The sequence below is a fragment of the Kitasatospora albolonga genome (genome assembly GCA_002082585.1).
Taxonomy (GTDB): Bacteria; Actinomycetota; Actinomycetes; order Streptomycetales; family Streptomycetaceae; genus Streptomyces; species Streptomyces stephensoniae.
On the sequence record CP020563.1, the window covers coordinates 3503348 to 3734033 of the forward strand.

At 71.6% G+C, this 230686-nt stretch carries 202 protein-coding genes, 1 tRNA gene and 9 pseudogenes (2 of these 212 cut by a window edge); 112 read left to right on the plus strand and 100 right to left on the minus strand.

All coding sequences use genetic code 11. The annotated features are described in order from the left end of the window. On the plus strand, positions 1-1478 hold the end of the coding sequence (locus B7C62_15115; protein ARF73445.1) for a hypothetical protein. It extends 2290 nt beyond the left edge of the window; 1478 of the gene's 3768 nt are visible here — the last part of the coding sequence; the start codon falls outside the window, past its left edge; the stop codon is at positions 1476-1478. Here the strand turns inward: B7C62_15115 and B7C62_15120 are convergent. Next, a complete protein-coding gene (locus B7C62_15120; GenBank protein ARF73446.1) occupies positions 1262-1894 on the minus strand; it encodes a hypothetical protein in 633 nt (210 codons plus the stop codon). The two genes, B7C62_15115 and B7C62_15120, sit on opposite strands and share 217 nt — an antisense overlap. A gap of 257 nt (positions 1895-2151) precedes the next feature. On the opposite strand from B7C62_15120, the gene B7C62_15125 reads away from it, so the two are divergent. Beyond that, the gene (locus tag B7C62_15125; GenBank protein ID ARF73447.1) at positions 2152-2490 is read left to right on the plus strand and encodes a hypothetical protein; all 339 of its coding nucleotides are present in this window, start codon (positions 2152-2154) and stop codon (positions 2488-2490) included. Between the two features lie 723 nt (positions 2491-3213). Beyond that, positions 3214-5565 carry a hypothetical protein gene (locus tag B7C62_15130; protein ID ARF73448.1) on the plus strand — a complete coding sequence of 784 codons (2352 nt, stop codon included), beginning with the start codon at positions 3214-3216 and terminating at the stop codon, positions 5563-5565. A gap of 114 nt (positions 5566-5679) precedes the next feature. Here B7C62_15130 and B7C62_15135 read toward each other — a convergent pair whose 3' ends face one another. Next, the gene (locus B7C62_15135; GenBank protein ID ARF73449.1) at positions 5680-7401 is read right to left on the minus strand and encodes a methionine--tRNA ligase; all 1722 of its coding nucleotides are present in this window, start codon (positions 7399-7401) and stop codon (positions 5680-5682) included. A 562-nt stretch (positions 7402-7963) separates the two neighbouring features. On the opposite strand from B7C62_15135, the gene B7C62_15140 reads away from it, so the two are divergent. Further along, positions 7964-8770 carry a lipase gene (locus tag B7C62_15140; protein ARF73450.1) on the plus strand — a complete coding sequence of 269 codons (807 nt, stop codon included), beginning with the start codon at positions 7964-7966 and terminating at the stop codon, positions 8768-8770. A gap of 125 nt (positions 8771-8895) precedes the next feature. On the opposite strand, the gene B7C62_15145 is transcribed toward B7C62_15140, so the two are convergent. Together B7C62_15145 and B7C62_15150 are read right to left on the minus strand one after the other, a co-directional pair. Then, a complete protein-coding gene (locus B7C62_15145) occupies positions 8896-9255 on the minus strand; it encodes a hypothetical protein (GenBank protein ID ARF77177.1) in 360 nt (119 codons plus the stop codon). Between the two features lie 115 nt (positions 9256-9370). Beyond that, positions 9371-10207 carry an SAM-dependent methyltransferase gene (locus B7C62_15150; protein ARF73451.1) on the minus strand — a complete coding sequence of 279 codons (837 nt, stop codon included), beginning with the start codon at positions 10205-10207 and terminating at the stop codon, positions 9371-9373. Positions 10208-10351: 144 nt separating this feature from the next. Here B7C62_15150 and B7C62_15155 point away from each other — a divergent pair, with 144 nt between their 5' ends. Both B7C62_15155 and B7C62_15160 read left to right on the plus strand, forming a co-directional pair. Further along, positions 10352-12199, plus strand: a complete 1848-nt coding sequence (locus tag B7C62_15155) for a S9 family peptidase (protein ARF73452.1) — start codon at positions 10352-10354, stop codon at positions 12197-12199. A gap of 62 nt (positions 12200-12261) precedes the next feature. Beyond that, positions 12262-13191 (plus strand): hypothetical protein, encoded by a 930-nt coding sequence (locus tag B7C62_15160; protein ID ARF73453.1) that lies wholly within the window; start codon positions 12262-12264, stop codon positions 13189-13191. Between the two features lie 144 nt (positions 13192-13335). Here the strand turns inward: B7C62_15160 and B7C62_15165 are convergent, their stop codons facing one another. From B7C62_15165 to B7C62_15185, 5 genes are all read right to left on the minus strand, one after another. Further along, a complete protein-coding gene (locus B7C62_15165; GenBank protein ARF77178.1) occupies positions 13336-14691 on the minus strand; it encodes a hypothetical protein in 1356 nt (451 codons plus the stop codon). 59 nt (positions 14692-14750) lie between these two features. Then, the gene (locus tag B7C62_15170) at positions 14751-15308 is read right to left on the minus strand and encodes a SigE family RNA polymerase sigma factor (protein ARF77179.1); all 558 of its coding nucleotides are present in this window, start codon (positions 15306-15308) and stop codon (positions 14751-14753) included. 522 nt (positions 15309-15830) lie between these two features. Then, the gene (locus tag B7C62_15175) at positions 15831-16916 is read right to left on the minus strand and encodes an aspartate-semialdehyde dehydrogenase (protein ARF73454.1); all 1086 of its coding nucleotides are present in this window, start codon (positions 16914-16916) and stop codon (positions 15831-15833) included. Then, on the minus strand, positions 16913-18184 hold the full coding sequence (locus B7C62_15180) for an aspartate kinase (GenBank protein ARF73455.1): 1272 nt from the start codon (positions 18182-18184) through the stop codon (positions 16913-16915). The genes B7C62_15175 and B7C62_15180 overlap by 4 nt, the downstream gene beginning before the upstream one ends. Before the next feature lie 255 nt (positions 18185-18439). Beyond that, a complete protein-coding gene (locus B7C62_15185) occupies positions 18440-18955 on the minus strand; it encodes an NAD-dependent epimerase (GenBank protein ID ARF73456.1) in 516 nt (171 codons plus the stop codon). Positions 18956-19155: 200 nt separating this feature from the next. On the opposite strand from B7C62_15185, the gene B7C62_15190 reads away from it, so the two are divergent. Next, positions 19156-19998 (plus strand): capsule biosynthesis protein CapD, encoded by an 843-nt coding sequence (locus B7C62_15190; protein ARF73457.1) that lies wholly within the window; start codon positions 19156-19158, stop codon positions 19996-19998. A 118-nt stretch (positions 19999-20116) separates the two neighbouring features. Here the strand turns inward: B7C62_15190 and B7C62_15195 are convergent, their stop codons facing one another. The 3 genes from B7C62_15195 to B7C62_15205 all read right to left on the minus strand — a co-directional run bounded on the left by B7C62_15195 (position 20117) and on the right by B7C62_15205 (position 21908). Beyond that, positions 20117-20776, minus strand: coding sequence for a DUF5063 domain-containing protein (locus B7C62_15195; protein ARF73458.1), 660 nt, complete (start codon positions 20774-20776; stop codon positions 20117-20119). Positions 20777-20865: 89 nt separating this feature from the next. Then, entirely contained in the window at positions 20866-21465 is a 600-nt protein-coding gene (locus tag B7C62_15200; protein ARF73459.1) for a recombination protein RecR, read from the minus strand. Between the two features lie 101 nt (positions 21466-21566). Further along, the gene (locus B7C62_15205) at positions 21567-21908 is read right to left on the minus strand and encodes a YbaB/EbfC family nucleoid-associated protein (protein ARF73460.1); all 342 of its coding nucleotides are present in this window, start codon (positions 21906-21908) and stop codon (positions 21567-21569) included. Positions 21909-22331: 423 nt separating this feature from the next. On the opposite strand from B7C62_15205, the gene B7C62_15210 reads away from it, so the two are divergent. Next, positions 22332-23156 carry a hypothetical protein gene (locus B7C62_15210; GenBank protein ARF73461.1) on the plus strand — a complete coding sequence of 275 codons (825 nt, stop codon included), beginning with the start codon at positions 22332-22334 and terminating at the stop codon, positions 23154-23156. 50 nt (positions 23157-23206) lie between these two features. On the opposite strand, the gene B7C62_15215 is transcribed toward B7C62_15210, so the two are convergent. The 3 genes from B7C62_15215 to B7C62_15225 form a co-directional block, all read right to left on the minus strand. Then, positions 23207-23857 carry a hypothetical protein gene (locus B7C62_15215; protein ID ARF73462.1) on the minus strand — a complete coding sequence of 217 codons (651 nt, stop codon included), beginning with the start codon at positions 23855-23857 and terminating at the stop codon, positions 23207-23209. 93 nt (positions 23858-23950) lie between these two features. Then, positions 23951-24670: a GntR family transcriptional regulator gene (locus B7C62_15220; protein ID ARF73463.1), complete on the minus strand. Its 720-nt coding sequence runs from the start codon at positions 24668-24670 to the stop codon at positions 23951-23953. A 197-nt stretch (positions 24671-24867) separates the two neighbouring features. Then, positions 24868-26241, minus strand: a complete 1374-nt coding sequence (locus tag B7C62_15225; GenBank protein ARF73464.1) for an aspartate aminotransferase family protein — start codon at positions 26239-26241, stop codon at positions 24868-24870. A gap of 159 nt (positions 26242-26400) precedes the next feature. Between B7C62_15225 and B7C62_15230 the strand changes: the two genes are divergently transcribed. From B7C62_15230 to B7C62_15240, 3 genes are all read left to right on the plus strand, one after another. After that, positions 26401-27009, plus strand: coding sequence for a glutamine amidotransferase (locus B7C62_15230; protein ID ARF73465.1), 609 nt, complete (start codon positions 26401-26403; stop codon positions 27007-27009). Next, positions 27006-27497 carry a MarR family transcriptional regulator gene (locus tag B7C62_15235; GenBank protein ARF73466.1) on the plus strand — a complete coding sequence of 164 codons (492 nt, stop codon included), beginning with the start codon at positions 27006-27008 and terminating at the stop codon, positions 27495-27497. Before B7C62_15230 ends, B7C62_15235 begins: the two co-directional genes overlap by 4 nt. 308 nt (positions 27498-27805) lie before the next feature. After that, positions 27806-29560, plus strand: a complete 1755-nt coding sequence (locus B7C62_15240) for a serine/threonine protein kinase (protein ARF73467.1) — start codon at positions 27806-27808, stop codon at positions 29558-29560. Between the two features lie 3 nt (positions 29561-29563). On the opposite strand, the gene B7C62_15245 is transcribed toward B7C62_15240, so the two are convergent. Beyond that, a complete protein-coding gene (locus B7C62_15245) occupies positions 29564-30862 on the minus strand; it encodes a hypothetical protein (GenBank protein ID ARF77180.1) in 1299 nt (432 codons plus the stop codon). Positions 30863-30916: 54 nt separating this feature from the next. Beyond that, a pseudogene (locus B7C62_15250) lies at positions 30917-32194 on the minus strand (MFS transporter). A gap of 137 nt (positions 32195-32331) precedes the next feature. On the opposite strand from B7C62_15250, the gene B7C62_15255 reads away from it, so the two are divergent. Together B7C62_15255 and B7C62_15260 are read left to right on the plus strand one after the other, a co-directional pair. Next, positions 32332-32925, plus strand: a complete 594-nt coding sequence (locus tag B7C62_15255) for a hypothetical protein (protein ARF73468.1) — start codon at positions 32332-32334, stop codon at positions 32923-32925. Between the two features lie 144 nt (positions 32926-33069). Further along, positions 33070-33621, plus strand: a complete 552-nt coding sequence (locus B7C62_15260; protein ARF73469.1) for a TetR family transcriptional regulator — start codon at positions 33070-33072, stop codon at positions 33619-33621. Positions 33622-34418: 797 nt separating this feature from the next. Here B7C62_15260 and B7C62_15265 read toward each other — a convergent pair. Next, the gene (locus B7C62_15265; protein ARF73470.1) at positions 34419-35330 is read right to left on the minus strand and encodes a hypothetical protein; all 912 of its coding nucleotides are present in this window, start codon (positions 35328-35330) and stop codon (positions 34419-34421) included. Positions 35331-35668: 338 nt separating this feature from the next. Continuing rightward, a complete protein-coding gene (locus B7C62_15270) occupies positions 35669-36952 on the minus strand; it encodes a hypothetical protein (protein ID ARF77181.1) in 1284 nt (427 codons plus the stop codon). 183 nt (positions 36953-37135) lie between these two features. Here B7C62_15270 and B7C62_15275 point away from each other — a divergent pair, with 183 nt between their 5' ends. Together B7C62_15275 and B7C62_15280 are read left to right on the plus strand one after the other, a co-directional pair. Continuing rightward, the gene (locus B7C62_15275) at positions 37136-37636 is read left to right on the plus strand and encodes a hypothetical protein (GenBank protein ID ARF73471.1); all 501 of its coding nucleotides are present in this window, start codon (positions 37136-37138) and stop codon (positions 37634-37636) included. After that, entirely contained in the window at positions 37633-37941 is a 309-nt protein-coding gene (locus B7C62_15280) for a MarR family transcriptional regulator (protein ID ARF73472.1), read from the plus strand. Before B7C62_15275 ends, B7C62_15280 begins: the two co-directional genes overlap by 4 nt. A 44-nt stretch (positions 37942-37985) precedes the next feature. On the opposite strand, the gene B7C62_15285 is transcribed toward B7C62_15280, so the two are convergent. Continuing rightward, on the minus strand, positions 37986-38456 hold the full coding sequence (locus B7C62_15285) for a cation-binding protein (GenBank protein ARF73473.1): 471 nt from the start codon (positions 38454-38456) through the stop codon (positions 37986-37988). Between the two features lie 240 nt (positions 38457-38696). Between B7C62_15285 and B7C62_15290 the strand changes: the two genes are divergently transcribed. After that, entirely contained in the window at positions 38697-39830 is a 1134-nt protein-coding gene (locus B7C62_15290) for a methyltransferase type 11 (GenBank protein ARF73474.1), read from the plus strand. A gap of 41 nt (positions 39831-39871) precedes the next feature. On the opposite strand, the gene B7C62_15295 is transcribed toward B7C62_15290, so the two are convergent. Then, positions 39872-40258, minus strand: coding sequence for a hypothetical protein (locus B7C62_15295; GenBank protein ARF77182.1), 387 nt, complete (start codon positions 40256-40258; stop codon positions 39872-39874). 177 nt (positions 40259-40435) lie between these two features. Between B7C62_15295 and B7C62_15300 the strand changes: the two genes are divergently transcribed. Together B7C62_15300 and B7C62_15305 are read left to right on the plus strand one after the other, a co-directional pair. Beyond that, positions 40436-41272, plus strand: coding sequence for a transcriptional regulator (locus tag B7C62_15300; protein ID ARF73475.1), 837 nt, complete (start codon positions 40436-40438; stop codon positions 41270-41272). Then, on the plus strand, positions 41269-41565 hold the full coding sequence (locus tag B7C62_15305) for a DUF397 domain-containing protein (protein ID ARF73476.1): 297 nt from the start codon (positions 41269-41271) through the stop codon (positions 41563-41565). Before B7C62_15300 ends, B7C62_15305 begins: the two co-directional genes overlap by 4 nt. Here the strand turns inward: B7C62_15305 and B7C62_15310 are convergent. Further along, positions 41549-44008, minus strand: coding sequence for a hypothetical protein (locus tag B7C62_15310; GenBank protein ID ARF73477.1), 2460 nt, complete (start codon positions 44006-44008; stop codon positions 41549-41551). The genes B7C62_15305 and B7C62_15310 overlap by 17 nt on opposite strands. Before the next feature lie 95 nt (positions 44009-44103). On the opposite strand from B7C62_15310, the gene B7C62_15315 reads away from it, so the two are divergent. Together B7C62_15315 and B7C62_15320 are read left to right on the plus strand one after the other, a co-directional pair. Next, a complete protein-coding gene (locus tag B7C62_15315; GenBank protein ARF73478.1) occupies positions 44104-44529 on the plus strand; it encodes a thiol-disulfide oxidoreductase in 426 nt (141 codons plus the stop codon). A 146-nt stretch (positions 44530-44675) separates the two neighbouring features. Continuing rightward, positions 44676-46676, plus strand: coding sequence for a hypothetical protein (locus B7C62_15320; protein ARF73479.1), 2001 nt, complete (start codon positions 44676-44678; stop codon positions 46674-46676). A gap of 128 nt (positions 46677-46804) precedes the next feature. Here the strand turns inward: B7C62_15320 and B7C62_15325 are convergent, their stop codons facing one another. Beyond that, the gene (locus B7C62_15325) at positions 46805-47719 is read right to left on the minus strand and encodes a hypothetical protein (GenBank protein ID ARF73480.1); all 915 of its coding nucleotides are present in this window, start codon (positions 47717-47719) and stop codon (positions 46805-46807) included. Continuing rightward, complete coding sequence (locus B7C62_15330; protein ARF73481.1) at positions 47716-48192, minus strand: hypothetical protein; 477 nt, start codon at positions 48190-48192, stop codon at positions 47716-47718. Before B7C62_15330 ends, B7C62_15325 begins: the two co-directional genes overlap by 4 nt. A gap of 274 nt (positions 48193-48466) precedes the next feature. Here B7C62_15330 and B7C62_15335 point away from each other — a divergent pair, with 274 nt between their 5' ends. Continuing rightward, on the plus strand, positions 48467-48856 hold the full coding sequence (locus B7C62_15335) for a hypothetical protein (GenBank protein ARF73482.1): 390 nt from the start codon (positions 48467-48469) through the stop codon (positions 48854-48856). Between the two features lie 165 nt (positions 48857-49021). Here B7C62_15335 and B7C62_15340 read toward each other — a convergent pair whose 3' ends face one another. Beyond that, entirely contained in the window at positions 49022-50575 is a 1554-nt protein-coding gene (locus B7C62_15340; protein ARF77183.1) for a DNA-binding protein, read from the minus strand. A 367-nt stretch (positions 50576-50942) separates the two neighbouring features. Between B7C62_15340 and B7C62_15345 the strand changes: the two genes are divergently transcribed. The 3 genes from B7C62_15345 (at position 50943) to B7C62_15355 (ending at position 56973) form a co-directional block, all read left to right on the plus strand. Beyond that, positions 50943-52082: a DNA polymerase III subunit beta gene (locus tag B7C62_15345; protein ID ARF73483.1), complete on the plus strand. Its 1140-nt coding sequence runs from the start codon at positions 50943-50945 to the stop codon at positions 52080-52082. 134 nt (positions 52083-52216) lie between these two features. Beyond that, positions 52217-52603 (plus strand): hypothetical protein, encoded by a 387-nt coding sequence (locus tag B7C62_15350; GenBank protein ID ARF77184.1) that lies wholly within the window; start codon positions 52217-52219, stop codon positions 52601-52603. Positions 52604-52644: 41 nt separating this feature from the next. Beyond that, on the plus strand, positions 52645-56973 hold the full coding sequence (locus B7C62_15355) for a hypothetical protein (GenBank protein ID ARF73484.1): 4329 nt from the start codon (positions 52645-52647) through the stop codon (positions 56971-56973). Between the two features lie 68 nt (positions 56974-57041). Here the strand turns inward: B7C62_15355 and B7C62_15360 are convergent, their stop codons facing one another. The 7 genes from B7C62_15360 to B7C62_15390 all read right to left on the minus strand — a co-directional run bounded on the left by B7C62_15360 (position 57042) and on the right by B7C62_15390 (position 63724). After that, on the minus strand, positions 57042-58133 hold the full coding sequence (locus B7C62_15360) for a hypothetical protein (GenBank protein ID ARF73485.1): 1092 nt from the start codon (positions 58131-58133) through the stop codon (positions 57042-57044). Beyond that, entirely contained in the window at positions 58130-58882 is a 753-nt protein-coding gene (locus B7C62_15365) for an RNA polymerase (protein ID ARF73486.1), read from the minus strand. The genes B7C62_15360 and B7C62_15365 overlap by 4 nt, the downstream gene beginning before the upstream one ends. Positions 58883-59055: 173 nt before the next feature. Next, positions 59056-59940, minus strand: coding sequence for a chitinase (locus B7C62_15370; GenBank protein ARF73487.1), 885 nt, complete (start codon positions 59938-59940; stop codon positions 59056-59058). 287 nt (positions 59941-60227) lie between these two features. Next, the gene (locus tag B7C62_15375; protein ARF73488.1) at positions 60228-60593 is read right to left on the minus strand and encodes a hypothetical protein; all 366 of its coding nucleotides are present in this window, start codon (positions 60591-60593) and stop codon (positions 60228-60230) included. A 47-nt stretch (positions 60594-60640) separates the two neighbouring features. Continuing rightward, complete coding sequence (locus tag B7C62_15380; GenBank protein ARF73489.1) at positions 60641-61312, minus strand: ABC transporter ATP-binding protein; 672 nt, start codon at positions 61310-61312, stop codon at positions 60641-60643. Between the two features lie 15 nt (positions 61313-61327). Beyond that, entirely contained in the window at positions 61328-63295 is a 1968-nt protein-coding gene (locus B7C62_15385; GenBank protein ID ARF73490.1) for a hypothetical protein, read from the minus strand. Positions 63296-63388: 93 nt separating this feature from the next. Further along, a complete protein-coding gene (locus B7C62_15390) occupies positions 63389-63724 on the minus strand; it encodes a hypothetical protein (GenBank protein ID ARF73491.1) in 336 nt (111 codons plus the stop codon). Between the two features lie 505 nt (positions 63725-64229). Between B7C62_15390 and B7C62_15395 the strand changes: the two genes are divergently transcribed. After that, positions 64230-65183: an aldo/keto reductase gene (locus B7C62_15395; GenBank protein ARF73492.1), complete on the plus strand. Its 954-nt coding sequence runs from the start codon at positions 64230-64232 to the stop codon at positions 65181-65183. A gap of 65 nt (positions 65184-65248) precedes the next feature. Further along, complete coding sequence (locus tag B7C62_15400; protein ID ARF73493.1) at positions 65249-66481, plus strand: carboxylesterase; 1233 nt, start codon at positions 65249-65251, stop codon at positions 66479-66481. A gap of 108 nt (positions 66482-66589) precedes the next feature. Here the strand turns inward: B7C62_15400 and B7C62_15405 are convergent, their stop codons facing one another. Next, complete coding sequence (locus B7C62_15405) at positions 66590-67189, minus strand: TetR family transcriptional regulator (protein ID ARF73494.1); 600 nt, start codon at positions 67187-67189, stop codon at positions 66590-66592. 110 nt (positions 67190-67299) lie between these two features. Between B7C62_15405 and B7C62_15410 the strand changes: the two genes are divergently transcribed. From B7C62_15410 to B7C62_15420, 3 genes are all read left to right on the plus strand, one after another. Then, entirely contained in the window at positions 67300-68418 is a 1119-nt protein-coding gene (locus B7C62_15410) for a transcriptional regulator (GenBank protein ID ARF73495.1), read from the plus strand. 123 nt (positions 68419-68541) lie between these two features. Then, the gene (locus B7C62_15415) at positions 68542-68985 is read left to right on the plus strand and encodes a MarR family transcriptional regulator (GenBank protein ARF73496.1); all 444 of its coding nucleotides are present in this window, start codon (positions 68542-68544) and stop codon (positions 68983-68985) included. A 379-nt stretch (positions 68986-69364) separates the two neighbouring features. Next, positions 69365-69997, plus strand: a complete 633-nt coding sequence (locus B7C62_15420) for a TetR family transcriptional regulator (protein ARF73497.1) — start codon at positions 69365-69367, stop codon at positions 69995-69997. Positions 69998-70217: 220 nt separating this feature from the next. On the opposite strand, the gene B7C62_15425 is transcribed toward B7C62_15420, so the two are convergent. From B7C62_15425 to B7C62_15450, 6 genes are all read right to left on the minus strand, one after another. Beyond that, entirely contained in the window at positions 70218-70637 is a 420-nt protein-coding gene (locus tag B7C62_15425) for a ligand-binding protein SH3 (GenBank protein ARF73498.1), read from the minus strand. An 82-nt stretch (positions 70638-70719) separates the two neighbouring features. Beyond that, positions 70720-71040, minus strand: a complete 321-nt coding sequence (locus tag B7C62_15430) for a ligand-binding protein SH3 (GenBank protein ARF73499.1) — start codon at positions 71038-71040, stop codon at positions 70720-70722. A 191-nt stretch (positions 71041-71231) separates the two neighbouring features. Further along, positions 71232-71699 carry a tRNA-specific adenosine deaminase gene (locus B7C62_15435; protein ARF73500.1) on the minus strand — a complete coding sequence of 156 codons (468 nt, stop codon included), beginning with the start codon at positions 71697-71699 and terminating at the stop codon, positions 71232-71234. Positions 71700-71825: 126 nt separating this feature from the next. Further along, entirely contained in the window at positions 71826-72944 is a 1119-nt protein-coding gene (locus tag B7C62_15440; GenBank protein ID ARF77185.1) for an NADH:flavin oxidoreductase, read from the minus strand. A gap of 73 nt (positions 72945-73017) precedes the next feature. Further along, complete coding sequence (locus B7C62_15445; GenBank protein ID ARF73501.1) at positions 73018-73674, minus strand: 2-hydroxychromene-2-carboxylate isomerase; 657 nt, start codon at positions 73672-73674, stop codon at positions 73018-73020. A 226-nt stretch (positions 73675-73900) separates the two neighbouring features. Then, positions 73901-75184: an adenylosuccinate synthase gene (locus B7C62_15450; GenBank protein ID ARF73502.1), complete on the minus strand. Its 1284-nt coding sequence runs from the start codon at positions 75182-75184 to the stop codon at positions 73901-73903. A gap of 186 nt (positions 75185-75370) precedes the next feature. Here B7C62_15450 and B7C62_15455 point away from each other — a divergent pair, with 186 nt between their 5' ends. The 3 genes from B7C62_15455 (at position 75371) to B7C62_15465 (ending at position 77124) form a co-directional block, all read left to right on the plus strand. Then, entirely contained in the window at positions 75371-76252 is an 882-nt protein-coding gene (locus B7C62_15455; protein ID ARF73503.1) for a diacylglycerol kinase, read from the plus strand. A gap of 50 nt (positions 76253-76302) precedes the next feature. Further along, positions 76303-76575, plus strand: coding sequence for a hypothetical protein (locus B7C62_15460; GenBank protein ID ARF73504.1), 273 nt, complete (start codon positions 76303-76305; stop codon positions 76573-76575). Positions 76576-76788: 213 nt separating this feature from the next. Continuing rightward, positions 76789-77124, plus strand: a complete 336-nt coding sequence (locus B7C62_15465; protein ARF73505.1) for a hypothetical protein — start codon at positions 76789-76791, stop codon at positions 77122-77124. A gap of 30 nt (positions 77125-77154) precedes the next feature. On the opposite strand, the gene B7C62_15470 is transcribed toward B7C62_15465, so the two are convergent. The 17 genes from B7C62_15470 to B7C62_15550 all read right to left on the minus strand — a co-directional run bounded on the left by B7C62_15470 (position 77155) and on the right by B7C62_15550 (position 95088). After that, positions 77155-78360: a cytochrome gene (locus tag B7C62_15470; GenBank protein ARF73506.1), complete on the minus strand. Its 1206-nt coding sequence runs from the start codon at positions 78358-78360 to the stop codon at positions 77155-77157. Between the two features lie 164 nt (positions 78361-78524). Further along, positions 78525-79232, minus strand: a complete 708-nt coding sequence (locus B7C62_15475; protein ARF73507.1) for a DNA-binding response regulator — start codon at positions 79230-79232, stop codon at positions 78525-78527. After that, the gene (locus tag B7C62_15480; protein ID ARF73508.1) at positions 79229-80581 is read right to left on the minus strand and encodes a two-component sensor histidine kinase; all 1353 of its coding nucleotides are present in this window, start codon (positions 80579-80581) and stop codon (positions 79229-79231) included. Before B7C62_15480 ends, B7C62_15475 begins: the two co-directional genes overlap by 4 nt. Positions 80582-80904: 323 nt before the next feature. After that, positions 80905-81726 (minus strand): hydroxylase, encoded by an 822-nt coding sequence (locus B7C62_15485; protein ARF73509.1) that lies wholly within the window; start codon positions 81724-81726, stop codon positions 80905-80907. An 89-nt stretch (positions 81727-81815) separates the two neighbouring features. After that, entirely contained in the window at positions 81816-82712 is an 897-nt protein-coding gene (locus B7C62_15490; GenBank protein ID ARF73510.1) for an alpha/beta hydrolase, read from the minus strand. Positions 82713-82835: 123 nt separating this feature from the next. Next, entirely contained in the window at positions 82836-84071 is a 1236-nt protein-coding gene (locus tag B7C62_15495; protein ARF73511.1) for a kynureninase, read from the minus strand. Next, positions 84064-84912 (minus strand): tryptophan 2,3-dioxygenase, encoded by an 849-nt coding sequence (locus B7C62_15500; GenBank protein ID ARF73512.1) that lies wholly within the window; start codon positions 84910-84912, stop codon positions 84064-84066. Before B7C62_15500 ends, B7C62_15495 begins: the two co-directional genes overlap by 8 nt. 128 nt (positions 84913-85040) lie before the next feature. Beyond that, a complete protein-coding gene (locus tag B7C62_15505) occupies positions 85041-85454 on the minus strand; it encodes a hypothetical protein (protein ID ARF73513.1) in 414 nt (137 codons plus the stop codon). Positions 85455-85648: 194 nt separating this feature from the next. Then, positions 85649-87172: an MFS transporter gene (locus B7C62_15510; protein ARF73514.1), complete on the minus strand. Its 1524-nt coding sequence runs from the start codon at positions 87170-87172 to the stop codon at positions 85649-85651. A 198-nt stretch (positions 87173-87370) separates the two neighbouring features. Further along, a complete protein-coding gene (locus B7C62_15515) occupies positions 87371-88546 on the minus strand; it encodes a transcriptional regulator (GenBank protein ARF73515.1) in 1176 nt (391 codons plus the stop codon). Between the two features lie 112 nt (positions 88547-88658). Next, entirely contained in the window at positions 88659-89690 is a 1032-nt protein-coding gene (locus B7C62_15520) for a class II fructose-bisphosphate aldolase (GenBank protein ARF73516.1), read from the minus strand. Positions 89691-89842: 152 nt separating this feature from the next. Next, positions 89843-90382 carry an orotate phosphoribosyltransferase gene (locus B7C62_15525; protein ARF73517.1) on the minus strand — a complete coding sequence of 180 codons (540 nt, stop codon included), beginning with the start codon at positions 90380-90382 and terminating at the stop codon, positions 89843-89845. A 72-nt stretch (positions 90383-90454) separates the two neighbouring features. Continuing rightward, complete coding sequence (locus B7C62_15530) at positions 90455-91252, minus strand: aldose epimerase (GenBank protein ID ARF73518.1); 798 nt, start codon at positions 91250-91252, stop codon at positions 90455-90457. 34 nt (positions 91253-91286) lie between these two features. After that, entirely contained in the window at positions 91287-92249 is a 963-nt protein-coding gene (locus B7C62_15535; GenBank protein ID ARF73519.1) for a carbon monoxide dehydrogenase, read from the minus strand. A gap of 71 nt (positions 92250-92320) precedes the next feature. Next, a complete protein-coding gene (locus tag B7C62_15540; GenBank protein ARF73520.1) occupies positions 92321-93922 on the minus strand; it encodes a spermidine synthase in 1602 nt (533 codons plus the stop codon). A 114-nt stretch (positions 93923-94036) separates the two neighbouring features. Further along, on the minus strand, positions 94037-94558 hold the full coding sequence (locus B7C62_15545) for a hypothetical protein (GenBank protein ID ARF73521.1): 522 nt from the start codon (positions 94556-94558) through the stop codon (positions 94037-94039). Between the two features lie 302 nt (positions 94559-94860). Beyond that, entirely contained in the window at positions 94861-95088 is a 228-nt protein-coding gene (locus tag B7C62_15550; GenBank protein ARF73522.1) for a hypothetical protein, read from the minus strand. A gap of 135 nt (positions 95089-95223) precedes the next feature. On the opposite strand from B7C62_15550, the gene B7C62_15555 reads away from it, so the two are divergent. Then, positions 95224-96459, plus strand: a complete 1236-nt coding sequence (locus B7C62_15555) for an aminotransferase (GenBank protein ID ARF73523.1) — start codon at positions 95224-95226, stop codon at positions 96457-96459. 37 nt (positions 96460-96496) lie between these two features. Here the strand turns inward: B7C62_15555 and B7C62_15560 are convergent, their stop codons facing one another. The 4 genes from B7C62_15560 to B7C62_15575 form a co-directional block, all read right to left on the minus strand. Beyond that, positions 96497-96847, minus strand: coding sequence for a hypothetical protein (locus tag B7C62_15560; protein ID ARF73524.1), 351 nt, complete (start codon positions 96845-96847; stop codon positions 96497-96499). Then, the gene (locus tag B7C62_15565; GenBank protein ID ARF73525.1) at positions 96844-97329 is read right to left on the minus strand and encodes a prevent-host-death family protein; all 486 of its coding nucleotides are present in this window, start codon (positions 97327-97329) and stop codon (positions 96844-96846) included. Before B7C62_15565 ends, B7C62_15560 begins: the two co-directional genes overlap by 4 nt. A 470-nt stretch (positions 97330-97799) precedes the next feature. Further along, a complete protein-coding gene (locus tag B7C62_15570; GenBank protein ARF73526.1) occupies positions 97800-98192 on the minus strand; it encodes a hypothetical protein in 393 nt (130 codons plus the stop codon). A 24-nt stretch (positions 98193-98216) separates the two neighbouring features. Further along, positions 98217-98441: a hypothetical protein gene (locus tag B7C62_15575; GenBank protein ID ARF73527.1), complete on the minus strand. Its 225-nt coding sequence runs from the start codon at positions 98439-98441 to the stop codon at positions 98217-98219. A 127-nt stretch (positions 98442-98568) separates the two neighbouring features. Between B7C62_15575 and B7C62_15580 the strand changes: the two are divergent. Together B7C62_15580 and B7C62_15585 are read left to right on the plus strand one after the other, a co-directional pair. After that, a pseudogene (locus B7C62_15580) lies at positions 98569-99400 on the plus strand (transcriptional regulator). After that, on the plus strand, positions 99397-99600 hold the full coding sequence (locus B7C62_15585) for a DUF397 domain-containing protein (GenBank protein ID ARF73528.1): 204 nt from the start codon (positions 99397-99399) through the stop codon (positions 99598-99600). Before B7C62_15580 ends, B7C62_15585 begins: the two are co-directional and overlap by 4 nt. 108 nt (positions 99601-99708) lie before the next feature. Here the strand turns inward: B7C62_15585 and B7C62_15590 are convergent, their stop codons facing one another. Further along, positions 99709-100260 carry a hypothetical protein gene (locus B7C62_15590; GenBank protein ARF73529.1) on the minus strand — a complete coding sequence of 184 codons (552 nt, stop codon included), beginning with the start codon at positions 100258-100260 and terminating at the stop codon, positions 99709-99711. A 149-nt stretch (positions 100261-100409) separates the two neighbouring features. Further along, positions 100410-103013 (minus strand): ATP-dependent chaperone ClpB, encoded by a 2604-nt coding sequence (locus B7C62_15595; protein ARF73530.1) that lies wholly within the window; start codon positions 103011-103013, stop codon positions 100410-100412. A gap of 148 nt (positions 103014-103161) precedes the next feature. Here B7C62_15595 and B7C62_15600 point away from each other — a divergent pair, with 148 nt between their 5' ends. After that, complete coding sequence (locus B7C62_15600) at positions 103162-103563, plus strand: nitrilase (GenBank protein ARF73531.1); 402 nt, start codon at positions 103162-103164, stop codon at positions 103561-103563. 325 nt (positions 103564-103888) lie between these two features. Here B7C62_15600 and B7C62_15605 read toward each other — a convergent pair whose 3' ends face one another. Together B7C62_15605 and B7C62_15610 are read right to left on the minus strand one after the other, a co-directional pair. After that, positions 103889-104209, minus strand: coding sequence for a (2Fe-2S)-binding protein (locus B7C62_15605; GenBank protein ID ARF73532.1), 321 nt, complete (start codon positions 104207-104209; stop codon positions 103889-103891). Further along, positions 104206-104526: a hypothetical protein gene (locus B7C62_15610; protein ARF73533.1), complete on the minus strand. Its 321-nt coding sequence runs from the start codon at positions 104524-104526 to the stop codon at positions 104206-104208. Before B7C62_15610 ends, B7C62_15605 begins: the two co-directional genes overlap by 4 nt. A 194-nt stretch (positions 104527-104720) precedes the next feature. On the opposite strand from B7C62_15610, the gene B7C62_15615 reads away from it, so the two are divergent. The 4 genes and pseudogenes from B7C62_15615 to B7C62_15630 all read left to right on the plus strand — a co-directional run bounded on the left by B7C62_15615 (position 104721) and on the right by B7C62_15630 (position 109487). Then, the gene (locus tag B7C62_15615; GenBank protein ID ARF77186.1) at positions 104721-105620 is read left to right on the plus strand and encodes a helix-turn-helix transcriptional regulator; all 900 of its coding nucleotides are present in this window, start codon (positions 104721-104723) and stop codon (positions 105618-105620) included. Positions 105621-105799: 179 nt separating this feature from the next. Further along, complete coding sequence (locus B7C62_15620) at positions 105800-106813, plus strand: helix-turn-helix transcriptional regulator (GenBank protein ID ARF73534.1); 1014 nt, start codon at positions 105800-105802, stop codon at positions 106811-106813. Between the two features lie 94 nt (positions 106814-106907). After that, positions 106908-107895, plus strand: a pseudogene (locus tag B7C62_15625) (helix-turn-helix transcriptional regulator). A 404-nt stretch (positions 107896-108299) separates the two neighbouring features. Next, positions 108300-109487: a cupin gene (locus B7C62_15630; GenBank protein ID ARF73535.1), complete on the plus strand. Its 1188-nt coding sequence runs from the start codon at positions 108300-108302 to the stop codon at positions 109485-109487. A gap of 137 nt (positions 109488-109624) precedes the next feature. Here B7C62_15630 and B7C62_15635 read toward each other — a convergent pair whose 3' ends face one another. The 4 genes from B7C62_15635 to B7C62_15650 all read right to left on the minus strand — a co-directional run bounded on the left by B7C62_15635 (position 109625) and on the right by B7C62_15650 (position 113860). Further along, positions 109625-110077 carry a heat-shock protein HspR gene (locus tag B7C62_15635; protein ID ARF73536.1) on the minus strand — a complete coding sequence of 151 codons (453 nt, stop codon included), beginning with the start codon at positions 110075-110077 and terminating at the stop codon, positions 109625-109627. Position 110078: 1 nt separating this feature from the next. Next, the gene (locus B7C62_15640) at positions 110079-111263 is read right to left on the minus strand and encodes a molecular chaperone DnaJ (GenBank protein ID ARF73537.1); all 1185 of its coding nucleotides are present in this window, start codon (positions 111261-111263) and stop codon (positions 110079-110081) included. A 96-nt stretch (positions 111264-111359) separates the two neighbouring features. Then, positions 111360-112010, minus strand: coding sequence for a nucleotide exchange factor GrpE (locus B7C62_15645; GenBank protein ID ARF73538.1), 651 nt, complete (start codon positions 112008-112010; stop codon positions 111360-111362). Next, complete coding sequence (locus B7C62_15650; GenBank protein ARF73539.1) at positions 112007-113860, minus strand: molecular chaperone DnaK; 1854 nt, start codon at positions 113858-113860, stop codon at positions 112007-112009. Before B7C62_15650 ends, B7C62_15645 begins: the two co-directional genes overlap by 4 nt. A gap of 561 nt (positions 113861-114421) precedes the next feature. Between B7C62_15650 and B7C62_15655 the strand changes: the two are divergent. From B7C62_15655 to B7C62_15665, 3 genes and pseudogenes are all read left to right on the plus strand, one after another. Next, a pseudogene (locus tag B7C62_15655) lies at positions 114422-115059 on the plus strand (sugar transferase). A gap of 99 nt (positions 115060-115158) precedes the next feature. After that, entirely contained in the window at positions 115159-117426 is a 2268-nt protein-coding gene (locus B7C62_15660) for a Fe-S oxidoreductase (protein ARF73540.1), read from the plus strand. A 251-nt stretch (positions 117427-117677) separates the two neighbouring features. Beyond that, positions 117678-118658, plus strand: a complete 981-nt coding sequence (locus B7C62_15665; protein ID ARF73541.1) for a hypothetical protein — start codon at positions 117678-117680, stop codon at positions 118656-118658. A gap of 69 nt (positions 118659-118727) precedes the next feature. Here B7C62_15665 and B7C62_15670 read toward each other — a convergent pair whose 3' ends face one another. Beyond that, positions 118728-119228 carry a phosphoribosyltransferase gene (locus B7C62_15670; protein ID ARF73542.1) on the minus strand — a complete coding sequence of 167 codons (501 nt, stop codon included), beginning with the start codon at positions 119226-119228 and terminating at the stop codon, positions 118728-118730. 6 nt (positions 119229-119234) lie between these two features. Beyond that, complete coding sequence (locus B7C62_15675) at positions 119235-119810, minus strand: dCTP deaminase (GenBank protein ARF73543.1); 576 nt, start codon at positions 119808-119810, stop codon at positions 119235-119237. Between the two features lie 527 nt (positions 119811-120337). Between B7C62_15675 and B7C62_15680 the strand changes: the two genes are divergently transcribed. Beyond that, positions 120338-120411, plus strand: a tRNA-Gly gene (locus B7C62_15680). 51 nt (positions 120412-120462) lie between these two features. Here B7C62_15680 and B7C62_15685 read toward each other — a convergent pair. Further along, positions 120463-121272, minus strand: a complete 810-nt coding sequence (locus B7C62_15685) for a phosphogluconate dehydrogenase (protein ARF77187.1) — start codon at positions 121270-121272, stop codon at positions 120463-120465. 324 nt (positions 121273-121596) lie between these two features. Between B7C62_15685 and B7C62_15690 the strand changes: the two genes are divergently transcribed. From B7C62_15690 to B7C62_15715, 6 genes and pseudogenes are all read left to right on the plus strand, one after another. Beyond that, positions 121597-122826 (plus strand): transcriptional regulator, encoded by a 1230-nt coding sequence (locus B7C62_15690; protein ARF73544.1) that lies wholly within the window; start codon positions 121597-121599, stop codon positions 122824-122826. A 283-nt stretch (positions 122827-123109) separates the two neighbouring features. Then, entirely contained in the window at positions 123110-123328 is a 219-nt protein-coding gene (locus B7C62_15695) for a hypothetical protein (GenBank protein ARF73545.1), read from the plus strand. Further along, positions 123262-123534, plus strand: a complete 273-nt coding sequence (locus B7C62_15700; GenBank protein ID ARF73546.1) for a hypothetical protein — start codon at positions 123262-123264, stop codon at positions 123532-123534. Before B7C62_15695 ends, B7C62_15700 begins: the two co-directional genes overlap by 67 nt. A gap of 97 nt (positions 123535-123631) precedes the next feature. Then, positions 123632-124864 (plus strand): hypothetical protein, encoded by a 1233-nt coding sequence (locus B7C62_15705; GenBank protein ARF77188.1) that lies wholly within the window; start codon positions 123632-123634, stop codon positions 124862-124864. A 108-nt stretch (positions 124865-124972) separates the two neighbouring features. After that, positions 124973-126279 (plus strand): annotated as a pseudogene (locus B7C62_15710) (UDP-glucose 6-dehydrogenase). Between the two features lie 26 nt (positions 126280-126305). Next, positions 126306-126637 (plus strand): annotated as a pseudogene (locus B7C62_15715) (hypothetical protein). A 2024-nt stretch (positions 126638-128661) separates the two neighbouring features. Here the strand turns inward: B7C62_15715 and B7C62_15720 are convergent. Both B7C62_15720 and B7C62_15725 read right to left on the minus strand, forming a co-directional pair. Beyond that, positions 128662-130533, minus strand: a complete 1872-nt coding sequence (locus B7C62_15720) for a hypothetical protein (protein ARF73547.1) — start codon at positions 130531-130533, stop codon at positions 128662-128664. Between the two features lie 181 nt (positions 130534-130714). Next, positions 130715-131164: pseudogene (locus tag B7C62_15725) on the minus strand (phosphogluconate dehydrogenase). On the opposite strand from B7C62_15725, the gene B7C62_15730 reads away from it, so the two are divergent. From B7C62_15730 to B7C62_15745, 4 genes and pseudogenes are all read left to right on the plus strand, one after another. Continuing rightward, complete coding sequence (locus B7C62_15730) at positions 131158-131724, plus strand: hypothetical protein (protein ID ARF73548.1); 567 nt, start codon at positions 131158-131160, stop codon at positions 131722-131724. The pseudogene B7C62_15725 and the gene B7C62_15730 overlap by 7 nt on opposite strands. Positions 131725-132189: 465 nt before the next feature. Beyond that, positions 132190-132370: pseudogene (locus B7C62_15735) on the plus strand (hypothetical protein). 355 nt (positions 132371-132725) lie between these two features. Next, a complete protein-coding gene (locus B7C62_15740; protein ID ARF77189.1) occupies positions 132726-132974 on the plus strand; it encodes a hypothetical protein in 249 nt (82 codons plus the stop codon). Then, positions 132971-133372: a DNA-binding protein gene (locus B7C62_15745; GenBank protein ID ARF73549.1), complete on the plus strand. Its 402-nt coding sequence runs from the start codon at positions 132971-132973 to the stop codon at positions 133370-133372. The genes B7C62_15740 and B7C62_15745 overlap by 4 nt, the downstream gene beginning before the upstream one ends. Before the next feature lie 524 nt (positions 133373-133896). Here B7C62_15745 and B7C62_15750 read toward each other — a convergent pair. Continuing rightward, complete coding sequence (locus tag B7C62_15750; GenBank protein ID ARF73550.1) at positions 133897-134559, minus strand: hypothetical protein; 663 nt, start codon at positions 134557-134559, stop codon at positions 133897-133899. Continuing rightward, on the minus strand, positions 134556-135176 hold the full coding sequence (locus tag B7C62_15755) for a hypothetical protein (protein ARF77190.1): 621 nt from the start codon (positions 135174-135176) through the stop codon (positions 134556-134558). Before B7C62_15755 ends, B7C62_15750 begins: the two co-directional genes overlap by 4 nt. A 310-nt stretch (positions 135177-135486) precedes the next feature. Here B7C62_15755 and B7C62_15760 point away from each other — a divergent pair, with 310 nt between their 5' ends. Further along, a complete protein-coding gene (locus tag B7C62_15760) occupies positions 135487-136152 on the plus strand; it encodes a hypothetical protein (protein ARF73551.1) in 666 nt (221 codons plus the stop codon). A gap of 533 nt (positions 136153-136685) precedes the next feature. Here the strand turns inward: B7C62_15760 and B7C62_15765 are convergent. Together B7C62_15765 and B7C62_15770 are read right to left on the minus strand one after the other, a co-directional pair. Next, entirely contained in the window at positions 136686-137669 is a 984-nt protein-coding gene (locus B7C62_15765) for a hypothetical protein (protein ID ARF73552.1), read from the minus strand. A 29-nt stretch (positions 137670-137698) separates the two neighbouring features. Continuing rightward, entirely contained in the window at positions 137699-138349 is a 651-nt protein-coding gene (locus B7C62_15770) for a DNA-binding response regulator (GenBank protein ARF73553.1), read from the minus strand. 246 nt (positions 138350-138595) lie between these two features. Between B7C62_15770 and B7C62_15775 the strand changes: the two genes are divergently transcribed. The 5 genes from B7C62_15775 (at position 138596) to B7C62_15795 (ending at position 142414) form a co-directional block, all read left to right on the plus strand. Next, positions 138596-138934 (plus strand): hypothetical protein, encoded by a 339-nt coding sequence (locus tag B7C62_15775; protein ID ARF73554.1) that lies wholly within the window; start codon positions 138596-138598, stop codon positions 138932-138934. 66 nt (positions 138935-139000) lie between these two features. Then, positions 139001-139393: a hypothetical protein gene (locus B7C62_15780; GenBank protein ARF73555.1), complete on the plus strand. Its 393-nt coding sequence runs from the start codon at positions 139001-139003 to the stop codon at positions 139391-139393. Then, positions 139321-140640, plus strand: a complete 1320-nt coding sequence (locus B7C62_15785) for a hypothetical protein (protein ID ARF73556.1) — start codon at positions 139321-139323, stop codon at positions 140638-140640. The genes B7C62_15780 and B7C62_15785 overlap by 73 nt, the downstream gene beginning before the upstream one ends. After that, positions 140621-141331 (plus strand): hypothetical protein, encoded by a 711-nt coding sequence (locus B7C62_15790; protein ID ARF73557.1) that lies wholly within the window; start codon positions 140621-140623, stop codon positions 141329-141331. The genes B7C62_15785 and B7C62_15790 overlap by 20 nt, the downstream gene beginning before the upstream one ends. Positions 141332-141907: 576 nt before the next feature. Further along, positions 141908-142414 carry a hypothetical protein gene (locus tag B7C62_15795; GenBank protein ID ARF73558.1) on the plus strand — a complete coding sequence of 169 codons (507 nt, stop codon included), beginning with the start codon at positions 141908-141910 and terminating at the stop codon, positions 142412-142414. A 45-nt stretch (positions 142415-142459) separates the two neighbouring features. On the opposite strand, the gene B7C62_15800 is transcribed toward B7C62_15795, so the two are convergent. Together B7C62_15800 and B7C62_15805 are read right to left on the minus strand one after the other, a co-directional pair. Then, complete coding sequence (locus B7C62_15800; protein ID ARF77191.1) at positions 142460-143110, minus strand: DNA-binding response regulator; 651 nt, start codon at positions 143108-143110, stop codon at positions 142460-142462. Then, complete coding sequence (locus B7C62_15805; GenBank protein ID ARF77192.1) at positions 143107-144273, minus strand: hypothetical protein; 1167 nt, start codon at positions 144271-144273, stop codon at positions 143107-143109. The genes B7C62_15800 and B7C62_15805 overlap by 4 nt, the downstream gene beginning before the upstream one ends. Positions 144274-144544: 271 nt before the next feature. On the opposite strand from B7C62_15805, the gene B7C62_15810 reads away from it, so the two are divergent. Continuing rightward, positions 144545-145093: a VanZ family protein gene (locus B7C62_15810; GenBank protein ARF73559.1), complete on the plus strand. Its 549-nt coding sequence runs from the start codon at positions 144545-144547 to the stop codon at positions 145091-145093. Here B7C62_15810 and B7C62_15815 read toward each other — a convergent pair whose 3' ends face one another. Continuing rightward, positions 145094-145309: a hypothetical protein gene (locus tag B7C62_15815; protein ID ARF73560.1), complete on the minus strand. Its 216-nt coding sequence runs from the start codon at positions 145307-145309 to the stop codon at positions 145094-145096. A gap of 212 nt (positions 145310-145521) precedes the next feature. On the opposite strand from B7C62_15815, the gene B7C62_15820 reads away from it, so the two are divergent. The 4 genes from B7C62_15820 (at position 145522) to B7C62_15835 (ending at position 151928) form a co-directional block, all read left to right on the plus strand. Beyond that, complete coding sequence (locus B7C62_15820; GenBank protein ARF73561.1) at positions 145522-147234, plus strand: hypothetical protein; 1713 nt, start codon at positions 145522-145524, stop codon at positions 147232-147234. A 277-nt stretch (positions 147235-147511) separates the two neighbouring features. Then, a complete protein-coding gene (locus B7C62_15825; protein ARF73562.1) occupies positions 147512-148603 on the plus strand; it encodes a hypothetical protein in 1092 nt (363 codons plus the stop codon). A gap of 125 nt (positions 148604-148728) precedes the next feature. Next, positions 148729-150210 carry a hypothetical protein gene (locus B7C62_15830; GenBank protein ID ARF77193.1) on the plus strand — a complete coding sequence of 494 codons (1482 nt, stop codon included), beginning with the start codon at positions 148729-148731 and terminating at the stop codon, positions 150208-150210. A 29-nt stretch (positions 150211-150239) separates the two neighbouring features. Next, positions 150240-151928, plus strand: coding sequence for a hypothetical protein (locus tag B7C62_15835; GenBank protein ARF77194.1), 1689 nt, complete (start codon positions 150240-150242; stop codon positions 151926-151928). 120 nt (positions 151929-152048) lie between these two features. Here B7C62_15835 and B7C62_15840 read toward each other — a convergent pair whose 3' ends face one another. After that, a complete protein-coding gene (locus B7C62_15840; GenBank protein ID ARF73563.1) occupies positions 152049-152894 on the minus strand; it encodes a hypothetical protein in 846 nt (281 codons plus the stop codon). Positions 152895-153079: 185 nt separating this feature from the next. Between B7C62_15840 and B7C62_15845 the strand changes: the two genes are divergently transcribed. The 15 genes and pseudogenes from B7C62_15845 to B7C62_15915 all read left to right on the plus strand — a co-directional run bounded on the left by B7C62_15845 (position 153080) and on the right by B7C62_15915 (position 171940). Continuing rightward, positions 153080-155092 (plus strand): hypothetical protein, encoded by a 2013-nt coding sequence (locus tag B7C62_15845; GenBank protein ID ARF73564.1) that lies wholly within the window; start codon positions 153080-153082, stop codon positions 155090-155092. Beyond that, a pseudogene (locus B7C62_15850) lies at positions 155089-157149 on the plus strand (hypothetical protein). Before B7C62_15845 ends, B7C62_15850 begins: the two are co-directional and overlap by 4 nt. Positions 157150-157160: 11 nt before the next feature. Continuing rightward, a complete protein-coding gene (locus tag B7C62_15855) occupies positions 157161-158699 on the plus strand; it encodes a hypothetical protein (GenBank protein ID ARF73565.1) in 1539 nt (512 codons plus the stop codon). A 27-nt stretch (positions 158700-158726) separates the two neighbouring features. After that, complete coding sequence (locus B7C62_15860; GenBank protein ARF73566.1) at positions 158727-159044, plus strand: hypothetical protein; 318 nt, start codon at positions 158727-158729, stop codon at positions 159042-159044. Next, a complete protein-coding gene (locus B7C62_15865; protein ID ARF73567.1) occupies positions 159041-162160 on the plus strand; it encodes a hypothetical protein in 3120 nt (1039 codons plus the stop codon). Before B7C62_15860 ends, B7C62_15865 begins: the two co-directional genes overlap by 4 nt. Further along, positions 162157-163179, plus strand: a complete 1023-nt coding sequence (locus B7C62_15870) for a 3-oxoacyl-ACP synthase (GenBank protein ID ARF73568.1) — start codon at positions 162157-162159, stop codon at positions 163177-163179. Before B7C62_15865 ends, B7C62_15870 begins: the two co-directional genes overlap by 4 nt. After that, on the plus strand, positions 163176-165089 hold the full coding sequence (locus B7C62_15875) for a hypothetical protein (GenBank protein ARF73569.1): 1914 nt from the start codon (positions 163176-163178) through the stop codon (positions 165087-165089). The genes B7C62_15870 and B7C62_15875 overlap by 4 nt, the downstream gene beginning before the upstream one ends. Continuing rightward, positions 165086-165322, plus strand: a complete 237-nt coding sequence (locus B7C62_15880) for a hypothetical protein (protein ID ARF73570.1) — start codon at positions 165086-165088, stop codon at positions 165320-165322. Before B7C62_15875 ends, B7C62_15880 begins: the two co-directional genes overlap by 4 nt. After that, positions 165319-166092 carry a hypothetical protein gene (locus B7C62_15885; GenBank protein ARF73571.1) on the plus strand — a complete coding sequence of 258 codons (774 nt, stop codon included), beginning with the start codon at positions 165319-165321 and terminating at the stop codon, positions 166090-166092. Before B7C62_15880 ends, B7C62_15885 begins: the two co-directional genes overlap by 4 nt. Beyond that, positions 166079-166726, plus strand: a complete 648-nt coding sequence (locus B7C62_15890) for a hypothetical protein (GenBank protein ID ARF73572.1) — start codon at positions 166079-166081, stop codon at positions 166724-166726. Before B7C62_15885 ends, B7C62_15890 begins: the two co-directional genes overlap by 14 nt. Next, positions 166723-167937 carry a hypothetical protein gene (locus B7C62_15895; GenBank protein ID ARF73573.1) on the plus strand — a complete coding sequence of 405 codons (1215 nt, stop codon included), beginning with the start codon at positions 166723-166725 and terminating at the stop codon, positions 167935-167937. The genes B7C62_15890 and B7C62_15895 overlap by 4 nt, the downstream gene beginning before the upstream one ends. Next, positions 167934-168839, plus strand: a complete 906-nt coding sequence (locus B7C62_15900; protein ARF73574.1) for a hypothetical protein — start codon at positions 167934-167936, stop codon at positions 168837-168839. The genes B7C62_15895 and B7C62_15900 overlap by 4 nt, the downstream gene beginning before the upstream one ends. A gap of 41 nt (positions 168840-168880) precedes the next feature. Further along, positions 168881-170077, plus strand: a complete 1197-nt coding sequence (locus B7C62_15905) for an oxidoreductase (GenBank protein ARF77195.1) — start codon at positions 168881-168883, stop codon at positions 170075-170077. Continuing rightward, the gene (locus B7C62_15910; GenBank protein ID ARF73575.1) at positions 170074-170532 is read left to right on the plus strand and encodes a hypothetical protein; all 459 of its coding nucleotides are present in this window, start codon (positions 170074-170076) and stop codon (positions 170530-170532) included. Before B7C62_15905 ends, B7C62_15910 begins: the two co-directional genes overlap by 4 nt. Before the next feature lie 184 nt (positions 170533-170716). Next, positions 170717-171940: a monooxygenase gene (locus B7C62_15915; GenBank protein ID ARF73576.1), complete on the plus strand. Its 1224-nt coding sequence runs from the start codon at positions 170717-170719 to the stop codon at positions 171938-171940. Positions 171941-172067: 127 nt separating this feature from the next. Here B7C62_15915 and B7C62_15920 read toward each other — a convergent pair whose 3' ends face one another. After that, positions 172068-173417, minus strand: coding sequence for a hypothetical protein (locus B7C62_15920; protein ARF73577.1), 1350 nt, complete (start codon positions 173415-173417; stop codon positions 172068-172070). 146 nt (positions 173418-173563) lie between these two features. Between B7C62_15920 and B7C62_15925 the strand changes: the two genes are divergently transcribed. From B7C62_15925 to B7C62_15935, 3 genes are all read left to right on the plus strand, one after another. Further along, entirely contained in the window at positions 173564-173992 is a 429-nt protein-coding gene (locus B7C62_15925) for a hypothetical protein (GenBank protein ARF73578.1), read from the plus strand. A 133-nt stretch (positions 173993-174125) separates the two neighbouring features. After that, positions 174126-174815: a hypothetical protein gene (locus B7C62_15930; protein ID ARF73579.1), complete on the plus strand. Its 690-nt coding sequence runs from the start codon at positions 174126-174128 to the stop codon at positions 174813-174815. A gap of 101 nt (positions 174816-174916) precedes the next feature. Beyond that, the gene (locus B7C62_15935) at positions 174917-175393 is read left to right on the plus strand and encodes a hypothetical protein (protein ID ARF73580.1); all 477 of its coding nucleotides are present in this window, start codon (positions 174917-174919) and stop codon (positions 175391-175393) included. Positions 175394-175488: 95 nt separating this feature from the next. Here B7C62_15935 and B7C62_15940 read toward each other — a convergent pair whose 3' ends face one another. Then, positions 175489-178503, minus strand: coding sequence for a hypothetical protein (locus B7C62_15940; protein ARF73581.1), 3015 nt, complete (start codon positions 178501-178503; stop codon positions 175489-175491). Positions 178504-178632: 129 nt separating this feature from the next. On the opposite strand from B7C62_15940, the gene B7C62_15945 reads away from it, so the two are divergent. From B7C62_15945 to B7C62_15955, 3 genes are all read left to right on the plus strand, one after another. Further along, on the plus strand, positions 178633-179217 hold the full coding sequence (locus B7C62_15945) for a TetR family transcriptional regulator (GenBank protein ID ARF73582.1): 585 nt from the start codon (positions 178633-178635) through the stop codon (positions 179215-179217). A gap of 132 nt (positions 179218-179349) precedes the next feature. Beyond that, a complete protein-coding gene (locus B7C62_15950; protein ARF73583.1) occupies positions 179350-180714 on the plus strand; it encodes an MFS transporter in 1365 nt (454 codons plus the stop codon). A gap of 91 nt (positions 180715-180805) precedes the next feature. Next, the gene (locus B7C62_15955; protein ARF73584.1) at positions 180806-181564 is read left to right on the plus strand and encodes a short-chain dehydrogenase; all 759 of its coding nucleotides are present in this window, start codon (positions 180806-180808) and stop codon (positions 181562-181564) included. 338 nt (positions 181565-181902) lie between these two features. On the opposite strand, the gene B7C62_15960 is transcribed toward B7C62_15955, so the two are convergent. The 6 genes from B7C62_15960 to B7C62_15985 form a co-directional block, all read right to left on the minus strand. Continuing rightward, entirely contained in the window at positions 181903-183117 is a 1215-nt protein-coding gene (locus B7C62_15960; protein ID ARF73585.1) for a peptidase S8, read from the minus strand. 311 nt (positions 183118-183428) lie between these two features. After that, complete coding sequence (locus B7C62_15965; GenBank protein ID ARF73586.1) at positions 183429-184433, minus strand: peptidase M15; 1005 nt, start codon at positions 184431-184433, stop codon at positions 183429-183431. A gap of 121 nt (positions 184434-184554) precedes the next feature. Continuing rightward, positions 184555-185853, minus strand: a complete 1299-nt coding sequence (locus B7C62_15970; GenBank protein ARF73587.1) for a two-component sensor histidine kinase — start codon at positions 185851-185853, stop codon at positions 184555-184557. 99 nt (positions 185854-185952) lie between these two features. Further along, positions 185953-186666, minus strand: coding sequence for a DNA-binding response regulator (locus tag B7C62_15975; GenBank protein ID ARF73588.1), 714 nt, complete (start codon positions 186664-186666; stop codon positions 185953-185955). Between the two features lie 83 nt (positions 186667-186749). Then, entirely contained in the window at positions 186750-187727 is a 978-nt protein-coding gene (locus B7C62_15980) for an endonuclease/exonuclease/phosphatase (protein ID ARF73589.1), read from the minus strand. Between the two features lie 198 nt (positions 187728-187925). Further along, positions 187926-191738, minus strand: a complete 3813-nt coding sequence (locus B7C62_15985; GenBank protein ID ARF73590.1) for an AfsR family transcriptional regulator — start codon at positions 191736-191738, stop codon at positions 187926-187928. A 329-nt stretch (positions 191739-192067) separates the two neighbouring features. Here B7C62_15985 and B7C62_15990 point away from each other — a divergent pair, with 329 nt between their 5' ends. The 4 genes from B7C62_15990 to B7C62_16005 all read left to right on the plus strand — a co-directional run bounded on the left by B7C62_15990 (position 192068) and on the right by B7C62_16005 (position 196467). Next, the gene (locus B7C62_15990; GenBank protein ID ARF73591.1) at positions 192068-192649 is read left to right on the plus strand and encodes a short-chain dehydrogenase; all 582 of its coding nucleotides are present in this window, start codon (positions 192068-192070) and stop codon (positions 192647-192649) included. Between the two features lie 79 nt (positions 192650-192728). Continuing rightward, positions 192729-193988 (plus strand): MFS transporter, encoded by a 1260-nt coding sequence (locus B7C62_15995; GenBank protein ID ARF73592.1) that lies wholly within the window; start codon positions 192729-192731, stop codon positions 193986-193988. A gap of 485 nt (positions 193989-194473) precedes the next feature. Further along, entirely contained in the window at positions 194474-195730 is a 1257-nt protein-coding gene (locus B7C62_16000) for a transcriptional regulator (protein ID ARF77196.1), read from the plus strand. Between the two features lie 38 nt (positions 195731-195768). Beyond that, positions 195769-196467 (plus strand): DNA-binding response regulator, encoded by a 699-nt coding sequence (locus B7C62_16005; protein ID ARF73593.1) that lies wholly within the window; start codon positions 195769-195771, stop codon positions 196465-196467. Positions 196468-196506: 39 nt separating this feature from the next. Here B7C62_16005 and B7C62_16010 read toward each other — a convergent pair whose 3' ends face one another. Beyond that, positions 196507-197265, minus strand: a complete 759-nt coding sequence (locus B7C62_16010) for an arylmalonate decarboxylase (GenBank protein ID ARF73594.1) — start codon at positions 197263-197265, stop codon at positions 196507-196509. Between the two features lie 229 nt (positions 197266-197494). Here B7C62_16010 and B7C62_16015 point away from each other — a divergent pair, with 229 nt between their 5' ends. The 12 genes from B7C62_16015 to B7C62_16070 all read left to right on the plus strand — a co-directional run bounded on the left by B7C62_16015 (position 197495) and on the right by B7C62_16070 (position 210609). Then, a complete protein-coding gene (locus B7C62_16015; protein ID ARF73595.1) occupies positions 197495-198649 on the plus strand; it encodes an isopropylmalate synthase in 1155 nt (384 codons plus the stop codon). Between the two features lie 28 nt (positions 198650-198677). After that, complete coding sequence (locus B7C62_16020; protein ARF73596.1) at positions 198678-198866, plus strand: lysine biosynthesis protein LysW; 189 nt, start codon at positions 198678-198680, stop codon at positions 198864-198866. Between the two features lie 46 nt (positions 198867-198912). Then, entirely contained in the window at positions 198913-199776 is an 864-nt protein-coding gene (locus B7C62_16025; GenBank protein ARF77197.1) for a lysine biosynthetic enzyme LysX, read from the plus strand. Beyond that, positions 199773-200828: an N-acetyl-gamma-glutamyl-phosphate reductase gene (locus B7C62_16030; GenBank protein ARF73597.1), complete on the plus strand. Its 1056-nt coding sequence runs from the start codon at positions 199773-199775 to the stop codon at positions 200826-200828. Before B7C62_16025 ends, B7C62_16030 begins: the two co-directional genes overlap by 4 nt. Further along, a complete protein-coding gene (locus tag B7C62_16035; GenBank protein ARF73598.1) occupies positions 200825-201649 on the plus strand; it encodes an acetylglutamate kinase in 825 nt (274 codons plus the stop codon). Before B7C62_16030 ends, B7C62_16035 begins: the two co-directional genes overlap by 4 nt. Next, on the plus strand, positions 201646-202215 hold the full coding sequence (locus B7C62_16040; protein ARF73599.1) for a GMP synthase: 570 nt from the start codon (positions 201646-201648) through the stop codon (positions 202213-202215). The genes B7C62_16035 and B7C62_16040 overlap by 4 nt, the downstream gene beginning before the upstream one ends. 52 nt (positions 202216-202267) lie before the next feature. Next, entirely contained in the window at positions 202268-203428 is a 1161-nt protein-coding gene (locus B7C62_16045) for a glutamate dehydrogenase (protein ID ARF73600.1), read from the plus strand. A 50-nt stretch (positions 203429-203478) separates the two neighbouring features. Then, the gene (locus B7C62_16050) at positions 203479-205386 is read left to right on the plus strand and encodes an acyl--CoA ligase (GenBank protein ARF77198.1); all 1908 of its coding nucleotides are present in this window, start codon (positions 203479-203481) and stop codon (positions 205384-205386) included. Positions 205387-205415: 29 nt separating this feature from the next. Continuing rightward, positions 205416-206750, plus strand: a complete 1335-nt coding sequence (locus tag B7C62_16055) for an aminotransferase (protein ARF73601.1) — start codon at positions 205416-205418, stop codon at positions 206748-206750. A 44-nt stretch (positions 206751-206794) separates the two neighbouring features. After that, on the plus strand, positions 206795-207760 hold the full coding sequence (locus tag B7C62_16060) for a fumarylacetoacetate (FAA) hydrolase (protein ID ARF73602.1): 966 nt from the start codon (positions 206795-206797) through the stop codon (positions 207758-207760). Between the two features lie 120 nt (positions 207761-207880). After that, the gene (locus tag B7C62_16065; protein ID ARF73603.1) at positions 207881-209332 is read left to right on the plus strand and encodes a F420-dependent methylene-tetrahydromethanopterin reductase; all 1452 of its coding nucleotides are present in this window, start codon (positions 207881-207883) and stop codon (positions 209330-209332) included. After that, positions 209329-210609 (plus strand): FMNH2-dependent monooxygenase, encoded by a 1281-nt coding sequence (locus B7C62_16070; GenBank protein ID ARF73604.1) that lies wholly within the window; start codon positions 209329-209331, stop codon positions 210607-210609. The genes B7C62_16065 and B7C62_16070 overlap by 4 nt, the downstream gene beginning before the upstream one ends. Before the next feature lie 66 nt (positions 210610-210675). Here the strand turns inward: B7C62_16070 and B7C62_16075 are convergent, their stop codons facing one another. Continuing rightward, entirely contained in the window at positions 210676-211197 is a 522-nt protein-coding gene (locus B7C62_16075) for a hypothetical protein (protein ID ARF73605.1), read from the minus strand. A 102-nt stretch (positions 211198-211299) separates the two neighbouring features. Between B7C62_16075 and B7C62_16080 the strand changes: the two genes are divergently transcribed. Both B7C62_16080 and B7C62_16085 read left to right on the plus strand, forming a co-directional pair. Beyond that, a complete protein-coding gene (locus B7C62_16080) occupies positions 211300-211647 on the plus strand; it encodes a PadR family transcriptional regulator (protein ARF73606.1) in 348 nt (115 codons plus the stop codon). Positions 211648-211766: 119 nt separating this feature from the next. Then, a complete protein-coding gene (locus B7C62_16085) occupies positions 211767-212423 on the plus strand; it encodes a hypothetical protein (protein ID ARF73607.1) in 657 nt (218 codons plus the stop codon). A gap of 161 nt (positions 212424-212584) precedes the next feature. On the opposite strand, the gene B7C62_16090 is transcribed toward B7C62_16085, so the two are convergent. Then, positions 212585-213580 (minus strand): aldo/keto reductase, encoded by a 996-nt coding sequence (locus B7C62_16090; protein ARF73608.1) that lies wholly within the window; start codon positions 213578-213580, stop codon positions 212585-212587. Positions 213581-213705: 125 nt separating this feature from the next. Then, on the minus strand, positions 213706-214650 hold the full coding sequence (locus B7C62_16095) for a hydrolase (GenBank protein ID ARF73609.1): 945 nt from the start codon (positions 214648-214650) through the stop codon (positions 213706-213708). Between the two features lie 159 nt (positions 214651-214809). On the opposite strand from B7C62_16095, the gene B7C62_16100 reads away from it, so the two are divergent. Then, positions 214810-216012 (plus strand): LacI family transcriptional regulator, encoded by a 1203-nt coding sequence (locus B7C62_16100; protein ARF73610.1) that lies wholly within the window; start codon positions 214810-214812, stop codon positions 216010-216012. A gap of 183 nt (positions 216013-216195) precedes the next feature. Continuing rightward, positions 216196-217449 carry a cytochrome P450 gene (locus B7C62_16105; GenBank protein ID ARF73611.1) on the plus strand — a complete coding sequence of 418 codons (1254 nt, stop codon included), beginning with the start codon at positions 216196-216198 and terminating at the stop codon, positions 217447-217449. A gap of 90 nt (positions 217450-217539) precedes the next feature. On the opposite strand, the gene B7C62_16110 is transcribed toward B7C62_16105, so the two are convergent. The 6 genes from B7C62_16110 to B7C62_16135 all read right to left on the minus strand — a co-directional run bounded on the left by B7C62_16110 (position 217540) and on the right by B7C62_16135 (position 223386). Then, positions 217540-218835, minus strand: coding sequence for a cytochrome (locus B7C62_16110; GenBank protein ARF73612.1), 1296 nt, complete (start codon positions 218833-218835; stop codon positions 217540-217542). Further along, positions 218832-219446 (minus strand): ATP-binding protein, encoded by a 615-nt coding sequence (locus B7C62_16115; protein ID ARF73613.1) that lies wholly within the window; start codon positions 219444-219446, stop codon positions 218832-218834. Before B7C62_16115 ends, B7C62_16110 begins: the two co-directional genes overlap by 4 nt. Next, positions 219427-219783: a hypothetical protein gene (locus B7C62_16120; GenBank protein ID ARF73614.1), complete on the minus strand. Its 357-nt coding sequence runs from the start codon at positions 219781-219783 to the stop codon at positions 219427-219429. The genes B7C62_16115 and B7C62_16120 overlap by 20 nt, the downstream gene beginning before the upstream one ends. Beyond that, positions 219780-220238 carry a dynein regulation protein LC7 gene (locus tag B7C62_16125; protein ID ARF73615.1) on the minus strand — a complete coding sequence of 153 codons (459 nt, stop codon included), beginning with the start codon at positions 220236-220238 and terminating at the stop codon, positions 219780-219782. Before B7C62_16125 ends, B7C62_16120 begins: the two co-directional genes overlap by 4 nt. A 133-nt stretch (positions 220239-220371) precedes the next feature. Further along, positions 220372-222336, minus strand: a complete 1965-nt coding sequence (locus B7C62_16130; protein ID ARF73616.1) for an ATP-binding protein — start codon at positions 222334-222336, stop codon at positions 220372-220374. A gap of 354 nt (positions 222337-222690) precedes the next feature. Next, positions 222691-223386 (minus strand): redoxin, encoded by a 696-nt coding sequence (locus B7C62_16135; protein ID ARF73617.1) that lies wholly within the window; start codon positions 223384-223386, stop codon positions 222691-222693. 367 nt (positions 223387-223753) lie between these two features. On the opposite strand from B7C62_16135, the gene B7C62_16140 reads away from it, so the two are divergent. The 6 genes from B7C62_16140 to B7C62_16165 all read left to right on the plus strand — a co-directional run bounded on the left by B7C62_16140 (position 223754) and on the right by B7C62_16165 (position 229955). Next, on the plus strand, positions 223754-224764 hold the full coding sequence (locus tag B7C62_16140) for a tellurium resistance protein TerC (protein ID ARF73618.1): 1011 nt from the start codon (positions 223754-223756) through the stop codon (positions 224762-224764). 267 nt (positions 224765-225031) lie between these two features. Further along, the gene (locus tag B7C62_16145) at positions 225032-225832 is read left to right on the plus strand and encodes a hydrolase (GenBank protein ARF73619.1); all 801 of its coding nucleotides are present in this window, start codon (positions 225032-225034) and stop codon (positions 225830-225832) included. A 193-nt stretch (positions 225833-226025) separates the two neighbouring features. Beyond that, positions 226026-226421 carry a MerR family transcriptional regulator gene (locus B7C62_16150; GenBank protein ARF73620.1) on the plus strand — a complete coding sequence of 132 codons (396 nt, stop codon included), beginning with the start codon at positions 226026-226028 and terminating at the stop codon, positions 226419-226421. 168 nt (positions 226422-226589) lie between these two features. Beyond that, on the plus strand, positions 226590-227417 hold the full coding sequence (locus B7C62_16155; GenBank protein ARF73621.1) for a molybdate ABC transporter substrate-binding protein: 828 nt from the start codon (positions 226590-226592) through the stop codon (positions 227415-227417). 103 nt (positions 227418-227520) lie between these two features. Continuing rightward, the gene (locus tag B7C62_16160) at positions 227521-229488 is read left to right on the plus strand and encodes a molybdenum ABC transporter permease subunit (protein ID ARF73622.1); all 1968 of its coding nucleotides are present in this window, start codon (positions 227521-227523) and stop codon (positions 229486-229488) included. A gap of 101 nt (positions 229489-229589) precedes the next feature. After that, positions 229590-229955, plus strand: coding sequence for a cytoplasmic protein (locus B7C62_16165; GenBank protein ID ARF73623.1), 366 nt, complete (start codon positions 229590-229592; stop codon positions 229953-229955). 21 nt (positions 229956-229976) lie between these two features. Here B7C62_16165 and B7C62_16170 read toward each other — a convergent pair whose 3' ends face one another. Further along, on the minus strand, positions 229977-230686 hold the 3' portion of the coding sequence (locus B7C62_16170; GenBank protein ARF73624.1) for an N-acetylmuramoyl-L-alanine amidase. The gene runs 61 nt beyond the window's last position; 710 of the gene's 771 nt are visible here — the last part of the coding sequence; its start codon lies off the right edge, out of view — the gene reads right to left on this strand; its stop codon occupies positions 229977-229979.

Sequence of the window (230686 nt, forward strand, 5' to 3'; positions counted from 1 at the left end):
TCGCCGGGTTCGCCGCGGCCGAGGCGGAATGGCGTGACGGGCGCGAGCACGCGGCCACCGTTGACGACACAGCGCTCACCCGTGCCCTCCGCGATGCGGAGAGCGCCGTCCAGGACGCTGCACGTACGCTCCTCGCCACCAAGGTCCACGCTGCCGCCTGGGCCGGACGCCGCCGCATCAGGGAGCTGTTGACGGCCCGGGAGGGCAAACGCGGCGACTGGCCGCAGCTGGGCAGGGTCCTCGGGCGCTCGGGAACCCCGATGACCGCGCCCGCGGTGGCCGGATGGGCGGTCACCAGCCTCTCCGCCCGGCGTTTCCCACCGGACCCGGCCCTGTTCGACCTCGTCGTCATCGACGAGGCCAGCCAGTGCGCCATTCCCCACGTCCTGCCCCTGCTGTTCCGCGCACGGCGCGCCCTGGTCATCGGCGACCCCATGCAGCTCACGCACATCACGAAGACCAGCCCGCACCGCGAGGCTCTCATCCGGCGCGGGAACGGGCTGCGGTCCGACTGGCTGGAGAAGCACCACCTCGCCTACCGGCGCCACTCCGCCTTCCACGCGGCCGAGCAGTCCGCGGGCGGCACGCTGCTTCTCGACGAGCACTTCCGCTGTCATCCGCATATCGCCGGGATCTCCAACGAGTTCTTCTACGACGGTGGGCTGACCGTTCTCACCGACACCCGTGGCCGTCCAGCTCTGGCCAACCGCTCCGCCGTCATCTGGACGGATGTGGCCGGGCGGGCCGCCCGGCCTCTGTTCGGTGGCTCCTGGGTCAACGAGAACGAGATCCGCAAGGTGCACGACAGCGTCCGCTATCTGCTGGAACAGCTGCCGCCCGAGGCCACCGTCGGTGTCGTCACCCCCTTCACGGCACAGGCCGAAACCCTACGCAAGCGACTGAGCCCGTACGACGAGGAGCGTCTGCGCATCGGTACGGTGCACACCTTCCAGGGCGGTGAACGCGACGTCATGGTGTTCTCCCTCGTCGTCGGCGAAGGTATGCACCCGGGCTCCGTCGCCTGGGTCGGTGAACAGCTGAACCTGTGGAACGTCGCCATCACCCGGGCCCGCAGTCACCTGATCGTGGTCGGGGACAAGAAGCTCTGGCGGAAGCGGGGAGGCGTGGGCGCCGCACTGCTTGAGGCCGCGGAGCGGGACGGCCTGGCCCTGGGAGGCGAAGACGAGGACGTGCTGCTCAAACGCCTGTACCAGGCCCTCTCCTTCGCGGAAGAAGCCACTGTCACGCTGGGGGAAACCGTTCACGGGTATCCCGTGGACGCCGTGATACGCGGCGTCGGCGGAGCTGCCCCCCAACCCGTACTTCTCGATCGGGGAATGGAGGAGAACGGCGACGCGGCACGCCACCTCCGGCTCATGCTGCACCGCCGGAATCTGCTGGGCAGCGGTGACGGCGCAGTCGAAGCTGCGCGTTGGCCGGCCTGGCGGCTGTACGACACCGACGAGCAGCGGGGGTGACCCCTTCGGGCGTTCCGACGATGCGGCGACGTGCCACCACCAGACGCGGTCCGCTGCCGCCCAGGCCCTGGACCGGGTGAGCGGACCGCGGGCTGGAGCTGGCCCATGACGTATGTCGCCGCTTCGTCCTCGGCCCGCTGCGGGGCCCTGCGCACCTGCCGCTGGATCTGCTCGCACTGCAACGCGACCGCGGTGAGCGAGCAGCCGCACAGATCGTGCAGGTCGCGGGCGAAGCGCAGCCGTTCACGGTCGACCGCCCGCATGCCGAACAGGGCCCGGCCACCCACCATGTGGGACACCACCGAAGTGAGCCCCTGCACCGGAGCCTCGCCGAACGCGACAACGAGAGGCCCCAGAAGTGCCACCGGCGCGGTAAAAGCGACCCACGCCTGCGGCACCGGAGTGATCAGCAGCACCGTGGCGGTGAAGGAGCCGGGAATCCCGACCCAGGCGCCCTGGAAGAAGCAGGACGGGCGCCCCCTTTCGCTTCACAGCTGATGCTACGCCGCAGCCTTGCGTCGCTCACGGAGCAACGACGTTTGAACGCAGCGGAGTTGACCTCGCAGTGCGACATCCGCGCCACCCGGGCTTCCCCCAACCACCTTCCTCTTCAAGGAAGTTCAAGCTCTCGGCCCCACTTAATTTTCTTAGTAACGCAGTAAGCTACAGAATTATGGACTTCACTGTTATCAAGCATGCCGTCGAGGTCGACCATGGCATCAAACGCTTGTCCATGAGCTTCATCAAGAAGCACGCTGCTCCGGAACGAGCCCGGCTCAGCGCCGAGTTGTGCGGCGAGATCAGCGAAGAGTTCGAGAAGATCGGGCTGACCACCCTGCCGCGGACGCTGCCGACAGACACCCGCGAGTTCGTCTGGATCATCCAGCGCAGCAGTGTCCTCGGTGAAGTCACCGCTATCGCAGCCGTGTTGGCGCAACTGGACAAGATCGGGATGAGTCCCCTCCCTCAGGTATTCGACAACTACCCACAGGCCAAGAACAGTCTGGCGTGACTACCGCCAAGGGCTGACACAAAAGGGCCTATCGCCGTACAGCCCGCACATCAGCAGACGTATCTCTGCCTCCTCGGTCGGAGACCGACCCAAGAATGAACGAACACAGGGTCAGTCGGTGTGTACTGTCACTCCAACCGGCATCGAGGGCATGACTCATGACGCACAGTCAGCCAAGTCGGTCGGCCACGCCTGACGGCAGTCACACGCAAGGAGTCCTGATGAGCGATGGCGACGGCGCATCCATCACATCTCGGCCGGAAGACCGGAAGGCCGGAAGTCGCGAAGCATGTGGACGCATGGGTGATCTTCCCGGCGGCCAACCCCCTCACTCGGCGAGCATTACCGCATCTCGGTAGACCTGTCAAGGGGTATGTGCTACTCGCACAGCAGACCCGACCCCCGGCTTCTCAGCTGCCGGGACAGCGATACGCCACTCAACTCTCCTGGGAAACTGGCCAGTTCCCCGCCCCACCCGTCGTTCAGCCGAAGTCGCACTGCTCCTGACACCTGCGGAGCTCGCGGCGTACGTCGCATACCAGCACCGGCTCCACCGAGACGCGCGCCACCTGCCACCCTGGCTCGCGCCGGAACCTCCTTGGGCGGGCACGAGCGCCTCGGAGGACATTCCGACCTGACGACGCGGTCGGCGACCCGTGCGCCCCATCGCCCTTCCGTCATGGCCCACGCAGGCCACCCTCAACACATCGGAGACCCCGCCCCATGACCACAGGCAGTCCCGGCCCCCTCTCCCTCGACATCGTCTGGGGAGATGAGCCGATCCGGGTGACCAACATTCCGCCCCGCCTCCCCGCCGACTCGACCGACAGCCATGCCGAGGGGGTGACCGCGGCGGGCCGGGCCAATCCGAGCACGTGGCTGCCGGACACCGCGTGGGGTGCGATAGCACGTGCCACAACGGGCGCCGCGGCGCTGGCGGTTCAGCTCAGCCCGACGCCGGAGGAGCCTTCGGGGCTCCTGATGGTGGAGAACGTCGAAGGGGCGACGCTGCGGTCGGCCGTCACCCGCGTCCTGCTGAACGAGCTGTACCCCGGGCCCCAGCCCCGTACCGGCACGAAGGTCTCGGAGGTGTCCGACCCGCAGGTGCAGGGCGTCACCCACGAGGGCCGCCCCGGGGCGACCGTGCAGTACCGCTACGAGAACCTCGCCCATCTGCGGAACCACGTGTGGCAGACCATCCACGCGACGCTGTCGATCAACAGTTACGCGTCGTCCATCCTCACCCGCTCCGTCACCCGCAACCTGATCACCCACCCCGCCGAGATCACGTTCGAGGACGGTACGGAGTCGATCCACCTCCTCGTCGTACGGGACGGGATCACCCGGCTCGCCAGCGCCTGGGCGGTACTGGCCGGGCACGGTGCCGACCCCACCGAGGTCGCCTACCTGGCCACCGACGCCCTGCTCGGCAAGGCAACCGGGGCAGGGACGAGCGCGGAGCCCGGCCTCGGGCAGCGGCTGGCCTCCGGCCGCGCCCAGTGGCGGCAGGAGCTGCGACAGGAGTTCCACGACGAGATGGCGGGGGCGGCGCCCGGCCTCCGGGCCGCTCAGATCGCCCAGACCTACGTCGTTCCCGCGCAGATCGCCGTCGGGATCGAGGGGCACGAGGGCCGGGCGCTCTCCGCCGAGGACATCTTCGACGACGCCATCCGTTCCGTACTGGCCTCCGTACACGTCGAGTTCATGCCGTGGGACGAGGCGGCCAAGAACGTCGAGGTGATCACCCGCGCCCTGAAACGGATCATCCAGCAGGACGACCCGCGCTGGAACACGGCCGAACTCCAGGCGGTGTACGGCCTTGCCGTCGGCCGTATCCCCGTGGCCGATCTCCCCCGGACGTTCGGGGGCGCCACGCCCCCTCCCGGGACCGCTCTGTGGCGTGCCGTCTACCTGGTCAACGCCCTGACCCGGCCGGATCTGCTGGAGAGTCTCAAGGATCAGGCCAAGGCCATCAAGGGCGGCCAGCGGATGGGGATGAAGGGGTTCGGCGAGCTCCTGGGGCCGGTCATCGACCTTCCGTGGCGGGCGAGGAAGAAGCTCGTCACCAAGCAGGCCCGCAACGCGTGGAACAACGGCGGTGTGCTGGTGAAGGGCATCACCGAGGACTGGACCCCGCGGCCCACCGACGACTTCACCGAACTCATCGCCCCGGCGATGGACGGCGACGCCGACGCCCGCCACACCCTGGCGGTGGCCGGTGGAGTGGCGCTGATCGCCGACAAACTCCTGACCAGGAACGTCGGTTCCTCCCTGGGTCCCACAAGGGAGAAGGGCGGCGTCCCCTTCCGCTCGGACGTGCACAAGGTCGTCGAAGGGTTGTCACAGCCGACGAACGAGCTCGGCCTGTGGACCCTCGCATCGGCCGCCAACACGTTCCGCGGTGAGGCTCTGCCGCAGAACTCCGTACCCCGGCAGAGCCTCACCGGCAAGGAGCCGGCCCCGTCCGACGAGCGGCCGTACGTGTACTTCAAGGTCGATCTCGGCGCCCCGGACCGTATCGCCCGTGACGCCGATGGGGTGCCGGTGCCGCTGTACGAGTGGGACGTCGTCGCGGCCTCGGAACCGGAGCGCGCGGCCCAGGCGGCACCGGCGGTACGGCCTCCGGCCCCGGCGCCGTCCTCGCCCGGCGACCCCGCCTTCACCAGCACGTCTCCCGGCGAGGTGCCTGCGCCCACCGGCCCGGTGGCGGGGCTGTTCTCCCACAGCACCGAGGACGCGCCGCCCCCGGCCCCTGTCCCGGCCCCCCGCGCCGACGACGCTCCGGTACCTCCCAGCCAGCGCGCCGCCGCGCACCGCAGGGCGCTCCACCTCGGCGTGCAGGGCGCCCGGGACGCACTCGACCATCTGCACTCCCTGGAGCCGGAGGTCGGGGACCACACCCCCACCGTCCCGGTGGACCAGCTGGACGAGCTCCACAAGCTGCTGGTCGGCATCCTGACCGACGTGGAGAACCTCCGGCGCAGGACGGTGGAGACCCACGGTTCGGCGGAGGACACCCCGGAGCCGGAGGAGTCCCAGGAGCAGGAGGAGCCTCAGGCGGTCATCCTGGGCTGACCGGCCGAAGCGGACCGGCGCCGACCCCTCGCACACGGGTCGGCGCCGGTTCACTTCGGCTTCGGACGGATGCCCGGCTTCCGAGGGCGTACGCCGTCGGTACCGGTCGTCGGCTCAGGCGCCCGCGCCCCCGAAGCGCGCCCGGTAGGACTCCAGGTCGTCTTCCGTGATCTTCGCGAAGAGGACCGGCGGGACGGTGAAGGCCGTGCCGGCCGGGACGGTGTCCAGGGACTTCGCCTGCTCGGCGGTCACCCAGGTCGCGGTGTCGTCCGGCAGGGCGAAGGCACCGCGCATGGTGGTGGCCGAGGCCGGGATGAAGGGCTCGGAGACGACCGCGTACAGGTGGATGAGGTTCATCGCCGTCCGCAGGGTCAGGGCCGCGCCCTCCGGGTCGGTCTTGATCTCCAGCCAGGGGGCCTTCTCCTCCAGGTAGGAGTTGCCCGCCGACCACAGGGCCCGCAGTGCCGCGCCGGCCTTGCGGTACTGGAGGGCTTCCATGTGCTCCTCGTACTCGGCCAGGAGGCGGGCGATCTCCTCGCCGAGTCGCGTCTCCGCCTCGCCTGCCGCGTTCCCCGCGGGGACCTCGTCGCCGAAACGCTTGCGGGAGAAGGAGAGCACGCGGTTGACGAAGTTGCCGAGGGTGTCGGCCAGGTCCTTGTTGACCGTGGCGGCGAAGTGCTCCCAGGTGAAGGAGGAGTCGTCGGACTCGGGGGCGTTGGCGATGAGGAAGTAGCGCCAGTAGTCGGCCGGCAGCGTCTCCAGGGCGGCGTCGGTGAAGATGCCGCGCTTCTGGGAGGTGGAGAACTTCCCGCCGTAGTACGTCAGCCAGTTGAAGCCCTTGACGACGTCGACCTTCTTCCACGGCTCGCGTACGCCCAGCTCGGTGGCGGGGAACATCACCGTGTGGAACGGGACGTTGTCCTTGGCCATGAACTGGGTGTAGCGGACGGTGTCGTCGGCCTCGTACCACCACGACTTCCAGTCGCGGACCTCACCGTCGGGGGCGGCGTCCGACCACTCCTTCGTCGCGCCGATGTACTCGATCGGGGCGTCGAACCAGACGTAGAAGACCTTGCCCTCGGCCGCCAGCTCCGGCCAGGTGTCGGCCGGGACCGGAACGCCCCAGTCCAGGTCGCGGGTGATGGCCCGGTCGTGCAGGCCCTCGGTCAGCCACTTGCGGGCGATGGAGGACGACAGCTGCGGCCAGTCGGCCTCGTGCCGGGCCACCCATGCCTCGACCTCGTGCTGGAGCTTCGACTGGAGCAGGAAGAGATGCTTCGTCTCGCGGACCTCCAGCTCCGTGGAGCCGCTGATCGCCGAACGCGGCTCCAGCAGGTCGGTCGGGTCCAGGACGCGGGTGCAGTTCTCGCACTGGTCGCCGCGCGCCTTGTCGTAACCGCAGTGCGGGCAGGTCCCCTCGACGTACCGGTCGGGGAGGAAGCGGCCGTCGACCGGCGAGTACACCTGGCGGATCGCCCGCTCCTCGATGAAGCCGTTCTCCTTCAGCTGCCGCGCGAAGTGCTGGGTGATCTCGACGTTCTGCTGCGAGGAGCTGCGCCCGAAGTAGTCGAAGGCCAGCTGGAAACCGTCGTACACGGCCTTCTGGTCGTCGTGGGCCTGCGCGCAGAACTCGGCCACCGAGAGCCCGGACGCCTTGGCGGCCAGCTCGGCGGGCGTCCCGTGCTCGTCGGTCGCGCAGATGTACAGGACGTCGTGACCGCGCTGGCGGAGGTACCGGGAGTACACGTCCGCCGGAAGCATCGACCCGACCATGTTGCCCAGGTGCTTGATCCCGTTGATGTAGGGAAGCGCGCTGGTTACCAGGTGTCGAGCCATCCTTGGATGCTCCATTTCGTCACTACGGCGCCGGGCGCGGTGCCACGGCTGGGCCGGATCGGGAGGGCGCAGCGGGCGGCGACCGCGTGGAGCGGGCAGCTGCGAACCGCCGTAATCGTATGGCAACCGGGGGCCTGCCCGGCGAGGCGTTTATCCCTCGGACGGGCGGGGCCTTGCTCCTCGGACGAGTGGGGGCCTCACTCCTTGGACGGGCGAGGTGGGGCGCCTTGTCCCTCGGGTTATCCCTCGGGCAGGCGACAGCGGGCGTCGGGTTGGGCCGTTCGGTGGGAATCGGCTTCGGGGGGCGGGGGTCTCGCTGCCCTTCGCGGGGGTGGAATCACCGGTGGGGCAGCGGCGCCCAGGGGCACGATATTCCCTTCAACTTGCCTCTACCTCCACCTAGTTGAGGGTTTATCTACGCGCGGAGCATCCACCCCCGATCGATCATCCGGGCATATCAGACGACTTCTCGCACGGGCATTACCGGCGGGTACCGCGAGCTGCTAGACACGGCATCGCTCCCTTCACCCCCCACCCCCCACACTTCGAAGGATCGGCAGCCATGTCCGTACGCAGAATCTGGGCATCCCTCTCCACCCTCGCACTCGCCGCCGTGGCCGCTCTCGGTGTCGCCGGTACCGCCGTCGCGGCGGACTCGGCATCGGCGGGCGGGTATGTCGCGCTCGGCGACTCCTACTCCTCCGGCGTCGGCGCCGGGAACTACCTCCCCGACAGCGGCGACTGCCGACGCAGCGCCAACGCCTATCCGCAGCTGTGGGCGGCGGCGAACTCCCCCGCCTCGTTCGCCTTCGTCGCCTGCTCGGGCGCGACCACCGCCTCCGTCGCCAGTGGCCAGCTCGGGGCGCTGAACGCGTCCACCGCGCTGGTCAGCGTGACGGCCGGAGGCAACGACGTCGGGTTCGCCTCTGTCATGCAGGACTGCGTGCTGGGCAGCGAGGCCACCTGCCTCAGCAGCGTCAACGCCGCCGTCGAGAAAATGAACAACTCCCTGCCGGGCAGCCTCGATGCGCTGTACGGGAGCATCCGCGCCGGAGCCCCCGCCGCCCAGGTCGTCGTCCTCGGATACCCCCGCTTCTACCAGCTCTCGGGCAGCTGCATCGCGGGGCTGACCGAGGCCGAGCGGGCCGCGATCAACGACGCGTCGGACGTACTGAACGGGGTCCTCGCCAAGCGGGCCGCCGATGCCGGGTTCACCTTCTCCAGCGTCGTCGACGAGTTCACCGGGCATGAGCTGTGCTCCGGCGACCCCTGGCTCCACAGCGTGACCGTTCCCGTCCAGAACTCCTACCACCCCACGACCGCGGGCCAGTCGGGCGGCTACCTGCCCGCCTTCCGGTCGGCGGTGTAGCAGACGAAGACGCGCGTACGCGTACGGAGTACGGGGGCGGCTCACCGGGGGATGGCCGGTGAGCCGCTCGCGCGTGTGACGGAGCCCGGTGGGGCGGTAAGTCGGCTGGGCGGTGGGACGGTGGGTCAGTAACGCTCCACCAAGTGCTCGCGGCCCGCCGGGGGTTCGTACGACTCCGGCCAGAAGTCCGTGACCCCGTCGATCAGGCCCTGCTCGTCGAAGGTGAAGAAGTGGATCGCGTGCAGCTGCTCCGGGCCGACCGTGACCTCGGTCCGCGCGGCGGCCTGCCGGCCCTCCGCGTCGGCGACGATCCGCTCGATCCGTACGTGCCAGTCGCCCGGATACTCCTGGTTGAACCGGAGATAGCGCTCCTTGCCGTGGATGCGCTCCCGGGTCTGCGGCAGCTCGTACACCACGTCGTCGGCGAGGGTCGCCGCGAAGGCGTCCCAGTCGCGGGTGTCGGCCGTCGCCCAATACGCTTCCACCGCCGTGCGCAGGGCGCGCGCGCCGATGGTTTTGCCCGTCGTCTCGGTCATGGGGACAAGTCTGTCCCCCACCACTGACAATCGCCCGCAGAACCGCGCTGACCTGCCCTGATGCCTAACGCACCGACGGGCGCGACGCCTTGAGCGAGTACATCAGCGGGATGCGCGGCCGGTCCGCCGGGAAGCGGTAGTGACCGTCCGGATGGCGCTCCAGCGTGCCGAAGCGCGGGAAGAGCGACATATCGTGCTCGTGGAGAAACTCGATCCGCAGACCGGCCGCCGCGAGCGCCGTCACCACCTCCCCCACCGGGTGCTGCCACTCGACGCTGCGGTTGTGCACGGTCGGCGCGTCGAAGTCGGCGTACGTCCCGGGCGTCTCGTCCACCCATGCCTCACGGCTGAAGTAGTCGTGCGTGACGACCGAGCCGGTCCCGTCGTCCAGCGTGTCGGTCAGGGGGTGGAACTCCGCCAGGTAGAGGAAGCCGCCGGGCGCGACCAGCGAGGCCGCCGTCTCGGCCCAGCGCTCCATGTCGGGCAGCCAGTTCAGCGCGCCGACGCCCGTGTAGACGATGTCGTACGAGGAGTCGGGGACGGCCGTCGGGGCGTCGTACACATCGGCCGCCACGAACGCCGCGCGGTCGGGGCCCAGGCCCAGCGATTCCGCGAGGCCCCGGGCGGTCTCCACGGCGGGCTCCGAGAAGTCCAGGCCCACCACCTGCGCGGCGCCGTGCCGCGCCCAGGACAGGGTGTCCAGGCCGATGTGGCACTGGAGGTGCAGCAGGGTCTTTCCGGTGACGTCACCGACCTCCGCCAGCTCGAACGGGCGCAGGGCGTCCTTCCCCGCCCGGAACGCCTCCAGGCCATAGAAGTCGCTCGCCGCGTGTATCGGGACCCGCTCGTCCCAGCGTGCACGGTTGGCGTCCTGCCAGTCGTCCGGAGTCGGGGAGTACATATCCGGAAAGTTACCCACGGGACGGGAAGGGCGCGAGCGGTTATCCACAGGCGGAGGGGCCCGGTCATATCGCGGAGGGTCCGGTCATATCTTCGTAAGGGGGTTGTGGACGGGCTGCTCCGGTCGGGCGGGGGATCGGGTTGGATGGAGGGCATGAGCGAATCAGAGAACGTCTCGACCATGCCGGAGTGGGAGCAGCGATTCCGCGCACCCAGGGTGTCCCTGCCCGACTGGGCCGAGGACGCGCCGGACCGCTCGCTCTTCGTCTCCAACGTCACCGGGACCTACGAGCTATACGCGTGGGACCGGTCGAACGGGCGGCAGCGCCAGGTGACCGACCGGCCCAACGGGACCACCGACGGTGTGCTGACGCCGGACGGTGAGGCGATCTGGTGGTTCAGCGACACCGACGGCGACGAGTTCGGTGTGTGGATGCGCCAGCCCTTCGGGGGCGGCGAGGACGAGCCCGCCGCCCCGGGGCTCGCCCCCTCGTATCCGGCGGGCCTCGCCATCGGGCGGGACGGGGCCGCCGTGATCGGCCGCTCCACCGACGAGGACGGGACGACCGTCCACCTCGTACCGGCGCCCGGCGGCGGCGAGGCCGTCGAGATCTACCGGCACCGGGAGTCCGCGGGCGTCGGGGACCTCTCCCACGACGGGACGCTCATCGCCCTGGAGCACACCGAGCACGGCGACGCCATGCACTCCGCGCTCCGCGTGGTGCGCCCCGACGGCTCCACGGTGGCCGAGCTGGACGACACCGAGGGCGGCACCAAGGAGCTCGGGCTCGCCGTCCTGGGCTTCGCGCCGGTGGCCGGTGACACCCGGCTCCTCGTCGGGCACCAGCGCCGGGGCCGCTGGGAGCCGATGATCTGGGACCCGGTCGCGGGCACGGAGACCCCGCTCCCCGTCGAGCTGCCCGGTGACGTGGGCGCCGAGTGGTATCCGGACGGCTCCGCCCTGCTCATCGAGCACAGCTTCGAGGCCCGCAGCGAGCTGTGGCGGTACGAGCCGGGGGCCGCGGCGCCCGTGCGGGTGGAGACCCCCGCCGGGACGGTCTCCGGTGCCACGGCCCGGCCCGACGGCACCGTGGAGTACCTCTGGTCCTCGGCCGCGCAGCCGCCCGTGGTGCGGTCGACCAGCGGTGCGGTGGTCCTGGACCCGCCGGGCGCCAAGGCCCCGCCCTCGGTGCCCGTGGAGGACGTGTGGGTGGAGGGGCCCGGCGGCCGTATCCACGCCCTCGTGCAGCGGCCCGCCACCGGGGACGGGCCCTTCCCCACCGTCTTCGACATCCACGGCGGCCCGACCTGGCACGACAGCGACGCCTTCGCCTCCGGCCCGGCGGCCTGGGTCGACCACGGCTTCGCCGTCGTACGGGTCAACTACCGCGGCTCCACCGGTTACGGCCGCGCCTGGACGGACGCGCTCAAGCACCGGGTCGGCCTGATCGAGCTGGAGGACATCGCGGCCGTACGGGAGTGGTCGGTCGCCTCCGGGCTCGCGGACCCGGAGCGGCTGGTCCTCGCCGGGGGCTCCTGGGGCGGCTATCTGACCCTGCTCGGCCTCGGCACCCAGCCCGACGCCTGGGCGCTGGGGCTGGCGGCGGTGCCGGTCGCGGACTACGTCACGGCGTACCACGACGAGATGGAGGCCCTGAAGGCAATGGACCGCACGCTGCTGGGCGGCACGCCGGAGGAGGTGCCGGAGCGGTTCGAGGCATCGTCGCCGCTGACGTACGTCGACGCGGTGCGCGCCCCCGTCTACATCTCGGCAGGCGTCAACGATCCGCGCTGCCCCATCCGTCAGGTGGAGAACTACGTCGACCGGCTGGCGGCGCGCGGCGCGGTGCACGAGGTCTACCGGTACGACGCCGGGCACGGCTCGCTCGTGGTCGAGGAGCGCATCAAGCAGGTGCGGCTGGAGCTGGAGTTCGCCCTGAAGCACCTGGGGGGCGGCGACGTCCAGGGAAGGGGCGGCGTGCCGGAGGCGTAAGAGGCGGATAAAGGGGCGACCCCGCTCCGGAGGGCCGGAGCGGGGAACCGTACCTTGGAGGGGTGTACCGGTTCCTGCTGACCCCGCGATGGTGGGGGATCAACCTCTTCGTCGTGCTGGCCATCCCGTTCTGCGTGTTCATGGGCACCTGGCAGCTCGGCCGCTTCGAGGACCGTGTGCAGTCGCACGAACAGGCGACGAAGCAGCCCGATCCGAGCACCCGGGCCGCCGAACCCCTGGACGAGCTGCTGCCCGTCGACAAGGTCACCTCCGGCCGTCCCGCCATCGCGACCGGGACGTACGCCGACCAGTTCCTGGTCCCCGGCCGTGAGCTGGACGACCGGCAGGGCTTCTACGTCCTGAACCTCCTGCGCACCGACAGCGGCAAGGCCCTGCCCGTCGTACGCGGCTGGCTGCCCGGCACCGCGGGCAGCGTCCCCGTACCGGCCGCGCCGGAGGGCGAGGTCACGGTGACCGGGGACCTTCAGGCATCCGAGAACGTGAACAGCAACGGCGTGAACTCCCGGGGCGGGCTCCCCGAGGGCCAGCTCGGCATGATCAGCGCCGCGACCCTGGTGAACCTGGTCGACTACGACGTGTACGACGCCTGGGTGACGCTTCCGGAGACGGAGGCGGGCGGTACGGGCGGCGCGATGAAGCCGGTGCCCGCCGCCGCTCCGCAGGGCAGCGGCCTGGACCTCAAGGCGTTCCAGAACCTCGGGTACACGGGCGAGTGGTTCGTCTTCGCGGGCTTCGTGCTCTTCATGTGGTTCCGGCTCGTCCGCCGCGAGGCCGAGACCGCCCGCGATGTCGCTCTCGGGCTGGTCGCGGAGGACGCGAGCGCGGAGAGCGCCGACGCGGAGAGCGCTGGTGCCGACGCGGGTGCCTCGGAGCGCCTGGACTCTTCGGAGGCCCCGGAGTCCCCGGAGGTCCCGAAGCCGACGGAGACCGTCCCGGCCGCGGAGCCCTCGGAGACCGCGAACCGTCCGTAGCCCTGGCCCTAGGGCGCGTCCGGCGGATCTTGACCGGGTCCGCGTCCTGATCCGCCGGACACGCCCTAGCCGTCGCCGGTGGCCTCCGGGGCGCCGCCCTCGTACCCCCGTTCCGGTCCGTCCGGTACAGGGGTACGGAACGGTCTACGAGGCGGGGAGGACGCCCGTCCGGTAGATCGTGCCCGAGCAGGCGTTGTCGATCTTTGTCTCGGCGGTGGGCGCGCCCGTCTCCGGCGTGTGGGTCACCGCGATGCTGCCCTCGGCCGTGCCCCCGCCGTCCCGGGTCAGCGACTGCGTGTCGGTGCCGGACTGTCCGGAGCCCTCGCCCGTCGTCCCCCCGGTGCCGTCCGGCGAGGGGGTGGGGCTGGGCGAGGGGGGCGCGGTCGGACAGGTGTCGGCCGGCACCCAGGCGAACTGCACCTCGTACGCCATCGACGGCTTCAGCAGCACCGTGCCCGGCTCCTGCGAGGGGTCGGGCAGGCCGGGGGCCGCGTCGCCGCCCATGTGCTGCACCACGGTGATCTTGAGCGGGTCGGCCGCGCCGAGGGCGGTGAAGCCGACGGTGCCGTTGCTGCTGACCGTGCACTCCGCGCCGGACACGTTGGCGATCCTGAAGCTGCCGTACACCGTGCCGTCGGCGCCCGGTGCGCCCGCTCCCGCAGAGGCGACGCCGAGCTGGCCCGGGTCGCAGACCGGCAGGGAGGCGAGCTCCTCGGGCGGGGGCGTGGAGGCCCCGCCGCCCGTCGTGGCGCCCTCCGGGTCCTTGTCCGTGCTCGACGAGGGGCTCCGGGAGGGGTCCGGTGCGCCGGAGCCCTGCCGGCTCTCGCGGTCGGTGGGCTTCACGGGCCGGTCGCCCGGCGCCTCGGGGCCGGGCTCCTCACCGTTGCCGCCCTGGGCCTGCTCGCCGTGACCGGCGATGGCGGGGAGCGCGGTGGAGGGGCCGTCCGAGTCCGCTACATGCACGAAGGCCGGGACCGCGGTGCCGATCAGCAGCGCCGCCGCCACCGCGCCGACGGCGGCCTGCCGACGGCGGGCACGGCGGGCGGGCACGGCACGTTGCAGATGTTCGAGGGTCCTGTCGGAGGGTTCGAGGCCGCCCACGGCGCCGTGCAGCATCCGGCGCAGGACGACCTCGTCCAGCTCACCGTCACCGCCGGAGCCACCGGGTCCGTCGCCGGGCCCACCGCCGGAGCCACCGGGTCCGTCGCCCGGGCCCCGGCCACCGCCCGTACCGGAGCCGTCACCGCTCCCGTGCCCGCCGCGGCCGCCCGCGAAGAGGTCCGTCAGCGTGCCGGTGAGATCCTCCTCGGCACCTGCCGCCCCTTCCGCCTCGGCACCGCTGCCGCTGCCGCCGTCATCCGTACGAGCCCCACGCTCCGCCCGCGCGGATGACGGCCCGGGTTCCCGGCCCTCCTCCTGCTCGGGCTGTCCGCCGTCGCCGTGCGGACCGTCCGGTCGGTCCGGGTCGGTGTGCGGAGTCTTCTCCGGCCCGTGGTTCACCATTCCGTTTCCCGTCGGGTCGTTCTCGTGCCTGTGCTCGTGGCGGTGCTCGGACCCACTCATGCCTGGGCCTCCATCACGACGCGCAGCGCCGCGATACCGCGGGAACCGTACGCCTTCACCGAGCCCAGCGAAACTCCCAGCGTCTCCGCGACCTGGGCCTCCGTCATGTCCGCGAAGTAGCGCAGCACCAGCACCTCGCGCTGGCGCCGCTGGAGCCCCTTCATGGCCTTGATCAGCGCGTCCCGCTCCAGCTGGTCGTACGCGCCCTCCTCCGCGCTCGCCATGTCCGGCATCGGCTTGGAGAGCAGCTTCAGCCCGAGGATGCGGCGGCGGAGCGCCGAGCGCGAGAGGTTGACGACGGTCTGGCGGAGGTACGCGAGGGTCTTCTCGGGCTCACGGACGCGGTTGCGCGCGGAGTGCACGCGGATGAACGCCTCCTGCACCACGTCCTCGCAGGACGCGGTGTCGTCCAGCAGCAGGGCCGCGAGGCCGAGCAGCGAACGGTAGTGGGCGCGATAGGTCTCGGTGAGGTGGTCGACCGTGGTTCCCGCTGCCACCGTCTCGTCAGCACTCCCGCGCTGCGAGGGCAGCTGGGCCGGGCGTGCAGCGGGCATGGGCGCGATCACCGGCATGCCGCCGGGCGCGCGGGGCCGCCGGAGCGGACGCATGCTCGCGCCCCGCAACGGGCCCACCACTGTGATGTCGAGAACCTCTGCCACGCCTGTTGGACACGCTTCCCCCCGTCAGGGTTGTACGCGTACGGCGCCACGTTCGACGCTGTGCGACATGCCCTCATACGTACCTGCTCTTCCCCAAATGCCCCGTAAACGCGTCTCACCCCGCAAGAAGTGACGGCTTAGACGCTGCCCGGCCGACGCGCGGTTGCAGAAGGCCGGGAGTTCATCGTCGGATATGACAACGCCCCAGCTCAAGAGGTTCAGACCAGGTAATTGCTCATAGGGCGTTCACAGATCCTACAAAACAGGTTCGATCAATACGAAGGCGATACGGAGGCGATACGGAGGCGATCCGGAGACGGTACAGCGGCGGTACGGAAGCGATCCGAGGGCTATACGGAGCGGTACGAAGGTGATCCGGGCCGATCGGAGCGGGCTCAGGCCCCACTCATGCCCGCCTCAGGCCAGGGTAATTTCCGCAGCCACGGATTCAGCGATCTGCGCCACGTTCAAAGCGGCACCTTTGCGGAGGTTATCGCCGCAAATGAACATTTCCAGGGCGCGGGGATCATCCATCGAACGCCGGACCCGGCCAACCCAGGTGGGATCGGTTCCCACGACATCGGACGGTGTCGGGAAATCACCGGACGCCGGGCTGTCGAAGAGGACGACCCCGGGTGCGGTCGCCAGGATCTCGTGCGCCCGGTCGACGGCGACCTCGTTCTCGAAGCGCGCGTGGACGGACATGGAGTGGGCGGCGATGACGGGTACGTACACACAGGTCGCGGTGGCCCGCAGCTCCGGCAGCCCCAGGACCTTGCGGCACTCCTCGCGGATCGCGAGCTCCTCGGACGACCAGCCGTCCCCGGCGTCGGTCCCGGCCCACGGCACGACGTTCAGGGCGACGGGGGCGGCGAACGGGCTGCCGCCGCCACTGCCCGCCGGACCTGCGCCGTCGCCCAGGGCCCGGCGTACGTCACCGGGGTGGGTGCCCAGCTCCGTACCGGCCACCAGCGACAGCTGTTCGCGCAGGGCCGTGACCCCGTCCCGGCCCGCGCTGCTGACCGCCTGGTAGGAGGAGACGATCAGTTCGCGCAGCCCGAATTCGGCGTGGAGCGCGCCGACCGCGACGATCAGCGAGAGCGTGGTGCAGTTCGGGGACGCGACGATGCCACGCGGTCTGAGCCGGGCGGCGTGCGGGTTGATCTCCGGGACGACCAGCGGTACGTCGTCGTCCAGCCGGAAGGCCGCCGAGTCGTCGATGACGACGGCGCCCTTGGACGCGGCGATCGGGGCCCAGTGGGCGGACACGTCGTCCGGCACCAGGAAGAGGGCCACGTCGATGCCGTCGAACACGTCCTCGGCGAGCGCGAGCACCTCGCTCTCCTCACCGCGCACGACCAGCTTCCGGCCGGCCGAGCGCGGTGAGGCGATGAGTCTGACCTCGCCCCAGACGTCCGCGTGCTGCGAGAGAATCCGGAGCATGACGCCGCCGATCGCCCCGGTCGCACCGACGACCGCGAGCGAAGGACGGCGTACGGTCATCGGCCGGTGCCCCCGTAGACGACGGCCTCGTCGGAGTCGCTGTCGAGACCGAAGGCGGTGTGCACGGCGCGCACGGCCTCGTTGACGTCGTCGGCACGGGTGACCACCGAGATGCGGATCTCGGATGTCGAGATCAGCTCGATGTTCACGCCCGCGTCGGACAGTGCCTCGAAGAAACCGGCGGTGACGCCCGGGTTGGTCTTCATGCCCGCGCCGACCAGCGAGATCTTGGCGATCTGGTCGTCGTAGCGGAGCGAATCGAAGCCGATGGAGCCCTTGGTCCGCTCCAGGGCGTCGATGGCCTTGCGGCCCTCGGCCTTGGGGAGGGTGAAGGAGATGTCCGTCAGGCCGGTCGACGCGGCGGAGACGTTCTGCACCACCATGTCGATGTTGACCTCGGCGTCCGCGATGGCGCGGAAGATCGCGGCCGCCTCGCCCGGCTTGTCCGGGACGCCGACGACGGTGACCTTGGCCTCCGAGACGTCGTGGGCGACTCCGGAGATGATCGCGTGCTCCACCTTCTGGTCCCCTTGCGGCTCGTTGCTGACCCAGGTTCCGCGCAGTCCGGAGAAGGACGAGCGGACGTGGATCGGGATGTTGTAACGGCGTGCGTACTCGACGCAGCGGTGCAGCAGCACCTTGGAGCCGGATGCGGCCAGCTCCAGCATGTCCTCGAAGGAGATCCAGTCGATCTTCTTCGCCTTCTTCACGACCCGGGGGTCCGCGGTGAAGACGCCGTCGACGTCCGTGTAGATCTCACAGACCTCGGCGTCCAGCGCGGCGGCCAGCGCGACGGCGGTCGTGTCCGACCCGCCGCGGCCGAGGGTGGTGATGTTCTTGCCCTCCTGGCTCACGCCCTGGAACCCGGCGACGATGGCGATGTTGCCCTCGTCGATCGAGGTCCGGATGCGGCCGGGCGTGACGTCGATGATGCGCGCTTTGTTGTGGACCGAGTCGGTGATGACACCGGCCTGGCTGCCCGTGAACGACTGGGCCTCGTGGCCCAGGTTCTTGATCGCCATCGCCAGCAGGGCCATGGAGATCCGCTCACCGGCGGTCAGCAGCATGTCGAATTCACGGCCGGCAGGGATCGGTGAAACCTGCTCGGCGAGGTCTATCAACTCGTCCGTCGTGTCACCCATCGCGGACACCACGACAACCACCTGGTTGCCGTTCCTCTTGGCGTCGACGACTCGCTTGGCAACCCGCTTGATGCCCTCGGCATCGGCTACGGAGGAGCCTCCGTACTTCTGCACGACAAGGCCCACGTGCGCTCCTCGCTCAGTCATTACTGCGGTCGGCTCAGTTTAACGAGCAGCCCGGAATCGACCCGTCCATACCAGATGGTGAGATGTCCCGCCCACTACCCGGCACGGCGTGTCGCCCCGGACTGCTCGTACGAGGTTGCTGCCCACCCAGGAGGAGCGCACTCCCCTTTGTGTCCCAGCCCACACCTTCGGGGCGGAATGCGCGAGCCGGGGGCGTCCGTCGGCGTACCCCCTCGCCCCTCGCCCCTTGCGCCGTTACGTCAGCGACTCCGCGTCGATGACCGGGGTGTTCTGCGCGGCGGCGACCCGCCACACCCCGTCGTCCTTCGCCAGGACATAGGTCGGGGTGCCGGGGACCGCCTCCGGGTGGGCGGCGATGAGCTCGGAGGGGTCCTCCCGGCCCCGGAAGATCTCGTCCAGGAACACGCCGTCGAGGCCGACCGGGCGCTGGCGGATCTTGACCGCGGCCACGTCGGGGCGGATGAAGAGGATGAGCTCGACGGTGTACGTGGCCTTCACCGGGGAGTCCGCCTGCGGCGGGAGCACCTTGCGGGTGAAGGCGGCGATCTCCGGCAGGCCGGTGAGCAGCTTGCCGTGGGCCGTCGTCCAGACGGCGTCCTCGCGGAAGCCGCCGAGGAACGCGTCGGGCAGCGCCTTCCGCTGGGCGTCCTGCACGGCCGCCACGAACGCGAGGATGGCGTCGACGTCCTCCTGCGGGGCGGGCACTCCGAGGACGGTGGGGGCGGCGGGGGCAGGGGTGCTGGTGCTCATACGGGTCTCCTTGCGCCGAGCGGGCCGGTCGGTCCGGCCGGGTCGACCCTCGGCCCTCAAGTGCGGTTGAGGTCAAGCGGCCCCCGGCGCATTGACCGGCTCACCCAACCGCCTTGACCTCAAGCCCGGTTGAGGTTCTAGCTTCGCCCTCATCGGGTGACGAGCCGAACGGGCAAGAGACGACCAAGAGGAGCGCGACGATGATCCTGGTGACCGGTGCGACCGGAAACATCGGCAGGGAGCTGGTCCGGCAGCTGCACGCGGACGGCCGTGGCCCCGGCGTCCGGGCGCTGACCCGGGACGCGGGGCGGGCCGAAGCCGTGGTGCCCGACGGGATCGAGGTGGCGGAAGGCGATCCGGGCCGCGCCGAGACGCTGAAGTCCGCGCTGGACGGGGTGCGTTCGCTGTTCCTGGTCGCGGAGTTCGGCGCCGGTTCCGGTGTTCTGGAGGCCGCCCGGGACGCGGGGGTGGAACACGTGGTGCTGGTCTCCTCCATCACCGCCGCGACCCACCCCCACCTGGGCCCGGCGCGGGAGAAGCTCGCCGCCGAGCGTCGGCTGCGGGAGAGCGGGACGGGGTGGACGGTGCTGCGGCCGACGCAGTTCGCCTCCAACACCCTCTGGTGGGCGGAGTCCGTACGGGACGAGTCCGCGGTGCGTGTGCCGTACGCGGACACCGGGCTGCCCACGATCCACCCCGCCGACATCGCCTCGGTGGCCCGCGCCGCGCTGACGGAACCGGGGCACCGGGGGCGTACATACCCCCTCACCGGCCCGGAGCGCATCACCCCGCGCGAGCAGGTGGCCGAACTGGGGCGGGTGCTGGGACGGGAGGTGGCCTGCGTGGGGATCGGGCGGGAGGAGGCGTACGGGCCGATGGCCGCGGCGATGGGGGCCGAGGTCGCCGACAGCGTCCTCGACCTGATGGGCGGCGATGTCAACGACGGGCTGCTGGCCGTGCACGACACCGTGGCCCGGCTCACCGGCTCCCCCGCCCGCCCGTACCGCCGCTGGGCCGAGGAGAACGCCGCCGCCTTCCGGTGAGCCGACGCCCTCGGTGGAGGTCGGCCTTCCGGTGAAGGACGCGGCCGGGCCGGGAGGGCGGAGCGCCGACCCCGGGAGGGCGAAGCGCCGGGCTCCGCCCCCGTGACGCCTGCGCCCCCTACTTCACCGGCCGCAGCCCCAGCGGCCCCGCGATCTCCTCCAGCATCACGCGCCCCGCCTCCTCCGCCAGGTCGTCCTCGCCCGGGTCCTGGTCGGTGTCCAGGCCGTCCAGCTCCGCCAGGGGCTGGCCGAGGCGGATGTGGGCGACCAGGGACTGGAGGGCGCGGAGGGTGGCGGAGGCGGTGGAGCCCCAGTTGGAGAAGTACGAGAACTGCCACCACCACAGCGCCTCGGCCGTGCGGTCCGCCTCGTAGTGGGCGAGGCCGTGGCTCAGGTCGGTGACCAGGTCGGCCAGGTCGTCGGAGATGCGGTGCGGGACCGGGGCCTTGCGGGGCTCGTACGGGTCGAAGACCTCGGAGTAGACGTCGATCGGCTCCAGCAGGGCCGCGAACCGCTCGCGCAGGCCGTCCGCGTCCGGCTCGGCGCCGAGGTCCGGCTCGTACCGCTCGTCGGGGAGGACGTCCTCGTACGCACCGAGGCGGCCGCCCGCGAGCAGGAGCTGCGAGACCTGGAGGAGCAGGACCGGAACGGCTTCTTCCGGCTCGTCGACCTTGGACACCTCGGTGACCGCGACGATGAACGTCTTGATCTGGTCCGCGATCTGGACGGCGAAGTCGCCCGGGTCCTGCGTGACGGAGTTCAGCGTGGCGTCAGACATCGAGGGGACCTCCCGTGGGCGCGGTCACAGACGGTGAAGCGGACGGCAGTACATCCGGTGCGAGCGGAAGGCGTACGGCGTCGGGGGCGTCAGACATCCAGCAGGCGCCTCCCCTCGAACGCGCGGCCCAGGGTGACCTCGTCGGCGTACTCCAGGTCGCCGCCGACCGGCAGGCCGCTGGCCAGCCGGGTCACCTTGAGGCCCATCGGCTTGACCATCCGCGCCAGGTACGTCGCGGTGGCCTCGCCCTCCAGGTTGGGATCGGTCGCGAGGATCAGCTCCGTGATGGAGCCGTCCGCGAGCCGGGCCAGCAGCTCACGGATGCGCAGATCGTCCGGGCCGACGCCCTCGATGGGGCTGATCGCCCCGCCCAGGACGTGGTAACGGCCCCGGAACTCGCGCGTCCGCTCGATCGCCACGACGTCCTTGGGCTCCTCGACCACGCAGATGACGCTCTGGTCGCGGCGCGGGTCGCGGCAGATCCCGCACTGCTCCTGCTGGGCGACATTGCCGCACACCGCGCAGAACCGGACCTTGTCCTTGACCTCCAGGAGGGCATGGGCGAGACGGCGTACGTCGGTGGGTTCCGCCTGGAGGACGTGGAAGGCGATCCGCTGCGCGCTCTTGGGACCGACGCCGGGCAGCCTGCCCAGTTCGTCGATGAGGTCCTGAACAACGCCTTCGTACAACGGAACGCCCTTCTTTCCTTCGCTTTCCGCTTCGTACCGTAGTGGGTACGCGGCGGTACCAATAGGCCCTCGGCGTCAGCTCCGGGCGGCCTCGGGCCGGATCAGAACGGGAGGCCCGGGATCGAGCCGCCGCCCAGGCCCTGCGCCAGCGGGCCGAGCTTCTCCTGCTGGAGCGTCTGCGCGTTCTCGTTGGCCGCCTGGACGGCCGCCACCACGAGGTCGGCGAGCGTCTCGGTGTCCTCCGGGTCCACGGCCTTCGGGTCGATCACCAGGCCCCGCAGTTCGCCGGAGCCGGTGACGGTGGCCTTCACGAGACCTCCGCCCGCCTGCCCGTCGACCTCGGTCCTCGCCAGCTCCTCCTGGGCCGCGGCGAGGTCCTGCTGCATCTTCTGGGCCTGCTGGAGCAGCTGCTGCATATTGGGCTGGCCACCACCGGGAATCACGGTCACTCCTGGCATTTCGACGACAAATGTTTCGGTAAGCCGAGCCTACGTGCTCCCCGGTCACCGCGCTCCACCCACCGGGGACCAACTCTTTCGGGTGAGATTCGGAAACCGCCGCGAGGTCCCTATACCTGACCAGCGGCCCCGTCCAGGCGGGAATCCCGCGATTTCGACTCCATGGCCCACCATTCGGCGGTAGGAAGAGCGTGCACAGCGATACGCATGCGCGCATGCATGGTGACGCAGAGTAATGTGTGGGGTCGTCGTCGGTCATGCGGACCGCTCCGCCCACACCGAGGCCGGCCCCGGGTGAGAGCGGCTCCGAGAACAGTTCGGGAGCGGCTCCGGGAGAAGCCCCGCGCGTCCGCCCCGTCCGTCGGAGTCGCGTCCGTCCCGTCCGTCAGAGTGCAGAGGAGTGCCCCGGTGAGTCAGCCGGAGATGCAGCCCGAGGGGCCGCCCCGCAAGGAGTCCGACGCGGGTTCCGGTGAGAGCGGAGCAGAGAATTCCGCTCCCGGCTCCCGGGCCGGTGCGGCGGCCGGGGGGCTCGGGGGCTCCGGCGCGGGCGGGCGTGATCTGACCGGGCGGCCCTTCCCCCTCGGCGACTGGGACGACCCCGCCGACCGGCTCGGTGAGCTCTACCGCTGGGTGGAGTCCGGGGCCCTCGCCACAGCGGACTGGTATCTCCACGACCGCGTGTGGAAGCGGCGGGGGGCCAGGGCCCTGCGGCTGGGCACCGCCGCCGGGGGCGTCGCCGGGGCCGCGCTGCCGCTGCTCGATCTGACCGGCACCTTGAGCGGGTCGGCGGGGTGGGGGTATCTGTCGCTGCTGCTGGGCGCCGCCTGCATGGCCTGCGACCGGTACTTCGGACTCACCTCCGGCTGGATAAGGAACCTCGCCACGGCCCAGGCGGTGCAGCGGCGGCTCCAGGTGCTCCAGTTCGACTGGGCCTCGGAGTGCGTACGGGAGACGCTCGGCCCGGCCGAGGGCACGGCGAGCGAGGCGGCCGAGCGGTGCCTGGGGGTGCTGCGGCGGTTCTCGGAGGACGTCACGGAGCTGGTGCGGTCGGAGACGGCGGACTGGATGGTGGAGTTCCGGGCGGGGCCCGCGCCGATGGGGACGCAGGCGCTGGTCTCCGGGAGCGCGGGCGGACGGGCGGAGCCGGGGGCGCTGCCGGGGCGGTTCGCGATGCCGTCGGTGGCCGCCCGGCCGAACATGCCCCGCCAGCGGCCTCCGGAGGCGCCGAGGTGAAGGGGTGAAGGGAGAGGTGGGCCGGAATCGGCTCGGCCCCAGGTGATCCCTCAGCTGAAGATGATCATCGAGCCCTGTGCCAGGCTCCTGGTGGCCGCCGCGTGCAGCCCCAGCCAGACATGGCGTTCCCGGGCGAACGGGCTGTCGTCGTACGGGATCGGGGTCGCCGGTTCCTCCAGGGCCGTGGGGCCCGGGGGCGGCTGGGGGGCGGCCGGGGGGTTGGCCGGGTCGATGCCGATGGCCGGGGCCACGTACTCCAGCTCCCGCAGCAGGCCGTGCGCGGAGCCCAGCGGGCCGCCGCCCGCCAGCAGCGCCTCGTTCGAGAGCGGGGCCGGGAAGTCCACCGGGACGTACGCGCCCGCGTGGTCGTAGTGCCAGACCAGGTGCGACTGCTGCGCGGTCTGCTCGAACATCTCCAGCAGCTGTTCGTAGTCGCCGCCGAGGCCCTCGACCGGGGTGACGGCGAGACCGCTCAGCTGGAGCAGGTAGGCGCGGCGCAGGAAGTGCAGGGCGTCGTAGTCGAAGCCCGCCACCGGGGCCACGTCTCCGTTGAGGCCCGGCATGTAGGCGAAGACGGGGACGGGCGGCAGCCCCGCGTCGTTCAGCGCGCTGTCGTAGACGGCGATCTCTTCGGCGAACGGGTTGTCGGGGCTGTGGCACAGCACATCGACGAGGGGGACCAGCCACAGGTCACAGGCCACGAAGTCTCGCTCTCCAACGGTTCGGGCGATCGTCGGAACAGCGTAATGCGAGGCGAACCCCGCGCACAGGGCCCCGGCACGGCCAAGGCCCGGTCAGGTCTCGTGGGCTCCCCGCGCCTCGCGCCCCTCCCCGGCCTCGCGCGCCTCCTGCGCCTCCAAGTGGTCCGCCCAGGCGAGGGCGTGGGCGTAGTACGCCTGCATCGCCGCGAGCACCTGGTCCCGGTCGCCGCCCGCGATCGCCTCGACCAGTTCCTCGTGCCCGAACCAGAGCACATGCTCGTCCGCGTGCTCGCCGCGCAGCCGGTGCACGGTGAACGCCCATGCCTGGACGCGGAGTTTGGTGAGGAAGGCGGTGATGTACGGGTTGAGGACGAAGGCCCCGAGCTCCCGCCAGAAGCGGAGGTCGTACCCGATCAGTACGTCGAGGTCGCCGCCCTTCGCCGCGCGGACCGCCTCCGCCGCGCGGCGCCGGATCGGGCCGAGCGCCTCGGGGCGGACGGACACCTGGTCGGCGGGGCTGCGGAAGATCCCCTCGACGACGAGGGAGCGGGCCTCGACCATCGCCCGGTAGTCCGCGGTCGTGAACTCGTGGACCTGGAAGCCGCGGTGCTGGTCCGAGGAGAGGAGCCCCTGCGCGGAGAGGTCGAAGAGCGCCTCGCGGACGGGCGTCGCGGAGACGCCGTACTGTTCCGCGATCTGCTTGACGGTGAACGCCCGGCCCGGCCGGAGTCGCCCGGCCAGCACTTCGTCGCGCAGCGCGTCGGCGATCTGCTGGCGCAGCGTACTGCGGGTCACACCTCCGCTCGGCACCATGGGCGGCCCTTCCCGTTCGTCTGCCGTAGGTCGGCTCGGGTCACCCTAAGCCAGGGCCCCGCCGTGCCCGGTTTCGGGCAGGGCGGGGCCCTGGAATGTGCGCGAGAGTGCCCGGACGCTCACAACGTGTGTTCGCGGCCGACTGCTGAGCCGCGTGGCCGCGCTGCACCGTGTGCTCGTGGACGGCTACCGCGCCGCTACACCGTGTGCTCGTCCGCGACCGCCAGCGCGATGTCCAGCGCCGCCAGCCCTTCCTTCGCCTCGGCCTCGGTGACGTTGCAGGCGGGGACGGCGTGGGTGCGGTTCATGTTGATGAACGGCCACAGGCCCTGCTTCTTCGCCGCCGCCCCGAAGGCCGCCATCGGCGCGTTCGCCTCGCCCGAGGCGTTGTACGGGACGAGCGGCTCGCGAGTCTCCCGGTTCCGTACGAGCTCCAGCGCCCAGAAGGCGCCGAGGCCCCGCACCTCGCCCACCGAGGGGTGACGTTCGGCCAGTTCGCGCAGGCCGGGGCCGAGGACGGTCTCGCCGATCCGGGCCGCGTTCTCGACGACCTTCTCGTCCTCCATCACGCCGATGGTGGCGACGGCCGCCGCGCAGGCCAGCGGGTGGCCGGAGTAGGTGAGGCCGCCGGGGTAGGGGCGGGTCTCGAAGGTCGCGGCGATCTCGGCGCTGATAGCGACGCCGCCGAGCGGTACGTAACCGGAGTTGACGCCCTTCGCGAAGGTCAGCAGGTCCGGTACGACGTCGAAGTGGTCGGCGGCGAACCAGGCACCGGTACGCCCGAATCCGGCCATCACCTCGTCCAGCACGAAGACGATCCCGTACCGGTCGCAGATCTCGCGCACGCCCGCCAGATAGCCGGGCGGCGGGGTCATGATCCCGGCCGTACCCGGGACCGTCTCCAGGATGATCGCGGCAATGGTGGCCGGGCCCTCGAAGGCGAGGGTGTCCTCCAGGTGCTGGAGCGCGCGGGCGCACTCCTCGGCCTCGGTCTCCGCGTAGAACGGCGAGCGGTAGAGGAAGGGCGCCCAGAAGCGGACGACCCCGGCCGAGCCGTTGTCGGAGGGCCAGCGGCGCGGGTCGCCGGTGAGGTTGATCGCGGTGGAGGTGGCGCCGTGGTACGAGCGGTAGGCGGAGAGCACCTTCGTACGGCCGGTGTGCAGCCGGGCCATGCGGATGGCGTTCTCGACGGCCTCGGCCCCGCCGTTGGTGAAGAAGATCTTGTCCAGGTCGCCCGGGGTGCGCCCGGCGATGAGGCGTGCGGCCTCGGAGCGCGCCTCGACCGCGAACGCGGGCGCGAACGTGGCGAGTTTCCCGGCCTGCTCCTGGATCGCGGCGACCACGGTGGGGTGCTGGTAGCCGATGTTCGTGTAGACGAGCCCGCTGGTGAAGTCGAGGTAGCGGTTGCCGTCGTAGTCCCAGAAGTAGGACCCCTCGGCGCCGGCCACGGCGAGCGGGTCGATGAGGCCCTGGGCGGACCAGGAGTGGAACACGTGGGCGCGGTCCGCGGCCTTCACGGCCGCACCGGCCGCGGGGTCGGCGTACGGAACACGAGGGGCATGAGGGGTCATGCGGCGAGCGTAGGCGCTGGTGGGGGGTGTGCTCCATGGCCATGTTGTACGGCGTCGGGCGCGGGGATCGGCAGGGTGTCGGGTCCGGGGCGGGGCCCATCCCATTGACAGCATGCTGCCTTCATGACAGGATTCTGTCATCTACTCAGGGAGGCCGTCATGGGCAGCACCAGAACCGTTCACCTCGCCGTGTACGACACGCTCGCCGACTGGGAGACCGGGTACACCACCGCGTTCCTCGCGCAGAACGGCTACACCGTGCGGACCGTGGGCCCGGACCGGGAGCCGGTCACCACCATGGGCGGGCTGCGCGTCCAGCCCGATCTGGCGCTGGCCGAGCTGCGGCCCGAGGACAGCGCGCTGCTCGTCCTGCCCGGTGCCGGGCTCTGGGACGCGGGGGACGAGCTGGCCCCGTTCGCCCGTACCGCGCGCGCCTTCCTCGACGCGGAGGTGCCGGTGGCGGCGATCTGCGGGGCGACGGCCGGACTGGCCCGCGAGGGGCTCCTCGACGACCGGGCGCACACGAGCGCGGTCTCCTTCTACCTGGCGGCCACGGGGTACGGAGGCGGCGCGCGGTACGTGGAGGCCGACGCGGTGACGGACGGCGGGCTGATCACGGCCGGGCCGACGGAGCCGGTGGCGCTGGCGCGGGAGGTGTTCGGGCTGCTGGGGGTGTACGGACCGAAGAAGCTGGACGCGTGGTACCGGCTGTTCCACGGCTCGGACCCGAGCGCGTACGAGGTGCTGGAAGGTGAGGACGAGGGATGAGCGGTGGTGACGGGCTGCCTTCGGAGCAGGAGCTGCTGAGCCGGAGCGCGCTGGCGGTGTTCCGGCTGAACGGCCAGTTCCTGGGCGTGGCCGAGGAACTGGCCCGGCCGAGCGGACTGACGGCCGCGTGGTGGCAGGTGCTGGGGGCGGTGCAGGTCGAGCCGCTGCCGGTGGCGGGGATCGCCCGGGCGATGGGGATCACCCGGCAGAGCGTGCAGCGGATCGCGGACCTGCTGGTGGAGCGGGGTCTCGCGGAGTACGTCGAGAACCCGGCCCACCGCCGCGCGAAGCTGTTGCGGGTGACGGACGCGGGGCGCGATGCGGTGGCCCGGATCGGCCCGCCGCACGCGGAGTTCGCCGCGCGGCTGGCGGGGGAGCTGGGGGCGGAGGGGTTCGCGGAGACGGTGCGGGTGCTGGAGCGGTTGTCGGGGGCGCTGGACGCGGTGGCCCGTTCCAGCCCGTCCGGCGGGGTCGGCGCCGACCTTTAGCCCGGGCGGGGGCCACCCAAGCCCGTCCGGCGTTTGAGGACGGAACCCTTGCCCTGGTGGGGGCGCGCCTGACTGCCGGGCTCCCCCGGGGCGCCGCCCCTGCCCGCGCACCGGACCCGCGCTCCCCGGTTCCGTCCTCAAACGCCGGACGGGCTGAAGGTGTCCGCCCTGGGCCGGAGGGAGGGCGCCCGGGCGGGCTGAGGCTTGGTGGAACCGGGGCCGTGGCGGGGTGAGTCGTAGAGGGCGGCGGCAGGCCCCGGGGCGGCGGAGCTATCCTCGTGCGGGCCACCCGGGGGAGGAAGCGCACCATGGATCAGCTCAGGCCCGACGACCCGCACCGCATCGGCGCGTACCGCCTCCTCGGCCGGCTGGGCGAAGGCGGCATGGGCCAGGTCTTCCTCGCCCGCTCCGACCGGGGCCGTACCGTCGCCCTCAAGCTCGTCCGCCGCGAGCTCGCCGAGCAGCCCGAGTTCCGCGCCCGCTTCCGCCAGGAGGTCCGCGCCGCGCACCAGGTCGGCGGCGCCTGGACCGCCCCGGTCCTGGACTCCGACACCGAGGCCGCCGTCCCCTGGGTCGCCACCGGCTATGTCGCCGGGCCCTCCCTGCACCGCGTCGTCTCCGGCCGCCCCGGCGCCCCGGTCGCGGAATCGGGGGCGTACGGGCCGCTGCCGATACGTTCCGTCCAGCTCCTCGGCTCCGGGCTCGCCCACGCCCTCCAGCACATCCACGGCGCCGGGCTCATCCACCGCGACCTGAAGCCGTCCAACGTGCTGCTCACCATCGACGGCCCCCGGGTCATCGACTTCGGCATCGCCCGCGCCCTGGAGTCCCTGCCCGACGGCGATCTGACCCGCACCGGCTCGATGATCGGCTCGCCCGGGTTCATGGCCCCGGAGCAGGTGCGCGGGGAGCGCGTGACGCCCGCGTGCGATGTGTTCTGCCTCGGCTCCGTGCTCGCGTACGCGGCATCCGGCCGCCTCCCCTTCGGTACGGCCGACAGCGGCGGGGTGCACGCGCTGATGTTCCGGATCACCCAGGAGGACCCGGACCTGACCGGAGTCCCGGCGGAGCTGACCGGGCTCGTACGGGAGTGCCTGGCCAAGGACCCGGCCGCCCGGCCCTCCACCGACGAGCTCCTGGCCCGCCTCGGCGAGGCGCGGGCGGACGAGCCCTGGCTCCCGGCCACCCTCATCGCCCAACTGGGCCGCCAGGCGGTGGGGCTGCTGGACGCGGAGGACCCGGAGCAGCCGACGCGCCCCGGCACCCCTCCCGCCTCCGTCCACGCGCTCCCCACCCAGGTCGCCCCGGTGCCCGCGCCGCCCGCGCCCGTCACTCCCCCGCCGACCCCGACCCCACCGCCGTACGCGCACCAGCCTCAGCACCAGCCCCCGTACGGCCAGAGCTACGGCCCCGGCCCGGCGTACAACACCCCGCTGCCGCCCGCCTACTTCGCCCCGGCGACCGCCCCCACGCCCGTGCGCCGGTCCGCCGGGGCGACCGTCGCGCTCGTCGCCGTCGCGATCGTGGTGGCGATAGGCGCGGGCGGGTCCGTGTACGCGTTCATGAACAACAAGGGCGGCGATACGCCCACCCCCGGCCCGTCGGCCTCCGCCTCGACCGGGAGCTCCACCGAAAACTCCGCCGGAAGCTCCACCGGGAGTTCCACCGGCGCTTCCGGCGAGACGACGGGCACCGACGACGAGGGCGGGGTCCCCGGCGACTACCTCGGCACCTGGACCGCCTCCCTCCCCGGCGAGCGGGGCGCGTCCTCCCGGGAGCTGACCATCCGCCAGGGCGACGTCGGCGACCAGGTCCTCTCCCTCACCGCCAAGGGCCCCCTGGCGCTGGGCGCCACGTACCACTGCGAGTTCACCGCGCCCCTGGCCGCCCGCCCCGCCGCCGGTGAACCGGTCAGGATCGGTCCCTCCACCGTCTCCGTGGGCAGACCGGCCTCGTCCTGCGCCCCCGGAAAGGCCACCGAGCTGACGCTCCTCCCCGACGGCACCCTGCGCCGGGCGACGATCGGTTCGGGCGAGACCGTGACCTACACCAGGTCGGACTGACCTCTACACCAGGTCGGACCGATCGGACCGAACGGACGGCGCTCCCGCCACCGGGACGGGCATCCGCCGCCGCAGCGCCCCCGTGAGCAGCGCCGCACCCCCCAGCAGCACCAGCACCACGATCATCGCCGCGCGCAGCCCCACGTGGTCGGCCAGGAAGCCCAGCGAGGGCGGGCCGACCAGGAACGCCGCGTACCCCGCCGTCGAGACCGCCGCGACCCGGGCCGAGGCGTCCCGCTCCCCCGCCCCTTCCCCCGCCGCCGAGATCGTCACCGGGAACCCCAGCGAGGCGCCGAGCCCCCACAGCACGACGGCCGCCCCGGCAAGCAGCGCGCTGGACGAGAAGACCACCAGCGCCACGCCCACCGCCGCCACGACCGCGCTGGCCCGGACCACGGCCGCGGGCCCGTACCGCACGAGCAGCGGCCCGCCCGTGAACCGGCCCGTCGTCATCGCCACCGCGAACAGCAGGAACGTCAGCGAGCCCGCCGTCGCGCCCGTCCCGTGACCGTCCACCATCAGCAGCGGCAGCCAGTCGTTGGCGGAGCCCTCCGCGAACGCCATGGCCAGCACGATCAGCCCGATCAGCACCAGCCGCCGGTCCCGCCAGACCTCCAGCTGGGCCCGCCACCCACGGCCCCGCTCCCCATTGACGGACCCGCCGTCCTCGCTGCCGGAATCGCCGTCCCCGCAGCCCGCATCGCCGTCCTCGCGCCCCGTACCCGCCGGAACGGCCCGTACGGTCCACACCCCGGCCGCCGCCACGGCCACGGCGACCCCCGCCAGGTGCCAGCCGACCGGGAACCGTACCGCCGTCAGCCCCATCCCCAGCAGCGCCCCGACCACCGTCCCGAGGCTGAAGCAGCCGTGCAGCACCGGCAGGACCGGGCGCCCCACGGTCCGCTCCACGGCGGCGCCCTCGATGTTGAACGCCACCTCCGCGAGCCCCAACCCGGCCCCGAACAGCGCCAGACCGGCGAAGACCCCGCCGGACACCTCCAGCGCCGCGCCCCCGGCCATCACCAGCAGCCCGGCGACGAGCAGCCCCGCGCCGAGCGCGATCACCGGCCGCCCGCCGTGCCTGCGTACGAGACCGCCGGAGACCAGCACCCCCGCCATGGAGCCGACGGAGAGCCCGAACAGGACCAGCCCCATCGAGCCCGTGGAGGCGTCCAGCGCATCCCGCACGGCGGGCGTCCTCGCCACCCAGGACGCCAGGCTCACCCCGGTGGCGAGCATGAAGAGGAAGAGCGCGGTACGCCAGCGGCGGGTGCGGGCGTCGATGACCGGCGTGGGCTTCATGGGGAGGGCGCCTCGGCAGACGGGAGAGGGAGGAGGAGAAGGCTTGAGCGTACGAACGTACACCTCAAGCGTACGTTCGTACACGCTCTCTGGGTGCAAGGGGCGCTTCTCCGCGTCCCGGAGACCTCGGGTGGTGACCCGGGAGGCGAGCGGGATCGCGGCGAGGGTGAGTCCGACGGCCGCGGCGACGAAGGTGGCGCGGATTCCCACGCCACGTCCGAGCAGGCCGCCGCCGAGGGCACCGAGGGGGACGACGCCGAGGACGATCAGGCGGTAGGCGGCGGTGACGCGGCCGAGGAGTTCGTCGGGGACCGCCGCCTGGCGCAGGGTGCTGACGACGATCTGGTTCAGCGAGGAGGCAAGGGCGGCGCCGAACAGGGCGGCCAGGGCCAGGGGCGTGCTGCCACCCAGCCCGAGGACGGCGTACCCGGCGGCCGGGGCGAGGGCGGCGAGCCAGGTGGTGGGGCCGCCCCCGATACGGGGCACGATGTGCTCGGCGAGCAGCGAGCCCGCGATCGCACCGGCTGCGGGGACGGCGATGAACAGGCCGTAGCTCGACAGGGGCAGTTGGTACGGGCCGGTGATCAGCAGCACGAGCAGACCGCCGGTGGCCGCGCCGAAGAAGTTGATCGCCGCCGAGATGAACGCGACGCGGCGCAGCAGGCCGTGGCGCCAGAAGTGGACCCATCCGGTACGGATGTCCTGGGCGATGGTGGCCGGTTCGGCACGGTGGCGCTCGTGCTCGTGCTCCTCGCCGGAGGTGCGCAGTGCGGGCAGCAGCAGGGCCGCGAGACCGGCGAGGGCGAACGCCGCCGCGCCGGTGTAGAAGGCCGCCGACGCCGCCAGGGCGAACAGCGCCGCCCCGGCGGGCGGACCGACGAACGTGTTGATGACGGACTGGGTGGCGAACAGCCTGCCGTTGGCGCGTTCGAGCTTCTCGCGGGGCAGGAGACGGGGCGGGATGGCCAGGGCGGCGTTGTCGACCATCGTCTCGGCGCAGCCCGCGATGAACACGGCGGCGTAGAGCAGTGCGACGTGCCGCCATCCGCCGGTCAGGGAGAGGGCGAGCAGCGCGAATCCCGCGGCGCGCAGCCCGTTGCCGAGGACGAGTATCCGGCGCCGGTCCATGCGGTCGGCGAGCGCCCCGGTGGGGAGGGTGGCGAGCAGCCAGGGCAGGAACTGCGCCACCGTCGCGCCCGCCACCAGGAGCGGGTCACGGGTCAGCGTGGCGACGAGCAGCGGTGCGGCTGCCTGCAGGACCCCGTCGCCGAGGTTCGAGGCCGCCTGGGACGCCCACAGCGCGGTGAACGGTCGGGGGGCGGCGACGGGCATGGGCGTCTCCTCGCGGTGATCTCATGGGTGATGGGCCGATGAGGCATGATGCCCAGAGGATCACCTCACATGCAATAATGCTTTTGCCTGTGAGAGCCACCTCGCGGGCGCAACGCCTTCGCGGAGAGGAGAAGCCGATGGCGAGGTTCGGCCATATCGCGGGCGACCACATGCTCGACCTGGTGAACACCGTTGCCTGGCGGCTCGGCGGGCCCGAACGCACCGAGTCCCTGAGGACCTTCTCCGACGTCATCGAGTGGTGCGCGGAATCTGACCTGATCAGCGCGGACGAGGCCACGACCCTGCACGGCCTGGCCGCCCGGGACGGCGCCCGGGCCGAGCGGGAACGGGACCGGGTCGCCGAAGCCCGCGAGAGGGCCTACGCGACCCTCCTGGACGGGGACCCCAAAGCCGCCGCGGACCTCGCGGGCATGTACCGGGCGGCGATCGCCGCGGCCGACCTGGTCCACGCGGGCGACCGCTGGCAGTGGCAGGACCGGGACACCGGCCTCCACCTGCCCCGCCACCGCATCGTCCGCGGACTCGTGACCCTCACCCAGCGCGACGACCTCGACCGCCTCCACCAGTGCGAGGACGCCAAGTGCGGCTGGGTCTACCTCGACACCTCACCGCGCCGTAACCGCCGCTGGTGCAACACGAAGGACTGCGGCGACCGCAACCGCGCCCGGGCCTACTACTCCCGGCAGAAGGCGAAGAGGGACCAGCCCTGATGCGGCCGGGGCTCCGGGATCTCCACGCTCCTTCCCGTCGGGCGCCCCGGGCGAACCCCTTCGTGCGACTTCCCGCAGGCGCCCCCGCCCCTCCCCCGAGCCCTATGCTGCGAGGGAGGAACAGGCCGAACGAGGAGGCGCCGGGTGGCGACAGGGCGCATCGATCCCGATCGGCGGGACCGCATCATCGACGCGGCGCTGGACCTGATCGCCGACGAGGGCGTCGCGGGGATGTCGCACCGCAAGGTGGCCGCCCGGGCCGGGGTGCCGCTCGGGTCGATGACGTACCACTTCGCGAGCATGAGCGAGCTGCTCCACGAAGCGTTCACCCGCTTCTCCGGCACAATCGTCGCCGTCTTCGAGGAGCGTCTCGACGCCGCCACCACCCCCGACGAGGCCCGCGAGGCCGTGACCGATCTCGTCCACCACCTCTCCAGCGGCAACCAGCGCGAGCTGGTCCTCACCCACGAGCTCTACACCCTCGCCGCCCGCGAACCCGCCTACCGCGAGCTCACCCGCACCTGGATGAGCCGCAGCCGGCGCGCCCTGGAATGGCACTTCGACGCCTCCACCGCCCGCCAGCTCGACGCGCTGATCGAGGGGCTGTCCATCCACCGCGCCCTGGAGACCGAGCCCCACGACCGCGCCCTGACCGCCGAGGCCATCGCCCGGATCACGGCGGTGCCGCAGGGCTGATCGGGAGCGGAGCCGCAGGACAGATCGGCGGGGCCTCCGGCAACCCCGTCGGCACCGACGACGAGGGCGGGCTCCCCGCCGACTACCTCGGCACCCGGACCGCCTCCCTCCCCGGCGAGCGGGGCACGTCCTCCCGGGAACTGACCATCCGCCAGGGCGACATCGGCGACCAGATCCTCTCCCTCACCGCCGAAGGCCACCGAGCTGACGCTTCCCAACTGCGGACCGGCAACGCACCCCGCGCGATGGCCACCTGGCGCAACCTCGCTATCGGACCCCTCCGCACGGCCGGAGTGAAGAACATCGCGGCAGGTCTCCGCCGCAACGCCCGCGACCCTCGCCGACCCCTCTCGCTCCTCGGCCTCGGATGACCACGGACCGGACGTCATGCGACTACGCCGAAGCCCTGCCCCCATCGAGCCCCGCACGCGATCAATAAAGCCGCCTTCTCCGAGATAGCATGATTCTGGATCAGAAGCGTGAGGCGTATCGACAGGAGGGTGCATTCACTTGCGTGACAAGAATCGCAGCGATGGCGCAGGCATGGCAGTCCTGGGGTGCGGATGGATTGCCATAGCCATAATTTCCACAACGATCGGGCTGACAATCGCCGACCATGTGCACGAGGACCCGGACAAGGGTGGAACCATCAAGTTCGCATTTTCAGCCCTTGGTATAGCACTCGGGGGCGCGTGGGTGATTTTCCGAGTACGCGCACATCGCAGGCGATGACGGGCGTGCCGAAGATTCCCTCGTCGGCACACCCGTCAGGCTGACACCTGAAGCCGATAGCTAGCTCACTTGCATTTGAACGTCTTGGCGGGCCCGTTGATCATGTTCTGCCCGAACCACGTTCCGTTCTTGTTCTTCAGCTGCCGCAGCAGTGCAGCCGCCCTGTACTGCTTCTTGTCGTTGGCACTCCAGGCGCGGCAGGTGTAGTTGGGGATAACGGTTACCAGCTTCTTGTTCTTTTCCGCCTGGACGTAACCCGCTACACCCACCCAGATGCCACTGCCCCGGTACTGCTGGACGTAGGCACCGAGCGCCCCGTCGCCGGCCTGGTCACACTGAAGTGAAGTCGAGGCGAAGACATTGGGGGTGCGGTTGGCGATGAAGAGGTTGTTCCAAGTGACCTTGCACTTGGGACGCGCCGCTGCTGCGGCCGCAGCAGGCGCGAACGCCGACGCCGACGGCTTGGCCGTTGCGCCTGCTCGACCGATCTCCATCACGCCGTCGTGCTTCGCGGCCAGCGACCGAGCCGCATCGGTCAGTTCGCCGATGGCGATGGGGGATTCCCCGTTGAAAGTGGTCGAGTCCCAGAAAGTCAGCACACCGGCCGGACTCAGCACGCCCACGCGATTGCTCTGCCCGTCGCTGACGACGGCAAGCGTCCCACCATCGGGAAGAAGCTGCGTCTTTACGGATTCTTCGTCGTCCGCGAAGACCGATTTCGGTACGTCCTTGTCGACCTTGACGCGCGTCACGGTCAGACGGTTGTTCCCGTCTCCATCAACGAGATGGAGCGTGAGCGTGCGATCCAGCCCCTCGTACACCTCTGCGATCGGCGCCCCGGCGAGACGAAGCCCCAAGGCCGCAGCGATATCCGCACCGAAAGCCTCTACATCACTCCCTGCGGCCTCGTAGGACTGCCCCGTCGTTACTTCCTCGCCGGAATCCCCGGAAATCTTCGCGCTGTCAACGATCCCCACCGCAGGGTTCTCCTCGGCGACCGCTGATCCAGGATTCACCACCAAAGATCCAGCCAGCACGATGCCGCCGAGTACCGATATGTAGCCTCTGCCGAAACGAGTCAACTTTTCAGTTCTCCCCTGTTTGAGCAAGGCTGGTCAGCCTGCCCAGAACGATTTGATGAGCGACCCGCGGTCGACGTCCCGGGCCAGAAGAGCTCTCGAAAGCCGACCTTGATCAACTCATGGTCGAGAATCAGCATTGATCACCGAAAAGCAACTGTAAAGAAATATCACCTTTTCGGACATAAGATGACCGAAAACCCTCATCACCTCCATAAAATGCGCCAACCTGCGGATCAGTTGGCCGAAAAGGCGCCACGACGCCCGGGTTTGCGCTCGTTCTCGGTCGGTGTCATCCGCACCGACCCCGACCCGGCATTTCCTCGCCCGCCGGGAGCGGAGCCGCAGGACAGATCGGCGGGGCCGCAGAGCGGATGGGGGGCGGCGGAGGAGCGTCGGCGCCGAGGGGTCGGTATGTGCCTGATTCCGATCCTGAGCTGTGGTTCTACCCAGGTCAGGATGCGAACGGGGATGGCTCCGGGGACTCCGACGGCGGCGTCAGCCGTTCCGCTGAAGGCCCGCCTGACCTTACAGGCACAACGCTCCCTAGGATGGGGGCAGTTGCGGCCTCGGCATGGCGCAAGTGCCTGATGAGGGGAATGGACATGACCGGGTTCGAGGACAGGCTTGTGGCCATGCTCGCCGGCCTCCGCGAAAACGAGGCCGTCACGGTGTACGACGCGGAGGAAGGCCCCCTTGCCACCTGGCTCGCCGGGCCCGAGCACGCGCTTGAGGTGATGGAGAAGGCCGCTGGGCTGGCCCTCGCCCCGTCCATGGTCGGCAATTTCCACCGGTACGGCGTCCTGGGCTGCTACTGGAGGGCGACCGAGGACACCACCCTCGGCGGTGAGTTCGGGCTCAACCATCTGGTGAACGCCTGCGTGGGCTCGGTCCCCCGCACGATATCCGAAGCGGACTGGCCGACGTCGGAGCGTGGATACAGCGGACTGGTTGCCAACGTCTCCGAGGTCTATATGCCGGAGGTCGACATGGAGGGCGAGCTCACCGAACTCGTCCTCCACGGCTTCGACGGCAACGTTCACACGGGGGACGGCGCGATCGCCGGGTTCAGGGCCGAGGACGGCGTCGTCCTCGACATGTCCGGGCACCCCGAGATCTGGTACTCCGTCAACACCTCCGGCACTGTCGTACGCCTCGGCCTCAGCTACCCCGAGTACCTGGAGACGCTGCTGCTCACCAGGGGCCTGCACGGCTGGCAGTACCTGTTCGCCGATCCGCACGACCCAGGCTTCCCGGAGTACTTCCACCTGGACATCGGCCGCCACCTCGACTTCATCGCGCGGGCCTTCCCCCGCGACGACTTCTCCGCGCTGCGGGCGCGGCATGAAGCTTTCACCCGAGCCCGCAAGGACAACTGACCAGGGCCGCAGGGCACGCCACGTGCAGCCGGTGTCCACGACAGAGCGGATCGCGTCCACGATCTCCCGGCGGAGGTGCTTCTCGGGACGGCCGCCCGCCTTCGCCGCGCAGGCCAGTGTCGGCAACAGGGGCTCGATCAGGGCCCATTCGCCGCCCCAGACGTTGGAGGGGTAGCGGCGTTGCGGTCACGGCGCCACTGCCTGGAACGACATGCCGCCGAGCAGTACACAGCAGCGGGCCGTGCGTCCGGCCTCAGCCGTTCACTTGCCGTAGCGGAAACTCGTCTCTTTCCATCACGGAAACCATCCACTACTCTTTCCGTCATGGAAACTCACGGGGTACCGCCGACGCCGGAGCAGGCCCGTTCCGCCCTCGCCGACACCGAGCGCGTCCGGGCCTCCGCCACCGCGCTGTCGGCCACCCCCTGGCCGAACTGGTTCTTCGTCACGCTCACGCTCTACCTCGCCGCACTCCCGGTCATCTACGGAGGCTCCCTGGCCGACCCGGACTGGCTGCTGCCGCGCCCCGCCTGGACGGGCATCATGCTGGCCGGTACGGCGGTGTTCATGGCGCTCTTCGCCCTCGCGGCCCGGGGCTGGCGCGAGAAGACCGGGGTGGCTCTGCGGCTGGACGTGCTGCCGAAGCGGGCGACCGTGCCCCTCATGGCCGGCCTGCCGGTGGTGCTGGTGGGAGCGGCCTTCGCGTTCCGCGCCACGGGGTGGGCGGTGTGGCTGGTCGCGGCCTCGCTGATCGGCGCCGCCGCCTCCGTCGGCTTCCACCTCGCCTTCGTACGCCTGCACCGGAAGGCCCGGGAGACCGCGTGAGCGCCGAGACCCGTGACCCGCTGGAGGGTTTCGACGCCACCGTCCACGCCCCGAACCGGCTACGCGTCTGCGCCCTGCTGGACACGGCAGGCGAGGCCGAGTTCGGTGTCGTACAGATACAACTCGGCCTCTCCGCCTCCGTGTTGAGCAAACACGTCAGCGTGCTGATGGACGCCGGTTACGTCGAGCAGCGCAAGGCCGTCCGCGACACCCGCCAGCGCGTGTGGCTCCGCCTGACCCGACGGGGGCAGGACGCCTACCAGGGGCACCTTGCCGCCCTGCGGGCGATCGTGGGGCCGTCGTAGGAGCAGAAGCAGGAGCAGAAGGCCGCAGCCGCTACCCGCTCCCGTCATAGCGGCCCCAGCACCTCTCGCGGCTCGGCCGACAGCTCAAGGGCTTCGAGCACCCTGAGCAACTGCCGTTCCTCGTAGCGGAAGTGGTTCTCCATGATCGCGGCAATGCCCTCCAAGTGCTGATCGAGCTCCTCTGGCGGCGCGGCCCGCTCGACCGCCGCACGGAGGCCGCCGAGCAGGTGGGCGATCATCGAATGGTCCTGTTCGAGCGCTCGCAGCACCGGGCGCAGCTCCGGATGGGCCGCCGCGATGGCCGGGAACAGGCTGCGGTCCTCGCCCTGGTGGTGGCCGTCGAGAGCCGCGCAGAAACCGTGGCAGTACAAGAGCAGTTCACGGGTGGCCGACTCCCCCGGGGTGCCGTCGGCGAGGGACGTACGGGTCAGGTGCAGCGCTTCGCGCAGTCGGTGGTGCACCTGACGGAGTTCTTGGCTCCAGGCGACAAGCCTGGTCGTCTCGCGCTCAGTCACGCGAGGACGAAGGGTGCGACGAGTGCATCGTCGTTCTCCTTCGGTCCGGCGCCTCCATGCCTGGCACGGTCTGCCACCGGCACGCGACGCGGCCCACAGAGTAGCGCAGCCCTCGCCCCGACGACACCCCCACCGTTTCGGCCAGTTATCTCGGATTGCTCCCGGAAGGCGCGGGACGAGCGGAACGATGAGACCCGTCCGCCGTTCCCCCATCCATCCGTCCAGGAGGAAGTAGCCCCCATGCCGGACGTGCCGGACGTGCTGGACGCGTTGGGGGACCGGCGGCTGCGGCTGCTGGCCGCGATGGCCGACGCGGGTCTGTGGCCGGACGACTCGCCCTGGGTCCGGCGGGCCATGGAGGCCGTACCCCGGGACCGCTTCGCCCCCGAGACCGTCTGGAGGTGGACAGGACAGCGGTACGAGGCCGTGTGCCGGGCCGAGGCGCCGGAGGCGTGGGGCGGCGAGGTCTACCCCGATCCGTACGGCTCGACCGTCACCCAGGTCACCGACGGCCTGCCGACCTCCAGCATCTCGTGCGCCGCCATCGTGGCGACCATGCTGGACTCGCTCGTCCTGGAACCCGGACACCGCGTGCTCGAACTGGGCACCGGCTCCGGCTGGAACGCCGCCCTGCTCGCCGAGCGCGCCGCACAGGTGACCAGCGTGGAGATCGACACCGGGCTCGCCGCTCACGCCCGGCAGCGCATCCAGGCGGCCGGGCCCGGGGGTCACGTCCACGTCATCACCGGGGACGGCGACGGCGGACCACCGGGAGATGCCGTTTTCGACCGGGTGATCTCCACCTACGCCGTGGAACACGTGCCGTGGGCGTGGGTGAAGCGCACACGGCCGGGCGGCCGGATCGTCACGCCCTGGGGGCACACGGGGTGCGTCGCGCTCACCGTGGCGCAGGACGGCATGTCGGCGACCGGCTGGATGCAGGCACCTGCCCGCTTCATGCCCACCCGTCGCGCCGGGCGCCCACCCCTGTCGTTCGAACGCGTACGGGGAGGGGGCGGGGGCGTACCGGCCGAATTCACCAAACCCGTACGGGAGTTGTCCCACCCCGATGTGCTGTTCGCCCTGCGCGTGCTGCTGCCGGACGTACGGATCGACACCTCGACCGGGGCCGACGCACAGGCCGTGGCCCGGGTCAGCGACGGCCACTCCTCCTGGGCCGTCCTCGAAGAGGCGAGCGCCCTTCGCGGCGGGCAACGGGACCTGGTCCAGGAGGTGTTGCGCGCCTGGCGCGTGCGGGAAGAGCGCGGGGCGCCCGGGATGTACGACTTCGGGCTGCACCTCACCCCCGACGCGCACCACACCTTCACCGGCGACGATCCGCACGGCCCCGGCTGGACACCGCTGGGCCGATAAAAGGCCCGGAGCCGGGGCCGTACGGGCACGTTCCGTACGGGTCAACGGAACAGGTCGTACGCCGCGTTGAACAGGATCAGCGTGTGCACGAACCGCCCCGGGGACGTCGGCGGGTTCCGCCACAAGAGCGGCCAGGTCCGGCCCTCCAGCGCCGGTACGGGCACGTAACTGATCCGGCCCGTCTCCGAGTTGAACGTGGTGACCTCGCGCGGCCAGGGGCGGTGCGCGGTCGACCCCGGCGGTACGAGGAAATAGACCCCGCGCCGCCCGCTCGCCTCGGCGACCATCGGGCCAGGCTCACCCACGATGATCTCCTCCATCCGGCGCGCCAGCCGCCTCCCGTCCTCACCGTCGACACGGACGGCGTCGAATTGCACGCCCGCCTTGCGGAGGTGAAATCCCGAATCCGGGACCCACGCGATTTTCAGGTTGCTCTTTGATGCGTTCACAGGACGATGGTGACCTGGATCACCTAGCGTTATCCATGGCTGGCGAGGCTCGTCGCACACCCGTTGACCTGCGCGAACTTCGCTGTTGGGCAGTTGATTTCAGCCACATCGCGTAGTGACCGGTTGAGTTCGGTTGAGTCGAAAAGAGATCACGTCATGGCAAGTGCGGAGAACAAGGAATCGGCCAGCCCGGCGGCGAAGATCGTGGCCAAAGTGACGCGCATGTTGCGCGTCCAGCGGGATTGGTCGCAGGACCGGCTGGGGGACGAACTCGGCTACTCGGCTGCTGCCGTCAGCGCGATGGAGACCTGCGCCCAGCCCGCCAGTGACGCGATGCTGGTGGCGCTGAAGCGGGTCCTGAGCGAGGGCAGTGAGGTCTTCGAGACGGCCCGGCTGTACATGCGGATGGAACGGCTGCCCGAGCAGTTCCAGGACTACTCGCTGCTGGAGCAGGCCGCGATCAGCCTCCAACTGTTCGCCAACAACGTCATCCATGGGCTCTTCCAGACGGAGGCGTACGCGCGGGCGCTCATCGGTGGCTCGTATCCGCCGCTCTCCGACGAGCGTGTGGAAGAGCTGGTCCAGCTGCGCATGGCGCGCAAGGCCCTCTTCGACCGCGACCCGCTCCCGATGATCGAGATCATCATCGACGAGGCCGTCCTGCGCCGCGTCATCGGCAGTGAGGAGATCATGCGGGAGCAGCTGCTGTATCTCGTGGAGTGCGCCCGGCGGCGCAATGTGACGCTGCTGGTGCTGCCTCTGGATGCCGGGAAGTATGGGGAATACGCGGCTGATCGCGGAGAGATGGACTTGGTAGAGACCTCGGAGCATGAGCATCTCGTCTATCTGGAGCCACAGGACGAGAGCCTGCTGATCAGTGACCCGGCAAAGGTGAGCGTCTACGCTCAGCGCTATGCGAAGATCCGGTCACAGGCCCTGGGTCCTCGCGAATCGCTGGACCTCATCATGCGGTTGGCAGGAGTGAAGGAATGAGCAGCACCCTCCGGTGGTTCACATCGAGCTACAGCAGCGGCAGCGGCGGCAACTGCATCGAGGTCGCCTTCGACTGGCGTACGTCCTCCTACAGCAGCGACAGCGGCGGCAACTGCGTCGAGGTGTCCGCCGCCTGGCACAAGTCCTCCCACAGCAACGCCAGCGGTGGTGAGTGCGTCGAGGTCGCCGCCTGCCCCCACTCCGTCCACGTCCGCGACTCCAAGGTCCAGGACGGGCCCGCCTTCGCCGTCGCCCCCGACGCCTGGTCCACGTTCGTCACCTGGGCGGAGTGACGTTCTCGCCCGCGTAGTACGACAGGATCAGCCACTCGTGAAGCTCCTGGTGGCGGAACTGGTACGCCGGTCCCGCCGCCCGCAGCAGCCCCGCCCCGTACGCCCACCTCACGAAGCGGCCCAGGCGGAACGGCAGTCGGCCGCGCAGGAAGAAGAGCGCTAGAAGGTAGCGGCGCGAGGCGGGCATGCCCAGCAGGGCGAGCGGGACGGTGAGGGCGATGCCCGTGACGACCAGCGAGGTCGGCGTGATGGTGAAGAGGTCGACGGCCGGTGGCTGGAGCGCCAGTGTCCAGCAGTTGAACGCGGCGATGAGCATCGCGTGCTGCGTGGCGCGCACCACCTCGCCGAGCATCCCGCCGCGAGGGCTGTGCTGCCGTGTCACCCAGGGGTCCGGTTCCGCACGGCTGTTCCGCTGGATGACGAACCAGGCGACGGCCGGGACGAGGGCGATCGCGCCGATGCCCAGCATCATGTCAGCGGCGCGTACGTCCTGCGGCCCGAGCACCACGCCGATCGCGCCGCCGATGAACACCGTCAGCGGGCCGGAGAGCAGCACCACGGTACGGCGGATGGGCGGCATCGACCCGAGAGCCCGCCAGGGCACCAGCAGGGCGAAGGAGACCGTGCCCGCCGCCCCGGCCGCGACCGACCTGACCAGGTCGGAGGCGCCCAGCGCGGACGCGGACGCGTGGGCCAGGACGATCAGGCCGGGTGCCGCGAGCAGGCGCAGCAGCGCCGAGCCGAGCAGGGCGAGCAGCTGACGGCCTCTGCGCCCGCGCCACGGGCCCCTCACGTCCAGGCGTAGGGGCGTCTGCGGCTCCTGGCAGTACGACACCCAGGCCACCAGCATGCCGACCGGCACGGCCCAGAGCGCCGGGTGCCCGTACCAGGCAGACCCCGTGGACGGCCACCCGCGCAGCGCGACCAGGACGGCGAAAACGCCGGTCAGCGCGGCGGAACCGCCGATCAGCGCGTCCAGCGCGCGGATGCGGCGCGGCCCGGCCATGGACCAGAGCCGGGCGGGGGTGAGGTCGCCGAGGACATGGTCGTCCGATCGCAGCAGCCGCTCGAACTCTCCCATCCTCCGCCGCCGCGCGGTGTCCAGCTCCGCCAGCCGCGCTTCCGCCCAGTCGACGGTCTCCCGCAGCCGTACGGGATCGATGCCGGGGGCGTCGGGTGCCGCGAGGAGCTGCCGGGCCCGCTCCCCGGTCTCGGCGATGTCCGCCCTGACCGCGTAGAACGAGGCGATGTGGCGCCGGAGCCCCTGCACGGCCGTGGCGTCCTCGTCCGACTCCGGACCGTTCAGGCCGACGTGCCAGGCGAGTTCGCTCAGCCAGCGGCGTACGTCCTCCTCCGCGTACGCCCGCTCGTCCTCCTCCGCGAAGTGCAGGCGGACCGTGGCCGGGATGTAGCGGGACAGCAGGTGCTCGTACAGGTCTCCGGCGGCCGCCCGCTCCACCAGCCCGGCCGGGTCGCGCGCGTAGGCCGTCACGGCGAGGGTGAGGCGCCAGGGGGAGGAGAGGCTGTGGGCGAGCGGACCGTCGGGGGCGGTCCGGAGCTCGGTCAGGACCGGTTCCCAGCGCTCCGCGTTGGGCCGGACCCGGGGGTGGTCGGCCAGGAAGGAGACGGCCTGGGCGCCGGTGAGGGGTTCGACGGCGAGGTGGTGGGCGTTGGCGAGGGGGTGTTCCTCGCGGAGGCGCTCGTACGGTTCGGCACGGCAGGTGAGGATCACCGGGCGCTGGTCCATGTTCCGGCGGTCCGAGCTGAGTTGGTCGAGCAGGGCCGCCGCGAGGGTGCCGGCCATCTCGTCCACGCCGTCGATGACGGGCATCACGTGGTGCCCCGTGACGAGTGCGCGCGTCTCCGCCGCGCTCAGCGCGTACAGGCGGGATATCTGCTCGGCGAACCACTCCTCGAACGGGCGCCCCGGCTCCCAGGCCGTGGCGGGGACGCGGACGGGGACCGGTGTGCCCGGCTCGCGCGGTTCGAGCAGCGCCAGCACCAGACGGGTCGCCAGCATGGTCTTTCCGGCACCCGCTTCGCCGGTGATCACGACGCGGCGGGGACGCAGCGTACGGACGTGGTCGACGGCCCCGGCGCGCGGACGCGGGTCGCCCGGGGTCCGGAAGCGCGTGTCGATGCCCGGGGTGCCGTCCCCGAGGAGCCGCGCCAACGCCGCCCGTTCCTCGGCCCGTACGAGACCGGCCAGCCGGTTCGCGCTCGCCTCCGCCTCCGGGCGGCGCTTGAGGATCGCCACGGCGGCCAGCCACGCGGCGAGCGCGGCCAGCGGTACGGCCACGACCCCGGCCGTGTCGCCCGGCTCCAGCCCGCCCCCGACCAGGGTCCGTACCGTCCAGAGCAGGCCGCCCACCGTGACCAGGGCCAGCAGGGGGGTCAGGAATCGCAGCACGCTGTGGATGCGCTGTTCCCGTTTGGCTTCCATGGAGCCGATCTTCCCCGAACATCCGTGCTGGAAGCGGCGGTTCGGGGAAGGCTCCGGCCTCCCGGCCAGGCGGTCCGCTCGGGCATAGTGGGGGCATGCCTGAGCGATCCGTACCCGTCCTCGTCTACGACGGCGACTGCGCCTTCTGCACGAGCTCGGTGAACTTCCTGACGCGGTACGTGCGTCCGCGATGCACCGTCACCCCGTGGCAGTTCGCCGACCTGGACGCCCTCGGCACCACCCGGGAGCGGGCCGGGCACGAGGTGCTGTGGATCTCGCCGCTCGGGGCGGTGCACGGGGGTGCGCAGGCGGTCGCCAAGCTCCTGCTGAGCGCCGGTGGGGGCTGGGCGTGGCTCGGCGGCCTGCTCACCCTGCCTCCGGTGCGGTGGATCGCCCACGGCGTCTACCGGGCCGTCGCCGCCAACCGCACCCGGCTGCCGGGCGGTTCCCCGGCCTGCGCGCTGCCGACGGACCGCAGGCCGGGGCCGGGACCGGGGCCGGGCGTACGGTCGGCTCCCTAGGCGCGGGCCGGAGCCGTTCCAGGGCGCGAAAAAGTGGGCTCCGCTGTCGGCGGCATGCCTTACTCTGCGGTACGGGCCGCGCCCCTTTCGCTTCTCTCATCTCGGGTGACGCGCGGCCCCTTCATATCGTGGGGGTATCAGTAACTGTGCGTACGCGCAGAATTTCGACCGCGACGGCGTTCGCGGTCCTCTTCAGTTCCGTGGTGCTGGTCGGCGGGGCGGCGAGCCCGGCCGCCGCCGACAGCAGCAGAATCCTTCCTGCCGCCTCCGTGGGCGACATCGTCACCGACGGTCTGCACCAGCGGGTGTTCGTCAGCGACCCGGCGTCCGGCAAGGTCGTCGCCACCGACTACTCCGGCAAGGTCGTCGCCACGTTCGCCGCGCTGCCGGGCGTGCGGGGTCTTGAGCTCTCGCCCGACTCCACCACCCTGTACGCGGCCGTCCCCGGCGCCGACGCCATCGTCGCGATCGACACCGCCACGCTGAAGGAGTTCGCCCGGTACGACATCGGCGCGGACACCCGGCCGACGCACCCGGCCCTCGCGGGCGGCAAGCTCTGGTTCGGGTACGGCGGCGACGGCGGGGGCGGGGGCAACATCGGTTCGCTGGACCTGTCGGGCGAGGAGCCCGTGGTCACGCTGGACCAGGCACCGGACCCGAACCGCCTCTGGAACTCCGCTCCGCTGCTGGCCTCGACGCCGGGCGCGCCGACGACGCTGGCCGCCGGGACGCAGGACCAGAGCTCCTCCCGTATCGCCGTGTACGACGTCGCCTCGGGGACGGCCGCACAGACCGCGCTCCAGTCGACCGGTTCGAGCTACCTCCAGGATCTCGCGCTCACCCCGGACGGTCAGCAGATCGTCGTGGCGAGCAGCAGCCCGTACCACCACCAGGTGTTCCGGACCTCGGACCTCGCCGCCGGGAAGAGCTACCCGAGCACCGCCTACCCCAACGCCGTCGAGATCGCGCCGAACGGGACGGTCGCGGCGGGCGTCGACGGCTGGTACGACCCGGACGTGTACATCTTCCCGAAGGGCGCCGCCAAGGCGGTACGCACGTACGACTTCCCCAACACGGGCATGCACAGCGGCTCCGACACCCTGGTGCCTGCGGCCCTGTCCTGGGCGCCCGACGGGAGCCGGCTCTTCGCCGTCACGGTGAACAGCCAGAACGTCCGCTCGCTGCGGGTGCTCACCAACACCAACAAGTCCGTCACCTCGCTGAAGGTCAACGCCCCGGCCAAGGCCCCCCGCGCCAAGAAGCTGACCGCCAGCGGGAAGGTCACGGCCACCGTGGCGTTCCCGGCCGGTTCCAAGGTCACGGTGGTGCGGACGGACATCGAGTCGCCGAAGGGCAAGTCGCTCGGTACGAAGCCGCTGAACGCCAACGGCACGTTCTCCTTCACCGACACCCCGCCCGCCGGTGGCAAGGTGACGTACCGGGCCACCTACGCGGCTGGCGCCACGCACACCGCGTCGACCGGGGCCGACGCGGTCACCGTCTCGCGCGCAGCGACCTCGCTGAAGCTGGACCGGAACAAGTCGCTCCACGCGTACAACAAGAACGTCACCTTCACCGCGACCCTCGGCAAGACGCACAAGAACCGCGTCGTCGAGCTGTGGGCCGACCCCTTCGGCGCCGACAAGCCGAAGAAGCTGGTCAAGAAGGGCAAGGTCAACTCCAAGGGCAAGCTGTCCGTCAAGGTCAACCTGAAGCGCGACACGACGGTGACCGCCGTGTTCGCGGGTGACGGCCGGTACGCGCCGAAGACGGTGAAGTCGACCGCGTACGCCAAGGTCAAGGTCTCGCTGAAGCTGTCGAAGCACTACAGGACGGCGAAGATCGGGAAGACCTCGTACGCGTACTACAACAAGAAGAAGAACCCCGACTTCACCACGACGATGACCTACTACAAGGGTCGCGCCCAGCGGCTGAGCCTTCAGCTCAACTACCAGGGCAAGTGGTACGACACGGGTCAGGCGTACTTCCCGCTCGGCGCCAAGGGCAAGTCGGTCGTGATGCTCGAAGGCCCCCACGACGTCGGCTACAAGATGCGCGTGCGTGCCTCGTACATCAACAATTCCTCCGGCGACAGCGTCAACTCCACGACGCACACCGGCTGGAAGTACTTCATCTTCACGAAGTAGGCCGTCGGGCCACCGCAACTGATCGACAGGGTGGTGCGGGACCTCCTTCAAGGTTCCGCACCGCCCTGTATGTTCACGCGATCCACAGCGCCTTCATCTTGTTCACACGTTCACTGCGCCGTCTTCGATCAGCCCATGAACACGGAGCATTCCCTGCCGAAGCCGCGGTGGACGGCGACGTCCCCCGGAGCCCACTCGACGAAGACGCAGCGGGGCAGGCCGAGGAACGACGCCGGATAGCGCACCCGGACGCCGTCCTCCCGATGGCGTATTCCGTCCGCGAGTACCGAGACGGCGTCGAACACCTCTTCATGAAGGCTGTCGTCCGCCTCCCAGGCCGCATACGTCTCCAGACCGGTCCCGGCGAACCGGCTGTGCAGTTCCCGCTCCAGTGACGCCTGACGCTGCTCCGCGCCGAGGAACACCCCGGCCACGGCGGCCGCGACGAGAACGGCCGCGCCCCCCAGGGTGAGCACCGTCTGCCTTCGGGAGTGCCTGAGCGCCCCGTCCGCCCGCCTGCGGAGCCACCATACGAAACTCCCCGCGAGAACACCGAGCGCGCCGCCCGCGCTGTTCGCGATGAGGTCGGCCACGTCATTGGCCCCGAGCCCGGTCACCGCCTGAAGGCACTCGACCAGGAACGACAGGCCCGCCATGGCTACCAGCACGCGCGGTGGCCTGCCGGTCAGCAGGGTCCAGAAGAAGGCAGCCGGAACGAACAGAGCCACGTTCAGCAGCACTTCGGTGCTCGAGAACGGGTCGTACGAGATCCGCTGCCAGCCGTTGGCCGACCAGTGGAGCAGTTGCCGAGGGGCGAAGCCCGGGCTTCCGTCACGGAAGAGTGCCACGGACAGGATCAGACCGACGGAAGCGAACGCGGCGAAGACCAGGCCACCGTGCCGACCGTGCCACCGGTGACCGGCTCCTCGGCGACGTACCGCCCACGCCACCCCGGCCGAGGCCAGGGTCAGGACGAGCAGCGGCAGGACCACACCCTCGGCGGACAGCGACCAGACGGTATGAACCACGTCAGGAAGACTCATCGGTCCGTCACGTCTCTGTCAGCGTCCGTGTCGCCGCAGTTGTCGACCACGTATTCCGCCAGATCATCCAGCTGGCCACGTGCCGCTTCCTCGGATATTCCAGTGAAGAGAATATGGCCGTTTTCGTCCATGGTGTCCCATACGCTGAGGTCCGGGAACCTGTCGAGCTGGACGAGCGCGTCCTCTGCGGCGTCCTCGTCCGTCAGGGCGAGCTCAGCCCACGAGCAATACCATCGGAACTGTGCGGTTTGCTCGCCCACTCCCCGTTCGAACTTCATGGGCCCCTCGGGGCCGGGGGGTTCAGCGATCAGCTGCTGAGGGCGAGGGTGCCAGACATCCCCGGGAGCAAGCTTCAAGCGCCCGGTCTCCGCAACGTACTCCGCCAGAATCCCTTCCTCATCCAGCAGAACTGGGTGACCCGCCTCAATGCCGTCAGGGCTACAGGCAGTCAATGATCCCGCCAGAATGAACACAAGGAGTGCCCGTCCTGCCCAGGAAACCATAATGGCGCCTTTCCGGCGGTCGATCGTTGTGCGCACACGCATTACACACAACGATCGACACTGTCATTTCTGCTGCCGTCAGTAGTCCAGGCTGCCCGAGAAATCCGTGCTCGGCCTCTCGCCATTCTTCCGCTCGTTCACGCAGGTGAACTGCAGTCGGAAGGCGGTGCTCTTCTTGGTGTACTTACCCATGTTCTGCCACTTGTCGAGCGGGGGGTAGTAGCGAGCCGCCGAGGTGCCCCCCGTGTTCACGTTCTTCGTCCGCATCTTGGCCTCAAGCTTGCCCGTGTCGGACAGCTTCACCCGCACCTGCTTGTTCGCGACGCTGGTGTACCTGGTGTTGTTGGACGTGTACCAGGAGCACGGCCCCCAGGCAGTCGCCCCGGAAAGCGGGGCCTGTGCCGCCTGGGCCACCGGCATGGAGCCGAACAGAATCGCACCAGTGAGTGCCACGGTCACGGCACCTGCCAGCCTGGGCTTCGCTACGATGCGCTTGGTTCTCACAATGTTCTCCTTCGCTGTGGACAGTGAGGCCACCGCCCCGTGGCGTAGCACCGCCACGGGGCACCTCGTACTGATCGACCGACATGGGAAAGCACAGCAGAAGGAAAGGTCGACCCACAAAGGAGGGTGAAAAAGGACATGAAAAGTCCCGCTCTCCCGACAACTCCCCCGCGCCCCGCTTCCCCCATTTATGCGCCAGTCAGGTCGCGCGAAGGAAATTTAGTTGATCATGGGGCTGGAATGCAAGATCCGGCCAAGTATCCACAGGGATCGGCCTTCTCGGAGGAATCCGTCGTCACCAGTCGGCGTGCACCTCCCGGGCCCGCAGCGCCAGCCACAGGTCGTAGCGGGCGCTCGGGGGGCGGAGCAGCGAGCGCTGGAGCACGGTCTCCAGCCGGGTGAGGCGCTTGCGGGCTCCGGGGACGGAGATCCCCAGCTCGGCCGCTGTCGGACCGAGCCGGCCCTCGCACCTCAGCCAGGCCCGCAGGGTGTCCTCGGCAGCCGCCCCGCCCACCGGGGCGGCGATCGGGGCCAGTTGGCGGGCGGCCCACTCCTGGACGGCGGGGCGGCGCAGGACCTCATCGAGGTCGTGCGCCGCCCCGTCGGCCGTACGAGAAGTGCTCCCGGCGTCCTGTGTGCAGGCCGGGGCGGGGGTGGCGCGGATGCGGAGGGCCAGGTCCAGCGCCGACTGGTCGGCCAGCCGGTGGAGGTCCAGGCCGAGCAGCTCGCCGATCAGCCTGAGGCGGGCGGCCAGGGTGTTGCGGTGGACCTTGAGGTGGTCGGTCGCGTGCGAGGAGAAGGCCAGCCAGGAGGCCGCCGTGGCCGCCAGCTCCTGGCTCCCCGGGTCCTGGGCCCGGCGCGGGACGTGCCTCAGGAGCGGGGTCAGCAGCGCGTCGGCCCACTGCCGCCCGGCGTCCCCGACGACCAGCGCGGGTTCCGGGGCGAGGCCGAACCGGGCGTGCCGGTCGGGCAGTTCGCGGGCGACGGCCAGGGCGTGGAACGCCTGGCGGTAACCGGTGGCGGTCTCGGCCAGCGGCACCTGCTCGCTGACGCCCACCACGCAGCCCGCCACCAGCCCGGCGACCGCCTCGTCGGTGGGGGCGGGGCCCTCCGGATGCTCCGGCCCGTCCGCCACGGGCATCACGATGATGAGGTGGCGGGCGTAGACCGGGCACCGCACGATCCAGGACCGCCCGCCGTCCGCCCCCGCGCAGACCCGGGCCACCTCGTCCCGCCGGTCCCCGGGGCACTCCACGACACACACCCGTACGGGGTCGGGGAGCCGGGGGCGCAGCGCACCGGCCACCTGCTGGGCGATGGAGAGCTGGCCCGTCATCAGCAGGTGCAGCACCGCCTCCCGGCCGCGCGACTCGGCGAGGTCCACCCGGCGCCGCTTCCGTTCGACCGCCTCGGCCGCCCAGCGCAGGGAGAGCGGCATCAGCACGTCGGCCAGCAGCGTGGCGAGCCCGGCGGCCACGGGACGGGGCGTGACGACGGCGAGGAGGGGCGCGGCGGCTGTTCCTGAGCCGTTTCCGGGGCTCGTGCCGTGGGGGTCGGTGCGTACGTCGTTCAGGTCGTGCAGGGGGAAGAGGAGCACGGTGTGCGCTCCGGTGTCGTGGGAGTACGCCAGGGCCCCGCGCTCCTTCAGCGCCCTTACGCCCTCGGCCACCAGACCGGCCACATCGGGGGGTTCGGGCTGAGGGGCGTCCGGCCGCCGGGGGCCGAGCACGGTTCCCGACGCGCTCAGGACGGTCCCGTCGGAACTCACGATTCCGGCCCAGCCGTCGGCCCGTCCGGACAGCCAGCGCAGCAGCTCGGCCACCCCGCCGTTCCGGGCCAGCCGCTGCATCCTCAGCAGGTCGTCGGCCCGTTGCCGCGCTCGCACATGATCCCCCGATCATCCCGCCGCGGGGCCGCACTCCGCCGGGCGCCCGTACCTGGTGCACGGGCCCCACTGTGCGGACTGATACCCCGCCGTCGCCTCACTGGGCGCCTTGAACCTCCCCGTGCCCCTACCCGCCGGTCTATGGTCCGAACGTGCTCCGGACGCCGTGCCGGAACGCGCGGGTGGCGGTGGCAGCGGCTCACGGGGGTGGTCGCTGGTGCCGGTTCCGGTGCGTCCGGAGCCGGGTGGCGGGCGGTGGTCCCGGTCGATTGTCAGTGGTGGGCCCTAACGTCGTAGGGGTTCGGACGACAGCCGTGAGAGAGGCCCCGCCATGGAGTTCCGCATCGAGCGCAGTGCCCTGGCCGAAGCCGTGGCCTGGGCCGCCCGCGTCCTGCCGGTCCGCTCCCCCGTTCCCGTACTGGGCGGGCTGCTGCTGGACACGGAGAGCGGGCGGCTGCGGGTGAGCGGGCTCGACTACGAGGCGTCCGCGCGCATCGACGTGGAGGCCGCCGAGGTGCTGCGCCCGGGGAAGGTGCTCGTGATGGGGCGGCGGCTCCTCGACATCTGCAAGGTGCTGCCGGAGGGGGCGGTGGCGTGCGCGGTGGAGGGTTCGCGGTTCACCGTGTCGGGGGACGGGGCCCGCTTCGGCCTCTCCGTGCTGCCCCTGGACGACTATCCGGAGCTGCCCGAACTGCCGCAGGTGCGAGGGGCGGTGGAGGTCGCGGAGTTCGCGGCGGCCGTCGCCGATGTGGCGGTGGCGGCGGGGCGGGACGACACCCTGCCCGCGCTCACCGGCATCCGGCTGGGGCTCGACGGGGGGTCGGGGACGATGACGCTCGCCGCGACCGACCGGTACCGCTTCGCCGTGCGGACGCTCCCGTGGAAGGCGGCCGCCCCCGACGAGAGCGCCGATGTGATCGTCTCCGCCCGCCGGTTGACGGAGATCGCCCGCTCGCTGGGGCGGTCGGGGCTGGTGAGCGTCGCCCTGGACGCCGGTTCGGCGGGGTTCGAGCACGCGGGGATGCGGACCACCGTGCGGCTGCTGGAGGGGCGGCTCCCGCGCCACGACAAGCTCTTCGCGATGGAGGACCCGGCCGTGGCGGTGGTGGACCGGGCGCGGCTGGTGGAGGCCGTCAAGCGGGTCTCGGTGGTCGCCGACGGGGACAGCCCGGTGCAGATGACGTTCTCCGCCGCCGACAACTCCGTACATCTCCAGGCGGGTTACGAGGACGACGTGGCCTCCCAGCGGCTGCCCGCGACGCTGGAGGGCGCCCCGGAGCTGACCGTGGCGTTCAACCCGGGGTATCTGGCGGACGCGCTCGCCTCCTTCGACGATCCGTCGCTGCGGCTGCTGCTGATGGGGGCGGGGCAGCGGGCGATGATCACGGGCGGGGCGGGGCCGGACGGCGCCCACGGGCAGCCGCAGCGGCACCGGCATCTGCTGATGTCGGTGAAGCCGCTGGTGGGGTGAGAGCGGGGCGGGGAGGGACGGTGGCGCGGTGATTTCCCGTGGGCCGGACGGGGTCGCACCGGCACGGCTACGATCGTCATCTTCGATGCGTCGAAGGCGAGTTGTTGGAGACGAGTTGCTGGAGGCGAGTCGTGGTGAGCGACGGTCCCGTCCACACGGTTGAGGTCCCGCTCGGTGACGGCAGCGACGAGACCATGCGGGTCCAGATCCGGGAGGTGGACGAGACGCTCGTCCGGGTGGGGCGCGGAGGCCGTTCCGTCGCCCGGGCGGAGCGGTCGTTCGCGCAGATGCTGGACAGTGTGCGCCCCGTGGCCGAGAGCTTCGTCGGGCGGTTCAGGGGGCTGGCGAACGCGCCGGACGAGATCACGCTGGAGTTCGGCGTGTCGCTCTCGGCCGAGGCGGACGTGGTGATCGCCAGCACGGCGACGGCGGCCAACTTCTCGGTGACCCTGACCTGGAACAGGAACGAGACGGCCGCATCCGGAGGGGACTCCTCCGGGGACTCCCCTCCGGAACGCTGACTTCGGACGGGATCGAGCGCCGACAGGGACGGGGGGTCGCTGTGACGGGGGTTCAGCGCGGGAGCGAGGCGGAGTCCGTACTCGTCTCGGCGGTGGTCAGGGTCAGGGGCCCGGCCGGGGAGATCGGGGGCGCCGGGTTCCTCATCGCGCCCGAACTGGTGCTGACCTGCGCCCATGTGGTGTCGGACGCGCTGGAGCGGGACCGGGAGGAGACCGTCGGGCCCGGCACCGAAGTCCGGCTGGACCTGCCGCTGGCCTGGGACGCCGGAAGCGGCGACGCCGACGGCTGGAGCGCGGAGGTCCGGTACTGGGTCCCGATCAGGCCCGACCAGACCGGGGACATCGCCGTACTGCGCCTGCGGCAGCCGATCCCCGGCGCCCGCCCGCTGCCCCTGGCCGACCCCCGGGACGGCGTATGGGACCACCGTGCGCGAGCCGTGGGCTTCACCCGCGAGGCCCCCGACGGCATCTGGCAGAGCGGTACGTTGCGTGGCCCCACCGGCAAGGGGTGGGTCCAGCTCTCACGGGCACACGGCGAGGCGGTCCACGTCGAGGGGGGCTTCAGCGGCAGCCCCGTATGGAGCGACGAACTGGGCGCCGCCGTAGGGATGATGGTGGCGGCACAGCCGGTCCGCGAGGCCCAGCAGGCGTTCGCCCTGCGGACCCGGACCCTGGTGCACGAGGTGCCCGAGCTCGCTCCCGTGGTGGACCCGGCCAGCCCCTTCCGGGGCCTGGAGCCCTTCCAGGAGGGCGACGCGGATGTCTACTTCGGCCGGGACGACGACATCGAGCGGGTGGTCACGGCGCTGCGGGGCGAACGGCACACCGTCACGGTGTACGGCCCGTCCGGCTGCGGCAAGTCCTCCCTGGCACTGGCCGGGGCCGTGCCGAGGATGCGGCGGGACGGCTATCTGGTCCTGCGGGTGAACGCCACCGACGTGACCTCTCCGCGGGCCGCGCTCGCCACCGGGCTGACCGAGATCGCGCGGTCGGGGGCGTACGGGCCGCCGCGCGCAAGGAACGCCGGAGAGGTGGAGGCATGGCTCGCCGACGGGGGGCTCGTGGACACGGTCCACCGCGTCCTGGGCCCGACGGCCGGCCGGGTCCTGGTCGTACTCGATCAGGCCGAGGCGCTCCTCGACGGTTCCCCCGCCGTGGCCGAGGAAGCCGCTCGCCTGCTGTCGCCCGCGTCGCGGCACAGCCGGTTACGCGTACTGATCACGTTGCGGGCCGACTTCGTGGGCGCGGCGCTGAACCACGCCCACTTCGGCTCCCTCCTGAAGGAAGGCGTGACCGTACCGCTCGCGCCGATGTCACGGGACCAACTCGCGGCGGTGATCGGCGAGCCGGTCGAACGGGTCCCGGCCGTCGCGTACGACACGGGGCTGGAACGGCGCATCCTCGACGACGCGGGCGGTGAACCGGGCGTCCTGCCGCTGCTCGGGTTCGTCCTGTCCGAACTCTGGCGGCTGAAGGCCGGCGGCCGCTTGCTGACCTCCGTCTACGAGGAGATGGGCGGGGTGTCCGGCGCGCTGCGCCGCCGTGCCGAGCAGGCGTGGGAGGAGTGCGTCGGGAGGAAGGGCGGTGCCGGACCGGCGGCCGACGCGGAGGGACGGACGGAGGGACGGGCGGAGGGACGGACGGAAGAAGCCCTGCGGCTGCTCAGCGGCCTCGTCCGGGTGCTGCCCGGCAGTGAGGCTCCGCTGCGGCGGCGGCTCACCCGGGAGGAGGCCGGTGAGGAGCGGTGGCGGATCGCCGAGGCCCTCGCCGAGCGGCGGCTGCTCGTCCTCCGCGGGGACCCGGGCGAGGCACAGAGCGTCGAGCTCGCCCATGAGGCGCTGATCAGTGCCTGGCCGACGCTCGCCCACCAGGTGGCCGCCGACGGGGAGTTCCTCGTCGGCAGGGCCGAACTCGGGCACGACCTCGACCGGTGGCGGAAGGCGGACAGATCGCCGGACTTCCTCCCCGACGGGCTGCACCTGCGGAACCTGAAACACCGGCTGCGCGACCGCGAGGCGGAACTCACCTCGGAGGAACGGGAGTTCCTCGGCCGGGCGCAACGGCGCGAGCGGGCCCGGCACACCGGGAGGCGGGTGAAGTGGACCGCCGTCGCCCTCGCGTTCGCGCTGTTCGTGGGACTCGGCACCTTCCTCCTCCACCAGTCACGGGTCGGCGCGCAGCAGGAGGCCGAGGGGCGGTCCCGCTCCCTCTCGCTGCTGTCGGACCAACTGGCACCGCAGGACCCGGCGAAGGCCGCCCTGATCGCGATGGCGGCGTACGACGTCTCCCCGACGCAGGAGGCCCGCAGCGCACTGCTGCGCCGCTACGACCACTCCAAGCAGGACGCGTGGGTGCTCAGCGGTACCGAGGGCGAGATCGCCGACGTGGCGGCGAGCCGGGACGGCCGGGTGGTGCTCGCCGGATCGGAGCAAGGACGGGCCACCCTTTTTCTCCGTACGGCCGGGGGCCGGGTGCTGCGGGAACACCTGCGGCTTCCGGAGCTGATCCGCTCTCCGCTCGTCAGCGGGGACGGGCGGCGGATCGCGTACACGACGACGGACGGCCATCTGTACTGGCGCGAGGTGCGGGCCCCGGCGGACGGCCGGACGCCGCTGCTGGGACCCGTGAGCCGCATCGCCGATCGCACGTTCGGCGAAGGAGGCGGCACGGAGGCCATGGACCTCTCCCGGGACGGCAGGCAGGTGGTCACGAAGTCCTACGGCGGGGAGGTGCGGGTGTGGGACCTGCGGACGAAGCGGTCCCGGCGGATGCCCGGGCTCCTGCCGCACACCTCAGGCATACGGTCCGGCCCCGGCACGGACACGCTCCTGGCCAGCAGGCGCACGCCGACGGCGGACGGCGCGTCGGTCGCGGCCGTAAACCTGCGTACCGGAGCGGTACGTGAACTGGCGAAGGGTGTCCGTCACGAAGGCGGCGGGGTGCTGCGCACGTCGGGCGACGGCAGCGTGGTGGTCGTCTGCCGGGAGAAGGGAGAGCTCGGTGACGGTGCTCAGTACCGGTCACTTCGCGTGGCCGACGGCCGCGAACTGAACCGCTACGACCAGGAGGACGGCTTCTGCGGGCCCGTCGCGGTCGACGTGACCGGGGCGCACTTCGCGGCAAGAACCGCCTCCGGCCGGTGGGCGCTGGTGCCCAACCGGCCGGGCGCGCGGGCGACCCATTTCACCGGCCCGGAGAAGCCGGAGATGATGGTCGAAGGGCTCGTCGGAGAGCCGGGGGCGCCGACGGTGCTCACCTGGGGCGGGGACGCGGTGACCGGTGTGGTGCTGACCCGGTCCGAGACCACGGACGCGAGCCTCATCACCAGCCATCCGGTCCTGCTCGACGGAGACCTCGCGGTCGTCCGCCTCGGCACCGCCGACGCCGACGGCCGGACTCTCCGGGAGAACAGACTCGCGGTCGTCGGCCCGGAGGGAGATGTGGTCTCCGAGACGGCGCTGCCCGCCCGGGACGTGCCCACCTGGTCCAACCCCGGGTTCGAGCAGAACGTGCTGGCGGTCAACGGACCGGGCACCCTGGTCGCCAACACGGTGGGGCCGGGCAAGGTCCAGATCCACGAACTGCCCTCCCTGAAGAAGCTCGCGGACATCACGACGGCCCCGCCACCGGCCGACGGGGACCGGACCCCGCTCTCCCTCCGTTTCACCGGGGACGGCGACGAACTGGTGACGCTCTCGGGCGACCGCGTCGAGCACTGGCACCCCCGCGACGGACGCCGCCTCTCGCCCCCGGTCGACCTGGACGGGCTGGGGCTCACCGGGAAGGGCGGCTCCGGTTTCCGGGTGAGCGCGTCCTCCGAGCCGGGGCGGGTGGCGGTCATGGTGGAAGGCACCCCGGTCTCGTACGTCGTCGATCTGCGCACCGGCGAGGAACGCCGCGAGCTCCGCCTGCGGCTGGGCACGGACATCACGTCGATCGTCCGCATCCGCGGCGGGCGGTACGCGTCCGCGTACGCCCGGGGCGGCATGGTGGAGCTGTGGTCGGCCCCGCCCGGCAGACCGCCGGAACGGACGGTGAGCTCCCTGGGCCCCTTGAACTCCGGCAGGTGGACGGCCGGGGTCTCGGAGGACGGCTCGCAGTTCATCCTGGCCAACGGGAACACCGTGCGGTTCCAGAGCGTCGAGGACCCCGGCCGCTTCGAGTCGTACGACTTCGGGAAGGAGCAGGAGTTCCTCGCCATGAGCAGGAGCGGCAGGACGCTGCTGCGGTCCGTGGAGGGCTCCACGGACGTGATCCGCCTCGATCCGTCCCTCTGGAGGCGGCACCTCTGCACGGTCGTCGGCCGCGACCTCACGGCGGACGAACGGCAGGGGCTGCCGCACGACCTTCCGGACAGGATCTGCCCCTGAACGCCGTGCGGCTCCGGACACGCCCCCGGACATGCCCCGGACAGCCCCGGGCACGCCCAGGACACGCCCTAGTCCTGCGGCCGGACCCCCGCCTCGTCCACCACGGCCGACTTGATCAGGGCGTCGGCGCCGAGCAGTTCGCCCTTCTTGCCCATCTCGGTGTCCTCGGCCAGGAAGGACCGCGAGCCCAGGTAGGCCAGGGTCTCCGGGTCGAAGACCCACTCCGAGTGCCAGGAGTACTGCTTGTCCACGCGGGCGATGCCCAGCCCCTTGCGGCCGATCGCGTCCACCGCGTCCGGCACCTCGATGACGCCGGGGATCAGGGCCGCGGCCTTGTAGAGCGCGGCAGCCGTCCCGGGCGGCATCACGCCGCCGCCGATCAGGCCGCCGATCTCGTCGAACACGGCCTGGTCGTGATCCTGGCCCTCATGCTTCGGAGTCAGGGCGGTGAGGTGGGCGAGGAGCTCGCGCGGATCGGTCGGCAGGGTCTCCAGCCAACGGTAGGTGGGCCGGCCGATGCCCGGCGCCGTGCCCTCGGTGTCGCCGAGGTGGGCGTTGACGGGGAGGGTCGAGCCGTCCTGGCGGACGAGGCCGAGCTTCATCTGCGGGCCGGGCTTCTGGGAGGACCAGGACTCCACCTCCTCCAGCGGGGTCGTCACCAGCTTGCCGCTGGTGAAGTCGCCGTGCTGGATCTTGCTGCGGTAGTAGAGGTACTGGTCGTCGCGGACCGGGCCCACGTCGCTCTTCGCCGCCGCGTCCGAGATCCGGTTCAGCACCAGGGCCACCGGCTGCGCCTGCCCGGCACGCTCGGAGGCCGACGTGCCGCTTCCCGGCCGTACGGGGCCCTCTCCGCCGTTCTGCGCGGAGTAGCCCGCCACCAGCGCCCCGGCCAGGGCCAGCGCGGTGACCGGCGCCAGGAAGGACGGGCGCAGGAGGCGCGGGCGGGCCGGGGAGCGGTCCCGGGCCGAGGCGGCGGAGGCTGCGGCGGTGTCGTGGTCGATCTGGTTCATCAGGCGTTCCCTGTGGTGCTCGTGGCGGCCCGGCGGAAGGTCGAATCCGGTGGCGGGCGGCAGCAGCCGCGCCAGCTCGGCGCGGTCGTCCCGGCCGCCCCGGCCGTCGCGACCGTTCCGGCCGTCGTCGGTACCCGTCGTCGCGGTCATCGCGATCCCCCCTCTCCTGGCAGGGCGACGAATGCCGCCCTGCCTCCTACCTCTCCGCGGCCCAGGAGGGGTTCCCGCCGCTCCCGCCCGGCTCCGCGCCGATCCTGTCCGGCTTCCCGCCGCTCCTGGGTCATTTCGCCGCGCTCCCGCGCCAGGTGCTCGCCCGCCAGGCCGCGCAGCCGCGTACGGGCCCGGGAGAGCCGTGAGCGTACGGTGCCGACGGGGACGTCCAGCGCTGCCGCCGCCTGCGCGTAGTCGAGCCCGGCCCAGACGCAGAGCGCCAGCACCTCCCGCTCGGGCTGCCGCAGGCGGTCCAGGACCGCCCGTACGGCGGCCAGTTCGCGCTGGTGGTCCAGCCGCTCGGCGGAGGCGTCCGCGAAGTCCTCGGTCTCCTTCGGCCTCGGCTGCCGGGCCAGGAACGCGAGGCGGCGGCCGACCCCGCGCCGGTGGTTGCGCGCCTTGTTGGTGGCGATGCCGAGCAGCCAGGGGCGCAGCGGGCCGCCCTCCGGGTCGATCTGCTCCCGGGTGCGCCAGGCGGCGAGGAAGGTCTCCGACATCACGTCCTCGGCGGCGGAGAGATCACCGGTGAGGCGGCAGGCGTGGCCGTACACGGACTTCGCATACCGGTCGTAGAGGGTGCCGAACGCCTCCCGGTCGCCCGCGCGAATCCGTTCCCGTACGCGTACGTCGTCGTCCGGACCGCCGTCGGGCGGTTGTGCCGGGCGTGCCGGCTGTTCGTTGTGCTCCACGCCCCGTACCTCTCCGCGGCGGCCACCGGGTTCCCGTGGCCCGCGTCACAGAGGGGCGGTCGGATGTCTCCCCCGATCCTGCCAGCGCCCTCCCGGAACGCCGGAACGGGGGTGCGCCCGGCTCGGAGCCGGACACACCCCCGTACGGGATGGTTCACACGCAAGCAGGTCGGTCAGCAGCCCAGGTTCGGGCCCGTGGTGGTGCCGAGGACCTGGGTGAACTGGGTGAACTTGTTGATGCGGCTCTGGACCTGGGCCGGGTTGCCGCCGTTGCACTCGATCGCGCCGTTGATGGAGCGGATCGTCTCGCCGAAGCCGGGGCCGTTGACGATGGCGTTGTGGCCCGTGATGGTGCCGGGGCCGGTCTGGGTGTTCCAGTACCAGAGGGCGGTGCGCCAGGCGATGGCGGCGTTCTGCTCGACCAGGTAGGGGTTGTTCAGCAGGTCGATGCCGAGCGCGTCACCGGCGGCCTTGTAGTTGAAGTTCCAGCTCAGCTGGATCGGGCCCTTGCCGTAGTACGCGGACTGGCCCGCGGGGCAGCCGTAGGGCTGGTTCCGGTCGCAGTAGTGCGGGTAGTTCGCCTCGTTGATCTCCTTGATGTACACCAGCCCGCCGGTCTCGTGGCTGACGTTGGCGAGGAACGCGGCGGCCTCGCGCTTCTTGATCTCGGTGCTTCCGGTGTTGGCGAAGGCCGGGTAGGAGCTGAGGGCAGCGGTCAGGCCGCTGTAGGTGTAGAAGGAGTTCCGGTTCGGGAACATCTGGTTGAACTGGGCCTCGCTGACGACGAAGCCGGTACCCGGCTGCTCGCCGCCACCGCCCGTACCGCAGGCGCCGTTGTCGGCCCAGACGTCGGAGGAGCCGGGCCGCTCGTTCTGGGTCCACCACTTGGCGGTGTAGTTGCGGCCGTTGTACGAGGCGGTCTGGCCGCCCGTGTAGACGGACGAGGAGTTCCAGGCCGTGAAGCAGGTGGCGGCCTGGGCGGTGGCGGCGGGGAGGACGACGAGTGCCGCGACGACCGCGCCGAGCGCTACCAGCAGGCTGAGTACACGTCTGATCACGTGATCACACTCCTTAGACGCGGCGCTACGTCCGGCCGTGCGCCGCCGTGGGGGTGCCGGACACTCAAGCGACGATGGTCTGGACCTGTCAAGGTCTAGACCAGCTTTCGTGACGGGGCCGCGCACGCCGCGCCGGGCCGCCGCCACCGGGTGACAACGATGCCATTCCGCCTCTCAACTGGCTTGATTCCGGCGGACGTTCCTTTCAACCGGGCGGCGGGAGGGGCGGAAACCGGAGGTAAAAATTCCTGAGCCGTCCAGCATGCGGGACGACTGGAGCGGGGCCCTCAGCTCTCCACGACGTACAGCGGAACGCCGAACCCGTCGCGGGTCGAGATCAGATCCTGGATGGCCCTCTGCTCGGAGTCCGAACCATAGGTCACCCTGATCAGCGCCCGGTCCTCCTTCTCCGAGCACGGGTTGTAGGCACCGACACCGACGCCCTTGCCCAGTGCGGTGATCTCCTCGGCAAGAGCCCTGTGCTCGGCGAGGGCCCTCGTCACCTCGGCCGCGGCAGGCAGCTGATCGCACGGCGGGTGGGCCGCCTCCGAGGTTCCGACCATGCCCCTGACGAAGAGCACCGCCGCCACCGCCACCACCACCAGGACCAGTGCGATCCCGCCGCCGATGGCCATCTTCGTTGTCGACTTCATGGGGACCTCCGGTAAAGGCACAGCACGCCGTATCACCGGCCGCTGATTCACTGGTTGTTGACAAGGCGTTCGGCCGGTCTGCCGGAAGCGACCTCGTGCCGGGACTCACACGCATCGACGATCTCGCTGTCATGTGTGGAGATGATGACCGTACGGCCGCTCGCGGCGAAGTCCGTGAACAGGTCGATGACCATCGTGCGGTTGGCGGCGTCGAGAGAGGCGGTGGGCTCGTCCACGAACAGGATGCGGGCCTGTTTGTAGATCGCACGCGCCAGAGCGAGCCGCTGCTTCTCACCGCCGCTCAGGTGGCTGGCGGGCTCCTCCTCCCGCCCGGCCAGCCCCGTCCGTCCAAGGGCCTGCGCGAGCCGTTCCCGATCGCCGAGAACACGTCGGCCCAGCGGGCTCGCCCGCATCGTGATGTTGAATGCGACGGACTCCTCGTCCATGAGGCCGTAGTCCTGAAGGACGAACGCCGCGTGATCGCGCCAGAAGCGGCGCCGCGCCGCCGCACCGTAATCCGTGACGACGTCCCCGTCGATCGTGATGCGCCCCCGGTCGACGGGGAGCAGCAGGCCGAGACAGTGCAGCAGGGTGGTCTTCCCCGACCCGCTGGGACCGACGAGAGCCGTCATGGTTCCGGGGCGGCAGCTGAGGGTCTCGCTGTCGAGAACCGGCCGACCACCGATCGCCACGGAGATGTCCTGGGCCTCTACGAGCATTTCCTGTAACTCCGATCAGACGCGGCGTCGGCCGATGGCGGTGAACATCCAACGGGTGGCGAGGAGATGGCAGAGGGGGGCGACGATCGCCGCGAACGCGGCGGCCAGGAGAACCGCCCCTGCCTCGTCCGGCTGCTGGAACAGAAGAACGACGCCCACGAGGCCGGCGCCGGCCAGTAGCTCCTTGGCCACCCGGACCTGGAGAATCCGCCTCCACGGCCGACCCGCCAGCCTCAGCGGGAAGTCGCGCTTCGCATGGAGACGAGCACTGATCACCGCGCTGACACCGGCCACAACGGCGAACGCGGTGAAGAGGGCCACGAGCGCGAGATTCAGCAGCCAGGTGACGTACGCGGCGAACTGCGCCTTGAGGAGCCCCTCCTCCGCGACGTGGACGAGGTTCACCTCGCCCTCGAAGCCGGCCGCGCGCATCCGGTCCGGTGCAAGCCCCTGACGGTCAAGCAACTCCTGCGTCGGCGCCAGACCGGAGAAGACGATGTTCTTCGTCGACATCATGGACGTCAGGTCGGCGTCGGAGAAGGTGCCGTGAAGGGAGGGAACGACGGCGACGAGAACGTCGGAGAGGAAGAGGAGCTCGCCGTTTCCGGTGCTCACCGGAAGCCGGAGACCTCCTGCCGGCTCCAGATACCGGAGCTGTGCCGCCAGTTCGCCACCGGATTCCTTGCTCCTCGACCAGAGTGTGAACTGCTCCCCGAACTCCTTGACCACCATGCCCTGGACCCGGCTGAAGGGCACGGGGGTGAGCGATGGCTCCGGCGCGTCCGCGGTCAAGAGGTCGAGCCAGCGCTGGTTCACGAAAGCGACTGCCGAATAGGCTCCGAAATCCGTTTCCCAGGCGCCCTCGGTCACCGTGTACGACAACGCGGCCGTGTCAGCTGATTCCGCCTCCTTGACGAAGGTGCCGATCTGCGGTTCGACGCGGTCCATCTCCTCCAGGCTCATCGCGAACTGTACGGCCACCTGGTCCGAGAGCCGGTGCCACCGGGCGGTCTCGGCGCTCGCCTCGGCGGAATCCCGGTACGCGGTCCACGCGGGCCCGGCGGCGCCCACCACCAGGACGAAGGTCAGCGCCTGGAGCACCACGGCCGAGGTGCGCAGACTCTTCACCGCGGGCTGCCGGGTCGCCAGCATGGTCGCGCTCGGCCAGGCGGACATGGAGAGGGCGATCGCCGCGAGCAGGGAAGCGGCGATGACGGCAGCCTGGAGACCGGCCAGCACCTTGATGAACGAGGGCACGTGGGCCCAGCCGTGCAGCACGCCCACGTAGACCGCGCTCGCCGCCGCGACGACGAGCGCTGACATGAGCAGGGCCCCGAAGAACCCTCCCAGGTCCTGCAGGTGGATGCGCGGAGTCGGGCAGCCGCCCAGCACCCGCAGGGCACGGCCCCGCGCCTTCACCGACAGCCAGAACAGCGCCAGTGCCGCGATGAGCGCGAACGCGGCGATGACGGCGGCTCCGAAACTCCCCGCCTCCACCACGAAGACGAAGCTGTCCACGAGGGAGGATTCCGTACGGTGCGTCCGTACGGCCTCGGAGGCCAGGGACTTCTCGAGCTCACCGAGGCCGGCGCTGTCACCGGTCAGGAGATAGGTGCCGTCGGGAGGAGAGTGGTCGAGCCGTTCCCTGCCCATGACCTCGACCGGGTCACCGCCACCGAACCAGGCGACCCGGGTGGGAAAGGCACCATCGTTGAGAGGGACGAAGACCTTCTTGCCGCTGTCGCCCGCGAGATCGGGTGCGATCTTCACCAGGCCGAGACGCAGACGCGCGTCCAGGTCCTGGAGCCTCGTGAACGCTTCACGGTCCGTCAGTTCCGATTCCTTGAAATCGAGACCGATCCTGCTCTTGGCTCCGACGGCCTGGGGAAATTCCCGGTCATGGAAGTCGGTGACGATTCCCGCCACCAGGGCCAGCAGGGCGAACAACGTCCCCGCGACCACCACGACGATGCGCCTGTGCACTGTTCCCCCGGGCTTTCGGTCGTACTCGTCCTACGCTGGGAACGGTCGTGTCCCGGCGCCCGAGGGCGCCGGGACACGACCACTCACCCGAGATCAGCAGGTGCGGTAGTAGTACTCGGCTCCCAGGCTCGGGCTGTTGATCGTGGACAGCTCGGCTATGGACTTCTTGCCCGAAGCCGTGTTGATGCTCCGCGAGTGGGACTGCAGCTTCCCGTCGATGTACCGCTCCACCGTCGAACCGTGGCACTTGTTCACCGTGTAGTAGGAGCGAAGCTTGGCGTTCTCGAACCCATACTGCCAGGTCCCGCCCGAAGACGGGTGCTGCGTCTTCATACCCACCGAAACCCAGGCGCTCGCGGGCACAGCAGCGGCCCCCAGGACAGCAACAGACAGTGCTGCCGCAGTGAGCGTGGCCTTCATCCTGTTCATGGTTCCCTCTCCCCGTTCTGCAGAACACCCCAGTGGAACCCCGTCGAGTCCTGGGGATGGGTGTCTCCCTCGCGCGCATCCGAAAATGCGGGCGAGGCTTTCTCGACGGGCACGGCAGACCTGCGGAAGTGATGGTTGAAGATCACCCAACTCCGGTCAACCAGGGAGCGTGTCATTCCGCTACTACGGGCACGTTCCAGCATGGCCGGATTTCCAACTGCCGCCCCCGATCAGGGATTTTCCAACCAACTGGCCGATATTCGCCGATAACTGCGGCTACATGCATGAGAAACGTCACACGCACCCGGAGCAACGGAACAGTCCGGTGCACTTGAGGACCCCCGTGCGTGCCCGAGTGCGTCCGGTCGTCCCGCGTGCCACGGCATGGCGGACTTCCCGAAGTCGTCGAAGGTCGGCAAGTAGGAACGGAATGCTGTGCTCCGGCATCCCGGGCTGGTGCCATGAGGGGGTCACTTTCCTCCGTGGAGAAGGGAGTTCGCCCGGGATGCGGACCACAACGATGGGCAGGGACGGGCCGGTCGTCGGCCGGCTGGGGCTGGGTGCGATGGGTCTCTCCTACCGCTACGCCCCGGGCCTGCGGGACCGGACCAAGGCCGTGTCGCTGGTCCGGGAGGCGGTGGACCTCGGGGTCAACCTGGTCGAGACGGCCGACGCCTACGCGGCCGGGGAGAACGAGCGGCTGATCGGTGAGGCCATCCGGGGGCGGCGGGACGAGGTGGTGCTCTGCACCGGCGGCGGTCTGCTCGGCGACCCGGACGGCGTGCTGCGGCCCGCGGGTGGTCCGCAGGCGCTGCGGGACGCGGTCGACGAGAGCCTGCGCCGGCTGCACGTGGACCACATCGACCTCTATCTGCTGCGCCGCGTCGATCCCGGCGTACCGCTGGAGGAGAGCTGGGGCGCGCTGGCCGAGCAGGTCTGGGCGGGGAAGATCCGCATGCTGGGGCTGCCCGTCGTCACCGTGCAGGAGGCCCGCGACGCCGAGGCCGTGCACGAGGCGGCGGCGATGGCCGCCGAGGTGTCGCTGTTCACCCGCCGCGGTCTCGACGACGTCGTGCCGTACGCGGTGGAGCGCCGCATCGCCCTGCTGGCCGGTGCCCCCCTCGGGCGCGGTCTGCTGGCCGGTGCGCTCTCCCGCCACGACGACCTGCCGCCGGGCGACTGGCGGCGCACCCAGCCCCGCTTCGCCCCCCGGGCCCTCCGCCACAACGTCGCGCTCACCCGGGCCGTCGCCCAGGTGGCGGCCCGGCACGGGGCCACCCCGGCGCAGGTCGCCCTGGCGTGGCTGCTCCGGCTCGGCGACCACGTGGTACCGCTGCCCGGCACGAGGGCCTCGTACCACCTCGCGGAGAACCTCGGCGGCGACCGCATCCGCCTGACCGAACAGGACCTGACCGACCTGGAGTTCCTGCCCCGCCCGGCAGGCGCGGCCGAGGTGTGAGCCGCACCCGGGCCGCTCACGCACCGCTGCCCTCTGACTCCCCACCACTTCTGGAGTTCCTGAACATGACGACCTCTCTGGTACGGCAGGTCCTCCCGCGGCCACGGCTGCGGGCGACGACGACCGGCGTCCACGGCACCACGGCACCCGGGTTCGCCTCCGTGCGCCACTCCTTCGAACGGGCCTGCCGGGAAGCGGGTCCACCCGGTTCCCAGGGGGCCGCGCTGGCGGTCGTACGGGACGGTCAGCTGGTGGTCGACCTGTGGCAGGGCACCGCCGACCCGGTCGCCGGGGCGCCGTGGACCGGCGACACCCTCGCCCCGGTGCTGACGGGCTCTCACGGCATCCTGGCCACAGCGGTCCTGCTCCTCGCCGACATGGGCGCGCTCGCCCTGGACCGGCCCGTGGCGGACTACTGGCCGGAGTTCGCGGTGCGCGGCAAGGGCGCGGTGACGCTGCGGGACGTGCTGACGTTCACCGCCCGGCTGCCGGGCATGGCGGCGGGGATCGACCAGCGGGACGTGGAGAACCCGCGCATGATGGCCGCGCTGCTCGAACTGGACGGCCCGGAGGACGACCCCCGGGCCGGTGGTGTGCTGCACGGGCCGTGGACCGCCGGGTGGATCGTCGCCGAGGTGGTCCGCCGGGTCGACGGCCGCGACCTCGACCTGTTCTTCCTGGAGGAGATCGCCGGTCCGCTGGGCCTGGACGTCCACTTCGGGCTCGTACCCGACCAACTGCCGCACACCGCCCGTATCTCGTACGACACCGGCTTCCGCTCCCGGTTCCCGGCACCGGACGGCGGGGCGGACGGCCTCTGCGGGCGGGTGTGGAACAACCCGTCCCCGTTCCCCGCGGATGCCGGGGTGTGGAGCGAGCGGCGGCGACGCCACGCGATGATCCCCTCGCTGGGGGTGTACGCGTCGGCCCGCGGGCTCGCCCGGCTCCAGGGCGTCCTGGCCGCCGACGCCGTACGGGCCCCGGGCGAGGAGCCGCTGCTGCTGTCGCGGCGCACGCTCGACCGGGCGCGGAGGTTCTGGGTGGAGGGCCTGGACCCGCTGCTCGGCGGAGTCAGCGCCTACGGGGAGGGGGGCCTGCAACTCCTCGACGAGGGCCCCCACCCGGCCGCCTGCGCGGGCGCCTTCGGCCACCAGGGTCCGGGCGGTGTCGCCTACCGGTCCTGGCCCCGGGCCAGGACCGGCGCCGCCTGGGCCGGGAGCCGACTGACAGCGGGGCCCGGCACACAGGTCCTGGACGAGGTGGCGGGGGCGGTGGAGCGGGGGCTGCGGGTGGGGTGAGTGGGGAGACCCCGGGGGGCGGGGGCCTCCCCGGGGGCCGCCCGAGCCCGGGGCCAAACCGGGCCCCAAGCCCACGGTCCGCCCGCGCAGCCGCGCCCCCAAAGCACCTCAATCCCCCCGGTCCCCCCGGTCCGCAGCCAACCCATGCAGGACGACGCCCCACACCGCGTCCCCCGCCGCCACCGCCCCCGGCGCCGCGTCCGGGGGCGTCCCCCGGGCGGCCATGGCGCCCTCCGCCAGGTGTGCCAGCAGGGCCACCGCGTCCTCGGGTGCGACGCCGGGGCGGAGCCGCCGGGTGCTGTGGGCCCGGTCGAGCAGGCGGCGGAGGGGCGGGAGCCAGAGCTCGGCCAGCGGGGGCGCGTCCTCGGGCGGGTCGGCTTCCAGGCGGCGGACGGCGCGTACGAAGGGGTCCTCGTGCGCCAGCCGGGCCAGCGCGCCGATCAGGGTCCGCAGGTCCCGCAACGGGTCGGCGGCGGGGGCGCGTTGCTCCAGCTCCTCCAGGCAGCGCCGGAAGCGGGCGCGCCCGGTCGTGCGCACCTCGTCGGCCAGGGCGCTCTTGTTCCGGAAGTGGAAGGTCAGCGCGCCGACCGAGGTCGCGGCCCGCCGGGCCACCCGCTGGAGGGAAACACCGTCGTAGCCCCGCTCGGCGAACTCGACGGCCGCCGCCGCCAACACGGTCCGGCGCGTCCTGGCCGCCCGTTCCTGCATGCGCCTTCTCCTCGAACCTCGGCAAGTCGTCGAACTCCCCCTCAGAAATATAACGAACATTCTCTATGTTTGTTAGTCTGCTCAACGACGCTCACCTGGGAGGGACTGAAGTGACGACGACGCACGAAACGCCCGACACGGCGACGGGCCGACCGCTGGGCGACCTGTCCCGGCTCCTGTTCGGCCATCTGCACCGCTCCGACCAGCAGCGTTGGGGGCGCGTGTACCTACAGGGCCTGCTGCGCACGGACGGGAAGAAGACCGTGCGGCGCATGGCGGCCGTCGTGACCGGCTCCGAGGCCGCGTCGACGTCACTGCACCAGTTCGTGAACGCCAGCCCGTGGGAGTGGGCCCCGGCGCGCGGCGAGCTGGCCCGCTGGGCCGCCCGGTCGCTGCCGGTGCGGGCCTGGACCCTGGCACCGGCGGTGCTGCCCAAGCGGGGCGACCGCTCGGCCGGGGTGCACCAGCGCTTCCTCCCGGATTCCGGGCGTACCGTCAACTGCCAGCTGGGCATCGGCCTGTTCCTGGACGTCGGGCGGGCCCACGTCCCGGTCGACTGGCGCCTCTTCCTCCCTCCCCGGTTCACCGGCGACACCGCCGTACGCGACCGGGCGAAGATCCCCGCGGCGACCCGGGCCCAGCCGCTGTGGGAGCACGCCCTGAGCCTGGTCCAGGAGATGGCGCCCCGGGCGGACGGGCGGACGGCGCCGGTGGTGGCCGACCTGACCGCCCTGTGCGACATCGCGCCGCTGGCCCGGCGGCTCCGGGACGGCGGGCACCCCTTCGTCCTCGCCATCCCGGGCCAGAGCACCCTGGACGGACCCGAACTGCCTCCGGGCGAACGGGAGTCGGCGCGGGCGCTGCTGCTGCGCCGGGGCGTACGGCACCCGGCGGGGGCGGGGCGGCAGATCCTCTCGTACGAGCTCCCCGCGCGCGGGCCGAGGCCGGGCGGCGAGCACGGCCACGGGCCGGGCCAGCTGATGGCCGAGTGGGACGCGGGCACCGGGCGGCCGGGCCGGATCTGGCTGACGAACATCACCGACCGCCACCCGGCCGAACTGCTGGAGCTGGCCCGTTCGCCCCGGGGCGCGCAGGCGGCGGTCCGGCGCATGGGCGAGGACTTCGGCCTGCTCGACTTCGAAGGGCGCTCCTTCCCCGGCTGGCACCGGCACATGACGCTCGTCTCGGCGGCCTACGCATGCAGCGCCCTGGAGGGCATGACCCCCTGATCCCATTGCTTGCTTATGCAAGTATATACCAGTCGGAGCCGTCTCCGTAAGCTCCAACACTCCCCAGATGATTGCATGGGCATGTATCTTGTTGCTATCGCAGTCGAGAAGGGGAGCTGTTCCATGACGATCAACCAACAGCCACGCGCCGCCTCCGATCAGGCCATGTGGGACGCCGTCCTCGGCCTGCACACCTTCGTGGAGCGCCAGCTCGCACACACCCTCCAGCGCCGCTACGGCGTCGGCCTGTCCGAGTACCGGGCCCTGGAGACCCTTTACCAGGCCGAGAAGGGCGAGTGCCGCATGCAGGAGCTCGCGGACCACATCGGCCTGGGCCAGAGCTCGGTGACGCGCCTGGTGGGACGGCTGGACAGCGCCGGATACGCCTACAAGGACAACTGCGCCGACGACAAGCGCGGCGTCTTCGCCGTCATCACCGACGAGGGCCGCAAGCGCTACCAGGAAGCCCGTGCCGCCTACGCCGACGTCCTCAGCTCGGCCCTCAACACCGCGAGCGCCGACGACCAGCTCGCCCGGGCGGTGCAGGCGCTGCGCAGCGCAGCCTGACGCGATCACGACGGGCGACAGACGGCGGGAGGCGACCGGGATGCCCCGGCGCCCCGCCGCCTTTTGCATGTTCGGACCTCTTCCGGGACGGAGAGAGCTGCGGCCCGGGCCACGCGAGCACCCACCACATACTTGCTTGACCAGGCAAAAATTTCAGGTCGCCACCCCACCCCCGCCCCCGTGACGAGCGCCCGCAGCACCTCCCCACCAAGAAAAAAGAATGATCTCTTTATTTTGCGCCCGGACTCAAGCGGTGAACCCTTGAGCCCTTCGGAATTGATCCACCCTCAAAGCAGACAAAAGATACCGAAGGGCGCTTGCCTCGACCTCGATCGAGCCAGGTAACATAAGGGTCATTCTTTTTGGGAAGGTGAGGGGCATGGCGCAACTGAAACAGGAGCGGGCGGAACAGACCCGTCGCACTCTTCTCCATGCGGCGGCAGAGGTCTTCGACGAGTTCGGTTACGCGGGTGCCAGCGTCACCCGCATCCTCAAGCGCGCCGGGGTGACGGCGGGGGCGCTCTACTTCCACTTCGGTTCCAAGGAGGATCTCGCCAAGGCGGTGATGAACAGCCAGCCGGAGACCCTGGTCCCGCTGGTCGCCGCCGGGGGGCTGCAACGGCTCATCGACCTCACCCTCGTATGGTCGTGGCAGCTCCAGCGCGACCCGCTGCTCCGGGCCGGTGTACGGCTGACGAACGAGCAGACCTCCGCCGGCGGCCCCGAGAACGCCGACCCGTACGAGAAGTTCCGCGCGATCATGACCGGCTTCCTCCAGGACGCCCAGAACGACGGGGAGCTGCAGCCGGGCGTCGATCCGTCCGTGGTCGCGGAGTTCGTGGTCGCCGCCTGTACCGGCATGCAGATGTACTCCAACGTCGTCAGCGGCCGCAAGGACCTGCCCGAGCGCACCCAGCAGATGTGGAACCTGATCCTCCCGGGCATCGCCGTCCCGTCCGTGATCACCCGCGCCGACGCGAGCCCCGCCCGGGGCGCCGCGATGATGCCCTGACCGTTCCGGTCCTCACCGACCGCCGCCCCCTGCTCGACGGCCCCGGTCTCCGGGAGATCGCCGAGGACGGTTCTGCCGCCGTCCTCGCGGTGGACGGCGGCAGAACCGCGCTGTGACGGGTAGTACGCCCCGGGCGGCCGCCGCCCATTCCTGATGGGAGGCAGCCGCCCGGGGCGTACTGTCCGAAGAAGCCTGGGGCACCGGGGCCGGGGAGGAACAGTCAGACCTGGAGGGCGCCGGGCCGCTCCGCGATCCGCTGCTCGGGCGGCTGGGGGGCTGCCACCGCCTCGGGCTTCGTGCGGTCGGCGAGCTTGAGCCAGATGACACCGACGATGATGACCGTCAGCCAGAGGCCCTTGGCCAGGGTGAGGGTCTCGTCGAAGAAGACCGGGCCGAGGACGGCGGCGCCGACCGCGCCGATGCCCGCCCAGACCGCGTAACCGATGCTGACCTCGATGGTGCGGAGAGCCAGGCTCAGTGCGTAGAGCGTCAGCAGGAAGAACACCACGGCGACCAGGGACCAGGTCAGGATGGTGAAGCCCTCGCTGCCGCCGACGGCGAGCGCGTATCCGATCTCGAAGACTCCCGCGAGCAGGAGGGAGAGCCAGGCGTTGGTGGAGCTCTTGGCCGCGTTGGACATGGGAGGTGGTTCCTCTCTCAGGGATGGCGTCAGGTGGTTCGAGGGGGGCACTGCGTGCGGAGCCGGGGGGTGTTCACCGGGCTCAGGCGGAACCGCTCAGCTGGAGGCCGACGACACCGCCGATGACCAGGACGATGCCGATCGCCTTGTTCCAGTTCAGACGCTGGCCGAAGAACAGCGCGCCGAGGATGGTGATACCGACGCCCGCGACGGAGGTCCACAGGGCGTAGCCGACGCCGACGTCGAAGGTCAGCAGCGCCTTGCTGAGGAAGAAGGTCGCGGCGGCACCGCTGGCCAGGGTGATGGCGGTCCACTTGCGGTTCTTGAAGCCCTCGGCCTTTCCGGCGGCGATGGCGACAACGATCTCGAAGATGATGGCGATGGCGAGGTGCAGCCAGTGCATGGGAGGTCCTTCCCTACGGTGAATGAACAGAAGTGAGGGGGAAATCGGCGTGAAGGCGCGGGTCGTGGGGTGTGGGGCGTGAAGGGCGTACGAGGAGCCGTACGGCGGTGGCGCGGGGCTGAGCGGGACTGAGCTGGAGCCCGGCTGTCGCGGAACTCAGCTCCACGGAACTCGGCTCCGCGGAACTCGGCTCAGCTCCTGGTGAGGAAATCCTGGAACGGCTGCTCCGCCTCGGGCAGGTGCAGGGCCGTGACCTTGACGGGCCAGTCCGCCGGGTCCTGGGCGAAGAGGGTGTACGTGCTCGTGTAGTCGAAGCCGTACCGGGCGGCGGTCTTCCGGTCGGCGGCGTGCACGACATGGCCGATGCCCGCGTACCGCGCCGCCAGGTAGCACAGCGCGCAGGGCTCACCGGAGGCGAACAGAGTGGCTCCCGCCACGGCCCGGAGCCCGTGCCGGGCGGCGGCCTCCCGGAGGGCGACGACCTCGGCGTGGGCGGTCGGGTCGTTGTCCTCCCGGACCCGGTTGAAGCCGGTGCCCAGGACGCGCCCACCGCCCACGATCACGCCGGAGAAGGGGATGCCCCCCTGTGCGACATGCTCGCGGCTGAGCCGGATCGCTTCGTGGGCGTACTCCGTCAGTTCGCTTTCGTCTGTACCCATGAGCAGTTCGTCTCCCGAGTTACCCTGATCGATCCATTGCCTGCACATGCAAGCTTTTACTTCTCATGAATCGCCGTCGGCGATCCGATCCGAGGACACTAATCTTGCATGTGCATATAACCAGTGTCAAGCGTTGCTGTACGCCCGGGCGTTGGCCAGGGTCGCCAGCGGCTCGAGCACCTGAGGGTCGAACGGCGCCAGGGCCGCGCCCTCGGCCACCCTGCGCGGCAGATCGGGGTTGGCCAGCGCGCCCGTCCCGATCGCCAGGACATCGGCGTGCGGCCCGTCCAGGACGTACCGCGCCACCGCGTCCTCGTGCAGCCCGCCATTGGCGATGACGGGGAGCCCGGTGACCTTCCGGGCGAGCGCGGGAAGCGTCGGCCCGTGCGGCAGCCAGTCCCGTCCGCTGCCCGCGAGGTGCAGATAGTTGGCCCCGGCCGAGGCGACCGCCGTGAAGAGGGCACCCGCCTCGGCGTCACCCCCCTGCCACCGCCACGAGAAGTTGTTGATCTTCCCCTGGGAGAGCCGGACACCGACCGGGAAGCCGGGCCCGACCGCGCTCCTGACCTCGGCCGTCACCTCCCGTACGAGCCGTGAGCGGCCCTCGGCGTCCCCGCCGTACGCATCGGTGCGCAGATTGGTGTACGGGGTGAGGAACTGGTCGAGCAGATAGCCGTTGGCCCCGTGGACCTCCACCCCGTCGAAGCCGACGGCACGGGCCCGTACGGCGGCGGCCGCGAAGCCCTCTACGGCCTCGGCGATCTGCTCGCGGGTCATCTCCAGCGGTACGGGCCAGGGGCCGCCGCCCCGGTACTTGGCCAGCTGCTCGCCCATCGGCCGCACCGCCGACGGGCCCGCGGCCCGGTCGCGGAACCGGTTGCCCTGTGCGAGGGCCCCGGCGTGCATCAGCTGGAGGACGACGCGCGCCCCGGCGGCGTGCGCCCTCTCCACGACGGGCCGCCAGGCGTCGGCCTGCGCCTCGTCGGTGATGCCGGGCTGGTGCAGGTACCCCTGGCTGAAGGCCCGGTCGGTGTAGGTCCCCTCGGTGATGAGGAGCCCGAAACCGCCCTCGGCGAAGGCCGCGTAGTACCCGGCCATCTCGTCGGTCGCCCGGCCGTCCTCGGTCGCGGAGACCCGGGTCATGGGGGCGAGGGCGAACCTGTTGCGCAGATCGAGCCCCGCGAACCGGCAGGCGGCGAGGGCGGGATGGGCGTCACCCACCGGGACGGACCCGGCGCCACTCATCGGAGCGGGATGGATGCCGGTCGTCGGAGCGGGATGGATGCCGGTCGTCGGGGCGGGATGGATGCCGGTCACGTCAGCACTTCCCGTCGATGCCGCAGGCGGCGCCGTAACCGGCGTTCTCCTCCTGCTGCGCCCGGGCGTCCAGGATCGCCTTGCGCACCTGGGCGGGACGCGGGACGCCTTCGATCCGGACATCGCCGATGAGCATGGTGGGAACCACCTGCACCTGATGGGCCGCCGCTTCCCGCAGGGCCTCCTGGTGCCGGGCGCGGTAGGTGCCGTCCGCCAGCGCGGCCCGGAACCCGGCCTCGTCCAGGCCGATCCCACCGGCCAGCGCGGCGAGGACGTCGGCCTGCCCCAGATCCTGGTCCTCCTGGAAGAAGGCGCGGAACATCCGCCGGGTGTACTCGGTGCCGAGGCCGTGCTCGGCGGCGTACTGGTAACCCTCGAAGGCGAGGGCGGTGTAGGGCTGGGGGGACACGGTGGGGAGCGTGATGTCGACCCCCAGGCGTCGGGCCATGGGGTAGACGGCCCGCTCCCAGATGGCGGGCAGGTACTCGTCCTCCGGCCGCAGGGTGGGCTGCGGGTGGGCCCGCAGCTCGAAGGGCATCCACTCGACTTCCACATCGGCGCCGACGTCCTTGATCGCCTCTTCGAGCGGGCCCTCGGCCAGCATGCAGAAGGGGCAGACGTAGTCGGACCAGATCTTGATCTTCACGGGATCAGCCATGCGCAGGCTCCATATATTTGATCGAGCAAGCAACAACATCTCGCGACGGGACGACGGGAGACGGGAGGGATTTCCAGAAGGTTGCACGATCATGCACTTTGATGTCAAGCCTCCCGCCCCCGCCCCGGCCGCGCCGGGCAGCGAAAACGGCGGCGGCCCGAACTCCCGCGAGAGTTCGGGCCGCCGCCGTGACGGTGGTGCCTGTGCGCTGCTCCTGCGGACCTGCCTACAGGAAGGAGTTGATCTCGATCGTCTCGGTCCGGCCGGGACCGACGCCGATCGCGGAGATCGGGGCGCCCGACATCTCCTCCAGGGCCTTCACGTACGCCTGCGCGTTCTTCGGCAGATCGGAGAAGGTCTTGGCCTTGGTGATGTCCTCGGACCAGCCCGGCAGGTTCTCGTAGATCGGCTTCGCGTGGTGGAAGTCGGTCTGGTTGTACGGGAGTTCCTCGACGCGCTTGCCGTCGATCTCGTACGCCACACAGACCGGGATCTGCTCCCAGCCGGTGAGCACGTCCAGCTTGGTGAGGAAGAAGTCGGTCAGGCCGTTGACCCGGGTCGCGTACCGCGCGATCGGGGCGTCGAACCAGCCGCAGCGGCGGTCACGGCCGGTGGTGACACCACGCTCGCCGCCGATGCGCCGCAGCGCCTCGCCGTCCTCGTCGAACAGCTCCGTCGGGAACGGACCGGCGCCCACCCGCGTCGTATAAGCCTTGAGGATGCCGATGACACGGGTGATCTTCGTCGGGCCGACACCGGCACCGGTGCAGGCGCCGCCCGCCGTCGGGTTCGACGAGGTGACGAAGGGGTACGTGCCGTGGTCGACGTCGAGCAGCGTGCCCTGGCCGCCCTCGAAGAGCACGACCTTGCCCTCGTCGATCGCATCGTTCAGGATCAGGGTCGTGTCGGCGACGAACGGCTTGATCTGCTCCGCGTACTGGAGCATGTCCTCGACGACCTTGCCGGCCTCGATGGCCCGGCGGTTGAAGACCTTGGCCAGGAGCTGGTTCTTCTGCTCCAGGGCGGCCTCGACCTTCTGCACCAGGATCGACTCGTCGTAGAGGTCCTGGACGCGGATGCCCACCCGGTTGATCTTGTCGGCGTACGTCGGACCGATACCGCGGCCCGTCGTGCCGATCTTGCGCTTGCCGAGGAAGCGCTCGCTCACCTTGTCGAGCGTGACGTTGTACGGAGTGATCAAATGAGCGTTGCCGCTGATCAGAAGCTTGGACGTGTCGACGCCTCGCTCGTTCAGACCGCTCAGCTCGGAGAGCAGGACCGCCGGGTCGACCACGACACCGTTCCCGATGACCGGGGTACAGCCCGGCGACAGGATTCCGGAGGGGAGGAGATGCAGTGCGTACTTCTGGTCGCCCACGACGACCGTGTGACCGGCGTTGTTCCCGCCTTGGTATCGCACGACATAGTCCACGGAACCACCGAGGAGATCGGTGGCCTTCCCCTTGCCCTCGTCACCCCACTGAGCACCGAGCAGCACAAGTGCGGGCACAGGCGTACACCCCTTCCGGGCGGGGCATGTCCAAGGCCAGGGGGCGTACGTAAAGGTCGTACCTGCCGCACGACGATGTACGGCAAAGCCTGAGCCGTCGAACCGGGTGCCCCGGAATAGACGAAGCCCCTGGCGCAATAGCGCAAGGGGCTCTTGCACCAAGATGCTACCCGAGGAAGGACCGAGGTGTCGGCTGCAGAGCCCCCCGGCGACGGCGGCGACCAGCTCCTGGTGGTCATCGACCCGGCCGCCCGCCGGACCGACGGCGAGTCCGTCCGGATCGCGAAGGACGTGCTGAGCGCCGGCTCGCGCGCCAAGATCTGCCTTCCGGACACCCCGGAGGAGTTCGCCCGGGCCCTGTCCCGGCGGGGTGCGCGCCGCCCGGTGGTGGTCGGCGACGACCACGCGCTGCTGCGGGCCGTGGCCCAGCTCCACCGGGAGCGGGAGCTCGCCCGGGGCGTCCTCTCCCTGATCCCCGTGGGCGCCGCGCACGCCCTGGAGGTGGCCCACGCCCTCGGTGTGCCCCGGGGCGCGGTGGCGGCGGCCCGGACGGCGCTGGACGGGGCGGTGCGCCGGCTGGACCTGCTGGTGGACGACAGCGACGGAGTGGTGCTCGGGCGGCTGCGCATCCCCGCCCCCACGCCCCCGCCCGGTACGGGGCCCCCGCACACGGGCGTCACGGCCGTCTGGGACACCTGCCGCTCCCTGGTGACCTCCCTGGTCCGCCCGGCGGCCCCGGGCGCCGCCACCGCGCCCCCGGGGACGTACCGGCTGCGGGTCGAGGCGGACGGGGTGCTGCTGAGCGACCTGGACGCGCCCGTGCGGGGCGTCTCGGTGCTCTCCCAGGGCGACGGGGGCCTCGCCGACGTGGTCGTCCGCACCTCGGACGGCGAGGACGTCACGGCGGAGGCCAAGGCCGTCACCGTCTCGGGCGCGGACTTCCGCTACCGGGCCGACATACGCACCGGCGGCCCCGTGCGGACCCGGACGTGGACGGTGCGGGCGGGCGCCTGGGGGCTGATGCTGCCGGTCCCGGCGAGCGCGGACGGGGCGGCGGGCGCACGCTGAAGAGGCAGGGACACAGCAGACATACGAAGACGGCTGCGGAGGTGACCGTCATGACCAGGGTTGCTGTCGGATGGCACATCGACCTCGAATTCGAGGAGGACTCGCACCGCACCCGCGCCGCGGCTCTCGTCCGTCTCTCCGACGGAACCGAGGTACGCGCCCACGGCTACGCCAGCCGCCACCCCTCGGACGAGGACCAGCAGCGGGTGGGCGAGGAGATCGCCGGGGCCCGGGCGCTCAACGAGATGGCGATGAAGCTGCTGACCAAGGCGCACGACGAGATCGACGAGGCGTCGGGCAGGAGGTCGTACCCGCTGACCTGAGACGCAGGGGGCCGTGGGCAGGGCCCGTACCCGCGACCTGAAACAGGAAGCCGTACCCGCTGACCTGAACAGGGGGTCGGACCCGCTGATCTGAAACAGGGGGTCGGACCCGCTGATCTGAAACAGGAAGCCGTACCCGCGACCCGGGACAGGGAGTCGGACCCGTCGGCCTGAAGCGGAACCGCCCCCGCACCCCACCGCGTCCCCCGCCACATGGACACCCGACGCGAAGCCCTCACCGACACCGCGGGCTGCGCGGCCGCCGTGCTCGGCGCCCTCGCGGGCATCGCGCTCTGGCTCCCGTACGGCCGACGCGGTCTCTCCGGCGGCTTCGAGGGCGAGACCGCCCCGGGCGTCTTCCTGCTGGGCGTGCCCGTCATGGTCCTCGGCGGGGCGACCGCCGCCCTGGCCCTCTTCGCCCTCGTACGGGGCCGGTGGCGCCCCGCGCTCGGACTGCTCGCGGCCCTCGCGGGGATCGCCGCCCTCGGGTACGGATGCGATGCGCTGAGCGGCCCCCAGTCCCTGGAGGACTGCGGCCCGCCCTGCTGACGAACCCGTCGTCGTAGAAGAGCCCCCCGCCTACACCTCCACCACCAGCTCCTTCAGCCCCCGGATCACATACCCCGGCTGCCACTCCGGCTCCGCCACCAGCCGCATCGTGGGCGCCTTCCGCAGCAACTCCCCGAAGGAGGCCGCCAGTTCGAGCCGGGCGAGCGGAGCGCCCAGGCAGTAGTGGATACCCGCGCCGAAGCTGACGTGCGGGTTGTCCGCCCGGGTCAGGTCCAGCGTGTCCGGGTCCGTGAACCGCTCCGGGTCCCGGTTGGCCGAGCCGAACAGCAGCGCCACCTCCGCGCCGCGCCCGATCACCTGCCCGCCGATCTCGATGTCGTCCAGCACCCACCGCTCGAACAGCTGCAACGGGGTGTCGTAGCGCAGGAGTTCCTCCACGGCCGTGGGCAGCGAGGCGGGCGCGGCACGGAGGGCGGCGAGCTGCTCCGGGTGGTGGAAGAGGGTGCGCCAGCCGTTGACCGTGGTGTTCACCGTGGCCTCGTGGCCCGCGTTCAGCAGCAGCACGCAGGTGGAGACCATCTCCTGCTCGGTCAGCCGCTCGCCCTCGTCGTGGGCGGCGATGAGCGCCGAGATCAGGTCGTCGCCGGGGGCCTTGCGCCGCTCCGCGATGAGCCCGCGCAGATACGCGGAGAACTCCTCCGACGCCCGCACCGCCGCCTTCGCCGTCTCCTCCGACGGGTTCAGCTCGAACATCCCGCAGATCGCCGCCGACCAGGGCCGCAGCGGTGCCCGGTCCTCCTCCGGTACGCCGAGCATCTCCGCGATCACGGCGACCGGCAGGGGCTCGGCGACCTCGGCGAGCAGGTCCCCGCCGCCCTGGGCCACGAGCGCGTCGACGAGTCCGGCGGCCAGCCGCCGTACGGTCGGGGCGAGGTTCTCGACCGTACGCGGGGTGAACGCCTTGGAGACGAGCCGCCGGATACGGGGGTGGTCGGGGGCCTCCAGATCCAGCAGCCCCTGCCCGTTGAGCGTGGTGAACGGCTCGTGCGCGGCGGGCGGCGGGGTGCGGCCGAACTCCTCGTGGGTGAAGCGGTGCAGATACGTACGGCCCAGGCGGCGGTCGCGCAGGAGGGCGGATACGTCGGAGTGGTGCGGGATCAGCCACTGCCCGGTCGGCTCGAACCAGTGCGCCCGGCCCGCGGCGCGCAGGGCGGCGTAGGCGGGGTAGGGATCGGCGACGAACGCGGGCGACCAGGGGTCGAAGGACACGTGCATGACCCGACGCTACCGGCGCCCGCCACGACCGCAAGGGGTCCGGGCCGCCGCAGGAGCCCGGGGCCCGGCGCTGGTCCCGGACCCCGGGGCTTGCCCCCGGACCCCCGGGGCTTGCCCCAGCCCCAGCCCCGGACCCGGACCCGAACCCAGCCCCAGCCCCGGGATCACCCCGGCGTCACCAGCCGTGCCTCGTACGCGAACACCGCCGCCTGCGTCCGGTCGCGCAGGCCGAGCTTCACCAGGATGCGGCTGACGTGCGTCTTGATCGTGGACTCGGCGACGATCAGGTGCGAGGCGATCTCCGCGTTGGAGAGCCCCTGCGCGATCAGGACGAGCACCTCCGTCTCGCGCTCCGTGAGGTCCCCGACCTTGGCGAGCGCGGGCGGGCGCGGGGCCTCCGCGAGCTTGGAGAACTCGGTGATCAGCCGCCGGGTCACGGTCGGCGCGAGCAGCGCCTCGCCCGAGGCCACCACCCGTACGCCGTCCGCGAGCTGCCGGGCCGAGGCGTCCTTGAGGAGGAAGCCCGAGGCCCCGGCCCGCAGCGCCTGGTACACGTACTCGTCCAGGTCGAACGTCGTCAGCACCAGCACCTTGGCGTCCACCACCTGCGCGACGATCTCGCGGGTGGCGTCGATGCCGTTCATCCCCGGCATCCGGATGTCCATCAGGACGACGTCCGGGAAGAGGGCGGCGACCTTGTCGATGGCGTCCCGGCCGTCGACCGCCTCCCCCACGACGGTGATGCCCGGCATGGCGTTGAGCAGGACGGAGAAGCCCTCGCGGACCATCATCTGGTCGTCCACGATCAGGACGCGGATGTCGTCGGCGCGGGTGCCGTCGGCCTGGGGGCCGCCTGCGCGGAGGTCGCTCATGCCTGGTCCGCCTTCTTGTACGGAAGGGGTTCGGCACCCGGCGCGGCGGCGGGCTCGTCCGGCTCCCGCTCCGCCTGCGGTACGGGCAGGAAAACCGCCACCTCGTACCCGCCGTCCTCCGTGGACTCGGCCGTCATCACCCCGTTCAGCATCGCCACCCGCTCCCGCATCCCCGTGACCCCGTGCCCGGCCCCGGGCGACGGCTTGACCAGGCCCGTCGGGGGCCCGTTGACGATCCGCAGCCCGATCCCGCCGAGGACGTACGAGAGCTCGACCCGGGCCGTGGCGCCCGGTGCGTGCCGCAGGGTGTTGCTGAGGGCCTCCTGAATGATCCGGTACGCCGACAGCTCGACGCCCTGGGGCAGCTCGCGGACGGCTCCGGTGATCACCTTCTCCGTCTCCAGGCCCGTTTCGCGGACGTTGTCCAGGAGCCCGTCGAGCACGGCGAGGGTGGGCTGCGGGGCGTCCGGGGCCTCGTAGTCCTCCGCCCGTACGACTCCGAGGACGCGGCGCAGCTCGGTGAGGGCGGCCACCGCGTTCTCCCGGATGGTGACGAACGCCTGCTCCAGCTCGGGCGGCGGGTTCTCCACCCGGTAGGGGGCGGCCTCGGCCTGGATCGCGACGACCGACATGTGGTGGGCGACCACGTCGTGCAGCTCCCGGGCGATGGTGGTGCGCTCCTCCAGCAGCGTGCGCCGGTCGCGCTCGACGGCGGTGACGGTGCGCTGGACGGTGACCTCGCGCTCCGCGTCGCGGACCTCGCGCTCGGCGTCGCGCCGGATCTGGACCACGGCGACGACGAGCAGGGCCAGGGCCGTCAGGACAGCCAGACTCGCGGTGTTCGAGGGGTTGCCGCCCTCCAGGGACACTCCGAACAGCAGGGTCAGCAGCCACATCCAGGCTGCCGTACGGGGCCGGGTCCGGGCGGCCACGACCACCAGGACCACCATCTGCGCGACGAAGGCGCCGGGCTGCCAGAGCCCACCGCTGCCGAAGACCGCGCAGAAGAAGGTCGCGAGCATCGAGCCCCAGAACGCGGCGACCGGCCTGACCAGGGTCATCACGACCGCGATCGCGGGCACCAGCCCCATGAAGACCCGGAACTCCCAGCTGGCGAACCCCGCCACCATCACCATCAGGGCGGCGAACAGCACCAGGGCGTGCGGGGTCCAGACGGCGAACTGCCGCAGCCCCTCGGGCAGCCGGCGTATGAAGCGCCCCTCCGGCGAGAGGGGCGGCAGCGGACGGTAGGCGAACGCATGGCGGAAGAGGTCCTCCCGCAGGCCGTCCATCGCATTGGCGGCCGCCCGGAACTCCGGGGTGCTGGTCTTCGTCTGGGTCTCGGTCACGCTTCAACGGTAGGCGGCGGCGGAGGGCCGGTCGTCAGCACCGATGCGGATTCCCCGGCGTCCGCCTCAAGTACTACGCGGACGCCGTCCCCCCGCCGCACGGCCGAACGCCCCGCTCAGGGGCGGGGCCGCCGCACCACCGGACGGGCCCCGCGCAGACGGCCCGCCGCACCGCCGGACGGCCCCACGCAGACGGCCCGCCGCAGGGCCGAGCGCCCCTCACGGACGGCCCGCCGCGCACCCGGAAACCCCCCTCGTGGACGACCTGCCGCCCAACCGGAAACCCCCCTCACTGACGGCCCGCCGCGCCCCCGGCCCCCCTCTCACGCGCGGAAGAACTCCGCGTGCTCCTCGGCCCACTGCGCGAACGTCCGGGCCGGGCGTCCGGTGACCTTCTCGACGGTGTCGATCACGGTCCGCCCCTCCGGCGGGGTGTCCCGGTAGACGTCGATCAGGAACCCGATCACGTCCTCGGGCATCCCGTCGGCCCGCCACCCGGTGACCGCCTCCTCCTCGGTGAGCTCGACCAGCTCGATCTTCCGGCCCCGCGCCGCCACGAGAGCCGCCACCTTGTCGCCGACGGTCAGCGCCTGCGGTCCGGTGACCAGGTAGACCTGCCCGCCGTGGCCGTCCTCGGTGAGCGCCGTCGCCGCGACCGCGCCGATGTCGGACTCGTGGACCATCGCGCTCAGCCGGTCGACGAAGGGCTCACGGACGGTGTCCTCGGCCTTGATGCCGGGCGCCCACTCCAGGGCGTTCGCCATGAACTCGACCGGCATGACGACGGTCCAGGCGAGCCCGCTCCCCCGTACCGCGGTCTCCATCGGGGTGTCTCCGCCCCCGTTGAGCACGGTCACCCGGCGCACCCCCGCCTCGCGGGCCAGCCGCATGATCTCCTCACCCGTCGTGAGCGGGGCGAAGAGGCCGCCGTCGAAGGTGATCAGGTGCAGCCCGGTCACGCCGTCGAGCGCGCTCTCCAGCGAGGCCGGGTCGGCGAGGTCGCCGCGTACGGTCTCGACGCCCGCGGGGAACTCCGCGCGCGCCGGGTCACGCGTGAGGGCCCGGACGTGCTCGCCGCGCTCCAGCAGTTGTTCGACCACTCGACGGCCGACCGTTCCCGTGGCTCCGGTCACCAGGATCGTCATGGCGGATCTCCTTCGTTCGGTTCGACAACAACCAACTTAGGGACCCTTGCGGTCAACTCCTGTCCGCAATAAAACAGCAGATCAGGAGCTCACCACGCCAGCTGGGTGATCTCCTCCGCCACGATCGCGCAGGCGTCCGCGGCCGGGTCGATCAGCGGGAAGTGCCCGACATCGCCGAGCAGCGTCACCCCGACGACCTCGCCGGACTTCGCCGCCGCGTCGGCGTACGCCTCCGAGACGGCCAGCGGGACGACGATGTCGTCCTCGCCGTGGACGATCGCGGTGGCGATCCCGGTGGGCAGGAGTGCGGCCGGGTCGGCCTGAGCCGTACGGTCGGGGTCGAGGCCGACGCCCGACTCCCCTCCCCCGCCGAGCAGTTGGGTGACCGCACCACCGCACACGCCCAGCTCCACGGCCGTGGCGAAGTCCGCGATCGGGGCCAGCGCGACCACGCCCCGCAGCGGCGGCGGGGCGGGCAGGTGCCACGGCGACCCCTCGGGCAGGACGTGCCGCGCCGCCGCCCAGAGCGCGAGGTGCCCGCCCGCCGAGTGCCCGGTGACCACGATCCGGCGTACGTCGGCCTCCGGCAGCTCCCGGGCGGCGAGGGCCGGTACGGCGTCGAGCGCGGCGGCCACGTCGTCGAAGGTCTCGGGCCAGCGCCCCGCCACGGGGTCACCGCCGCTCCCCTCGCCGCCGGGCGCCTCCCCGCCGCGCCGGTACTCCACGCTCGCCACGGCGAACCCCCGCCGGGCCAGGAAGTCCGCGAGCGGGGAGACGTGCGCCCGGTCGTAGGGGGCCCGCCAGGCGCCGCCGTGCAGCAGGACGACGAGCGGGGCGGCGGTGCGGCCGTCGCGCGGGGCGTAGAAGTCGATGACCTGGTCGGGGTGGTGCCCGTAGGCGGCGGTCCGGTCGGGGGCGACCACGGGGTGCGCGAACGCCGACGCGCTCTCGGCCGCGTCCCGGTCACGCGCGGCAGAATCCGACATGCTGCTCAACCGTCCTATGCCTGTGTGCTGTGCCTGTGTCAGGTGCCCAACTGGGTTGACCTGCGGGGACGGTACCAGCCCTCGGCACCGTCCCCGCCCGGTCGCACATACGTTGACGGTCCGTCAGTCCGCCGGGGTCTCCGCCAGCACCTCGGCCAGGACCCGCGCCGCCCGTTCCGCGTCGGCGAACCCCACGTACAACGGGGTGAAACCGAACCGCAGCACGTCCGGCCGGCGCAGGTCGCCCACGACGCCCCGCTCGATGAGCCGACGCATCACGGGCCCGGCGTCCGCGCAGCGCAGGGCGACCTGGCTGCCGCGTTCGGCGTGCGCGGCCGGGGTGGCGGAGGTGACCCGCCCGGCCGGTACGTACGCCTCGACGCACTCCAGGAAGAAGTCCGTCAGGGCGAGGGACTTGGCCCGTACGGCGTCCACCGACACCCCGTCCCACACGTCCAGCGCCGCTTCCAGCGTGAGCATGGAGACGATGTCGGGCGTGCCGACCCGGCCCCGTACGGAACCGTCCGCCGGGGCGTAGTCGGGGGTCATGCCGAACGGGTCGGCGTGCGAGTTCCACCCCGGCAGCGGGGAGTCGAAGGCGGCCTGGTGACGCTCGGCGACATACAGATACGCGGGCGAACCGGGGCCGCCGTTCAGGTACTTGTAGGTGCAGCCGACCGCCAGGTCCACCCCGTGCTCGTCAAGACCGACCGGCAGGGCGCCCGCGCTGTGGCAGAGGTCCCAGACGGCGATCCCGCCCGCCGCGTGGACGGCGGCGGTCAGGGCGGGCAGGTCGTGCAGCCGCCCCGTGCGGTAGTCGACCTGGTTGAGGAGGACGGCCGCCGTACGCTCCCCGAGCGCGGACGGTACGTCGGCGGGGTCGACGGGCACGATCCGGTGGCCGGTCAGCCGGGCGGCGGAGGCGGCGATGTACCCGTCCGTGGGAAACGTCGTGGCGTCAACCAGGATCTCGTCGCGTCCCCCGCCCGCGAGCGCGGCGAGGCGGGTGGCCGCGACGACGGCCTTGAAGACGTTCACGCTGGTCGAGTCACCGACGACGATCTGTCCGGCGGCGGCCCCGACGAGCGGGGCGATCCGGTCGCCGATCCGCTCGGGCGCGGTCCACCAGCCGCTCTCGTCCCAGGACCGGATGCGCAGCTCGCCCCACTGGCGGGTGAGGACGTCCTGCACCCGGGCGGGGACATGGGCGGGGAGCGCGCCGAGCGAGTTGCCGTCGAGGTAGACGCCGTCGTCGAGGGCGAAGAGGGCGCGGCGGTCGGCCAGCGGGTCGGCGGCGTCGAGGGCGAGTGCCCGCTCACGGAACGTCTCACGGGAGGTGTCACGAGAGGTCTCAGACATGGCTGCGCGCCGTCCACAGCTCGGGGAACACGTTCTTCGTGGCGCGCTTCTCCAGCCAGGCGACCCCGGCGGAACCGCCGGTACCGGTCTTGGAGCCCATCGCGCGCCGGGTGGCGACCAGGTGGTCGTTGCGCCATCGCCAGACGAGTTCGCCGACATCGGTGAGCAGCTCGCCGAGGCGGACCAGCTCGTCGTTCTGGTCGTCGGAGGCGTAGATCTGCGCCCACACCGCCTCGACCTCGGGCGAGGGAACGTACCGCTGGGTGAGGTCCCGGTTGATGACCTCCTCCGGGATGGCGTACCCGCGCCGGGCCAGCAGCGCAAGCGTCTCGTCGTACAGGCTGGGCTCCCCGAGCGCCTTCTCCAGCTCGGCGTACACGCGGGGCGCGCCCCGGTGCGGCACCAGCATGGAGGCGGATTTGTCGCCGAGCAGGAACTCCATCCGCCGGTACATCGCGGACTGGAACCCGGAGCCCTCGCCGAGCGAGCCCCGGTAGGAGTTGAACTGGGCGGGGGTGAGTCCGGCGAGCGGCCGCCAGGACTCGTTGAGCGCCTCCAGCTCGCGCAGCGACCGCTTCAGCGCGTCGCGCGCGACGGGTATGCGGTCCTCGCGCAGGGCGCGGGTGGCCGTCTCCCACTCATGGACGATGACGGTGAACCACAGCTCCATGACCTGGGTGGTGACCAGGAAGACCATCTCGCCGGGATCGTCCGAGCGGAGGTGCTGGAGGTGGGTGAGGACATCCGCCTGGACATAGTCCTCGTACGGAGTGGTGCCCGCGAAGTCCAGGTACGGGGTGTCCGCACCGGTGGCTTCGGGGTCGGGGTGGTTGGTCGACATCGCTGTCTCCTCGACACGAGCTTCCGGGTAGCGGTCCGCCCCTTCCATGAGGTGATGGGCTCCGGTCCCCTGCTCGCATACTAAGCGTCTCCCCGCCCTGTGCGCGTGGGCGGGGAGCGCCGGGAAGGTCAGCTGAGGATGTCGGCGGCGGTCGGCGAGGAGTCGCGCAGGAACGTCGAGCAGCGCTCGTGCTCCTCGGTCTCCCCGATGGACCCGGCGGCGCGCGCGAGGGCGTGCAGGGCGCGCAGGAAGCCGCGGTTCGGCTCGTGCTCGAACGGTACGGGGCCGTGGCCCTTCCAGCCCGCCCGGCGCAGGGCGTCGAGGCCCCGGTGGTAGCCGGTACGGGCGTACGCGTACGACTCGACGACCCGGCCGCCCTCGTACGCCTCGTCGGCGAGCTGCGCCCAGGCGAGCGAGGAGGTGGGGTACTTCGCGGCGACCTCGGCGGGCGGGGTGCCTGCGGCGAGCAGCTCGCGCGGCTCGGGGTCGTCGGGGAGGTGGGTCGGGGCGGGGCCCCCGAGCAGGTTCTCGTGGATGGACATGGATCAAGTGTGCCTGGACCGGAGCCCGGGTGACACCTCACGGCCCGCCTTCCGGTACGCGCTCCGGGGGCGGGGAAGGGGCTCACCGCTCGGGCCCGGCTCCGGTTCCCGGCGGCCCGGGGACCGGCAGGCTCGGGACCGGGTCACCGCCCGTACCGGCCCGGGGACCGGCGGCCCGGGAGCGGGGAGCCGGGTCACCGCCCGCCTCCCCGCTCCCGCTCGGGCTCCAGCGGCGGGGCCACCACCCCGCAGTGGACGGTGCACTCGGGCCGCTCCTCCTGCCGCTCCCCGGCGGCCGGGACCTGCGGGGTGCGGACGGTCCACCAGGCGAGGAGCGCGCCCGCCACCAGCAGCCCGGCGCACATCGGCATCGCCCGCCGGAAGGTCGCGGCGAACTCGCCCGCGTCCCGGTACGCCTCAGGCCCCATCCCCGCGAGCAGGGGCAGGGCGGCCACCGCGATCAGCCCGGCGGCCCGGGCGGCGGCGTTGTTGATCCCGCTGGCGAGACCGGCCCGCCCCGTGTCCACGGCGGCCAGGACCGTCGCGGTGAGCGGGGCCACGACCACGACGAGCCCGGCACCGAGCACCAGGACGGCGGGCAGCACCTCGGTGACGTACCCGCCGAAGGAAGCGCTGTCCGGCCCCACCCGCAGCATCAGGAGCATTCCGGCGGCGGCCAGCAGCGGGCCCACCGTGAGCGGGACGCGCGGCCCGATCCGCCGCCCCAGCTCCCCCGACCAGGCGGAGAACAGCAGCATGAGCACGGTGGTCGGCAGCAGCGCGGTACCGGCGCCCAGCGCCGAGTACCCGGCCACGACCTGGAGCTGGATCGCGGAGAGGAAGAAGAAGCCGCCGAGGGCCGCGTAGACGCAGAAGGTCACCAGGTTGACCGAGGTGAACAGCCGGGAGCGGAAGATCGACGGCGGCAGCATCGGGGCCGCCCGCCGCTGCTCCACCCGGACGAACGCCACCCCGAGGGCCACCCCGCCGAGGGCCGCCCCGATCACGAGCGGCGAGGCGCCCTGCTCCGGGGCCTCGATCAGCGCGTACGTCACCCCGGCCAGCGCGAGCGCCCCGAGCGCGGCCCCCAGCACGTCGAACCGGCCGTGCGCCGCCGGATCGCGCGACTCCGGTACGTGGCGGAGGGCGACGGGCACGCAGAGGGCGGCGAGCGGCAGGTTCAGCAGGAAGACCCACCGCCAGCCGGGTCCGTCCACGAGCCACCCGCCCACGAACGGCCCCACGGCCGCCCCGACCCCGCCGAACCCGGACCAGAGCCCCACGGCCCGCGCCCGGTCGTCCGGATGGAAGCTGGCCTGGATGAGCGCGAGGGACCCCGGCGTGAGCAGCGCCCCGCCGACCCCCTGAAGGGCGCGGGCGGCGATGAGCACCTCCGCGTTCGGGGCGATCCCGCAGAGCAGCGAGGCGGCGGCGAACCACACCACCCCCACCACGAACACCCGCCGCCGCCCGTACCGGTCACCGAGCGCCCCGCCGAGCAGGATCAGCCCGGCGAGGGTCAGCATGTACGCGTTGACGGTCCACTGGAGCGCGGCCAGATCGGTGTCGAGGTCGGCGCCGATGCGGGGCAGGGCGACGTTGATGACGGTCGAGTCGAGCATCGCCATCCCGGACCCGAGCACGGTGGTGAGCACGACCCACCGCCCGACGGGCGAGGCGACCCGGATCTCCCCGGGCACGGAGGGGGCTGGAGCCATGGAGCCAGCCTGCCCCGGCAGGTCCGGCCCCGCACTCCCGTGGCCCCGTCATGGGGGCGGAGCCCGCACAATCAAGCCCCTCCGGCGATCGAGGAGAAGCGTGCCCAGGGGCTGGGCCCGCACAAATAAGCCCCTCCGGCGATTGAGGAGCGGGGGCCCGGGGGCAGCGCCCCCGAACACCACCGACCGCCGCACGGCTCACACGGTCCGCACCGCCCCCACCGCCCGGATCAGCGCCTCCACCCCCCGCTCCACCTTCCCCCGGGGGCACCCCACGTTCAGCCGGACGAACCCCGGCGCCCCGTACACCGCACCGCCCATCACCGCCACCTTCTCCCGCTCCACCAGCACCCGCTGCAACGCCTCGTCGTCCACCACCCCCGCCGCCCGCAGGTCGATCCAGGCCAGGTATCCGGCCTGCGGCGGCTCCCAGCCCAGCTCGGGCAGGTCGGCGGAGAGCCTCTCCGCCACGTACGCCAGGTTCCCCGCCACATACGCCCGCACCGCGTCCAGCCACGCCGCCCCCTCCCGGTACGCCGCGATGTGCGCGGTCAGCGACAGGACCGCCGGGGACGCGAGCCCCTCCGCGGTCTGCATCCGCCGCAGGTACTCCGCCCGGTCGGCGGGGTCGCCGATGATCCCGTACGAACCGGTCAGCGCGGGAAAGTTGAAGGACTTCGACCCGGAGGAGACGACCGCCCAGCGCCCGGCGCCCGCCACCCGCGTCCACGGCACATGGACCTGCCCCTCGTGCACGAAGTCCGCGTGGATCTCGTCGCTGACGACCGCCACCCCGTGCCGTTCCGCGCGTTCCGCCATCCGGGCCAGCTCGTCGGCCGTCCAGACCCGCCCGGTCGGGTTGTGCGGCGAGCAGACCACCAGCACCTTGGCGTCCGCCCGGGACAGCTCCCGCTCCAGCGCCTCCCCGTCCCCCACGGGGACCGCGCGCAGCTCCCGCCCGAGCCCGGTGATCGCCTTGCGGAAACCGTCGTACGTGGGGGTGTGGACCACGACCCCGTCCCCCGGCTCCGTCCACATCTGGAGGAGCTGGGAGAGCTGGCTGAGGACGGAGGGCCCGTACACGAGCTGCCTGGTGTCGATCCCGGTGCCGTACCGGGTGGCGTACCAGTGGGCGATCGCCGAGAGGAAGTCGTCCTGCTGCCAGGTGGTGTAGCCGAAGACGCCGTGCTCCACCCGGGCCCGCAGCGCGGCGAGCACCTCGGGGGCGGTGGTGAAGTCCATGTCGGAGATGGTGAAGGGCAGCAGCCCGTCGACCCCGAACCGGTCGGCGACCCCGTCCCACTGGACGCACCAGGTGCCCCGGCGGTCAACAGTGGTGTCGAAGTCGTACGGTCCGTGCTGCTGCTCGGCCACGGGTGGCCCTCCTTGTTCTCGTTGCTCTCGGCACAGCAACGGGCCCGGCCCCCTGGAGGGAGGACCGGGCCCGAGGCCGTACATCCGTACTGACTGCTGACCGCCGGCGTGGCTACTTCAGCTTCGTACCCGTGGAGCGCAGGTTCGCGCACGCCTCGGTGACACGCACGGCCATGCCCGCCTCGGCGGCCTTGCCCCAGGTGCGCGGGTCGTACGTCTTCTTGTTGCCGACCTCGCCGTCGACCTTCAGGACACCGTCGTAGTTGCGGAACATGTGGTCCGCGACCGGGCGGGTGAAGGCGTACTGGGTGTCGGTGTCGAGGTTCATCTTCACGACGCCGTTGTCCAGCGCGGTGGCGATCTCCTCGGCGGTGGAGCCCGAGCCGCCGTGGAAGACGAAGTCGAACGGCTGGCTGCCGGCCGGCTTGCCGTACTTCTCCGAGACGCCCGCCTGGAGGTCCTTCAGGAGCTCGGGGCGGAGCACGACGTTGCCCGGCTTGTAGACGCCGTGGACGTTGCCGAAGGAGGCGGCCAGCAGGTAGCGGCCCTTCTCGCCCAGGCCGAGCGCCTCGGCGGTACGCAGCGCGTCGTCGACGGTCGTGTACAGCTCGTCGTTGATCTCGTGCGTGACACCGTCCTCCTCGCCGCCGGTCGGGGTGATCTCGACCTCAAGGATGATCTTCGCGGCGGCGGCCTGCGCCAGCAGCTCCTGGCCGATGGCCAGGTTGTCGGCGAGGGTCTCGGCCGAGCCATCCCACATGTGGGACTGGAAGAGCGGGTTCAGACCCTTGGCGACGCGCTCGGCGGAGACGGCGAGCAGCGGACGTACGTAACCGTCCAGCTTGTCCTTGGGGCAGTGGTCCGTGTGCAGCGCGACCGTGACGTCGTACTTGGCGGCGACGATGTGCGCGAACTCGGCCAGGGCGACCGCGCCCGTCACCATGTCCTTGTTGTACTGGCCGCCCAGGAACTCCGCACCGCCCGTGGAGATCTGGACGATGCCGTCGCTCTCGGCCTCCGCGAAGCCGCGCAGGGCCGCGTGCAGGGTCTGCGTCGAGGTGACGTTGATGGCCGGGTAGGCGAACTTGCCCGCCTTTGCCCGGTCGAGCATCTCGGCGTAAGCCTCGGGGGTTGCGATGGGCATCTGACCGCTCCTTGGAATGTGCGGATGTGCAGGCTGTGGAGTCCCTGACCTGGGGGCGACGTCATCGTCGCCCCCATCTTCCCAGACTCTTCATCCGGCTCCACCCGGCGGACCCTGTTTCACGTGAAACAGTCCGCCCTGCCCGATATGGCTCAGGCGAGACCGAGATCGGCCACGGAGTAGACCTGGATGTACGGCAGACCGGCCTCGGCGATGGCCGGGGCGGCACCCCGCTCCACGATCACGGCGACGGCGACGACCTCGCCGCCCGCCTCCCGTACGGCCTCGACGGCGGTCAGCGGCGAACCGCCCGTGGTGGAGGTGTCCTCGACCACCAGGCAGCGGCGGCCCTTCACATCGGTGCCCTCGATCCGGCGCTGCATCCCGTGCGCCTTCTGCGCCTTGCGGACGACGAACGCGTCCAGGCTCTCACCGCGCGCGGCGGAGGCGTGCAGCATCGAGGTGGCGACCGGGTCGGCGCCGAGCGTCAGCCCGCCGACGCAGTCGTACTCCAGCTCGGCGGTGGCGTCCAGCATGGCCTGGCCGACCAGCGGCGCGGCCTTGCCGTCCAGGGTGATCCGGCGCAGGTCGATGTACCAGTCGGCTTCCAGACCCGAGGAGAGGGTCACCTTGCCGTGCACCACGGCCTTGTCCTTGATCTGCTGGAGCAGGTCAGCGCGTACGTCAGTCATGTCCACGAGGGTAAGCGCAGGCCGGAACCCCCGGAGCACGCCCCGCCTCAGAGCCGCGTCGCATGCCCCGCCTCAGAGCCGCGTCCAGCTCCAGGTCGTGGTGATCTCCAGCGGGTCGATCGGGGTGACCAGCCGGGGCGCGGTGTTCAGCCCGTTCGGCGGCCCGGACTGCGGCTCGACGCAGATCGCCTCGTCCTGCTCGTCGTAGATCACGACCCACTCATCGCGGCTCCTGACCGTCAGCTCCAGCTGCTCCGGCCAGGTGAGCTTCACGTCAACACCGTCGGGCATCCCGAAGCAGTCGTCCCACGGTCCGGGTACGGGGTCGATGCGCCGCCCGGTCGGCAGGTGGTCGTCCCCCCGCTCCTCCTGCCAGGCGGCGTCGAAGGAGAGCTCGGCGGGCCGACCGCCTTCGAGGCTGCGGTGGAACCAGGGGTGCCAGCCCGCCTGGGCCGGGAAGGAGTCGCCGTACGTCTCCACGGCGAGGCCGAGCGTCAGCCCGTCCTCGGTCAGCTCGAAGGTCTGGGTCACCCGGCCCTCGTACGGCCAGGGCTCGGCGAGGTCGTAGTAGAAGGCCGCCTGCGCCTTGTCCACGTGGGCGGTCCGCCACGAGGTGTCCCGGCCGGTGCCGTGGATCGCGTGCGGCGGGGAGTTCAGGGGAAGTCGGTGGGAGGCGTCGCCGTTGCGGAACTCCCCGTACCCGGTCCGTCCGCACCAGGGCACCATCGGGAAGCAGCCGTACCGCTCACCCTGGCGCAGCAGCTCGGTGGAGCCGATCCGCAGACTGCCGATCCGGCAGCCGTGGGCGGGGTCGACGGTCAACTCGGCGTCTCCGGCACTCAGCCTGACGTTCTCTTCGCTACTGCTCACCCGACGACCCTACTGGCGGTCCTCTGGCTGTGCCTCACTTCCGGCGGCGCAGCGCCCGGCTGATCACCACGGCGGAGGCGAGCGCGAGGGCGGCGGCCGGGGCGACCCAGCGCAGGGTGCTGCCCGCACCGCCCGCGTCCGGCGAGGGCACGGGGGCGTACCGGCCGCGCGGGGGCGCGTGGTCGACCTCCTCCGCGCTGCGCCCGATCATGGTCCGGCGGGCGTGCGCGGCCTCGGCGGGCGGTTCGTCGGGGACGGTGAACTCCACTCCGGCGACGGGGTCGAGCGCGGGCGGGGGGACGGGCGAGTCGAAGACGGACCCGGGGGCGGGGTCGGAGCCAGGATCGCCAGGGCCGGAATCGGAGCCGGGGCCGGATGCGTCGGCTGCCGCCTCCACGTCCCCTTCGAGCCCCTCGCCTTCGAGCCCCTCGTCTTCGAGCCCTTCGTCGGTGACGTCAGGGGCATCGGTCACATCAGCCGCGTCACCGGCGTGGGCATCGGTATCGGCACCGGCGGCACCGACAGCCTCCTCAGCCCTCTCAGCGCCCTCAGCCCCTTCGTGCGTCGCCAGCGTCTCCGTCACCAGCTGCTGGGTGAAGCGGTCCAGGAGCCGGTGGGCCGCCGCGAGCGCGGCGCCCTCCTCCAGCTCGACCAGCCGGCCGTCCCCGCTCGCCGTACCGCTGTACGTGAGGGTGGTCCCGCCGTCCGTCTCCGTGAGGGCGATGGTCAGGGCCAGCTTCACCGCACCGGTCCCCCGGGCCTCCACGCCCTCCCCCGTCACCGAGAAGCGCCCGTCCTCCGGGCCGGAGAGCTTCAGCTCGCCCCGGTACGTGATGGTGTGGCCGCCCGCCCGGAACTTCCACCGGCCCGCCAGGGGCGACGCCGACGCGTCGGCGTCCTGCTGGAGGCCCGGTACGCAGCGGGCGACACGGAGGGGGTCGCCCAGCGTGCTCCGCAGGGCCGGGACCGGGACCGGAACGAACACCTGATGCTCCATGGCAACCGAGCCTAATCGGCCACGGCCCGCACGTCAGCGCTTCCCCACGCCCATCCCACCCCCAGGGCCCCCTACGCCTCCTCCCAGTACCGGGGATGGATCAGCGTGGACGGCGCCTGCCCCGGGAGCCGCAGCCCGTCCGCCGCCCGGGCCCCCTCCCGTAGCTCCGACTCCCCCAGCGAGCGCAGTGCGGGCGCCCCGGCGCCGAGCCCCGGTTCCGCCACCTTCCGGGCCCCCGCCAGCAGGAAGCCCCACTCCTCCGGGGCCCGGCCCCCGGAGGAGCCGAGCCGGTCGGGGCTCGCGGTGAAGCCGGAGGGGTGGCCGGGGACGAGGTAGGGGCGGGTGCGCAGGCCCCCGGCCCGTACCGAGGCGTCCACCGTCCAGAAGGTGTGCGGGCGGACCACCGGCGGGCCCGCGTGCACCACGAGGCGGCCGCCCGGCGCCAGGGCCTCGGCGATCAGCCCGTAGAACTCGGCGGAGTACAGCTTCGTGCTGGCCGTGATCCCCGGGGCGGGCAGGTCGGAGATGACCACGTCGTAGCGGTGGCGGTCGGTCCGCAGCCAGGTGAACGCGTCCGCGCCGACGGCCGTGAGGCGCGGATCGCGGTAGGCGTTGCCGTTGAGCTCGGAGAGCGCGGGGTCGGTACGGGCCAGCCGGGTGACGGCGGGGTCGATCTCGACGACGGTGACCGAGCGGACGTCCCGGTAGCGGAGGACCTCGCGGGCGGCGAGCCCGTCGCCGCCGCCCAGGACGAGGACCCGGGCGCGGGGGCCGTTCATCGCGGGGTGGACGAGCGCCTCGTGGTAGCGGTGCTCGTCGCGGGCGCTGACCCGCAGCCGGCCGTCCAGGTAGAGGCCGAGCGAATCGCGGTCGGTGCCGGTCACGACGACCTCCTGCACCCCGGTCTGCACGGCGACCCGCACATGGTCCCCGTAGACCGCCCGGCGCGCCGCCCGCTCGAAGTCGTCCACCAGGAACGTGGCGGTGGCCAGGACCGCGATCACCGAGACGTTGACCAGCAGGAGGAGCCGCCGGGAACGGGGGGTGAGGTCGCGCCGGAACATCCACAGGACCAGCGCCCCGCCGGCGGCCGCGTTGACCGCTCCGGTGACGAGCGCGCCGGTCAGCTGCCCGAGCATCGGCAGCAGGAGGAAGGGAAAGGCCAGCCCGCCGACGAGCGCGCCCACGTAGTCGGCGGCGAAGAGGTCGGCGACCGCCTCGCCCGCGTCCTGCCGGTCGACGCTCTGGATCAGTGTCATCAGCAGCGGTATCTCCGCGCCGATGAGTACGCCGATGGCCAGCGAGAAGCCGACCAGGGCGTGCCGTGACTCGCCGAGCCAGGCGAACGACGCGTACAGCACGAGCGCCGAGGAGCCGCCGATCAGCGCGAGGGCCGCCTCGATCAGTCCGAAGCCGACGGCGGCGTGGCAGCGCAAACGTTTCGCGAGGAGGGAGCCGATGCCCATCGCGAAAACCATCACGGAGAGGACGACGGATGCCTGGGTGACCGAGTCGCCGATCAAGTAGGAGGCGAGCGCGACCAGTTCCAGCTCGTACACCAGACCGCAGGCCGCGCAGACGAAGACGGCGGCCAGCACGAGGAACCGGCCGGTCCTCGGCCGTACGGGAAGCCGCGCCGCGCCCCCTCGCAGCGAGACCTGGTGGTCGATCATGCTGCGAACGCTACGTCACTGCCCGGTCGCTTCTTGTCACCCACAAGGGTGCAAGTGGAGCGGCCGGGAGGCGCCCGGCCTCCCGGCCGCTCCCCACACGGCACAGACGCGGAATCAGGCCGCGGGCGCCGGAATCCGCACCCCCACCCGGGTCCGGGTCACCACCAACTGCCCTTCCTGCGGGTACGCGTGCCAGGTGCGCCACCGCACCTGGCCCTCGATGCGCTGGGCGAGCATCGCGGTGAAGGCGTACGGGCTGCCGGGGAAGGTGCCCGCAAGTCCGTGCGGGTGATCGCTCACGAGTGCGAGCAACTCCTGCGCCCGTCCCGCGAACTGGCCCTGCGTCAGGGTCTCGACGCGGGCCGCGAATTCGTACTCCCAGTCCCCGAGACGCTTCGCGACGCCAAGGGGGAGCGGGGTGCTGCTGCCCGGCATACAGGCAACGGTCTCGGAGCAGACCCCGCGTTCCTCCTGGAGGAGGACCTGGTGGGAGGCGCCGAGCAGCCTCAACTGGAGTTCGGCGCCGCCGAGCTGGAGGTCGAGGACCGCGAGGGCGGGAAGCGGCTCCCGGCCCAGGGTCCAGGCCAGGTCGGCGGCGCGGGTATCGGAATAGGCCGTCTGGAGGGTGGTGAGCATGGGTCGGCTCCGCAAACACACATGGACACATGGACAGCGGGCACCCCCGGAGCGTGCGCGTGGGAGGAGGGGAGCGCCCGATCTGGTCCAACTGGGGTCCGAGGGCTGAATGTTCTCTTCAACGAGGGAATCACGAAGTACGCCGCACTCGCAGCGTTTTTACCCAACTTGAAGGGGTTTCCATCCCCTGGGGGGCAGCCCAGTTCAACTGTTCAACCATCCTCGACTGGCGTGGCTCAACGACAGGGCACCCGGAGGGAGTTCACCCTCCGGGCGCCCGGCGACCATGGAACGGCCCCCTCTCAGCTGCTCCCCCCACAGCCGCCACCGCCACCACCGCACGACGAGTCACCGGAGCTGCAGGACGCGCCGCCGCCCCCGTCGCCCGAGCCCCACGCGGAGGACCGGCGCTTGGCGCCCGCCCTGGACGGACCGCTCTTGACGCTGCTCACCCGCGCCAGGAAGACCACCAGAGCCACCAGGACCCCCACAGAGAACAGCACCGTGATGAAGACGCCCATGCCCCTCACCCACCTTTCTTCCCCCGAAGCGCGGTTCCCCCGCCGCTTCCCGTTCGGCTTCCTCCGTGTCAGGGAGATCCCCTCACGCCGCACGGGCCAAAGCAGACTTGAGCAACTCCAGAGCTTGGGCGCAGGATGACGCGCATGACACAGGGACGCCAGGGACCGGCACAAGGACGACAGGAACACCACCAGGAACGACCGGAGCACCGGGAACACCAGGAACGGCCTCTGCTCAACCGCCGCCTGGCCGGATTCGGCACGACGATCTTCGCCGAGATGTCCGCCCTGGCCGCCCGGACCGGCTCGATCAACCTCGGCCAGGGCTTCCCCGACACCGACGGCCCCGAGGAGATCCGGGAGGCGGCGGTCCGGGCGCTGCGCGCCGGGCACGGCAACCAGTACCCACCGGGCCCCGGCATCCCGGAGCTGCGCACCGCCGTCGCCGCCCACCAGGAGCGCTTCTACGGCCTCACCTGGTCCCCCGACACCGAGGTCCTGGTCACCACCGGGGCCACCGAGGCGATCGCCGCCGCCCTGCTGGCCCTGGTGGAGCCGGGCGACGAGGTCATCGCGTTCGAGCCGTACTACGACTCGTACGCCGCCTGCATCGCCATGGCGGGCGGCGTCCGCGTCCCCCTCACGCTCCGCGCCCCCGCCTTCCGCCCGGACCTGGACGAACTGCGCGCCCTGATCACCCCGCGCACCCGCCTCCTTCTCCTCAACTCCCCGCACAACCCGACCGGCACGGTCCTCACCCCCGAGGAGCTGAGCGGGATCGCGGCCCTGGCGGTGGAGCACGACCTGCTGGTGGTGACGGACGAGGTGTACGAGCACCTCGTGTTCGAGGGCTCCCACCACCCGATCGCCGCCCTGCCCGGGATGCGCGAGCGTACGGTCTCCATCTCGTCGGCCGGCAAGACGTACTCGTACACCGGCTGGAAGATCGGCTGGGTGACGGCCGCCGAGCCCCTGGTGACGGCGGTGCGCTCGGCGAAGCAGTACCTGACGTTCGTGAGCGGGGGCCCGTTCCAGTACGCGATCGCGGAGGCGCTCCAGCTCCCCGACACGTTCTTCACGGAGTTCCGCGAGGGGATGCGCCGCAAGCGCGACCTGCTCGCCGAGGGCCTGCGGAGCGCGGGGTTCCGGGTCTACGAGCCACAGGGGACGTACTTCATCACCACCGACATCTCCCCGTTCGGCAAGGAGGACGCGTACGCGTTCTGCCGGGCCCTCCCGGAGCGGTGCGGGGTGGCCGCCGTGCCGAACTCGGTCTTCTACGACGACCCGGAGGCGGGCCGCAGCCAGGTCCGGTTCACGTTCTGCAAGCGGGAGGGTGTGTTGGAGGAGGCGGTGGAGCGGCTGCGGCGGCTCGGCTGACCGGGGGCAGGGTGCGCCCGGAGGCCCGCGCGGGAGCTTACTCGGTGTCCTTGGGGTGGCGTGTCGAGGCGTACACAAGGATCACGGTCGAGGTTTCCGGGCTGACCAGATACCGAACCCTGCCGCCACTGGTGACCTCGTACTCCCACTGCTCCAGCTCTGAACCCTTCCATTCCTTGGTCGCGTGCCTGCCCCGGAGCCGGTGCTGACGACTCCAGTGGGACCGGGACAGCGGATCAGTGCGGAGTGCGTCCAGACAGCGATGCACGTTCGGCAGCGCCAGCCGGCACAGCTCCTCCCATCCCGCCACCGCCTCCGTCGTCCCGAAAACGACGTTCCAGCCGCTGAGCGGAGGGACGCTGACCCGGTCCCCCTTCTTCGGGCTCACCCACGCACCTCGACCGGGCCGAGGTCGTCGCCATCGAGCGGCCGCAGCGATTCCCTCAGCTGGTCGGGGTCGGCATTGATGCGAGCCGTCGCACGCCAGGAGACGATCGCACGATGCACGGCTTCCCCCGCGCCCAACTCGGCTGCGTCCGAAAGTGCTTCGAGAAGTTCGACGGTGAAGGCGCGAACTTCCTCGGCATCCAGATGCCGCACCCAGGGAAACACGTCGGGCAGTGCGAGCAGGAGCGACTTGACCCCGTCGTCCTGCTTCATCAGCGCGAGGAAAAGCCGGGAGGCGGTGGTCAGGTTCTCCTCCGCGCCCTCAGCGCGCACAGCCGTGGTCAGGATCATGTCCGGCGCGTCCCGGTGTGTGACCCGAAGCCGCCCCAGGGCAGCGGCTCTGGCCGCGACAGCCTTGGGATTGCGGGAGAGGTCGGTGAAGGATACAGATTCCGTTTCTGCTTCCAGACGTGCGGTAGACATAAACAGAGCTTACTCAGATCACGATCTGATTTCAAGGGAACTGCCCGGCTTTGGATGCGCGCGCCTTGGCCTTCCGCAAGCCCGAGGACGTGCTGGAGGCAGCCATCGAGAGGCTGTCCGAGCTGCGGAAACGCTGGTCAGCGTCCGGAGCCGTTCCGGCTCCAGGCCCGTGGCCGCCCGTGCGATGCCGGGCGCTCGTCGCACGGCGGAGCCGCTGGAGTTCGTCGGTGCGGTCGTTGATCCTCGCGGCCATCCTCAACGCGTCGGCCGGGCGTACGGGCCAAGGTCGAGTACGTAGTCGAGCGGCGAGCACCGGCCGCACGGGGCGGAGGTCCCGACCCCTTCCAGGTCCACCCCCAACTTTCGCAGGGCGTTGATCAGTTCGGTACCGGCTTCGGCCGCGTAGTCACGGTCCTGATCGTCGAAGTGGTCGGGGCCGACCGGTCAGAGCTGCTGTTGCTAGGGGAGGTCTAGTCGGCGGACGGGCTTCCCTCGCCCTCCTGCTCCCGCTTCTGCTTCTGCTTCTCCTCCGGGTCGGCCCGGGTGAGCGTTTTGATCTCCTCGCGCAGACGCTGGAAAGCGGCGGCGTACTCGTCGAGTTTCGACGCCATCGCCAAGGCTTCCCCCGGACGCAGGTGTCCCAGTTCGATCACGTAGGGGTCCCCGATGACGGTGCAGTCGTCGCAGACCGGGGAAACACCGATCCCATCGAATTCGATGTCGAACTTCCGGAGCCCGTTGACCAGCCGGACCCCCGCCGCGACGGCGTCATCACGGTCCGCATCACCGAAATACTCCGGCCCGACCTCTTGGGCGACGGGAAGGGGCCTCATGAGCTTCCCCGCAAAGGTGTCGTTCTTCATGTGTGTCCTCTTCGGTGGATTCGATCAGATGGAGTCGGCGGGAGGAGGGGACCAACGCCCCTCACGGGCGCGCCTGTTCTCGTCCGCGACCAGGGGCCGCAGCCGCCGCATGGTGTCGCTCTGCGACCGGTCGTCCGGACCGCGGTACTGCCCCGAGGCGTCCGGACGCTCGGAAGAGGTTCCGGAGCGGAGTTTCCCGAACGACGGGACCATCGCCCGAAGCGCCTTCAGGGAGAAGCGGTTCACCATCGCCCCGCCCTTTCACGTGGTTGCACAAGTACATGTACTGATGAACCCAGAGTGAGGGATGCAGGCGTACGCTCAACAGGTCTGTGGCCATTCCAACCGAGCTGGAATACCAGGGAGTTGAGAACAGATGAGCGAAAGTGCCGATCAGGAGCGCGGGCCGAGCGACGGGGCCGCCTACTTCGGTCGGGAGGTGGAAGCTCTGCGCAAAGCCATGGAGTTATCGCAACCGGCCTTTGCCGAGAAGCTGCGTTACAAGCAACCGCAGCTGAGCAAGGTGGAATCCGGTGCCGTTCTCGCGTCCGAGGGTTTCGCGGAAGCGCTGGACCGCGTAGCCGGTACGCCCGGGGTGTACGCGCGCCTGCGGGCCAAGCTGAGCAAGCAGGGCCATCCGGGAATGGTTCGTCCCGTACATCACGCTGGAAGAGACCGCGAGCGGCATCACGGACTACTCCTGCACGTTCCTGATGGGGCTGTTGCAGACGCCGGAGTATGCGGCGGCGGTCATGCGGGCCAGTTTTCCGCGTGAGACCGACGACCAGATCAAGGAACGCGTCGAACTCCGGATGCGCCGCCAGGAAGTCCTGGAGCGCGCGGACCCTCCGCTTCTGTGGGTGGTGGTGCACGAGGCCGTGCTCCGTACGGTCGTCGGATGCAAAGCCGTGATGGTCGGCCAGCTGAAGCACTTGGCCGCCGCCATACAGTCCCCGCACATCACGGTTCAGGTGCTGCCCTGCACAGCAGGAGCAGCGCCGAGCCACCTGCCGTTCACCCTGCTCTCGACGAACGGCCTGCCGCACGCCGTCTACACCGAAACTCCCACGCACGGTGGACAGATGGACGATACGGCTACCGTGGTGGCCAGGACGGTCACGATGACCGACCGGCTACGCATGGCAGCAGTGTCCGAGGACGATTCACTGTCACTGATCGGCAAGATCATGGAGGATCACGCGAGATGAGCAGCGCACCCGGCCCCGTCGAGTGGGTCAAGAGCACGTACAGCGCGGGCGAGGGACAGTGCGTCGAGTGGGCCCCGGCGTACGCCGCCGCTACCGGCAAGGTCCTGGTCCGGGACTCCAAGAACCCGGTCGGCCCCCACCTGGCCCTCTCCCCCGAAAGCTTCACCGGACTGGTCACCCTGGCCAAGGCGCACGGCTGACCGGCTGACCGGAGAAGGCCCCGGAACGGAAAAGGAAAAGGCCCGGTGCGGGTGGCGGTCGACGTGACCACCGCCCGCACCGGGCCTTCAGGCGCGTACGGACATGGGCTAGGCGCCCGCGGACTCCGTGCCCTCGCCGTCCGTCTTCTCCTCGGCCGGGGCGAGGCCCAGGCGCTCCAGGAGCCACTTGTCGAACTCGATCGAGGCGCGCACCCAGCTCACCGTCGAGGAGACGAAGTGCTCCAGGCTGACGCCGGTGCCGATGAGCATCTGCGCCTCACCGATCAGCCGGACGGAACCCGCCTCGCCCTCCTCGCCCTCGTGGGAGTGGGTGTAGACCTTGGGCCACAGGGTGCGGCGGTTCCAGTCGTCGATGGCGTCCAGGAGGACGGGGCGCTGGTCGAGCGCGTGGGGGCGGTCGTAGAACGTGCGGACCGAGAAGACCTGCTGCTCGTCCTCGCCCCGGAACATGAAGTACGTCCGGAACTCTTCCCACGGCGCCGCGAGGTCGCCCTCGTCGTCGACGACGTACTTCAGCTCCATCTGGTCGAGGAGCTGCTTGACGAGGTCCTGGTCAGGGACGACGGGGCCCTCCGGTCCTGCCGCCTGCGGTTCGGGCTGGCCCCCGAAATTAGGAATCGAGGACGGATCGATGCTCACCGTTATTTCCCTTCGTGCGGTTGTCGGCCATCCTCCCCCATGGCGGGCGGGGCATGGCAAGCCCGCACGGCTCCTATCCGCCACAAGCTGACAGAGAAGGGGCCGTGCGGGCGGAAGCGCACGCAGGGTGACGGGTGCGGAGCCGGGGGTTACGCCGCGGGGCCGACGGTCAGCCCGTCCTCGGCCCCGTCCCCGGCCCGGTCCACCCGTACGGTGTCACCGTCCGTGATCTCGCCGGAGAGGATCTCCTTGGCGAGCCGGTCGCCGATCGCCGTCTGGATGAGGCGGCGCAGCGGGCGTGCCCCGTATGCCGGGTCATTGCCCTCCTGGGCGAGCCAGGCCAGCGCCTCGGGGGTGACGTCCAGGGTGAGGCGGCGGTCCGCGAGGCGCTTGGCCAGCCGGTCGATCTGGAGGCCCGCGATGTGCGCGAGCTCGTCGCCGGAGAGGGCCGAGAAGACCACCAGGTCGTCCAGCCGGTTGATGAACTCCGGCTTGAAGGAGGCCCGCACCACGTCCAGCACCTGCTGCTTCTTCACCTCGGGCTTGACCAGCGGGTCCATCAGGAACTGGCTGCCGAGGTTGGAGGTGAGGATGAGGATGGTGTTGCGGAAGTCGACCGTGCGGCCCTGACCGTCGGTGAGCCGGCCGTCGTCGAGGACCTGGAGCAGGATGTCGAAGACCTCGGGGTGGGCCTTCTCGACCTCGTCCAGGAGCACGACACTGTACGGGCGGCGGCGGACGGCCTCGGTGAGCTGGCCGCCCTCCTCGTAGCCGACGTAACCGGGCGGGGCGCCGACGAGGCGGGCGACGCTGTGCTTCTCGCCGTACTCGCTCATGTCGATGCGGATCATGGCCCGCTCGTCGTCGAAGAGGAAGTCCGCGAGCGCCTTCGCCAGCTCGGTCTTGCCGACGCCCGTGGGGCCGAGGAAGAGGAACGATCCGGTGGGCCGGTCGGGGTCCGCGATCCCGGCGCGCGTACGGCGTACGGCGTCGGAGACGGCCTGCACGGCCTCGGTCTGGCCGATCAGCCGCTTGCCGAGCTCGGACTCCATCCGCAGCAGCTTCTGGGTCTCGCCCTCCAGCAGCCGCCCGGCCGGGATACCGGTCCAGGCTCCGACGACGTCCGCGATGTCGTCCGGCCCGACCTCCTCCTTGACCATGGTGTCCTTGTCCTTGGAGGCTTCCTGCTCCGCCTCGGCGGCCTCCTCCAACTCCCGCTCCAGGCCCGGGATCTCCCCGTACAGCAGCTTGGAGGCGGCGTCGAAGTCGCCGTCACGCTGCGCCCGTTCGGCCTGGCCGCGCAGCTCGTCCAGGCGCTCCTTGAGCTCGCCGACCCGGTTGAGGCCCTGCTTCTCCTTCTCCCAGCGGGCGTTGAGGCCGCGCAGCTCCTCCTCCCGGTCGGCGAGGTCGCGGCGCAGCTTCTCCAGACGCTGCTTGGAGGCGGCGTCGGACTCGTTCTTCAGCGCCAGCTCCTCCATGCGCAACCGGTCGACGGAGCGCTGGAGTTCATCGATCTCCAGGGGCGAGGAGTCGATCTCCATACGGAGCCGGGAGGCGGCCTCGTCGACCAGGTCGATGGCCTTGTCGGGGAGGAAGCGAGAGGTGATGTAGCGGTCGGAGAGGGTGGCGGCGGCGACGAGCGCCGAGTCCGCGATCTGGACCTTGTGGTGGGCCTCGTAACGGCCCTTGAGACCGCGCAGGATGGCGATGGTGTCCTCGACGGACGGCTCCGCCACCAGCACCTGCTGGAAGCGGCGCTCCAGGGCCGGGTCCTTCTCGATGCGCTCGCGGTACTCGTCGAGCGTGGTCGCGCCGACCATGCGCAGCTCGCCGCGCGCGAGCATCGGCTTGAGCATGTTGCCCGCGTCCATGGCGGAGTCGCCGCCCGCGCCCGCGCCGACGACGGTGTGCAGCTCGTCGATGAAGGTGATGATCTGGCCGTCGCTCTCCTTGATCTCGGAGAGGACGGTCTTGAGGCGCTCCTCGAACTCGCCGCGGTACTTCGCGCCCGCGACCATCGCGCCGAGGTCCAGCGAGACGAGCCGCTTGTTCTTCAGGCTCTCGGGGACGTCACCCTTGACGATGCGCTGGGCGAGCCCCTCCACGACGGCGGTCTTGCCGACGCCGGGCTCACCGATGAGCACCGGGTTGTTCTTCGTCCGGCGCGACAGGACCTGCACGACGCGGCGGATCTCCTGGTCCCGGCCGATGACCGGGTCCAGCTTGCCGTCACGCGCGGCGGCCGTGAAGTCGGTGCCGAACTTCTCCAGGGCCTTGTACTGGCCCTCCGGGTCGGGTGTGGTCACGCGGCGCCCTCCCCTGCTCGTCTCGAACGCGGCCAGCAGCTTCTTCGCTCCGGCCCCCTGTCCGTCGAGGATCTCACCGGCGCGCCCGCCCTTCGCGGCGATGCCGATGAGCAGGTGCTCGGTGGAGAGGTACTCGTCGCCCAGCTCCTTCGCCCGCTGCGCCGCGTCCTGGATGACGGCGAGCAGCTCGCGGTTCGGCTGCGGCGGGGCCACAGTGGAGCCGGTGACGCTGGGGAGGGAGCCGAGCAGCTTCTCGGTCTCGGCGCGCACGACGGCCTGGTCGGCCTCGACGGCGGCGAGCAGGTCGGTGATGTTCTCGTTGTCCTGGCCCCCCAGCAGCGCGAGCAGCAGATGCCCGGGGGTGAGGTCGGGGTGCCCGTCCTTCACGGCCCTGTCGGTGGCCGCGTTGATGGCGTCCCGGCTCTTGTTGGTCAGCTCGGCGTCCACGTGTCCTTGCTCCTCCTCGCAGCTGGGGGTTCCTTGATGATTCCAACCTGCACAAAGTTGAGTCTATTCCACTCAAGGCAGTTCCCGCACCCTTTTCGGGGCCGACCGGCCGGACCGCGCCCGCCGCCCCGCCGCCTACGCTTCACCCATGGCAGACGTACGCAACCCCAGCCCCGAGTACCTCGCGTTCTGGCGCGAGTACCATCTGTGCACCCTGACGACGCTCCGCCCGGACGGCACGCCCCACGTGGTGCCGGTGGGGGTGACGTACGACCCGGAGGCCGGGGTGGCGCGCGTGATCACCAACAAGGGCAGCCGCAAGGTCGCCAACATCCTGGCCGCCGGTCCGGAGGGGGCACGGGTCGCCGTCTGCCAGATGCACCGGGCCCGCTGGGCGACGCTGGAGGGCCGCGCGGTGATCCGTACGGAGCCGGAGGTCGTCGCGGACGCGGTGAGCCGCTACGCGGAGCGCTACGAGCGCACGCCTGCGCCGAACCCGGACCGGGTCGTCATCGAGATCGCCCTCGACCGGGCACTCGGCAGGGCCTGACCCGGGGGACCCCCGGGCGAGGGTGTCCCTCCGCCGCCCCGCCCCTCGTCGTACGGGAGCGAGCGCGGCTCCCCCGGGCGGGGGCAGCCAGCCTCTCCGTGCCCGTACGGAGGCGGCCTCTCCGTGCCCGTACGGGGACAGCTCTCCGCTCCGTACGGAGGCAGCCTCTTCGCCCCCGTACGGAGCCAGCCTCTCCGTGCCCGTACGGAGGCAGCCCCTCCGCCCCCCGTACGGGGACAGCACAACGGCGCCACCGTGTTCAGGTCACGGTGGCGCCGCTGTGTGGGGGAAGCGCCGGAGCGATAGGTGACGACGGGGGAATCGCTCAGGCACTGCGGGGGGTGGCGGAATGGGGTTCCGAAGCGACCAGCTCGTGGTCCCGCTGGTCGAGGTTCACAAAGATCATCCCGTATCTGACGGCGCAGCGGACCGGCTGCGGCGCGCCACGGGGGCGTCGGAGACAGCGATAGGCGCGGACATCTTCGTCCTCTTCCAGCACCACGACGATCGGCTCCCCGAACAGGGTGACCATCAACGAGTCGCCACGGCGGGGGAGGGCCGTGAGCAGATCGATGAAATGCCACCCTGAGCGATAGGCGGTTGCCATCTCGCGCCGGAAGGTGCGGTCGTCCGGCGGCGTGGTCATGCGACCGAGTCGGCCGGCGCGGACCAGCCGAGGTCCCCGGGAACTCCGGCCTGGGCGGACCAGCCGATGTCGCCGGGAACTCGGGTCTGGCCGAACCAGCCGATGTCGCCGGAGGCGACCGTGGAAGTCACGCCCCCCTGCTTGCCCGGGGCCTTCCAGCCGATGTCAGCCGTCCACCCGATGTCGCTCTTGGCAACCGCTCCGCCGCTCCCGCCGATGCCGTCAGCAGCCTGCAGCCCAAGGCCGAGGGCCACAACGAACGCGGCGGCAAGCGCCGAGCGAAGCATTCGCTTGTACATAGTCGGCTTCGTCCTCACTTGTGGATTCCTCTCCCCCGCACCTAAGACGATGTCCCACCTGGGCACACGAACACCACCGAGTCGATGCATCATGTTCTTGCAAGTTCAGGAACCTGGGGGGTGGAGATATGACCAAAAACCACATAAAGCCGACACATCCTCACGGGATCACCGAACTCTGCGACGAGGGCGGGCGCCTTTACGCCAGTGCGCTGCGCTCCGGCCGCATCGCGCGCTCCGAAGTGGAGTCCGCCCCCTGCCTGATGGACTTCGCCCTGCTGCACCCGGACCCCGACGCTCCGGACTGGCTCCGGCCCGTACCGCCGTCAGCGGCGCTGGCACAGCGCCTGCACCCCCTGGAACGCGAGATCCAGGAGCGGCGGCGGCATTCGGTCGAACTGACCGAGTGCTTCAAGCCTTTTATGGACATCAGCGCGCAGGGCCCGCCGACCACCCACGCCATCACGGTGCTGGAGGGCGTCCCGCGGATCAACGCCGCCCTCGACCTCGCCACCGCAGAGTGCCGCACCGAAGTCCTGACCGTCCAGCCCGGCGGCGGCAGGGACGAGGACAGCCTCAGCAGATCGCTGGAGCGCGGACTGTCCGTCGTACACCGGGGGGTCAGGATTCGCACCCTCTACCAGCACACCGCACGCCACAGTCAGAGCACGCTGGCCTACGCGGAGCGCATCGCGGACGACAACGTCGAGATACGCACGCTGGAAGAGCTCATCGAACGCCTGATCGTCTTCGACCGGAAGGTCGCCTTCATCCCCGCCCAGGACGACCGCCAGGTCGCCCTGGAGCTGCGCCACCCCGGACTGGTCGAGTACCTCGCCAAGGTCTTCGAACAGCTCTGGACGCGGGCGGCCCCGCTACTGGAAGAAGTCAAGTACGAGCCGACGCCCGAGGGAATCAGCGGCGTCCAGCGGTCGATCGCCCAGCTCCTCGTCGAAGGCCATGTGGACGACTCCATAGCCCGCCGCCTCGGCATGAACGTCCGTACCTGCCGGGCTCATGTGGCCAAGCTCTCCGCGGCCCTCGGCAGCAGCAGCCGGGCGCAACTCGGCTATCTGATCGCGCGGTCAGGAATTCTGGAATCGGATTCCTGACCACGCGACAGATTCCCCCGCAGGTAACCCGGACGTGACTGCACAATGGGGGAGAGTACAGCCAACGCCCGGGTTGTGCCGGGAGAGTTCCCGGCTCCCCCGACACGTCAATACTCCCCCCACAACTAGGCTTGTGCCACCGTCCACTTGTTGCACTGCATAAAGCAGGGGGATCCCAAATGGGCATCGACGAAGACAGAACAGGACATCGTCCGCACGGGAATACCGAGCTGTGCGATACCGCGCTCCGGCTGTACGAAGTCGCCCTGCGCGCCGGTCGGGTGGCGCGAGCGGAAATCGCCGCCGCCCCCTGTCTCATCGAGCTGTCCCTGCTCCACCCCGACCCGTGGGACGACCTGTGGATGCGCCCCGTACCGCCGTCCGCGGCCCTGGCCGATCTGCTGCAGCCGGTATCCCGGGAAATACACGAACGGCTGAGCCTGGCGGCCTCTCTGAGCCAAGCGCTCATTCCTTTGACCGCCGTGGCCAACGACAACCCCAACCTCGCAATCAGCGTGCTTGAGGGAATTCCGGCCATCCAGTCGGCTATCGACGAAGCCACCACCACCGCCACCGACGAGGTCCTGACGGCCCAGCCCGGCAGCGATCGTCCTTCGAGCAGCCTGCAAGCGGCTCTGAGCAATGCCCAAACCGCACTCCGGCGCGGGGCCCGAATCCGGCACATCTACCAGCATCCGGCCCGCTACAGCAGCGCCATCAGGGACTATCTTGCCCAGGTACCGGCCCAGCATCTCCAGGTGCGCACCACCGAACTCACCGTCGAGCGGCTGATCATCATCGACCGCGCGGTGGCCTTCATCCCCGCTTCCGCCGACCGCCACACCGCCCTGCGCATCCGCCACCCGGCCCTGGTCTCGTACCTCATCCAGGTCTACGAAGTCCTGTGGGCCCAGGCCGTCCCCCTGGCCGAAAACCATCAGGCGGCCGCACCGGACACCCCGGTCACCGCCGTCCAGCACAGCATCGCCCGGCTGCTCACGGAAGGCCATGTGGACGACGTGGTCGCCCGCAAGCTGGGTATCAGCGTCCGTACCTGCCGCTCCCACATCGCCAAGCTCATGCAGACCCTCGGCGCCACCAGCCGCACCCACCTCGGGGCGCTCCTGGTCGAATCGGGCATCGTGGATGCGGCGTCGGCCGACGACCCACCCTCCTCCGATGCCGGGCAGTAGCCGGCCGTGAACGGCTTCGGCGCACCCGGGCGCCGAACGCCGACGACGGCCTCGGCCGGGGGATGCCGCCAGCGCCAAAGAGAGAACACCAGATGTGCACGACACCGGACACGGACCGCATCGGTACGGCCGACGGACTCTGCGAACCTGCCATGGAGCTGTACGCGACGGCTCTGCGCGAAGGCCATATCGAGCAGACGGCTATCGCCCGGACGCCGTGCCTCGCCCGGCGGGGCCTCGTCCACCCCGACCCGGACAGCGAGGGCCGGTGGCGGCCCGTCCCGGCGTCGGCCGCGCTCACCCGCCTGCTCAAGCCGTTGGCCCGGGACGTCTTCGAACGCCTCGACGCCACCACCGCGCTCGTCGACGCCCTGATGCCGCTCACCGCCATCGCCGACCGCGCGCCGAACCCCGCGATCACGGTCATCGAAGGGCGCGAGCGGGTCATGGCGGCGCTCGGGGAGGCATCCCGTACCGCCCGGGACGAAGTGCTCACCGCACAGCCCGGCGGCAACCGCCTGGTCGACAACATGCGGCAGGGGCTGGACAACGCCCAGGCCGTCATCGCGGCCGGCGGCCGTATGCGCCACCTCTACCAGCACCCCGTGCGCTACAGCACGCGCTTCACGCAGTACCTGGACCAACTGCCCCAGGGCCACCTGGAAGTGCGCACGATGGAGCAGGCCATCGACCGCCTGATCGTCTTCGACCGGAAGGTGGCCTACGTCCCCGCCGCCCCCGGCAACAACACCGCCCTGCAGATCCGCCACCCGGCCCTGGTCCGCTATCTGGTCCACGTCTACGAGGTCCTCTGGGCCCAGGCGACGCCGTACGACCAGCCGCTCCCGACCGCGACCCCCGGGGCTCCGGTCACCACCGTCCAGCACAGCATCGCCCGCCTCCTCACCGAAGGGCACGCCGACGAGGCCATCGCCCGGAAGATGGGCATCAGCGTCCGTACCTGCCGCTCCCACATCGCCAAACTCATGCAGACCCTCGGCGCCACCAGCCGCACCCACCTCGGCGCCCTCCTCGTCCGCTCCGGCATCGCCCGGGCGAACCCAAGCAAATCACTGACATAAAGTCAGCGTCCGCTCCAGCGCCTTCAGTCGCTCTCGGCAAAGAAGCTCTGCGGTAGTTCGAAAACCCTTTTGGGCTTCGCAGTAGCGATGTCATGATGCCCTCGTATCGAGTAGCCGATCAAACGGAGTGAGACCCTTGAACGACACCCAGGGCACCCGGAACACCGATGACCTCCTCGTGTCGGTGGAGGTGATGGGCTATGTGCAGGACCGGGCCGGAGCCACCGACCCGGTCGCCACCGCGGCGGCCGACATCGCGTGGGACTCTTGGCCGAGCGCCGGGTCCGAGCTCCTTCCCGGCGTCTGAAAGTTCCGTCTCCACAAGCAAAGAGCGGGGCTGCGTCCGAGCGACGCAGCCCCCATGCAGGCCGTGTCATACAGCCGTTCACACAGCGGGAGGCGCAGTGGACCACAGACTGGTCGTCGGTATCGCAGAGGCACTGGGCTGGAACGGGCCGGAGCGGCTCGGCACCGGTTTCGCCCGGGGCAGCCTCAGCGAACGGGATCTGCCCACACGCATGCTGACTCCCGACCGGCTGCTGGATCTGGCTATGCGCAGAAACCTGGGCAACCCGCAGATCCGCTGTTTCCGTGACGGCCAGGAGCTGCATCCCGGCGCGTATCTGAACCAGGGCATGGGTGGGGCGGGCCTGGTGAACATGCGCCATCTGGGCAAGTTGCTGGATGAGGGGGTGACGATGGTGCTGGACCGCGCCAACGTCTTCGACCCCACACTCGAGGCGGTCTGCCGGGCCCTGCAGTGGTGGTCGGGAGAACGCGTCAACGTCAACATCTACCTCACCACCAACGCCGCGGGCGGCTTCGGTCTGCATTGGGACGATCATGACGTCCTCGTCGTTCAGCTCTCGGGAGAGAAGGACTGGGAGGTCCGAGGCCCGTCGCGTTCCGTGCCGCTGCACCGCGACGCCGTCCGCAACGACATACCCGGCGAAGAGACCCTCTGGACCGGGACCGTGCGCCCCGGCGACATCCTGCACATACCGCGCGGCTACTGGCACATGGCAGGCCGGGACGACCGCGGGTCGGGGCACAGCCTGCACATGACGTTCGGGTTCTCCACGAGGACCGGCACATCCTGGCTGTCCTGGCTCGTCGACCGGTCCCGCGAGAACGAGCTGTTCCGCCGCGATCTGGAAACCCCGGCCGCATCGGAGCAACACCAGCAGCTCACCGAAGCGGCCCTGGAACTCGTCGGGTCCCGCACCCCCGCGGACTTCCTGGCAGCACGCGAGCATGATGTCGCCCCGTCCCGGCATGTCCCCTTCCTGGAGACGTTCGGGCATCCGGACTCCGTCGTCTGCGTCTGCGAGTTCCGTCCCCGGGTCCTCGATCTGGGAGAGACGGTCGAGGTGCTCTCTTCGGGTAAGAAACTCACCTTCAGGTCCAAGGCACTACCCGCCCTCCGTCTCTTGCTGAGCGGAAGACCGGTGCATGTGAACCGGGCGGCCGACTCGGTGGGAGACGAGGTACACGCACTTGCTGAACTCTTGATGCGCCACGAGTGGTGTGCGCCCCTGACACCCGAGCTGGCCTCCGGCTACTCCGGCCTCGTGGCCGATGCGGCCCCATGAGAACCCATCGCCGCTGACGGCGGCCGACGCGCACCGGACGTAACGCGCAAGAAGGCAGGATCATCTCGATGATCCTGCCTTCCGCACAGGCTTGGAACGCTGCTCAGCCCTTCGGCCGCTTCACTCCACGGCTCACGTCACTCCGTGGGGCGCTTCGGCTTCGGGCGCCAGACCACCAGCGCGCCGGTCTGCTGCACGTCCTGGTACGGGACCAGATCGCGGCGGTACGAGGCGTGCACCTGGGCCTCGCGCTGCTGCATGGCGACCGCCGCGCCGTCCACCGCCGCCGACAGCTCGGCGACGCGCTGCTGGAGCGCGGCGACCTGGTTCTCCAGCTCGATGATGCGCTTGATGCCCGCCAGGTTGATGCCCTCGTCCTGCGACAGCTGCTGCACAGTGCGCAGCAGCTCGATGTCGCGGGCCGAGTAGCGCCGGCCGCGTCCGGCCGTACGGTCCGGGGAGACCAGGCCGAGGCGGTCGTACTGGCGCAGCGTCTGCGGGTGCAGGCCCGAGAGCTGGGCCGCGATCGAGATCACGTACACCGGTGAGTCATCGGTCAGCTGGTACGGATTGCGTCGACGGCCGTCCATCTCAAGCTCCCTTCGCGGCCTGGAACAGTTCCGCCCGCGGGTCCACGTCCGCGGTCGCCTTGCGGTAGGACTCCAGCGCGTCCCGGGCCTCCTGGCCGAGGTCCTTGGGGACCGCCACCTCCACGGTGACCAGGAGGTCGCCGCGGGTGCCGTCCTTGCGGACCGCGCCCTTGCCCCGGGCGCGCATCGTACGCCCGTTGGGGGTGCCTGCGGGCAGTTTCAGGGTGACCGGCGGACCGCCGAGGGTGGGCACCTTCACCTCACCGCCGAGCGTCGCCTCCGGGAAGGTGACGGGCACGGTGACCGTGAGGTTGTCGCCCTTGCGGCCGAAGACCGGGTGGGCGCCGACGTGGACGACGACGTACAGGTCGCCGGCCGGTCCGCCGCGCTCGCCCGGGCCGCCCTTGCCGCGCAGCCTGATCCGCTGGCCGTCCGAGACACCCGCCGGAATCCTGACCTGCATGGTCCGGGCCGACTTGGCCCGGCCGCTGCCGTGGCAGACGTCGCAGGGGTCCTGGGCGATGAGGCCCCGGCCCTTGCAGTCCACGCAGGGGTCGGTGAGCGAGAAGCCGCCGCCGGTGCCGCGCGAGACCTGGCCGGTGCCGACGCAGGTCGGGCAGACCCTGGGGGTGCCGTTCTTGTCGCCGGTGCCCGAACACGCCTTGCAGGGCGCCTGGCTGGACATCCGCAGCGGGACCGTGGCCCCGTCGACCGCCTCGGTGAAGCTGAGCGTCACCTCGGACTCGATGTCCTGGCCGCGCCGGGGCTGGACGCGGGTGCCCGTGCCGCCCCGGTTGAACAGCCCGCCGAAGACGTCGCCGAGACCGCCCCCGCCGCCGCCGAAGCCGCCGCCCTGCGCGCCGCCCTGGGCACCTCCGCCGAAGAGGTCGCCCAGGTCGAAGTTGAAGTTGCCGCCCGCACCACCGGGGCCGGCGCGGAAGCCACCGTTGCCGAAGAGGGCGCGCGCCTCGTCGTACTCCTTGCGCCGCTTGGTGTCGCCGAGGACGTCGTTCGCCTCGGAGATCTCCTTGAAGCGCTCCTCCGCCTTGGCGTCACCCTTGTTGGCGTCGGGGTGGAACTCGCGGGCGAGCTTGCGGTACGCCTTCTTGATCTCGGCGTCGGTGGCGTCCTTGGGGACGCCGAGGACCTTGTAGTAGTCCTTCTCGACGAAGTCCTTCGTGCTCATCGACGTCCCTCCTTCCGGACGATCGGCGCGGCGGCCGGCCCATGGGCCGGCCGCCGGACCGGTCGGTGTGCACCCTGGTGGTCAGACGGTTCGCCGTCAGACCTCCTCGGTGCCACCGCTCTCCTCGTCGTCTGTCTTCTCTTCCTTGGCCGCCGCGGGCGTGGCGCCCGGCTGCGGCTCGGCGACGGCCACCCGCGCGGGGCGGATGGTGCGCTCGCCGATGCGATACCCCGGCTGGAGGATCGCCACGCAGGTCGTCTCGGTGACGTCCGGCGCGTAGCTGTGCATGAGGGCCTCGTGGATCGTCGGGTCGAAGGGCTCGCCCTCCTTGCCGAACTGCTGGAGGCCCAGCTTCGCGACGACGGTCTCCAGCGATTCGGCGACCGACTTGAAGCCGCCCACCAGCTCGCCGTGCTCCCGTGCGCGGCCGACGTCGTCAAGCACGGGCAGGAGCTCGGACAGGAGGTTCGCGACGGCGATCTCCTTGACCGTGACCCGGTCGCGCTCCACGCGGCGGCGGTAGTTCTGGTACTCGGCCTGGAGCCGCTGGAGGTCCGCCGTGCGCTCGCCGAGCGCCGTCTGGGCCTGGTCCAGCTGGGCCGTCAGACCGACGGCCTGGTCGGTGTCCCCGGCCGGGGCCGCCGCCTCCTCCTCGGAGGGTGCGGCGGCCTTCGGCTCGGCGTCATCAGGGGTGGCGCCGGAGGGGACGTCGGGCTTCTCCTCGAAGCCCGGCTTCTCCTCGGTCACGCCGCACCGCCCTTGGTGTCCTTCTCGTCGTCCACGATCTCGGCGTCGACGACATCGTCATCGGCCTTGCCCTGGGCGCCGCCCGGAGCCTCGGCGCCCGTCGCCGCACCCTCGGCCTGGGCGTTGGCGTACATCGCCTGGCCCAGCTTCTGGGAGACGGCGGCGACCTTCTCGGTGGCCGTACGGATCTCAGCGGTGTCCTCGCCCTTGAGCTTCTCCTTCAGCTCGCCGACAGCGGTCTCCACCTCCGTCTTGACGTCCGCGGGGACCTTGTCCTCGTTGTCCTTGAGGAACTTCTCCGTCTGGTAGACGAGCTGCTCGCCCTGGTTGCGCGACTCGGCGGCCTCGCGGCGGGCGTGGTCCTCCTCCGCGTACTTCTCGGCCTCTTCGCGCATCCGGTTGACCTCGTCCTTCGGCAGCGAGGAGCCGCCGGTGACGGTCATCTTCTGCTCCTTGCCGGTGCCGAGGTCCTTGGCGGCGACGTGCATGATGCCGTTGGCGTCGATGTCGAAGGCGACCTCGATCTGCGGGACACCGCGCGGGGCCGGCGGCAGACCGGTCAGCTCGAACATCCCGAGCTTCTTGTTGTACGCCGCGATCTCGCGCTCGCCCTGGTAGACCTGGATCTGCACGGAGGGCTGGTTGTCCTCGGCCGTCGTGAAGATCTCGGAGCGCTTGGTCGGGATCGTGGTGTTGCGCTCGATGAGCTTGGTCATGATCCCTCCCTTGGTCTCGATGCCGAGGGAGAGCGGGGTGACGTCGAGGAGCAGGACGTCCTTGACCTCGCCCTTGAGGACACCGGCCTGGAGCGAGGCACCGATGGCGACGACCTCGTCCGGGTTGACGCTCTTGTTGGCGTCCTTGCCGCCGGTCAGCTCCTTGACCAGCTCGGCGACGGCCGGCATACGGGTGGAGCCACCGACGAGAACGACGTGGTCGATCTCGGAGAGCTGGATGCCCGCGTCCTTGATGACGTTGTGGAACGGGGTCTTGCAGCGCTCCAGGAGGTCCGCGGTCAGCTGCTGGAACTGCGAGCGCGTGAGCTTCTCGTCCAGGTGCAGCGGGCCCTCGGCGGACGCCGTGATGTAGGGCAGGTTGATCGTGGTCTCGGTCGAGGACGAGAGCTCGATCTTCGCCTTCTCCGCGGCCTCGCGGAGACGCTGGAGAGCCATCTTGTCCTTGGACAGGTCCACGCCGTGGCCGTTGGCGAACTGCTTCACCAGGTAGTCGACGACGCGCTGGTCCCAGTCGTCACCACCGAGCTGGTTGTCACCGTTGGTGGCCTTCACCTCGACGACGCCGTCACCGATCTCCAGGAGGGACACGTCGAAGGTGCCGCCACCGAGGTCGAAGACGAGGATCGTCTGGTCGTCCTTGTCCAGGCCGTACGCCAGGGCGGCGGCGGTCGGCTCGTTGACGATGCGCAGGACGTTGAGGCCCGCGATCTCACCGGCCTCCTTGGTCGCCTGACGCTCGGAGTCGTTGAAGTACGCCGGGACGGTGATGACCGCGTCGGTCACCTTCTCGCCCAGGTAGGACTCGGCGTCCCGCTTCAGCTTCTGCAGGATGAAGGCGCTCATCTGCTGCGGGTTGAAGCTCTTGCCGTCGAGGTCGATCTTCCAGTCCGTGCCCATGTGGCGCTTGACGGAGCGGATGGTCCTGTCGACGTTGGTGACCGCCTGGCGCTTGGCCACCTCGCCGACGAGCACCTCGCCGTTCTTGGCGAAGGCGACGACGGACGGCGTGGTCCTGGCGCCCTCGGCGTTGGTGATGACGGTGGGCTCGCCGCCTTCGAGAACGCTGACGACGGAGTTAGTCGTGCCCAGGTCGATGCCGACCGCACGTGCCATTTCGATTCCTCCAACTGACTACTTGAGTGGATCTGACTCAAGAATGCACGACACCCGTCCCGGAGTCAACAGACCTGAGTCGAGTGGACTCAACTTAAGTGCACGGGCGCCTCACCATCGCGCGGCCGCCGCACCCTTCCGGCGCCCCATGGGCACATCCGCACCGCGCCACACCCCTCGCGCACCACCCGGCCCACCATCGCACCGTGGGATCGTTCTGTCACAAATTGCCGCGAGACGGTCGCAAAGTCGCAAACGTCATCGATCGGCAGACCATCGGACTCCGAATCCTCCGAATCCCGGGCGGGCACGATGCGGAACGCGAGACAGCGGCGCGTGCGACAGAAGGACCAGCAGAACCGACAGAGCCAACAGAGCCAAAGGAAGAAGCCGCAGAGGCAGCAGAGACATAAGAAGAAGCAGTCGATTCCCCAGCCCCCACCGCAGCCCCGGCACGAGGCACAGCCGCCCCAGCCACCCCCGCAGACCCCACACGCCTCACACGCCTCACAGCCGACCGGCACAGCCAGGGGCCACTTCCCCTCCCGCCCCGCCGCACGCCTGGCCGGCTTCACGGACCGCGCGGATGCCCTGGCGGACCGCTGCACCCCGCGCGGTTCGGCCGAACGGGTACTGGACCTCACCCTCGGCACCGCCCTGCTGATCCTCACCGCCCCCGTCGTCGCGGCGGGCGCCCTGGCGCTGGCGGTCCGGCGGGGCCCCGGCAACGTATGGGAGCGCAGCCCCCGTACGGGCCTGGGGGGCCGGGTCTTCACACTGCGCTCGCTGCGCACCCGCAGGCTCCGGCTCGACCTGCTCTCCCGGCTCCCCCAGGTCGTCCAGGGCGACCTCTCCCTCGTAGGACCGGCCCCACTGGCCCCGGGCGACCCGCGCGCCGCGTGGCCGGGGGCCCGGCAGTGGCGGCAGGAGGTACGGCCGGGACTGACCGGCCTGGCCCAGGTGCGCGCCCGCTCCGGGATGCCGTGGGACGACCCCGCCCTGCTGGACCAGCACTACGCAGAGCACCATGGAGTCGTGCTCGACCTGACGATCCTCGCGGAAGCCGTACGCGCCCCCCTGCGCACGGCCCTCCGGAAGGCGCGCCCGGAGCACGGCACAACCGAGGCACACCCCGCTCAACCAAGGCACACCTGAGCGACACAGATCACCGCCCGCCCGGCTACAGCGGGGTGGAATAAGTGGATAGTGTCAGCACAGACCAATTAAGTTACTGCTTAGTAGTAGTGGGCAGTAGTCAACTGGAGATCCCGCTCTCGCAGGCCCGAGGAGCCCTACTCATGCAACTCGCCGCGATCATCGTGTCGCTGGTGCTGACAGTCGTCGGCGTTGCGCTCATCTGCCGAGCAGTCGCGCAGATCTACCGCTTCGTCCGTCTCGGACAGCCGGTACCAGCAGGCAGCCGCACCGACGACCCCAAGGCCCGCACGATCACGCTGGTCAAGGAGTTCCTGGGCCACACCCGGATGAACCGGTGGGGCATCGTCGGCTTCGCCCACTGGTTCGTCGCCGTCGGCTTCCTGACGCTGCCGCCCACGCTGCTCCAGGCGTACGGCCAGCTGTTCAAGGCCGACTGGGTGCTGCCGGTCATCGGCACGTTCCTGCCGTTCGAGATGTACATCGAGTTCATCGGCCTGATGACGGTCGTGGGCATCCTGGCGCTGATCGTGATCCGGCTGCTGAACCTGCCCTCCCGGGCCGGGCGCAAGTCGCGGTTCGCGGGCTCGAAGGCGTGGCAGGCGTACTTCGTCGAGTACATCATCCTGACCATCGGCATCGCGATCCTGGTGCTGCGCGGTCTCGAGGGCGCGATCCACCACGTCGAGAGCTACGACGCCGCGTACTTCGTGTCGTACCCGCTGGTCCTGGCGTTCAAGGGCCTGTCGCTGTCCACGCTCCAGACGCTCATCTACTTCACCGCGATGATCAAGATCGGCACCTCGCTGATCTGGATGATCACGGTCTCGCTGAACACCAACATGGGTGTCGCCTGGCACCGCTTCCTCGGCTTCCCGAACATCTGGTTCAAGCGGAACGCCGACGGCGAGGTCGCGCTCGGCGCGCTCCAGCCGATGACGACGGCCGGCAAGGAGATCGACTGGGACGACCCGGCCGACGACGCGGTCTTCGGTGTCTCCCAGGTCGAGCAGTTCTCCTGGAAGGGCATCCTCGACTTCTCCACCTGCACCGAGTGCGGCCGCTGCCAGTCGCAGTGCCCCGCCTGGAACACCGGCAAGCCCCTCTCCCCCAAGCTCCTGATCATGTCGCTGCGCGACCACGCGCACGCCAAGGCGCCGTACCTGCTCGCGGGCGGCGGCAAGACCATGGAGGGCGAGGAGAAGGCCACCGAGGAGCAGCTCAAGGACGTCCCCGCGGCCGCCCTGGCCGAGGCCGAGCGCCCGCTGATCGGCACCGCCGAGGAGAACGGCGTCATCGACCCGGACGTCCTGTGGTCCTGCACCACCTGCGGCGCCTGCGTGGAGCAGTGCCCGGTGGACATCGAGCACATCGACCACATCGTCGACATGCGCCGCTACCAGGTGATGATCGAGTCCGCGTTCCCGTCCGAGGCGGGCACGATGCTCAAGAACCTGGAGAAGAAGGGCAACCCCTGGGGCCTCGCCAAGAAGGCCCGCGTGGAGTGGACCAAGGAGGTCGACTTCGAGGTCCCGATCGTCGGCAAGGACGTCGAGGACCTCACCGAGGTCGACTACCTGTACTGGGTCGGCTGCGCGGGCGCCCTGGAGGACCGGGCCAAGAAGACCACGAAGGCATTCGCGGAGCTGCTGCACATCGCGGGCGTCAAGTTCGCGATCATGGGCGGCGACGAGAAGTGCACGGGTGACTCCGCCCGCCGCCTGGGCAACGAGCCGCTGTTCCAGCAGCTCGGCCAGGAGAACGTCGCGATGCTCAACATGGCGTACGGCGAGGACGACGAAGACAAGACGACGAAGAAGCCCAAGTCGTCGAAGAAGATCGTCGCGACCTGCCCGCACTGCTTCAACACGATCGCCAACGAGTACCCGCAGCTCGGCGGCGAGTACGAGGTCATCCACCACACGCAGCTGCTCCAGCACCTCATCGACGAGGGCAAGCTGATCCCGGTGACCCCGGTCGAGGGCCTGATCACGTACCACGACCCGTGCTACCTGGGCCGTCACAACAAGATCTACACCCCGCCGCGCGAGATCATCGCGAAGGTCCCGGGCCTGCGGAACGAGGAGATGCACCGCCACAAGGAGCGCGGCTTCTGCTGCGGCGCCGGTGGCGCCCGGATGTGGATGGAGGAGCGGATCGGCAAGCGCATCAACACCGAGCGCGTCGACGAGGCCCTCGCCCTCAACCCGGACATCGTCTCGACCGCCTGCCCGTTCTGCCTCGTCATGCTGACCGACTCGGTCAACGGCAAGAAGAACGACGGCCAGGCCAAGGAGTCCATCCAGGTCGTGGACGTCTCGCAGCTCCTCCTGGAGTCCGTGAAGACGCCCGTCGACCCGACCGGCGACCCGGCGCAGGTGGACGCACCGGAGCCGGAACCGGCAAAGTAGCGGAACGCAGCACCATCAGGAGCGGCCGGACCTGCCTCGGGGGCAGGACCGGCCGCTTCTACGTGAACGGCGCCCCCGGCACCGTACGCACCGAGGCACCTCACCAGAACCTGCCCACCCCCGAACTCCCCCTGAATTCCCCCTCAACTCCCCTCCCCGCCGCCCCTAGGGGATGTCACAGCTCGGCCGCAATGGCGGTCGGGTTCCCCCGCCCCCGCCCCGCGCATCCGGGGACCAGGTACGTTCGATGGGTGGCTGGATTCAGGATCGGACGCGGCCGGGACAACCGCACCCCGCAACAACCGCAGCAGCAGCGGCAGCAGCCGTACGGAGGGCAGGCACCACAGCCGCCGTACGGTGCTCAGCCGTGGCCGCCCGCAGGAGGCGGCGGTTCGGCGCCACCGCCGTACGGAGCCCCCCAGGGCACCCCGTACACGGGTGGCGGCTACGCCGGACAGGGACACGGGCACGGAAACGGCGGGTACGGCGGACAACGCGGACACGGCGGACACGGACAGGGCCCCCAGGGCCACGGGGAGCCGGAGTACTTCGGCGACCCCTACGCCGCCCCCGCACCCCATGACCCGTACGCCAACAACCCGGGCCACACGCAGGCGTTCAGCATCAACGACGACCCGTACGGCGACGGCAGCACGTACCACGCCGGTGGCGCCCCCGCCCAGCCCGCGGGCCCGCGCCTGCGCTGGAAGGAGCTGCTGACCGGCATCGTGACGCGCCCCGGTCCGACGTTCTGGCAGATGCGGGACTACCCGGTGTGGGGCCCGGCGCTGGTCGTCACGTTCCTGTACGGCCTGCTCGCGCTGTTCGGCTTCGACCAGGCGCGCGAGGACGCGATCAACGCGACGATCTCGACGGCGATCCCGTACGTCCTCTTCACCGGCGTCGGCTTCGTCATCGGCGGTCTGGTCCTCGGCGCGGTGACCCACACCCTGGCCCGCCAGCTCGGCGGCACGGGCTCGTGGCAGCCGACGGTGGGCCTGTCGATGCTGATCATGTCGATCACCGACGCCCCGCGCCTGATCTTCGCCGTCTTCCTCGGCGGCGAGAACTCCCTGGTCCAGATCGTGGGCTGGCTGACCTGGCTGGCTGCGGGCGCGCTGTTCACGTCGATGGTGAGCAAGTCGCACGACCTGCCGTGGCCGAAGGCGCTGGGCGCGTCGGCGATCCAGCTGATCGCGCTGCTGTCGATCATCAAGCTGGGCACGATCTGACATCTGACAGATGCGGAAGGCCCCCGGAACGCGGAAGCGTTCCGGGGGCCTTCGCACAAGTCCTACGGGTTACGCGTCGAGAACCTGCCCGTCCCGCCGGACGACGGGCTTCTCCACGCTCCAGGGGAAGTTGATCCATTGATCGGTCTTCTTCCACACGTACTCGCACTTCACGAGGGAGTGGGACTTCTCGTAGATGACGGCGCTGCGGACCTCGGCGACATGGTCGACGCAGAAGTCATGGACGAGCTTGAGCGTCTTGCCGGTGTCAGCGACATCATCGGCGATCAGGACCTTCTTGTCGGAGAAGTCGATCGCGTTGGGGACGGGCGCCAGCATGACGGGCATCTCCAGGGTCGTCCCGACCCCGGTGTAGAACTCCACGTTCACCAGGTGGATGTTCTTGCAGTCGAGGGCGTAGGCGAGCCCACCCGCAACGAAGACGCCACCCCGGGCAATGCTGAGAACGACATCGGGCTCGTACCCGTCATCGGCGACGGCCTGCGCGAGCTCGCGCACGGCCCGCCCGAAGCCTTCGTAGGTGAGGTTTTCCCGGAGGTCAGTAGCCATGGTCGATCACACCTGGGTCCGATGGAAGTTCTGGAACGACCGCGAGGCCGTCGGCCCCCGCTGCCCCTGGTACCGCGACTCGTACCGCTCGGAGCCGTAGGGGAACTCGGCGGACGAGGACAGCTTGAACAGACACAGCTGCCCGATCTTCATCCCCGGCCAGAGCTTTATCGGCAGGGTCGCGAGGTTCGACAGCTCCAGGGTCACGTGCCCGGAGAACCCGGGGTCGATGAACCCGGCCGTCGAGTGCGTCACCAGCCCGAGCCGCCCGAGCGAACTCTTCCCCTCCAGCCGCGAGGCCAGGTCGTCGGGGAGCGAGATCACCTCGTACGTGGACGCCAGCACGAACTCGCCGGGGTGCAGGATGAACGCCTCGTCGCCCTCGGGCTCGACGGTCCGCGTCAGGTCGGGCTGTTCGACGGCCGGGTCGATGTGCGGGTACCGGTGGTTCTCGAACACCCGGAAGTAGCGGTCCAGCCGCACGTCGATGCTCGACGGCTGCACCATCGAAGGGTCGTACGGATCAATGCGGACGCGGCCGGCGTCGATCTCGGCCCGGATGTCCTTGTCAGAGAGAAGCACCCGTCGAGGATACGCAGAAGCCACGACCCCACCCCAACCGGACCGCCCACAACCCCGCCGGAAGACAGGACCACAGGACCAGGGGCGGGGCCCGCCTTCTGCCTCCCCTGCTGCCCGCTACCGCTTCTCGAGCCCCACCGGAACGGCCTGCCGCAACCGGGCACACCGGGGACACCGGATCAACCGCCCCGGCCCGATCCGGTCGGCCCCGAGCTGCTGCATCGGGAACGACGAGGTAGCGAAAACGTGCCCTGCGGCACAGCGGACGACGGTGCGCTCCATCGACTCCATCAAGTCCCTTCCCCAACCACATATGGACGAGAAAGCCACATTAGGGGATGAACAGGACGCCACTCCACACGGCACTCCGACCCCCCACGCTACGCCCCCAACTCCCGCCCACCACACCAGCGTCCACCCCGCCCGCCCCGGCGGGCACACACGGAAGAGGCCCCACGGCTCATCCACCGGGGGCCTGACATGGGGTACAGTGTGTGACGATGCAGCGCCGATCATCGGTGCGCTTCGCGGGTGTAGTTTAATGGTAGAACATGAGCTTCCCAAGCTCAGAGCGCGAGTTCGATTCTCGTCACCCGCTCCACGACTGAGGCCCAGGTCATCGACCCGGGCCTTGTTTGTTGTCCGGACCTGTCTACGTACTCCTCCCTGACCGCAACCGGGAGAGAGCATGCCCAACCGGCAGGTCGTACCGGTCCTTGTCCTGCTCCCAGTAGGCGAGCACCCGAGCCGTGGCTTCGGCCATGTCCGTGGGCAGGTCAGCCGCGCGGAGCGTATCGGCGACCTCTTCCATCTCGGGCGCCCAGCGCCAGGCTCGGGCTGCCACTCTCGGTAGATACTCCGGGTCGGAGAGGATCGCGGAGATCATGATCTCGGCTTCGGCTGTGAGCTGATCACCGACTCCGTGGGCGTCGGCGAGCGCGTGAGCGACGCCGGCGAGGGTGCGGGCGGCCTTCTGGTAGCTGGCGAAGGCCATCTTCAGAGCGGAAGCGGAACCGGGTGTGTCCCCGGCCCGGCATACGTGCAGCGCAGAGCCCGTGAAGAGCGAAGCCACCAGCTCGACGGCAGAGTCGGCCCCTGCGAGATAGAGCCGTGTGGCACGCCCCTTGCCCGGCGGCTGACCGAAAACGGCACCGTCGACGACTGCGGAGCCGGGGCGGGTCTCGTCAGCGATGCGCCGTACGCGTTGAGGGCTGATGGCGTTGACATCGACGTACACCCCCGCGAAGCCGTGCGCGGCCACCGCCGCCGCGACGCCCTCCGCCGCCTGTGGTGGGCAGACCGAGAGAACGACCGCGCTTCGGGACAGCGCTTCCGCGAGCGAGTCGTACGCCGTGGCACCGGCTTCCCTCCCGCGGAGCCAGGTGTTCTCACTGCGTCCCTTGGTCACCGACAGCGCCTCATGGCCGCCGGCCACGAGCTCGGCGGTGATCGCCGCGCCCATGGTTCCAGGGTGGAGGACGGTCACGGTGATCACTGGCTGCCTCCGGCGGTGCGCGACGGGGAAAGTTCCTCACCCCCATGATCCGCTGTCGTTCGGCACCGGCGGCTTCGGAATCAATGCCTGACGGCCGTCTGGGCACTGATGGCGGACAGAGGTGCCTCCGGTCTCGGACTCGCCGTTCAGGGCGGTACACGGGCCGCGGCCCCGACGGTCCTTGCAGCTCGTCTCACGCTGAAGCCGCGTCATGGGTACCGTGCAGGGACGAACTCTGTGCGGACAGACCGGCGGCCGCGCCGGATCGTCCGGCGGCCGGGAGGTGTCCTGATGCTGGAGGAAGCCGAGGAGATCGGCAAGCGCGCTCGCAGGGCGAGGCTTCGGCTGGGCATGCCGCAGGCCGACCTGGCGACGGCCCTCGGGAAGTCGCAGGGCTGGGTGTCGAAGATGGAGCGTGGACTGATCGAGCTGGACCGGGTCGGGCTGCTCAACCAGGTGGCCGCGGAGCTGCACGTCCATCCGAACGACCTGATCGGACGCCCGTACAGCAGCTCCCCCGACGGCAGCCAGTGGCAGATCGCCGCTTCGTCGATCCTGCGCGAGCTACGTCGCTACGACCTCGTTCCCGTCTTCGACGGGGTTCCCCGACCGGCCTCACAGCTATGGCGTGAGGTGACCCGGCTGCACCGCCTGCGGGACACCGCCTCCAACGTCGCGATCCTCCGAGTTCTCCCGGACCTGTTCCGGGAAGCGCGCGCTCTGGCGGAGGACTCGGACGGGCACGAGCGGGAGGAGGCGTACGCCGTCTACGCCGTGTGCTGCAAGTTCGCGCACACCGCCGCGCACGCCCTCGGACACCCGGAGCTGGTGGCCATGGCGTGCGAACGGGCCGCGTGGTCAGCCAGGTTGTCGGGAGACCCGGTGCTGCCTGCCGTCGCCGACTGGATGCGCGTCTGGGACATGTGGGCGACGGCTGACTGGGCCGACGCTCTGACCCTCTCGGACAAGGCGATCGCCTCGGTGCAACAGCCGTACGAGCACGGTGATCCGCTGGCCGTACGGGCTTGGGGCACGCTGCAGCTTCGAGCGGCCATCTCCGCCGCTCGGGCCAACCGTCCAGCGGAAGCGGAGGACCGGATCGGACACGCGAAGGACGCGGCGGAACGCATGGACGCGTACGTCGGCGCACCGGTGTACGACCGGCATTCGCTGACATTCTCCGCCGGGAACGTGCAGATCCACGCGATCAGCGTGGCTCTGGAAATGGGCAAGCAGGGCAAAGCTCTGGAGATAAACCGCCGCACCAGCCCGAGCCTGGTCGGGGCACTGCCCAACTCACGTCAGGGCCACCACCACATGGACGTGGCGCGGGCCTGGCTGTGGGACGGAAACCGGGCAAAGGCCCTCACCGAGCTGGAGACGGCTGAGCGGATCGCGCCGCAGCTTGTACGGAACCATCCCATCGCCCGTTCAACGCTTCGCAGCATCGTCTACGCGGAACGAGCAGCCACGAGGGAGAAGCTGCGGTACATGTCCGACCGCTTTCACCTGGACGGATAGGGGTCGTATTCCTCCGGCTCATATTCGAGACTCGTCCTGTCCCTGACTTCGGGGCATGACGCGACGACGTTCTTCTCATCTTCCTTCGCAGGGGACCGAGTTAGGTACGGCGGCACCTTTCCGCCCACTGCTCGGCGACCTCGCCACGGACAGCGCTCGCGATGGCCGTGTGGGTGTCGTAGTCGCTCTCCCTGGTGAGGGCTCTGCGACGACGTACCACCTGCGTCCGCCTGGGGGCGGGGCCCCCTGGTCCGCGCCCGCCGACGGAACGACGCTCCGTCCCGTGCCGGTGAGGGCCACCCACGCCACGCTCTCGGCCGGACGGGACGCGGTCTACGACGCGCGGGCCAGGCAGGGATCGGTTCCCATCGAGTTCCACTTGGATGACGGCTCGACCCTCGATGGCGCGCTCATCCTCACCTCTGTCGAGGTGGAGTGGCTGCACCAGCAGACCAGCCGCCTCGTCGACGCACACGGACGGGCCCTCGGCGGCACCCCGTGACCGGGCCTCGGCGACGCCACGCCCGAAAAGCCGCGCCGCGCTCTGTACGCCCCGAAGGCGGAGGCATCGCGCTCACGCTTCTGGCGGTCGCCGGCCTGGTGGGCCCGGCCTGGGCACTGCGTGAGCAGGCCGGGCCGCTCCTCAACGGCCTCGGTCACCAGCCCGCCGCCGTCTCAACGGACGCGAGCCCGCCCTCCGACCGCTGACTCCGCTCCGCTGTCCGGGTCGTTCACGCCACCTTCCCGGCCAACGGAGCCTGCCATGCACCCGGAACATCCAGGCGTGATTCTCCAGGGAGAGATCATGGACATCCCGTACATCGTCATCGACCAGCTCACCCCCGACCAACAGCAGGTCTGGAAGACCTACTTCGGCGACGCCGACCGACCCCGCTACATCGAGGAAGGCATCTGGCGCCGTACGCAGGAGAAGGCCACGGCCGAACAGAGCGGCTGGACGGCCGCCGACGACGCCCGGCGGCGGATCATCCACTACCGCTACCGGTACGGCCTGGTCCCCACCACCGCCGCGCCGGCCATCGGCCTGACCGACCTGTACCTCTACCACTCCGCTACCGCTCCAGCGGATGAGATCGACGCGCACCACGACGCCCTGTGGGACTCGCTCGCCACCGGCGGCTGGAAGGAGGCTCCTGGCGGATTCTTATGGACACGCCGGGATCTGAAGTGCCGGATCACCGAGCACGACGCCCACCCCCAGGACGCGGCGGCGGGCCGTACCCTCCCCGTCGGCTACCGGAGCCTGGACGTGCAGATCGCCTCGGTGTCCTACGCACCGCCGCCCGCTGTCCGACAGCTGCCGTGGAACGTCCTCTCCACCGGGATCAGATGCAAGGACCGCCCCGGTACGCCGACCCGCGTCCCGGACCTGTCCGTCCTCGCGGACCTCCTGCCCTTCCAGGTGGAGATCGGCTGCGGTACGTCGGTAGAGGCAGGTATTCCGCCCCTGCACCGGCTCCACGAGATCTACCGGGTCACCGACCGCCAGGGTCACGAGCCGCGAGAGCACCGCTTCACCCTCTCCCCGACCGTGGACACGCTCCTCCACGAGGTGCTGACAGAGCCGGAGGAGAAGACGGCGGAGTTCGTGGAGATGTTCCGCGCCTGCTTCCTGGCCGAACCGACTCCGGCGATGTGGGCGCTGAAGGAACTGAAGGACGCCGGTCACCTCGTCGGCCCGGTCATCACCAACAACTTCGACGTGCTCGCGGCGCGCGCCGGGCTCGACGAGTGCTTCATGCGCCGCTACGACCAGGCCGTACCCGACGTCGAGTGGGTGGACGGCGCCAAGGCCCTCCTCGTCGTCGGCCTGCACGCCGACCGACGCAAGGTCCAGGCACGCGCCCGCGCTCGCGGCATGCAGGTCGTCTACCTGGACCCGGAGGGCTTCTGGCGCGACGGCCAGTTCATGCCCTACCCGCTGGAAGGGCCCCAGGATGGCGACCTGGTGTGCCGGGCGACCGCCGCCGAGGCACTGCCAACCCTCGTCAACCTGCTCAAGCAGCACGCTGGTTGAGCCACCTGCACGAAGAGGGCCGCGCCGGGTGTTGGCGCTAGCGTGACGCACCCGGCCGACCCGGACTCCCCTGGGCGGGCGAGAGGCAAGGAAAGGAGCGTCGACCCCATGCGCGTATCCGTCATCGGCTGTGGTCACCTGGGCATCCCCCACGCCGCTGCCATGGCCGAGATCGGCCACGAGGTCATCGGCGTGGACCTGGACCAGGCGAAGATCGACCGCCTCAACATGGGCGAGTGCCCCATCTACGAGGACGGCCTGCCCGAACTCCTCAGCACCCACACCGCCACTGGACGGCTGCGGTTCACCACCAGCCTCGTAGAGGCGGCCGAGTTCGCCGACATCCACTTCCTCGCCGTGGGCACGCCGATCGACGCGGACGGGCGGAGCTATGACACCGGACAGGTCTTCGGCGCAGCCCGCGCCCTGGCCCCGCACCTGACCCGCCCCACGGTCGTCGTCGGCAAGTCCACGGTCACCGTCGGGACCTCCCGCGACCTGGGCGCTCTTCTCGCCCGGCTCTCCCCGGCCGGTGAGGACGTGGAGGTCGTCTGGAACCCCGAGTTCCTGCGCGAGGGCCACGCCATCGACGACACCCTGCGCCCCGACCGCATCGTTGTCGGCGTCCCCTCGGCCCGCGCCGAGGACGCGGTACGCGAGGTCTACGCACCCCTCCTGGCGAACGGCATCCCGCTGTTCGTGACCGACCCCGCCACCGCCGAACTCATCAAGGGCGCCGCCAACGCCTACCTCGGCATGAAGATCTCCTTCATTAACGGCGTCGCCGACATGTGCACCGCCGCCGGAGCCGACGTCCAGCAGCTCACCGAGGCCATCGGCCTGGCGGCGGCCTGAACGCCGGCCCCGGCTACGGCGGCGGCTGCCTCCCGAAGGACGTCCGCGCCTTCACCGCCTCCGCCCGCACCCTGGGCGCCACCGAGGCAGCAACCATGCTGCGCGCGGCTGAGGAGGTCAACGAGTCCCGACCCGCCGCCGCGCTGAGGCTCATCGAACAGGCGCTCGGCCGACCCGTCGACGGCGTACGCATCACCGTCTGGGGCGCTTCCTTCAAGGCCGGTACCGACGACGTCCGCGAATCCCCGGCCCTGGCGATCGCCGCGCTCATGCACCAGCGCGGCGCGACCGTCACCGTCCACGACCCGCACGCCGTCCCCACAGCACTGCGCCGCCACCCCGAACTCGACTACTGCGAAACCCCCGAAGACTCCGTCGAGGCGGCGGAGCTGATCGTCCTGGCCACCGAATGGCCCCACTTCCGCGAGGCCGACCCCAAGGCCCTCGCCCCACTGGTCGCGGACCAAGTCCTCGTCGACCTCCGCAACCTCATCGACGCCGACGCCTGGCGCATGGCCGGATGGACCGTACGCCAGCTCGGACGACCCGCACAGGAATAGCCGAACCCATCGATCGGAGGTCCGACGTGGACACCCTGTGGGACAACATCGAGAAGCTCTCCGCCATCTGCCGAGCAGCCGGCGCCCACCTCCCCGACGAGGAACTCAAAGCCCTCCAGGTCGGCAAGGTCGCCGAGGAAGCCGGCGAGGCCATGCACGCCCTCCACGGCCTGAAGGGCCTCACCACCTGCGGCGACGACCACGACTGGTCCGAGGGGTCCAGAACGACCTGGTCGGCGCCGTCATCGCCGCCCTCCTGGCAATGCACTACATCGACCCCACAGGCGCCCGCGCCACCTTCGACGAGATCATCCACCGCCGGACGCGAAGGGGCCGCGAGGCCGCTGCGGCGGCCTGACAACCTCCGGACCCACCGTCGACCGCGCCCGTGGGCGCGGTCGACCACCATGTCGGCACGAGCCCATGGCATCACTTCGTCCTGGCGCGGAAGAATCTGGTGGTGGATTGGTCAGGTCACAGGGCGGCTGGTCGTCCCTGGAACGGTTGTAACCGTACGGAGCCATTCCCTTACGCCCTACCTGCTCCTATGATCGCAACATGTTGGGGGCAGGCGATTGCACAGACGAAGTCGCAGAGAAGATCTTGAGTGCGGCCGTAAACGCGCAGCTCAATGCCTCCATCCAGTGGAAGTCAAAGGGCGTGCGTAAGGACGGCAGGCCAGCACAGCTCGAAGGTAATGCGCCCGTGCGAAGCGATCTGGCTGACCGATTTGATCTCATCTTTCGCATCAAAGTCGACTTGGCATGGGAATACACCCTGATCTTGCGGCACCTTCCCAGCGGTGTGAACATTCGGCGGCTGGATGTGAGAGGTACGCACAGGGACCGGGCTGGTGAGGACTATATTTGCCGCACCCACAAACATCGTTGGAGCGAAGCTCGAGATAACAAGGATGTCTATGAGCCGACGGACATCCGCCACGATCCAGCAGTACCGTCACCCGCATCGCTCGAGGTCCTCGATGAGGAGTACCGTCGAGTTCTGACCGATTTTATGGGTGAGTGCAACATCTCCCTTGGGGCCGGGTACAACTGGACCAGCCCCCCAGCGCCACCCCAGACGCTCCCGCTAGAGGGATTGGAGGAGTACCCGTGATCCGGGACCACCTACTACCCTCCGACGTTCGCGACCAGCTTCCGGGGTGGTCAATAGCTCCTGGTGGACGGCCAGGAACTGTCGCGATCACTGGTGGACTGTTCCTCAGCGACGGCGACGGTGTCACTGTGCTGCTCAGGGTGGTCGGTCAAGAAGTCCTGGCTAGCGACGCCGGCGTAGCTGCTATGCGGTTGTCGGACGCCGGGGTCGATCTAGGAGCCGGCCGCGCCAGCAAAGCGTGGGCTGAGATCCTGGATGGTTACCATCTCAAAGAGATCCATGGGCGCATCACAGGTCGGCGCTCCATCCAGTGTGCGGGGGCCCTAGTAGCCGACATCGCAGGCGCTGTCCTATCAGTGGACAGCCTGAAGTGGCTAGCCCAAGGTGGACGGGAGAGCCCTCTGGAGAGGTCCCTGTACGCCTTCCTCAGCTCGGCACACCTTGAGTTCCAGAAACGCCCCTCGGTACGGCTCCCTCGAGGTGGGCAGGTACGTCCTACCGCGAGAGTAAGCGCGCCGAAGCGCGAAGTCCTCGTGCAGGCGGCTAGCAGCAAGCAAGCAGCGGAGCATGCACTCGTTCTGGTCCAACAGCTCGCTCGCGCCAGCTACTCAACGAAACAGAGGTTCGTCCTGCTCAGCGGCCGTGCCGATGAGTGGAGTCCAGACCAGTTGGATCTTCTGGCCGACAACGCCCCAGTAGGATTCGCAACCGACATGCGAATGGTCGATCGCTTCCTTAAGGAGTCGAAGGCACCACCGCGTCTTTGGGCTCCGGCCAACGACTGACCGACCGATGCACCCGTCGCAGTGCCCCTGGCGGGTAGGGCGTGGCGCTGCGGTCAGTCACGGCTGCTGCAGTGAGCCCTAGATTCTCTTTGGCACCCATCTCCGCAGGCCAGTCCCCCTGTGAAGGCGCAAGGTTGCGTTGGTTCCTCGGCTCCAGAGGCGAGTTCAATTCTCGCCGCCAGCTCGTCGAGAGGCGCGGCTCTCTGCGGCGGAGACCGGCTCCTGCGAAGGGAGCGGTGCAGACGAAAACCCGAAGCCTTGACTTAGCTGAGCGCAGTCCATCCGGGCCCTCCTCCCCGTACCAGGCAAAGTAACGTCGAAGGTCGGTGCGCAGAAGGCCGACAGGACCACGACCCGCTCGACCGGTGGTCAGCTCCGGCGCCGCAATGCGGACCCGGATGGTCACCCCGTCCGGGTCTACGTCCTCACGCCAAAGCGCCTCTTGTTCCTCCGGTCGCATCGGCTCGTACACAGCGAGGGCTCAGGCAAGCCAGCCCCGCAAGGCGAGCTCATCACCATTTTCGAGGGGGGCGATATCCGCAACACGCTTGATGATCAACGAGGAGTAAATTTCCTTGATTTTGGAGGCGACCAAGGGGCCGCGAAGATTCCTGGAGTGGAGTAGAGCTTTAGAGATATAATCCAAATTTGGGCGCGAAACAATAACGTCGACAGTTTGAACTTGGCGCGCCCGTCGAGTCATATCATTGATACGAGAAAAATCCGACATCGGATCCGCCCAGTTCATTTCCTGAGAGGCAAGAGACAGCCTCTCATAAGCAGCGATCAATTGATCCCGCCCGATAAGGGGAAAGCTCTTATCGTTTTCCTTGAGAGCGAGTGCAACATCCGGGATACCCAAGGAAGATGCCGCTAGCCCCACTGCGGAAGATGCAACAAAATCTGCCGGGATAACGTAAGCGGGTGGCCGATCCGAAATAGTTACATCGGCCGATGATGCTCGCACGAGAGCTTTGAAAGACTCGAATCCAAACCACCCCTGACTCACTTCTTGGCCAAATTCCCGTTGGACCTCCCACGCCAGACTCGCTAGGTCCACAGGATGGTTCAGACCGTCGAGGCGCTCACGCAGATAACGCATGGCTGCCTCTTTAGAACCGGCCTCATCACCAGCTCCTGACTCGACATCAAGCTGGCCTTCATCGACAATTTCGAAGTCAACTTTCTCCGACAGTTCCCCAACAGCCACACTTGACAACCTGTCGAGCTCCTCGCGTAGATCCTGTGCAATATCATCAACAGCGGCAAGCAGGTCAGCCATTCTTCTGCTGAGGGTCCTAACTAGAGCAGGCGGCTCACTTCCCGGCTTATAGGTATCTTCATGCGTAAGCTCTCCCCAACCGTCTTGAAGGAGAGTCCTGACTTGCAATTCACACGTCACGAGGTGCCATTCGACGCCCAACGAGACGGCCGTTTGCAAATTCACGTGCACGGCACGATAACCGGTCGCTTTAGGGGCGTTAGCGTAATCCTTCCACGACCCTTCCTCTTGAGCCAAAACAGATCCGACGACTCCGTCAGAAACGGGCAATGCTTTGATCAGGTCTCGCACCCTGACAACATCCGATTGATTATTGCAGGTGATCCGAATGCCGACGAGATCATCGATGATCTCTGGAACTTCATCAAGCTGGTGAATCACATCTCGATATTTCGGCAGATTAAGCTTCCGCCAAGTTCGCGCCTTACTTTTGACGCGCCCTCCCGTAATCCTGACGCGAGCCCCCTCCATTTCGCTCAACTTATCCTCAAAGTACTCAGACAGGACGCGCGTCGCAGCATCACGCGCAGTATCCAGATACTTCCTCTTGTGCGAGTCGTACCAGTCACTAAAAGCCTGGTAGGAAAATGGCAACTCATTCGACATCAGGACCCCCCTGGTTAATATTGGATCGAGCGCCTGCCAAAAGGATGCAGGATTGAATGAAAGCAATCCGAGATGGACGTAGATTACACGAGGGCCGCCCCAGGTGTAGGCAGATTGACTCAATAAGTCGGCGGCACTTGACGGGTCACCCACCACCGCATGCACCGCAAGCGATACCCAAGATCCGATCGCGTCGCGACAGCCCTGTATGCGGTCAGCCAGTAAGCCAAGGGACACCGGATGTGCAGACTGGCACGAGGTTGCAAGGGCCGAGCACAGGCGAGGCCCCCCACCGCATGACGGCTCGCCCCGGAGCTCTTCGCGGAAGACCGCTACCGCTGGTCGTGCGGGTGAGCCTGCACTGACATCCACCGAAGTGCCCATGGGTGCGCACCGCGGCGGACATCCGAAGCGACAGCCCGTCGTGCCCCATCCATGCCCAGCCGAGCGGACACCAGCGGTCATGTACGGCGCCGGGCGGCCATGCCAACCTCGCGCCTCTCAACCAAAATTGCAGGTCAGAGCGGACGAGACCGTTGATGAGCCGCTGATTCCCAAGCTCAGAGCGCGAGTTCGATTCTCGTCACCCGCTCCACGACTGAGGCCCAGGTCATCGACCCGGGCCTTGTTTGTTGTCCGGACCTGTCTACGTACTCCTCCCTGACCGCAACCGGGAGAGGGCATGCCCAACCGGCAGGTCGTACCGGTCCTTGTCCTGCTCCCAGTAGGCGAGCACCCGAGCCGTGGCTTCGGCCATGTCCGTGGGCAGGTCAGCCGCGCGGAGCGTATCGGCGACCTCTTCCATCTCGGGCGCCCAGCGCCAGGCCCTGGCTGCCACTCTCGGTAGACACTCCGGGTCGGAGAGGATCGCGGAGACCATGACCTCGGCTTCGGCCGTGAGCTGATCACCGACTCCATGGGCGTCGGCGAGCGCATGAGCGACGCCGGCGAGGGTGCGGGCGGCCTTCTGGTAGCTGGCAAAGGCCATCTTCAGAGCGGAAGCGGAACCGGGTGTGTCCCCGACCCGGCACACATGCAGCGCAGAGTCCGTGAACAGCGACGCCACCAGCCCCACACTGTCACCCTGACCTGGGAGACCATCGGGGCATCCGCCCCGTGGCCCAGACGGAACGTCTCCTGGACGCGAAAGCCTCCCGGGAGGCGATCGACGAACGTTTCTTCGCCATCGCCACCGACCTTGTGGGCTGCCCCACCGAACTCGTCGACGAGGCGGGTGCCCTTGCCTGGCACAGTCGGGCGGACTTGTGGGGTAAGACAGCCTGGGCGATGGGCAACACCGCCTACACGCCGCTACGGTTCCCGGGGCAGTACTTCGATCCCGAAACCGGCCTCCATGACAACCACCACCGTCACTATGATCCCGAGACCGCCCGCTATCTCACCCTGGCCCCTCTGGGTCTGACCCCCGCCCCCAATCCGTCCGCCTATGTCCGCAACCCTCATACCTGGGCGGACCCACTCGGACTCGCTCCCGAATATCACGAGTTCCACTCCGTCCAGGATGCTGCCAACGCGACCCGCCTGCGAGGAGACGGAAAGCCTCACGACTTCGATTACATCCGAGACCACACAGGGGTGGGTGACGAGCACTACTTCCACAGGCGAATATTCGGTCTTCTCAATTTCGGCGACTGAAGGAAATCATGACCGGGGTATTCAAGTTCCGCTTCCGGGGTCCAGCGGGCGGAATCGCGGTTGACCTGCGAGCAGAAGCAACTGTGCTTGAGGGCGGGATTCCGCCGCACAGTATGCAGGTCTACAAAAATATTTGGCTCGGCCTACCCGCATCCGGGATTCACTGGAAAGACGCCACCTGGCTGGCGCTCGGAGTTTCCATAAATGCTCACGCTCTGAGCGAACTCCTGCCCGACGGGATTTTCATTCACGCATCTTCACTCGACTACCCCCTGAGTGACTATCAGTCCGAGGCGGCGGCGTTGGCCATGGACGGGTGGCTTCATGAGCGATTTGATATCGAGAGTTCAGGCGCTACCGCCAGGTATGAGGTTTCGGAAGGCCAGTTCACATTTGCTTGGGGAGGAACTACCCACCCCTTCTCCGATGCGCCGAGCTGAAATCCTCTGACCGGCATCCTCAACGATCCGCATCACCGTCACACTTCCCAGTGATCAGGCCGCGAAGGCGCGCGAGCTCACAGACAACGTCTCCGGCTATATGGCGAAAGCCATAGCCCGGCCAGATGCGGCATCAGCATCTGGGCTACGACACAGAACTGCGCCAATGCGCGGCATCCCACCACTCCGAGGACCAGCCGTCGTGATGCCGTGAAGGCCGGCGGCGGATTCGACTCCCGGCGGCCGAGAACCGGGCGCCTCCGGTGCTGGCGCCCGCTCTTCCCGCTCATGGCCCATCCGTGCCCAGCGGAGCGGACAGCAAAAGCCGCTGATTCCCAAGCTCAGAGAGCCAGTTCGATTCTCGGCACCCGCTCCTTGATGAATACCTCGGTCAACGACCGGGGCCCTTCACTTGCCCTCCAGTGGCTCCGGCCCTCACTCCGCTGTGGACAACCGGAAGCGACCGCACCCATGCCTCCACCCAGAGCATGCGGTCGCGGTCGCCAAGGCTAGGACTACTGACCCGGGCCACTGGATGCATACTCCAGTATGCTTGGTTACATGTCTTCAACGACTCGCATCACCGTCACGCTCCCTAGCGACCAGGTGGCGGAGCTCCGCAAGCTCACGGACAACGTCTCCGGCTACGTGGCGGAAGCCGTAGCCCGCCAGATCCGGCACCAGCTCCTGGGCGACGACCTCCGCCGTCACGAGGAAGAGCACGGAGCCTTCAGCGACGAGGAGCTCGCCGAGGCCCGCGCTAAGATCTTCGGCTCCGCCGACACCTCCAAAGGCGCGGACGCCGCGTGAGCGAGCGTGTCGAGACCGTCGTCCTGGATTCGGAAGGGCTCTCCGCCTGGATCGCGCAGGACCGCAAAATGCTCGCGATGCTTCAGGTCTTCCACGACATGGGAGCCGACCTGGTCATCGGGGCCAACACCATCGTGGAAGTCAGCCACTCCCGCGCCAACATGCCCCGCCTGAACTGGGCCCTGTCCCGCGTCAAGGTGGAGCCCGTCACCGGACAAGCGGCAAAAGCAGCAGCGGAACTCCTCAAAGGTGCCGGACTGCACGGACACAAGTACGCCATCGACGCCACAGTCGCCGAGGTCGCCCTCCGCCAGCCGAAACCCGTCGCCCTCCTCACCTCCGACAGCGACGACATGACCAAACTCTGCGGAAACCAAGTCCGCATCATCCCTCTCTGACCAGCCGGTGCGCCCGGAGCAGGCGTCGCACCGCCAGCTCTCGTGCCCCATCCGTGCCCAGCAGAGCGGACAACAGCGGTCAGGTACAGCCTCCAGAGACCATGGCGACCCCAGCTTCCCCGCAGGAAAGCACAGGTCAGAGCCCTCCGGAAGCTCAAGCACCGCTGATTCCCAAGCTCAGAGCGCGAGTTCGGTTCTCGTCACCCGCTCCACGGCTGAGGCCCCGGTCATCGACCCGGGCCTTGTTTGTTGGCGGGACCCGTCCAAGGCGCCGGGGGCTCGGCCGTGTACAGGAGCTCAGGTGCTTCTGGATGGTGAGATGTCCCTCACGCACAGCGCCCTCCAGTGCCGGGTCCTTCCGCGTCCGGCGAAGGGCACTCGCCCAGTACGGGGCCGTCAGTCGTTTCCGTCCACGTGATCTGTGTCGTGTGGCGCACTCGCTACTCGTGATGACGAACGGGCCTACGTCGTCCACGGCACCATCACCGCAGCAGCAATCCGCTCAAGGCTTCGGCCATGATCCGTCAGACACCCCTGATCGCAGGCCAATGCGGGTTCGGTTTTCCCTCGTCGCTCATGTGTGCCCGCCGCCAGATCCCGTTCCAGTTGAACGGGGTCTCCGGAACGACCGGGTGCCGCTGCCCGCACGGGCATGGCGCCAGCACCCACGCGCACCCGCGGCACAGCTCCGCCCAGCCGTGCCCGGTCGAGTTCAGCACCGGCGGCCTCTCGTCCCCGCAGGCGGGGCAGCCGGGGAGATCGGTGCCGTCCAGAATCGCGTTCTGCCGCCAGACGTACTCGGGCAGCCGCAGCGACGGATGGCGGGACGGGTCCTCGTACCAGGCGCGGTTCGGGCCCTCCCACCAGTTCCGCAGCCACCACGGTCGCGGGTCTGCCACAGCTCGTCGGCCGGCTCGCTTCTCCGCCCGGCGTCGGGCGGCGTACTCCTCCGCCCGGGCGAGCCACAGCCCCCGTGCTTCGTGCAGTTCCTCCACCGCCCGTACCAGCGCGTCCGGGTCCGCCTCCAGCCGCCGGGGGATCGCGGCGCTGAGCGTGAGGTGGTGGTACGTCGCCCGCAAGCCGTACGGAGCAAAGCAGGTGAGGCAGGTCCGCAGCGCGCTGTGCCGACGATGAAGGGGGAGGCGGACATCGTGCACGTGCGCTCTGTGGGTCAGGAAACTGGTCATGGTGAGGGCGCCAGGTCCAGGGCCCGTGCCAGGGCGGCGGTGACGGGGGCGGCGTGTGCGGGCAGGTGCTGTTCGGCCCAGGCTCCGGCACGGCCGAGAAAGTCCTGCAAGTCCTGCTGGGCGGTGGCGACGAGCCTGCGTACCTCGTCGGCCGGCAGCTCGGCCACCGGGCTGCCGTCCGCCCCGTGGGCGTCGCGCGTCAGCCGGACGGTGTCGCCGACGCGTTCGGCCGTCGAGAAGGGATCGTGGCCGAAGCGGGCGTAGCCGGTGCCGTCGAGCACGTCCAGCCAGTCCCGCCAGGTCTCGAGGCCGTTGCAGCAGCCCGGCTCGACGAAGACGGTGCCGGTGGTGGTGTCCGTCAACCTGAACCCGCCGGCGGCGAACAGGTCAGGCATGGTGAGCAGCCCGTGAAGGAAGGTGCCGAGTGGGTCGGCCGGGCACGGGCCGTGCTCCTCCCCCGGCTCGAAGTCGTTGCAGTCGGCGATCCGCATGACCGCTGTGCCGACCTCCGCCGGAGTCAGCTTCCCGTTCAGCACGAGATAGCCGAATGAGTCGTGCCCACCGACCGGCCAGAGCGCGAAGTCGTCGGCGGCGAGAATCTCCAGAACGGGTTGCATCACCATCACGTGGGGATGATGCCGGACCCGCTGCTCCATCACCACGGGCTTTCAGCTGCTGTCCAGCACGCGGAGCAGGCCCGCTGCCTGCGCGGTTTCGCGGTGTGGACCCAGCCTGCGGACCCGGTCGGCGGACCCGGTCAGCGGACCCGGTCAGCGGACCCAGCCTGCGGACGCGGCCGGCTGGGCCGGCGCCCGAACGGGGCTGTCCGCCCGGGCATCCCGTGGCCACGGCAGAGGACAGCGTGCGCCGGGTATTCGTGCTCCGGAGATAAACCCCGTGTCGGTGCGGTGCGTGTCTTACTAGCGTGTGCTCATGCATGAGCACACGTGGGTGGGGGTGCGGGAGCGGGTTCTCCGGCTCGCCGAACACCCGGAATCGGACCAGGTCTTCGGCGCGCGGGGGCACGGCTTTCGGCTTGGGCCGGTCATGAGCGAAGAGCAGCTCCGGGCGGTGGAGGCTGACCTGGGTGTCGGGCTGCCCGCGGAGTATCGGGGTTTTCTGCTCCAGGTCGGAGCAGGTGGGGCCGGTCCCCACTACGGTCTGATGACGCCTTCCTTGGGCGATGGTGGATGGCAGTGGCGCGGTGTCGGGCTCGCGTTTCCCGCCCAGCCGACCACCGCCGAGTTCGCCGGGCGGCCTTTCGTGGCCGAGGCGCTGCAGGGAGAGCTCGACGCGCTCGACGACCAGGAGCCCGTGCAGGACGCCTTCACGACCGACGAGGAGTTCCGTCAGGCTCACGCGGCCTGGGAATCGCGGTACGAGGAGCTGTACGACGCGCAGGAAGCGGGCGCGGTGTTCCTCAGCGAGCAGGGATGCGGCTATACGTCACTGCTGGTCATGACAGGGCCGCACCGGGGTGCCGTCTGGGAGGATCTGAGGCCGATGGATCGGGGGATCGAGCCGACCGGGCAGGACTTCGCGCGCTGGTACCGAAGTTGGCTCGAACGCGCCGAGCAGCAGCTCGCCACCTGACAGGGTGACGACGATGCGGTACGCGGGTGGCCGTGAGCCGCTGCGAGAGCTGCGACGCGACGCAGTAGGGGCACGGCTCGATGCCTGGGGGAGAGAAATTGTCCCTTCAGGCTCGGTCGGTCGTGCGCCGTCCGTGGGTGGCTTTATGTGGACGGCTTTATGAAGGGCCGGGGCCACCGGACACAGGCGACGTTCGTTCGATCGGCGTACGGTCTGCAGGGGGCCCACCAGCACGTCTACGTGGTCACTGACGCCTCGGGCCGACCACGTGAGTACACGCAAGCGGGCGAGCGGCGGACCCCGTACCCTTCCGGGCTGTCTGGTATCTGCCGGGTGGGGATGGGGATGGGAAAGGCAGGGCGTTGAGCCTGTGGTCGCCCGTCTGGCTACCTCTCCGTCTTCTCGTCGGTCTGCCGGTCCTTCTCGGTAGCGCGGCTGTCACCCCGTACCTGATCCCGGGGCGGCTGGTCATGCTCCTCCTCCCCTGATTTCCTGATCGCTGCGACCGGCCCGCAGGGTCGCGCAGGAGGCGGTTACGTGGTCGGCGGCTGCGGTTCCGCCGGGCCGGTGGCGGGGGTCTTCGCGCTCCGCGGTTCGGGCAGCGTGACGCGGACGTGGAAGCCGCCGTCCTTCTGCGGCGCCGCCTCCAGTCGGCCTCCGAGGAGTTCGGCGCGTTCGCGCAGGCCGGACAGGCCGTGGCCGCCGCCGGGAATGCGTACGGCGGTGGCGGTGGCAGCAGCCGTCGGGCGGGTGCTGTGGATGTCGACGACCAGAACGGGGCCGTCCGGTGTCTCCCGGCTGAGGGAGACGGTCGCTTCGGCGCCCGGCGCGTGTTTGCGGATGTTGGTGAGCGCCTCCTGCACGCTTCTGTACGCGGTGTGTTCCACCGCTTCGGTCCACGGCAGGGCCGCCACCGGCTCGCCCAGGCAGCGGACCGGAAGCCCGCTCGACCGGATCAGGGACGGCAGGTCGCCGAGGCCGGGAGGGCGCTGGGCGAACCGCAGGGCGCCGAGCAGTTGCCGCAGTTCCCTGAGCGTGGCTGCGCCGAGGCCGCGTATCACCGCGGCGGCCGCCCGGCTCTCCGGGTCCTCGGTGGTCGCTTCGCAGGCTCCGGCCTGTACGGAGATCAGGCTGATCCGGTGGGAGACGACATCGTGCATCTCCCTGGCGAGCCGCGCCCGTTCCTCGGCGGCGGCCATCTCCGTGAGCAGCGCCCGTTCCCTGTCCCGGGCCCGTGCGAGTTCCTCGATCCGCCGGTAGAGCTGCGCGCGGGCCTGGACGAGCCGGCCGACCGCTGTCGGACCCGCGCTCATCATCGCCGCGGAGAGCACCCCGAACAGGGCTTCCTCGTACGACGACCGGCCGTCCTCACCCGGCCACCACGGGACCAGGAGCACCGCCACCGGCCACCTGCGGCGCAGGAGCAGAGCACCGACGGATGCCGTGTGCCAGGCGAGTTCGAGAGGGGAGGCGACACTGAGGATGGTGAGCAGCTCCGCCGCCGAGGGGACCAGCACCAGGGCACCTTCGACGCGGGGTGAGACCCTCACTGTCCGATGGTGTCGAGTGAGCTGAGCGAGCTCTGGTGGGCCACCACGGCCGCCTGCACGCGGTTGGTCAGGCCGAGTTTGGTGTAGATGGAGCTGACGTGGTCCTTCGCCGTCGCCGCGCTCATGGTGAGGCGTCGGCCGATCGTGGCGTTGGACAGACCCTCACCGAGGAGCGAGAGCACCTCCCGCTCGCGGTCGGTGAGCCGGTCGAGCCGGGGGTGGGGCTTCCGGCTGTTCAGATAGCCGTCGACCACGTTCGTGGCCACCGTGGGAGACAGCACGGTTCCCCCGGAGGCGAGGACGCGAACCGCGTTCGCCAGCTGCTGGGGTGCGGTGTCCTTGAGCAGAAAGCCCGCTGCTCCCGCCCGCAGCGCGGCCGCGATGTCCTGGTCGGCGGAGAACGTCGTCAGCATGGCCACCACCGGCGGCTGCGGGCGGGCCCGCAGCAGGCCGAGCACGCCCAGACCGTCGAGGCCCGGCATCCGGAGATCGAGCAGCACCACGTCCGGGCGGTGCCGCAGCACCATCCCGACCGCTTCCCGGGCGTCACAGGTCGCGGGTACGTCGATGTCCTGCTCGGCGTCGAGAATCCTTTGCAGCCCGGAACGCATCAGTATTTCGTCGTCGACGATCAGCACCCTGATCACGTGAGTCCTGCCCCCCTGTGGTGTGCGGTCACCTCAGCTCAACATAACAAGGCGTATAAACGTATTTCTCATATCGAGGCGTATGGCCGTACTTCTCCCTCCCGTCCTGCCCACCCCCCGCCGATCGGCGGGGGCGGAGTCCTCGGGCGGGGGATGCCGTGCGTGCGACGGCATACCTACCCTGCGGGTTGATCGGGCCGATGGCCGTTCGTCGACCCGGCCGACCATGTCGAAGAGGGGAAACGCATGTCTCACATCCGTGCGCTGCCGCGTTCACTCACGGCGTTCGCGATCGCCGCGCTGCCGGCCGTCGCTTCCGTGGCGCTGCTGACCGTCGGCGGCGCTTCCACGTCCTCGGTGCTGCCGGAGGCGTTCCCGGCCGGTCTGACCACGACGTCCGGCGTCAGCGCGTACGCCGCGAAGAAGATCGTCGACGCGGTCAGCAGCCCCTGGGCCATGGCGCTCAGCGTCGCCCTGCCGCCGCTCGGTCTCGGTGGTGCCGCCCTGACCATCCGCGCCACCCGGGCCACGTTCGTGGCCACCATCGGGAAGAAGGCCGCCACCGGCGCCATGGTCGGCTGGTAGTCGAAAGCCGGTAGTCAGTAAGGGCTGTCCGAGCGGGTGGGATCGGCGAAGGACAAGACAAGGGGCATGACCTTCATGACCACAGGAAATCTGTGGCGGCTCGACCGCAGGCGGCGCGTCCGTGTGTGGTGCGCGCGCCACCCCTGGCTGCCGTACGATCCCGCCCGGATACGGGCGGCGGTGGCCGCGGCGGCGGTCGCCGCGTTTCTTCTGACCGGTGTGGCCGCCGCCGGGGCGGGACAGCTCGCCGGAGCGGACCGTTCCCGCGCCGGGCTCGAAGCCGCCTGGAGTGGGCTGGTCCTGTTGTCCGCGCTGGCCGGGTTCTCGGTCACCGCGGTGCGCGACGCCCTGATGGTGCCCGACGCCGTGCTGCTGCGGGGCTGCCGGTGTCGGGCCTGCACATCGCCGCCGTACGGCTGCTCGCACCGGCTGGGGTCTTCGCCCTGGGCAGTGCCCTGATCGTCGGGGGCGGGGTCACCGCGGGGGCCGTCGTCGCCGGGGCGGTTCCGGCCACCACCGCGGCCGGTGTGCTCGTCCTGGGCACGGCGTGCGCGCTCGGAGCCGGGCTGCTGACCCGCGCCTGCGCCGTACTGCTGTTCCGGCTCGCGTTGTCGGCGCCTCCCGCCTGGACCGCTCCCCTGCTCACCCTCCTCGGCGGGCTGCGCCATCTGCTGCTCGCCCTGGCGGGCCTCGCGCTCGTCGGGGACGTACGGGAGGAGCGGGAACCGGTACGCGCGCTGCTGGCGCAGCTGTCGCGCGGAGCCGAACTCCCCGGTGGCACAACGGCCCTGGCCCTGCTGGCCGCTGGCGGTGCCGCCGTACTGCCCGCGCTGCTCTGCATGCGCCGGACCGATCCGTACGCCGTCCAGCAGGCCATGACCACGCCCGGCACCTGGCGCGTCACCGAACCCCTGCCGAGGAGACCGGACGCGGCGCTGCGGGCGAAGGACCTGCGCATGCTGGTGCGGCGCGGGCCTCAGGTGTGGGAGCTGCTCGCGGGGGTCACGGTCTTCGTCCCGGCGCTCGCCGCCTGTGTCGGGTCGCTGGCCGTTCTGGGGCCGTCGGCCCGCTCCGGGCCGCTCGCCCAGGCCCTCGTCACCATGCTGGTCGCCTCGGTGATCGCCACGGTTCTCGGGCTGCTGGGCGAGGTCTTCGCGCCCGTGATCAGCATGGACACCGAGGGCCCCGCCGGACAGCTGCTGCGGACCGTTCCCGGTGCACTCGACCGGCTCCGTTCAGTCCGTGCGGGGATGTTCACGCTGGCCGGTACGGCCGTCGGCATCGCCGTACTCCTGGCGGCGCAGTACACCCTCGACCTGCCGCCGTCGGCGGTCCTCGCGCTCGCGCCCGTCGCCCTCGGCAGTGCCGCGATCGACGTCACCGTCCTGGTGGTCGTCTCCGGGAACCACCCGGCGCCCCTGCGTCCGGAGGTCCTGCTGCCCCATCCGGAACCCCAGGTACGCGCCGCCTCCATGACCGCCACCGCGCTGTGGGTGAGCCTCGCGGGCCCCCTGGCGGCGGGCCTCGGGTACATCGCGCCGGACGTTCCCGCACTCTCCGTGGCCGCCTGTCTGCTGGTTCTGGCGCTCGCTCACCGGACCGGCGCGGCCCTGCCGCGCCGGTGGTCCGGCCGGGCGGCTTCCGACACCCCCGTCACCGCCGCGCAGGCGGCCGAACTCCCCGAGGATGCCCGTGCTCAGCTTTGAATCGGTCGGTGTGCGTTACCCGCAGGCGCCGACCACGGCCCTCGACGGTGTCTCCTTCACCCTGTCCGCGGGGGAATGCGTGGTGCTCGGCGGCGGCAACGGCGCCGGGAAGTCGACCGTCCTGCGGGCGGCTGCCGGACTCGTCCAACTCACCGAGGGCCGGGTGCTGATCGGCGGGTCGCCCGCCGGATCGAGGCACGCCCGCTCGTCGGTCGGCTTCGTCGCCGACAAGCCCCCGCTGTACGACGTGCTCAGCCCGGTGGAGCACATCGAACTCCTCTCCGCGCTCTGGCAGTTGCCACCGTCCGGTGAGAACACGCTGCGGACGTACGGTCTGGAAGGCGTCGCCCGCCGCCCCGTCCGCACGCTGTCGCTCGGGCAGCGGCAGCGCCTCGCCCTGGCCGTCGCCACGCTCCACCGCCCTGAACTCCTGCTGCTCGACGAGCCGTTCAACGGGCTCGACGCCGCCACGACCGGGCTGGTCCGCGCGATACTGCGCAGCCATCTGGCCGCCGGGGGCGCGGTCCTGGTGGCCACGCACACCTTCGAGCCCATGGACGGCACAGCCACCGGGGCCCTGCGGGTGGACGCGGGGCGGCTGGTCGACGCGTACGCGGGGCCGGACCCGCTGGGGGAGCTTCGGCGGGGCCTGGCAGCGCAGTCGGCGGCCGACGAGGCGGAGCAGCGGTGAGGGCTCGTACGACACCGACGGCGGGCGCACAGCTCCCGGCGCTCCCGGCGCTCCCTGCGGTCCGTACGGAACTGGTGGCGGGCGCGAAGGCCGTCCTGCTCCCCTGCTCGCGGGCGCCCTCGCCGGACAACTGCTCGGCACCGCACGGCATGTGGGGGTGCGGGGGCGCGGAGCGGCCGGCACTGGACGCACAACGCCGGGCTCGCCGTGGCCACCGCCGCCCTGGGGCTGCTTTCCCTCGGACTGCCCAGCCGTGCTGATGGCCGGTGTCGGCCGGTTGGCGTTCGGGGTCCCCAGCAACGCATGTGCCCTGAGCGAGCTCCTTCCCGAGGGCAGTTCGCCTTCACTTGGGGGGAGACTGCCCACCCCTTCTCCGACACCCCGCGCTGAAGCCCTCCGCGCGGCGAGAACCCTTCACCACCGCCCGGTCCGGTGCGGTGCCGGGCAGGTCGCGGGCGGCAGGTCCGGGCTGCATGAGCTGGATGCGCGAGCCCCGTGACGTGGGCTGCGGGCGGTGGCTGTTGCCGTGTGTCTTCGCTGTACCGTCTCCGAAACAGCCGTGGGGGGAGAGAGAAAGTGACCGGTGATTTCCAGTTCAGTTGGGAACTGAGCGGCTCCGGGTGGGCAACGTGCCGTATTGCCGACCGTTCCTCGGAGCACAAGAGCATCGTCAGCTACTGCACCGACGCTCTTGCCGATCTGGTCGACGGCGTGACCGGTCTCTATGGGCCCACCAGCACCCAACGGTTCTCCTTCGACCTCGAACCGGCCGAAGACAGGTGGGTGCTTCGCGGGCGTGGTTCGGACGTCGACATCGCGATCCGTCGCTTCCCTGACATGTCGACGTGTTTCGACGCGCCGGACGAAGAAGGCGCGCTCTCCTGGAGTTCGACGCAGCCCCGCGGTGCTCTTGGGCACGCGGTCGTGGAGGCCGCGCAGGGGGTGCTGCGGCAGCACGGTGAGGAGGGGTACCTGGCGAAGTGGGTGCGGTATCCGTTTCCCGTCGCTGCTCTGCAGGAGCTTCGGCGTCTCCACCTGCGAGATGACGATTGCCCGCTTGAGCACGATCTGTCTCTCCCCTGAGTGCCGGGGCGTCACGAGGGCCCGGCCCGGGGCGGGTCCGGTGTGTCAGGTGGTGAGGCCCGTGCGCCAGGACCAGGCGGCGATCTCCACGCGGTTTCTTGCTCCGAGCTTGGACTGCACGTTGGTGAGGTGGGTCTTGACCGTGCCGACGGTGATGGAGAGGGCCGTGGCGATCTCGGCGTTGGTCAGACCCTCGGCCAGCAGCACGACGACCTCCCGCTCGCGCGGGGAGAGCCGCTGGGTGGCGGGCTGCGGAGCGGCGGCGGAGGCAGAGGTACGGAAACGTCTCAGCAGCCGTACCGTGATCGACGGGCTGACCAGGGAGTCGCCCGCCGCGGCTGCGCGGACCGCCTCGGCCAGCAGGCGGGGGCCGGAGTCCTTGAGGATGAATCCGACGGCGCCCGCCTCCACCGCGCGGGCCAGGTACTCCTCGTCGTCGAAGGTGGTCACCATCACCACCTGGGGGCGGTACGGGGCCTGGGGGCGGGTGAGGTGGCGGAGGGCGTCCAGGCCGTCCAGGCGCGGCATGCGGATGTCCATGAGGACGACGTCCGGGCGGTGCAGGGTGACCATCTCCAGTGCCTGGAGGCCGTCCTGGGCATGGGCGACCACGTCGATGTCGTCCTCGGCGGAGAGGATCATGGCCATGCCCGTACGGACGATCTCCTGGTCGTCGGCGAGCAGCACCCGGATCACGGGCCGTCCCTCCATGTGCTCTCCAAGGGGATCTCGGCGTTCACCCGCCAGCGTCCGCCGCCGTCGGGGCCCGCCCGGAAGGTGCCTCCTTCGGCGGTGACGCGTTCCTCCAGGCCGAGGAGACCGTACCCCGGCGGCGCCGGTGTGCCGGCCGGGTCCGAGCCGTCGTTGACGATCTCGAGTTCGGCGGAGCGGGGCAGGGCCCGGAGCGTGACGGTCACCTGCCGGGAGTGCGGGGCGTGCTTGCGTACGTTCGTCAGCGCCTCCATGGCGACCCGGTGCAGGGCCGCCACGGCCGCGGCCGGAAGGCGGTCGACGGGCCCCTCCTCCGTGAGGCGGACCGGGCGGCCCCCGCCGGGCGGTGTGAAGGCCGTTACCAGCGTACGGAGTTGATCCACCCCGCCCGCCGGTACGGGCGCGTCCTCCGTGCGGAGCCCGCTCACCATGTGCCGCAGGGCCCGGAGCGCCTCGGCGGCCGCCCGCTCGATCTGGCCCAGCGCCGACACGGCCAGCTCCGGCCTGGCCCCCGCGACCACCTGGGCGCCCTGGGCCTGCACCACGATGCCCGTCACATGGTGGGCCACGAAGTCGTGCAGGTCCCGGGCGAAGGTGAGCCGTTGTTCCAGGCGTACCTGCTCCGCGTGGCGCCTGCGGTCGAGGGCCGCCAGCCGGGCCACCAGCGCGCCGATCAGCCCGGCGCAGACGGCCACCGTGCAGAACAGGGACAGGATCAGACCGTTCTCCGTCACCCGCACGGCCACCGGCCGCAGGACCACGGCCAGGCAGAGCAGCACGGCCGCCCCGGCGGCGGGCCGGGCGGCCCCGTACCGGACCGTGAGGACCAGCACCACGATGAGCGCGGCGATCTCGAACAGGGTGTACGCGTCGGAGTGCGCCACCCAGTTCCCCGGCCGCCCCGCCGCGACCCGCATCCATCCGCTGCACCCGAGGGACACCGCCCCCGCCAGCGCCCCGGCCGCCGCCAGGAGCCGGGGGTCGCTGCGCCACCGTCGTACGGCCCACACCGGCACCACCAGGAAGGGGGCGACGGCCGAGAGGAGAACCTGAGGCGCGAGAGCGGACCGGTGGACACCGGTCCGGTAGTCGGCGGCCAGCGCCAGCACCAGGGCGGAGCCGACGAGGGCGACACCGAGGCGGAACAGGACGCGGCGCGTCCGGGAGGAGCCCCGGCCGAAATGCGGGGGGTGGGGGGGAGCGTGGGGGGTGGGGGGGAGCGTGGGGAGTGCTGGGAGTACGGGGAGTACATAGCCGCAGCGTACGTATCCGCCTCCGGGGCCCCCTCTGCCGAAAGTCGTAGCGCCCCGGGGCAGGCTCCGTCCTTCGGCAGATCCCCGGCGGCGCCCGCGCGGGCAGCATCGCTCGAAACGATCGGTCGGCAAGCAGACGACCGGTCGGCGAACCGCAGGGGCACCCATGGACTTCCAGACCCAGATTCCCACCGTCGCCGTACTCGGACCGGCGCTCGCCGTCTTCGCTCTCGTGGCCCTGATACGCCACCGGCGTGACGTCCCCGGCTGGCGGGGCGGCCCGCTGGTGCTGCGGATCGCCGCCGCGCTCTACGCGGCGGCGGTCGCCTCGCTCACCTTCTTCCCCCTGTGGATCTACGGCGGGAGCTACCGGAACCAGGCGGAGTGGATCGGGCAGATTCAGCCGGTCCCGTTGCTCATGGCCGACATCACCATGATCCCCAACGTCATCATGTTCATGCCGCTCGGCTTTCTGCTGCCGCTGTTCCTCCCCCGCCTCGGCCGTGGCCGCACCGTCCTGGTCTGCGCTCTCGTCAGCCTGGGCATCGAGCTCCTCCAGCTGGTGCAGTACATCGTTCTCGCCAACGGCCGCGCCGTCGACGTCAACGACCTGATCGCCAACACCCTCGGCGGCCTCCTCGGGTACGCGGTCCTGCGCGCCGTACAGCGCGCGGCCGCCACGCGCACCGTGCTGGAGAGGGTCACCTCGGGCTGATCACTTGCCGCTGTCCTCGGCGAGGGTGTGGGCGACCAGAGCGTTGGCGTGGCCGTGGCCGAGTCCGTGCTCGGACTTCAGCCAGCCCACCAGCTCCATGTGTTTGGTGAGCGGGGAGGAACGGATGAGCTCCTTCCACTCGGCGATCGGCCGCCCGTACTTCTTCTCGATGGACGGGAAGTAGCTGGCAGGGCCCTTCACGGCGTTGTCGCTCATGGGTGTCCTCGTTCCGTATGCGTTGCTGTCGGTCCTTCTTTATGACCGGCGGTCGGGGGCGGGGTCATCGGTCGTCGCCATGTGTGCTGGGTCACATCCTGCCCCGGGGCTTCCGGGGCCGCGCTGCGGAAGGGACACGGAGAGGGATAAGGACGGCTTAAGAGGGGCGTGGCGTCATCGGTTCGGTAGAACCGTCGACGAGGAGACGCCCTGTGACGACGCCCCGCGCCGAGACCCCGCCCGACGACGGGCCGGTGGACCACCGAACGCCGGGGGCCGGGCCCGGGCCCTCGGTTCCGGACACGGGGCGGCAGCGGTGGCTGGTGCTGCTGCTGATGGGCTTCGCCCTCTGCGTCGTCGTCCTCAACAACTCCTCCCTCAACGTGGCGATCCCCGAACTGATGCGGGATCTGCGCGTGGATCTGCCGACCGTCCAGTGGATCGTCGACAGCTACTCGATCGTCTTCGCCGGGCTGCTGATCGTCGCCGGAGCCTGGTCCGACCGCTGGGGCCGCAAGCGGATGACGCTGGGCGGGCTGGCGGTCTTCGCCGTGGCGTCGGCGCTGGCGGTGCTGGCCACCGAGGCGTGGCACGTGGTGCTGGTGCGCGCGGTGCTGGGCGCGGCGGCGGCGTTCGTCATGCCGGGGACGCTGGCGATCCTGCTGCACGCCTTCCCCCGCCGGGAACGGGCCCGGGCGATCGCCCTGTGGACGGGCATCGCGGTGCTCGGCGTGGCGCTGGGCCCGGTGCTGGGCGGGCTGGTGGTGACGGCGTCGGGCTGGTCCGGCGTCTTCTGGCTCAACGTGCCACCGGCCGTGGCGGTGGTCCTCGCCGGAGTCCTCGTCGTACGGGAATCCGCCGATCCGCAGCGGCGGCCGACGGACACGCTGGGGGCGATGCTCTCGGTGGTGGCGGTCGGTGCCCTGGTCTTCACGGTCATCGAGGCCGGTCAGCACGGTGTGCTGCACGTCCGTACGGGGCTGGGGGCGGCGGTGGCGCTGACGGCGGGCGTGGCGTTCGTACGCCGACTGAGCCGGACGCCCTTTCCGCTGCTGGAGCTGGCACTGCTGCGGCAGAAGCGGTTCAGGGGTGCGGCGCTCGGCAACATGCTGCTGTTCTTCGGTCTGGCGGGCACGCTGTTCGTCCTCACCCAGCGCCTCCAGGTGCAGTTGGGCATGAGCCCGCTGAAGGCCGGGCTCGCGGTCGGGCCGATCGCGCTCACGGCGTTCGCCGCGTCGGCGTGTTCGCCGCTGGTGGCGCGGCGGCTGGGGCCCCGGTGGACGGTGACGGGCGGGCTGCTGCTCGTCGCGGCGGGGATCTCGGTGGTCGGCTGGTGGGGCGGGAGTTACGAGGTCATCGCACCGGCGCTGGTCGCGGTGGGGGTGGGCTTCGGGGTGGCCACCCCGGTCGCCACGGATCTGCTGGTCTCCACGCTCAGCGAGGACCGGGCGAGCTCCGGTTCGGCGCTGAACGACACGATGCAGGAGACCGGGTTCGCGCTGGGCGTCGCGGCCGTCGGCGCGGTCCTCAACCGGGTGTTCGTGTCGGCGCTCGACGGGCCCGGAACGCTCCAGCAGGCGCGGGCGGTGGCGGAGGAGCTGCCGGTACGGGCGGGCGCGGCGCTGCTCGATCGCGCGGACACGGCCTTCGACGACGCGGCCCGGGCCGCGTTGACGGTCGCGGCGCTGGTGACGGTGGCGGGCGCGCTGGTCGCCTTCCGGCTGCTGGCACGCGGCGGGGAAGGCGCGTTGCCGCGGGGCGCTCGCCACGAGGCTGGGGGCGGCTCCGGTGCTCCGGAGGATGGCCGTACCTCGTACGAAGGGGGCTCCGGTGCGCCGGACGTGGCGGGCGCTCCGGCACCCGGCCCGGGAGCCGGTCCAGCGGGCCCCCGGGCCTCGCTGACCGCCGACGAGCACCGGCCGTAGAAGCCTCGCTGGAGCCGGGGCGCGCCGTCACGGGCGGTCGCCCGGCTCCACGGCGGACGCCGACCGCCGACCGCCGTCAACACGCTGGTCAACCCGCCTCACCCCCACCCGCTACGCGCGTCGCACCAGAAGCCCGCGGGCCCGGGCGCCGACAGCCGACAGGCCGTAACACCAAGGCCCGCAGAGCCGGGCCGCGAGACCGGGCCGTACCGCCCGCCGAACGGAAGGAGCCGCAAAGGACGGCCTAAGCCCGGCCTCAGCCGACTCACCCAACCTGATGGCGCGGACGAACACTTCGGCGCCGTGCGTACACGCGAAGGAGCACGACATGCAGTGGGACGACATCTACATCGCCGGTCTCGGTGTCTATCTGCCACCGCCGGTCGCCGCCGCTGACGCGGTCGCGGCGGGGGAGTACGACGCCGAGGAGTGCGAGGCGAACGGCATCACGTCGGTTCTGGTCGAGCCGGAGAAGGCCGGGCCCGAGATGGCGGTGCTGGCCGCCCGGGACGCGATCACGCACTCCTCCGTCAACACCGCCGACATCCGGATGGTGTTCCACTCCAGCCTCTGGTACCAGGGCGTGGACATGTGGCCCGCGGCCTCCTATGTGGCGCGCTTCTCGGTGGGCGAGAGCGTTATGGCCTTCGACCTCCAGCAGCAGTGCAACGCGGCCGTGGGCGGTATGGACCTGGCGGCCTCGCGGCTGGTGTTCGAGAAGGGCGGTGCGGCGCTGCTGACCACGGGCGACCGCTTCTGCCTGCCGGGCGTGGACCGCTGGCGCACCGAGAAGGGCCTGCCGTACGGCGACGGCGGCACGGCGATGGTGCTGTCGACCGAGGGCGGCTTCGCCCGGCTGCTGTCGACCGCGACCGTCTCGGACAACGGGCTGGAGCAGGTGCTGCGCGGTGAGCGCTTCCACGACAGCTACCAGCCGGGGCCGCTGGACATCAGCAGCCGTATCGAGCACCACTTCGCCCACCACGGCGGGATGCGCGCCTCGACGGTGCGGCTCGCGGAGGCCGTGCGCACCTCGGTGATGAGCGCCCTGGCGGAGGCCAAGACGGAGCTGGCCGACCTGGGCGGTGTGGTCATCCCGGCCGCCGGCCGCGCCAAGCTGGACTGGCAGCTCAGCCAGCTGGTCGGTGTGGAGGAGGAGCAGACGACCTGGCCGTTCGCCAGGACGCACGGGCACCTGGGCGCCGGGGACCAGTTCGCCGGGCTGCGGCACCTGATCGCGCAGAAGGTCGTCGGCGCCGGTGACCGGGTGCTGATCGTCGGCGGCGGCGCGGGGCTGACCTGCACCAGCGCCGTCGTGGAGGTGCTGGGCCCGCTGCCCGAGCCGACCGAGCGGACGTGGCCGCAGTGACGCGGGAGCCGGACGGGCAGGCCGGGGCGGACAGGCAGGCCGCGCCGGACCAGCACGACGGGCCGAACGAGCACGCCAGGCCGCCCGTGCCGTCCGTGCCGTCCAGCCCTGGTCAGGTGTCCGCGATGCTGGCCGACGCAGTCCTCCGTACGCCCTCGGCGCCCGCCGTCCGGGACGCCGAACGCGCCTGGACCTACCGCGAGTTGGACGTCGCCGCCAACGCCGTACGGGACACGCTGACGCGGTCCGGGGTGCGGCCGGGTGACCGGGTCGCGCTGCGGTCGCGGAACCGCTGTGAGGTGGCGGCCGCGTTGTTCGGCACCTTGCGGGCGGGCGCCGCGCTGGTGCCGCTGAGCCCGCAGCTGCCGCCGTCCGGGCTGGCCCAGGTGCTGGCGGACGCCGAACCGGCCGCGCTGCTCGCCCCGGCCAAGGAGCTGCCGGAGCTGCCCGGGGTGCCGTGCCCGGTGCTGACCCTGGAGGACGCGGTGGTGCCCGAGGCGTCGTCCACGCCCGGTCAGGACGCGCCCGGCCAGGACGCACCCGCCGATCCGTCGGCCACCGCGCTGCTCGTCTACACCTCCGGCTCCACCTCCGCGCCGAAGGGCGTCATCTGCCCGCACTCCGCAGTCGACTTCGCCGCCCGGGCCATCAACCAGCGCCTGAGATACCGCAGTTCGGACGTCGTCCTGGTCGGTTCACCGTTCTCCTTCGACTACGGGCTCTACCAGCTGCTGCTGTCGGTGCTGGCGGGCGCCGAACTGGTCCTGGCGGACGCGGAGGACCCGGTCGGCATGGTGAAGCTGGTACGGCGCACCCGGGCCACCGTCCTGCCGATCGTGCCGTCCACCGCGCGCATGCTGTCCCGGCTCGCACGGCGCGGCGAACGCATCGACCACGTACGGATGTTCACCAACACCGGGGCCGCGCTGACGGCCTCGGACATCCAGGGGCTGCGGGACGCCTTCCCGGGGTGCTCGGTGGTGCTGATGTACGGGATCACCGAGTGCAAGCGGGTGACGATCGCCGGGCCGGACGTGGACCTCACCCGGCCCGGCTCGTCCGGCACCGCGCTGGACGGCACGGTCGTACGGATCATCGACGAGGCGGGCGAGGAGGCCGCGCCGGGGGTCATCGGCGAGATCACCGTGACCGGCCCGCACGTCATGGCGGGCTACCGGGGCGCGCCGGAGCTGACCGCCCAGCGCTACGACACCGACCCCTTCGGCGGCGGGCGGCGGCTGCGTACCGGCGACTACGGCAGTCTCGACGCGGACGGGCACCTCTACTTCCACGGCAGGCGGGACGACCAGTTCAAACGGCGCGGTGTGCGGGCGTCGTTGATCGAGGTCGAGGCGGCGGCGGCCCGGGTGCCGGGCGTCGGCACGGTCGCGGTGCTGCCGCCGGAGGGCGCCAGCGACCTGACGCTGTTCGTCACCGGCGACCGCGAGCCGCAGGAGGTGCTGGACGAGCTGGCCGGGCTGCTGGAACCGGCGAAGGTGCCGGCCGACTGCCACCGCCTGCCCGAGCTGCCGCTGACCGGCAACGGCAAGACCGACAAGAAGCGGCTGCGGGAGATGCTGCGGCCGACGACCGGGAGTACGACGTGACCATCCCAGAACCGACGCGCGCGGCACGGCTGTTGGCCACCTACGGCAGCCCGCTGTACGTCTACGACCTCGACCGGGTGCGGGCGGCGCTGGCCGACCTGCGCGCCGCACTGCCGCAGGGCGCCCACGTCCTGTACTCGCTCAAGGCCAACCCCCACATCGACCTCGTACGGGAGCTGCTGGCAGGCGGCTGCCGCGCCGAGCTCTCCTCCACCGGCGAGCTGAACACCGCGCTCGCGGCCGGTGCCGACCCGGCCACCTGCTTCTACACCGGCCCCGGCAAGACCGCCGAGGAGCTCCGCACCGCGATCACCGCCGGGGTGCGCACCTTCTCCACCGAATCGCTGGTGGATCTGCGCCGGGTGGCGCGGGTCGCCCGGGAGAGCGGGCGGGAGGTGGACTGCGTCCTGCGGGTCAACGGCGCCGAGGCGCCCGGCAGCGCGGGCATGCGGATGACCGGTGACTCCTCGCAGTTCGGCATCGACGCGGCGGCCCTCGCCGAGAGCGGTGAGGAGCTGCGCGGCGCCGATCTGAAGGGCGTACGGCTGGTCGGCTTCCACTTCTTCCCGCTGACCAACGCCGCCGACGAGGCGAGCCTGATCGCGGAGATGACCGCGAGCATCCGCACCGCCGCCACGCTCGCCGGTCAACTGGCCCTGGACGTCTCCGTACTGGACCTCGGCGGCGGTTTCGGCGCCCCCTTCGCGCAGGAGGGCGAGCGCCCCCGCTACCCGGGGCTTGCCAAGGCGCTCACGGCGGAGCTGGACCGGCACTTCCCCGCCTGGGCGGACGGCGCGACCGAAGTCCTCTTCGAGAGCGGGCGCCATCTGGTCGGTGACAGCGGCACCCTGCTCTGCACGGTCAGCGACGTCAAGGACAGCCGCGACACCCGCTTCGCCGTGCTGGACACCGGGATCAACCACCTGGGCGGGCTCTCGGGCATCGGCCGGCTGCTGCCGCTGTCGGCCGTGCCGCTCGCGATTCCGGCCGACTCGCCCGACGGCACCGGGGCGGCGGGCGGAGACCCGGAGGGTGCACCGGGCGGTACGGACACGCCCGGGCCCTCCCGTACCCGGCTGGTCGGGCCGCTGTGCACCCCCGCCGACACGCTCGGCCGGGGCTCGGTGGAGCTGCCGGACCTGGTGGTGGGCCGGCAGCTCGCCATCCCCAACGTCGGTGCCTACGGTGCGACGGCCAGTCTGCTGGGCTTCCTCAGCAGGCCGGCCGCCGCCGAGGTGGTGGTCGACGGACTGTACGGCGCGGACGAGCCGCGGGTGGTGTCGGCGACCCGGCTGGCCCTCGTCCGTGAGCCGGTCCCGGCACGGAGCGCGGAACCGGCGGGCGGCACGGACCGGCCGGATCACGGGCTGAGCGAGGAGAACGAGGAAAACAGCGAGGAGAACACGGTGGGGGAACGGACGTTGACGGGAACACCGGCCGAGGAGACCGGCGACAAGCCCGCTGAGAAGACCGGCGACGAGCCCTGGGACGCGGGCTATGTGACGGTGCTCCGCTCGGTACTGTCCAGACTGGGTACGGACGTCGGCCCGGAAACCAGTCTGCGCGCGGCAGGGCTCGACTCGCTGGCCCTGGTGGAGCTGCTGGTCCGGCTGGAGGAGACGTACGCGGTGACGATCCCCGACGACGACCTCAGCCCGGAGTCGTTCGCGACCGCCGGAAGTCTGTGGACGGTCGTGGAGAAGGTACGCGCGGGCTGAGCGGCCACCGCCCGGGACACGCCTGCCGTCCCACCGGCGTCCCGCCCGTACGGCGACGGCCGCGCCCGGATCACCGGGCGCGGCCGTCGGGGCCGTCACGGCTGTTGGCCGTCGGGCCGTTCAGGAGGGGACGCGGGCCATGAACTCGGAGCGGGCGAACTGGTGGTCCAGGGCGGGGTCGGCGCTGAGCACGGCCTGGTGGAGGCGCTGCACCGGACGGCACGGTTCGACGCCGAGGTCGTTGCGCAGCCGTTCCCGGAGCTGGAGAAAGCAGTTGAGGGCGTCCGCCTGCCGCTCGGATCGGTAATATGCCAACATCAAATGACGATAAAATGTCTCCCTGAGTGGGTAGTCATGGATGAGCCGGGTGAGTTCCGAGATGATGGCTCGGTGATTACCGAGCAGTAGGTCGAGTTCGATGCGGAGCTCCAGCGCGGCGACGTATTCCTCGTCGAGGCAGGTGGCGTACACGCTCAGTAGTTCACCGTCCGTGAGGCCGGCCAGCGCGGGCCCCCGCCAAAGGTCGAGCGCACCGCTCACCGCCTTGAATGCCGTAGGTAAATTCCCTGTGTCGAAATTATTTCTGGCTTCCTTCACCAGAATGTCGAAGTCGTGTTGGTCAAATTCCGCGCCGCCGAGCCGGAGAAGGTAGCCGGGCGGTTCCGTCACTATCTGCGCACGGCGCTCGGGCAATACGTCCGTGACCAGCTGGTTGCGGAGCTGCGCCATATAGACATGGAGCGCTCCACGGGCCTTGCGGGGCGGCTGATCAGCCCATATCTCGGTAATGAGACTCTGCGTCGATACGACCTCGCCCACCCGGGAGAGCAATGCCGCGAGCAGGACCCGTTTCTTACTGGCACTGGGCAGAAGCGACTTCCGCTGATCCTGTCGGTAGTCGGCCACCGAAAGCGGTCCGAGTACTTCGAAACGCACGTAGGTCCCCCATGTCGTAGTGCTTCTCATGCCACTCAAACAGGCCACCGGACCGCAACCGCCGCATCCGAAGGTGGGGGCACGACTCTGTTGCGCGCTGCATCGATTGCTCTGGCGGTCGCGGGTCGGTGTGGCTGAATTGAGATTACCCAGTCGCGCGCCGCTTGAGGGAAATCATCAAGGACGTGACGAAGTTCACATGGAAATTAGACAAAGTGTTCACCCGGATCGTGTGGCGCATGCCTCCGGAGGGAAGTCACGGCCGCGCGCCGTTTACTTTGTGTTCTCTTCAACCACTTCTTCGGGTGGTGCTTCAGCGGCGAATAAGCATCGCTTCACTGCGGGGCCAAGCAGCGGCTCCTAGCGTCGGTTCCGACCTGGGAGGTGTGCCGGTGAGAAAGTTCGCAGACCACTTTGCGAAGCAGTTTCAGGGCTGGGTCGAGACACGGCCCGACCACCCCGCGGTCGTCTTCGTCGAGGACTTCGACGAAGGCTGCGGCGGGCCCGTACTGACCTACGGAGAGCTGGACGCCCGGGCCCGGGCGCTGGCCGGCGGGCTGGTGGCACGCGAACTGACCGGGGAGCGGGTGCTGCTGCTCCACCCGACGGGGCTCGACTTCGCGGTCGCGATCCTCGGCTGCTTCCTGTCCGGCGCGGTCGGCGCGCCCGCCCCGCTGCCGGAGAGCAGCGGACGCGGTGACGCCCGGCTGACCGGCATCGTCGCGGACGCCGGGGTACGCCAGGTGCTCACGAGCCCCGGCTCCCGCACGGCGGTGGCGGAGTGGCTGGCCCGCGCCGGACTGAAGGACCGGGTGAGCGTGCACATCGAGGCCGAACTCGCCGAGCCCGGAGCGGTGTTGCCCGAGCCCGACCCGGCGGCGCTGGCGTTCCTCCAGTACACCTCCGGTTCCACCAGCGACCCGAAGGGCGTACTCGTCACCCACGCGGCACTGGCGCACAACGAGGCGCTGATCACCCGGGCCATGGGCTCCGACGAGAACACCCGGTCGGTCAGCTGGCTGCCGCACTACCACGACATGGGGCTCGTCGGTCAGCTGCTCGGCCCCCTCTTCTGCGGCGGCACCTCCTACGTCATGTCGCCCCTGGCCTTCCTGCGCCACCCGCACCGCTGGCTCAGAGCCGTCAGCGAGCTGCGCGGCACGGTCACCGTCGCACCGGACTTCGGGTACGCGCTGGTCACCCGGCGCACCACCGACCGCCAGCTCGCCGAACTCGACCTGTCCGCCCTGCGGATCGCGCTCAACGGCTCCGAGCCCATCCACGCCGCCACCCTGGAGCGGTTCGCCGAACGGTTCGCCCCCGCCGGTCTCGACCCGGCCGCCATCACCCCCTGCTACGGAATGGCCGAAACGACACTGCTGGTCAGCAGCGCCCCGGTCGGATCGGGCTTCCGCTCGCTCGACGTGGCCGCCGACGCGCTCGCCGGTCACCGGCTGGTTCCCGCCAAGGACCCAGCCCGCTCCGAGGACCCCGCTCCCGGCGGCCGGACCACCCGGCTGGTCAGCAGCGGCCGGGTCGCCGGTTTCGACCTGCGCGTCGTCGACCCGGACACCGCCCGCGAACTGCCCGGCGGGCACATCGGGGAGATCTGGCTGCGGGGCGGTTCGGTGGCCGCGGGCTACCACGACAACAAGGACGCCACCGAGGCCACCTTCGCCGCCCGGCTCTCCGACGGCGACGGACCGTTCCTGCGCACCGGCGACCTCGGTGTCCTGCTCGACGGCGAGCTGTACGTCACCGGCCGCCGCAAGGAGATGCTGATCGTCAACGGGCGCAACCTCTACCCGCAGGACCTCGAACTGACCGTCCGCACGGCCGACCCGCTGTTCGCCGACGGCTCCACCGCCGTGTTCACCGCGCCGCTCTCGCCCGGCGGCCCCGAGGTGGTCGTCGCCGTACAGGAGGCCCGGCCCGGACGGCTGCGCGACCACGACCCGCAGACGCTGGTGACGGCCGTCCGGCGCGCCCTGCTCGCCGAGCACGACGCCCACCTGGGCGCGCTGGTGCTCGTCCCGGTGGGCGCGGTCGAACGCACCACGAGCGGCAAGATCCGGCGCGGTGGCATGCGGGACCGCTTCCTCTCCGGCGGACTGCGCGAGCTGTTCGACAGCAGGCGGCCCACGGGCACGGACGCAGGGGGCGGCACGAAAGCCAGCACCGCCGCCCCCTCCGGGCTGCCCACCACCACGGCAGGTGCGCCGCGATGAACCCCACCCCCACCGGGACCGCCCCCGCGCCCACCGCCACCGGGACGCCCCCGATACCCACCGCCACCGGGACCCCCCTGACACCCGTCGCCGCCGCCGAGGACCTGGAACGGCGCCTCGGTCCCGTCGACCCGGCCGACGCCCGGGCCCGGGACCTCGCCGACGCGCAGGAAGTCTTCCCCCAGGCGGACATCGACGCCCTGGACTCCATCGGGCTGGCCCGCCACTACGTGCCCGCCGAGCACGGCGGGCTGCTGCGCGACTACCCGGCGACCGCCGCCATGATCCGTGCCGTGGCCGCCCGCGACCTCACCGCGGCCATCGCCCACGGCAAGACGTTCCTGGGCGCGGTGAGCGTGTGGGTCGGCGGCAGCGCCGAGCAGGCCGCCCGGGTCGCCGAGCGGGTCTCGGCGGGCGTCCCGGTCTCCTGGGGCCTCACCGAACGCGGCCACGGCAGCGACCTGGTGGCCGGGGAGGTGACCGCGTACCCGGCCGGTGACCGGGTCCGGCTCGACGGCGAGAAGTGGCTCATCAACAACGCCACGCGCGGCGGGCTGGTCACCGTGCTCGCCCGGACCGACCCGGCGGGCGGCCCGCGCGGCTTCGGCCTCTACCTCCTGGACCGCCGCACCGCGGGCGACGCCTACCGGCCCCTGCCCAAGGTCCGCACGCTCGGCATCCGGGGCGCCGACATCAGCGGGTTCACCCTCGACGGCGTCCTGCTCGACCCCGTGGCGGGCCGTGTCGGCGCCCCGGGCAGCGGCCTGGAGACGGTGATGCGCTCGCTCCAGCTCACCCGCACCCTGTGCGCCACCCTTTCCCTCGGCGCCGCCGACCACGGGCTCGCGGAGGCCGCCCACTTCGCCACCGGACGCCGTCTGTACGGACGGTCGCTGCTGGACCTGCCCGCCGCCTCGCGGACCCTCGCCGAGTGCTACGCCGACCATCTGCTGCACGAGGCGTTCGCCACGTTCGCCACCCGCGCGATCCACACCCTGCCCGGTGAACTCGGCGTGCTGGCCCCGGCGGTGAAGTACCTCGTGCCGGTCGGCACCGAGCAGCTGCTGACCCGGCTACGGCGGCTGCTGGGCGCCCGCGCCTGGCTGCGGGACGTCCGCGGCACCGACGTGGCGCCCGGCGCGGGCGTCTTCCAGAAGATCGAACGTGACCACCGGATCGTCTCCCTCTTCGACGGCAACACGGTGGTCAACCTCAACTCGCTCGTCAGCCAGTTCCCGCTGCTGAGCCGCGCCCACCGGACCACCCGGCCGACGGAGGAGGGCCTGCTCCGGGCGGCCGGGCTGACCGCCCCGCTGCCCCCGGCGAACCCGGCCCGGCTGCGGCTGATGCCCACCAAGGGGGCCGGGCTGCTGCACGACCTGCCCGCCGCCGTCACCGAGCTCGCCGAACTCGCCGTCCAGCGGCCGGGGTTGGTACCGGCGGCGGCATCGGCCCGGCTGCTGGCCGACCGGGTGCGTGACCTGCTCGTGGACATCGCCGGGCAGCCCATCGTGCCGCCGGACGTACCCGCGTACGCCTTCGAACTCGCCCGCCGCCTCACCTGGGCGCTCGCCGGAGCCGCCGCCGTACGCCTCTGGCTGGGCAGCCACGCCGACGTCACGCAGGACGCCCTCGGCCCCGACTCGCTGTGGGAGGACGGCCGTTGGCTGCACGCCGCGCTCGACCGCGTCCACACCCGGCTGACCGCCGGACATCGTCCGACGGCCGAGGAGGAACGGGCCCTGGAGGACACCTACGCGGCCCTGACCGGCGAACTGCTGCACCAGAGCGCCGAGTTCCGGTTCCCCTCACTGCTGCACATCCGAAGGGCGGAGGCACTGTGACCAGAGCGACCACCACGACCGACGCCCCCACAGCGGACGGCACCACCACCCCGCTCGGCTTCCCGGTCGCCGACCGGCCCGGCCCCCTGACGGAGCTCCTCGGCGACCCCTACGCCCCGGACAACCCCACCGGTTACGAAGCGGCCCTGGCCGCCGACGACCGGGGCGAACCCTTCGCGGCGGGCGAGCTCGTCCTCGACCGGGCGGGGCTGAACGCCGAGTACGTGCCCGCCGCGCTCGGCGGCCGCCTCTCCGGCGTCGACGCCCTCGTACGCGGGCTGCGCCCCGTCTTCCGGCTCGACGCCGGGCTCGGCCTTGGCCACGGACTGACCACGCTCATGGCCGCGTTGAACGTCTGGACGGCCGGTGACACCGCCCAGCGCGCACGGGTCGCCCGGCTCCTGCTCGACGGCGGACGGCTCAGTGTCGCGTACCACGAGCTGGAGCACGGCAACGACCTCAGCGACAACAGCCTGCGCGCCGACCCGGCGCCCGGGGGCTTCACGCTGCACGGCGAGAAGCGCGTCATCAACAACACCGACCGGGCCGCGGGCGCCGTCGTCTTCGCCCGCACCACCCCGCGCGGCCCCCGGCCCACCGGCCGCGACCACTCGCTGCTCCTGCTGGACGACCTGGAGCGCCTGGACGCCCTGCCCGCCGACACCTTCCGGCGGCTGCCGCGCCTGCGCACCTCCGGACTGGCCGGATGCCGTCTCGGCGGCTTCGCGTTCGACGGCTGCCCGGTGCCCGCCGACGCCCTGCTCGGCGGGGCGGGCGAGGGCACGTCCGTGGCGCTGCGCTCCTTCCAAGTCAGCCGGTGCGTCACCGCCGGAGCCGGTACGGCGCTGCTGGAGGCGGCCCTTTTCGGCGTGCACCGGTTCGCCGCCGGACGGGTGCTGTACGGGCGGCCGGTCAGCGCGCTGCCGCACGCCCGGTCCCTGCTCGCCGGAGCCTTCGCCGACCTCCAGATCGCCGGGGCCCTGGCCCGCGCCGCCGCCCGCGCCCTGCACCTGTACCCGGCCGCCGCCGGGCGCTACGCGGCGACCGCCAAGTACCTCGTACCGAAGCTGGTCGAGGACGCCCTGTCCGACCTGGCCGTCCTGCTGGGCGCCCGCAGCTATCTGCGGGAGGGCCCGTACGCCTTCGTCGGCAAGCACCTGCGGGACATCGCCGGGCTCAGCATCGGCCACGCCGGGGGCGTCAGCTGCCAGCTGACCGTGCTGCCCGAGCTGCCCGGACTGCGCCTGACCGGGCCGCCCGCCGGTCCGGAGCTGTTCGACGACTCCCCGCCGCCCCCGCTCGACCCGGCCGCGCTGCGGCTGCGCGGCAGCCGCGAGGACCCGCTGCTGACCGTGCTCGCCCACGCCCTGGACGCGGCGCCCCGCCACCCCGGCCTGGAGCCCGTGGCGGCCGGGCTGCGGGCCGAACTCGACTCCGTACTAAGGGAGTCGGCCGCGCTGCCGCCCGCCGCCCGGGGGGTCGCCGCCGGTCACCGGGCGCTGGAGCTCACCGAGCGGTACGCCTGGCTGCTGGCCGCCGCCGCGTGTGTGGGCACGGCCGCGCGGACCGGCCCGTCCGGCGGCGCGGTCGACCCGCGCTGGCTGCACGCGGTGCTGGAGCGGATCGGCCGGCGCTCCGGACGGCTCGCGGAGCCGCGCGACCCCGCCCCTCTCGACGTGCTGTTCACCGAGCTCCAGGACCGCGTCGCCGCCGGACTCAGCCTCGACATCGACCCCGAACCCGTCGCCCGCCGGCCGGTCTGAACCGGCCCGAGCATCAGGAGCATCATCGTGAACACCTCCGACAGCACTGCCCGGACCGCCCCGGAGACCGTCGGCGGCGGCCACGCCCGGCCCGCCGACGTGGAGGAGGTCGTCGACTGGCTGGCCGGGCGCGTCGCCGAGTACCGGGAGATCCCCGCCACCGACGTCGACCCGTACGTGCCGCTGGCCGAACTCGGCCTGGACTCGGTGTACGTGCTGAGCCTGTGCGGCGATGTGGAGGACCACTACGGGCTCGTCGTGGAACCGACCGTCGCCTGGGACCACCCGACCGTCGCCTCCCTGGCCAAGCACCTCCACGCGGAACTGACCGGCGGCACCTCATGAACGCCCCGGAGCGGGCCGTCGCGATCGTCGGCATCGACTGCCGGTTCCCCGGCGCCCCGGACCGGGAGGCGTTCTGGCGGCTGCTGACCACGGGCGGGGTCACCGCCGGGCCCGTGCCCGCCGGACGCTGGCGGTCCGGGGACGGCGATCCCGGGGGCACCGCCACCCCCGTCTCGCTGATCGACGACGCGGACGCCTTCGACCACCGCTTCTTCGGCGTCTCCCCCGTCGAGGCGGCCGGGATGGACCCCCAGCAGCGGCTGCTGCTGGAGACCGCGTGGCGGGCCGTGGAGGACTCCGGGGTCAGCCCCCTCTCCCTCGCCGGGGGCAGCACCAGCGTGCACGTCGGCATCATGTCGAGCGAGTGGGCCAACCTGCACCTCGCCGACCACCGCGCCATGACCACCCACCGGGGCAGCGGCAACGGCTACTGCATGGCCGCCAACCGGCTCTCCTACCACCTGGACCTGAAGGGGCCGAGCATGGCGGTCGACACCGCCTGCTCCTCCTCGCTGGTGGCCGCCCACCTCGCCTGCACGGGGCTGCGGGCGGGTGAGGTGGACACCGCGCTCGTCGGCGGCGTCAACCTCATCCTCACCCCCGCCCTGTCGATCTTCTACCAGCAGGCCGGGCTGGCCGCCGCCGACGGCCGCTGCAAGCCGTTCGCCGCCGGGGCCGACGGCATCGGCCGGGGCGAGGGCGTGGCCGTGGTGGTGCTGCGCAGGCTCAGCGACGCGCTCGCCGACGGCCAGCGGGTCTACGCGGTCATCGAGGGCGGCGCGGTCGGCTCCGACGGCCGCAGCAACGGGCTGACCGCCCCGAACCGGTTCTCCCAGGCCGAGGTGGTCCGGACCGCCTACCGGCAGGCCGGGGTCGGGGCGGGCGACGTGCACTTCGTCGAGGGCCACGGCACCGGCACCCGGCTCGGCGACATGATCGAGGTACGGGCGCTCGGCGACGTCCACGCCGGGCGGGCCAGACCGGCGCTGCTCGGCTCGGTCAAGGGCAACGTCGGGCACCTGGAGGGCGCCGCCGGTATCGCCGGACTCGTCAAGACGGCCCTCGCGCTGGAGCGGCGCACCCTGCCCGGCACTCCGGGCGGCGCCGAGAACACCGAACTGCGCCTGGCCGAACACGGGTTCCGGCTCGTCGGCGCCACCGCCAGGCTGCCGCGCGGCCGGGTGGTGGCGGGCGTCTCCAGCTTCGGCCTCGGCGGCACCAACGCCCACCTGGTGCTGTCCTCGCCGCCCGAGCGGGCCGATATCCGGCGCCCTGCGGTCGGCGGCCGGTCCGTGCCTCAGGACCGGTCCGTGCCGAAGAGCCCGACCGTGTCGTACGGGCGCCCCGAGGAGGACGCGATGGTGGTGACGGTCAGCGCGGCCACCCCCGAGACCCTGTCGGCGAACGTGGCCGCCGTACGGGAGGCCGTCGCCGCCGAGAACCCCCGGCGCACCGCTCAACTCGCCTGGTCCAGCACGGTCGTCAAGGACGGGCTGCGCCAGCGCGCCACGCTCGCCGGGCTCGGCCGCTACGGGCTGCTCGACGCCTGCGACGAGTGGCTGCGCGAGGCGGCCGACAGCCCCCGCCCCCCGGCCGCCGCCGCCCGCCGCGCCCGGCCCCGGGTGGCGCTCGTCTTCACCGGCCAGGGCAGCCAGTACGCCGGGATGACGGCGGCCCTGCTGCGCCACTGCCCGCCCTACCGGCGGCACCTCGCCGAGGCGTCGGCCGCGCTCGGCGAGCTGGGGGACGGCCCGCACACCACGGTCGAACGGCTGCTGACCGGCGAGCGGCCCGCCGACCTCGACCACACCGGCCTCGCCCAGCCCGCGCTGTTCGCCGTCCAGTACGCGCTCGCCGCCACCCTCATGGATGTCGGCCTGCGACCGGCGGCGGTGCTCGGCCACAGCGTCGGCGAGTACGCGGCGGCCGTCACCGCCGGGGCGCTGGAGCTCTCCGACGCCGCCGAACTGGTCCGGGCCCGGGGCGCGCTGATGGGCGAACTGCCCCGGGGCGGCGCCATGCTGGCCGTCGAGGCGAGCGAGGAACAGGTCGCCCCGGTCGTTGCGGCAGCCGCCCGGGGCCGGGTGCTCGGCATCGCCGCGGTCAACGGGCCCGCCGCCGTCACCCTCAGCGGCCAGGCCGAAGCCGTCAACCAGGCCGGGGCGCTCCTGCGGGAGGCCGGTCACCGTACGCGTCCGCTACGCGTGTCACACGCCTTCCACTCGGCGCTGATGCGCCCCGTGGTCGCCCCCTTCACCGCGCTCGCCTCCCGCGTCCCGCCCGGGGAGGCCCGTATCCCGCTGTACTCCACCCTCCGCGAGGAGCAGCCCCGGAAGCTGGACGCCGACTACTGGGCCGAGCAGATCTGCGCGCCCGTACGCTTCGACGCCGCCGTCCGCAGGCTGGCCGGGACCGCCCCCACCCATGTGGTGGAGGTGGGGCCGCGCCCGCTGCTGCTGGGGCTGGTCCGCGCCCGGCTCGGCGAGCACACCGCGCTCGCCTGCTCGGCCGGTCCGCGCTCGACCGGCGGTGAGCTGGCGGGCGTCGTCGCCGCCCTGCACCGCGACGGCGCCGACCTCGACCTCTCCCGCTGGTACGCGCCCGAGCAGCGGGTCCGGCGCCCGCTGCCCGGCTACGTCTTCGACCGCTCCTCCCGCTTCTGGTGGACGGCGGAGACGGTGACGGCCCCGCCCGCCGCCACCCCCGAGCCGGTGGACGGCCCGGGTCCGATGCCCACCGGGCCGTCCGCCCCTTCGCCCGACGGGCCGTCAGAACCCGTCCCCGTACAGGCGAAAGACCCCGCACCCGATCCCCGTACGACCAACACCTCCCCGGCCGGGGCCACCCCGGCCGCCACCCCCGCCGTCGACCTGGCGGAGCTCGTACGGAGTGTGATCCACCAGGTCACCGGCCATGAGATGGCCGCCCTCGGACCCCACGCCGACCTCACCGAGCTCGGCTTCGACTCGATCATGGTCCTGCGCCTGGTCGACGAGATCGAGGAGGCGGTCGGCCCGGTCGACGTGGAGGCCCTGCTGCCCAGCCTCACCACCGTCGGCGAACTCATCGACCACCTGCGCCAGGCCCACCCCGCTCCGGAAGGAGTTCCGTCGTGACCCACCTCCTCCTCGGCACCGGCAGCGCGCTGCCCGGTGAACCGATCGACAACGAGCGGCTCAAGGAGCGGTTCGGCACCGATCCCCGCTGGGTGGACCGCTTCATCGGCACCCGCGTCCGGCACCTGGGCGTCGACCTGGACACCGGCAAGCCGACCCATACTCTGGTCGACCTGGCCACCGAGGCGGCGGAGGCGGCGCTCGCCGACGCCGGGCTCGAACCGCACGACATCGACGTCCTGGTCCTGGCCACCGCTTCGCCGGACCACCTGATGCCCGCGTCGGTCAATCTCGTCGCCGACCGGCTGGGCCTCCAGGCCGTGCCCACCTACCAGCTCCAGTCCGGGTGCGCGGGGGCCGTGCAGGCGCTCTCCCTGGCCGGGCGCATGCTCGACGACGAGCACCGCACCGCGCTGGTCATCGGCGCCGACAGCTGCGCCAAACACCTCGTCCTCGACCACGACTTCGCGGCCCTGCCCCCGAGCGAACTCGTCAACTACGTCATCTTCGGCGACGGCGCGGGCGCCGCCGTCCTCGGCCTGCCGGAGGAGCCCGACGCGCCCGGCACCCACCTGGGTACCGTCCGCAACGGCTTCGTCGGGGCCGGGCGCGATCCCGGCCAGATCATCCGCTGGTTCGGCGCCGCCGACCGCACCAGCGGCGAACAGCCCGTCGCCGAGGACTACAAGGCCATCGAGGCGGGTGTTCCGGCCCTGGCCGCCGATGTGCTCGCGGACCTGCTGGACCGTACCGGGTGGGCGGCCGGATCGATCACCCATCTGCTGCCACCGCAGCTCGGCGGCCGGATGACCGAGCAGATCACCCGGGGGCTGGTCGAGCGGTTCGGTCTGACCGCCACCGAGATCAGCTGTGTCGCGGAGACCGGCAACAACGGCAACGCCCTGCCCTTCCTCCAGCTGGACCGGCTCTTCCCGCTGACCCCCGGGGACCGGGCGCTGGCCATCGCCATCGAGTCGAGCAAGTGGATACGCACCGGCTTCGCCCTGGAGGGAAAGTGAGCGCCGACACCACCCTGGACGCGGTGCGGAAGCTGCGCGACAGCGGCAGACTCGCCGATCACTGGCCGGAGTTGGCGCGGCTCCTGGCCACCGCCGACCCGGCGCTGACGGCCCGCGCCGGGGCCCTGCTGGCAGGCGTCGACCACGCCGCTGCCCACCGGGCCCACCCCGGGCTGCCGCTGCTGGACGTGGCGTTGACCGGCAGCGGTACGGTCTCCCCGCTGGCCACCCGGCTCACCGGGGAGCTGGCCCGCCAGCAGATCATCGGCCGGGTCACCGCGGGCGACCCCGGCGGCTACGCCCTCGCGCTCGCCGAGCCCGCCACCGCCGATGTCACCCTGTGCGTGCTGGACGCCTCGGCGGTCTTCGACCGCGTACCGCACCCGGTGTGGACGGCCGACGACGTCGCCGCCGCCTGCGACGGGCTCCTGGCCCAGCTGGACGCGGCGGCCCGTTCGTACACCGCCGGGGGCGGCGCGCTCGTGCTGACCACCGCGCCGCTGTGGCCGCTGTGGACCGACCAGATCCTGGACCTGCGCGAACGCGCCCGCCTCGGGGCCGTATGGCACCGCTTCACCGCCGGTCTGCTGGAGCTCGGCACCGGGGCCGTCGAGGGTCTGTACGTCATCGACCTCGACCCGGTCGCCGCCGCCACCGGACCCGCCCGCGACCCCCGGCTGGAGATCTACGCCCACATCGCCTACAGCGACGCCCTGCTGGACGCGCTGGCCCGCCGGTTCGCGCATCTCGTACGGGCCCTGCACGGCCGCCCCCGCAAGAGCCTGGTGCTCGACCTGGACGGCACGCTGTGGGGCGGCACGCTCGCCGAGTCCGGCGGGTCCGGCCTCGACATGGCCGAGGGGTTCCGCGGCGAGTCGCACCGCCGGTTCCAGCGGGTCGCCGCCCAACTGGGCAGTCAGGGCGTCCTGTTGGCGGTGTGCAGCAAGAACGATCCGGCCGAGGTGGACGAGGTCCTGCGCGGCCACCCCGATCTGCTGGTGCGCCGGGACGACTTCGTCACCGTCGTCGCCGACTGGGCGCCCAAGGTGGACACCGTCGGGCAGGTGGCCGAGCGGATCGGCATCGGTACCGACAGCCTCGTCTTCGTCGACGACAGCGCCACCGAGACCGGCCTCGTCCGCCTCAAGCGGCCCGAGATCGCCGTCATCGACGTCGATGCCCGCGAACCCGCCACGCACGCCGACCGGTTGCTGGCCGAGGGCTGGTTCGACAGCGCCGCCATCACCGACGAGGACCGCGCCCGCGCCGGGCGCTACCGCACCGAGGGGCGCCGGGCCGAGTTCCGGGCCGGTTTCTCCTCCCTCACCGACTACCTCAAGGAACTCGACACCACCCTCACCCTGTTCGCGCCCGGCCCCGGCGATGTCCACCGCCTCGCCCAACTGACGCAGCGCACGAACCAGTTCAACCTGACCACGGTGCGCATGGACGAGGCGGCGGTGCGGGCCGCACTCGCCGACCCGGCGGTCCTGGTCAGCCCCGTCCGGGTCGCCGACCGGTTCGGCGAGCACGGGGTGATCGGAACCGCCTTCCTGCGGCGGACCGGTAACCGGGTCGAGATCGACAACCTCGTCATGTCCTGCCGGGTGCTCGGGCGCGGGATCGAGTCGGCCTGGCTGCGCGAACTCCTGCGGTGGGCCGCCGCGCACGGCGCCACCGAGGTCACCGCCGACTACCGGCCCACCCCCCGCAACGGCCGGGTCGCCGCCCTCTACCCCGACCACGGCTTCACCGAACTGCCCGACCGGGGCGAGGGGTTCCACCGCTACCGGCACGACCTCACCACCCTGCCACCGGCCGTCGAGCACCTCACGGTCGTCAGCGAACTGCCCGCACCCGGCCCCGTACCCCCTACAGCAGCCACCGCCCCGACCGAGGAGACGCGATGAGCACCACCACCCTGGACACCGAAGGGTTCCTGACCCTCCTCCGCGACGAGACCGGTCTGGCCGTCGGCACCGGCGACCTCGACACCGACTTCGACGATCTGGCCGACTGGGACTCGGTGATGCTGCTCAAGCTGCTCACCGCCGTCGAGCAGGCCACCGGCCGCCCGGCCCCCATGCTGGAGGTCCTGGAGGCGCGGACCCTGCGCGCGGTGCACACCGCGATAGCCCGGTGAGGCCGCCGGTCCTGCCGGTGCCCCGGGCCCGCCGTCACACCCTGCACTTCCTCCACCACGCCCGTACCGCCGCCCCCGTCCATCTGGACGCGGAGGCCGACGCGACCGCGCTGCTCGCCCACCGGGCCGCCGCCGCCCGGCCCGTCTCCGTGGTCACCCATGTCGTGCACGCGGTCGGCCGGGTCCTGGCCCGCCACCCCGACGCCAACGCCGCGTACGCCGGAGGCCCGCGCCCCCGGCTCGTCCGCTACCCCTGGGTCGACGTCAAGCTGACCCTGGACCGGGTCGTCGACGACACCCGCGTGGTGCTCTCCTCCGTGCTGACCGACGCCGACCGGGCCTCCCGCTCCTTCCTCCAGGCCCGCATCACCCGGCTGGCCACCACCGACCCGGAGGACCTGCCGGAGTTCGACGGCGTACGAGCGCTCCGCAGGCTGCCGCACCCCGCAGGACGGATCGCCTTCGCCGCCGCCAGCCGGACGACCCGGCGCCACCGCCACCTCGGCACCGTCGCCGTCACCTCCCTCGGCCACCGCCGGGTGCTGCGCTTCTTCAGCCACGGCGGTACGGCGGTGACCGTCGGCGTGGGCCGGATCACCGACCGCCCGGTGGTACGCGACGGCGCGGTGGTCATCGCGCCCGTCCTGCCGCTCTCCCTCACCTTCGACCACCGCGTACTGGACGGCGCCGAAGCCGCCGACGTCCTCGACGACCTCGTCGAGACCCTGGGACGCGCACCCACCCCGGAGCCCCCCGATGCCGCTCGCTGAACCGCCGCTCGAACTGCTCCCCGACCCGGCCGCCCCGGTCTGGGGGCATCTGACCGCACGCTGGCGGCGCCACGGCGTGGTCGTCGGCCACGCCGAGGAGGCGCGGTGGGGCGGAGGGCGTACGGGCTCCCGGGCCCTGGTCGCCGCCACCGTCGGCCATCTGCTGCACCTGCCCGCCGAGCGGGTGGGCCTGGAACGGGACCGGCGCCGCCGCCCCTACCCGGTGGACCGGCAGAGCGGCGAACGCCTGCCCGTCGACCTCAACCTCAGCCACACCGACGGCCTGTTCCTGCTCGGCGTCAGCCGTAAGGGGCGCATCGGCGTCGACGTCGAACGCGCCGACCGGGACATCGCCCCCGGACCACGCATGCTCGCCCACGTCTGCCACCCCGGCGAACGCGACGCCCTCGCCGAACTGTCGCGCCGGGCACGCACGGAGGCCATCGCCAAGCTGTGGGTCTGCAAGGAGGCGGTCGCCAAGGCGGACGGGCGCGGGCTGCTGTTCGACCTGTCCTCCGTCCGCGCGGACGCCCCGCCGCCCGGCTGGCGGCTGGCCACCACCCGGCTGCCGAGCCGCCGCACCCCCGCCGGGTACTGGATCGGCGCCGCCCTGCGCGAAGGGAGCGCGGCATGACCGTCACCCCCGCCGGGGCGGTGCCGCCGGTCGCCGAACTGGCCGACTTCGCCGCCCTGCACGCGAAAGCGCTCGGCATCGGCCGTACGGAGCTGCGCCAGGGCCTCGACGCGATCCGCCGCGACGGCACCCCCGAAGCCTGGCCGCGGACCTGGAACCGCCTCGCCGAGCACCACACGCGCGCCGGGTACCCCCTGCACGCCTGCCGCGCGCACGTCCTGGCCCGGTTCCCCTACCCGGCCGACGAGCACCGCCGTACCGCCACCGACCGCGCCGTACGCGCCTTCGACACCTGGCGCCGCTCGCACGGCGGCATCGACCGGCTCGAACTCGGCCTGAGCGGCGGCACCCTGGCGGCCTGGACCGCCGGTCTCACCCCGCGCGCGGGACGGCCGCTGCTGCTGGTCCTGGGGGGCATCATCAGCGTGAAGGAGCAGTGGGCGCCCTTCCTGACGGCGGCGCGGCGGCTGGGCGTCGCGGTGGTCGTCACGGAGATGCCCGGTGTCGGTGAGAACACCCACCGCTACGGCCCGCACAGCACCGCGATGATCCCCGAACTCCTCGACGAGCTCGGCCCGGCGAGCTGCGCCGCCGGGGTCCAGGTGGTCGCCCTCAGCTTCGCCGGACAGCTCGCCCTGAGCGCCGCCGAGGACCCGAGGATCACCGCCGTCCACACCGTCGGCGCCCCCACCGACGGCGTCTTCCGCGACCCCGCCGTCTGGGCGGACCTCCCGCGGACCACCACGGCCACGCTCGCCTACCTCGCCCAGCGGGAACCGGAGCAGACCCGGAAGGAGCTGGCCGCTCTGGCACTGGACGAGGAGACGCTGGCGCGGGTACGGGTACCGGTCCGTTACGTGGCCAGCAGGCGGGACGAGATCATCCCCCGCCGGGAGTGGGAACGCCTCGCCGAGCGGCTGCCGGACTTCACCTGGGTGGAGTTCGACGATGTGCACGGCTCCCCGGCCCACCTCACGGACACCCGGCTGTGGCTGCTGCGCGGTGTGCTCGACACCCTCGGCGACCGGCGCGCCCGGGCGGCGGGCGCCGTGCTGGCCCTGCGCGGGAACACCGGCCGGGGCGGCACCACCCGTACGCGCGGTACCGGCTGTACGGCCGTGGGCCGTGCACCCGCCGACCGTACGTCCCCGGGGAGCGCGTCCGCCGACCGTACGCACGCCGACCGGCGCCAGGAAGGGAGCCGGAGATGATCACCCCTGCCCTCACCCGCCCGGCCCCGGCGGGGCTGCCCGAGCCGAACAGGCCAACGTCACCGCCCGGTTCGGCCGGGCCCGTCACCCTGGTCTGCCTCCACCACGCGGGCGGCAACTCCTCGGCGTTCCGGGAGTGGCGGAACGCGCTGCCCGAGGGGTTCGTCGCCCACCCCGTCCGGCTGCCCGGCCGCGACGGCCCCGTCACCACGCCCCGCCGCCACCCCGGTCTGGCCGCCCTCGTGCGTGAGCTCGACGAGCAGCTGGCCGAGGAAGTCCCGTGCCGGTACGCGGTGTTCGGGCACAGCATGGGCGCGATGCTGGCCTTCTGGCTGGTCCAGCGGCGGATGGCACGCGGCGGGCCGCTGCCCGAGCTGTTCCTCGCCGCCGCCTACGCCGCACCGCACCTCGCCGGGTCCCTGCTCGGCGTCACCAGCGAGGACGCCGTGGACGCGCTCGACGACGTGACCCTCGCCGAACGGCTGCGGGCCGCCGGTGGTCTGCCCGCCGAACTGCTGGCCCGTCCGCAGTGGTTGCGCCTGCTGCTCGGCACCGTACGCGAGGATCTGCGGCTGTGCGCCGCGCACCGTTACGTGGCCGCTCCCCGGCTCCCGATGCCCGTGCACGTCTTCGGCGGCCGGAGGGACCCGATCGTCTCCGTCGAGCAGCTGCGCGGCTGGCGGGAGCACGCGGCCGGTGACTTCGGCTGCGAGATCCTCGACGGCGGCCACTTCCTCGTCCAGGAACCGCACGCCGGACTGCTGCCCGCGCTGCGCCGACGGCTCACCCGGACCGTGCCCGGGCCGCAGGCCGTCGGCGCGTCCCCCGGACCCCGGACCGTCGGCCCGTCCCCCAGCCCGCAGACCGCCAGTACGTCCCCCGCTCCCACCCGAACGAAGTGAGAGGCCCGCACACCGTGAACACCGACACCACAGACGTCTGCGTGGTCGGCGGCGGCCCCGCCGGACTGGCGCTCGCCCTCGGCCTCGCCGGAGACGGCCACGAAGTCGTCGTCCTCGAACAGAGCCCCCGCTTCGACCGCAGCTTCCGCGGCGAGTCGCTCTCCCCCGACGGGGTGTGGCTGCTCGACCGGCTCGGCGTCCTGGACACCGTCGTCGAGCGCGGCGCGCTGGTGGTGGAGCGGCTGGAGATCGCGGAGAACGGACGCGTCGTGATGAGCGCCGACTTCGCCGACTACCCCTACGCCCAGCGCTACCCGATGGAGATACCGCAGCCCACCCTGCTGGCCGCCCTCGCCGAGGCCGGAGCCGCCTACCCGGGCTTCGACCTGCGCCAGGGCGCCAAGGTGACGGCCCTGACCGAGGAGGACGGGGATGTCACCGGCGTACGGTACCGGGGCGCCGACGGCGAGGAGCGCGAGCTGCGCGCCCGGCTCGTCGTCGGCGCCGACGGCCGCTACAGCAAAACCCGCGAACTCTCCGGCCTCGCCTACGACAAGCAGCCGCTGGAGCGGGACGTGGTCTGGCTCCGGATGCCCCGCCCGGACGGCTGGCAGCGCGCCTGCTACCGCATCCGGCTCCAGGGCTCCCGCCACGGGCTGTTCATCCCCACCTACCCCGACGACATCCGGATCGGCTTCAACATCCCCAAGGGCGGGCTGAAGGAGCTGCGCAAGGGCGGCATCGAACAACTGCACCGCCGTATCGACGAGATCGCGCCGGAACTCTCCCAGGGCTTGCGCGAGTCGGTCACCGGATGGTCGGGTACCACCGTGCTGGACATCTTCACCGTCGCCACCCCCGAGTGGTCCCGGCCCGGCCTCACCCTCATGGGCGACGCCGCGCACACCCTGACGCCCATCCTCGGCCAGGGCGTCAACCACGCCCTCATCGACGGCCACACCCTCGCCGGACTGCTGGACCGTCCGCTGCGCGCCACCGGCCGCCGGGGCTCCGAGCTGATCCGCACCGCCACGCTGCGCTTCCAGCACCAGCGGGAGGAGGCCGTACGGATCTCCCGGGGGCTCCAGATGCGCCAGGAGCGGGCGTTCACCTACGACAACCAGCTCGCGGTGGCCGGCCGCTCGGCTCTGTACCGCATCATGAACCGGAGCCGGTACCTCCAGAAGCGCGTCCTGTGCTCGGCCTACTTCCAGCTCCAGCCGGAGCTCGCCCGGTGAACGTCCCACCGCACGACGAGGGTCCCGCCGAAGGCTCCGCCGGGCGGGACCCTCGCCGCGTCTCCGGGGCGGGCGCGGGCCCGGGCCCGGGGGACGGCGCGGGTCGGCGGCGGCCCGGCGCGGGGCGGCGGCCCGGCGCGGGGCGGCGGCCCGGCGCGGGGCGGCGGCCCGGCTGGCTGGCGCTCGCCGCGTTCACCTCCGCCTTCGCCGCCTTCGAGACCGTCAAACACCAGGGCTGGACCCTGGCCGCCGCGGCGGCAGGCGCCGCCCTGCCGCTGCTCGCCGCCCGGCTGCCCGGCCGGGCAGTGGCCCTCGCCGTACGGCACCCGCTGCCCCCGGTACTCGTCCTGGCCGCCGCGACCTTCCTCACCGACAGCCAGACGCAGGCCGCGCCGTGGTTCACCCTCGGCCTGACCTGGCTCACCACCGTCGCCGTCCTCCGCTCCCGCCGCTGAAACCGGGCGCCGCCCCGCGCCCGAACTCTTCCGCGAGTCCCGCCGGGTTCCGCGGGTTTCGCGGGTTCCGCGGGTTCCGCGGGTTCCGTGAGGGGCAAGCGGTGCATAAGCGGAGACTCAGCCGCCCCTGTGACCGTGGACCGTGGAACGAACACCGACTCCGCCGTCCTCACCGGGAGAGCGAATGGAAACCGAGACCGCCGTCGAGACCACCGGCACCGGGTGCCCGCGCGGCTACCCGTTCCACCGGCCGTCCGCGATCGAGATACCGCCGATCTACCAGGAGCTGCGGAGCAGCGAGCCGGTCGCCCGGGTCCTGCTGCCCAGCGGGGACATCGGCTACGTCGTGAGCCGTTACGAGGACGCCAAACTGGTGCTCGCCGACCCGAGGTTCAGCCGGGCCGCGATGGTGGCCGAGGGCGCCCCGCAGCTCACCGTGGCGCCCATGCCTCCCGGCAGCCTGTTCTCCACCGACCCGCCCGAGCACACCCGGCTGCGCAAGCTGGTCATGGGCGAGTTCACCGGCCGCCGCGTCCGGGCCCTGGAACCGCGCATCCAGGAGCTGACCGACGCGCTGCTGGACGAGATGGAGAAGAACGGGGGCGGCCCCGTCGACCTCAACGAGATGTTCGCCTTCCCGCTGCCCGTCCAGGTCATCTGCGAACTGCTCGGCGTGCCCTTCGAGGACCGGGAGCAGTTCCGCGCCTGGTCCAACGCCATCGTCTCCCTCACCAACCACACGGCCGAGGAGATGATGACCCAGCGCATCGAGATGGCCGGTTACATCCACGAGCTGATCAACAAACGGCGCGAGGAGCCCGGCGACGACCTGCTCAGCGCGCTGATCACGGCCCACGACGAGCGCGACGCCCTCGACCAGTCCGAGCTCATCATCATGGCGATGACCATCCTGGTGGCCGGTCACGAGACCACGGTGAGCATGATCGGCGCCTGTGTGCTGACCCTGCTGCGCCACCCCGAGCAGCTCGCCCGGGTCATCGAGGACCCGGACGCGGTCAGCGGCTTCGTCAACGAGCTGCTGCGCGTCAACCCCATCGGTGACGGCGGCCCGTTGCGCATCAGCCTGGAGGAGGTGGAGATCGCCGGGACCGTCATCCCCAAGGGCAGCGCCGTCATGGCCGCCGTCGCCTCCGCCAACCGGGACGCGCAGGTCTTCGAGGACGGCGAGGAGTTCCGCCCCGACCGCGAGCACAACCCGCACCTGGCGTTCGGCCACGGCATCCACCACTGCCTGGGTGCCGCGCTCGCCGTCGCCGAACTGCGCATCACCATGGCCTCGCTCTTCCGCCGCTTCCCCACCCTGCGGCTGGCCTGCGACATCGGCGAGCTGCGCATGAAGACCGGCATGCTGGTGCACGGCCTGGAGAAACTGCCCGTCACCTGGTGACCGGCCGGCGACGCGCGTTCACCCCCGGAGCGCGCGTGCCCGGCCCGGAGGCGCGGGTGGCACCGGACGTCGGTCCGGCGCCACCCGCGTACTCGTGTCTCATCCCCTGCAGCCCTACGCCACCGATCTACGCCACCGAGCGCACCCGCAGCACCAGCACACCGCCCAGCGCCGTCACCAACGCCACCAGCAGATACAGCCCGCCGTATCCGGCCACCGCCAGCACCGGCACGGCCAGCACCGGAGCCAGGACCTGCGGCGCCGCCACCGCCACCGCGAACAGCCCCAGATCCCGGCCGGTGTCCCGCGCGGACGGCAGCACGCTCGCCACCACCGCCAGATCCACCGCCAGGAACGTCCCGAACCCCGCCCCCACCAGCAGCCCGGCGCACAGGGCCACCGGCCAGGCCGGTGCCACCGCCATCAGCGTCCCGCCCGCCGCCATCAGCAGCCCGCCGCCCGCGACGAACACCTTTCGCCGTCCCACCCGGTCCGACCAGCGGCCCGCGCCCAGCGCCGACGCCATCGCGGACAGGACCGTCACCGCCGTGATCATCATGGTGGCCCGCTGCGGATCGGGCACCCGCAACTCGTCGGTCAGGTAGTAGAGCAGGTACTGGGTGATCAGGGCGAAGCCCAGCACGACGAGGAACTTGCTCACCCACGTCCACAGCACGTCCGGCTCCCGCAGCCCCCGCCGCGCACCGCCCGCCGTCACCACCACCGGCCGGGGCGCCTTCGGCTCCACGGCGACCGCCCACAAGCCCTGCCCGGCACGCGCGTCATCCCCGGCACGCGAGCCCGCCCCAGCCCGCGCGTCCCGCTCCGCATGGCCGATCAGGAACGGAACCACCGCCACCAGCACCAGCGCCGCACAGGCCAGATACCCCGCCGACAACCCTTTGACCAGCTGGTTCACCACCACCGTGCCCAACAGCGCACCCAGCATCTGGGACAGCCCCGCCCAGCCCGCCACCGAACCGAGCTGCTCACGCGGCACCCGGTCCGGCACCGTGGCCACCAGGCCCGCCTGCACCGAGGAGAGCCCCAGCTGCGCCACCACCCACCCGGCCAGCATCCACCCCGGTCCGGGCGCCATCGACAGCAGCGCCAGACCGAGCGCCCCCACCGCCGCGCCCCCGGCGATCCACGGACGCCGACGGCCGAACCGGGACCTCGTACGGTCGCTCGCCGCCCCCAGCAACGGCACGGCCAGCATCGTCACCAGCGCGCCCACCCCGGTCGCCAGACCCAGCAGCTCGGTCTTCGATTCCGGGGCGAACTTCTCGGCCTGCCGCGCGAGTTGTACCCCCATGGGGGTGAGCACGCCGAGCCACATGCCGGTGCTCGCGATGGTGTACCGGGCCGTCCAGCCCCGGCCGACCGGTGGCCGGTCCCCGGCCCCCGGCAGGGTACGGTCAGGGCCACCACCGGATTCGGCGTCATCCGCCGCGGTGACCGTCGTGTCCTGTGTCATCCCACTCTCCCGGCTGGTGAACCCCATCGACGTCCCCAGCGTCACCACCGGTGATGACGAGCGACTTGGGCGGCACCTAAGCGCGCCTGAAGCGACCGTTGGTGTACTGCCGAAGCCCCCACCCGACGGAAGGCGACGCCCCCGACATGCCCACCATCACCACCCGGACCGAGATCGCCGCACCCCCGCAGCGGGTGTGGGACGTGCTCACCGACTTCCCCGGCCACCAGGAGTGGGACCCCTTCTTCGTCCGGCTCGAAGGCACCCCCCGCCCCGGCGAGACCCTGGCCGTCACCATCGCCCCGCCCGGCGGCAAGCGGATGGACTTCCGCCCCCGCGTCGTCGAGCTCGACGCCCCCCACCGCCTCGCCTGGCTCGGGCGGCTGCTGGTGCCCGGGATCTTCGACGGGCGCCACAGCTTCGAACTCTCCGCGCTTCCCGACGGCGGCACCCTGCTGCGCCACGGTGAGCGCTTCTCCGGCGTCCTCACCCCCTTCGGCCGCGGCATGCTCGCCCGTACCACCGCCGGTTTCGAAACGTTCAACGACGCACTCAAGAAGCGCTGCGAACAGTGACGTTCACCCGCCGTATGCCCGAATCCCCTACGGTGACGCCCGATCGGCGCGATGATCGACCCACACAGTCACCCACGGCACGGACACAGACACACGGGGCCGGACGGCGCCCCGGAAGGACGGAGACCTCACCATGCCGGACCCGCTGACCGCCGAGCGCGACCCCCGCACCCTCCGGTGGGCGGCCATCGCCCTGGCGGCCGCCGGTGTGCTCCTCGCCCTGTACCCGGCGCTGCGCCCCTACAGCGACGAGACCACCCTCGACGGCGCGGACGCCATGGCCTCCGGCCGCTGGGCCCTCTCCCACCTCGCGGGCATGCTCGCGTTCATCCTGATGCCGCTCGGACTGATCGGCGTCCGCGCCGCCGTCACCGGCACCCCGGGCCGCCGGCCGATGACCGCCGCGTTCCTCACCGCCTGGTTCGGCGCCGGTCTGGCCCTGCCGTACTACGGCGGCGAGGTCTTCGGCCTCCAGGCCATCAGCGAGGAGGCCGCCCGCACCGGTGACGCCGAGCTGCTCACCCTGGCCGACTCCGTCCGTATGGACGCCGCACCGGCCGCCGTCTTCGGCATCGCCATGCTGCTGTTCGCCGCCACCGGAGTGCTCGTCGCCCTGGCCCTCACCCGCTCGGGCCTCGCCGCCCGCTGGCTGGGCTGGCCGTTCGGCGCCGCCCTCGTCCTGTATCTGCCGCAGTTCTTCGGCGGCCCCCCGGTACGGATCGCGCACGGCGTGCTCACCGCCGTCGGCTTCCTCCTGCTCGCCCGCTGGCTGCTCACCCGCACCCCTGACGCCGGTACGGAACGCCAGGCTCCGCCCGCCTGACCGTACGCTCCCGCGTCGTTCCACCGGGCGCCCCGCGGTCGGCGCACCCCCTCGGGATAGATTCTGTCCTGACCGACAAATCACCCACACGGGGGCTCGAATTGACCCGAAGCATACGTAAACCACTGCGCGCCGCCGCCGCGCTGGCCGCCTGTACCGCCTTCCTCGCCGGGTGCGGCGGGGGCGACGGCTACAACCTGACCAAGCCCCCCTTCGCGGGCAGCCCGGCGTGCGACACGCTCACCGGCAAGCTCCCCGACGAGCTGGGCGGCCACCGGCTGGAGAAGACGAACGTGGCCGGTGCCGCCGCCTGGGGGGACGGCGACATCATCCTGTACTGCGGTATGCCCAAGCCGGAGACCGGTGCCGACTGCCTCACCGAGGGCGGGATCGACTGGACCGCGCAGAAGCCCGCCGACGACCGGACCGCCAAGATGTTCGCCACCCAGGGCCGCGACCCCAGCGTGCAGGTCCGGTTCCGCAACGAGAACACCGACCCCTCGGCCGTTCTCCCGTCCCTCGCCCCGGCCGTGAAGGACATCAAGGCCGACGGCAAGGGATGCGACGCCGGAAGCTGACCCCTCCGGCCGTACGTGAGCGGGTCCGCCGCCCGTGACAGGACGGCGGGCCCACCCGCTTGGACCGAGGACACCGGGCGGCTCATCGTCGGCGGTCAGCACGCGGGCGCCACCATCGCGTTGAGGAACTCGGTCCGGCTGATGTCCCACTCCGTGCCGTAGCGGGCCAGCACGGTGTGGACAGCACCGTACGCACGGTGGAGACCGGGATGCGTACGCTCGCTCCGGCACGTCCTGCACCAACCGGGCAGCGGGAGTTCCGCCGATCCACCGTGGCAGCTCGGGCAGGCTACCCAGTCGCCGAGCAAATCGGCCACGAGCCGCCGCGTGAGTATGTCGAGTCCCGTCCCGCCGTAGAACAGGGAGAACGGCTCCTCCGTCCGGGCAGGCCCCGAGAGCACCCGGCTGCTGCCGTCCGGCTCGACAACGACGATGCGATGCCCGCCACTCGTACGCGCGTGATACGTACGGTCCTCCCGCCGCTCCCGCTCTGCCCAGGAGCCCGGCCGGACCGCTCCGGGGCGGGCGGCGAACAGGTCGCCCGAGCCCCGTCCGCCGCCGTCCAGAGGAACATCGGAGCAGCCGGACGGCGGGGGCCAGTCGCCCCACAGGAGGCCCGACGCCTGGAGTTCCGCCAGGCTCCGGTTCCCGCCGCCCGCGCGCAGGATCTCGCGGAAGCGGTACGCCTGGCGGTGCAGGAGCAGCGTGGCGAGCGGAGCCGGTTCGGCGGGCCCGGCGTCGTCCGCGTCGTCTGCGGGCCGGATGCTCGTCCCCAGAAGGAAGGCCCGCGGTTCGTCACGGTCCCTCAGCCAGGGCGGCAGGAAGAACGCGGCCTCGGTCGGACGCCAGGGAGCCTCCGCCCAGGACCGCAGCCGGGCCAGAAAGTCCCCGGCCTCCGGTGACAGGCCGGTCCCGGTGTACCCGCCGCGCCCGGAGGCGAGATCGGCGAGAAGGTTCCGACCGTACCGACGTGCTCCGAGCCCTGTGGCGGCTGCTTCCAGGGCGATACGCCAGCGTGCCGCTGCCACCCGTACAGTCAGGCCGGGATGGTGGACGTCCTCGTTCTCACGCACTGCCTGGAGCAGCGCGGTGTGCGGATCGTGGCTGAAGGTGTCCACCCGCCACGTGTTGAGTACGTACGCCTCCCGCCGCAGAACGTCCGTATCGACGGCATCGGACCAGGCCCCCGCCCCGTCCCCGGTCCCAGCCCCGTCCCCGGCCTTGAAGCGCACCTGCTGCCGACCTCCCGACTCCAAGACCCCGATCGCTGTTCCGGCTATCGCGAGGGCCAGCGATCCGTGCCCCTCGGGCGTTCGGTAAAGGGGGCGCAACGCCCAGCGGATGATCTGCCGGAACGCCTCGCGGTAGTGGGCCTCGGCGCCTTCGCCATAGTCGCGCCGGTCCCCGGCGACCGGGAGGAACCGATCGTGCTCGACGGGAACGGGCAGGCGCAGCAGCTCGGTGAGCAGGGCACGGTTCGCGGGCTGCAAGGACTCCACGATCTCCACCACGCGGGTGGTGCGGGCGATCTCCGAAGGGCCTCGCAGCTGGTGCCTCAAGGCATCGCCGGCCGCGTCCAGTTCCCGGGCGAACAGGACGAGAGCCGTACGGTCGCCCTCGCGGATCGCCCGGGCCGTCCCGGAGATCAGGGACTCCAGCGCCCGACGGCACACCGCGTCGAATCCCGCTTCGAATGCCCGGTCCGCGATCGTGGTCAACGCCCTTGCGGCTGCTTCCAGTTCGAGGGCGTACGGGATGTGCTGGGGTGCCCGCCGGGTCAGATCGGCGCTGCGGTCCGGCCCTGTGCCCAGGCGGTAGCGGAGTTGCTCGTCGAGGTGGTCGACCACCAGGTTGTAAGGCGCCCATCGGTGTGCCGTCAGGAGTTCCGCCGCCAGCTCCTCGAACAGCCGGCACCCGTCGGCGAAGGCTTCCGCCCGCTTCCGCGCCTCGGGGCTGTCGCTGCGCGGGCGGGCCGGGCGCCCGGAGAGTTCGGCGATGCCCGCCACTCCCTCGCGGAGCACGTCGTCGAGGTCCAGGTTCGGCCGACGGCCGGGGAGGAGTGCGGGCCGGTACGGCTGGAGGCCCCGGGCGGGGCGTTCACGTACGGCCGGAGCGACCAGGGGCGGGACGCCCAGAGGGTCGACGGAATCGCTCAGGGAGCGGGCAACCTCGTGTACGGCGGTGGCGAGTGCACGGGCGAGCTGCCTCTGCTCGTCGATGGTCACCCCCGTGGCCCGCCCCAGGGCCCGGAGGCCACCCAGGGCATGGGAGAAGACCTCGCGGCCGGTTTCGGGACGCGCCAGACGGGCGGTGGAGCCGAGGACGCCGCTGACCTCGGAGCGCAGGCGGGCGTCTCCCTGGGCCACCGCCAGCTGGGTCAGGCCGTCCAGCAGCCGGACGACGGACGCCCGGCTGTGCGCGGTGTCGTGGTCGAGGAGCGCGTACACCAGCCGCTGCGCCTGAATCCGGGCCGCCGCGTGGTCGTGGAGCGAGTCACCGGCATGGGCCAGGACGGCGTGGACCACCCCGGTGGCGGCATCGCAGAGCTCCAGGCAGCGGGCCTCGGCCTCATGCCTGCGGTTGGGGCGGCGGGCCTTGCGCCCCTCCAGCTTCCCGAGCGCGTTGACGGCGCGCGTCACCGGGCGGTCCAGCAGCCACCCCGTACGCAGGCGCGCGGCAAAGAACGGCAGGGCGGGCAGGAGGGACAGCGTCACCGGCAGGAACAGCATGAGCGAGACGAGGGTGCCGCCCCTCGACGGCACCGCGGCCAGCAGGCCGGGCACCACGAAACCCGCGGAGAAGAACACGCCGTACGCGACCGCCGTGCCGTCCAGGACCGAGACGGCCAGCCGCACGCTGTACCGCAGGTGGATCTGGACGGCCAGCATCGCGTACGTCACGACGAACACCATCAGGGTGGCCGTCATGGCCGCGATACCCAGAGGGATGGAGACCCAGGTCTCGGCGCTCCGGGCAGGCCCGTCCCAGCAGTACAGCAGCACCAGCCATGCGGCGCTCAGCAGCCCCCACACCCAGAGCGCGTGTCCGGTCTTCCTGTTGACGTTCCGCCTGACGTTCCGCCGCAACCGGCGGAGTACCCCGTACATCATGCCGGTGATTGTTTCGTACACCGGGTTCGTCGCCCCGGGCCGAGCACGGGAAGGCGGCTCCGACCCACCAGAGGATTCTTGACCGAACATTCTTGACCGATCGTTCTGCATGGGCTTACGATTTCCATCGTGGCCAGGACCAAGGAATTCGACCCGGAGGCCGCGCTGCAGTCGGCCCTTGAGCTGTTCTGGCAGCGCGGGTACGAAGCGACGTCGATGGCCGATCTCGTCGAGCACCTCGGGATCGGCCGCGCCAGCATCTACGCCACCTTCGGCAACAAGCACGAGCTGTATCTGAAGGCCCTGGACAGGTACACGGAAGGGTGCGATCAGCTCTTCCTCGCCGAGCTGTCCCAGCCCGGTCCCGCACTGCCCGCCGTGCGGGCACTGGTCCGGCGGTTCGCCTCGGAGGCCACCTCGCTGGAAATGCGCCTGCGCGGCTGCCTCGTCACCAACACCGCGGCCGAGCTGGCCCCGCACGATCCGGCGGCGGCCCGGCGGGTCGAGTTGAGCTGGGAGCACATCGAGACCCCGCTGCACTCCGCGCTCATACGGGCCCAGGCCCAGGGCGAGCTGCCCGAGGACCGCGATCCACGGGCCCTGGCCCGCATGCTGTTCGTCATGCTCCAGGGCGTACGGATCGTCGGCAAGGCATCCAGCGACCCGGCCCGCGTCCAGGACGCGGCCGAGCAGGCACTGGCCCTGCTGGACTGAACCCGCGCACGGGGCCCGCCCCGACCCACCTCACCCCCACCTCCGCCCCCACTCCGGCCACCAACCCCGCACGCCCAAATAATAGACCGATCGTTCAAATAAAAGGCAGACTCAGGAAAGGGGCGCCACATCATGAACAGGCAGCACCGACGCGCCTTCGTCCTGCTCGGGGCCGTCCAGACCACGATCGTCTTCACGCTCACCGCCATCGCCGTACCGCTCCCCGACATCGGGCGGGAGTTCGGCCTGCAACGAGCCGAACTGATCCTGCTCAGCGCCGCGTACGGACTCACCTTCGCCGGGTTACTGCTCTTCGGAGGCCGCCTCGCCGACCGTTACGGCGGACGGCGCGCCCTTGCCGCGGGGCTCGGGCTCTTCGCCGCCGCCTCGGCCGCCGCCCCGTTCTCCCCGGGGTTCGGGGAGCTGATCGCGGCCCGCTTCGCCCAGGGTGCCGGTGCGGCGCTCGTCGCGCCCGCCGCCATGGCCGTGCTGGGCGCCGTGTTCCCCTCCCCCGCCGCGTACGCCAGGGCGATGGCCACCTGGGGCGGGCTCTCCGTCCTCGGGGCCACGGCGGGCAATCTGCTCTCCGGGGTCATCCTGGCCGCGCTCTCGTGGCGGTGGACCTTCGCCGCACCCTTCGCCGTCGCGGTCATGGCCCTCTGCCTCATGCCCCGGCTGCTGCCGCCCACCGCCGCGCACCGGGGCCGGGCCCTGGACCTGTCGGGTGCGCTGCTCGCCACCGCCGGTATCACCTCGGCGAGTTACGGACTCGTCGTCACCGACGCCCGGCCCTGGACGTCGGCCGGTGTGCTGGTGCCGCTGCTCGGCGGGAGCGCGCTGCTGGCCCTGTTCCTGTACGTGGAGCGGCACGCCCGTGATCCCCTGCTGCCCGCCCGTTTCCTGCTCGACCGGCGGCGGGCCCTCGCCCTCGCGGCCATAGCGCTGAGCGCCTGCGGTACGGCGCTGACCTTCGTGATCCTCTCCCTCGACCTCCAGCAGACACGCGGCTGGTCGCCCCTGGAGACCTCGGCCGCGTTCCTCCCCTTCGCCCTCGCGCTGATCGTCTCGGGGCGGGCGGCGGAGCGGCTCCTCGGCCGGTACGGGGCCGGGGCCGTCACGACCGCCGGGCTCGGCGCCGCCGGGGCCGGGCTCGTGCTCCTCGCCGTCACGGGGCTCGATGAGCACACCCCGTACGCGTACGGGCTCCTGCCGGGCCTTGTGCTGCTGGCAGGCGGTGCCGCGGCCTCCTTCGCGGGCGGTGCCGTGCTCGCCACCGCAGGCGTACCGCTCCGGCAGACCGGGCTGGCGGGCGGGGTGCTGAACAGTGCGATGGAGCTCGGCCCGACCGTCCTGCTCGCCGTCCTGCTCACCCTCGGCAGCGACACCCGGTCCCTGGCCGCGACGGGGACCGCGCTCGCCGCCCTTGCCCTCCTCGCCCTCCTCGCCGCCCCTGCCGCTCTCGCCGCCCCCGGCCTGCCGAACCGCCCACCCCCCTAACCCCGACCCTCGAGCCCCCTAACCGCCCGAATCGTCCGACCCTTCCGACCCTTCCGACCAAGTAGCCCACCCTCCATAAGGAGTTACCGGAATGCATCGCTTCGCCTCCACCACCGTGCTCGTCACCGGCGCCGGGTCCGGTCTCGGCCGTGCCATCGCGCTCGCCTTCGCCGCCGAGGGCGCGTCGGTGGTCGCCGCCGGGCGCACCGCCGCCTCCCTGGACGAGACGGTCGCCCTCATCGAGGCGGCAGGCGGCACGGCTGCGGCCGTCACCGCCGACGTGACGGACTCCGACCAGGTCCGCGCGCTCGTACGGGAGAGCGTCGACCGCTTCGGCGGGCTCGACATCGCCGTCAACAACGCCGGGATACTCCGGGGCATCGGGCCGGTCGGAGAGGTGAGCGAGGAGGACTGGGACGCGGTCCTGCGGACCAATGTCACCGGTGTCTGGCTGGCCATGAAGCACGAGATCGCGCACATGAAGGAGAACGGCGGCGGGGCCATCGTCAACATCTCCTCCAACCTGGGCGCCCATCTGCGCATCCCGAACGCCGCCGCGTACATCACCTCGAAGGCGGCGGTCTCCACGCTGACCCGCGCCGCCGCCCTCGACCACATCCACCAGGGCATCCGCATCAACGCGGTCAGCCCCGGCGCCTCCGCCGCGCCCATGTCGCTCCTGCCCGGCGAGAGCGAGGGCGACCGGGCCGAGCGCATGAAGTCGGAGAACCCGCTCGGCCGGGTCGCGGAGGCCGAGGAGGTGGCGGCGGCGGTGCTCTACCTGGCCTCGCCCGCGGCCGGTGCGGTGGTCGGCAGTGATCTGGTCATCGACAGCGGGGCGTCGGCCTGAGGGGCCTGAAAGGAGGAGAGGAGGGGACGGCAGGCGTCCGCCCCACCCCGCTCCGGCTACGGGGGTGCCGGAGCGGGGGTTCTCCCAGCGGGCCACCAGCTCGCGCAGGGAACGGAGTTCGGCGCCCAGGGCCTGCGCACCGGCCCGGCTGAGAGTGATCCAGGCGCGGGGGCGGCGGCCCGGAAGAGGGCGCCCAGCAGAAGGGCCGGGTGCGCGTCCGGGGGATCACCCCCACACGCACCCGGCCGTTGAGCACCACGTCACCGCGTCACCACGTCACCGCGGCGTCAGATCACCTGCCGTACGCCACGCGTCGCGCACCGCAGCACGGCATCGTCTTACGGGACGAGCCTGAGCAGCTTGTTCGGGGAGCCTGCTCCGACGTTGGTGAGGACGTTGTTGGTCGCGCCGTTCACGAGGGCCGTGGCCACGGCGGCCGGGGAGGAGCCGGGGTGGTTCGTCAGATAGACCGCCGCCGCACCGGCGACGTGCGGCGCCGCGAAGGACGTGCCGTTGCCCGTGTAGGTGGCGGTGTCCGAGGTGGCCCAGCCCGCCGTGATGTCGGAGCCCGGCGCGAAGAGGTCCACGAGGGGACCGTAGTTGGAGTAGCTGGCCCGCGCGTCCGTCCGGGTCGTGGCGCCGACGGTGAGCGCGGTCTCGACCCGGGCGGGCGAGTAGCCGGAGGCGGGGGCGTTGGAGTTGCCGGCCGCGATGGAGTAGGTCACCCCGGCCGCGATCGACCGGCGTACCGCGTTGTCCAGGGTGAGGCTGGGGCCGCCGCCGAGCGAGACGTTGGCGACGGAGGAGGAGGTGCGGTTGGCGGTGATCCAGTCGACGCCCGCGATGACCCCGGCGGTGGTGCCGGAGCCGCTGTTGTTGAGGACCCGCACGGCGACGATCTTCGCCTTCTTCGCCACGCCGTACCGGGTTCCGGCGGCGGTCGTGGCGACGTGCGTGCCGTGGCCGTTGCCGTCCTGGGCGACGGCGTCGTTGTCGACGAAGTCCCAGCCGTTCGAGGCCCGGCCTGCGATGTCCTGGTGGGTGATGCGTACGCCGGTGTCCAGGACGAAGATGGTGGTGCCGTCCCCGGCGGAGTCCGGGTAGGTGAACGTGCCGTTCAGCGGCAGGTTCGGCTGGTCGATCCGGTCGAGGCCCCAGGGCGCGTTGGTCTGGGTGGCGGTCGAGTGGACCTTCTGGTCCTGCTCGACCGAGGCGACCGCCGGGTCGGCGGCGAGCCGCTTGGCCCCGGTGCTGCTCAGCGTGGCGGCGTAGCCGTTCAGCGCCGACGTGTAGGTGCGTTTGATCTGGCCGCCGTAGCTCGCTATCAGCTTCTTGCCCTGCGTCGCGGACGCGCTGAACCCGGCCGTCTCCTTCAGCGTGACAATGTAGCTGCCGGGAACCGCCTCGGCCGCCCCTGCCTGGAGGACTCTGCCCTGCGGCTGGGGGGCCGCCTGGGCCGGTAAGGCCGCACCGGCTCCGACCGCGAGCGCCAAGGTGGTGGCCGCGGCGATCGCTCCGGCGATCCTTCGCTTGGTGGTGCGCACTGCTGCCATGAAGAAATCTCCTCGAACGGCGGCGCGCCGGGGGTTCACGCGCCGGGGGATGCGGCGGACGGGGGTTCGTCCGCCGTACTCCGACGATGGAGCCGTGCGTTCGGGCGGGGCAAGAACGACCGAGCGGATGTCATGACCGCGCCATATTGGTGACCGGGCGTCAACTCTCCTTACACACACGGCAATACGGCTGTCGTGTGGCGTGCATGAACCGCCCCGCACCGCCCCTCCCCGCACCGCCCCGCCTCTCCCTGCACCGCCCCTCCCCGCCCCGTCCTCATCCGTCCCGCCCAGATCCGCCGGGGCACCCGTTAAGCGCGTCCGCCCCGGGCGAGCGCGTCCGGCAGCGTGGCGCGGATCTCGGTGATCAGGGCGCGGCCCGCCTCGTGCGCCGCCGCGCTGCCCTCGGTGGGGCTGGTGCCGGCGCGCTGGTGGAGGACGACGCCGAGGATCAGGCGCGGTGTGCCCGCGATCTCCTGCGTCGCCGCCCACACCAGATTGCCGCCCGCCGGGGTGGAGGAGCCGGTCTTCAGGCCGATGACCCCGTTCCGGCCCAGCAGCTTGTTGGTGTTGCGGAAGGTGACGTCGGCGCCGGGGGCCTCGACCGTGCGGGTGGCCACAATCTCCCGGAACACCGGGTCCTTCATCGCGGCGCGTGCCAGCTTCAGCTGGTCGGTCGCGGTGCTCTCCGTACTCGCCTCCATACCGCTCACCCCGGTGTAGGTGGTGCGCTCCATCCCGAGGGCGGCGGCGGTCTCGTTCATCTTCGCCACGAACGCCTTCTCGTCGCCCGCGCCCCAACGGGCCAGCAAGCGCGCAATGTTGTTGCCCGACGGCACCATCATCAGTTCCAGCAGGCGGCGTTGGGTGTACGTGCGGCCCGCGATCACCGGGGCCGTCGTCTCGACCGAGGAGTACGACTCGTTCGCCGCCTGCTCGTCGGCGGTGACGGCCGCACCGGGGGCGCCCGCCCGCATCGGGTGGTCCTTGAGGATCACGTACGCCGTCATGACCTTGGTGACGCTGGCGATCGGGACCGGCCGCTGCTCGCCCCGGGTGCCGAGGCTGCCGATCCCCTCGACCTCCACGCTCGCCTGGCCCTCGGCGGGCCACGGCAGGTGCAGCGACTTCGCCACGGCGGCGGAGCCGGACGCGGAGCCCGGGGCCGGTGCGGCGGGGCGGGCGTCGCCGCCCACCGCGTACCAGGTGCCCATCCCCGTCGCGAGCGCGAGGGCGGCGGAGAGCGGGACGAGGAAGGACCTCCGGCGAGGGGTGACGGCAGGGGCGGGGGCAGGGGTGTCAGGGGTGTGGGGCATGGGGGCACCTCCGGGGAGAACGTGTGCGGTTCCGCACGGTCCTCCTCACCCTCCGCGAGCCGCTCTTCCGGACCGGTGCGGTGCCGTTTCCGGGGCCGCGAGAGTGCGTTGCGGTTCCGTTTCAGCCCTCCCCCGTCACACCTTCGCCCCCGCCCCCCGGCCCCGCCCCCGGCGCCAGGTCGAGGGTGACGACCGCCCCGCCCCCGTCCCCCTCCGGCGCGTTCGCGAAGGTCAGGCGGGCGCCGAGGACCCCGGCCTGGCCCTGGGCTACGGTCAGGCCGAGCCCGTGGCCCCGGCCGCGTTCGCTGGCGCCCGTACGGAAGCGCTGCGGGCCCTCGTCGAGCAGGGCGGGCGGGAAGCCGGGGCCGTGGTCCCGTACGGCGATCCGGGCGCCCGTGACCGTGACCTCGACGGGGGCGGCGCCGTGGCGGTGCGCGTTGGTGACCAGGTTGACCACGATCCGCTCCACCCGGCGCGGGTCCGTCTCCACCAGGGCCGCGTCCCCGGCGGTGACCCGGGTCTCCGTCCCCGTACGCCGCACCACGTCCGTCACCAGCTCGCCCAGCGGCACCGCGTCCGGCCGGGCCCGTTCGGCGCCCGCGTCGAGGCGGGAGATCTCCAGCAGGTCCTCCACCAGGGCGTTCAGGGCCCGGACCCGGTCCCGTACGAGACGGGTCGCCTCGTCGGTCTCCGGGAGCAGCCCGGCGGCGGTGGACAGGCCCATCAGCGGGGTGCGCAGTTCGTGGGCGACGTCGGCGGTGAAGCGCTGCTCGTTCTCCAGCTTGCGCTGGAGGGCGGTGGCCATGTCGTCGACGGCGGCCGACATCTCCGTGATCTCGTCGCGAGCCCGGCCGGTGGCGCCGATCCGGGCATCCAGGTCCCCGTCGGCGATCCTGCGCGCGGTACGGGCTCCGCGCCGCAGCCGCCGGTTGATCGGCTCGGTGGCGAGGGCGGCGAGCGGGACGACGAAGACGAGGGCGGCGAGCACGGCCTTGACGATGGAGCGGTCCAGGAGCTGGAGGCTGCGGACCTCGGTGCTCATGTCGTGCCGTACGACGAGGACTTGGTCATCACCGACGGCCACCGCGCCCCACATCCAGTACCAGTTGGGGGCCTGCGCGTCGTACCAGGTGGCGAACCCGCCCTCGGACCGCTCCTGTTCGGCGAGATCGCGCGCCAGTGGATCGGGCAGCTCGTCCCGGGGCCGTACGTCGACGTCCGGCGGCGCCTTCCCCGTACGGCTCAGCTCCCGCTCGGCCGCGACCAGCCGGGTGAGGGTGCGGTCCTGGCCCACCCGGAGCCCGCGCTCGCGGGTCGCGTCGTGGACCAGGAAGCCGACCACCGCCGCCACCGCGCAGCAGGCGGCGGCGACAAGCGCGGCGATCTTCCAGCGCAGGGCGCGGGGGTTGAGGAGGCCCATGGTGATCCGTCGGTCAGCCGGTCAGCCGGTCGGTGGATGAGTCGGTCGGTGGATGAGTCGGTCGGTGGGTGAGTCGGTCGGTGAGTCGGCCGTCAGCTGTCAGCCGCGCACGAGCTTGTAGCCGAAGCCGCGTACGGTCTCGATCCTGCCGCTGCCGATCTTCTTGCGCAGCCGGAGCACGCACAGGTCCACGACCCGGGTGTCGCCCTCCCAGCCGTAGTCCCAGACCTCGCGCAGCAGCCGTCGGCGGTCGAGGACCGAGCCGGGCGCGGCGGCGAACTCCAGCAGGAGGCGCAGTTCGGTGGGGGTCAGCGGTACGGGTTCCCCCGCCCGGCGCACCTCCATGCCGAGGGTGTCGACGCTGAGGTCGCCGAAGACCAGGACATGGCCGGGGTCCTCCGGCGGGGGCGGGCTCTGGGACGGCTCGAAGGTGGCGCGGCGCAGCAGGGCGCGGATGCGGGCCACCAGGACGGCGGTGTCGACCGGCTTGACCACGTAGTCGTCGGCGCCCGCCTCCAGGCCCGCGACCACGTCCAGCGCGTCGCCGCGCGCGGACATCATCAGGACCGGAACGAGGCTCTCCTCCCGGATGCGGCAGCAGAGGCCGATGCCGTCCAGCTCGGGCAGCATCACGTCCAGGATCAGCAGGTCGTGCCCGCCCGCGCGGAACGCCTCCAGGCCGCCGAGCCCGTCGGCGGCCACGTCCACGCGGTAGCCGTAGCGCTCCAGGGCCAGTTGGACCGCGCGGCGGATCGTGTCGTCGTCCTCGACGACGAGCACGCTGACGGGGTCCGGGACCCGGGGTTCCGACACGCTTCCTACCTGCTCATGGTCATGGTCATGGGGATGTCACGGGGGATAAGGGGTGCTTCGCGCATCGTAGGCGGCCCCGCCGGTCACTGCCTCAGCCTCGCCGCCACCGGGCGGTGGTCGCTGCCGGTGGCGGGCAGGGTCCAGGACGCGAGCGGGGTCATCCCCCGTACGAGGACGTCGTCGATGCGGACCACCGGGAACCCGGCCGGGTAGGTGAACCCGAAGCCGTCCCCGGCCTCCCGGTGGGCGGAGCGGAGCTGCGAGGTGAGGGGGGCCAGGGCCCTGTCCCGGTATGTGCCGTTGAAGTCGCCCAGCACCACCGCGCGGGGCGCGGGCTCGGCCCGTACGGCGGCGGCCAGCGCCCGGGCCGCCTCGTTGCGGCGGTCCGTGGTGAAACCGGCGGCGGTCACCCGTACGGAGGCGAGGTGCGCCGCGTAGACGGCGACGGGTCCCCCGGGCGTGTCCGCCGTGGCCCGTACCGCCCGGGTCCACGGCATGATCGGCACCTCCCGCACCTCCGTGAGCCGGTGCCTGCTCCAGAGGCCGACCCCGCCGAGGACCGCGTGGTGGGGGTAGGCGGCGGCGAGCTCCCGCTCGTAGACGGGCGTGGACTTCCTGGAGAGCTCCACCAGCGCCAGGACGTCGGCCCCGGCTCCGGCGAGGGCCCGCGCGGTCCCGGCCGGGTCGGGGTTCCCCTCGTCCACGTTGTGGCTGAGGACGGTGAGGCCGTCTCCGGTGGAGCGCCTGTCCGTGAGCGTGCCGCCGAAGAGCGTCGCCCAGACCAGGGCGGGTGCGAGTACGGCGACGGCGGCGAGCCTCGAACGCCGTACGGCCGCGAGGACGAGCAGCACCGGGACGGCCAGGCCGGTCCAGGGCAGCAGGGTCTGGAAGAGGCTGCCGAGGTTGAGGGCCGCGTTCGGGATCACGGTGTGCAGGGCCATCAGCGCGGCACAGAGCAGGGCGGTGCAGCAGAGCAGGACGGGAGCGGCGGGGCGGCGGGCCGGGGGTGTGCCCGGGGCAGGGGCCTCAGGGGTGGTTGGGGCCTGCTGGGTGTTCGGCACGGTACGGGTCTCCCAACGTCACGTACGCCGGGGGTCGGGTACGCCCCCAGCGTCCGGGACCCGCGCTTCCGGCCGGTCAGGGCAACGCTTCGGGGACCGCGCGGGTCTGTATCAGCTGGGTATCGGCGGGTCGCGTCGGCTGGGGTCGGCGGCCGCAGCAGCAGTGGCGGTGGCGGTACGCCTGCGGGGCCGCGTCGGCTACCCGTCCGCAGGGGGGCCGGAGGCGCTGACCGGGGTGAGTGCCGTACGGGCGTGGCGCACCGCTTGCTCCGGAGTGAGCCGGGCCCCCCTCTCGTACGCCTCCGAGAACGCGTCCGGGCCCAGCGCGCCCCGCGCCGAGGCGGTGATGCGGTCGACGTCGGCCCGTTCGGCGGGCGGCAGCGGGGCTCCGGCCCGGCGGCGGGCCGCCGCCGCCGCACCCAGGAGGACGGCCGCGCGGGTGGCAGCGGGGCCGTGGCCGGGCAGGGCCGCCGCTCCGGCGAGGCCCTCCAGGGAGAGGGCCAGGGCGCGGGGCTCGGCGAGGGCGAGCGCGATCTCCAGGCCCTCCAGGTGCTGGGCCGCCGCCCCGCGCGCATCGCCGCGCAGCTCGGCGACGAAGCCGAGCTCGGCCCGCAGGAGGTGGTCGCCCGCCCGGGAGGAGACGTCGGCGTAGCCGTCGCGGATGTGCAGCAGGTACGCCTCGGCCCCGGCCAGGTCGCCCGAGCGGCGGGCGCCGAGGGCGAGGCCCATCTCGGAGTGGATCTCGCCGTACTTGTAGCCCTGTTCGGCGGCGATCCGGCGCGCCTGCTCGTGCAGATCGCGGGCGCGGTCCCAGTCGCGGGCGAGCAGCGCGAGCCGGCCGAGCCCGGAGAGCCGGGCGGACACCTCCGCCTCCAGGCCCAACTCCCGCGCCATCTTGAGCCCTTCGTGCTGCCTGTGCTCCGCGTCCTCGTACGCCCCTTTGATCTCGGCGAGCGCGGCGAGCGGCGAGACGGTCTGCAACTCGCCCCACCGATCGCCTAGTTCGCGGAAGATCAGGGCGCTGCGCACACCGTCCCGGCCGAGCCCGGCGAGGTCGCCGCAGACCAGGGCGAGCGTCGCACGCAGCCCGAGCGCGGCGGCGGTGCCCCACTGGTCGTCCTCGGCGGTGAAGAGCCCGAGGGCGCGCGTGTTCAGCTCGCCGCCCCCGGCCGCGTCACCCGCGCTGAACAGGCCGTACGCACAGAGCCAGAGTGCCCGCGCCCGGCGTACGGGGTCGGGGACGGCGTCTGCGACGGCGGCGAGACCGGGGTGCCCCTCGGCGAAGGGGGCGGCTGCGGCGTGATCCCCGGTGAGGAGGGCGAAGGCGGCGTGGAGGAGGGCGAGTTCGGCGGGGCGGGAGGGAGCAGTGGGGGTGACGGGGGTGGTGGCGGAAGCGGGGGGCTCGGCGGAGGCGGAAGGCGTCGACTCGGTGGCGGTGGTGGGCTCTACGGGGGCCGGCCCGGCAGAGGCGGGCATCGGCCCACTGGCGGTGGCGGGACCGGGCCCAGGGGCAGGGGTGAGATCGGCGGGGGCAGGCGTCGGCCCGGTGGCAGTAGCAGGCCCAGTGGGGGAGGCGGCAGGCCCGGCGGCGGGCGCGGACCCGATGCCGACGGCGGTCGCGGGCCCGCCGTCGGTCGCGGTCACGGGCCCGGCAGCGGGCGCGGGCCCCGTGACGGCCGCCGGGCCCGCAGCGGCGGGGCCTCCCGTCGCCTCCAGCACCGCCCCCAGGCTGCGGCGGGCCTCCGTGAGGCGGCCTCGTAGCAGCCACCACCAGGCCAGGGCGGTGGCCAGCCGGATGGCCTCCTCCGGGGCTCCCGCGCCCGCCCGGCGCACCGCCTCGTCCAGCGCCGTCCGCAGGTTGCCGGCCTCGGCGTCCAGCCGGGCCAGCCAGGGCCGCTGCCCGGCGCCGCGCAGATGCGGTTCGGCGTGTTCGGCCAGGGCCCGGTAGTGGAGCAGATGACGGTCCCGTACGGCGGTGAGGTCCTCCATCTCGTGGAGCCGCTCGGTGGCGTACGCGGCGACGGACTCCAGGAGGCGGTAGCGGGGGCCGGTGGGGCCGGTCACCACGACCACCAGGGACCGGTCGACCAGCCGGGTGACCAGGTCGAGCACCTCGTCCCGGGCGACGCCGTCCCCCGCGCAGACCGCTTCGGCGGCGGCCAGGTCGCAGCCGTCGCTGTGGGCGGCGAGGCGGCGCAGGACGATGCGTTCGGGCGCGCTGAGCAGCTCCCAGCTCCAGTCGATCACCGCCCGCAGCGTCTGCTGGCGGGCCGGGGCGCCGCGCTGCCCGAAGGTCAGCACCCGGAACCGGTCGTTGAGCCGTGCCGCCAACTCCCGTACGCCCAGAGCCCGTACGCGGGTGGCGGCGAGCTCCAGCGCGAGCGGGATGCCGTCGAGGCGGCGGCAGATCTCGGCGACGGCCCGGCGGTCGGGTTCCTCCGGCGCCTGCGGGTCGCGCGGGAAGCCGGGGGTCGCGGCGGCGGCCCGCTCCATGAACATCCGGACCGCGTCGGCGGGCGGCAGCGGCTCCACCAGGAACACCGCCTCGCCCGCCAGCCCGAGCGGCTCCTGCCCGGTGGCCAGGACCCGCAGACCGGGGGCGGTGCGCAGGAGCAGCTCGGTGAGCTCGGCGGCGGCGTCGACGACGTGTTCGCAGTTGTCCAGGACGAGCAGGGTCCGGCGGTCGCGCAGGGCGGCGGCGAGGCGGTGCGGCAGGGAGGAGACACCGGTGCCGGTGCCCGGCAGGGAGCGGGGGGCGTCGTCCCGGATGCCGAGGGTGGCGGCGACGACCTGGGCCAGGTCGGCAGGGGTCCCGGCGCGGACCCCGGAGAACTCCACGAGCCATATGCCGTCCGCCAGTTCACCCGCCCGACGGCCGTCCCGCTCGGCGGTGGCCGCCGCCACGGCCAGCCGGGTCTTGCCCACACCACCGGGGCCGGTGAGGGTCACCAGCCGTGCTTCGGAGAGGAGTTGGGAGAGGTCCGCCAGCGCCTGGCGGCGGCCGACGAGGGGCGTGAGAGGGACGGGGAGGTTGGAGTGGGGGGCGGCCGGTGCGTTCGCCTCCGCCGGGGCGGCCGGTCCCTTCGCTTCTGTCGCGGCGGCCGGTGCGTTCGCCTCTGTCGCGGCGGCCGGTGCGTTCGCCTCTGTTGCGGCGGCCGGTGCGTTCGCCTCCGCCAGGACTGCTGGTCCGTTCGCCTCTGTCGTGGCGCCCGAACTCGCCTCCGCCTCGGCTTCCGACCTCGCCTCCGCCGCCGCGCCCGCCCTCGCCCCTGCCGCCCCCAGCCCCGGCTCCTGCCGCAGCAAAGCCCCGTGCAGTGCGGCCAGTTCGGGGCTCGGGTCGACGCCCAGCTCGTCCACCAGCCGGGCGCGGAGGTCCTTGTAGGACGCGAGCGCCTCGCTCTGGCGGCCCGCCGCGTACAGGGCCCTCATCTGGGCCGCGCGCAGGCGCTCCCGCAGCGGGTGGAGTGCCACGAGGGCGGCCAGCTCCCCGGCGAGGAGCGCGTGGTCGCCCGTCTCCAGGCGCGCCTCCGCCTGCTCCTCCAGCACGGAGAGCCGCTGCTCCGCCAGGCGCTGGGCGGCCTCCCGTACGAACGGGCCGTCCGCGAAGTCCGCGTACGCCGGTCCCCGCCACAGCTCCAGGGCCTCGGTGAGCAGCGCGGCCCGGGCGCGTGGGTCCTGGAGGGGGCGGGCCCGGGTCACCAGGGCCCGGAACCGTACGGCGTCCACCTCGTCGCCGTCGTCGAACCGCAGCCGGTACCCGGGAGGCCGGCGCTCCACCCGGTCCCGGCCGATGACCCGGCGCAGCTGGGAGATCTTGGCCTGGAGGGCGCCCACGGGGTTGCCCGGAGGCGCGTCGCCCCACAGGTCGTGGATGAGCCGGTCGACGGAGACCGGTCCCCCGTCGTTCGCGAGCAGGTCCGCCAGCAGGGCCCGGACCTTGGCCTCGGGGACCGTGACCTCACGCCCCTCGCCGTCCCACACCGCCAGTGGCCCGAGTACCCCAAACCGCATAGGCGCCACCGTACAGGTCCGGGTCACCGGCCTCCCGCGATCTTCGGGGCTCCTCGCCGGTCCGACCCGGTCCGCTCCGGCCCAACCCCCGGCCCGCTTCCGGTCCGCCCCGATCCGGTCCGATCCGGTCCGGTCCCGTCCGGGCGTCAGCCGTTCCGAAGGTTTCCCGAAGGTTCCCCGAAGCGCCCGCGCGCACAGTCGTCCGCAGGCGGCACCACAGCCCCTGCCCAGGCGCCGCACGGCCACACGCACCACAGCCCCACAGCCCCACGCCCCCCAGCACCGGCGAGGCACGGCACAGCACGGCACCCCTGGAGGGAGCGGCACCCATGACCAAGTACGCGCGCAGGACAGCCCTCGTCGCCGGGGAGGCCACCGGTATCGGCCTCGCCATCGCCAAGCGTCTCGTGGAGGGCGGGGCCTCGGTCCTGCTGACCGCCCGCACCGACGAGGAGCGCGCCCACGCGGTCGCCGAGCTCGGCTCCGCCGCCCGCGTCGTCACGCCGTCCGCCGTCGAGGCCGATACCGGTGGCGTCCCCGGCTCCCCCGGCCTCCCCGGCCTCCCCGGCTTCCCCGACGGCGTCGAGCTCCTGTTCGCCGACGCCGTCGCCACCGCACGGCCCCTGCTCCCGTACCTCAGGGACGGCGGCGCGATCGTGCTCACCGCCCCCACCGCCTGCCCCGACGCCGTGACCGCGCTCGCCGCCGAACTCGCCGCCCGGGGCATCCGCGTCAACGCCGTGGCCCCGGGCTGTATCGAGGCGCCGGGCTCCGGCGCCGTACCCCTGCCTCCGCTGGGCCGTCTCGGCGCCGCCGAGGAGGTCGCCCGGGCCGCGCTCTTCCTGGCCACGGAGGCGACGTTCACCACGGGGGCCCGGCTCCCCGTCGACGGCGGGCTGGGTCACCCGTGAACCGCTCCCGGCCCCCGCCGCTCCCTCAGCCCACCCCCGTACCCCGCACCTCCCTCACGGAAGACCTGGAGCACACCCCATGAGCACCGCACCCGACACGGCGCCCGCCGCCGCGGCACCGGACCCGAAGGGCGGAGGCGAGGAGCAGCAGAAGCTGCCGCTGTTCGCCCTGCTCGCCCTCGCCACCGCCGTCTTCATCACCAGCCTCACCGAGACCCTCCCCGCCGGTCTGCTGCCCTCGATGAGCCAGGACCTGGGGGTGAGCCAGTCCGCGACCGGCCAGACCGTCACGGTCTACGCGATCGGCACCGCCCTGACCGCGATCCCGCTCACCGCCGCCACCGCGGGCTGGCGGCGCAAGAAGCTGCTGCTCACGGCCATGGGCGGGTTCGCCCTCGCCAACACCGTGACGGCCGTGTCGTCCGTCTACGAGCTGACGATGGTGGCCCGGTTCGTCGCCGGGGTCGCGGCCGGTCTCGCCTGGGCCCTGCTCGCCGGGTACGCCCGCCGCCTGGCCCCCGTCCACCTCCAGGGCAAGGCGATGGCCGTCGCCATGGCCGGTATCCCCGTCGCGCTCTCCCTCGGCGTGCCCGCCGGTACGTTCCTCGGCGACTGGCTCGGCTGGCGCGTGGCGTTCCTGTCGATGACGGTGCTCACCGTCGTACTCCTGGTGTGGATCTCCGTCGGTGTACCGGACTTCCCCGGCCAGCAGCGCGGCGAGCGGCCGAAGCTGCTGCGCACCCTGACCATCCCCGGGGTCTCCCCGGTCCTGTTCGTCACGCTGGTCTTCGTGCTGGCGCACACCATCCTGTACGCGTACATCGCCACGTACCTCAAGGACCTCGGCCTGGACGGCCACACCGGTCTGATCCTGCTGGTCTTCGGCGGCGCCTCGCTGGCGAGCATCTGGATCGTCGGCGCGCAGATCAACCGCCGGCTGCGCGGTCTCACCGTCGGCGGCGCGCTGCTGGTCGCCGTCGCCTCGCTGCTCCTGGCCGTCCTCTCCGACACCACCGCCCTCGTCTATGTCGCCGCCGTCCTGTGGGGACTGGGCTGGGGCGGTGTGCCGACCCTGCTCCAGACCGCCGTCGGGGACGCGGGCGGCGCGTCCGCCGACTCGGCGCAGGCGATGCTCGTGACGCTCTGGAACGTCGCGATGGCGGGCGGCGGCATCGTCGGCGGCATCCTGCTCGACACCCTCGGCAGCGGGTCCTTCCCCTGGGCGGTCGTGCTGCTCCTGCTGCCGGTGATCGCGGTGGTCCTGTACGCCCGCCGGGCGGGCTTCCCCGCCCAGCGCCCGGTGGCCGCCCCTGCGGGAGACGCGGACCCGACGGCCTGACCGACCACCAGGGCTCTCGCAAGGGCCACGCCGACCGGCCGCCGGAGGACACCCGCCCCCGTCCTCCGGCGGTCATCCGCGATCACCGGACCAGCGGTCATCCGCAGTCAGCGAACCGACGGTCATCCGCAGCCACCGGTCCGGCGGTCACCGGTCGTCACCGTCGCCTGTATCCAGCCATGTTCATGATTTGTTGACACTTCACCGGACGGCTCCTCCCGGCCGCTCCACCACTGGTAGAACAGGCCACTTCCGGCTCGCACGCCACCCGCCCCCGCCGCGCGGAAGCACGTTTGCGCAGGTCAGACCCCGAACTTGCAAAATAGACGGCGGACCCGGGAAATCCCCGGCCAGGAAGGTACTTTCACCTCGTACTTATGTGCCATGTATCCACTCGGGTGCGAGCGGTGACGAGTATCGAGGGGGAGTAGCGTTACATGTCGTCAAATGAGGTACGCGCGGCCGTGCCGGACGATGCGGCGCGCATGCAGACGTTCATGGACGAGACGTTCCGGGCCTTCCGGCGCCCGGAGCAGCGTCGTTGGGCCCAGGCGTATCTCTGGGCCCTGATCCATGTATCCGGCAAGAAGACACCGCGCCGCATGGCGCTGGCGAAGCCCTTACCCTCGGCCGCGGCACACGGTCTCCACCAGTTCATCAACGCCAGCCCCTGGGACTGGAATCCGGTACGCCGACGGCTCGCGCGCCTCGTCACCGCGAGCGCGGCACCGCACGCCTGGACCGTCACCGAGCTCGTCATCCCCAAGCGCGGCGAGCACTCGGTGGGCGTGCACCGGTACGTCGATACCGCGACCGGACGCGCCGTCAACTGCCAGCGGGCGGTGGGCCTCTTCCTCGCCTCGGGCCATCACTCCTATCCGGTGGACTGGCGCCTCGTCCTCGGCGGGGCGTGGGACTCCGACCAGGAGCGCAGGCGGCGGGCGCGCATCCCCGGGACCGAGGGCGGGCGTACGGTCACCGACCTGATCGTGGAGTACGCCGCCGAGGCCGCGACGCGGTATCAACTCCCTGGCCTTCCCTGGGTCCTGGACCTCACCCGGTACGAGGACGCGGCGGGTGTCCTCGCGGGCCTGGAGCGGCTCGGGGCCGACGTGGTGTGCGAGGTGCCGGCGGACCTGCCGGTGCTCGCCAGTCAGCACACGTCCGCCGTCACCACCGTGGGCGCGCTCATGGAGCTGCGGCACGCCCGGCAGACCCATGTGCTGCTCCGGCACTCCGCCGACGGCCACGTCCGGGCCGTACCGGTCCACACCTACGCGGGCACGGTGAACCTGCCCCGCCCGGGCAACGGCACCGGGAGCGGCACCGGAATCAGCGGCGGGCCCGGCAACGGCACCGGCGATGACGCGGGCGCACGCCCGTACCGCATCCTGGAACGGCCCGGCCTCGATGTCCGCCAGCCCTGCCGGTACTGGCTCACCACGCTCACCGACCGCCGGGTGGAGGAGATCCTCCGCCTCGCGCGCAGCCACTCCGCGGCCCTCTCGGCCGTGACCACGCTCCGCCACCGGTTCGGCGTCCTCGACTTCGAGGGCCGCTCCTTCCCCGGCTGGCACCACCACATGACCATGGCCTCGGCCGCCTACGTCTACCAGCGCCTGTCCGGCAACGCCTGCCGGGCCACCCCACCACCGGACCGGCCCGACCCACCGGACCCCCCGCCGCGAGCACCGGCCGCATCGGTCACACCGGCCGCGGCGCTCGCCGACGCTCCGAACTGACGTGAAGCCAAGGGGGAGAAGTGGGGCACGTGAGAGAAGTGGGGCACGTGAGACAGGTACTCGTGGTGGAGCAGAACACGGCCGCCGCCGAAACCATGGTGAGCGATCTGCGGCGGCAGGGATTCACCGCCCGCAGCGTCTCCACAGGGGAGCGGGCCCTGCGGGCGCACGGCGACGCGGATCTGGTGCTGTTCTCCCTGGAACTGCCCGATATCGACGGACTGGAATTGTGCCGGTCCCTGCGCGGTGCCGGTGACACGGCCCTGATAGCCGTCACCGCCGCCGACAACGAACTGGAACGGGTGCTCGTCCTGAATGCGGGCGCCGACGACTGTGTGGTGAGAACCTGGGGATTCCGGGAAGTCGGGGCCCGTATCGAGGCGGTCCTGCGCCGCGCCCGGCCCCGGCAGGTCCTTCCCACCGCCATTTCCCTGCGCCATCTCCATATCGATCCGCAGCTGCGGGAAGTACGGCTGCACGACCGGCTCGTCGGCGTCACGTCGAAGGAATTCGAGCTGCTCTACACCCTGGCCGCCACCCCCGAAACGGTCGTGACACGGAAAGAGCTGATGGCCCGGGTCTGGGGAAGCAACTGGGGGCACACCAGCCGCACCATCGACACCCATGTGAGCAGCCTCCGGGCGAAACTCGGCTCCAGCGGCTGGATCATCACGGTCCGGGGCGTCGGCTACCGCATGGGATACGCCTGGCGGATGCCGGAGACGTCCGCCGGGTGAACCGGGGCCCCGGGGCACACACTCCCCGGGGCCCCGCCCTCACACCCCCGCCCCCTCCAGCCGCCGCAGCAGCGGGTGGTGTGCCTCGTCCCTCTCGCCCACCAGCCGCCGCGCCCACCAGGCCGACGCCAGGTTCGAGGTCAGCAGCGTGCGGTGCGGCTCCTGCCGGGCCAGCTCGGTGAGGGCGGCGAGCGTGCCCATGCCCGTACCCGTGAAGAGCAGGGCCGTTCCGGCGGGCAGCTCCCGCTCCCGCAGGCGCCGCAGGACCGTCCCGGTCGTCACCGCGTACGGGTCGTAGCGCGCGTCCCCGTCCGGTGCCGCCGCCTCCTCCGCGGGGACGGACACCACCCCGTCGACCGTCAGCCCGGCCCGCTCCCAGAAGGCGCGGGAGGTGTCGGTGAGCCACGGCTCGTACGGGGACACGAGCGTCAGCCGGGTCGCCCCGAGCGCCTCGCAGGCCGCGAGGATCGCCTGCGTGGAGGAGTACACGGGAAAGCCGGCCCGACCGGAAAGCTCCTCGCAGAAGGCCCGGTCACCGTCCGGTTCCAGCAGGTAGTGCGAGGCGCTGCACGCGACCACGGCGGCGTCCAGCCGCAGCGCGCCGAAGCTGCCGAGCAGCGCGGGCAGCACCTCGTTGTACGTCTCCAGCATGGCCCTGAGCCCGGCCCCCGGAGTGACCGGGAACCGGGCGGTGTACACATTCATTCCGGCGCCGAGCAGATGGTTGAACTCGGGTTCCGCCGTGGGGTTTTCCGGCGGTACGACGACCCCTAGCCGGGGCAGCGAGAAGAGATCCATGGACGCACCGTAGGACGCGCGTCACATCAACGGGTGTTCTCCGTCCGCTATTTGGCACGCTCACACACCCTTCTTGCACTCCTTTTCCTTCCTGACATTCCCTGACACTCCGCAACACAGCCCTGACACCGCAGATATTGCCCTCCCCCGGCCGGGCGGCGAAGGATATGGATCAGCGAAATGCAGGCCCTTTCCGAAAGAAGACCCAGAGACCGGAGGAGCAGCGGAAATGACAGCAGAAGGCCCCGAGAAACTGGAGAGACCGCCCCGGATATCGGACGCGACGCTCCGGGACTCCGCGCACATGGCGGGCGTCGAATTCGGCCCGCAGGACGCCGCCGCCATCGCGGACCTGCTGGTGCGCACGGGCGTCGAGCTCGTCGAGGTGGGCATGGTCTCCGGCCCGGACTCCAAGGACGCCGACCTCGTCCTCGCCACCCACGAGGCCGTCGGCCCCGAGCGCAGCATGACGCTCCTCGTCGTGCGCGACCGCCGTCAGGTCGCCCGCGCGCTGGACGAGGCCGAGCGGCTGGGCGTGCGCCACATCATGTACTCGATCCCCACCTCCGAGCAGCACGCCCAGCTGAAGCTGGACTCGGCGAGCCCCAAGTTCCTCCAGGCGCTGGCCCGTTCGGCTATCCAGCAGGCGAAGGAGCGCGGCTTCCACGTCACGTTCAGCGGTGAGGACGGCGCCCGTACGCCCAAGGAGCGGCTCGTCCCCTATGTGGAGGCGGGGTTCGCGGCGGGGGCCGACCGGTTCCGGCTCGCGGAGACGGTCGCGTACCTCTCGCCCTGGCAGATGCAGGAGGTGATCGCGGACCTCACCGCGATCGACGGCTCCGAGATCGAGATCCACTCGCACAACATGCTGGGCCTGGCCGTCGCCAACTCCCTGGCCGCCGTGCGGGCGGGCGCCCAGTGGATCTCCGCGACCGTCGGCGGCATCGGTGAGCGCGGCGGCAACGCCCCGCTGGCCGAGCTGCTCACCGCGCTGCGCGTCATCCACGGCGACACCCGCTTCGACCTCACGCACCTCACCGAGCTCTCCCGGATCGCCCTGAGCGGTGCCGGTCTCGGGGACGCCTTCCAGTCCGGGCCGACCACCCCGCACGCCTTCGCCTACGAGCTGCCGGGCCAGCTGAGCCACCCGCACGCGTACGAGACACTCCCCGCCGAACTCGTCGGCAACCGGCGCGAGTTGCGCGTCCGCAGCCGCCTCACCACCGCCCTGGTCCGCTGGGCCCTGGACGATGCGGGGCCGGCCGTCGACGTGGACGCCTTCACCGCGTGGCTGGCCGAGCGGCAGGAGCGGGACGGCCGCCCGCTGCTGGACCGGGACACGATCCGCGAGGCCGCCGCCGACTTCCGCCCCGTACCGGCGTAACCCACCCCACCTCTCAACGGAGTTCACGATGTCCACCGCCACCACCCTGACCGGCGTATGCCCCGAGTGCGAGACCGACCTGACCGTCCCCCCGGTCACCCTGGGCGAGACCCTCTCCTGCCCCGAGTGCATCCTGACCCTCCGCGTCGAGGCCGTCGAGGACGGCCGGCTGACGCTGGAGATGGTCGAGGTGCAGCTGCGCGACTGGGGCCAGTGAGATGGGCGCTCCCCGCCCCGGTGCGCCCATCGCTTCCGGCACGCCCGTGGCTTCCGGCACGCCCGTCGCCTCCGTCGGGCTCGTCGCGGACCGGATCGCCTGGGAGGAACGCCTGCTCATCGAGGCGGCCCCGGCGTTCGGCCTCCGGATCGACTGGGTCAACGACGAGTCCCTCTCCCTCGGCCACCCAGACGCCCCCGCGATCAAGGGGTACGACACCCTCCTCGTCCGCAGCCGCAGCTACACCCGGGGCGGGCTGATCGCCACCCTCGCCGAGGCGGCCGGTGTCCCCACGCTCAACACCGCCCGCGCCATCCACGCCTGCGAGAACAAGGCCGCTCTGCGCGCCCTGTTGCAGACGGCGGGCGTGCCGGTCCCCGACCACCGGCTCGTCCTCTCCCGCAAGGACTTCGCCAAGGCCCTGGCCGATCTGCCGCTCCCCCTCGTCCTCAAGCCGGTCTTCGGCGGGATGGGCAAGCGGGTCACGCTGATCCGGCACGCCGACACCGCGCACTCCGTGTACGACTACGTCGAGGATCTGGCCCACGCCTTCGAGCAGGCGAGCCTGGTGGAGCCGTACCTCGGCGGCAGCTCGGTGCGGTGCCTGGTGGTCGGGCGGGAGCTCGTCGGAGCGGCGGAGTTCGAGAGCGGCGGCAGCGACTGGCGCAACAACGCGGCCCTCGGCAACAAGAACCGCGCCATCGCCCACGACCCCGACGTCGTCAAGATCGTCGACGGTGTGGTGGACGTCCTCGGGCCCGGGATCTACGGGATCGACCTCTTCGCCACCCCGGACGGCTACGTCGTCAACGAGGTCAACCACGCCCCCGGCTTCCGGGCGGTGGCCTCCGCCACCGGGGCGGACATCCCCTCGGCCATCGGCCGCTATGTGCAGGAGCTGCTCGCATGATCCGCGCAGGAGTCGTCGGTGCCTCCGGGCTCGCCGGCGGCGAACTCATCCGCCTCATCACCCAACACCCCGACCTGGAGCTGACGTTCCTCGGCGGCTCCTCCAGCGCCGGCCGCCGCCCCTCCGAGCTGCACCCCGGCCTCCGCAACGACCGGGGCCTGACCGTGCAGCCGGTCACCGAGGAGGTCGCGGAGAAGGTCGACGTCCTCTTCCTGGCCACCCCGGCGCCGGTCTCGGCCGAGCTGTCCTCGCTGTTCGCCGACCGCGTTCCGGCGATCGTGGACCTCAGCGGAGCGTTCCGCATCCGTACGCCGGAGCTGCACGACCGCTGGTACCCGAAGGTCAGACGGCGCACCGACCTGGCCGACCGATTCGTCTACGGCGTACCGGAGTTGATCGGCGACCAGCTGAAGGACGCGGCCCTCATCTCGCTGCCCGGCTGCTACGCCACCGCGATCACCCTGGGCCTGGCCCCGCTCACCCTCGGCCTCGGGCTCGACCTGAAGACGGTCGTCGTGGACGGCAAGAGCGGGTCCAGCGGCGGGGGCATCCAGCTGCGCACCTCGGACCTGCACCCGTTCCGGGCCGGGGCCATCGCCCCGTACTCCCCGACCGGGCACCGGCACGCCGCCGAGGTCGGGGACTTCCTGGAGCGGAGCAAGCCCGGCACCATCGGGAACCTGTCCATGTCGGCGTACGGCGTCCCCAACGTACGCGGTCTGCTGACCAGTTCGTACGTGTTCACCGACGAGAAGGTGGACCAGCGCGAGCTGAACCGGGCCTATCTGCGCTTCTACAAGGGGCGCCCGTTCGTCCGGGTGCGGCGGCACAACGAAACGCTGATCCCGGTGCCCGACCCGCAGGTGGTCCTCGGCTCCAACTACGCCGATGTGACGGTCCTGTTGGACGAGGAGGGCGGGCGGATCGTCGTGCTCGCCGCACTCGACAACCTGGTCAAGGGGGCGGCGGGGCAGGCCGTGCAGGTGACGAACCTGCGCTTCGGCCTGCCGGAGGAGACGGGGCTGACGCAGCAGCCGGTGATGCCCGCATGAGCGCATCGCCTTCCACTCCTACGGTGGTCAAGCTCGGCGGCAGCTGCCTGGACGACCTCGACGGCAGCTGGTGGGACGACCTGGCCCGGCACGGCCAGGACAGCCCCCTGGTTCTCGTGCACGGCTGGTCCAAGCCGCTGAAGAAGCTCGACGCCCGCTACAGCGAACCGTCGGCGATCCTGCGCGACCGGTACGGCAACCAGAGCCGGTGGACCACCCCCGAGGTCATCGACGACATCAAGACCGTCAGCGCCGTGCTGGCCGAGGACGTCCTCGGGCGGCTGGAGCGGCGCGGTATCACCGCCGAGCGGCTGCTCGGCAGCGACGGGCTGGTCAGCGCGGGCGAGGGTGAGCGCTGGTGGTGGCGGGAGAAGCAGCTTGTCGAGCTGGAGAACCTCGTCGGCCCGATCACCGGCGTCGACCCGGCCCCGCTGAAGAACCTCCAGCCGGGCCACGCCTATCTGGTCACCCCGCTGGCCCGGAACGCGGCGGGCCGGGAGGTCAACACCGACGCCGACCGGGCCGCCGCCGCGATCGCCGGGGCCACCGGCGCATCCGATCTCGTCCTGGTCACCGATGTCGCCCACCTGCTGATCGACGGCCACCCGGTGAGCCGGATCAGCGCCCGGGAGGCCGCCGCCTTCCGCGACAAGGGGGCGCGGGGCGGTATGCGCAAGAAGCTGCGGGCGGCGGGCGAGGCGCTGGAGCGCGGTGTCGAGCGGGTCGTCATCGGCAGCGCCGCCGTCACGGAGCTGCTGAACGGCACGACAGGCACGTTGATCACCGACGCACACGCCTCCGGGGAAGGAGCGAGCGCATGAGCAGATCCCGATCCCGCGTACTGGTCGTCAACAACGGAACGCTGTCGCTCAAGCAACTACGGGCCCGGTTCGACACATTGGGGTCGGACACGGAGACGGTCGACGCGGCCTCCGTCCCTGCCCGGCTGAACGGCCGCTACCAGGCCATCGTGCTGAGCGGCACCAAGGTGCGCGCGTACGACAGCACGTTCTACAAGCCGCTGATCGACCTGGTCACCACCGCCGACGTGCCGGTCTTCGGTATCTGCGGCGGGATGCAGATCCTCGGCGTCGCGGCCGGCGGCCGGCTCGCCGAGGGGCCGCAGCGGGTCGGCGGCTACGAAGCCCAGGTGGACACGGAGGAGCCGCTCTTCACCTACGTGAAGCCGACGGTAACCGTCTTCCACCGGCACACCCTCTACCTCCAGGAGGCCCCGCCGGGCTACCGCACGATCGGCCGCTCCGAGCACGCGCCCGTGGAGTTCCTGCGCTCGGACGACGGCCGTATCCACGGCGCTCAGGCCCACCTGGAGTTCCGGAAGGACGGCCTGGAGATCCTGCGGGGCTTCGCGCAGCTCTACCAGTGACCCGGGCCCCCTTCCACCGCCCTCCGTCTTCGTACAGAACAAGGACTTCGCCATGAGCGCAGCAGGAGCAGCAGAAGCAGCAGCAGTGCCGGAAGAACCGCAGGACCCCGCCCTCACCGTCCACCTCAACGGCAGCGGCGGCGCCATCAAGGGCTGGGTGGTCATCGACACGCTCGTCGACGGCCTGGCGATGGGCGGCACCCGGATGACCACCGGGGTGAGCGAGGAGGAAGTCGCGGGCCTGGCCCGGGACATGACCGAGAAGTTCACCCTGGCCGGGTTGCGGATCGGCGGCGCCAAGGCCGGGATCGTGGCCGACGCCACGAACTCCGGGGGCGCGGCGCGCGAGGAGACCTTCCGCACCTTCGGCCGCACGGTGAAGCCGCTCCTGCACGGCGGCATCCACCTGGGCATCGACATGGGCGTCACCCCCGCCGACCGGGCCGTCTTCTTCGAGGAGGCGAAGTACGACCCCCGCTACCGGCTCGGCGCCCCCGACATGCCGATCGACTGGCGTACGTACTACGAGCCCCTGATCGACGCCACCGGCCACGGGGTCGGGGTCGCCGCGATCACCGCCCTGGAGGCGAGCGGCCGCACCGAACCGGCCCGGGTCGTCGTGCAGGGCTTCGGCGCGGTGGGCCGGGCGGTGGCGCGGTTCCTGGAGGACCGGGGCCATATCGTCGTCGGCATCGCGGACATCCGGGGCACGATCAGCGCGGACCGGCTGCCGGTGGCCGAACTCGTCGCCATCACCGACCAGTTCGGGGCGATCGACCGCACCCGGCTGCCGCAGGACGTGAAGGTCTCCGCCGAACCGGACGCCTGGCTCGACGTGGACGCCGACATCCTGATCCTGGCCGCGCAGAAGTACGCGATCAACGCCGAGAACGCCCACCGCCTGCGGGCCGGCCTGGTGGTGGAGGGCGCCAACCTCGCCTCCAGCGCGGCGGCCAAGGAGAAGGTCGCCGCCTCCGGGGCCGCCCTGGTCCCGGGCGTGATCGCCAACATCGGCGGCGCGGCCTCCGCCGCCCTGGCCGTCACCCGGGTCGTCCCGTTCGACCTGGCGGCAGAGGCCCGTAAGGCGTGGGTCTTCGACTGGGTCGGCGCTCGGGTCCGGCACAACACCCGTGACCTGCTGGAGATCGCGGCCTCCCGCGCGGGCGACCCGCTGCCGGAGCTGCTCGCGGCCCGCCGGAAGGAGCGCGGATGAGCACGGCGGCGAGGGAGCGGCCGGTCCCGGAGGGGGCGACGGTGTCTGCCGTGGAGGGGGCGAGCGCGCCTGTCCCGGCGGAGGCGACCGCGTCTGCCGCAGAGGGGACAACCGCGTCTGTCCCAGCGGGGGCGACCGCGTCTGTCCCGCCAGGGGCGACCGCGTCTGCCGCAGAGGGGACAACCGCGTCTGTCCCGGCGGAGGCGACCGCGTCCGTCCCGGCGGAGGCGACCGCGTCCGTCCCGGCGGGGCGTGCCGCCGAGTACCGCCGTCGCGGCTGGTGGCGGTCGGAGACCTTCCTCGACGACCTGCGCCGCCAGGCGCAGGAGCGCCCCCACCACCTGGCCATCGCGGGCCGACGCGTGGCGGAGTCCCGTACGGACACCCTCACCTACGCCGAACTGGACCGGCTGACCGACCGGTTCGCGCTGGCCCTGCTCGAACTGGACGTGCGCCGGGGCGACTTCGTCGCCGTCCAGCTGCCCAACCGCTGGGAGATGGTGCCGCTGATCTTCGCCTCGATCCGGGTCGGCGCGGTCATCATCCCGATCTCGCCCATCTGCACGGAGGAGGAGCTGCGCCACCGCCTCGGCCTCACCGGGGCCCGGGTGTGTGTCACCCTCCCGGAGTGGTCAGGCACCCCACTGGCGGAGATCGCCACCCGCCTCAAGGACGAACTTCCCACCCTGGAACATGTGTTGGTGGTCGACGCCCCCCGGCCGCCGACCGGCGCGCTCCCCTTCCACGAGCACTTCGTGGCCGAGGAGCGGGAGGAGCACGAGGGCGCCGCCATCCGGCTGGACGGGCTGGCGCTCGGCGCGGACGATCCGTTCGTGGTGCTGTTCACCTCCGGCACCACGGGCCCGTCCAAGGGGGTGCTGCACAGCCAGAACACGGTCCACTCGGCCGTACGCGGGTACGTCGACGCGTTCGGGGCGGGTGACGGCAAGGACGGCGGGAAGGGCCAGGACTGGGTGGCGGCCGTCTCCACGCCGCTCGTCCACTACTCCGGGTTCGCGCAGGGCGTCCTGGCCGGGGTGATGCTGGGCGGGACCGTCGCCTTCCAGGACGTACGCCGCAACGAGGCGCTGCTCGACCTGGTGGAGCGGTACGGCGCGACCCTCCTGTACGGGCCGCCCGCCACGCTCGCCGATGTGGCCGCCTCCCAGCGGGCCGAGCGGCGGGACACCAGCACGCTGCTCCATGTGGTGATCGGCTCGGCGCCGGTGCTCCAGGAGCTGGCCGACGAGGTCCACGAGACGCTGGGCGCCCGCGCCCACTCGCTCTGGGGCATGTCGGAGAACGGCCCCGTGACCACCACCCGGCCCGAGGACCCGGAGGGGTGGGCGGCGCGGAGCAACGGCCGCGCGATCGAGGCCATGGAGACCCGGATCGAGACCTCGGAGGCGTACGGGAGCGGGGGCGCGGGCGAGGGTGCGTACGGGAACGGGGGCGCGGGGGCCACGGGCACGGTCGGCCGGCTGAAGGTGCGCGGCGCGTCCCTCGCGCTCGGGTACCACCGGCGCCCCGAGGCGTTCGCGGCCGAGCTGGACGAGGACGGCTGGTTCGACACGGGCGACCTCGCCCGGGACGACGGCCGGGGTGGCATCCGCATCATCGGCCGGGCCCGGGACGCTGTCCTGCGGGACGGGCAGGTGGCGCCGATGACCGAGCTGGAGGCGGTGATCGGCAGCCACCCGAAGGCGACCGAGGCCGCGCTGGTGGGGCTGGAACCGCTGGGCGGGGAGGGCGAGTTGATTGTCGCCGTCGTGGTCCCGCGCGGCGGGGAGGGCCCCACGCTCGACGAGGTCCGCGCCCGGGTCACGGAGGCGGGCCACGACGCCCGCTTCCTGCCCGACCGGGTGGAGCTCGTCCCCGCCCTCCCGAAAACGCTGACCGGAAAAGTCCGCAAGGCGGAGCTGCGGGAACGGTACGCGCCGACGACCGCCTCCACCTGATCCCACCCACCCCCAGCCCTGGAGCCGTCATGCCCGAACCCCCGCCCACCTCGCCGCCTTCGGCACCCGCCCCCGCCCCCGTCCCCATGTCGGCGACCCTCGCCGCCGATGAGGCTCTGGCCCGGCGGCGGCGGGCCGGGGAGCGGGTCCTGTCGATGGCCAGCGGGGAGATCGGCCTGCCCGTCCTCCCCGCGCTCAGGGACCGGCTCGCGGCAGCGGCCGGTGAGAACGCGTACGGCTCCGTCGCCGGAAGTCCCGCCCTCCGTACGGCCGTTGCCGGGTACTGGGAGCGGCGCGGGCTGGCCGTCGACCCGGGGCTCGTCGTGGCGGGCCCGGGGAGCAAGTCGCTTCTCTTCGCCGTGCTCCTGGCCATCGGCGGGGACGTGATCGTGCCGGTGCCGAGCTGGGTGAGCTACGCGGCCCAGGCCCGGCTGGCGGGGGCGCGGCCCGTCCCCGTACCGATCCTGCCGGGGCAGGGCGGGGTGCCCGATCCGGACCGGCTGCGGGAGGCGGTCGCCGACGCGCGGGCCGCCGGGCAGAACCCCCGGGCCGTGGTCGTGACCGTGCCGGACAACCCGACCGGCACGGTCGCCTCGGCCGCCACCGTACGGCGGCTGGCGGCGGCGGCCCGCGAACTGGACCTCGTCATCGTCTCCGACGAGATCTACGGCGACCTGGTGTACGCGGGCTCCGACCCGGCCGTGTCCCCGGCCCTGCACGCGCCGGAGCGGACCGTCGTCACCACCGGTCTGACCAAGAACCTGGCGCTCGGCGGCTGGCGTACGGGGGTGGCCCGGCTGCCCGACAGCGCGCCGGGGCGCGCCCTGCACACCCGGCTGGTCGCGGTCGCCAGCCAGATCTGGTCGAGCCCGCCCGCTCCGGTGCAGACGGCGGCGGCGTACGCGTTCGGGGAGCCGCCGGAGGTCGTCGAGCGCGTCGCGGCGAGCCGGCGGCTGCACGAGAAGGTGGTGCGCGCGGTCGCCGCCCGCTTCACCGCCGTGGGCGCGGAGCTCGCCCCCGTCGCGGCGACCTGCTACCTCTACCCGGACTTCGAGCCCCTGCGGGAGCACCTGGCGGCCGCGCACGGCGTGCACGACGGCGACGGTCTGGCCGCGCTGTTCTCGGAGCGGTACGGGGTCGGCGTCCTGCCCGCGAGCGCGTTCGGGGAGCCCGGCCGCCCACTGCGCATCCGGGCGGCGACCAGCCACTTCTACGGCGGGACCGACGTTCGGCGCACGGCGGCGCTGGAGGCGGCGGACCCGCTCGCCCTGCCGTGGATACGGGAGTCGGTCGACCGGGTCGGCGAGGTCCTGGCCGACCTGGCTGGGGCGCGGGCCCCCGCCGCTCTCGCCCCGCACCCCTGATCTCACCCGATTCACCGACGTAACGACGAACGAAGGAGCCACCGATGTCCCACTCCCACCTGCCCGTCCTCTTCGAGGCCCTCTACAACGGCGAACGCCACGTCGGCTTCGGCCGCCCCGAGGAGGGCACCGAGCAGACCCTGTACCGGGTGGCGGACGGACAGGTCGCCGCCGCCTTCATCGCCACCGACGGATCGGAGGAGGCGCTGCGGGCCGCGCTCACCGAGGGGGCGGCGACCGTCACCGTCCCGGCCGGGGACCCGGGGCTGCGCCTGCTGCCGCCGCTCCTTCCGCAGGCCACCGGCAACGCCCTGCTGAGCGGTTTCATGGGCACGCACAAGAAGAAGTGGGGCGGCGAAACGGCCCCGGAGGACGGGGAGTTCACCCCGCCCAAGTGGTTCTTCAAGGGGTTCGGCGACTGGGTGCGGCTGCCTGGCGAGGACCTGAACGTGCCCGCCCGCCCGGTCGCCCTCATCGAGGAGCCGGAGGTCGCCCTCGTCTACGTGAACGACGCCGACGGCACCCCGCACTACGCCGGTTACACCTTCGGCAACGACCTGTGCGACATCGGCCTGCACCGCCAGGACCCGGGCTACAACCCGTACTGCAAGCTGTGCGACACCGCCCTCACCCCGTGGCTCTTCCTCGGCCCGCCGCCGCGCACGGTGACCGGCCGGGTCACCATCGTCCGGGACGGGGCGACGGCCTGGGAGGGCCCGTTCGACTGCGGCGACGACGCCCTGTACTACCGGGTGCGGGACATGGCGGACCACCTGTTCACCTTCCCGGCGGTACGGCGGCCGGGGCTGGTCAACTACGTACTCCTGGGTGCCGACGAGGCGAGCTTCCACGACGGGTTCCGGATCGCCGACGGGGACCGGATCGCCATCGACGTGAAGAGCCACGGGGTCGCCTTCGAGAACCGGGTGCGGTACGTCTCCCCCGCCCCGTCCACCACACCCCCGGCCGCCCCGGCCCCCGCCGCGACGGCTCCTGTCACCACGGCATGAACTCCTCATGAAACAGACCGGGTTGACCTGGGCAGACACCACCCCGCCCAGGCACGCTCGGTAGGTCACACCGCCACCCCCCATCCACCACTGCCGGACTTCGCAGGAGGAGACCGCACCGTGCCCGCCACCACCAAGAAACAGGTGCATCTCGCAGCCCAGCTGCCCGGCATCCACAACGTGACCGTCTGGTCGGACCCGCGCTCCGAGAGCCAGATAGCCATCGACTCCTTCGTCCGGCTCGCGCAGACCATCGAGCGCGGGAAGTTCGACTTCTTCTTCCTCGCCGAGGGGCTGCGGCTGCGCGAGCACAAGGGGCAGGTCTACGACCTGGACATCGCGGGGCGCCCGGAGAACCTGACCGTGCTGAGCGCCCTGGCCGCCGTCACCACGCACCTGGGCCTCGCCGCCACGGTCAACGCCACCTTCAACGAGCCGTACGAGGTGGCGCGCCGGTTCGCCACCCTGGACCGGCTCAGCGGCGGACGGGCCGCCTGGAACGTGGTGACCAGCTACGACGCGTTCACCGGGGAGAACTTCCGCCGGGGCGGCTTCCTCCCGGAGGCCGACCGCTACACCCGGGCCGCCGAATTCCTCACGGCGGCACGGGAGTTGTGGGACAGCTGGGGAGAGGGGGACATCAAGGCCAACGCGGCGACGGGTGAGTTCGTCGCCGCCGGGGCCGGCCGCTTCGCCCACCGGGGGCAGCACTTCGACATAGCGGGCCGGTTCACCACCCCGCCCGGCCCGCAGGGGCACCCGGTGATCATCCAGTCCGGGGAGTCCGACGCGGGCCGGGAGTTCGCCGCGTCCGACGCCGAGGTCATCTTCAGCAAGCACAACCGGATCGACGTGGCCCGGGAGTTCTACCGGGACGTGAAGCGCCGCCTGGCCGCGTACGGGCGCAGCCCCGACGACCTGCTGATCCTCCCCACCGCCAACGCGGTCGTGGCGGACACCGACGAGGAGGCGGCAGCGTACGCGGAGGAGATCAGCCGCGAGCTGGTCAGCCCGCAGACCGCGATCGCCCACCTGGAGGCGGTCTGGGGCCGCGACCTCTCCGCGTACGACCCGGACGGGCCGCTCCCCGACATCGAGCCCGAGGACGACGCCCACTTCCTGAAGGGGCACTCCGTCTTCCGCAAGGGCCGGGCGGAGACGGCCCGGCAGTGGCGCAAGCTCGCGGAGGAGCGGAACCTCTCCATCCGGGAGCTGGTCATCGAGGTCGGCGGGCGCCAGACGTTCGTCGGCAGCCCGCAGACGGTCGCGGACGCCATCGACGACTATGTACAGAGCGAGGGCGCCGACGGCTTCGTCCTCGTCCCCCACCTCACGCCCGGCGGGCTGGACGACTTCGTGGACCGGGTGGTGCCGATCCTCCAGGAGAAGGGCGTCCACCGCGACGACTACACCGGCACCACGCTCCGGGACCACCTGGGCCTGTCCGCCGCGCCCCGCCCGGCCGGCTGGGGCGGCCCCGGCCAGCCTCTGCGCACCGGACACGACCAGCCCGGCCGCGATCACACCGTGCGTGACCAGTCCGTGCGCGACGACAAGGAGACCTCCGCATGACCGGCACGAAGGGCGCCCCGAACGGCGCGACCGGCACGACCGGCACCCCGGAAGAGACCGCCCCCGACCTCACCGCCCCGCTCCATCTGGCCGTGGCGCTGGACGGCGCGGGCTGGCACCCGGCGGCCTGGCGCGAGACGGGCGCCCGGCCCGGCGAACTGCTCGACGCCCCCTACTGGGCCGACCTGGTCGCCGAGGCCGAACGCGGTCTGCTCGACTTCGTCACCTTCGAGGACGCCCTCGGCCTCCAGTCCGCCGCCTTCCACCTCCCCGACGACCGCACCGACCAGGTCAGGGGCAGCATCGACGCGGTACTGCTCGCCGCCCACCTCGCCCCGCTCACCACGCACATCGGCCTGGTGCCGACCACCAACATCACCCACACCGAACCGTTCCACCTCGCCATCGGCATCGCCACCCTCGACCACGCGAGCAAGGGCCGGGCCGGCTGGCGCCCGCAGATAGCGTCCCGCGCCTCCGACTCGGCCCACTTCGGCCGCCGCACCACCCCCCAGCTCACCGAGGACGAGGTGGGCGACTCGGAGCTGATCTCCCAGCCGCTGCGCGCGCTCTTCACGGAGGGCGCCGAGGTGGTGGAGGCAGCACGGCGGCTCTGGGACAGCTGGGAGGACGGAGCGGAGATACGGGACGCGGCGACGGGCCGCTTCCTGGACCGCGACAAGGTCCACCACATCGACTTCCAGGGCAGCAACTTCAGTGTGAAGGGCCCCTCGATCACCCCGCGCACCCCCCAGGGCCAGCCGCCGGTGGTGAGCCTCGCGCACGCCACCGTCCCGTACGAGTTCGCCGCGCTCGGCTCCGATGTCGTCGCCATCACCCCGCACGACCGGGCGGGCACGGCGGCGATTCTCGCCCAGGTCGCCGAGGCGGTGGAGCGCACCGGCCGGGACGTGACGGACCGCCCCCTGCGCACCTTCGCCGACCTCATCGTCTTCCTGGACGACGAACCGGGCGCCGCCGCCCGCCGCAAGGCCCGCCTGGACGAGGCGGCCGGAGCCGAACTCGCCTCCGACGCCGAGATCTTCACCGGCACCCCCGCCGAACTGGCCGACCTCCTCCTCGACTGGCGCTCCACCGGTCTGGACGGCTTCCGCCTCCGCCCGGCCGTCCTCCCGCACGACCTCACGGCGATCACCCGGGGCCTGGTCCCGGAGCTGCAACGGCGCGGGGTGTTCCGTACGGCGTACGCATCCACCACCCTGCGCGGCCACCTGGGCCTGGCCCGCCCGGCCAGCCGCTACGCGGCGGCGGGCTGAACGGCCGGGCACGGACCTGGTGGGCCTGGCGCTCGACCGCCGGGCCCACCAGGCTCATCAGCCCCGTCAGGCCCCCGTCGTCGACCCCGGGCGGACGATCATCAGCACGACGACCGTCGCCCAGAGCAGGTTGAATATCCCGGTGGTCATGGCGAGCCGGGCCGCCGCCGACCGCCGCTCGGCCACCGTGAGAACGCCCGCGCCCACCCCCGTACCGCCGGAGCCCTCGCCTTCCCCTTCCCTCTCTTCTTCTCCCAGCAGCTCGCGCTGGCCGGGCAGGACCATGGCCATCAGCACGGCGGCGGCGATGGTCGTCAGCACGATCGACACGAGCAGCCAGGCATCGCCCAGCACCCCCATCTGCGCCCCGGTGGCGAGGCCGAGGACGGGGACGGCGATGCCGACCACCGCGTACCCCCGGCAGAGCCTGTGCAGGAAGGCCGCCGTGCGCAGGTCGTGGTCGTGCGGGCCCTCGCCACCGGGCGCGGGCGGCTTGGCGTAGCGGGGAAACATCGAGGCCGCGACCGTGACCGGCCCGACCGCGAGGATCGACGCCAGAACGTGCAGCGAGAGCAGCAGCTTGGTCACAGGGACCCCTTCTGGATTTTCTGCCAATGGATTGGCTGCCAACATATAGGCCGACGACTCAGGGATAGCACGCCCGGGCCCCTTTAGGTAGGCTGCCTACACATGAGACAGGATGCGGTACGCGGACACCTGGACGGTCTCCTCCTGGCGGTGCTCGAACCGGCCCCGCTGCACGGGTACGCGATCATCACCGCGGTCCAGCAGCGCAGCGGCGGTGCGCTCGAACTGCGGACCGGCACCATCTACCCGGCGCTGAACCGGCTGGAGCGGCTCGGCCTGCTGCGCAGCACCTGGGAGTCGGAGGGCCAACGCAAGCGCCGCTGTTACGCGTTGACGGAGGCGGGCGCGCGCTTCCTGGCGGACGAACGCACGGCCTGGCAGGACTTCACCGCCGCGATCGGCTCGGTCCTCAACCCGGTCGCCCCGCACCCGCACGGGCAGGGCGCATGACGACGGGCAGCCTTCCGCACGAGGGCCGTGCCGGTGGTGACGGCCGTGGCGGCGCCCCTCTCCATGAGCGGGACGGCGGCCGTGACGGCGGAGATGCCGGTGCCCGTGGCAGTGACCCCGTGGAGGAGTACATCAGCGAGCTGGACGCCCTCCTGCGCGGACCCGCCCGGGCGAAGTCCCGCCTGATCGAGGAGGCCCGCGACGGGCTCACGGAGACCGTGGCGGCCCACACGCGCGCAGGCGAGCCGTACGAGCGGGCGGTCCGGCGGGCGGTGGCGGAGTTCGGCTCGGCCCGGGAGCTGGCCGAGAGCTTCCAGCGCGAACTGACCATCGCCCAGGCCCGGCACACCGCCCGCGCCGTCGCCCTCAGCGCCCCCTTCCTGCTCGCGTGCTGGTTCCTGGTGCAGCAACTCGGCGGTCCGCAGGACGCGGCGGTGCCCCGCACCGCGCACCTGCTCGCGACCAACCTGGCCACGGTCGCCGGTGCGGCGGTCCTCCTGGCCGCGGCCACCCTGGCCGCCACCGGCACCCTGGCCCGGCACCTCCCCGTCCCGCACCGGCTGCCCCTCACCGTCGCCTGGACCGGCACCACCGCGAGCGTCTCCATGGCCGTGGCCACCCTGGCCCTCGCCACCGCGTCGGTCCTCGCCGAGAACTGGCCCCTGACAGCGGCCGCCTGCGCGCTGGCCGCCGCCTCCCACGCCCTCGTCGCCGGCTCGGCCCGCGCCTGCCGCCGCTGTGCACGACTGCCGTCGGGAGAGCCCGTCACCCTGTAGGGCCCGCAACCGGGGCGGGGCCGACCGGCCCGTCGCGCGTGTCCCCGTAACAACGACGATCAGCCGGGCCCCCAACCGTAAGGATTCGGGGGATCAGCCGGGCCGCGCAACGGCGAGCACCGGGAGATCAGCCAGGCCCCGCAGCGGCGAGCACCGGGAGATCAGCCGGTCGTGGCGCTCCGGTGCAGGCCGTCCAGGAGCGTCAGCTCGTCCTCGGAGAGCCGCCGGGCTCCGGCGGCCACGTTGGCGGCGAGATGGCCGAGGTCGCCGGTGCCGGGGATGGCCAGCACATGCGGACCCTGGTGCAGGGCCCACGCCAGCCGGATCTGCGCCGGGCTCGCCCCGTGGGCCTCCGCGACGGCCAGCACCTCGGCGGGCTCGGCCGCCGTCGCGCCGGCCTCCGCACCGGCCGCGGCTATCGCGTAGAACGGCACGAACGCGATCCCCTGCTCCCCGCACTCCCGCACGAACGCGTCGTCCTCGGGCCGCACCCCGATCCCGTACCGGTTCTGCACGCAGACCACCGGGGCGATGGCCCGGGCCTCGGCGAGGTGGGCGGGGGTGACGTTGGAGAGGCCCAGATGGCGGATGAGCCCGGCCTCACGCAGGTCGGCCAGAGCACCGAAGCGCTCGGCTATCGACTCCGTACCGACGACCCTCAGGTTCACCACGTCGAGGTGGTCGCGGCCGAGCTGGCGCAGGTTCTCCTCGACCTGGGCGCGCAGTGCGGAGGGCGTGCGGGCGTGCTCCGCCCACTCCCCCGCCCGGTCCCGGGCCGGGCCGACCTTGGTGGTGATCACGAGGTCGTCCGCGTACGGAGCGAGGGCGCTGTTGATCAGCTCGTTGGCGGAGCGCAGCGGGGAGAAGTAGAAGGCCGCCGTGTCGATGTGGTTCACGCCCAGCTCGACGGCCCGGCGCAGCACGGCCAGGGCGGCGGCGCGGTCGCGGGAGACGGCATCGGCCACGAGCGCGGGGCCGGTCTGCGGCAGCCGCATCGTGCCGAAGCCGATGCGGTTGACCGGCAGATCGCCCAGGGTCCAGCGGCCGGACACGGCCGCGGTGATGGTGCCGGTGCCGGTGGTGCTGTCGGTGCCGGTTCCAGTGGTGTCGGTGCGGGTGGTGCTCGCGGGACTTTCGGAGGTCGTGGCGGAAGTCATGTACGAATGATCTCCGCCCAACGACCCCCCGGACCATGGGGTTTCCCCGCCGATTCCCTCTGACGCGCGCCGGCCCCCGAGGCTGCGGGCCTCCTGGGGGCCGGGTCCTGGGGGCAGCCCCCGGGTCACTCCGTCGCGGCGAGCGGACCGTACGCGTCCGGGCGGCGGGTGGTCAGGAACGGGAACAGCTCCAGCCAGTCGCGGCGGGCGTCCAGATCGAGGTCCGCGACCAGGACGGCGGGCTCGTCGCGCGGGGCCTGGGCGAGGACACGGCCGTACGGGTCGACGATGAAGGAACTGCCGTAGAAGGTGAGGCCGTTCTCGGCACCGATGCGGTTCGGGACCACCATGAAGGTGGCGTTGGCGATGGCGTTGCCGGTGATCACCTTCTGCCAGAGCGGCTGGGAGTCGAAGCCGGGGAAGCCGGGCTCGGAGCCGATGGCGGTCGGGTAGACGAGGACGTCGGCCCCGGCGAGCGAGTAGGCGCGGGCCAGCTCGGGGAACCACTGGTCCCAGCAGGTCGGCAGGCCGAACCGGGCCTCGTCCACCGTGACCAGCGGGAACGCGTCGTCGCCCGCCGGACCGGCCCGGAACCAGTCGTCCTCGTAGTACCCCTCCGTGACCGGGATGTGGGTCTTGCGGGTGCGCTGGGCGAGGGTGCCGTCGGGGGCGACGAGGATCGCGGTGTTGTAGCCGAGGCCGTCGTCCTCGCCGCCGGGCGCGGGGGCCTTCTCGTACAGGGAGGCGTGGACGTACACGCCGTGCTCGCGGGCGGCCTCGGCGGCGAACGTGAAGGTGGGGCCGGTCAGCAGTTCCTCCGGCTCGGCCGGGGCGGGGTGGTCGGCGCGGCGGACGACGGCGAAGTACGGCGAGAGCGTGAGCTCCTGGAGACAGACCACCCGCGCCCCTTCGGCGGCGGCGAGGCGGATGCCCTCCAGCAGGGCGGCGCGGTGCTCGGCGGGATCGCGGTGCCACCGCTGCTGGACGGCCGCGACGCGCAGGGGGGCGCGCTCGGCGGGGCGGGTCCGGGTGGGGGAGGCGGGCGGGTTGTACGCGGTGATCAGACGCATGACCAGTTCCAGGGGGCGGGGTGTGGGGCGGAGGAGGGGTGGTGGCTGAGGCCGAGAACGGGAGTGCCGGAACGTTCCGGCACGTCCGAATCTAACTCTGCCGGAACGTTCCGGCAACCCCCCGGCCCGCGCCTCCCCGAACGTCTAGACTTCACCCCCGTGACCCCCCGGACCGTGACCCTGCTCGACGTAGCCCGCGCCGCCGGGGTCTCCAAGAGCACCGCGTCCGACGCCCTCCAGGGCTCGGGGCGCGTCGCGGAGGCCACCCGGGACCGGGTCCGCGCGGTGGCGGAGGAGCTCGGCTACCGGCCCAACAGCGCGGCCCGGCGGCTGCGCCGCTCCAGCACCGGAGCCATCGGGCTGCACCTGCCGCAGACCGCGACCCGGCTGGACTACTACATGAACCTCGCCTTCGGGGCCGTCGCACGCGCCCAGGAGGAGGGTTTCGACGTCATGCTGCTGGCCCCGGCGAGCCTCCCGGGCGCTTCGGGCCCCGGCCGCGCGGGCACATCGGGCGGCGCGGGCGCTTCGAGCGCCTCGGGCGGTACGAGCGGGCCGGTCGCCTCGCGGGTCGACGGGCTGCTCGTGATCGACCCCGAGGTGGGCGACAGCGCCGTACCGGGGCTGCTGGACGCGGGCGTTCCGGTCGTGACCGGCGAGCGCTACCTCGGCCCCGCCGCCGCCCCCAGCGGTGCCGTGATCTGCGACAACGCCGCCTCGCTGACCGCGCTCCTGGACCATGTGACCGAACGCGGCGCCCGCCGCCCCGCCGTCCTCGCCCCCGCGGGCACCTCCGCCTGGGCCACCGCCCTGCGCGCCACGGCAGCCTCCTGGGGCCGGGCCCGCGGGGTGGACGTGACCCTGCGCACCGTGCCGTTCGCCGCGACGCCGGGCGAGGCGGAGGAGACCACGCTGGCCCTGCTGCGCAGTGACCCGGCGGTGGACGCGGTGATCTGCGCCCCGGACGGCGCGGCCCCGGGCGTCCTGCGGGCGGCGGCCACGCTGGGCCGCACGGTCGGCCCAGCTCGTACGGTCGGCACCACGGCCGTCACGAACACCACGGGCCCCACGGACACCACGGCCGTCACAGACACCACAGCCGCCACAGCCCGTACGACCGGCGCCCCCGCACCCCGCACCACCACCACCGCCGCCCCCCTCCTCGTAGCCTCCTGCGTGGACGGCGCCGCCACCCGCACCGCCGGGCCGCCCGTGACGGCGGTGGACCTGCGCCCGGCCGCGTACGGGCGCGCCTGCGCCGAGCTGCTCTGCGACATCCTCGCGGGCCGCACCGCCCCCGACACCGTCCGTCGCCACGCCTGGGCGCTGGAGACCAGGGCCTCCACCGCACCGACCGCCTGACACTCCCCGAGATGCCGCCCCGTCGGGCCCGCTCCCCGGGCACCGTCGGGCAACTCCTCGGACACCCTGGGCCCCATTGTGGCGGGAATGCGCAAGGCATATTCTTCCAGGCGTATCAAAATCTGAACACGGTATCGCCCGCCCGAAGAACCGACAAATAAACGGAATCCTCAGGGAGTGTGTATGTCCACAGCACACCAGGCGCCAGACATCCTGTCACCCGATTTCGAGGCGAATCCCTATCCGGCGTACCGCCTGATGCGCGCCACATCACCCCTCCTGTGGCACGAGGCCACCAAGAGCTATGTGATCTCGCGCTACGAAGATGTCGAGCGCGTCTTCAAGGACAAGAACGGCGAGTTCACCACCGAGAACTACGACTGGCAGATCGAGCCCGTCCACGGACGGACGATCCTCCAGCTCAGCGGGCGTGAGCACGCCGTACGCCGGGCCCTGGTCGCCCCCGCCTTCCGCGGCAGCGACCTGCGGGAGAAGTTCCTCCCCGTCATCGAACGGAATTCACGCGAGCTGATCGACGGGTTCCGCGCCACCGGCTCCGTCGACCTGGTCACCGACTACGCAAGCCGTTTCCCGGTCAATGTGATCGCGGACATGCTGGGTCTGGCCACATCCGACTACGATCGATTCCATGGCTGGTACACGACCGTCATCGCCTTTCTCGGCAATTTGTCGGGCGATCCGGAGGTCACCCGGGCCGGTGAACGGACGCGCGTCGAGTTTGCCGCTTACATGCTGCCGATCATCCAGGAACGGCGGAAGAACCCGGGCGACGACCTGCTGTCCACGTTATGCACCGCCGAGATCGACGGTGTGCGGATGAGCGACGAGGACATCAAGGCGTTCTGCAGCCTGTTGCTCGCCGCAGGTGGCGAGACCACCGACAAGGCGATCGCCAGCATCTTCGCCAACCTGCTGCTCCACCCCGAACAACTGGAGGCGGTCCGCGCCGACCGCACGCTGATCCCCCGGGCCTTCGCCGAGACCCTGCGCTACACCCCGCCGGTCCACATGATCATGCGGCAGGCGGCGACGGACGTGGAGCTCAGCGGCGGCACCGTACCGGCGGGGGCCACCGTCACCTGCCTGATCGGCGCCGCCAACCGCGACGAGAACCGCTACCGCGACCCCGACTCCTTCGACATCTTCCGCACCGACCTGACCACCACGACCGCCTTCTCGGCGGCGGCCGACCATCTCGCCTTCGCACTCGGCCGCCACTTCTGCGTCGGAGCCCTGCTGGCCAAGGCCGAGGTCGAGATCGGTGTCGGCCACCTGCTCGATGCCATGCCCGGCCTGCGGGTGGCCGACGGCTTCGACCCGGTCGAGCACGGCGTCTTCACCCGGGGACCGCAGACCCTGCCGCTCCGCTTCACCCCCGTGCCCCCCGCGTCCCCCACATCCGGCGCGTCCGACTGATCGCGGTGCCGTCGTGCCGTCGGCGGGTGCACCGGAGGCCGAGCCTCCCCACCACCCGCCGACGGCACGATGGCACCACCCGCCGACGGCCTACTGCACCACCGGGCTGAAGCGGACCGGCAGCTCCGCCAGCCCGCGCATCCAGACCGAGGGGCGCCAGGTCAGCTCCGACGGCTCGACCGCCAGCATCACGTCCGGCATGTGCTCCAGCAGCGTCTCCACCGCCGTACGCGCCATCACGTCCGCCAGCAGCGGAGCCGGGTAGGGGCAGCGGTGTTCGCCGCTGCTGAACGACAGGTGCGCGGCGTTCTCGGCACCGACGTACGCGTCCGGCCAGAGCAGCGGGTCGGTGTTGGCCGCCGCGAGCCCCAGGACGAGGCAGTCACCGGCCCGGATGTGCCGGCCGCCGAGCTGGGTGTCCCGTACGGCCCAGCGTCCGATGAAGTTCTGGGTCGGGGTGTCCAGCCACAGCACCTCGTTGAGCGCCTCGCCCACGCTGAGCCTGCCGCCCGAGACGTTCACCGCGAACCGTTCGTCCGTCAGCAGCAGCCGCAGCGTGTTGCAGATCCAGTTCGCGGTGGGCTGCTGCGCGGCGGCGATCACCGAGATCAGGTCCTGGACGATCTCCTCGTCCGTGAGGCCCGCCCCGTGCGTCACCATGCGGGAGGTGACGTCGGGTCCGGGTGCCGCCCGCTTGTCCTTGACGAGCTGCCGCAGCCGGTCGCCCACGCGCACGTACGCGGCCACCGGGTCCTCGCCCTCCTCGGCGTCGAGGGAGGTGCGCAGATCGTCCACCAGCCGCCGGGTGTCCTCGCCCTTCACCGGCATTCCGCACATCTGGACCACGGCCCGCATCGGCAGGAGGTGGACGTAACTGCTCATCAGCTCCGTCCGGCCGCTCCCCGCGAACTCCGCGATGAGCTGACGGGCGATCACCTGGCAGTCGCGCGCCAGCTCGAACTGGTCCACGCCCTCCAGCGCCTCGGTGATCACCCCGGCCCTCCGCCGGTGCTCGTCGCCCTCCGTGAAGAGCACCGAGGGCTGGTGGCCGACGAACGGCAGCAGCGGCCAGTCCGGCGGGATGGCGTCCCACTGGTTCCAGCGGCGGGAGTCCCGGGCGAACAGCTCGTCGTGCCCGGTGACGTACGACACCTCGGCGTACCCGAGCACCAGCCAGGCCGGAACGTCCCCGTCCAGCAGTACGGGGGCCACCGCGCCGTGCTCGGCGCGCAGGGAGCGGTACAGCTCCATGGGCGTCTGCTGGTACGTCATCCCGGACAGCCGCACCGCCGTCGCCGCCGCACCGGAGCGGACAGGGCAGCCAGAGGGGGCCGAGGGGGCCGGGGAAGCCGAGGGCGACTCGTAGGAAGGGCCGACGGTGCTCACAGGGTCGCCTCCCGGGCGAGGGCCATCGTGCGGAGGTGGTCGACGAGGGTGATCAGCACGTCCTTGCTGGACTGCCGGACCCGGGCATCACAGTCGACCATCGGAACGTGCCCGGGCAGCGCGAGGGCCTGGCGGATCTCGTCGAGGGAGTACGCGGCCTCGTCGTCGAACCGGTTGACCGCCACCACGAACGGCGTCCCGTGGTGTTCGAGGCGGTCGATCGCGTACCAGGAATCGTCCATCCGGCGGGTGTCCACGAGGACCACCGCGCCCAGCGTCCCGGAGAACAGGCGGTCCCACAGGAACCAGAAGCGCTCCTGGCCCGGCGCGCCGAACAGGTACAGCACCAGGCTCTCGTTGAGGCTGATGCGCCCGAAGTCGAACGCGACCGTGGTGGTCGTCTTGGAGGTACCGCCCCGCATCTCGTCGACGCCGACGCCGGCCTGCGTCATCACCTCTTCGGTGTTCAGCGGCCGGATCTCGCTCACCGAGCGGACCAGGGTGGTCTTGCCGACCCCGAACCCGCCGACCACGACGATCTTCAGGCCGGTGTCGGCCGTGTCGGTGAGCGGTGGGCGCCGGGTGGGCGCCTCATAGGCTCCGGAGACCATGGAGCACCTCCATCAGCAGGGCGGAGTCGGGCAGCGCGGCGGGGGAGTCCGCCGTACGCGGGTGGCGGGCGGTGATCCGGCCCAGGGCGTGCAGGTCGCCGAGCAGGATGCGGACCACGGTGACGGGCAGGGAGAGCTCCGCCGCGATCTCGACCACGGCTGTCGGGTGCCGGCACAGTTCGAGGATCTGCACGTGCTCCGACTGCATCCCCGGCGTCGGCCGGGACTCGCTGACCACGAGGGTGACCAGGTCGAAGGAGTCGTCCGCGCGGCTGCGTCCGCCGGTGACCGTGTAGAGCCGGTCGGGGTCACCCGTGTCGACGGGGCGGCGCGTCATGACGCCGGGCTCCCCGGGGGCACGGCCCGTGGCGCGGCCCGCAGGTGCTCACCGATCTGCTCGACCAGCTCCGTCATCTGGTGGCCCACCACGCTGGGGTCGGCCTCGGCGGTGGCGACGACGGCCAGGTGGGCGCCCTCGCCCGCCTCGACGATGAAGAGCAGCCCGCCGTGGAACTCGGTCATGGAGTGCCGGACGCCTCCGGTGCCGTCGCCGAACTCCATGGAGGCGCCCTGCGCGAGGGCCTGCATGCCCGAGCAGATCGCCGAGAGCTGGTCGGCCTGGTCGAGGGTGAGGTGTTCGGTCCAGCAGAGCTTCAGCCCGTCCCGTGAGAGGGCCAGGGCGTGACGGGTGCCGGGGGTCTGCTCCAGCAGCCGCTGGAGGAGCCAGGTCAGGCTGTTGTCTGTGGTCTGCATGACGGGTGGCGGGCCCGGGGCACCGGGGAGACCGGTCATCGGGCCCGTACCTCCAATCTCGGAAGGTCGAGCGGGGGCGTCCGGGGCGGACGGTGTGGCGTCCGGGGAGCCGGAGGGCGTACGTACGGACGGGGTCGGGGCACGGGCCTGGCCCGCCCCACCCCGCCCCGGTCTACGGAACGGCGGGCGGCGGCGGAGGGAGGGGCGGCGCGGACCGGCGCCCGCGCTGGAAGGCCCCGAACTGCTCGGCGGCGCCGCGTACCGGCGGCTTGGCGCGCATGTCCTCCGCGCCGGCCGTCCGGTCCTGCCCCGGGGCGGGAAGGGAACGGTGGCGGCCGTACCCCCGCTCGGCCTCGCCCATGGTCCGGCCGGGCAGGCGTACGGGCAGACCGTTCGGCGTGGCCCCCGCCGACGGCCGGGCCACCTCCGGCCCGGGCTGCGCGAACGGGGCGGTCTCCCCGGCGGGCATCGGTACGGACACGGGGGCGGGGGCGGGACGGGGATCGGATACGGGATCGGATACGGGAGTGGGGGCGGGAGCGGGCTCGGTTACGGGAGCAGGCCCGGCCTCGGACGCGGATACGGGCGCGGGCGGCGGCGCGGACAGAAACCCGGGCGCGGACGACGGTACAGGCGCGGGCCCGGCCTCGTACGCCGCTGTGGGCAAAGGCGCGGGCGCAGGCGCCGGGGCGGGCGTGGGCGCAGGCGCGGGGACGGAAGCAGACGCCGGGACGGGAGCAGGCGCAGGCGCCGGGGACAGGTGGTTCAGGGCCTGGGCCGGGTCGCGGGCCTCCTGCGCGATCAGATGCCGGGGCAGCAGGACGACCACACCGGTACCGCCACGGGAGGAGGGCCGGTAGTTGACGCTGATGTCGTGCTTGAGGGCGATCCTCCCCACCACGGCCAGCCCGAGCCGGGTCCCCTGCAAGGACACCAGGTCGGTCGTCCGGCCCGCGACGGAGTCGGCGGCGCGGCGCATCGCCGCGTCGGCCATCTTCAGCCCGCTGTCCTCGATGGTGACGACGATGCCCGCGCTGCGCTCCTCGACGTAGACGTGCACCTCGTCGATGGGCGGCGAGAAGTTGGCGGCGTTGTCCATCAGTTCGGCGAGCAGATGCATGACGCCCTCGGCCGCGAAGCCCGAGATGGAGACGGAGGACGAGCAGTGCAGCCGCACCCGCCGGTAGGCGGCGATCCGGCCGACGGCGCCCCGCAGGATGCTCTCCATGACGATCGGCTTGTTCCAGGAGCGGCTGGGCCGGCCGCCCATCAGCAGCGCCAGCCGGTCCGTCATCAGGCCGAGCTGGGAGGTGCTGTGGTCCAGCTTCAGCAGATCGCCGAAGACCTCCTCGCCGTGACGTTCCTGCATGGTGCGCAGGTCGGCGAGCATGCTGACGGACTTCGCCTGGACCCGGCTGAGCGCCTTGGCCGAGGCGGTCTGCGCCGCGAGGGCCCGGCGCTCGCTGAGGGCGAGCTCGCGGACGACCGCTTCGACGGGGGCCCGCAGCGGGGGCCGCTCGGGCAGGGCGACCTCCGCCCGCACCGTACTGCCGGAGTCTCCCTGCCGCAGCCGGGTGACCACCGTGGGCAGGGTCTCGTGGGTGAAGTGCTCCAGCTCGGACGCCACCGAGGCCAGCTCCTGCCGGAGCCGCGCGCACTCCTCCCGCGCCGCCACCGCGTGCTGGACCTCCTCCTCGACCACCCCGGCGAAGGCATCCACGAGCCGCCGCTGCTGCGCGCTCTGCGGCAGGGGGAACCGGCCGAGGGCGTCGGCCGCGCCCCACCCCTCCCGGATCAGCCCGACCAGATGGGGCAGCGTCATATCGGCACAGTGGGCGGCGTCCGCCTCCAGACGGGCCGCCGAGGCTTTGACGCGCTCGGTCTCGGCGGACCGCGCCTCGGCCCGCAACCGCGTCCGCTGGACGGTGCGGTGGGCGACGACCAGGGTCGCGGCCAGCGCCGCCCAGGCGGTGGTGACCACGGCCGAGGCCCAGCCGCGCGCCTCCGGCGGTGCCAGGACCACGGCGGCGCCCGCAGCGGCGGCGTATGTCACCAGCAGTGCGGCCAGGCCCGGCGATATCGCTCTGCTGGGAGTGCTCCCCGGTCGCGGCTGGCTGGGCGGTAATGGCCGTGACATCTATGCGGTCCCTCAGTGCTAGCGAGCAGAAGGTGCGTGACTTCCCTGGGGCGTTGCGGTTCGCAAGGGGCGCGAGGGGAGGGGGAACAGCCCGTCCCCACCAGGGGCGAACTCATCGTAACCATCCCGTCGCACGGAATCAGCGGGCCGGGGGAACAGTCCGGTGGCAGGGCGAGTTTGTCGCGAACCAAGCGGAGCTGTGGGCGAGTTGTGATACGGGGGGCAGAGATTCCGCTCCTACCGGCACCGGGCGCGGAACACGGCGGGGGAGCCCCGGTCACCGCCCGCACGGAGGCGTTCAGGACGTTCGGGCGTTCACGTGTGCCACCTTTGCCCACAGAGACTTCTTTTCAGTCAATCTGCGCGCCGACGCAATCCGCCGAAGCCCACCGAAGAAGCCCCGCCCCGGACATTTCCCCGACCCGCACCACCCCGCCCCGCCTGCACCACCCCGCCTACGCCGTCCCGCCCCCCGGGCGCCTTCTCCGCCATCAGCGGCCCCACGATCGCGTCCAGGTCCTCCTCGGAGACCTTGCCCGAGACCGCGCCCGCGAGCTTGCCCGTACGGTCGACGAAGAGGGTGAAGGGGAGGCCCTGGGTGTTCACCAGCCCCTTGGGGAGCGTGAAGAACTGCTTGCCCGAGGGGTCGCGCAGGCTCGGGTAGTCGAGGGCGTAGTCGCTCTGGAAGGCACGGGCGGCGTCCAGGTCCGTGTTGTTGTTGACGCCCAGCACCTGGACGCCCCGGTCGCCCAGCCTGCCCTGTACGCGGTTGAGCGCGGGGGCCTCGGCGCGGCAGGGGCCGCACCAGGAGGCCCAGGCGTTGACGACGACCACCTGGCCCCGGAAGTCGGCGAGGCGCAGGGGCTTGCCGCTCAGGGAGGTCCCGGAGAAGGCGGGGGCCTCGGGGCGGTCGGCGGGCTCGATGCTCCGGTACAGCGGCTGCTCGGGCAGGGGCTGTTGCGTGCGCAGGGGCGCTTCGGAGGCGGAGCAGCCGGCGAGAACGGTCACGGCAGCCACCATCGGGAGCACCGCTCGGGAGAGCCTCTTCATGGAAATCCAGTATGGCGACGCCGTCGGACACCTGGCCGACAGGGCCCCCGGTAGGGCGCATTCCGCCCCGCCCCCACCGCGTGTCGCACCTCACGCAACGAATCGGACCGGGCCGCTATCGAGCCGCGACGGCCCGGACGGGGCCCGGCGCACGCCCTCCCGAAGGGGCCCTCAGGACACGAAAGCCCTGCTCAACTCCTCTGCGGGCACCACCCGAACGGCGGACACGGAACCCTGGACACGGAGCCGGTGACCCCGGTTTCGGCGACCGGTGGCCCCGATCGCGGCAGCCGGTCGGCGCAGACCCCCTCGCACTCCTGGGCCCAACACGTCACACTCGTAACAATCAACTGGGGAGGTCTCGGGCGTGGATGTACCGGTATGGCTCTGGGTGGCGTTCGCCGTAACGGTGGTCGTCTCCCTCACAGTCGACTTGCTTGCCCACCGCAAGGCACATGTCATCGGCTTCAAGGAAGCGGCCTGGTGGAGCGTGCTGTGGGTGACCCTCGCGCTCATCTTCGGCGGGGTCGTCTTCTATGTCCTCGGCGTGAACGCCGGGACGGAATACACCACCGCATGGCTTCTGGAGAAGAGCCTGTCGGTCGACAACCTCTTCGTCTTCGCACTGATCTTCGCCTATTTCAAGGTGCCCCGCGAATATCAGCACCGGGTGCTGTTCTTCGGCGTCATCGGCGCCCTGGTATTCCGTGCGATCTTCCTGACGGCCGGCGTCGCGGTGGTCAACCGCTTCACCTTCGTCCTGTTCCTCTTCGCGGCCATTCTCTTCTACAGCGCCTACAAGATCATCAAGGGCGAGGACGACAGCTTCGACCCGAGCAAGAGTTTCGCGGTCCGGATGCTGCGGAAGATCATGCCGGTCCGGGACGAGTACGCGGGGACGCACTTCGTCATCAAGGAGGAGGGCAAGCGGGTCGCCACCCCGCTGCTCGCGGTGGTCGCCGCGATCGAGGCGGCCGACCTGCTCTTCGCCGTCGACAGCGTGCCCGCCGTGCTGGCGGTCAGCGACGACGCCTTCATCGTCTACACCAGCAACGCGTTCGCCATCCTGGGGCTGCGGGCCCTGTACTTCCTGCTGGCGGGGCTGCTGGACCGCTTCCACTACCTGAGCAACGGCCTGGCGATCATTCTGGCCTTCATCGCCGTCAAGCTGATGCTCCAGGCGTCCCACAAGATGATCAGCACCTCCATTCCGGAGATTCCCTCGCCGGTCAGCCTGGCGGTGATCGTGGTCATCCTGACGGTCTCCATCGTTCTCAGCATCCGGCGCCCACCGCCGGAGAAGGGCGCCGAGGAAACCGGGCAGAGTGACGCCGGGGAGAGCGCGGGCAAGGCATCCGACGGAAAGCCCGCCGAGTAACCGGGCGGACCACTCGTAGAACACAGACAGGGGCCGGGCAGAGCGCGGGGAGAACCTTCCCGAAGCGCACTGCCCGGCCTTTCGTCTCCCCCCGCTCATTACCTTCATTACCTTCACCGCTTCCATCACCTCCATTACCTCCATCGCCTTCGCCACCGCCCCGAGAAGCGGCCCGGCAGGCTCTCTCCCGACGCGCGGACGGGCGGACGGCTGACTAGCGTGGCGGGTAAGGGGACCAGGACTCAGGACCGGAAGAGGGTCACTGCCATGGCTGTACAACCCGAAGGCACCCCGTGTTGGGCGGACGCCATGTTCGCCGACCTCGAAGGCGCCAAGAGCTTCTACGGTGATGTGCTCGGCTGGACGTTCGGCGAGGGCGCGCCGGAGTTCGGCGGCTACACGACGGCGTACGCGGACGGCAAGCGGGCCGGTGCCGTGTGCCCGCCGATGCCGGGCTCGGACGCCCCGTCCGCGTGGTGCCTGTATCTGGCCTCGCCGGATGCCGCCGCCACCGGCGAGAAGATCCGCGCCAACGGCGGCGAGGTGCTCGTGGAGCCCATGCAGGTCGGCGACTTCGGCACGATGCTGGTGGCCCGCGACCCCGGCGGCGCGGTCTTCGGCGTCTGGCAGGCCGACACCCACGACGGGTTCGGGACGGAGATGGGCGAGCCCGGCGGGTACTGCTGGGGCGAGGTCTTCACCCGGGACACGAAGGCGGCCGACACGTTCTTCCCCGCCGTCTTCGGGCACACGGTCCGTAAGTTCGACGACGAGTCGATGGACTTCACGATGTACGACGTCCAGGGGCAGACCGTCCTCGGCCGGATGGGGATGGGCGACGACTTCCCGCCGGACATGCCCGCGTTCCTGAACGTGTACTTCACCGTCCCGGACTGCGACGCGGCGGTGGCGAAGGCGACCGGGCGGGGCGCGGTGCTGCGGTACGGGCCGGAGGACAGCCCGTTCGGCCGGTTCGCGGCGATCTCCGACCCGCAGGGCGCGATGTTCTCCGTGATCGACGTGACGAAGACGGTGGGCGAGATGCCCGCGACGAGCCCGGCGGCCTGATCTCCGCCCACGATCCTGAGCTCCGCCCACGGCCCGGGGCTCCGCCCACGATCTCAGGCGCTCCGCTCAGGAGCATCACCGGAGGCTCCTCCCCAAAGGAGCCTCCGTACTTTTCTCCGAGAAGTCCGCACCTGCCATGGGGAATCCCCCAGAGAATGGCACATGCCAGCCCTATTGGCCTAGCGTGTCGCACATGCAGTCCTACACAATCGGTCAGGCAGCACGACTTCTCGGCGTCAGCCCCGACACCGCCCGACGCTGGGCGGACGCCGGCCGGGTCGCGACCCACCGCGACGAGACCGGCCGACGGCTGATCGACGGCCGTGCGCTGGCCGCCTTCTCGATCGAGGTCGGCCAGAGCGCCGCAGGCGAGGAGGAGACCCCGTACACCTCGGCGCGCAACGCCTTCCCGGGCATCGTCACCGCGGTGAAGCTGGGCGATGTCGCGGCCCAGGTCGAGATCCAGGCCGGGCCGCACCGGCTCGTCTCGCTCCTGACCCGGGAGGCCGTCGAGGAGCTGGGTCTGGAGGTCGGTATGCAGGCGACCGCCCGGGTGAAGTCGACCAGCGTGCACATCGACCGCACCTGACCCCGGCACCCCCGCCCGCCCCCCCCACCGGCGGCCGGGCGCCGAGCGCTGCCCGCACCACCGCGCGACCACCTCCCCCCGCCGCCACCGCACCGCGCCCCGCGCGGCCTCGTCCTGCCCGGACGGCACCCCGCCGACCGGGCCCGCAGTCCAAGGAGCCTCACCCTCATGTCTCTCCTGCTCACCCGCCGCCGTACCGCCGCCGCCGTCCTGACGGCCGCCCTCCTCGTCCCGCTCGCCGCCTGCGGCAACGACGACTCCGGCACGGACAAGGACAGCGCCTCCAGCGCGAAGCCGTCCGACAGCTCCGCGCCCGGGTCCGGCGCCCCGGCCGCGAACCTGACCGTGCTGGCCGCCGCCTCGCTGACCGATGTCTTCAAGGAGGCCGGAGCGGCGTACGAGAAGGAGAACCCGGGAACGAAGGTCACGTTCTCCTTCGCGGGCTCCCAGGAGCTGGCCGCCCAGGTCAAGCAGGGCGCCCCCGCCGACGCGCTGGTCACCGCCGACACCAAGACGATGGACGGCCTCTCCGGCGAGACCGGCACCCCCACCGTCATCGCCAGGAACCGCCTCGTCATCGCCGTCGGCGAGGGCAACCCGGAGAAGGTCGGCAGCCTCAAGGACCTCGCCGACACCAAGCTGAAGGTCGTCCTGGCCGCCCCCGAGGTGCCGGTGGGCCGCTACAGCAAGCAGATCCTCGACGCGCAGAAGATCGAGGTGAAGCCGGTCTCCCAGGAGCCCAACGTCCGCGCGGTCCTCAGCAAGGTCGAGCTGGGCGAGGCGGACGCGGGGCTCGTCTACAAGACGGACGCCGAGACGGCCCCCGACAAGGTCGACGCGATCGACATCCCGGACGCGGAGAACGCCGTCGCCTCCTACCCGGCCGCCACACTGAAGGCGTCGAAGCACAGCGAGGCCGCCGCCGCGTTCGTCGCCTGGCTCTCCACCCCGGCCGCGCAGAAGATCCTCCAGGGCGCGGGCTTCCAGCAGCCGTAACCGCACCGCCTCATCCGCCGCACCCGCCGCACCGCCGGGGGCCCGTACCGTCCTACGAGCCCCCGGCCCCGCACCTCCGAGCCAGCCGCCCCACGAGGTCACCATGAAACGACCGGCACTCCGCCGCACGCCCGGAGCCCGCGCCCCGCTCCTGCTGACGGTGCCCGCGCTGCTGGCCGTGGCGTTCCTGATGCTGCCGCTCGTCGGCATCCTGGCCCGTACCTCCTGGGGCGAACTCGGTACGCACCTCACCGCCGAGCCCACCACGCAGGCGCTCCGCCTCTCCCTCCTCGTCTCGCTCTGGTCGCTCGGCCTCTCGCTGCTGTTCGGGGTGCCGCTGGCCTGGCTGCTGGCCCGGGTGCCGTTCCCCGGCAAGGCGTTCGTGCGCTCGCTGGTGCTGCTGCCGATGGTGCTGCCGCCCACGGTCGGCGGGGTCGCGCTGCTGCTGGCGTTCGGGCGGCGCGGGCTGCTCGGACCGTGGCTGGAGGACACGTTCGGCATCACGCTCCCCTTCCACACCTCGGGGGCGGTCCTCGCGGCGACCTTCGTCGCGATGCCGTTCCTGGTCATCTCGCTGGAGGGCGCGCTCGGCGGACTGCGCCCCCGGTACGAGGAGACCGCCGCTTCGCTCGGAGCCTCTCCGGTACGGGTGTTCCTCACCGTGACCCTGCCGATGGTCGCCCCCGGGCTGATCGCCGGAGCGGCCCTCACCTGGGCGCGGGCGCTCGGCGAGTTCGGCGCCACCATCACCTTCGCCGGGAACCTCCCCGGCACCACGCAGACCCTGCCGCTCCAGGTCTATCTGCTGCTCCAGGAGTCCCCGGAGGCCGCCACCTCGGTCTCGCTGCTGCTCCTGGCCATCGCCATGATCGTGCTCATCGCGCTGCGCGGGCGCTGGACGGGCACCCCGGGCGACCACCGCGAGCGGTCCGCCCCGCGCCCGGAGGAGCCGACGGCCGGGGACGTCCGCCCGGAACCACCCGTGTACGTACGGGAGAAGGCCCCCGGCTACGACCTGGAGAAGGCCCCACGGGAGCGCTGGCCCCTGCACGCCGACGTCACCGGCTTCACCCGGCTCACCCTGGACGCGGACCCGGGCACCACCATCGCGGTCGTCGGTCCCAACGGCGCGGGCAAGACCACCCTCCTGCGCGCCCTCCTGGGCCTCACCCCCCGCGCCCACGCCGCACTGCGCCTGGGCGACAGCGACGTCACCGCCCTCCCCCCGCACCGCCGGGGGGTCGCCTGGGTCCCCCAGGACGGGGCGCTCTTCCCGCACCTGAGCGCCCTGTCCAACACGGCGTACGGGCTCCGCGCCCGTGGCGTCCCCCGTACGGAGGCCCGGCGCGCGGCGCAGGCGTGGCTGGACCGGCTCGGCGTCGGCCACCTCGCCCACCGCAGGCCCGGCCAGCTCTCCGGCGGCCAGGCCCAGCGGGTCGCCCTGGCCCGCGCGCTGGCCGCCCGCCCGCGCCTGCTGCTGCTGGACGAACCGCTCGCCGCCCTCGACCAGACGACCCGGGCCCACGTCCGGCACACCCTGCGCCGCCACCTCGCCGACTTCGGCGGGGTCTGCCTGATCGTCACGCACGACCCGGTCGAGGCGGTCTCGCTGGCCGACCGGGTCCTGGTCCTGGACGGCGGCCGGGTCCTCCAGGACGAGCCGCCCGCCGAGGTGACCCGCCACCCGCGCTCGCCCTGGGTGGCCCGGATGCTCGGCCGCAACGCCTGGCCCGGCACCGCCACCGCCGACGGCCTGGACCTGGCGGGCGGCGGCCGTCTCGTGGTCGCCGAACCCCTCCCCCCGGGCACGGAGGCCCTCGCGGTCATCGCCCCCGAAGCCGTCTCCGTACACCGCGAGAAGCCCACCGGCTCCCCCCGCAACGTCTGGCCCGGCACGGTCCGCGAGATCACCTCGGGCGGCAGCAGGCTGCGCCTCCTCATCACCTCCGACCGGGCGCCGGACCTGGTCGCGGAGATCACCCCGCAGGCGGCGGCCGAGCTGCGCATCGCGGACGGCACCGAGGTCTGGACGGGCGTGAAGGCGACCGAGGTGACGGTGGTCCCGCTCTGAGCCGACGCATGGCACGCGCCCCGGCGGGAACCAGGACTCGGGAACCAGAACAACTGCCGTACGCGTACTCAGGTACGACAGATCCGAGAGACGGGGCACCCATGGCACTGTTCGGCAACGCGCACACCATCAACCCGGCCACCGCCCAGCAGGACTACGAGCGCCTCCTCGGCCAGGGCGAGCAGGTGCACGCCGCGTTCCTGCTGATCCGCGACACGATCCTGTTCACGGACCGTCGGCTGATCCTCGTCGACAAGCAGGGCATCACCGGCAAGAAGGTCGAGTACCACTCCGTGCCGTACCGCAGCATCACGCACTTCGCGGTGGAGACGGCCGGGACGTTCGATCTGGACGCGGAGCTGAAGATCTGGATCTCGGGCAGCTCCACCCCGCTCCAGAAGACGTTCACCAAGGGCGTCGACATCTACGAGGTCCAGGCGATACTGACGCAGTTCGTGGCGCGGTGACCTGAGAAAGCCCCGGAAGCCTCAGAAGGACGGGCGCAGCCGCGAGGAGGCCGCGTGGCCCGGGGCGGCGGCGCGCTGCCGGGCCACGCGCTCCCGCAGCTCGGGCAGCAGTCCGTAGAGCACATCGCCCGGGCAGCGGGTCTCGTAGCTGTCGCGGTGGCCGGAGATGACGTTCAGCCGGGCCACCTGGCCCTCGTCGAAGCGGCTCTCGGCGTTCGTGGAGACCAGCTCGACGGTGGCGAGCGGGTCGACGCCGGGCCGCAGCTTCCAGGCGGTGAGCTCCACCAGCGCGTCCATCATCGGCTTCGGCACCTCGGTCCCCTCGCCGAAGGTCCCGATCGCGGCGATGCCGACCGTGTCGGCGTTGAACCCCTTGGTGTGGGCGCCGAGCACCGAGCGGGCCACGCCGCCCGCCCGGCCCTCGTAGATGGTGCCGCAGCGGTCGACGAGGAAGTTGTAGCCGATGTCGTCCCAGCCGTCCTTCCGGACGTGGTCGGCCTGGACGGCCCGGATCAGCTCGGGGGCGTCCGCGCAGTCGTAGTCGTTGGGGTTGCCGGTGTGGTGGATGAAGACCGCCTTCGCCGCGCCCGTGTAGTGCGGGCGCTCCCGGACCAGATCCTCGTCCGCCCGCCACTCCTGGCGGCTCACGACGGCGGGCTGCGGCAGTCCCCGGGGCGGCCTCGGGCCGGTGGCCAGCTCCGGCTGCTGCTCACGGGGCGCCGGTCCGTCCT

Bases quoted from the DNA above. Each gene is read 5' to 3' on its own strand.
- B7C62_15125 (ARF73447.1), top strand. From the start codon at position 2,152: ATGGACTTCACTGTTATCAAGCATGCCGTCGAGGTCGACCATGGCATC.
- B7C62_15130 (ARF73448.1), top strand. From the start codon at position 3,214: ATGACCACAGGCAGTCCCGGCCCCCTCTCCCTCGACATCGTCTGGGGA.
- B7C62_15135 (ARF73449.1), bottom strand. From the start codon at position 7,401: ATGGCTCGACACCTGGTAACCAGCGCGCTTCCCTACATCAACGGGATC.
- B7C62_15140 (ARF73450.1), top strand. From the start codon at position 7,964: ATGTCCGTACGCAGAATCTGGGCATCCCTCTCCACCCTCGCACTCGCC.
- B7C62_15150 (ARF73451.1), bottom strand. From the start codon at position 10,207: ATGTACTCCCCGACTCCGGACGACTGGCAGGACGCCAACCGTGCACGC.
- B7C62_15155 (ARF73452.1), top strand. From the start codon at position 10,352: ATGGAGGGCATGAGCGAATCAGAGAACGTCTCGACCATGCCGGAGTGG.
- B7C62_15170 (ARF77179.1), bottom strand. From the start codon at position 15,308: ATGCCCGCTGCACGCCCGGCCCAGCTGCCCTCGCAGCGCGGGAGTGCT.
- B7C62_15175 (ARF73454.1), bottom strand. From the start codon at position 16,916: ATGACCGTACGCCGTCCTTCGCTCGCGGTCGTCGGTGCGACCGGGGCG.
- B7C62_15185 (ARF73456.1), bottom strand. From the start codon at position 18,955: ATGAGCACCAGCACCCCTGCCCCCGCCGCCCCCACCGTCCTCGGAGTG.
- B7C62_15190 (ARF73457.1), top strand. From the start codon at position 19,156: ATGATCCTGGTGACCGGTGCGACCGGAAACATCGGCAGGGAGCTGGTC.
- B7C62_15195 (ARF73458.1), bottom strand. From the start codon at position 20,776: ATGTCTGACGCCACGCTGAACTCCGTCACGCAGGACCCGGGCGACTTC.
- B7C62_15220 (ARF73463.1), bottom strand. From the start codon at position 24,670: ATGGTGCCGAGCGGAGGTGTGACCCGCAGTACGCTGCGCCAGCAGATC.
- B7C62_15225 (ARF73464.1), bottom strand. From the start codon at position 26,241: ATGACCCCTCATGCCCCTCGTGTTCCGTACGCCGACCCCGCGGCCGGT.
- B7C62_15230 (ARF73465.1), top strand. From the start codon at position 26,401: ATGGGCAGCACCAGAACCGTTCACCTCGCCGTGTACGACACGCTCGCC.
- B7C62_15235 (ARF73466.1), top strand. From the start codon at position 27,006: ATGAGCGGTGGTGACGGGCTGCCTTCGGAGCAGGAGCTGCTGAGCCGG.
- B7C62_15240 (ARF73467.1), top strand. From the start codon at position 27,806: ATGGATCAGCTCAGGCCCGACGACCCGCACCGCATCGGCGCGTACCGC.
- B7C62_15245 (ARF77180.1), bottom strand. From the start codon at position 30,862: ATGAAGCCCACGCCGGTCATCGACGCCCGCACCCGCCGCTGGCGTACC.
- B7C62_15255 (ARF73468.1), top strand. From the start codon at position 32,332: ATGGCGAGGTTCGGCCATATCGCGGGCGACCACATGCTCGACCTGGTG.
- B7C62_15275 (ARF73471.1), top strand. From the start codon at position 37,136: ATGGAAACTCACGGGGTACCGCCGACGCCGGAGCAGGCCCGTTCCGCC.
- B7C62_15290 (ARF73474.1), top strand. From the start codon at position 38,697: ATGCCGGACGTGCCGGACGTGCTGGACGCGTTGGGGGACCGGCGGCTG.
- B7C62_15300 (ARF73475.1), top strand. From the start codon at position 40,436: ATGGCAAGTGCGGAGAACAAGGAATCGGCCAGCCCGGCGGCGAAGATC.
- B7C62_15305 (ARF73476.1), top strand. From the start codon at position 41,269: ATGAGCAGCACCCTCCGGTGGTTCACATCGAGCTACAGCAGCGGCAGC.
- B7C62_15310 (ARF73477.1), bottom strand. From the start codon at position 44,008: ATGGAAGCCAAACGGGAACAGCGCATCCACAGCGTGCTGCGATTCCTG.
- B7C62_15315 (ARF73478.1), top strand. From the start codon at position 44,104: ATGCCTGAGCGATCCGTACCCGTCCTCGTCTACGACGGCGACTGCGCC.
- B7C62_15325 (ARF73480.1), bottom strand. From the start codon at position 47,719: ATGAGTCTTCCTGACGTGGTTCATACCGTCTGGTCGCTGTCCGCCGAG.
- B7C62_15340 (ARF77183.1), bottom strand. From the start codon at position 50,575: ATGCAGCGGCTGGCCCGGAACGGCGGGGTGGCCGAGCTGCTGCGCTGG.
- B7C62_15345 (ARF73483.1), top strand. From the start codon at position 50,943: ATGGAGTTCCGCATCGAGCGCAGTGCCCTGGCCGAAGCCGTGGCCTGG.
- B7C62_15360 (ARF73485.1), bottom strand. From the start codon at position 58,133: ATGACCGCGACGACGGGTACCGACGACGGCCGGAACGGTCGCGACGGC.
- B7C62_15375 (ARF73488.1), bottom strand. From the start codon at position 60,593: ATGAAGTCGACAACGAAGATGGCCATCGGCGGCGGGATCGCACTGGTC.
- B7C62_15380 (ARF73489.1), bottom strand. From the start codon at position 61,312: ATGCTCGTAGAGGCCCAGGACATCTCCGTGGCGATCGGTGGTCGGCCG.
- B7C62_15390 (ARF73491.1), bottom strand. From the start codon at position 63,724: ATGAACAGGATGAAGGCCACGCTCACTGCGGCAGCACTGTCTGTTGCT.
- B7C62_15395 (ARF73492.1), top strand. From the start codon at position 64,230: ATGCGGACCACAACGATGGGCAGGGACGGGCCGGTCGTCGGCCGGCTG.
- B7C62_15400 (ARF73493.1), top strand. From the start codon at position 65,249: ATGACGACCTCTCTGGTACGGCAGGTCCTCCCGCGGCCACGGCTGCGG.
- B7C62_15405 (ARF73494.1), bottom strand. From the start codon at position 67,189: ATGCAGGAACGGGCGGCCAGGACGCGCCGGACCGTGTTGGCGGCGGCG.
- B7C62_15415 (ARF73496.1), top strand. From the start codon at position 68,542: ATGACGATCAACCAACAGCCACGCGCCGCCTCCGATCAGGCCATGTGG.
- B7C62_15420 (ARF73497.1), top strand. From the start codon at position 69,365: ATGGCGCAACTGAAACAGGAGCGGGCGGAACAGACCCGTCGCACTCTT.
- B7C62_15425 (ARF73498.1), bottom strand. From the start codon at position 70,637: ATGTCCAACGCGGCCAAGAGCTCCACCAACGCCTGGCTCTCCCTCCTG.
- B7C62_15430 (ARF73499.1), bottom strand. From the start codon at position 71,040: ATGCACTGGCTGCACCTCGCCATCGCCATCATCTTCGAGATCGTTGTC.
- B7C62_15435 (ARF73500.1), bottom strand. From the start codon at position 71,699: ATGGGTACAGACGAAAGCGAACTGACGGAGTACGCCCACGAAGCGATC.
- B7C62_15440 (ARF77185.1), bottom strand. From the start codon at position 72,944: ATGAGTGGCGCCGGGTCCGTCCCGGTGGGTGACGCCCATCCCGCCCTC.
- B7C62_15445 (ARF73501.1), bottom strand. From the start codon at position 73,674: ATGGCTGATCCCGTGAAGATCAAGATCTGGTCCGACTACGTCTGCCCC.
- B7C62_15460 (ARF73504.1), top strand. From the start codon at position 76,303: ATGACCAGGGTTGCTGTCGGATGGCACATCGACCTCGAATTCGAGGAG.
- B7C62_15465 (ARF73505.1), top strand. From the start codon at position 76,789: ATGGACACCCGACGCGAAGCCCTCACCGACACCGCGGGCTGCGCGGCC.
- B7C62_15470 (ARF73506.1), bottom strand. From the start codon at position 78,360: ATGCACGTGTCCTTCGACCCCTGGTCGCCCGCGTTCGTCGCCGATCCC.
- B7C62_15475 (ARF73507.1), bottom strand. From the start codon at position 79,232: ATGAGCGACCTCCGCGCAGGCGGCCCCCAGGCCGACGGCACCCGCGCC.
- B7C62_15485 (ARF73509.1), bottom strand. From the start codon at position 81,726: ATGACGATCCTGGTGACCGGAGCCACGGGAACGGTCGGCCGTCGAGTG.
- B7C62_15490 (ARF73510.1), bottom strand. From the start codon at position 82,712: ATGTCGGATTCTGCCGCGCGTGACCGGGACGCGGCCGAGAGCGCGTCG.
- B7C62_15495 (ARF73511.1), bottom strand. From the start codon at position 84,071: ATGTCTGAGACCTCTCGTGACACCTCCCGTGAGACGTTCCGTGAGCGG.
- B7C62_15500 (ARF73512.1), bottom strand. From the start codon at position 84,912: ATGTCGACCAACCACCCCGACCCCGAAGCCACCGGTGCGGACACCCCG.
- B7C62_15505 (ARF73513.1), bottom strand. From the start codon at position 85,454: ATGTCCATCCACGAGAACCTGCTCGGGGGCCCCGCCCCGACCCACCTC.
- B7C62_15510 (ARF73514.1), bottom strand. From the start codon at position 87,172: ATGGCTCCAGCCCCCTCCGTGCCCGGGGAGATCCGGGTCGCCTCGCCC.
- B7C62_15520 (ARF73516.1), bottom strand. From the start codon at position 89,690: ATGCCCATCGCAACCCCCGAGGCTTACGCCGAGATGCTCGACCGGGCA.
- B7C62_15525 (ARF73517.1), bottom strand. From the start codon at position 90,382: ATGACTGACGTACGCGCTGACCTGCTCCAGCAGATCAAGGACAAGGCC.
- B7C62_15535 (ARF73519.1), bottom strand. From the start codon at position 92,249: ATGGAGCATCAGGTGTTCGTTCCGGTCCCGGTCCCGGCCCTGCGGAGC.
- B7C62_15540 (ARF73520.1), bottom strand. From the start codon at position 93,922: ATGATCGACCACCAGGTCTCGCTGCGAGGGGGCGCGGCGCGGCTTCCC.
- B7C62_15545 (ARF73521.1), bottom strand. From the start codon at position 94,558: ATGCTCACCACCCTCCAGACGGCCTATTCCGATACCCGCGCCGCCGAC.
- B7C62_15555 (ARF73523.1), top strand. From the start codon at position 95,224: ATGACACAGGGACGCCAGGGACCGGCACAAGGACGACAGGAACACCAC.
- B7C62_15565 (ARF73525.1), bottom strand. From the start codon at position 97,329: ATGTCTACCGCACGTCTGGAAGCAGAAACGGAATCTGTATCCTTCACC.
- B7C62_15570 (ARF73526.1), bottom strand. From the start codon at position 98,192: ATGAAGAACGACACCTTTGCGGGGAAGCTCATGAGGCCCCTTCCCGTC.
- B7C62_15575 (ARF73527.1), bottom strand. From the start codon at position 98,441: ATGGTGAACCGCTTCTCCCTGAAGGCGCTTCGGGCGATGGTCCCGTCG.
- B7C62_15585 (ARF73528.1), top strand. From the start codon at position 99,397: ATGAGCAGCGCACCCGGCCCCGTCGAGTGGGTCAAGAGCACGTACAGC.
- B7C62_15600 (ARF73531.1), top strand. From the start codon at position 103,162: ATGGCAGACGTACGCAACCCCAGCCCCGAGTACCTCGCGTTCTGGCGC.
- B7C62_15605 (ARF73532.1), bottom strand. From the start codon at position 104,209: ATGACCACGCCGCCGGACGACCGCACCTTCCGGCGCGAGATGGCAACC.
- B7C62_15620 (ARF73534.1), top strand. From the start codon at position 105,800: ATGGGCATCGACGAAGACAGAACAGGACATCGTCCGCACGGGAATACC.
- B7C62_15635 (ARF73536.1), bottom strand. From the start codon at position 110,077: ATGGACGGCCGTCGACGCAATCCGTACCAGCTGACCGATGACTCACCG.
- B7C62_15640 (ARF73537.1), bottom strand. From the start codon at position 111,263: ATGAGCACGAAGGACTTCGTCGAGAAGGACTACTACAAGGTCCTCGGC.
- B7C62_15650 (ARF73539.1), bottom strand. From the start codon at position 113,860: ATGGCACGTGCGGTCGGCATCGACCTGGGCACGACTAACTCCGTCGTC.
- B7C62_15660 (ARF73540.1), top strand. From the start codon at position 115,159: ATGCAACTCGCCGCGATCATCGTGTCGCTGGTGCTGACAGTCGTCGGC.
- B7C62_15670 (ARF73542.1), bottom strand. From the start codon at position 119,228: ATGGCTACTGACCTCCGGGAAAACCTCACCTACGAAGGCTTCGGGCGG.
- B7C62_15685 (ARF77187.1), bottom strand. From the start codon at position 121,272: ATGGGCGCGGCGATCACCGCCGAGCTCGTGGCCGGCGGCCATGAGGCG.
- B7C62_15690 (ARF73544.1), top strand. From the start codon at position 121,597: ATGCTGGAGGAAGCCGAGGAGATCGGCAAGCGCGCTCGCAGGGCGAGG.
- B7C62_15705 (ARF77188.1), top strand. From the start codon at position 123,632: ATGGACATCCCGTACATCGTCATCGACCAGCTCACCCCCGACCAACAG.
- B7C62_15720 (ARF73547.1), bottom strand. From the start codon at position 130,533: ATGACCGCTGGTGTCCGCTCGGCTGGGCATGGATGGGGCACGACGGGC.
- B7C62_15740 (ARF77189.1), top strand. From the start codon at position 132,726: ATGTCTTCAACGACTCGCATCACCGTCACGCTCCCTAGCGACCAGGTG.
- B7C62_15750 (ARF73550.1), bottom strand. From the start codon at position 134,559: ATGACCAGTTTCCTGACCCACAGAGCGCACGTGCACGATGTCCGCCTC.
- B7C62_15755 (ARF77190.1), bottom strand. From the start codon at position 135,176: ATGCAACCCGTTCTGGAGATTCTCGCCGCCGACGACTTCGCGCTCTGG.
- B7C62_15775 (ARF73554.1), top strand. From the start codon at position 138,596: ATGTCTCACATCCGTGCGCTGCCGCGTTCACTCACGGCGTTCGCGATC.
- B7C62_15780 (ARF73555.1), top strand. From the start codon at position 139,001: ATGACCTTCATGACCACAGGAAATCTGTGGCGGCTCGACCGCAGGCGG.
- B7C62_15790 (ARF73557.1), top strand. From the start codon at position 140,621: ATGCCCGTGCTCAGCTTTGAATCGGTCGGTGTGCGTTACCCGCAGGCG.
- B7C62_15810 (ARF73559.1), top strand. From the start codon at position 144,545: ATGGACTTCCAGACCCAGATTCCCACCGTCGCCGTACTCGGACCGGCG.
- B7C62_15815 (ARF73560.1), bottom strand. From the start codon at position 145,309: ATGAGCGACAACGCCGTGAAGGGCCCTGCCAGCTACTTCCCGTCCATC.
- B7C62_15825 (ARF73562.1), top strand. From the start codon at position 147,512: ATGGCGCGGACGAACACTTCGGCGCCGTGCGTACACGCGAAGGAGCAC.
- B7C62_15830 (ARF77193.1), top strand. From the start codon at position 148,729: ATGCTGGCCGACGCAGTCCTCCGTACGCCCTCGGCGCCCGCCGTCCGG.
- B7C62_15840 (ARF73563.1), bottom strand. From the start codon at position 152,894: ATGAGAAGCACTACGACATGGGGGACCTACGTGCGTTTCGAAGTACTC.
- B7C62_15865 (ARF73567.1), top strand. From the start codon at position 159,041: ATGAACGCCCCGGAGCGGGCCGTCGCGATCGTCGGCATCGACTGCCGG.
- B7C62_15880 (ARF73570.1), top strand. From the start codon at position 165,086: ATGAGCACCACCACCCTGGACACCGAAGGGTTCCTGACCCTCCTCCGC.
- B7C62_15890 (ARF73572.1), top strand. From the start codon at position 166,079: ATGCCGCTCGCTGAACCGCCGCTCGAACTGCTCCCCGACCCGGCCGCC.
- B7C62_15895 (ARF73573.1), top strand. From the start codon at position 166,723: ATGACCGTCACCCCCGCCGGGGCGGTGCCGCCGGTCGCCGAACTGGCC.
- B7C62_15900 (ARF73574.1), top strand. From the start codon at position 167,934: ATGATCACCCCTGCCCTCACCCGCCCGGCCCCGGCGGGGCTGCCCGAG.
- B7C62_15915 (ARF73576.1), top strand. From the start codon at position 170,717: ATGGAAACCGAGACCGCCGTCGAGACCACCGGCACCGGGTGCCCGCGC.
- B7C62_15920 (ARF73577.1), bottom strand. From the start codon at position 173,417: ATGACACAGGACACGACGGTCACCGCGGCGGATGACGCCGAATCCGGT.
- B7C62_15925 (ARF73578.1), top strand. From the start codon at position 173,564: ATGCCCACCATCACCACCCGGACCGAGATCGCCGCACCCCCGCAGCGG.
- B7C62_15930 (ARF73579.1), top strand. From the start codon at position 174,126: ATGCCGGACCCGCTGACCGCCGAGCGCGACCCCCGCACCCTCCGGTGG.
- B7C62_15940 (ARF73581.1), bottom strand. From the start codon at position 178,503: ATGATGTACGGGGTACTCCGCCGGTTGCGGCGGAACGTCAGGCGGAAC.
- B7C62_15950 (ARF73583.1), top strand. From the start codon at position 179,350: ATGAACAGGCAGCACCGACGCGCCTTCGTCCTGCTCGGGGCCGTCCAG.
- B7C62_15955 (ARF73584.1), top strand. From the start codon at position 180,806: ATGCATCGCTTCGCCTCCACCACCGTGCTCGTCACCGGCGCCGGGTCC.
- B7C62_15960 (ARF73585.1), bottom strand. From the start codon at position 183,117: ATGGCAGCAGTGCGCACCACCAAGCGAAGGATCGCCGGAGCGATCGCC.
- B7C62_15965 (ARF73586.1), bottom strand. From the start codon at position 184,433: ATGCCCCACACCCCTGACACCCCTGCCCCCGCCCCTGCCGTCACCCCT.
- B7C62_15970 (ARF73587.1), bottom strand. From the start codon at position 185,853: ATGGGCCTCCTCAACCCCCGCGCCCTGCGCTGGAAGATCGCCGCGCTT.
- B7C62_15985 (ARF73590.1), bottom strand. From the start codon at position 191,738: ATGCGGTTTGGGGTACTCGGGCCACTGGCGGTGTGGGACGGCGAGGGG.
- B7C62_15990 (ARF73591.1), top strand. From the start codon at position 192,068: ATGACCAAGTACGCGCGCAGGACAGCCCTCGTCGCCGGGGAGGCCACC.
- B7C62_15995 (ARF73592.1), top strand. From the start codon at position 192,729: ATGAGCACCGCACCCGACACGGCGCCCGCCGCCGCGGCACCGGACCCG.
- B7C62_16000 (ARF77196.1), top strand. From the start codon at position 194,474: ATGCAGACGTTCATGGACGAGACGTTCCGGGCCTTCCGGCGCCCGGAG.
- B7C62_16010 (ARF73594.1), bottom strand. From the start codon at position 197,265: ATGGATCTCTTCTCGCTGCCCCGGCTAGGGGTCGTCGTACCGCCGGAA.
- B7C62_16015 (ARF73595.1), top strand. From the start codon at position 197,495: ATGACAGCAGAAGGCCCCGAGAAACTGGAGAGACCGCCCCGGATATCG.
- B7C62_16020 (ARF73596.1), top strand. From the start codon at position 198,678: ATGTCCACCGCCACCACCCTGACCGGCGTATGCCCCGAGTGCGAGACC.
- B7C62_16030 (ARF73597.1), top strand. From the start codon at position 199,773: ATGATCCGCGCAGGAGTCGTCGGTGCCTCCGGGCTCGCCGGCGGCGAA.
- B7C62_16035 (ARF73598.1), top strand. From the start codon at position 200,825: ATGAGCGCATCGCCTTCCACTCCTACGGTGGTCAAGCTCGGCGGCAGC.
- B7C62_16040 (ARF73599.1), top strand. From the start codon at position 201,646: ATGAGCAGATCCCGATCCCGCGTACTGGTCGTCAACAACGGAACGCTG.
- B7C62_16045 (ARF73600.1), top strand. From the start codon at position 202,268: ATGAGCGCAGCAGGAGCAGCAGAAGCAGCAGCAGTGCCGGAAGAACCG.
- B7C62_16055 (ARF73601.1), top strand. From the start codon at position 205,416: ATGCCCGAACCCCCGCCCACCTCGCCGCCTTCGGCACCCGCCCCCGCC.
- B7C62_16060 (ARF73602.1), top strand. From the start codon at position 206,795: ATGTCCCACTCCCACCTGCCCGTCCTCTTCGAGGCCCTCTACAACGGC.
- B7C62_16070 (ARF73604.1), top strand. From the start codon at position 209,329: ATGACCGGCACGAAGGGCGCCCCGAACGGCGCGACCGGCACGACCGGC.
- B7C62_16080 (ARF73606.1), top strand. From the start codon at position 211,300: ATGAGACAGGATGCGGTACGCGGACACCTGGACGGTCTCCTCCTGGCG.
- B7C62_16090 (ARF73608.1), bottom strand. From the start codon at position 213,580: ATGACTTCCGCCACGACCTCCGAAAGTCCCGCGAGCACCACCCGCACC.
- B7C62_16095 (ARF73609.1), bottom strand. From the start codon at position 214,650: ATGCGTCTGATCACCGCGTACAACCCGCCCGCCTCCCCCACCCGGACC.
- B7C62_16105 (ARF73611.1), top strand. From the start codon at position 216,196: ATGTCCACAGCACACCAGGCGCCAGACATCCTGTCACCCGATTTCGAG.
- B7C62_16115 (ARF73613.1), bottom strand. From the start codon at position 219,446: ATGGTCTCCGGAGCCTATGAGGCGCCCACCCGGCGCCCACCGCTCACC.
- B7C62_16120 (ARF73614.1), bottom strand. From the start codon at position 219,783: ATGACGCGCCGCCCCGTCGACACGGGTGACCCCGACCGGCTCTACACG.
- B7C62_16125 (ARF73615.1), bottom strand. From the start codon at position 220,238: ATGACCGGTCTCCCCGGTGCCCCGGGCCCGCCACCCGTCATGCAGACC.
- B7C62_16130 (ARF73616.1), bottom strand. From the start codon at position 222,336: ATGTCACGGCCATTACCGCCCAGCCAGCCGCGACCGGGGAGCACTCCC.
- B7C62_16135 (ARF73617.1), bottom strand. From the start codon at position 223,386: ATGAAGAGGCTCTCCCGAGCGGTGCTCCCGATGGTGGCTGCCGTGACC.
- B7C62_16145 (ARF73619.1), top strand. From the start codon at position 225,032: ATGGCTGTACAACCCGAAGGCACCCCGTGTTGGGCGGACGCCATGTTC.
- B7C62_16150 (ARF73620.1), top strand. From the start codon at position 226,026: ATGCAGTCCTACACAATCGGTCAGGCAGCACGACTTCTCGGCGTCAGC.
- B7C62_16155 (ARF73621.1), top strand. From the start codon at position 226,590: ATGTCTCTCCTGCTCACCCGCCGCCGTACCGCCGCCGCCGTCCTGACG.
- B7C62_16160 (ARF73622.1), top strand. From the start codon at position 227,521: ATGAAACGACCGGCACTCCGCCGCACGCCCGGAGCCCGCGCCCCGCTC.
- B7C62_16165 (ARF73623.1), top strand. From the start codon at position 229,590: ATGGCACTGTTCGGCAACGCGCACACCATCAACCCGGCCACCGCCCAG.